This window comes from Streptomyces sp. NBC_00154, assembly GCF_026342835.1.
Taxonomy (GTDB): Bacteria; Actinomycetota; Actinomycetes; order Streptomycetales; family Streptomycetaceae; genus Streptomyces.
Window position 1 is genome coordinate 398,296 of record NZ_JAPEMI010000002.1, and the last position, 230,686, is coordinate 628,981.

180 protein-coding genes and 24 pseudogenes (1 of these 204 cut by a window edge) are annotated in these 230,686 nt (G+C 68.8%); 115 read left to right on the forward strand and 89 right to left on the reverse strand.

Annotated features, from left to right (window positions below; translation table 11 throughout):
* Positions 1-165 precede the first annotated feature (165 nt).
* The 4 genes from nthB (at position 166) to OHA03_RS38245 (ending at position 3,916) form a co-directional block, all read left to right on the forward strand.
* Positions 166-831, forward strand: a complete 666-nt coding sequence (gene nthB, locus OHA03_RS38230) for a nitrile hydratase subunit beta (RefSeq protein ID WP_267008604.1) — start codon at positions 166-168, stop codon at positions 829-831.
* Positions 828-1,424 carry a nitrile hydratase subunit alpha gene (nthA, locus tag OHA03_RS38235; protein ID WP_267008605.1) on the forward strand — a complete coding sequence of 199 codons (597 nt, stop codon included), beginning with the start codon at positions 828-830 and terminating at the stop codon, positions 1,422-1,424. Before nthB ends, nthA begins: the two co-directional genes overlap by 4 nt.
* Positions 1,421-1,765 (forward strand): nitrile hydratase accessory protein, encoded by a 345-nt coding sequence (locus OHA03_RS38240; protein ID WP_267008606.1) that lies wholly within the window; start codon positions 1,421-1,423, stop codon positions 1,763-1,765. The genes nthA and OHA03_RS38240 overlap by 4 nt, the downstream gene beginning before the upstream one ends.
* Before the next feature lie 501 nt (positions 1,766-2,266).
* Complete coding sequence (locus OHA03_RS38245; RefSeq protein ID WP_267008607.1) at positions 2,267-3,916, forward strand: thiamine pyrophosphate-binding protein; 1,650 nt, start codon at positions 2,267-2,269, stop codon at positions 3,914-3,916.
* Positions 3,917-4,043: 127 nt separating this feature from the next.
* On the opposite strand, the gene OHA03_RS38250 is transcribed toward OHA03_RS38245, so the two are convergent.
* The 5 genes from OHA03_RS38250 to OHA03_RS38270 all read right to left on the reverse strand — a co-directional run bounded on the left by OHA03_RS38250 (position 4,044) and on the right by OHA03_RS38270 (position 10,700).
* Positions 4,044-4,646: a hypothetical protein gene (locus OHA03_RS38250; protein WP_267008608.1), complete on the reverse strand. Its 603-nt coding sequence runs from the start codon at positions 4,644-4,646 to the stop codon at positions 4,044-4,046.
* Between the two features lie 503 nt (positions 4,647-5,149).
* Positions 5,150-5,830, reverse strand: a complete 681-nt coding sequence (locus OHA03_RS38255; RefSeq protein ID WP_267008609.1) for a hypothetical protein — start codon at positions 5,828-5,830, stop codon at positions 5,150-5,152.
* 16 nt (positions 5,831-5,846) lie between these two features.
* Positions 5,847-6,167: a hypothetical protein gene (locus OHA03_RS38260; RefSeq protein WP_267008610.1), complete on the reverse strand. Its 321-nt coding sequence runs from the start codon at positions 6,165-6,167 to the stop codon at positions 5,847-5,849.
* Between the two features lie 29 nt (positions 6,168-6,196).
* Entirely contained in the window at positions 6,197-8,392 is a 2,196-nt protein-coding gene (locus OHA03_RS38265; protein ID WP_267008611.1) for a glycoside hydrolase domain-containing protein, read from the reverse strand.
* Between the two features lie 1,055 nt (positions 8,393-9,447).
* Positions 9,448-10,700 (reverse strand): IS3 family transposase gene (locus OHA03_RS38270; RefSeq protein WP_267007271.1). Its coding sequence is split into 2 segments (ribosomal slippage): positions 9,448-10,418 and positions 10,418-10,700, totalling 1,254 coding nucleotides; the frame shifts between segments, so codons are not numbered across the junction.
* A 126-nt stretch (positions 10,701-10,826) separates the two neighbouring features.
* Here OHA03_RS38270 and OHA03_RS38275 point away from each other — a divergent pair.
* Entirely contained in the window at positions 10,827-11,270 is a 444-nt protein-coding gene (locus tag OHA03_RS38275; protein ID WP_267008612.1) for a hypothetical protein, read from the forward strand.
* Between the two features lie 422 nt (positions 11,271-11,692).
* On the opposite strand, the gene OHA03_RS38280 is transcribed toward OHA03_RS38275, so the two are convergent.
* The gene (locus OHA03_RS38280) at positions 11,693-12,475 is read right to left on the reverse strand and encodes a uracil-DNA glycosylase (RefSeq protein WP_267008613.1); all 783 of its coding nucleotides are present in this window, start codon (positions 12,473-12,475) and stop codon (positions 11,693-11,695) included.
* A 158-nt stretch (positions 12,476-12,633) separates the two neighbouring features.
* On the opposite strand from OHA03_RS38280, the pseudogene OHA03_RS38285 reads away from it, so the two are divergent.
* Both OHA03_RS38285 and OHA03_RS38290 read left to right on the forward strand, forming a co-directional pair.
* Positions 12,634-12,981, forward strand: a pseudogene (locus tag OHA03_RS38285) (DUF488 domain-containing protein); the annotation flags it as partial.
* 436 nt (positions 12,982-13,417) lie between these two features.
* Complete coding sequence (locus OHA03_RS38290) at positions 13,418-13,834, forward strand: STAS domain-containing protein (protein WP_267008614.1); 417 nt, start codon at positions 13,418-13,420, stop codon at positions 13,832-13,834.
* Between the two features lie 72 nt (positions 13,835-13,906).
* On the opposite strand, the gene OHA03_RS38295 is transcribed toward OHA03_RS38290, so the two are convergent.
* Positions 13,907-15,262: a PP2C family protein-serine/threonine phosphatase gene (locus OHA03_RS38295; RefSeq protein ID WP_267008615.1), complete on the reverse strand. Its 1,356-nt coding sequence runs from the start codon at positions 15,260-15,262 to the stop codon at positions 13,907-13,909.
* A 372-nt stretch (positions 15,263-15,634) separates the two neighbouring features.
* Positions 15,635-15,985: a helix-turn-helix domain-containing protein gene (locus OHA03_RS38300; protein ID WP_267008616.1), complete on the reverse strand. Its 351-nt coding sequence runs from the start codon at positions 15,983-15,985 to the stop codon at positions 15,635-15,637.
* A gap of 64 nt (positions 15,986-16,049) precedes the next feature.
* Between OHA03_RS38300 and OHA03_RS38305 the strand changes: the two genes are divergently transcribed.
* The 4 genes and pseudogenes from OHA03_RS38305 to OHA03_RS38320 form a co-directional block, all read left to right on the forward strand.
* On the forward strand, positions 16,050-16,949 hold the full coding sequence (locus tag OHA03_RS38305) for an LLM class flavin-dependent oxidoreductase (RefSeq protein WP_267008617.1): 900 nt from the start codon (positions 16,050-16,052) through the stop codon (positions 16,947-16,949).
* Positions 16,946-18,256 carry an FAD-binding oxidoreductase gene (locus OHA03_RS38310; protein ID WP_267008618.1) on the forward strand — a complete coding sequence of 437 codons (1,311 nt, stop codon included), beginning with the start codon at positions 16,946-16,948 and terminating at the stop codon, positions 18,254-18,256. The genes OHA03_RS38305 and OHA03_RS38310 overlap by 4 nt, the downstream gene beginning before the upstream one ends.
* 92 nt (positions 18,257-18,348) lie before the next feature.
* A pseudogene (locus OHA03_RS38315) lies at positions 18,349-18,533 on the forward strand (NAD(P)H-dependent oxidoreductase); the annotation flags it as partial.
* Between the two features lie 140 nt (positions 18,534-18,673).
* Positions 18,674-18,872: pseudogene (locus OHA03_RS38320) on the forward strand (IS5/IS1182 family transposase); the annotation flags it as partial.
* A 71-nt stretch (positions 18,873-18,943) separates the two neighbouring features.
* On the opposite strand, the gene OHA03_RS38325 reads toward OHA03_RS38320, so the two are convergent.
* From OHA03_RS38325 to OHA03_RS38335, 3 genes are all read right to left on the reverse strand, one after another.
* Positions 18,944-19,972 carry a zinc-dependent alcohol dehydrogenase family protein gene (locus OHA03_RS38325; RefSeq protein ID WP_267008619.1) on the reverse strand — a complete coding sequence of 343 codons (1,029 nt, stop codon included), beginning with the start codon at positions 19,970-19,972 and terminating at the stop codon, positions 18,944-18,946.
* Positions 19,973-20,063: 91 nt separating this feature from the next.
* A complete protein-coding gene (locus OHA03_RS38330) occupies positions 20,064-20,651 on the reverse strand; it encodes a TetR/AcrR family transcriptional regulator (RefSeq protein ID WP_267008620.1) in 588 nt (195 codons plus the stop codon).
* Positions 20,652-21,063: 412 nt separating this feature from the next.
* Complete coding sequence (locus OHA03_RS38335; protein WP_267008621.1) at positions 21,064-21,645, reverse strand: TetR/AcrR family transcriptional regulator; 582 nt, start codon at positions 21,643-21,645, stop codon at positions 21,064-21,066.
* 241 nt (positions 21,646-21,886) lie between these two features.
* Here OHA03_RS38335 and OHA03_RS38340 point away from each other — a divergent pair, with 241 nt between their 5' ends.
* The 4 genes from OHA03_RS38340 to OHA03_RS38355 all read left to right on the forward strand — a co-directional run bounded on the left by OHA03_RS38340 (position 21,887) and on the right by OHA03_RS38355 (position 24,932).
* A complete protein-coding gene (locus tag OHA03_RS38340) occupies positions 21,887-22,498 on the forward strand; it encodes a nuclear transport factor 2 family protein (RefSeq protein ID WP_267008622.1) in 612 nt (203 codons plus the stop codon).
* Positions 22,499-22,557: 59 nt separating this feature from the next.
* Complete coding sequence (locus OHA03_RS38345) at positions 22,558-23,658, forward strand: Gfo/Idh/MocA family protein (protein WP_267008623.1); 1,101 nt, start codon at positions 22,558-22,560, stop codon at positions 23,656-23,658.
* A 98-nt stretch (positions 23,659-23,756) separates the two neighbouring features.
* Positions 23,757-24,716 carry an NADP-dependent oxidoreductase gene (locus OHA03_RS38350; protein WP_267008624.1) on the forward strand — a complete coding sequence of 320 codons (960 nt, stop codon included), beginning with the start codon at positions 23,757-23,759 and terminating at the stop codon, positions 24,714-24,716.
* A 51-nt stretch (positions 24,717-24,767) separates the two neighbouring features.
* Positions 24,768-24,932: a hypothetical protein gene (locus OHA03_RS38355; RefSeq protein ID WP_267008625.1), complete on the forward strand. Its 165-nt coding sequence runs from the start codon at positions 24,768-24,770 to the stop codon at positions 24,930-24,932.
* A 333-nt stretch (positions 24,933-25,265) separates the two neighbouring features.
* Here OHA03_RS38355 and OHA03_RS38360 read toward each other — a convergent pair whose 3' ends face one another.
* Entirely contained in the window at positions 25,266-26,270 is a 1,005-nt protein-coding gene (locus OHA03_RS38360; protein WP_267008626.1) for a LuxR family transcriptional regulator, read from the reverse strand.
* A gap of 576 nt (positions 26,271-26,846) precedes the next feature.
* On the opposite strand from OHA03_RS38360, the gene OHA03_RS38365 reads away from it, so the two are divergent.
* Positions 26,847-30,605 (forward strand): S8 family serine peptidase, encoded by a 3,759-nt coding sequence (locus OHA03_RS38365; protein ID WP_267008627.1) that lies wholly within the window; start codon positions 26,847-26,849, stop codon positions 30,603-30,605.
* Positions 30,606-31,011: 406 nt separating this feature from the next.
* On the opposite strand, the pseudogene OHA03_RS38370 reads toward OHA03_RS38365, so the two are convergent.
* The 3 genes and pseudogenes from OHA03_RS38370 to kdpB (OHA03_RS38380) form a co-directional block, all read right to left on the reverse strand.
* A pseudogene (locus tag OHA03_RS38370) lies at positions 31,012-31,194 on the reverse strand (IS630 family transposase); the annotation flags it as partial.
* A 382-nt stretch (positions 31,195-31,576) separates the two neighbouring features.
* Complete coding sequence (locus OHA03_RS38375) at positions 31,577-32,386, reverse strand: SDR family NAD(P)-dependent oxidoreductase (RefSeq protein WP_267008628.1); 810 nt, start codon at positions 32,384-32,386, stop codon at positions 31,577-31,579.
* A 319-nt stretch (positions 32,387-32,705) separates the two neighbouring features.
* On the reverse strand, positions 32,706-34,856 hold the full coding sequence (gene kdpB, locus OHA03_RS38380) for a potassium-transporting ATPase subunit KdpB (RefSeq protein WP_267008629.1): 2,151 nt from the start codon (positions 34,854-34,856) through the stop codon (positions 32,706-32,708).
* A 339-nt stretch (positions 34,857-35,195) separates the two neighbouring features.
* Between kdpB (OHA03_RS38380) and OHA03_RS38385 the strand changes: the two genes are divergently transcribed.
* The 8 genes from OHA03_RS38385 to OHA03_RS38420 all read left to right on the forward strand — a co-directional run bounded on the left by OHA03_RS38385 (position 35,196) and on the right by OHA03_RS38420 (position 46,802).
* Complete coding sequence (locus OHA03_RS38385; RefSeq protein ID WP_267005943.1) at positions 35,196-36,470, forward strand: ISL3 family transposase; 1,275 nt, start codon at positions 35,196-35,198, stop codon at positions 36,468-36,470.
* A gap of 196 nt (positions 36,471-36,666) precedes the next feature.
* Positions 36,667-38,223 (forward strand): hypothetical protein, encoded by a 1,557-nt coding sequence (locus OHA03_RS38390; RefSeq protein ID WP_267008630.1) that lies wholly within the window; start codon positions 36,667-36,669, stop codon positions 38,221-38,223.
* A gap of 576 nt (positions 38,224-38,799) precedes the next feature.
* On the forward strand, positions 38,800-38,889 hold the full coding sequence (gene kdpF, locus OHA03_RS38395; protein ID WP_037701211.1) for a K(+)-transporting ATPase subunit F: 90 nt from the start codon (positions 38,800-38,802) through the stop codon (positions 38,887-38,889).
* 7 nt (positions 38,890-38,896) lie between these two features.
* On the forward strand, positions 38,897-40,561 hold the full coding sequence (gene kdpA, locus OHA03_RS38400) for a potassium-transporting ATPase subunit KdpA (protein WP_267008631.1): 1,665 nt from the start codon (positions 38,897-38,899) through the stop codon (positions 40,559-40,561).
* Positions 40,558-42,702 (forward strand): potassium-transporting ATPase subunit KdpB, encoded by a 2,145-nt coding sequence (kdpB, locus tag OHA03_RS38405; RefSeq protein WP_267008632.1) that lies wholly within the window; start codon positions 40,558-40,560, stop codon positions 42,700-42,702. Before kdpA (OHA03_RS38400) ends, kdpB (OHA03_RS38405) begins: the two co-directional genes overlap by 4 nt.
* Before the next feature lie 5 nt (positions 42,703-42,707).
* On the forward strand, positions 42,708-43,382 hold the full coding sequence (locus tag OHA03_RS38410) for a potassium-transporting ATPase subunit C (RefSeq protein ID WP_267008633.1): 675 nt from the start codon (positions 42,708-42,710) through the stop codon (positions 43,380-43,382).
* 115 nt (positions 43,383-43,497) lie between these two features.
* Positions 43,498-44,181: a response regulator gene (locus OHA03_RS38415; RefSeq protein ID WP_267008634.1), complete on the forward strand. Its 684-nt coding sequence runs from the start codon at positions 43,498-43,500 to the stop codon at positions 44,179-44,181.
* Positions 44,182-44,255: 74 nt separating this feature from the next.
* On the forward strand, positions 44,256-46,802 hold the full coding sequence (locus tag OHA03_RS38420) for a sensor histidine kinase KdpD (protein ID WP_267008635.1): 2,547 nt from the start codon (positions 44,256-44,258) through the stop codon (positions 46,800-46,802).
* A 158-nt stretch (positions 46,803-46,960) separates the two neighbouring features.
* Here OHA03_RS38420 and OHA03_RS38425 read toward each other — a convergent pair whose 3' ends face one another.
* The 4 genes from OHA03_RS38425 to OHA03_RS38440 form a co-directional block, all read right to left on the reverse strand.
* Complete coding sequence (locus tag OHA03_RS38425) at positions 46,961-47,305, reverse strand: hypothetical protein (protein ID WP_267008636.1); 345 nt, start codon at positions 47,303-47,305, stop codon at positions 46,961-46,963.
* Between the two features lie 76 nt (positions 47,306-47,381).
* Positions 47,382-47,879, reverse strand: coding sequence for a GbsR/MarR family transcriptional regulator (locus OHA03_RS38430; RefSeq protein WP_267008637.1), 498 nt, complete (start codon positions 47,877-47,879; stop codon positions 47,382-47,384).
* Positions 47,880-48,033: 154 nt separating this feature from the next.
* Complete coding sequence (locus tag OHA03_RS38435) at positions 48,034-49,983, reverse strand: amino acid transporter (protein WP_267008638.1); 1,950 nt, start codon at positions 49,981-49,983, stop codon at positions 48,034-48,036.
* Positions 49,984-50,386: 403 nt separating this feature from the next.
* Positions 50,387-51,961, reverse strand: a complete 1,575-nt coding sequence (locus OHA03_RS38440) for a Na+/H+ antiporter (protein ID WP_267008639.1) — start codon at positions 51,959-51,961, stop codon at positions 50,387-50,389.
* Positions 51,962-52,219: 258 nt separating this feature from the next.
* On the opposite strand from OHA03_RS38440, the gene OHA03_RS38445 reads away from it, so the two are divergent.
* Both OHA03_RS38445 and OHA03_RS38450 read left to right on the forward strand, forming a co-directional pair.
* Positions 52,220-54,769 carry an ATP-binding protein gene (locus OHA03_RS38445; protein WP_267009617.1) on the forward strand — a complete coding sequence of 850 codons (2,550 nt, stop codon included), beginning with the start codon at positions 52,220-52,222 and terminating at the stop codon, positions 54,767-54,769.
* Positions 54,770-54,969: 200 nt separating this feature from the next.
* Positions 54,970-56,847 carry an NAD-binding protein gene (locus OHA03_RS38450; protein ID WP_267008640.1) on the forward strand — a complete coding sequence of 626 codons (1,878 nt, stop codon included), beginning with the start codon at positions 54,970-54,972 and terminating at the stop codon, positions 56,845-56,847.
* Between the two features lie 84 nt (positions 56,848-56,931).
* On the opposite strand, the gene OHA03_RS38455 is transcribed toward OHA03_RS38450, so the two are convergent.
* On the reverse strand, positions 56,932-57,489 hold the full coding sequence (locus tag OHA03_RS38455; RefSeq protein ID WP_267008641.1) for a hypothetical protein: 558 nt from the start codon (positions 57,487-57,489) through the stop codon (positions 56,932-56,934).
* 118 nt (positions 57,490-57,607) lie between these two features.
* Here OHA03_RS38455 and OHA03_RS38460 point away from each other — a divergent pair.
* Positions 57,608-57,727: pseudogene (locus tag OHA03_RS38460) on the forward strand (pyridine nucleotide-disulfide oxidoreductase); the annotation flags it as partial.
* A gap of 22 nt (positions 57,728-57,749) precedes the next feature.
* On the forward strand, positions 57,750-58,070 hold the full coding sequence (locus OHA03_RS38465; protein ID WP_267008642.1) for a hypothetical protein: 321 nt from the start codon (positions 57,750-57,752) through the stop codon (positions 58,068-58,070).
* Between the two features lie 52 nt (positions 58,071-58,122).
* Here the strand turns inward: OHA03_RS38465 and OHA03_RS38470 are convergent.
* Positions 58,123-58,566 (reverse strand): annotated as a pseudogene (locus OHA03_RS38470) (cation transporter); the annotation flags it as partial.
* Between OHA03_RS38470 and OHA03_RS38475 the strand changes: the two are divergent.
* Together OHA03_RS38475 and OHA03_RS38480 are read left to right on the forward strand one after the other, a co-directional pair.
* A pseudogene (locus OHA03_RS38475) lies at positions 58,567-59,517 on the forward strand (flavoprotein); the annotation flags it as partial.
* A 733-nt stretch (positions 59,518-60,250) separates the two neighbouring features.
* On the forward strand, positions 60,251-60,658 hold the full coding sequence (locus OHA03_RS38480; protein ID WP_267008643.1) for a hypothetical protein: 408 nt from the start codon (positions 60,251-60,253) through the stop codon (positions 60,656-60,658).
* 31 nt (positions 60,659-60,689) lie between these two features.
* Here OHA03_RS38480 and kdpA (OHA03_RS38485) read toward each other — a convergent pair whose 3' ends face one another.
* The 6 genes and pseudogenes from kdpA (OHA03_RS38485) to OHA03_RS38510 all read right to left on the reverse strand — a co-directional run bounded on the left by kdpA (OHA03_RS38485) (position 60,690) and on the right by OHA03_RS38510 (position 66,243).
* Positions 60,690-62,339 (reverse strand): potassium-transporting ATPase subunit KdpA, encoded by a 1,650-nt coding sequence (gene kdpA, locus OHA03_RS38485; RefSeq protein WP_267008644.1) that lies wholly within the window; start codon positions 62,337-62,339, stop codon positions 60,690-60,692.
* A gap of 2 nt (positions 62,340-62,341) precedes the next feature.
* A complete protein-coding gene (locus OHA03_RS38490; RefSeq protein WP_267008645.1) occupies positions 62,342-63,202 on the reverse strand; it encodes a potassium-transporting ATPase subunit C in 861 nt (286 codons plus the stop codon).
* A 2-nt stretch (positions 63,203-63,204) separates the two neighbouring features.
* Positions 63,205-65,292, reverse strand: coding sequence for a potassium-transporting ATPase subunit KdpB (gene kdpB, locus OHA03_RS38495; protein ID WP_267009618.1), 2,088 nt, complete (start codon positions 65,290-65,292; stop codon positions 63,205-63,207).
* An 86-nt stretch (positions 65,293-65,378) separates the two neighbouring features.
* Complete coding sequence (gene kdpF, locus OHA03_RS38500) at positions 65,379-65,468, reverse strand: K(+)-transporting ATPase subunit F (RefSeq protein WP_267008646.1); 90 nt, start codon at positions 65,466-65,468, stop codon at positions 65,379-65,381.
* Positions 65,469-65,599: 131 nt separating this feature from the next.
* A pseudogene (locus OHA03_RS38505) lies at positions 65,600-65,884 on the reverse strand (diaminopimelate decarboxylase); the annotation flags it as partial.
* On the reverse strand, positions 65,791-66,243 hold the full coding sequence (locus tag OHA03_RS38510) for an SAV_915 family protein (RefSeq protein WP_267008647.1): 453 nt from the start codon (positions 66,241-66,243) through the stop codon (positions 65,791-65,793). The pseudogene OHA03_RS38505 and the gene OHA03_RS38510, both read right to left, overlap by 94 nt.
* Positions 66,244-66,801: 558 nt before the next feature.
* On the opposite strand from OHA03_RS38510, the gene OHA03_RS38515 reads away from it, so the two are divergent.
* The 7 genes from OHA03_RS38515 to OHA03_RS38545 all read left to right on the forward strand — a co-directional run bounded on the left by OHA03_RS38515 (position 66,802) and on the right by OHA03_RS38545 (position 76,355).
* On the forward strand, positions 66,802-69,318 hold the full coding sequence (locus OHA03_RS38515; RefSeq protein ID WP_267008648.1) for a DUF4118 domain-containing protein: 2,517 nt from the start codon (positions 66,802-66,804) through the stop codon (positions 69,316-69,318).
* Positions 69,319-69,567: 249 nt separating this feature from the next.
* Complete coding sequence (gene kdpF, locus OHA03_RS38520) at positions 69,568-69,657, forward strand: K(+)-transporting ATPase subunit F (RefSeq protein WP_107055367.1); 90 nt, start codon at positions 69,568-69,570, stop codon at positions 69,655-69,657.
* Positions 69,658-69,668: 11 nt separating this feature from the next.
* Positions 69,669-71,333 (forward strand): potassium-transporting ATPase subunit KdpA, encoded by a 1,665-nt coding sequence (gene kdpA / locus OHA03_RS38525; RefSeq protein ID WP_267008649.1) that lies wholly within the window; start codon positions 69,669-69,671, stop codon positions 71,331-71,333.
* Positions 71,333-73,462: a potassium-transporting ATPase subunit KdpB gene (kdpB, locus tag OHA03_RS38530; RefSeq protein ID WP_267008650.1), complete on the forward strand. Its 2,130-nt coding sequence runs from the start codon at positions 71,333-71,335 to the stop codon at positions 73,460-73,462. Before kdpA (OHA03_RS38525) ends, kdpB (OHA03_RS38530) begins: the two co-directional genes overlap by 1 nt.
* Before the next feature lie 35 nt (positions 73,463-73,497).
* Positions 73,498-74,127, forward strand: coding sequence for a potassium-transporting ATPase subunit KdpC (gene kdpC, locus OHA03_RS38535; protein ID WP_267008651.1), 630 nt, complete (start codon positions 73,498-73,500; stop codon positions 74,125-74,127).
* 24 nt (positions 74,128-74,151) lie between these two features.
* On the forward strand, positions 74,152-74,619 hold the full coding sequence (locus tag OHA03_RS38540) for a DUF3592 domain-containing protein (protein WP_267008652.1): 468 nt from the start codon (positions 74,152-74,154) through the stop codon (positions 74,617-74,619).
* 290 nt (positions 74,620-74,909) lie between these two features.
* A complete protein-coding gene (locus tag OHA03_RS38545; RefSeq protein ID WP_267008653.1) occupies positions 74,910-76,355 on the forward strand; it encodes a glyceraldehyde-3-phosphate dehydrogenase in 1,446 nt (481 codons plus the stop codon).
* Between the two features lie 456 nt (positions 76,356-76,811).
* Here the strand turns inward: OHA03_RS38545 and OHA03_RS38550 are convergent, their stop codons facing one another.
* Positions 76,812-77,639, reverse strand: coding sequence for an alpha/beta fold hydrolase (locus OHA03_RS38550; RefSeq protein ID WP_267008654.1), 828 nt, complete (start codon positions 77,637-77,639; stop codon positions 76,812-76,814).
* Positions 77,640-77,716: 77 nt separating this feature from the next.
* Here OHA03_RS38550 and OHA03_RS38555 point away from each other — a divergent pair, with 77 nt between their 5' ends.
* Together OHA03_RS38555 and OHA03_RS38560 are read left to right on the forward strand one after the other, a co-directional pair.
* Positions 77,717-78,322: a sigma-70 family RNA polymerase sigma factor gene (locus OHA03_RS38555; protein WP_267008655.1), complete on the forward strand. Its 606-nt coding sequence runs from the start codon at positions 77,717-77,719 to the stop codon at positions 78,320-78,322.
* An 83-nt stretch (positions 78,323-78,405) separates the two neighbouring features.
* Positions 78,406-78,906, forward strand: a complete 501-nt coding sequence (locus tag OHA03_RS38560) for a DinB family protein (RefSeq protein WP_267008656.1) — start codon at positions 78,406-78,408, stop codon at positions 78,904-78,906.
* A 279-nt stretch (positions 78,907-79,185) separates the two neighbouring features.
* On the opposite strand, the gene OHA03_RS38565 is transcribed toward OHA03_RS38560, so the two are convergent.
* On the reverse strand, positions 79,186-80,400 hold the full coding sequence (locus OHA03_RS38565; protein ID WP_267003324.1) for an IS110 family transposase: 1,215 nt from the start codon (positions 80,398-80,400) through the stop codon (positions 79,186-79,188).
* Between the two features lie 318 nt (positions 80,401-80,718).
* Here OHA03_RS38565 and OHA03_RS38570 point away from each other — a divergent pair, with 318 nt between their 5' ends.
* Positions 80,719-81,753, forward strand: coding sequence for an IS110 family transposase (locus OHA03_RS38570; protein ID WP_267003322.1), 1,035 nt, complete (start codon positions 80,719-80,721; stop codon positions 81,751-81,753).
* A gap of 257 nt (positions 81,754-82,010) precedes the next feature.
* Positions 82,011-84,126, forward strand: a pseudogene (locus OHA03_RS38575) (LamG-like jellyroll fold domain-containing protein).
* 58 nt (positions 84,127-84,184) lie between these two features.
* On the opposite strand, the pseudogene OHA03_RS38580 reads toward OHA03_RS38575, so the two are convergent.
* Positions 84,185-84,395, reverse strand: a pseudogene (locus OHA03_RS38580) (hypothetical protein); the annotation flags it as partial.
* 38 nt (positions 84,396-84,433) lie between these two features.
* On the opposite strand from OHA03_RS38580, the gene OHA03_RS38585 reads away from it, so the two are divergent.
* The gene (locus OHA03_RS38585; protein WP_267008657.1) at positions 84,434-85,540 is read left to right on the forward strand and encodes a M20 family metallopeptidase; all 1,107 of its coding nucleotides are present in this window, start codon (positions 84,434-84,436) and stop codon (positions 85,538-85,540) included.
* Here the strand turns inward: OHA03_RS38585 and OHA03_RS38590 are convergent.
* On the reverse strand, positions 85,527-86,558 hold the full coding sequence (locus tag OHA03_RS38590) for a zinc-dependent alcohol dehydrogenase family protein (protein WP_267008658.1): 1,032 nt from the start codon (positions 86,556-86,558) through the stop codon (positions 85,527-85,529). The genes OHA03_RS38585 and OHA03_RS38590 overlap by 14 nt on opposite strands.
* A 1,292-nt stretch (positions 86,559-87,850) precedes the next feature.
* On the opposite strand from OHA03_RS38590, the gene OHA03_RS38595 reads away from it, so the two are divergent.
* Positions 87,851-88,516, forward strand: coding sequence for an SMI1/KNR4 family protein (locus tag OHA03_RS38595; protein WP_267008659.1), 666 nt, complete (start codon positions 87,851-87,853; stop codon positions 88,514-88,516).
* 83 nt (positions 88,517-88,599) lie between these two features.
* On the opposite strand, the gene OHA03_RS38600 is transcribed toward OHA03_RS38595, so the two are convergent.
* Positions 88,600-88,926: a hypothetical protein gene (locus tag OHA03_RS38600; RefSeq protein ID WP_267008660.1), complete on the reverse strand. Its 327-nt coding sequence runs from the start codon at positions 88,924-88,926 to the stop codon at positions 88,600-88,602.
* Between the two features lie 96 nt (positions 88,927-89,022).
* Between OHA03_RS38600 and OHA03_RS38605 the strand changes: the two genes are divergently transcribed.
* Positions 89,023-90,275, forward strand: a protein-coding gene (locus OHA03_RS38605; RefSeq protein ID WP_267007271.1) for an IS3 family transposase whose coding sequence is annotated in 2 segments (ribosomal slippage) — positions 89,023-89,305 and positions 89,305-90,275 — 1,254 coding nt in all. Because the reading frame shifts where the segments join, the coding sequence is not laid out codon by codon here.
* A gap of 5 nt (positions 90,276-90,280) precedes the next feature.
* On the opposite strand, the gene OHA03_RS38610 is transcribed toward OHA03_RS38605, so the two are convergent.
* On the reverse strand, positions 90,281-93,523 hold the full coding sequence (locus OHA03_RS38610; RefSeq protein WP_323181403.1) for a DNRLRE domain-containing protein: 3,243 nt from the start codon (positions 93,521-93,523) through the stop codon (positions 90,281-90,283).
* 1,214 nt (positions 93,524-94,737) lie between these two features.
* On the opposite strand from OHA03_RS38610, the gene OHA03_RS38615 reads away from it, so the two are divergent.
* The 3 genes from OHA03_RS38615 (at position 94,738) to OHA03_RS48115 (ending at position 96,156) form a co-directional block, all read left to right on the forward strand.
* Positions 94,738-95,187: a hypothetical protein gene (locus OHA03_RS38615; RefSeq protein WP_267008662.1), complete on the forward strand. Its 450-nt coding sequence runs from the start codon at positions 94,738-94,740 to the stop codon at positions 95,185-95,187.
* 73 nt (positions 95,188-95,260) lie between these two features.
* Complete coding sequence (locus OHA03_RS48110; RefSeq protein ID WP_354006169.1) at positions 95,261-95,563, forward strand: transposase; 303 nt, start codon at positions 95,261-95,263, stop codon at positions 95,561-95,563.
* Positions 95,560-96,156 carry an IS5 family transposase gene (locus OHA03_RS48115; protein ID WP_354006170.1) on the forward strand — a complete coding sequence of 199 codons (597 nt, stop codon included), beginning with the start codon at positions 95,560-95,562 and terminating at the stop codon, positions 96,154-96,156. The genes OHA03_RS48110 and OHA03_RS48115 overlap by 4 nt, the downstream gene beginning before the upstream one ends.
* Here OHA03_RS48115 and OHA03_RS38625 read toward each other — a convergent pair.
* Positions 96,074-96,415 (reverse strand): hypothetical protein, encoded by a 342-nt coding sequence (locus OHA03_RS38625; RefSeq protein ID WP_267008663.1) that lies wholly within the window; start codon positions 96,413-96,415, stop codon positions 96,074-96,076. The two genes, OHA03_RS48115 and OHA03_RS38625, sit on opposite strands and share 83 nt — an antisense overlap.
* A 764-nt stretch (positions 96,416-97,179) precedes the next feature.
* Here OHA03_RS38625 and OHA03_RS48120 point away from each other — a divergent pair.
* Positions 97,180-97,407 (forward strand): annotated as a pseudogene (locus tag OHA03_RS48120) (transposase); the annotation flags it as partial.
* 16 nt (positions 97,408-97,423) lie between these two features.
* Positions 97,424-97,570: pseudogene (locus OHA03_RS38630) on the forward strand (RNA-guided endonuclease TnpB family protein); the annotation flags it as partial.
* Positions 97,571-97,604: 34 nt separating this feature from the next.
* Here the strand turns inward: OHA03_RS38630 and OHA03_RS38635 are convergent.
* Complete coding sequence (locus tag OHA03_RS38635) at positions 97,605-98,597, reverse strand: nitroreductase (RefSeq protein ID WP_267008664.1); 993 nt, start codon at positions 98,595-98,597, stop codon at positions 97,605-97,607.
* A gap of 397 nt (positions 98,598-98,994) precedes the next feature.
* Here OHA03_RS38635 and OHA03_RS38640 point away from each other — a divergent pair, with 397 nt between their 5' ends.
* Both OHA03_RS38640 and OHA03_RS38645 read left to right on the forward strand, forming a co-directional pair.
* On the forward strand, positions 98,995-99,756 hold the full coding sequence (locus tag OHA03_RS38640; RefSeq protein WP_267009619.1) for an HAD family phosphatase: 762 nt from the start codon (positions 98,995-98,997) through the stop codon (positions 99,754-99,756).
* Entirely contained in the window at positions 99,756-102,221 is a 2,466-nt protein-coding gene (locus OHA03_RS38645; RefSeq protein WP_267008665.1) for a glycoside hydrolase family 65 protein, read from the forward strand. The genes OHA03_RS38640 and OHA03_RS38645 overlap by 1 nt, the downstream gene beginning before the upstream one ends.
* A gap of 73 nt (positions 102,222-102,294) precedes the next feature.
* Here the strand turns inward: OHA03_RS38645 and OHA03_RS38650 are convergent, their stop codons facing one another.
* The 3 genes from OHA03_RS38650 to OHA03_RS38660 form a co-directional block, all read right to left on the reverse strand.
* On the reverse strand, positions 102,295-103,719 hold the full coding sequence (locus OHA03_RS38650) for a cell wall metabolism sensor histidine kinase WalK (protein WP_267008666.1): 1,425 nt from the start codon (positions 103,717-103,719) through the stop codon (positions 102,295-102,297).
* Positions 103,716-104,450 carry a response regulator transcription factor gene (locus OHA03_RS38655; RefSeq protein WP_323181361.1) on the reverse strand — a complete coding sequence of 245 codons (735 nt, stop codon included), beginning with the start codon at positions 104,448-104,450 and terminating at the stop codon, positions 103,716-103,718. The genes OHA03_RS38650 and OHA03_RS38655 overlap by 4 nt, the downstream gene beginning before the upstream one ends.
* A gap of 122 nt (positions 104,451-104,572) precedes the next feature.
* Positions 104,573-105,655, reverse strand: a complete 1,083-nt coding sequence (locus tag OHA03_RS38660) for an aldo/keto reductase (protein ID WP_267008667.1) — start codon at positions 105,653-105,655, stop codon at positions 104,573-104,575.
* Between the two features lie 176 nt (positions 105,656-105,831).
* On the opposite strand from OHA03_RS38660, the gene OHA03_RS38665 reads away from it, so the two are divergent.
* Positions 105,832-106,824, forward strand: coding sequence for an AraC family transcriptional regulator (locus tag OHA03_RS38665; RefSeq protein ID WP_323181362.1), 993 nt, complete (start codon positions 105,832-105,834; stop codon positions 106,822-106,824).
* A gap of 357 nt (positions 106,825-107,181) precedes the next feature.
* Here the strand turns inward: OHA03_RS38665 and OHA03_RS38670 are convergent, their stop codons facing one another.
* The gene (locus tag OHA03_RS38670) at positions 107,182-107,358 is read right to left on the reverse strand and encodes a hypothetical protein (protein WP_267008668.1); all 177 of its coding nucleotides are present in this window, start codon (positions 107,356-107,358) and stop codon (positions 107,182-107,184) included.
* Positions 107,359-107,610: 252 nt separating this feature from the next.
* Here OHA03_RS38670 and OHA03_RS38675 point away from each other — a divergent pair, with 252 nt between their 5' ends.
* Positions 107,611-108,108 carry a CGNR zinc finger domain-containing protein gene (locus OHA03_RS38675; RefSeq protein ID WP_323181363.1) on the forward strand — a complete coding sequence of 166 codons (498 nt, stop codon included), beginning with the start codon at positions 107,611-107,613 and terminating at the stop codon, positions 108,106-108,108.
* A 107-nt stretch (positions 108,109-108,215) separates the two neighbouring features.
* On the opposite strand, the gene OHA03_RS38680 is transcribed toward OHA03_RS38675, so the two are convergent.
* The 5 genes from OHA03_RS38680 to OHA03_RS38700 form a co-directional block, all read right to left on the reverse strand.
* Positions 108,216-109,250: an alpha/beta fold hydrolase gene (locus OHA03_RS38680; RefSeq protein ID WP_267008670.1), complete on the reverse strand. Its 1,035-nt coding sequence runs from the start codon at positions 109,248-109,250 to the stop codon at positions 108,216-108,218.
* A 228-nt stretch (positions 109,251-109,478) separates the two neighbouring features.
* Entirely contained in the window at positions 109,479-110,084 is a 606-nt protein-coding gene (locus OHA03_RS38685; protein ID WP_267008671.1) for a GPP34 family phosphoprotein, read from the reverse strand.
* Between the two features lie 359 nt (positions 110,085-110,443).
* On the reverse strand, positions 110,444-111,202 hold the full coding sequence (locus OHA03_RS38690) for a polysaccharide deacetylase family protein (RefSeq protein WP_267008672.1): 759 nt from the start codon (positions 111,200-111,202) through the stop codon (positions 110,444-110,446).
* A gap of 38 nt (positions 111,203-111,240) precedes the next feature.
* Positions 111,241-112,107 (reverse strand): DMT family transporter, encoded by an 867-nt coding sequence (locus tag OHA03_RS38695; protein WP_267008673.1) that lies wholly within the window; start codon positions 112,105-112,107, stop codon positions 111,241-111,243.
* Positions 112,108-112,149: 42 nt separating this feature from the next.
* On the reverse strand, positions 112,150-112,983 hold the full coding sequence (locus OHA03_RS38700) for an SDR family oxidoreductase (RefSeq protein WP_267008674.1): 834 nt from the start codon (positions 112,981-112,983) through the stop codon (positions 112,150-112,152).
* A 197-nt stretch (positions 112,984-113,180) separates the two neighbouring features.
* Between OHA03_RS38700 and OHA03_RS38705 the strand changes: the two genes are divergently transcribed.
* A complete protein-coding gene (locus tag OHA03_RS38705) occupies positions 113,181-114,293 on the forward strand; it encodes a galactosyldiacylglycerol synthase (protein ID WP_267008675.1) in 1,113 nt (370 codons plus the stop codon).
* 175 nt (positions 114,294-114,468) lie between these two features.
* On the opposite strand, the pseudogene OHA03_RS38710 reads toward OHA03_RS38705, so the two are convergent.
* The 3 genes and pseudogenes from OHA03_RS38710 to OHA03_RS38720 form a co-directional block, all read right to left on the reverse strand.
* Positions 114,469-114,819 (reverse strand): annotated as a pseudogene (locus tag OHA03_RS38710) (zinc ribbon domain-containing protein); the annotation flags it as partial.
* A gap of 196 nt (positions 114,820-115,015) precedes the next feature.
* Complete coding sequence (locus OHA03_RS38715; protein ID WP_267008676.1) at positions 115,016-115,621, reverse strand: hypothetical protein; 606 nt, start codon at positions 115,619-115,621, stop codon at positions 115,016-115,018.
* A gap of 152 nt (positions 115,622-115,773) precedes the next feature.
* Entirely contained in the window at positions 115,774-116,163 is a 390-nt protein-coding gene (locus tag OHA03_RS38720; protein WP_267008677.1) for a VOC family protein, read from the reverse strand.
* A gap of 156 nt (positions 116,164-116,319) precedes the next feature.
* Here OHA03_RS38720 and OHA03_RS38725 point away from each other — a divergent pair, with 156 nt between their 5' ends.
* The 3 genes from OHA03_RS38725 to OHA03_RS38735 all read left to right on the forward strand — a co-directional run bounded on the left by OHA03_RS38725 (position 116,320) and on the right by OHA03_RS38735 (position 119,381).
* Positions 116,320-117,354: an Lrp/AsnC family transcriptional regulator gene (locus tag OHA03_RS38725; RefSeq protein ID WP_267008678.1), complete on the forward strand. Its 1,035-nt coding sequence runs from the start codon at positions 116,320-116,322 to the stop codon at positions 117,352-117,354.
* Positions 117,355-117,479: 125 nt separating this feature from the next.
* Positions 117,480-118,241: a MerR family transcriptional regulator gene (locus OHA03_RS38730; protein WP_267008679.1), complete on the forward strand. Its 762-nt coding sequence runs from the start codon at positions 117,480-117,482 to the stop codon at positions 118,239-118,241.
* Between the two features lie 312 nt (positions 118,242-118,553).
* Complete coding sequence (locus OHA03_RS38735; protein ID WP_267008680.1) at positions 118,554-119,381, forward strand: peptidoglycan recognition protein; 828 nt, start codon at positions 118,554-118,556, stop codon at positions 119,379-119,381.
* A 56-nt stretch (positions 119,382-119,437) separates the two neighbouring features.
* Here OHA03_RS38735 and OHA03_RS38740 read toward each other — a convergent pair whose 3' ends face one another.
* Both OHA03_RS38740 and OHA03_RS38745 read right to left on the reverse strand, forming a co-directional pair.
* Complete coding sequence (locus OHA03_RS38740) at positions 119,438-120,409, reverse strand: M56 family metallopeptidase (RefSeq protein ID WP_267008681.1); 972 nt, start codon at positions 120,407-120,409, stop codon at positions 119,438-119,440.
* 16 nt (positions 120,410-120,425) lie between these two features.
* Entirely contained in the window at positions 120,426-120,827 is a 402-nt protein-coding gene (locus OHA03_RS38745; RefSeq protein WP_267008682.1) for a BlaI/MecI/CopY family transcriptional regulator, read from the reverse strand.
* A gap of 304 nt (positions 120,828-121,131) precedes the next feature.
* On the opposite strand from OHA03_RS38745, the gene OHA03_RS38750 reads away from it, so the two are divergent.
* Positions 121,132-121,968 (forward strand): undecaprenyl-diphosphate phosphatase, encoded by an 837-nt coding sequence (locus OHA03_RS38750; protein ID WP_267008683.1) that lies wholly within the window; start codon positions 121,132-121,134, stop codon positions 121,966-121,968.
* Between the two features lie 113 nt (positions 121,969-122,081).
* On the opposite strand, the gene OHA03_RS38755 is transcribed toward OHA03_RS38750, so the two are convergent.
* Positions 122,082-123,458: a nucleobase:cation symporter-2 family protein gene (locus OHA03_RS38755; protein ID WP_267008684.1), complete on the reverse strand. Its 1,377-nt coding sequence runs from the start codon at positions 123,456-123,458 to the stop codon at positions 122,082-122,084.
* A 360-nt stretch (positions 123,459-123,818) separates the two neighbouring features.
* On the opposite strand from OHA03_RS38755, the gene OHA03_RS38760 reads away from it, so the two are divergent.
* Entirely contained in the window at positions 123,819-125,048 is a 1,230-nt protein-coding gene (locus tag OHA03_RS38760) for an aromatic acid exporter family protein (RefSeq protein ID WP_267008685.1), read from the forward strand.
* 129 nt (positions 125,049-125,177) lie between these two features.
* Positions 125,178-125,537 carry a UBP-type zinc finger domain-containing protein gene (locus OHA03_RS38765; protein WP_267008686.1) on the forward strand — a complete coding sequence of 120 codons (360 nt, stop codon included), beginning with the start codon at positions 125,178-125,180 and terminating at the stop codon, positions 125,535-125,537.
* Positions 125,538-125,578: 41 nt separating this feature from the next.
* On the opposite strand, the gene OHA03_RS38770 is transcribed toward OHA03_RS38765, so the two are convergent.
* Entirely contained in the window at positions 125,579-126,541 is a 963-nt protein-coding gene (locus tag OHA03_RS38770; protein WP_267008687.1) for a DUF5996 family protein, read from the reverse strand.
* Between the two features lie 254 nt (positions 126,542-126,795).
* Between OHA03_RS38770 and OHA03_RS38775 the strand changes: the two genes are divergently transcribed.
* Positions 126,796-127,242, forward strand: a complete 447-nt coding sequence (locus tag OHA03_RS38775) for a nitroreductase family deazaflavin-dependent oxidoreductase (protein ID WP_267008688.1) — start codon at positions 126,796-126,798, stop codon at positions 127,240-127,242.
* A 180-nt stretch (positions 127,243-127,422) separates the two neighbouring features.
* Positions 127,423-128,430 carry a PHP domain-containing protein gene (locus tag OHA03_RS38780; protein WP_267009622.1) on the forward strand — a complete coding sequence of 336 codons (1,008 nt, stop codon included), beginning with the start codon at positions 127,423-127,425 and terminating at the stop codon, positions 128,428-128,430.
* 140 nt (positions 128,431-128,570) lie between these two features.
* Here OHA03_RS38780 and OHA03_RS38785 read toward each other — a convergent pair whose 3' ends face one another.
* Complete coding sequence (locus OHA03_RS38785) at positions 128,571-129,311, reverse strand: bifunctional 2-polyprenyl-6-hydroxyphenol methylase/3-demethylubiquinol 3-O-methyltransferase UbiG (RefSeq protein WP_267008689.1); 741 nt, start codon at positions 129,309-129,311, stop codon at positions 128,571-128,573.
* A 190-nt stretch (positions 129,312-129,501) separates the two neighbouring features.
* On the opposite strand from OHA03_RS38785, the pseudogene OHA03_RS38790 reads away from it, so the two are divergent.
* The 4 genes and pseudogenes from OHA03_RS38790 to OHA03_RS38805 all read left to right on the forward strand — a co-directional run.
* Positions 129,502-129,727: pseudogene (locus OHA03_RS38790) on the forward strand (VOC family protein); the annotation flags it as partial.
* Between the two features lie 207 nt (positions 129,728-129,934).
* On the forward strand, positions 129,935-131,824 hold the full coding sequence (gene nhaA, locus OHA03_RS38795; RefSeq protein WP_267008690.1) for a Na+/H+ antiporter NhaA: 1,890 nt from the start codon (positions 129,935-129,937) through the stop codon (positions 131,822-131,824).
* A gap of 207 nt (positions 131,825-132,031) precedes the next feature.
* Positions 132,032-133,090, forward strand: a complete 1,059-nt coding sequence (locus OHA03_RS38800; protein WP_267008691.1) for an NAD(+)/NADH kinase — start codon at positions 132,032-132,034, stop codon at positions 133,088-133,090.
* Positions 133,091-133,252: 162 nt separating this feature from the next.
* A complete protein-coding gene (locus tag OHA03_RS38805) occupies positions 133,253-135,088 on the forward strand; it encodes a glycoside hydrolase family 15 protein (RefSeq protein ID WP_267009623.1) in 1,836 nt (611 codons plus the stop codon).
* Between the two features lie 31 nt (positions 135,089-135,119).
* Here OHA03_RS38805 and OHA03_RS38810 read toward each other — a convergent pair whose 3' ends face one another.
* Both OHA03_RS38810 and OHA03_RS38815 read right to left on the reverse strand, forming a co-directional pair.
* On the reverse strand, positions 135,120-137,996 hold the full coding sequence (locus OHA03_RS38810) for a SpoIIE family protein phosphatase (protein ID WP_267008692.1): 2,877 nt from the start codon (positions 137,994-137,996) through the stop codon (positions 135,120-135,122).
* Positions 137,997-138,200: 204 nt separating this feature from the next.
* A complete protein-coding gene (locus OHA03_RS38815; RefSeq protein WP_267009698.1) occupies positions 138,201-138,428 on the reverse strand; it encodes a hypothetical protein in 228 nt (75 codons plus the stop codon).
* Positions 138,429-138,534: 106 nt separating this feature from the next.
* Between OHA03_RS38815 and OHA03_RS38820 the strand changes: the two genes are divergently transcribed.
* Positions 138,535-139,344, forward strand: a complete 810-nt coding sequence (locus tag OHA03_RS38820) for a hypothetical protein (RefSeq protein WP_267008693.1) — start codon at positions 138,535-138,537, stop codon at positions 139,342-139,344.
* Here the strand turns inward: OHA03_RS38820 and OHA03_RS38825 are convergent.
* On the reverse strand, positions 139,325-140,695 hold the full coding sequence (locus OHA03_RS38825) for a HAMP domain-containing sensor histidine kinase (protein ID WP_267008694.1): 1,371 nt from the start codon (positions 140,693-140,695) through the stop codon (positions 139,325-139,327). The genes OHA03_RS38820 and OHA03_RS38825 overlap by 20 nt on opposite strands.
* Positions 140,692-141,354 (reverse strand): response regulator transcription factor, encoded by a 663-nt coding sequence (locus OHA03_RS38830; protein ID WP_267009624.1) that lies wholly within the window; start codon positions 141,352-141,354, stop codon positions 140,692-140,694. The genes OHA03_RS38825 and OHA03_RS38830 overlap by 4 nt, the downstream gene beginning before the upstream one ends.
* A gap of 232 nt (positions 141,355-141,586) precedes the next feature.
* Here OHA03_RS38830 and OHA03_RS38835 point away from each other — a divergent pair, with 232 nt between their 5' ends.
* The 3 genes from OHA03_RS38835 (at position 141,587) to OHA03_RS38845 (ending at position 146,499) form a co-directional block, all read left to right on the forward strand.
* On the forward strand, positions 141,587-142,828 hold the full coding sequence (locus OHA03_RS38835) for a PP2C family protein-serine/threonine phosphatase (protein ID WP_267008695.1): 1,242 nt from the start codon (positions 141,587-141,589) through the stop codon (positions 142,826-142,828).
* 307 nt (positions 142,829-143,135) lie between these two features.
* Positions 143,136-144,965 (forward strand): glycoside hydrolase family 15 protein, encoded by a 1,830-nt coding sequence (locus tag OHA03_RS38840; protein ID WP_267009625.1) that lies wholly within the window; start codon positions 143,136-143,138, stop codon positions 144,963-144,965.
* A 427-nt stretch (positions 144,966-145,392) separates the two neighbouring features.
* Entirely contained in the window at positions 145,393-146,499 is a 1,107-nt protein-coding gene (locus tag OHA03_RS38845) for an AI-2E family transporter (protein WP_267008696.1), read from the forward strand.
* 69 nt (positions 146,500-146,568) lie between these two features.
* On the opposite strand, the gene OHA03_RS38850 is transcribed toward OHA03_RS38845, so the two are convergent.
* Both OHA03_RS38850 and OHA03_RS38855 read right to left on the reverse strand, forming a co-directional pair.
* On the reverse strand, positions 146,569-147,297 hold the full coding sequence (locus OHA03_RS38850) for a two-component system response regulator (RefSeq protein ID WP_267008697.1): 729 nt from the start codon (positions 147,295-147,297) through the stop codon (positions 146,569-146,571).
* Positions 147,294-151,571 (reverse strand): HAMP domain-containing protein, encoded by a 4,278-nt coding sequence (locus OHA03_RS38855; protein WP_267008698.1) that lies wholly within the window; start codon positions 151,569-151,571, stop codon positions 147,294-147,296. Before OHA03_RS38855 ends, OHA03_RS38850 begins: the two co-directional genes overlap by 4 nt.
* A 129-nt stretch (positions 151,572-151,700) precedes the next feature.
* On the opposite strand from OHA03_RS38855, the gene OHA03_RS38860 reads away from it, so the two are divergent.
* On the forward strand, positions 151,701-153,587 hold the full coding sequence (locus OHA03_RS38860; protein ID WP_267008699.1) for a SpoIIE family protein phosphatase: 1,887 nt from the start codon (positions 151,701-151,703) through the stop codon (positions 153,585-153,587).
* A 235-nt stretch (positions 153,588-153,822) separates the two neighbouring features.
* Here OHA03_RS38860 and OHA03_RS38865 read toward each other — a convergent pair whose 3' ends face one another.
* Together OHA03_RS38865 and OHA03_RS38870 are read right to left on the reverse strand one after the other, a co-directional pair.
* The gene (locus OHA03_RS38865) at positions 153,823-154,869 is read right to left on the reverse strand and encodes an amidohydrolase family protein (protein WP_267008700.1); all 1,047 of its coding nucleotides are present in this window, start codon (positions 154,867-154,869) and stop codon (positions 153,823-153,825) included.
* 209 nt (positions 154,870-155,078) lie between these two features.
* Positions 155,079-156,017: a GlxA family transcriptional regulator gene (locus OHA03_RS38870; RefSeq protein ID WP_267008701.1), complete on the reverse strand. Its 939-nt coding sequence runs from the start codon at positions 156,015-156,017 to the stop codon at positions 155,079-155,081.
* A 205-nt stretch (positions 156,018-156,222) separates the two neighbouring features.
* Here OHA03_RS38870 and OHA03_RS38875 point away from each other — a divergent pair, with 205 nt between their 5' ends.
* The 4 genes from OHA03_RS38875 to OHA03_RS38890 are packed head-to-tail and all read left to right on the forward strand — an operon-like array spanning position 156,223 to position 158,046.
* Complete coding sequence (locus OHA03_RS38875; protein WP_267008702.1) at positions 156,223-156,912, forward strand: DJ-1/PfpI family protein; 690 nt, start codon at positions 156,223-156,225, stop codon at positions 156,910-156,912.
* 56 nt (positions 156,913-156,968) lie between these two features.
* Entirely contained in the window at positions 156,969-157,289 is a 321-nt protein-coding gene (locus OHA03_RS38880) for a hypothetical protein (protein ID WP_267008703.1), read from the forward strand.
* 2 nt (positions 157,290-157,291) lie between these two features.
* Entirely contained in the window at positions 157,292-157,759 is a 468-nt protein-coding gene (locus OHA03_RS38885) for a DUF2269 family protein (protein WP_267008704.1), read from the forward strand.
* Positions 157,756-158,046, forward strand: coding sequence for a DUF3817 domain-containing protein (locus tag OHA03_RS38890; protein ID WP_267008705.1), 291 nt, complete (start codon positions 157,756-157,758; stop codon positions 158,044-158,046). The genes OHA03_RS38885 and OHA03_RS38890 overlap by 4 nt, the downstream gene beginning before the upstream one ends.
* Positions 158,047-158,091: 45 nt before the next feature.
* Here the strand turns inward: OHA03_RS38890 and OHA03_RS38895 are convergent, their stop codons facing one another.
* Both OHA03_RS38895 and OHA03_RS38900 read right to left on the reverse strand, forming a co-directional pair.
* On the reverse strand, positions 158,092-158,364 hold the full coding sequence (locus tag OHA03_RS38895; RefSeq protein ID WP_267008706.1) for a DUF6225 family protein: 273 nt from the start codon (positions 158,362-158,364) through the stop codon (positions 158,092-158,094).
* Positions 158,365-158,546: 182 nt separating this feature from the next.
* Entirely contained in the window at positions 158,547-161,204 is a 2,658-nt protein-coding gene (locus OHA03_RS38900; protein WP_267008707.1) for an amino acid permease, read from the reverse strand.
* A 667-nt stretch (positions 161,205-161,871) separates the two neighbouring features.
* On the opposite strand from OHA03_RS38900, the gene OHA03_RS38905 reads away from it, so the two are divergent.
* The gene (locus OHA03_RS38905) at positions 161,872-162,489 is read left to right on the forward strand and encodes an FxLYD domain-containing protein (RefSeq protein WP_267008708.1); all 618 of its coding nucleotides are present in this window, start codon (positions 161,872-161,874) and stop codon (positions 162,487-162,489) included.
* Positions 162,490-162,592: 103 nt separating this feature from the next.
* Here the strand turns inward: OHA03_RS38905 and OHA03_RS38910 are convergent, their stop codons facing one another.
* The 5 genes and pseudogenes from OHA03_RS38910 to OHA03_RS38930 all read right to left on the reverse strand — a co-directional run bounded on the left by OHA03_RS38910 (position 162,593) and on the right by OHA03_RS38930 (position 169,588).
* Positions 162,593-163,402, reverse strand: coding sequence for an inositol monophosphatase family protein (locus tag OHA03_RS38910; protein WP_267008709.1), 810 nt, complete (start codon positions 163,400-163,402; stop codon positions 162,593-162,595).
* A 162-nt stretch (positions 163,403-163,564) separates the two neighbouring features.
* Complete coding sequence (locus OHA03_RS38915; protein WP_267008710.1) at positions 163,565-167,398, reverse strand: S8 family serine peptidase; 3,834 nt, start codon at positions 167,396-167,398, stop codon at positions 163,565-163,567.
* A 185-nt stretch (positions 167,399-167,583) separates the two neighbouring features.
* Positions 167,584-167,727: pseudogene (locus tag OHA03_RS38920) on the reverse strand (IS701 family transposase); the annotation flags it as partial.
* Positions 167,728-167,925: 198 nt separating this feature from the next.
* On the reverse strand, positions 167,926-168,657 hold the full coding sequence (locus tag OHA03_RS38925) for a flavodoxin family protein (protein ID WP_267008711.1): 732 nt from the start codon (positions 168,655-168,657) through the stop codon (positions 167,926-167,928).
* 475 nt (positions 168,658-169,132) lie between these two features.
* Positions 169,133-169,588: an SRPBCC family protein gene (locus OHA03_RS38930; protein ID WP_267008712.1), complete on the reverse strand. Its 456-nt coding sequence runs from the start codon at positions 169,586-169,588 to the stop codon at positions 169,133-169,135.
* Positions 169,589-169,930: 342 nt separating this feature from the next.
* Here OHA03_RS38930 and OHA03_RS38935 point away from each other — a divergent pair, with 342 nt between their 5' ends.
* Genes OHA03_RS38935 through OHA03_RS38945 form a run of 3 tightly spaced genes read left to right on the forward strand, consistent with a single transcriptional unit; the run spans position 169,931 to position 172,232 of the window.
* Positions 169,931-170,608: an ABC transporter permease gene (locus tag OHA03_RS38935; protein WP_267008713.1), complete on the forward strand. Its 678-nt coding sequence runs from the start codon at positions 169,931-169,933 to the stop codon at positions 170,606-170,608.
* Positions 170,605-171,282, forward strand: coding sequence for an ABC transporter permease (locus tag OHA03_RS38940; protein WP_267008714.1), 678 nt, complete (start codon positions 170,605-170,607; stop codon positions 171,280-171,282). The genes OHA03_RS38935 and OHA03_RS38940 overlap by 4 nt, the downstream gene beginning before the upstream one ends.
* Positions 171,279-172,232, forward strand: coding sequence for an ABC transporter substrate-binding protein (locus OHA03_RS38945; RefSeq protein WP_267008715.1), 954 nt, complete (start codon positions 171,279-171,281; stop codon positions 172,230-172,232). The genes OHA03_RS38940 and OHA03_RS38945 overlap by 4 nt, the downstream gene beginning before the upstream one ends.
* A 33-nt stretch (positions 172,233-172,265) precedes the next feature.
* On the opposite strand, the pseudogene OHA03_RS38950 reads toward OHA03_RS38945, so the two are convergent.
* A pseudogene (locus OHA03_RS38950) lies at positions 172,266-172,490 on the reverse strand (gfo/Idh/MocA family oxidoreductase); the annotation flags it as partial.
* Between the two features lie 137 nt (positions 172,491-172,627).
* On the opposite strand from OHA03_RS38950, the gene OHA03_RS38955 reads away from it, so the two are divergent.
* The 3 genes and pseudogenes from OHA03_RS38955 to OHA03_RS38965 all read left to right on the forward strand — a co-directional run bounded on the left by OHA03_RS38955 (position 172,628) and on the right by OHA03_RS38965 (position 176,135).
* The gene (locus tag OHA03_RS38955; protein WP_267008716.1) at positions 172,628-173,401 is read left to right on the forward strand and encodes a DUF6193 family natural product biosynthesis protein; all 774 of its coding nucleotides are present in this window, start codon (positions 172,628-172,630) and stop codon (positions 173,399-173,401) included.
* 294 nt (positions 173,402-173,695) lie between these two features.
* Positions 173,696-174,699: pseudogene (locus OHA03_RS38960) on the forward strand (IS5 family transposase).
* Between the two features lie 197 nt (positions 174,700-174,896).
* Positions 174,897-176,135 carry an IS4 family transposase gene (locus OHA03_RS38965; protein ID WP_267008717.1) on the forward strand — a complete coding sequence of 413 codons (1,239 nt, stop codon included), beginning with the start codon at positions 174,897-174,899 and terminating at the stop codon, positions 176,133-176,135.
* Between the two features lie 1,266 nt (positions 176,136-177,401).
* Here OHA03_RS38965 and OHA03_RS38970 read toward each other — a convergent pair.
* The 3 genes from OHA03_RS38970 to OHA03_RS38980 all read right to left on the reverse strand — a co-directional run bounded on the left by OHA03_RS38970 (position 177,402) and on the right by OHA03_RS38980 (position 182,144).
* The gene (locus OHA03_RS38970; RefSeq protein WP_323181364.1) at positions 177,402-178,934 is read right to left on the reverse strand and encodes a SpoIIE family protein phosphatase; all 1,533 of its coding nucleotides are present in this window, start codon (positions 178,932-178,934) and stop codon (positions 177,402-177,404) included.
* A 211-nt stretch (positions 178,935-179,145) separates the two neighbouring features.
* Positions 179,146-180,048, reverse strand: a complete 903-nt coding sequence (locus OHA03_RS38975) for an NmrA family NAD(P)-binding protein (protein WP_267008718.1) — start codon at positions 180,046-180,048, stop codon at positions 179,146-179,148.
* 518 nt (positions 180,049-180,566) lie between these two features.
* The gene (locus tag OHA03_RS38980; protein ID WP_267009627.1) at positions 180,567-182,144 is read right to left on the reverse strand and encodes an MFS transporter; all 1,578 of its coding nucleotides are present in this window, start codon (positions 182,142-182,144) and stop codon (positions 180,567-180,569) included.
* 237 nt (positions 182,145-182,381) lie between these two features.
* On the opposite strand from OHA03_RS38980, the gene OHA03_RS38985 reads away from it, so the two are divergent.
* The gene (locus OHA03_RS38985) at positions 182,382-182,966 is read left to right on the forward strand and encodes a TetR family transcriptional regulator (RefSeq protein ID WP_267008719.1); all 585 of its coding nucleotides are present in this window, start codon (positions 182,382-182,384) and stop codon (positions 182,964-182,966) included.
* Positions 182,967-183,411: 445 nt separating this feature from the next.
* Here the strand turns inward: OHA03_RS38985 and OHA03_RS38990 are convergent.
* Both OHA03_RS38990 and OHA03_RS38995 read right to left on the reverse strand, forming a co-directional pair.
* Positions 183,412-183,964, reverse strand: a pseudogene (locus tag OHA03_RS38990) (alpha/beta fold hydrolase); the annotation flags it as partial.
* An 87-nt stretch (positions 183,965-184,051) separates the two neighbouring features.
* On the reverse strand, positions 184,052-185,215 hold the full coding sequence (locus tag OHA03_RS38995; RefSeq protein WP_267008720.1) for a betaine/proline/choline family ABC transporter ATP-binding protein: 1,164 nt from the start codon (positions 185,213-185,215) through the stop codon (positions 184,052-184,054).
* Between the two features lie 106 nt (positions 185,216-185,321).
* Here OHA03_RS38995 and OHA03_RS39000 point away from each other — a divergent pair, with 106 nt between their 5' ends.
* Positions 185,322-186,617: an alpha/beta fold hydrolase gene (locus OHA03_RS39000; protein ID WP_267008721.1), complete on the forward strand. Its 1,296-nt coding sequence runs from the start codon at positions 185,322-185,324 to the stop codon at positions 186,615-186,617.
* Between the two features lie 76 nt (positions 186,618-186,693).
* Here the strand turns inward: OHA03_RS39000 and OHA03_RS39005 are convergent, their stop codons facing one another.
* The gene (locus tag OHA03_RS39005; protein WP_267008722.1) at positions 186,694-187,266 is read right to left on the reverse strand and encodes a rhodanese-like domain-containing protein; all 573 of its coding nucleotides are present in this window, start codon (positions 187,264-187,266) and stop codon (positions 186,694-186,696) included.
* A 77-nt stretch (positions 187,267-187,343) separates the two neighbouring features.
* Between OHA03_RS39005 and OHA03_RS39010 the strand changes: the two genes are divergently transcribed.
* Positions 187,344-187,622 (forward strand): metal-sensitive transcriptional regulator, encoded by a 279-nt coding sequence (locus OHA03_RS39010; protein ID WP_030976068.1) that lies wholly within the window; start codon positions 187,344-187,346, stop codon positions 187,620-187,622.
* A gap of 38 nt (positions 187,623-187,660) precedes the next feature.
* Here OHA03_RS39010 and OHA03_RS39015 read toward each other — a convergent pair whose 3' ends face one another.
* The 3 genes from OHA03_RS39015 to OHA03_RS39025 are packed head-to-tail and all read right to left on the reverse strand — an operon-like array spanning position 187,661 to position 190,265.
* Positions 187,661-188,443, reverse strand: a complete 783-nt coding sequence (locus OHA03_RS39015; RefSeq protein ID WP_267008723.1) for a sulfite exporter TauE/SafE family protein — start codon at positions 188,441-188,443, stop codon at positions 187,661-187,663.
* On the reverse strand, positions 188,440-188,799 hold the full coding sequence (locus OHA03_RS39020) for a rhodanese-like domain-containing protein (protein ID WP_267009628.1): 360 nt from the start codon (positions 188,797-188,799) through the stop codon (positions 188,440-188,442). Before OHA03_RS39020 ends, OHA03_RS39015 begins: the two co-directional genes overlap by 4 nt.
* A gap of 53 nt (positions 188,800-188,852) precedes the next feature.
* Positions 188,853-190,265, reverse strand: a complete 1,413-nt coding sequence (locus OHA03_RS39025) for a rhodanese-like domain-containing protein (protein ID WP_267008724.1) — start codon at positions 190,263-190,265, stop codon at positions 188,853-188,855.
* A gap of 506 nt (positions 190,266-190,771) precedes the next feature.
* Here OHA03_RS39025 and OHA03_RS39030 point away from each other — a divergent pair.
* The 8 genes and pseudogenes from OHA03_RS39030 to OHA03_RS39065 all read left to right on the forward strand — a co-directional run bounded on the left by OHA03_RS39030 (position 190,772) and on the right by OHA03_RS39065 (position 200,198).
* Positions 190,772-191,596, forward strand: a complete 825-nt coding sequence (locus OHA03_RS39030) for an LLM class F420-dependent oxidoreductase (protein WP_267008725.1) — start codon at positions 190,772-190,774, stop codon at positions 191,594-191,596.
* Positions 191,597-191,688: 92 nt separating this feature from the next.
* Entirely contained in the window at positions 191,689-192,117 is a 429-nt protein-coding gene (locus tag OHA03_RS39035; RefSeq protein ID WP_267008726.1) for a TIGR03668 family PPOX class F420-dependent oxidoreductase, read from the forward strand.
* A 403-nt stretch (positions 192,118-192,520) separates the two neighbouring features.
* Entirely contained in the window at positions 192,521-195,196 is a 2,676-nt protein-coding gene (locus tag OHA03_RS39040) for a beta-N-acetylglucosaminidase domain-containing protein (protein WP_267008727.1), read from the forward strand.
* 215 nt (positions 195,197-195,411) lie between these two features.
* Positions 195,412-196,360, forward strand: a pseudogene (locus OHA03_RS39045) (NADPH:quinone oxidoreductase family protein).
* On the forward strand, positions 196,357-197,550 hold the full coding sequence (locus OHA03_RS39050) for an acyl-CoA dehydrogenase family protein (RefSeq protein ID WP_267008728.1): 1,194 nt from the start codon (positions 196,357-196,359) through the stop codon (positions 197,548-197,550). The pseudogene OHA03_RS39045 and the gene OHA03_RS39050 overlap by 4 nt, the downstream one beginning before the upstream one ends.
* Positions 197,547-198,674 (forward strand): acyl-CoA dehydrogenase family protein, encoded by a 1,128-nt coding sequence (locus tag OHA03_RS39055; protein ID WP_267008729.1) that lies wholly within the window; start codon positions 197,547-197,549, stop codon positions 198,672-198,674. Before OHA03_RS39050 ends, OHA03_RS39055 begins: the two co-directional genes overlap by 4 nt.
* A 301-nt stretch (positions 198,675-198,975) precedes the next feature.
* Entirely contained in the window at positions 198,976-199,869 is an 894-nt protein-coding gene (locus OHA03_RS39060; RefSeq protein WP_267008730.1) for a phosphatidylinositol-specific phospholipase C/glycerophosphodiester phosphodiesterase family protein, read from the forward strand.
* Positions 199,870-200,003: 134 nt separating this feature from the next.
* Positions 200,004-200,198 carry a hypothetical protein gene (locus OHA03_RS39065; RefSeq protein WP_267008731.1) on the forward strand — a complete coding sequence of 65 codons (195 nt, stop codon included), beginning with the start codon at positions 200,004-200,006 and terminating at the stop codon, positions 200,196-200,198.
* A gap of 330 nt (positions 200,199-200,528) precedes the next feature.
* Here OHA03_RS39065 and OHA03_RS39070 read toward each other — a convergent pair whose 3' ends face one another.
* A complete protein-coding gene (locus OHA03_RS39070) occupies positions 200,529-200,891 on the reverse strand; it encodes a DUF779 domain-containing protein (protein ID WP_267008732.1) in 363 nt (120 codons plus the stop codon).
* A 272-nt stretch (positions 200,892-201,163) separates the two neighbouring features.
* Here OHA03_RS39070 and OHA03_RS39075 point away from each other — a divergent pair, with 272 nt between their 5' ends.
* From OHA03_RS39075 to OHA03_RS39100, 6 genes and pseudogenes are all read left to right on the forward strand, one after another.
* Positions 201,164-202,180, forward strand: a complete 1,017-nt coding sequence (locus tag OHA03_RS39075; protein ID WP_267008733.1) for a LacI family DNA-binding transcriptional regulator — start codon at positions 201,164-201,166, stop codon at positions 202,178-202,180.
* Entirely contained in the window at positions 202,177-203,721 is a 1,545-nt protein-coding gene (locus OHA03_RS39080; RefSeq protein WP_267008734.1) for a sugar ABC transporter ATP-binding protein, read from the forward strand. The genes OHA03_RS39075 and OHA03_RS39080 overlap by 4 nt, the downstream gene beginning before the upstream one ends.
* Positions 203,711-205,663, forward strand: coding sequence for a substrate-binding domain-containing protein (locus OHA03_RS39085; protein WP_267008735.1), 1,953 nt, complete (start codon positions 203,711-203,713; stop codon positions 205,661-205,663). Before OHA03_RS39080 ends, OHA03_RS39085 begins: the two co-directional genes overlap by 11 nt.
* Positions 205,664-205,702: 39 nt before the next feature.
* Positions 205,703-206,608, forward strand: coding sequence for a ribokinase (locus OHA03_RS39090; RefSeq protein ID WP_267008736.1), 906 nt, complete (start codon positions 205,703-205,705; stop codon positions 206,606-206,608).
* Positions 206,605-206,994, forward strand: coding sequence for a D-ribose pyranase (rbsD, locus tag OHA03_RS39095; protein WP_267008737.1), 390 nt, complete (start codon positions 206,605-206,607; stop codon positions 206,992-206,994). The genes OHA03_RS39090 and rbsD overlap by 4 nt, the downstream gene beginning before the upstream one ends.
* A gap of 145 nt (positions 206,995-207,139) precedes the next feature.
* A pseudogene (locus OHA03_RS39100) lies at positions 207,140-207,286 on the forward strand (phosphoglycerate dehydrogenase); the annotation flags it as partial.
* A 205-nt stretch (positions 207,287-207,491) separates the two neighbouring features.
* On the opposite strand, the gene OHA03_RS39105 reads toward OHA03_RS39100, so the two are convergent.
* The 5 genes and pseudogenes from OHA03_RS39105 to OHA03_RS39125 form a co-directional block, all read right to left on the reverse strand.
* Positions 207,492-207,893 carry a hypothetical protein gene (locus OHA03_RS39105; RefSeq protein ID WP_267008738.1) on the reverse strand — a complete coding sequence of 134 codons (402 nt, stop codon included), beginning with the start codon at positions 207,891-207,893 and terminating at the stop codon, positions 207,492-207,494.
* Between the two features lie 58 nt (positions 207,894-207,951).
* Positions 207,952-208,804: pseudogene (locus tag OHA03_RS39110) on the reverse strand (IS5 family transposase).
* Positions 208,805-208,901: 97 nt separating this feature from the next.
* Positions 208,902-209,153, reverse strand: a complete 252-nt coding sequence (locus OHA03_RS39115; protein WP_267008739.1) for an Ada metal-binding domain-containing protein — start codon at positions 209,151-209,153, stop codon at positions 208,902-208,904.
* Positions 209,143-209,871: a 2OG-Fe(II) oxygenase gene (locus tag OHA03_RS39120; RefSeq protein WP_267008740.1), complete on the reverse strand. Its 729-nt coding sequence runs from the start codon at positions 209,869-209,871 to the stop codon at positions 209,143-209,145. The genes OHA03_RS39115 and OHA03_RS39120 overlap by 11 nt, the downstream gene beginning before the upstream one ends.
* Positions 209,872-209,930: 59 nt before the next feature.
* Positions 209,931-210,443, reverse strand: coding sequence for a methylated-DNA--[protein]-cysteine S-methyltransferase (locus tag OHA03_RS39125; RefSeq protein ID WP_267008741.1), 513 nt, complete (start codon positions 210,441-210,443; stop codon positions 209,931-209,933).
* A gap of 212 nt (positions 210,444-210,655) precedes the next feature.
* Between OHA03_RS39125 and OHA03_RS39130 the strand changes: the two genes are divergently transcribed.
* Positions 210,656-211,240, forward strand: coding sequence for a helix-turn-helix domain-containing protein (locus OHA03_RS39130; protein ID WP_267008742.1), 585 nt, complete (start codon positions 210,656-210,658; stop codon positions 211,238-211,240).
* Between the two features lie 90 nt (positions 211,241-211,330).
* Here OHA03_RS39130 and OHA03_RS39135 read toward each other — a convergent pair whose 3' ends face one another.
* The 3 genes from OHA03_RS39135 to OHA03_RS39145 all read right to left on the reverse strand — a co-directional run bounded on the left by OHA03_RS39135 (position 211,331) and on the right by OHA03_RS39145 (position 214,293).
* Positions 211,331-212,422: an NAD(P)/FAD-dependent oxidoreductase gene (locus OHA03_RS39135; RefSeq protein WP_267008743.1), complete on the reverse strand. Its 1,092-nt coding sequence runs from the start codon at positions 212,420-212,422 to the stop codon at positions 211,331-211,333.
* A 470-nt stretch (positions 212,423-212,892) separates the two neighbouring features.
* Positions 212,893-213,669, reverse strand: a complete 777-nt coding sequence (locus tag OHA03_RS39140) for a hypothetical protein (RefSeq protein ID WP_267008744.1) — start codon at positions 213,667-213,669, stop codon at positions 212,893-212,895.
* A gap of 243 nt (positions 213,670-213,912) precedes the next feature.
* The gene (locus OHA03_RS39145) at positions 213,913-214,293 is read right to left on the reverse strand and encodes a hypothetical protein (RefSeq protein ID WP_267008745.1); all 381 of its coding nucleotides are present in this window, start codon (positions 214,291-214,293) and stop codon (positions 213,913-213,915) included.
* A gap of 221 nt (positions 214,294-214,514) precedes the next feature.
* On the opposite strand from OHA03_RS39145, the pseudogene OHA03_RS39150 reads away from it, so the two are divergent.
* Positions 214,515-214,922 (forward strand): annotated as a pseudogene (locus tag OHA03_RS39150) (transposase); the annotation flags it as partial.
* Positions 214,923-214,943: 21 nt separating this feature from the next.
* Here OHA03_RS39150 and OHA03_RS39155 read toward each other — a convergent pair.
* The gene (locus OHA03_RS39155; RefSeq protein ID WP_267009629.1) at positions 214,944-216,173 is read right to left on the reverse strand and encodes an IS110 family transposase; all 1,230 of its coding nucleotides are present in this window, start codon (positions 216,171-216,173) and stop codon (positions 214,944-214,946) included.
* 488 nt (positions 216,174-216,661) lie between these two features.
* Here OHA03_RS39155 and OHA03_RS39160 point away from each other — a divergent pair.
* The 9 genes and pseudogenes from OHA03_RS39160 to OHA03_RS39200 form a co-directional block, all read left to right on the forward strand.
* A pseudogene (locus OHA03_RS39160) lies at positions 216,662-217,066 on the forward strand (transposase); the annotation flags it as partial.
* Positions 217,067-217,121: 55 nt separating this feature from the next.
* Positions 217,122-219,233: an ISAzo13 family transposase gene (locus OHA03_RS39165; RefSeq protein ID WP_267007819.1), complete on the forward strand. Its 2,112-nt coding sequence runs from the start codon at positions 217,122-217,124 to the stop codon at positions 219,231-219,233.
* 13 nt (positions 219,234-219,246) lie between these two features.
* Positions 219,247-219,605: pseudogene (locus OHA03_RS39170) on the forward strand (transposase); the annotation flags it as partial.
* 76 nt (positions 219,606-219,681) lie between these two features.
* Positions 219,682-219,945, forward strand: a complete 264-nt coding sequence (locus OHA03_RS39175; protein WP_267008746.1) for a hypothetical protein — start codon at positions 219,682-219,684, stop codon at positions 219,943-219,945.
* 277 nt (positions 219,946-220,222) lie between these two features.
* Entirely contained in the window at positions 220,223-220,828 is a 606-nt protein-coding gene (locus OHA03_RS39180) for a hypothetical protein (protein ID WP_267008747.1), read from the forward strand.
* A gap of 366 nt (positions 220,829-221,194) precedes the next feature.
* Positions 221,195-221,668 carry a hypothetical protein gene (locus tag OHA03_RS39185; protein WP_267008748.1) on the forward strand — a complete coding sequence of 158 codons (474 nt, stop codon included), beginning with the start codon at positions 221,195-221,197 and terminating at the stop codon, positions 221,666-221,668.
* Positions 221,669-221,751: 83 nt separating this feature from the next.
* On the forward strand, positions 221,752-222,678 hold the full coding sequence (locus tag OHA03_RS39190) for a hypothetical protein (protein WP_267008749.1): 927 nt from the start codon (positions 221,752-221,754) through the stop codon (positions 222,676-222,678).
* On the forward strand, positions 222,675-223,742 hold the full coding sequence (locus OHA03_RS39195) for a tyrosine-type recombinase/integrase (protein ID WP_267008750.1): 1,068 nt from the start codon (positions 222,675-222,677) through the stop codon (positions 223,740-223,742). The genes OHA03_RS39190 and OHA03_RS39195 overlap by 4 nt, the downstream gene beginning before the upstream one ends.
* Positions 223,739-224,353 carry a site-specific integrase gene (locus tag OHA03_RS39200; RefSeq protein ID WP_267008751.1) on the forward strand — a complete coding sequence of 205 codons (615 nt, stop codon included), beginning with the start codon at positions 223,739-223,741 and terminating at the stop codon, positions 224,351-224,353. The genes OHA03_RS39195 and OHA03_RS39200 overlap by 4 nt, the downstream gene beginning before the upstream one ends.
* 400 nt (positions 224,354-224,753) lie before the next feature.
* Here OHA03_RS39200 and ispF read toward each other — a convergent pair whose 3' ends face one another.
* A complete protein-coding gene (gene ispF, locus OHA03_RS39205; RefSeq protein WP_267008752.1) occupies positions 224,754-225,284 on the reverse strand; it encodes a 2-C-methyl-D-erythritol 2,4-cyclodiphosphate synthase in 531 nt (176 codons plus the stop codon).
* A gap of 174 nt (positions 225,285-225,458) precedes the next feature.
* Here ispF and OHA03_RS39210 point away from each other — a divergent pair, with 174 nt between their 5' ends.
* The 4 genes from OHA03_RS39210 to OHA03_RS39225 all read left to right on the forward strand — a co-directional run bounded on the left by OHA03_RS39210 (position 225,459) and on the right by OHA03_RS39225 (position 229,014).
* Entirely contained in the window at positions 225,459-225,956 is a 498-nt protein-coding gene (locus OHA03_RS39210; protein ID WP_267008753.1) for a hypothetical protein, read from the forward strand.
* 303 nt (positions 225,957-226,259) lie between these two features.
* On the forward strand, positions 226,260-226,508 hold the full coding sequence (locus tag OHA03_RS39215; RefSeq protein ID WP_267008754.1) for a hypothetical protein: 249 nt from the start codon (positions 226,260-226,262) through the stop codon (positions 226,506-226,508).
* Between the two features lie 306 nt (positions 226,509-226,814).
* Positions 226,815-228,206, forward strand: coding sequence for an IS1380 family transposase (locus tag OHA03_RS39220; RefSeq protein WP_267008755.1), 1,392 nt, complete (start codon positions 226,815-226,817; stop codon positions 228,204-228,206).
* 217 nt (positions 228,207-228,423) lie between these two features.
* Positions 228,424-229,014, forward strand: coding sequence for a hypothetical protein (locus tag OHA03_RS39225; protein WP_267008756.1), 591 nt, complete (start codon positions 228,424-228,426; stop codon positions 229,012-229,014).
* Positions 229,015-229,149: 135 nt separating this feature from the next.
* Here the strand turns inward: OHA03_RS39225 and OHA03_RS39230 are convergent, their stop codons facing one another.
* Positions 229,150-229,380, reverse strand: a complete 231-nt coding sequence (locus tag OHA03_RS39230; RefSeq protein ID WP_267008757.1) for a hypothetical protein — start codon at positions 229,378-229,380, stop codon at positions 229,150-229,152.
* A gap of 49 nt (positions 229,381-229,429) precedes the next feature.
* Between OHA03_RS39230 and OHA03_RS39235 the strand changes: the two genes are divergently transcribed.
* Positions 229,430-230,686: the 5' portion of a methyltransferase gene (locus OHA03_RS39235; RefSeq protein WP_267008758.1), read on the forward strand. The gene runs 240 nt beyond the window's last position; only the first 1,257 of its 1,497 coding nucleotides appear in the window; it begins with the start codon at positions 229,430-229,432; its stop codon lies off the right edge, out of view.

Consider the following 230,686-nt stretch of genomic DNA (forward strand, 5'->3'; position numbering starts at 1 on the left):
TCGCCCGACCGAGTCGGACCGGCAGAGGCGCCACGCCATGAGGGCCGGGCCGACGGGCGAGTTCCGACGGCTGCACGGCGAACCGCCAGTCCGCGTGATGACCTGAATAACCGCTGATCGTGCCGAGGGTGTCCCTGCCGCCGCAGATCTACGAGAGGTGGTGCCATGGACGGGATCGCCGATATGGGGGGAACCGAGGGCTGGGGTCCCACTCATCCGCCGCGCGCCGAAGAGCCGGTCTTCCCGGAACCCTGGCAGGGCCGAGCGCTTGCGTTGACGGTGCTCTCGATCCAGCTGGCGGGCCTGAACGTGGACGCGTTCCGGCATGCGATGGAGCGCTTGGACCGAACTGCCTACCTGGCCGACGGCTACTTCGGCCGCTGGCTCAACACCGCCGAACTCATGCTCACCGAGAGCGCCGTCCTGGCGCCGAGCGCGATCCATGCGCGCGCCCGCAACCTGCGCGGCGAACAGGTCGAGGAACCGCCGATCCCCGAACCCGCCAAGCCCGGCTACGCGCCGACCGCCGAGGGCTCGCTGCGCACCGTGGACGTGGCGCCGGCGTTCGCAGTGGGCGAGAGGGTGTGTGCCAAGAACATGTCGCCGACCGGACACACCAGGCTGCCGGGCTATGTGCGCGGACACGCCGGAGTCGTGGCGCTCATCCAGCCGGCTTCTGTCCTGCCCGATACGAACGCGCACTTCCAGGGCGAGAACCCGCAGTACGTGTACTCGGTGCGATTCGACTCGCGCGAGCTGTGGGGTACCGACGCCGAACCGTTCGCACTCACCATCGAGATGTTCGAGAGCTATCTGGAGAAGACCGCATGACCACCGGCGAATCCGCTGAACGCATTCCCGCACCACTGCGTACCGAGGCTCTCGAGCAGCTGCTGACCGAGCGGGGCCTGGTCGACCCGAACACGCTGGACGCGATCATCACCAACTATGAGACCAACGTGGGCCCCCTCAACGGAGCCAAAGTGGTTGCCAAGGCATGGACCGACCCCGAGTATCGGCGGTGGCTGCTCGACGACGGCACCGCCGCCATCAAAGAGTTGGGTTTCATCGGGGTGCAGACGGAGCACGTCGTTGTCGTCGAGAACTCCGCGACCAGTCACAACGTGGTGGTCTGCACGCTGTGCTCGTGCTACCCGTGGCAGCTGCTCGGCCTGCCGCCGAGCTGGTACAAGGACCCGGCGTACCGTGCGCGGGTGGTCAAGGAGCCGCGCAAAGTGCTTTCCGAGATGGGGCTCGAACTCGCCGACGACGTGCAGATCACCGTGCACGACTCCAGCAGCGAGGTGCGCTGGCTGGTACTGCCCGAGCGGCCGGCCGGCACCGAGGGCCTGTCCGAGGAACAGCTCGTGCCGCTGATCACCCGTGAGGCGATGGTCGGCGTCGCCAGGATCGAGGCGCCGTGACCGCCCCGCTGGACATCGAGGGACCGGCTGCGCCACCGCGCGCCAACGGCGAGCTGGTGTTCGCCGAGCCGTGGGAGAGCCGTGCCTTCGGCATGGCCGTCACCCTGTATGAGGCAGGCGTGTTCACCTGGCCACAGTTCCAGGCGGCGCTGATCGCCCGGATCGCGCGCTGGGAAGCGGCACCGACCGAGGATGCGCACTGGAACTACTACCAGCACTGGCTGGGCGCACTGGAAGACGTGCTCGCCGGGGGCGGCGCCGTGGCGGCCGACGAGGTGACCACCCGCGCCCGGACACTGGCCCAGCGCCCCACCGGCTACGACCACGACCACCAGCACTGACTCGCAACCACCATGAGGCGGCCCGTGGCTGGTCGCCGGCACCCACCACACCGGCCGCCTCATCAAGGCGCCCCGGCTCTCGAACCTGCTGCGGGTGCCGACCCCGGCCGAACGCGGACCGGGCCGGCGGTGGTGGCCCGGCATCCAGCGCCCGGCGCCGATCGACCCCGACTTCCCAAGCGCGGGCATCAGCCCCGGGTGGGCCCCCAGTTCGAGGTCCGGCGCGACGAAATCCCGCACCAGGAGAAGTCGTGTGCCACGAGAGGCCGTCATCCACCGGAGTTACGCCGAATCGGTACCCGCGTCGGGATCGCAGCCCTCATCACGTCCTGTCGTCGAGATCCAGGACGTGAGGGTGCATTACGCTCTGGCTCTCCTGCGATGGCCGGGGAACCCATTCGGCCGCACCGTGAAGCGCCTGCGGAGGACGGCAACGCCGTATTCCGCCGAAAGCGTCGGCGCCTGTTGGTTCAAGACCAGCGAACCCGAAGGGAAACTCCGATGAAGGCATTCCAAGCCGTCGCGGACGCGATCGCCGCCGAAGGGCTCGACCACTTGTTCGCCGTAATGGGGGACGCGAACCAGGACCTGATCGTGGACATGGGCGAACGGCACGGTGCGACATTCATCCACGCCCACCATGAATCCAGCGCTGTCGGTATGGCCGACGGCTACGCCCGGTTCAGCGGCAAGCCCGGCCTTGCGTCGGTAACCCAAGGCCCGGGCTACACCAATGCCACGACCTCACTGGTGGCCGCACGGCTCCACCGCACACCCCTGATGCTGATCGCCGGACACGCCTCCCTCCGTGACCCGTACAACCCGCAGGGAATGGTGGACCAGCAGGCACTCGCCAGACTCACCACCGAGGCCACCGTCCGACTGGAATCGGTGCACAACGTGGACTACTGCCTCGGGGAGGCATTCCGTCAGATCAAGGTGCGGAAAGGGCCCTTCATTCTGAATCTTCCCCAAGACATCCAGCAGACGGAGATTCCTGATCCCGGCTGGGTCTACCGGCCGATGTACGCGCCCAACACCCTCCAGCCGCCGCGTACACATGATGTCCAGGAAGCGGTCAAGCTGCTCGCGTCAGCCCGGCGCCCGACGATTCTCTGCGGACTCGGGGCGAAGAACTCCGGAGCGGAGTCCGAGGTGCGCAGACTGGCCGAGCGTCTTGGCGCACCGGTCGGAGTATCCATTCTCGCCGCCGGATTCTGCGCGGATTATCCGCTGTATCTGGGAGTCAGCGGCGGGCTGGGTTCCCATCTGACGGTGGAAACACTCGCCGAGAGTGATGTGATGGTGGTCGTCGGCGCCAGCCTGAACGAATGGACAACCGACTTCGGCAGAATCCTGGCGAACGGGAAGAAGATCATCCAGATCGACGACCGACCGGACGCTTTCGGCTGGTTCGCCCGTGTGGCCGTCGGTATGACGGCCGACGCCGGAACAGCCGTGGCGGCCCTGGCGGACCGGCTCGCCGAGACGGTGGACGCACGCCGGCCCGACCCCGGGCTCGTACAGAAGCTCCAGGACGGCCGGAAGCCGATGACCGTTCAGTACAGCGACGGAGACGCGACGGATCCGCGCAGGGCGGTACGGCACCTCGAGGACGCACTGCCGAAGGACGACCGCATCCTGGTGCTCGACGGCGGTCACGCGGCCATGGTCTGCGTGAAGATCCTCACCGTGCCGCGCGCGGAAAACTGGGCGGTCGGCTGGGACTTCGGCGCCATCGGCCAGGGCTTGGCCCTCGCGATCGGAGCCTGCTTCGCACGCCCGGGACAGCGCGTCACGCACACGACCGGGGACGCCTCGTTCATGATGAACGTCGCCGATTTCCATACGGCGGTCCGCCACAGACTGCCGCTCACGGTGATTGTCTTCAACGACAACGCGGTGGGCCAGGAGAAGCACGATCTGGTCCACAAGAAGCTGAATGCGTCCTACGCCGACATGCCGGAGCCGGACTTCGCGAAACTGGCGGCAAGCTTCGGTGCCAAGGGCTTCACCGTACGCAAGCCCGACGACCTCGGCGAGATCGACAGAGCACTGGCCGTCGAGAACGGCCCGGTCCTGGTCGACGTACGGATCAACGGCGAGGTGGAACTGGCGGCAAGCTGGGAGATCGCCAAGCACCTCAGCTGAGGGCCGTCCGGTCGACACCATGATGCAAGCGCCATGGTGAAGCCGGACAGTGGTGAACCGGGGAGCCGTGTGCGCCCCATCCTGTCCGCGACGTGTGAACGGAGCCTGGGCCGGCCGTTCGGCTGCGTCATGCGAGGTAGGCCGATATTGCCAGCGTCTCCGAGAGGAGTCGCCACAGTGCCCAGGCACCCACACGACTCGCCACATTGCACAGTGTCTTCTCGGTGCAGGCGGTCGGTTTCCTCTGCCAGGCACTCACGATCAGGTAGTGGAAGCCGAGGCTGCGGGTGAAGGTGAAGCGGATGTGCAGACCATCACCCAGAGCGTGGCCGGGCAGGGTCGCGATCTGAAGGTAGTTGTACTCGATGGCTTCCACCCGGACCGGGTTTCCGCCCAGCAGGTCGCACTCGTCCTTCGGATGGATCCGGGTGGGACATGCGCCGCGTACCGAGAACAGCCAGAAGTTTCCGGTGAGCTGCTTGCGCACATCGTTAGGGCTGGTGAAGGGGTGGATCCCGAGGGAGTAGATGTACCGGTACAGCCAGTTCGAGTCGTGGCACGAAGCAGGATCCGCGTTGCACGCCTCGGACGTGTGCATGGGACCGCCCGAGCTCGCGTCAGTCCGCTGGACAGGGGGAGCGGCCGGGCGTGCCCCGGCGTGCGCAGCCGACGGCAGCGTGGTGAGCATCAGCGCCGTACCGAGCAGGGCGACCAAGGCGGCACGACCCACTGTGCGAGTGAATGCCCGCACGGCGCGGGAGGAGAGCCTGTCGACTCGACCCGCCCGTGGGGGGAACGGGGCGGGCGTGTGGTGCTGACTGCGACCCGGCCTCCGCCAGTGGGACGGCACAGGCATCAGAAGGGACGCAGCGCGATCGGGACGAGGCTCACGCGGTTGACGGGCGCGTGAGTCTGGTCATTACCTCTGGCGCCGTTGTAACCGTTCACGACGAGAGCAGACATCAGCACCTCCCATGGCGCACTACGAGCCAAATGGACGGTATGCCCTCGTGGGGGGTTCGGCATCTCAGCGCCCGGGCGACCTCAATTTCTCGCGGCCATCCGTCGGCTGTCCGGCGCCGCCTTCTGCGGCGAGGCTCGTTCGGCCGCAGGGGTGAGGCCTCGCGGAGTAGGCCGTCATCCGAAAGCTGACTCAGCACCCGCCCGGCTCCCCCTCCCGATGCGCTCCGGGCCATGGGGAGGAGGAGACCCGTCCTTCTGCGGGGCGCCAGGTCAGTCCGAGCGCTGCGTGCGGGCCAGGCGATCCGCGCGGCTCCGCCGGGACGGGGACAGAACGTTCACTTCCGCGCCGGCGCCTTCACCGGGCGTCGCATCCCAGCCACGGAGCTTGTCAGCGACCTTCCGCACCCGCTCTTCGTTCGGGCCTGCGTCGATGTAGAACAGCGATTCGTTCACTGTGCTGTCGTCGCCGCCCCAGCGCACGACACCCTCGCAGTCGGCGAGGATGTCGCGGAGCACCAGTTCCTGCAAGGGGAAGAGTCCGCCCTTCGCGCCGGCGCCCGGTCTGATCTGCACCGCGGTGCCGGAGGCGAGGTTCGATTCCGGTAGATCCTTGTGGAGCTTGCCGATGGCCCGCCAGCCGGCCAGATCGACCCGCTGGATCTGCTCGACTTCGTAGTGGAAGCGGCGGATCACGTGGACGAGAATCAGCTCCACGTCGCCGATCCGGACGTCGACCTTGAGCCCCGTACCTGCCACGGGGCGTGTCCACACGGTCGAGACGTGGTTCGCTTCCTTCTCGAGGGTCCACCCGTTCGCAGACGTCGGGAGCTTCTGCGAACTGCCCTTCGGTGCAGCCGATGCTGTGCCCGGAACGACGGAGCTCATGGCAGCCACGGCACCGATCACCGCGGCGCTCTTCACGACGGTCCGCCTCGTTATTTCGTTCTGCACGTCTTCAATTCCTCTCTCAGAGAACGATCATGAGCGTGATCGACGGCACAAGAGTCATCAGGGCACTGATCGGCCAGTACAGGCGGGGGTCCAGGGCTGTCCTGTGTCGCAGAGGGCGGTTGGCCAGCCACCAGAGCAGAGCGAACAGTGCCACTACCGGTCCGCCGACCAGCAGCCATGGCAGCATGCCGTCGTTCTCCGTCGGTTCTCGCTGTGTCCAACCGACGGCCGCGAGCGGCCAGTTCACCGCGAAATACGACAGCAGCCACACCGGAACGACGCCGGGAATTCCCAGTAGCAGGTTCACGCCCACGGCTGTCAGCAACCACTTCCGCATGCGCACAGTATTTATGCTCGTGATCAGGGTCACTTGTTGCGCGACAGCTGGTTGTAGTTCTCCAGCACGTTGTACAGGCCGATCAGCTCGCGGCCGTACTGCTGGGCGTCGTCACCGGTCCCGTTGTACCGGGCCAGCAGGGCCTGTGTGTCGGCCAGGCTGCTGGTCAGGCTCGGCCTGGCGATCCCGAGCTGGTACGAGTTGTAGAGCGTCAGATAGGCGACCGACCGGATGTTGTAGGTCGGGTCCTGGAGGTCGTCCCACACCGCCCGCACATCGGAGTCGGTCAGCGGAGTTCCGTTGATGATGCCCTGCTGCATGCAGTAGTTGCGGGCATCGATGGTCACCCACGCGAAGATCTGCCCCCAGCCGGTGCTGGAGTCGTCCTTAAGGCCGTGCTCGACGGCCTCGTCGGCGACGAAGTCCAAGGGATTCAGCTTGCGCAGCTCCCACAGTACCGGCGCCTGAATCAGGGCCTTACGGAGCTTGAGCTGCCGCGCCAGCGAAGTGAACAGCCAGTCCGCGCTCAGCACGAGTTCGAACGCCTTGGTGGTGGAGATGCCGCCCAGCGTCGCCCAGTCACTGTCGGTCCAGCCGTCACCACCGGTCTCCGGAACCCCGATCGACGTCAGATAGTTCTGGACGTCCGTCAGCATCATGTCCTGGTAGGTGGCCTTGTCCAGGTCGACGTCCAGGCCATCGGTGTAGGAGCCGGCATCGAAGTCGCCCTGGCCGGTGTCACGGCCCGAGGCGATGTTGTTGTCGATCTCGATCGCGCCGGAACCCGAGCCGACGGTGACTGTGGCGATCTGGTCGAATGCCCAGTTCGTCGGCATCGGATAGCCGAGGTTCCCCGAGAACCCACTGGACATGTCCGACACGAAACTCGCCGCCGCGTATCCTGCTTCCGCGACGCGCTGGCACACGTTGCGCGGTCCGTAGACGCCCACGCCGTAGCTGGAGTTCTCCCCGATCGTGCGCATGACTCCGCGGAAGTGCGGAACAACGTAGTCCGTGACCTCACCGTCCATCGCGTCGTAGTCGACCGCGAAGTAGATGATCGTGCCGGCCTTGAAGCCGTGGTACTGAGCCCATTCGATCGCCTTGAACGCGTCGTTGGTGCCCTGGTTGTAACTGAAGTAGTCCGCCGACCGGCTCCACGTCTGAAAGATCGGGAAGCAGCGCAGCCCGTACTCCTTGATCGTGGCGAGCTCGCCGGGCTGGATCTGCTTCTCTGGCAGGCTCGTGCTGGACGGGTTGAAGAGATACCGGCCGATGTACTTGTAGCCGGCGTCCTTCAGGGCCTGCGCACGCGGCGGCGTGACCATGGTGACGCCGTCGCACGCCGTGCCCTTGCGGGACTGGTCGCCGTAGGAGACGAGCAGCGAGGCCCAGGTCTGGAAGTCGCCGAGGCCGGTGACCGGGAGCTTGATGAACGACTGGAAGCTCTCCACGCCGGACTTCACCTCGGCGGTGAAGTCCCCGAAGGGAACACCCCGCTTGTTGAGGATCATTGCAGCGGTGAACAACTGCGCCCACGTGCCGGTGGTGCCGACCGAAACCGTGTGGGACTTCAGGCCGGACTGCGTGCCAGGTCCGAACACGCCGTTCGCTGTGCCGTCGGCCATGCCCAGCTCGTACTGGATGGCAAACAGCATCGACTTGGCGACATCGCGGGAGTGGTGGCCGTCGCAGGGGATGACGTAGAAGTCCTTGCGGAGGATGTACCGTCCGTTCAGCCACTGCTGAATGGAGCGGATGGCGTCGGCACCGTTGTTGACGGTGACGTAGGCGTCCATGTTGAACAGGCCCTTGACGACCTTCGGCCACAGGGAACTGCCCGGATACGTGACGCCGAGGCCCATGTTCTGGTTCAGCTTCTCGACGGCGGCCCGGACCCGGGAGTTGTATGTGCCGTCGATCTCGCCGCCGTCGTAACCCTTGCAGTACAGCGCGGACTGAATGATGCGGCAGAAATTCGCCGAGGGGATGGTTGTTTCATCCAACTTGCCGTACTTCGCCCCGATCGTCGACAGCGTGGTCGGGCCGAAGGAGTCAGACAGGGCAGTGATGCCCATTTCGTACTGGAGCGCCCGGGTCAGGGCGTACATCGTGGGCCAGCCGGTGACACCGTTCTCGTCCAGCTTGGATATGCCGAGCGTCGCGCCGTTGTTGTAAGTGGTGTTCACAAATCTTTGGGCGAGACGAACCATCTCGTCGGCCATGAGCTGTCTCCTGACATCTGGATGCGTATGACAAGGGCGATAGGGCGAGCGGGCTCAGCGGCTGTCCCGTATCGGGTGGATGCGCTCGGGCGACACTCCCACCGGCGCGATCGTCGCTTTCGCGGATGAAGAGCGCGCAGGACGTGCGGTAGCCGTGCTCCTGCGAGTTGACCGGGGACAGGCTGAGCCCTGTGGAGACTTGAACGGACGGTGCGTGGGTGGAACGCTCCAGCTCCATCAAGGCCCGTGCGCCTCCGCAGCGTTCTGATCTTCGTCCTCTGTTGATCAAACCTTAGTCCGCTCCTCCTGCTTCGAGTTGATGGTTTCTGGCCACCTTCTGCGCCCTCGCCCTGCGTCTGCCGAGCGAGGAAGCCAGGTCGGCAAGGTGGCTGCAACCAGGGCGAATGCAGGCGAGTGGGCCTGGGAGCCTGTACCTGTGGTCAGGTGGCTCGGCAGCGCGGTCCGGCTGTCTCGACCACACTTGTTGGGACGGCGGTGGTTGAACCAGTCGACGCACGGCGATGGTCAGTTCGACCTCGGGCAGCACTCCTCCAGTACCGCTGAGGCCTGATCAGCTCGGTCCTGCAGAGGCCGATCGTCGACTCCGGCGGAACGTGGTCGTAGCGGCGGATGCAACCGGTCGTCGCAACACCTGAATGGCGAGGCGTCGAGTGCCGCACCGGCATGATCGGGAAGGGGGCATCGCCACGAGGCGGGACTGCAACGGCGGGGGCGGTTCCGGGGTGGGCGGGAGCATGAACCGGTTGCTCAGGGCGTGTCCGTGTTCGGCCGGTGCTGCCTGGTGACGGCGCTCCTGGCGCGAAGCGGTGATCTGGCCACGCTTACTTGACGAAGGCGGTCAGGGCGGCGTCAAAGCTGCCGCGTGCCGCGTCAGTGGTGCATCAATGCACCTGCCGGGGTCCGTGGACCTACTTAGCGTGGGTTGTATGGGACGACATATCGATCGACCTGCACCAGGACGCGACGCCGACCGCGCCGAGCCCCCAGGAACGGCCGCGTCCGATGACTGAACCGCCCCGGGTTCGGTAGAGAGCTCAGATAGCGGTTGTGACCTGGGGTTTCGTGGTCGCGAGGTAGTAGTTGTTCTCGTACTCGACGGGCGGGACGTGGCCTATTTCACCGTGGAGGCGCCGGTGGCAGTACCAGTCGACCCATTCGGCGGTGGCCAGCTCGACCTGGGAGAGCGTCTTCCAGGGCCGTTGCGGCTTGATCAACTCGGTTTTGTAGAGACCGATGGTCGATTCCATCAGGGCGTTGTCCAGTGCGTCCCCGACGGAACCGATGCTCGCCGCGAGACCGGCGGCATCCAGGTGCTCGGCGAGACGGAAACTCGTGTATTGCGACCCGGCATCGGAGTGATGGATCAACTCGCCGTGCGTATACGGGTGTTGGTCGCGGTCGCGTTGCCACAGTGCCATCTCCAGCGCGTCCAGGACGAGCTGGGTCTCCTTCGATGTGGAGGCGGACCAGCCCACGATGCGACGTGAAAAGGTATCCACGACGAAGGCGACGTAGACGACGCCCGCCCAGGTCGCCACGTGGGTGAAGTCCGCGACCCAGGTGCGGTTGGGCGCCTCGGCGACGAAGTCGCGCTCGACGCGGTCCGGTGCCCGCTCGGCCTTCTCGTCCGGGATCGTGGTGATGACCCTCTTGCCGCGCACCGCGCCGGCGATGTTCAGCTCGCGCATCAGCCGCTCGACCGCGCAGCGGGCCACCGGGATGTCCTGGCGGTTCAGCTCGCGCCAGATCTTCCTCGCCCCGTAGACGCGGTAGTTGGACGCGTAGATCTCCTTGATCTTCTCTTTCAGCCCGGCGTCGCGCACGGTCCTCGCGGACGGCTCGGCCAGCCGCTTGTGGTGGGCGTAGTAGGTGGAAGGGGCGATCTTGCAATCGTGCTCGGTGAGCACGCGGCAGATCGGCTCGACACCGCCGAAGCGGGCCCGGTGCTCGTCGATGAACGCTACGAGCGTGTGTGTGGCCGGTCGAGCTCGGCCGCGAAGAAACTTGCCGCGGCTTTCAAGATGTCGTTCGCGCGGCGGAGTTCGGCGTTCTCCTTCTTCAGGGCCTTCATCGCCGCGGACTCCTCCGACGTCGTGCCGGGCCGCCGACCGGAGTCGATCTCGTCCTGCTTGACCCAGTTCCGCAGGGTCTCGGCCGAGCCGATGCCGAGTTTCTGGGCGACCGTCTTCAGCGCGGCCGACTCGTTCGGGTAATCACCGCGGACCTCGGCGACCATGCGGACCGCTCGTTTGCGCAGCTCAAGGGGATAGGAGGAGGGGCGTGCCATGACTCAATCCTTACATGGAATCGAGTCTCTATTCGAACCGGGGCGGTTCATGACGGCTGGACCGCTGGGCTACGGGCCGCCTGCGGCTGCTCCGCGTTGCTTCTGGGACTGTTGCTACTGATCGACATGGGCTCCGGTCGGCTCACCGGGTTGCGCGCCCTCCTGTGGGTTGCGCTCGCTGTCCTGCTGTTCGTGGTGCTGGTGCCGCCGCGGGTGACCGCCGGCGAGGGCTGGCTGGCTTCACGTGGTCTGCTGCGCAGGCGCCAGGTGAGGACGGACTGCCTGGTGGGGGTGCGCTGGTCCGACGGGGTCTCGCTGCGACTGGTACTGCGCGACCTGGACGGCGCACGTGTCGAAGTGGACCCGCGGGTGCTCATCGCCAATCCCCGGTTGTGGCATCTGCTGAACGCGGGCGCCCGCTCATCTCTGGGGCGAGGAACGCTGCTGTGCGGGGCGACCGCGCTCCGCCAGTTGTCCGAACGGATCGACCGGGAGCCGGCGCCTTCGCGTTCGACCCGGGCGGGTATACGTCGCCGACCCGAAGGCGTAGGTCCAGGCCGGAGACCTTGAAGACTGAGCGCGCGGTCTCGCCGTCGATCAGGGGCGGCAGCCGGCGTCGTGACGGCCCCCGTCAAGAATGCGTGAAGACCTCGCCGCCAGGCGCCAAGAACGCGCCAGCGACGGCCGCCGCCGAAAAGAGGAGGGCACATCCTGAGCGGACCTGGAACAAAGGAGCCCACACGCATGTCCCCCTGACCGCCGAAACCAGCGTCGCGCGAGCGACCAGCGCAGAGGAACCGTTGCTTTGATCATCGAGCGATCTCAGCAATCCCGGCGTTTCTGCCGTGATGGCCGCTCTCGTCCTGGGGATCGACGCCTCGGCGGACACGGACACGCAGGCGATCAACGCGTCCATGCCCTCGCCACCGTTCACGGTCAGCGGCTCGCGGCCTTTGACACACGCGTGACCGGCCCCCGGGGGAGAGTGAGGGTCACCCAGGAGGCCGACGGACCGCCACGTCGGCGATGTCGGCGCCGCGGTGCAGTACGTCGCGGAGCATGGCGGGGGTCAGTGTGCGGGTGGACACGTTGCGCTGGCTCGGGTGGTAGCCGCCGAGCAAATGCAGCACTCGTTCACTTCGGGCGTCGGTGAGCTGCGCGTGTGCGCCGTGCCCGAAAGGTGGGCGCGGGCGGGGCACCTGCCAGCCGGTGGTGGGGAGTACCGGGAGCAGCGCCTGCCAGGCGAAGCCGCCGAGCACCACGATCGCGCGCAGGGTCGGGCGCAGGAGTTCCAGCTCCCGGGCGAGCCATGGCCGGCAGGTGTCGCGCTCCGTAGTGGTGGGGCGGTTGCCGGGCGGTGCGCAATGCACCGGCATGGTGATCCGTACGCCGTAGAGTTTCATCCCGTCGCCGCGGTGCGTGGCCACTGGCTGGGAGGCCAGGCCGAGGTCGTAGAGGGCGGCGTAGAGCACGTCGCCGGACGGGTCACCGGTGAAGATGCGTCCGGTGCGATTGCCGCCGTGCGCGGCCGGGGCCAGTCCGATGATCGCCAGCGGGGCGTCTGTCGGGCCGAAGCCGGGGACGGGTCTGGCCCAGTACTCCCAGTCCCGGAAGGCCTTGCGCTTGACGCGTGCGGCCTCCTCCCGCCAGGCCACCAGCCGTGGGCAGGCCCCGCAGGTGGCCACGGACTCGTCCAGTTCGCGCACGGTACCCAGTCGGGGGGCCATCACCGAGGGGAAGTCGTGGGCCTGCGGTGTCGTACGGCTGCCGGGCATGCTCGGCCTCCTCTTCTGTCACCCGTCTGCTCCGGGCGAGCCCCGCCGAAGGCGGTCACCGATAAAATGAGCGAGTCGGAAAGCCCCCCGAGCGGGCGTATCACGGCCGCCCACCATCTCCCAGGCCGGCCCGACCGATCGATCTGGAAGGTGCCGTCATGGCTGAACAGATCACCTACCACAGAGTCTACGAGGAGACCTCGCCCAAGGTCGGCAAGCGGATCCTTGTCGACCGCGTCTGGCCACGAGGCATGCGCAAGCAGGACGCACATCTGGACGAGTGGCTGCGCGATGTGGCCCCGTCGAGCGAACTGCGCCGCTGGTACGGGCACGAGCCCAGCCGCTTCGCCGAGTTTCGCCGCCGCTACCTGTCCGAACTGAAGGATGCCGGACACCGGCAGGCCGCTGAGCATCTGTTCGACCTCGCCGCACACGACAAGCTCACGCTCCTGACCGCAACCAAGGACGTGGACCACAGCCAGGCTGCTGTACTCGCTGAATGGCTTGCCAAGAAAGCCGTGACGAAATCGCAAGTGGCCCCCAGGGCGACCGAGCCGTCGTCGGGCCGCGGACAGGGCGCACCGTCGTCGACGCCGACTTCCCCATGACACCCCGGCGACTGATGGCCGAGGCGGTTGCCGGGAGCTTGAGCCGCGTCATGGCGGGGCACGGTCAGGCTCTTTTGTGGGCCGGTCGTCGGGATCACGATGCCTGGGCTGTGAGCGACCGTGCCGCAATCCCCGACCTTGCCGACAGGGAGGGCGTGCTGTGCCCACCGAGTGTCCAACCCGCCGTGAGACGGGCCTGGGTTGTTGCCGACAGCCTGGTTGCGTCACGCGGCTGGCAGGCCGACCGAACCTTTGCCACTTGAGTCGCTGACCAGGCTTTGAGTTGATGGCCGTGCGAGTGTGCGGCCGTCCGAAGACGTGAAGAGGGATGGCAATGCGAACCAACATCATCCGGGACGAGCGCATGACCGTGAGCTACGACGTGGTGAACGGCTGGACCGTCGTTGAGGTCGACGGTGAGGTGGACCTCCACACCTCTCCGATGATCCGGGAAGCAGTGATCAAGCTTCTCGGTGAGGGGCACCGTCACTTCGTTCTGGACCTGTGCTTCGTGCCCTTCATGGACTCGCTGGGACTGGGCATGGTCGTGGCGATCACGAAACGCATCCGTGAACACGGTGGCTCACTGCGTATCACGTGCAGCCCTGGCCGGATAGTGAGGGTTTTCGAGATCAGCGGCCTGTATGCGACTTACCAGATCTACCACTCACCGGAGGAGGCAACGCAACGTGCTCCATCGCCCGATGGCCTGGCGGACTGGCCACATCCTCCGACTGAGAAAGGGTCTTGAGAGCTCGCGCAGATAGGCGGCGTGGGGGCTCCCTCGCCGCCTACCTGCGCGAACTCCAAGTCGACGTCATTGTCATGTGTCTCCCGCCGCCGATGACAGCGAGTCGGGTATGCGCAGGGCGAGCAACGCAACATCGTCGTCGAATGCTTGGTCGTGCCCTGCGACGAGGTCGGCGCACAGCTGGGGCAGGGGTGCCGTGGCCAGGCGGGCGGCGTGGGCGGCCAGGGCGGTCAGGCCCGTGTCGATGTCCTGGTTGCGGCGCTCCACCAGCCCGTCGGTGAACAACAGCAAGGTGCTGCCGGGCGGGAGCGGGTGCTCGTGGGTGAACCGGGGGATGGAGGGATCGATGCCCACCGGAATGCCGTGCTGGGTGGGAGCGAGGTAGCCGGTGTCACCGTCCGCGCCGATCAGCAGGGGCGGGAGGTGTCCGGCGTTGCTCCAGCGGAAGGTGTACCCGTCACGGCCCTCGTCGATGCGACCGCAGACCAGCGTGGCCGTGGGGGGATCATCGAACATGGTCAGGGCGTGGTCGAGTCTCGAAACGATCAGGCCGGGCGGCCCGCCGTGGTCGTAGGCGAGGGCGCGCAGCATGTTGCGGATCTGGCCCATCAGGGGGGCGGCTTCGACGTCGTGGCCGGTGACATCTCCGATCACGACGCACGTGGCGCCATCCGGCAAGAGCAGGGCGTCGTACCAGTCCCCGCCGAGCCGGGGGAGCTCGGAGGCCGGCTGGTAGGCGCCTTCGACGGCGAGGGGGCTCAGGTCGGGCAGGGTGGGCAGCAGGCGGCGCTGGAAGTTTTCGGCGGTGCGTCGGAGGCGCTCGTACAGGCGGGCGTTTTCGATGCTGACGCTCGCGGCACTGGCCAGCGCGGTCAGCAGGGCCTGGTCTTCCTCGCTGAACGGTGTGCCGTCGTGTTTGTCCGCGAGGTAGAGGGTGCCGTAGAGGGTGTCGCGGACAGTCAGCGGGACACCCAGGAGTGTTGTCATCACCGGGTGGTCGGGTGGGAAGCCGGCCGAGCGGGGGTCGACGGCGATCTCGTCGACCCGCAAGGGCTCGCATTCGGCGATCAGGCCGCGCAGCAGACCGTGCCCCTGAGGGAGACCGGAGGCGGCCCTGAGCTTCTCGTCGTCCACCCCGACGGTGATCAGGTCGACGATGTCTCCGCTGTCCCCGAGCACCCCCAGCGCGCCGTAACGGGCGGCGATGAGATCGGCGGCGGCTTCCACGATGTGCTGGAGTACGGTACGGGGGTCCATGTCGGCGCTGATGGCCACCACCGCGTCCAGCAGGCGCTGATCCACGGTCAACTGCCATACCTGGGTGTTCAGTTCCTCGAAGGACTGCTTGTCAGGCAGTCGGCCGCTCTTCTCCAATGCGGCGGTGACGTGCCCGGCTGCCTCTTCCGGCGGCTCTGGATCAATCGACATGGGGCACCTCCCGGCGGGTCGGGAGCCGATACGGCTGTGGCCGCCTTCCCTGCATGGCCACCGTACTGCGAGCCCCAGACAGGTGCGCGCCGCGCTACGAGGATCTCGCCTCCCACCGCCGGGCTGCCGTTGTCCCGGATCGGATCACGGGACCACGATGACAGGGAAGTGGGCAGGCCCGGGCCATTCGTGCGGGCACCGAGCCGATCAGGCGTTGCAAGCGGTGCTCTGGGTGCCGAGCACCAGCGCGTCGGCTTGACGCTCGTCGGCCAGGCGGGCCCCCTCCCGCATCGAAGTCAATAGCCGCGCTCGCCGAGGACCTGGGCGCCTCAGAGCCGACTGAGTGAGTGCGCGCGCCTCCGTAGCCGGAGGCTACGTCGACGACGGAACCCGCCCCGAGCCCCTGGGCCCTGAGCGGTGCATGCTCCACTGCGCGAGCGGCAGCAGGGCGTCCACCAGTGCCTGGCCGTCCGGGGACAGCTGATAGCGGACTTGTACGGGCGTAGTGGGGATGACGGTGCGCTCGATGAGGCCCGCGGCCCCGAGTTCCTTCAGGCGCTGGGAGAGCAGCCGGTCGGAGATGCCGTCGATCATCGCCCGGTACTCACCGAAGCGCCGGGCTCCACGGTCGGCGGCCTGCAGTACCGAACCCGTCCAGCGGCGTCCGATCAGTTCGAGGGTGCCCTCGAAGCTCGGGCAGGTGTCGTCATGAATGGAGTTCACTTACAAAAGATTAGTACCTTACCCGCTGTTTTGCCGGTGGGGTGGTCCGGCGGACCGTAGACGCATGACCGACTACGGACGTCCACTCTCCTTCGGAGTGAGCCTCGATCCCTCCGCCGGGGCCTGGGCGCAGACCCGGCGCCTCGCGCGGACGGCGGAGGACTCGGGCCTGGACTACCTCGCCGTCCAGGACCACCCCTACCAGCCCGGCCACCTCGACGCCTGGACCCTGATCACGCATCTGTCCGCGGCCACCGACCGCATCACCTTCCTCACCGACGTGGTCGACCTGCAGTTGCGACCGCCGGTGATGCTCGCCAAGGCCGCCGCGTCGCTGAGCGTGCTCACCGACGGACGGATCCAGCTCGGTGTCGGCGGGGGCGGCATCCCCGATGCCATCGCCTCGATGGGCGGACCGGCGCGACACGGACAGGACATGGTGGCATTCGCCGAGGAGTCCCTGGGGCTCCTGCGCGCGGCCCTGTCCGGGGGCGTCGTACGACTGCACAGCCAGTACCACGCCGTCGGCGGATACCGCGCCGGACCGGTGTCCCCGAAGCCCGTCGAGCTCTGGCTCGGAGCCCAGAAGCCGCGGATGCTCGCCGTCGCCGGCCGGTTGGCCGATGGCTGGATCTCTCCGCTGAACACCTACGTCCCACCGCAGGACGTGCCCTCGCGTCAGCGGATCATCGACGAGGCGGTCGCCGACGCAGGCCGCGACCCGAGGACGCTCCGGCGCGTCTACAACGTGATCGGCGTGATCGGCGACCACGGGGACGGACCGGGGCTCGTCGGCGATGTGCGGCGGTGGGCAGACACACTCGCCGAGTGGGCCGTGGAACTCGGCTTCGACACCTTCGTCTTCTGGCCCGCCACTGACCCCGAGCAACAGCTCGCGCTCTTCGCCGCCGAGGTCGTGCCCGCGGTGCGCGAGCGCGTCGGCGCCCTCCGGAGCGGGCGATGAACGGCACCCTCTCCACCGTGCCGGCCGAGCTCGCCGGCAAGCTGGTCATGCCCGACGACCGCCGCTACCGGCTGCTCCGCTCCACCTACACCACCGTGGGCCACCCAGCCGCCGTCGTCCTACCCGAGTCCGCGGGCGATGTCGCGGCGGCGCTGCGGCTCGCGAGGGAGACGGGGCTTGGGGTGGCCGTCCGTAGCGGCGGGCACGGCCTGTCCGGCAGCGGTACCAATAACGGCGGGCTCGTCATCGACCTGAGCGCGCTGCACCGGGTCGACGTCCTCGACCGCGGTTCCCGTCTGGTCCGTGTCGAGGCGGGCGCCCGCTGGGCCCAGGTCGCCCAGGCGCTCGCCCCGCACAGGCTCGCCATCAGTTCGGGCGACCACGGCAACGTCGGGGTCGGAGGCATCGCCACCGGGGGCGGCGTCGGATGGCTCGTACGGCAGTACGGGCTCACCGTCGACCACATCCGCGCCGTCGAGGTCGTCCTGCCCGACGGATCGGCCGTGCGCGCCGATGCCGATGCCGAGCCTGACCTGCTGTGGGTGATGCGCGGGGCCGGCGCGGGTGCCGGGATCGCGGTGGCCTTCGAGATCGAGGCCATGGCGCTCCGTGACGTCGGTTACGCGCAGCTGGTCGCGGCGGTGGACCCGGCCGCGGAGACGCTGCGGCGCTGGGAGGCCGTCATGGCGCGAGCGCCGCGCGAGTTGTCGACGGCGGTGATGCTGTCCTCGCAGGGCGCCGCCACCGCCGCGTTCATCACCGCTGTCGTGGCCTCCGACAGCCCGTCAGTCATCCGCGACGCCATCGAACCGCTGCTCGGGATCGGTGACGTAATGGCCCAGCAGGCCCATGTCGTCTCCTACACAGAGCTGGTCCCACCGCTCCACCTGCACACCAACACCGGGCAGATGCCCTCCAGCACGACCAACGGACTGCTCACCGACATGACCCCGGATGCCGCTCGCGCCCTGGTCGCGGCGTCGGCCGCCCCCGACCCGGTCCTGGTCCAGCTGCGTTCGCTCGGCGGCGCGGCCCACGACCCCGCCCCCTCTGCCATGGCCTTCACACACCGCCATCAGAACACCCTCGTCATCGCCTCGGCGTTCCCGCCGGACGACCGCGCCACGCTGGCTGCCGCCTGGGCGCCCCTCGCCCCACACACCGACGGCGCCTACGTGAACTTCGAGAGCAATCCCGACAAGACGACGTTCATACGCGCCTACCCCGGACCGACCGGCACCCGCGTCACCGACCTGTGGAAGCGCTACGACCCCGACGGAGTCCTGCGCTCCCGGCCGCCGGCCTGACCGCCGGCCCCATCGACCGCACCGGCCACGAGCCCCACGGCACCCGCCGCAGGCTCCCGCCCAGTCATGTCACCCCCTACTGGAGATAATCCATGGCCACGTTGCTGCACATCGACTCCTCCGTGTCCCGGGCGGAGCCTCCGCCTCCCGCGCCGTCACGGGGACCTTCCGCAAGACCTGGGAAGAGCAGCACCCGGAGAGCACGGTGATCTACCGCGATCTCTCCGTCGCCCCCGTCCCGCACATCGCCGCCGCCGCACACACCGCGGGCTTCGCCACCTCCCGCGACCGCGCCCTGCAGGACGCGGCCACCAAGGCCAAGGCCCTCGCCGAACGCCTCGCCGCGTAAACACGAGAGCGCCGTGTGCGTCCCTGCTGCTAGGACATCGCACGGCGTCCTCGATTCGCCCAACAGCGTCCACGGGAGTGAAGGTCGTCTTCGACGCCGGCACCCGGCTCAACTCGGGCGGCGGCAGGCAACCACAACGACTGCAAAGTGGGAGCGGGCCGGCACCGAGCACGCCGTCGGCCGGGCCACGGTCATCGCGGACGGCGGCTGCCGGAGCACCGGTCTGGTCATCCCGCACCGTCGCGAGCGGGCCAGGCCGAACTCCCGGCCAGTTGGGGCTGTTGGCGCAGGCACGCGGGGCGTCCGATCGGCGTCCACATGTCCGGTCGCCGCCTGAACTAGGAACGGTCCTCCGCGACGTCGACGATGATCTTGCCCGCGGCGGATCCGCTCTCCACCGCCTTGTGGGCCTCGGCGGCCGTATGGAGGGTGAAATGCCGGGGATCGACCATGGGCATGAGCGCCCCGGCGTCAACAAGGGCGGCCGCCTCCCGCAGAATCTCCCCGTGGTGCTCCCGGCCCCGTCCGGTCAGCATCGGCAGCAGCGTGAAGACGCCCGAGTATGTGGCCCCGCGGAACGACAGGGGGGCAATGCTGTGGGTGCCCCAACCCAGGGCGCTGACCACATGCCCGGTGTAGGTGCGCACAGCGGTGAAGGAGGCGTCGAGCGTTTCGCCGCCGACGGTGTCGAAGATGATGTCGAAGCCCTCACCGCCGGTGTGCCGGGCGACGTAGTCCTCGACCGGGGTGGTGGTGTAGTCGATCGGCGTCGCTCCAAGGCGGGCGATGGTCTCCAGGCTGCGGGCCGATCCGGTTGCGAAGACCTCGGCTCCCCGCGCCCGGGCGACCTGAATGGCCACATGCCCGATGCCGCCCGCTCCGCCGTGGACGAGGACTCGCTGACCGGTTCTCACCCGCGCCCGGTCCACCAGACCCTCCCAGGCCGTGATGACGGTCAGTGGGAGTGCCGCCGCCTCCCGCGGGCTCAAGGAAACGGGCTTGTGCGCAAGCAGTTGGGCGTCGACGGCCGCGTACTCGGCCAGCGAGCCCTGCAGGTCGCCGACGCCGCCGGTGAGCCCGTACACCTCGTCGCCCGGGGCGAAGCCGGTGACCTCGGGACCGACGGCCTCGACCACGCCGGCCAGGTCCACTCCAAGGATGGCGGGCAGCCGGCTGCGAGCGTGGGCCGCCTTACCGGCCCGGATCTTCGTGTCCAGCGGATTCACGCCGCTGGCCGCTACTCGCACCAGCACCTGGCCCGGCCCGGCAGCAGGAGTCGCGAGTTCGCTCAGGGTCAGCGGGCCGCCGAACTGCTCCAGCACAACCGCGAGCATGGATGCGGCCTCCGCAGGGCGGGACGTGGTCATGGTATTCCTTTCGAACAGACAGGTCTGTTTTATTTGGATCCGAAAATCCCCTCATGCGCCCCCGAGAGAGGGCGCATGAGGGCCTGGAGGGTTAGATGGCAGGTGGCGGGCAGGAGCGCCCGACCGCGAACCGTGCCGCCTCCTTGGCGGCGGCAGGCATGGCCGGGTCCTGCTCGAGCTTGCCCGCCGCCAGCGCACCGTCGACCAGCAGGGTGAGCTGCAGGGCCAGCTGGTCGGGGTCGTCAGCTCCGGCCGCCTCGGCCAGGTCGCGCACCCATGCCCGCACCGCTCGCTTGTGTTCGACGGTCACGGTGTGCGGGAGGCTCCCCGGCTCACTCTCGGCGGCGGCATTGATGAACGGGCAGCCGTGAAATCCGTGCCGTTCATAGGAGGCGGTGACCGCGTCGAACAGACCCACCAGCTGATCGCGGGGACTGTCACCGGCCGCCAGCGCGGCGGCCCGCAGCTTGCCGCGCCAGGAGTCGTCGGTCCGCCGCAGATAGGCGGCGGCCAGTTCGTCCTTGGACGGGAAGTGCACATACAGGGTGGACTTGGCGACGCCCGAATCGGCGATGATGCGGTCGACGCCCACGCCCCGCAGCCCATGAGCAGAGAACAGCTCTTCCGCCGTCGTAAGGATGCGCTCGCGCGCCGGGAGGCGCTTGGCCGTGGCAGGCATGGCAGTTCTCGACCCTCTCCGGACCCCTGGATTCGTCACCTGAAGACTAACAGACAGGTCTGTCCGATCAAACGGTGGGACGGCGTGCCTGGCCGGCGGTCGAGGACCTATCTCGCAGATACCGTCGGAGTGATGAGGCGGATCGCGCGGGCGCGGCCGTTCTTCAGGATGGAACGGTTCGGTGGACACGCCGACCCTGGAGGCCAGCCCCGCGAGGGGTGCGCTCGCTGAGCATGCGGTCGAGAGGGATCTTGATCGCTTGGCTGCCGTTGGCGTCGGGCGTCATCACACCGTCCCTTTCGGATCCTCCCTCTGCGACCAAGCGGCCGAGTAGCGGCCACCAGCCTGCGACCCGTAGGTGCTTCGCTGAAGACGCCCTGGCGCGATGTGCCGTGGATCAAGCGGCGCCCGTTCAGCCAAGGGTGCCCAGGGCCACTTCGACGGCCCCCATCAGCGAGGACCGGTCCGGATCGATGGCACCCATCACCTTCAGCCCCTGCATGGTCACCAGGAGGAATCGAGCCAGGTCGCGGGAGTCGCGGGTGGCAGGCAGCTCCCCACTCGCCTGCGCTTCCGCGATGACCTCGCAGAGCGCGTCCTCCAGCGAGGCGGTCGTCGAGCGCACGTGCGCGGCGGCCTTGGGGTCGTGTGCGATGCGCTCCGTCGTGGCGCCCACTATCAGGCAGGCCTGCCGGCTGCCGTCGCGCACGATCGCGTCCACTGTCCCGACCAGGACCTCGCGCAGCAGCTCGCGAGCCGGTGCCCCACCGCGCAGGAGCTCGACCAGAGGTAGCGCATACCGTTCGCGGTACCTGTCCATGGCCGCCAGGTACAGCCCCTCCTTGCTGCCGAACGCGGCATACAGCGATCCGCGACCCAAGCCGGTGGCGCTCACCAGGTCCTGAACCGACGTTCCCTCGTAGCCCTTGCGGCGGAAGGCGTTCATCGCCGCCTCCACCGCCGCCTCCGTGTCGAATTCCCTGATGCGTGCCATGAGCCGAAGCCTATCAGGAACGTGCGGTACAAATTTTTCTTCCATATGCGCCATGCGAACAGAAGTTTTTTTTGACTCATCGTTCCACATAGGGTTCACTGAAGGACGGCGCCCGATCGCCCTCCCGGCAGCGGTGCTCCTTGGATCAGCGTCCGGCGCTCGCAACGCAGCCCTGGAACTCAAGGGCCGGACAAGACCTGCCGCGCCCGCCCACGAGGCGCGGAGCCGAAAGGAAGACACCATGGACGAACAGGAATCCCGTAAGCCCTCCGCGTGGCGCTCCCGCGTGGCCGCCGCGGCCGCGGCGGCCACGCTGCTGGTCGGCGGCGGCGCAGGAGCGGCGGCCTGGGCCTCCCAGCCCGCGTCCGGCGAGCACGACCCGGCGCACGCCCGTACCGCGTCGAACGCGGCCAATGTGCAGCGGCTGATCGACATCGAGGACATCCAGCAGCTGAAGGCGCGTTACTTCCGGTCCATCGACAGCAAGCAGTGGTCGAAGCTGGCCACGCTCTTCACCGCCCACCCCGCGATCGACGTCGGCGCCAAGTACAGCAGCGGCAAGGAGCTCGCCGAGAAGACGGCTGCGCTGCTCGGCGACGCCCCCAGCGCCCACCAGGGCTTCCTCCCGGAGATTCAGGTGCACGGCAACCGCGCCTCGGCAATCTGGGCGATGGAGGACTACGTGAGCTTCCCGGCCGACTCCAGCTACAAGAGCGGCTTCCACGGCTACGGCGAGTACCACGACACGTACAAGCGGATCAACGGTCACTGGTACATCGACAGCACCGTGCTGTCCCGGTTCCGGGTGGACACCGTCCCCAACTGGACGCCGTCCTCCGCGCCGAAGAAGTAACAACAAGACAGACACACACCCATGAGCCCGTCAGGGCCCCAAATCGCAGGAGTGACAACATGAGCACCATAGGTGTCGGCATCATCGGCGGCAGCCAGGGAGGCTGGGCCTCCATCAGCCACATCCCCGCCCTGAAGGCACTGCCGGACTTCGAACTGCGCGCCGTCAGCACCTCGCGCCAGGAATCCGCGAACGCTGCCGGGAAGGAGTTCGGGGTCGAGGCCGCCTTCGACAACCACGCGGACCTCCTCGCCCATCCCGGGGTCGACGTCGTCGTGGTCGCGGTAAAGGTCCCCCACCACCGGGAGCTCATCTCGGCGGCGATCGACGCCGGCAAGACCGTCTACGCCGAATGGCCGCTCGCCCTGAACCTCGCCGAGGCCACGGAGCTGACCCGGCGCGCCGAGGCTGCGGGTGTTCGCACCGCCATCGGCCTGCAGGGCCGCTACCACCCCGAACTCCGCTTCGCACGCCGCCTGGTCGAGGACGGCCGGATCGGCCGAGTCCTGGGCACCAGCATGGTGGCCTCCGGCATGGTCTGGGGCGGGGAGACCACCCGGGCTCATGCGTACTGGTACGACCGGACACAGGGCGCCACTCCGCTGACCGGCGCCGCCCTCCACGCCATCGACGCGCTCAACGTCACGCTCGGCCAGTTCGGCCACCTGTCGGCCGACCTCGTCCTTGGCCGCACGCAGGTCACCGTGACCGACGCCGGCAACACCGTCGTCCCGGTGACCGCCCCGGACCAGATCTCCCTCATCGGCACCCTCGACAGCGGCGCCGCGGCGTCCGTCTTCTACCGCGGCGGCACCTCCCGCGGCGACAACTTCCGCTGGGAGATCAACGGCACCGACGGGGACCTGGTCCTGACCGCACCGTGGGGCAACCTCCAGGTCACCGACCTCACGCTCCAGGCCGGCTTCGGCACGGACACGACCGTCTCCCCCCTCGAGGTGCCCGCCGCGTACTCCGCCGACATCCCCGCAGGCCTCACCGGCCCGGCCAGGAACGTCGCCGCGCTCTACGCACACCTGGGACGGGACTTGCGCGAAGGGACCCGCACGGTCCCCGACTTCGCCTACGCCCACACGCGCCACCAGCTCCTGGACGCCATCGACCGCTCATCCGTCGAAGGCGCCGCGCAGACCCTGGCCTGACGGGCCAGATCCTGGCCCGACGCCGGTGAGAGCAGCTGTGCACCGGGGCGCCCCCATGCCCCGAATCCGTAACGAACGGTCAAAAATTGCGAGGGATCATGAAGACAGTAGGCGTAACCCGATTCGGGGGGCCGGAAGCCCTGCGGGTCTTCGAGGTGCCCGAGCCCCATGCCGGTCCCGGTCAGGTGCGCGTCCGGGTGCACGCCGCATCGGTGAACCCCGGCGACAGGTATCTGCGCAACGGTTCACTCGGCCTCATCTCCCCTGCACCCCCGTACGTCCCGGGCATGGAAGCCGCCGGAGTGTTGGATGAGATCGGGGCGGGCGCGGTCACCGATCTGCGCATCGGGGACCGGGTGATGGCGATGACCATGCCGACCGAGCCCGGCGGCGGCGCCTATGCGCAGTACCTGACCCTGCCCGCGCAACGGGTGACCCGCGCACCCGAGGGAACCAGCCATGCCGAGGCGGCCACGCTACCCATGAACGGACTGACCGCCCGGCGGGCCCTTGACCTGCTCGGCCTGTCCGCCGGGCAGAGCGTCGCGGTCACCGGTGGTGCGGGAGTGGTCGGCGGACTCGTGATCCAGATGGCCAGGGCCGAGGGGCTCACAGTGGTGGCGGACGCGTCGCCGGCGGACGAGGAGCTCGTGCGTTCGCTGGGGGCCGACCTCGTGGTACTGCGTGGACCCGGCGTGGCCCGGCGCATTCTCGACGCCGTGCCGGAGGGCGTGGACGGACTGGTGGACGCGGCCGTCATCGGCTCCTCGGCGGTGGCCGGGGCCGTCCGCGACGGTGGCGCCATCGTCACGTTCCTCGGCGAGGGCCCCCGCGCTCTTCGCCCCGCGGATCTGCGACGCCGATCCCTGCGCACCTACACGGTGTTCGTTCCGGACTACCTCGACGACCGCGCCCGGCTGGACCGCCTGCGCTCTCAGGCCGAAGCAGGCGAACTCACCTTGCGCATCGCCCGCGTCCTGCCGGCCGAACAGGCCGCCGAAGCTCACCGTCTCCTCGAGGCCGGCGGTGTCCGCGGCCGACTCGTCCTGGAGTTCTGACCCTCCCAGCACCAGCACCACATCAACCAACTGCTGAGGACCTCTTCCTTCATGTCTGCGACATCCGCACATCCGCATCCGCGCCGCTGGGCCGCACTGCTGTTCATATCCATCGCGCAGTTGATGGTGTTCCTGGACAGCGCGGTCATGAACATCGCGCTCGCTGGTGAGCATCGGACATCCTCTCCAGCAGCATTGCGTGAGTTTGTGGCCTGAAGGCCCACTCTGGCGGGCTGGTCAGGAAGTATGACGCCGTCGACGCCTTCTCGTGCGGCCAGTACCAGCCGAAGCCCGCACCGGCGGGTCGTCTCAGTAGGACTGAAACCAGCAGCGGTTGGCGCGGTCGTTGTTCAGCATGACTTGGCGGGCATGCGGCGCAGTGTCCGTCCTGCTCGCTGTACGGGCGTTGCCACACATACCCGCGGGGCACTTGGCCGCCCCGAAGGGCCCGCCCGACGCTCGATGCGAACGGATGGTCCGGCGCGATCCGGGCCGAGGGAGTCGTCGGCTCGTGGGGAAATCCGAATGATCCGAACGGGGTCGGGATGCTCAAACCCAGTTGCGTCGAGCTGCTGCGACACCAGCTCCGAACCGGTTGGTGGTCCCCAGTTCCGCGTAAAGGTCTTGGATCCGCCGCCGCAGCGTCCGTGTCGAAACCCCGAACTGGCGGGCAATGGCGTCGTCCTTGACCCCAGCAGCAAAGAGCGCAAGCAGGTTCCGTTCTTCGTCAGTGGGCTTCCGGGTCTGGTCGCCTCGGGCGGACGGCCCTGGCGACGGCAACGACTCGGAGTCGGGGCCCCCACACAGTGAGGGCGCAGTGGTCCAGTAATGCTCGAAGAGTTCGGTCAATGCTTTCAGCAACGGGGGAGCTTCGGTGTAGAGACACTCGTTGCTGTCGGCTGACAAGCTCAGCGAGACCATCGCGGCCGACCGGTCCGCCATCGCCAATTTGATAGGCAGCGCCGGCACGACCCTGGCTTCTTCCCCACGCGACACGAGGCTGCCCAGCGCCTGCCAGCCGCCTTCAGCATCGAAACTGGCAGCCGCGTAGACGACACGCACCCGCACCCCGCGCCGGACCGCCGCCTCGTCGAGTGGTCCATTCGGAGCCAGCAGGAACGGAGGGCGGTCCATGGCGCAGATCTCGGATCGGGCAGCCTGCTTCAAGCGGTAGTAGCAGTCGCCGACCGCCTCCGGACCGCTGATGGTTCTGGTGGCGGGTTCGGCCGTACTGGACCGTCTGGCGTTGTCAAAGATCGCACCCAACGGCCCCGCAGCGTCCCGCACTGCAGCCAGCTGACGCTCGCGTGACTCCACCAGTGTCCGCAGCGCGTGACGGGGATCCACCGTGAGGAACGCACCCGAGGATCTACGGCTGACCAACCCGGAGTGGTGCAGACCTTCGAGCAACGCCAACGCGTGCTCGAAGCTCACTCCGAATGCCGCCACTATCTCGTCGACAGTCCCGCCGCCACGCACCAGAAGATGGCGATAGACAGCCTCCGCCTCTGTATCGAGTCCAACCAACTCCAAGGGTGCGTCGTTTTCCATCATTGCTCTCCACCTCTGGCCTTTGCCCGTGTGACACCGATCAGGAAAATACAAGCCGTGGTGGCGGCCAGAGGAACGGGCCCCGGTCGTCGGTTGCCTCCAGTTGGGGCCCCTCGATCTGCTGCCGTCGAGCCGCCGCAAAGAACGACATCATCGATCGATTCGACGCATCACTCCGGCTGCCGGGAAGAAGCCCAGGGCCAGGACGCCGGGCCGCGGGCGTGCGGGCTGAACATCCGGAGCATCATTCCTGCTCGCAGCGTCCAGCCGTGCAGTCGACGAAGACAGGACGGCTGGTGTGACGATTCGTCAAAGGGTCAAGGGAACCGCATGTTGAGGCATACCCGGCCGCACTGCGCAGGACAGCGGCAGCCGGCTTGCATGGTTGGGCTTCCTTGGGAATCCGACAACTCCTCGCGCCGTGCAGCATGTCCCGCTTGGAGATCATTGCGCGGACTTGCGCCATGTCCACTTGGTGACGTGGCACAGAAGTGCCAAAGCGCTGACTTTACAGTGATGCGAACGGATGGCTGACTGCCAAGGACCGCTGCCCATCTAGTTCATGAGGTTCTCTTGCGTATGTCTCCGTCCCGCAGACGCGGGTTGACAGCCGCCGTCGCCGCCCTGATGGTGCTGACGGCCACCGGTCCTGCCGCGTCGGCCGACGCCGCTGCGACGCCTCCATCCCCCACCGCAACCGCCGCTGCCGGTCCCGCGATTGTGCGTACCGTCACGCTGATCACCGGGGACAAGGTCACGGTGACCGCGAACGGCGGCAGGCACTCGGTCACGTCGGTAACCGATCCGCAGGGCAGGACCGGTGGCGCTCACGTCATGTCGGTCGGTGACGATATCTACGTGTATCCCGACGTGGCGTTGCCCTTCATCGCGTCCGGGGCACTGGACGAGCACCTGTTCAACGTGACCGAGCTGCTCGCGGACGGCTACGACGACGCGCGCAGCGACCATCTGCCGCTGATCGTCACGTACACCGACGCGGCGGCCCGCTCCCGGGCCCTGAAGACCCCGGAGGGCGCCAGCAGGACCCTGACCCTGAGCAGCATCCAGGGTGCGGCAATATCCGCGAAGCACACACGGGCGGCGGACTTCTGGTCCTCCCTCACCGGTGCCGGCAGGGCGTTTACAGGGGCGCGCTCGGCCGGGTCGGCGCCGGCGGCGCTGGCGGGCGGGGTCGCGAAGGTGTGGCTGGACGGGAAGGTCAAGGCCACGCTGTCCGACACCACCGCGCAGATCGGGGCTCCCGAAGTCTGGGCGGGCGGGGACACCGGGCAGAGTGTGGACGTCGCGGTGCTGGACACCGGGATCGACGCCGCGCACCCGGACTTCGCCGGCCGCATCGTGGCCACGGAGAGTTTCGTGCCGGGGCAGGACGTCACCGACCGGCAGGGCCACGGGACCCATGTCGCCTCGACTGTCGCCGGTACCGGGGCGGCGTCCGGCGGCAAGGAGAAGGGCGTCGCTCCGGGCGCCGGGCTGCACATCGGCAAGGTGCTGGACAACGACGGCAGTGGTCAGGACTCCTGGATACTGGCGGGCATGGAGTGGGCCGCCCGGGACCAGCACGCCAAGGTCGTCAGTATGAGCCTGGGAGGCGGTCCCACTGACGGCACCGACCCGCTCAGCCAGGCGGTGAACCGGCTCAGCGAGGAGACCGGAACGCTGTTCGTCATCGCGGCGGGCAACTCCGGTCCGGAGGCGTACAGCGTGAGCGCCCCGGGAGCGGCGGACGCCGCGCTGACGGTCGGCGCGGTGAACGGCCCGGGGAAGGGCGTGGACCAGCTGGCGAGCTTCTCCAGCCGTGGCCCCCGCGTGGGCGACAACGCCATCAAGCCCGATCTGACCGCCCCGGGTGTGAACGTGCTGGCGGCCCGCTCGCAGTACGCGGCGGAGGGTGAGGGCGCCTATCAGACGATGAGCGGTACGTCGATGGCGACACCGCACGTCGCGGGCGCGGCGGCTCTGCTGGCCGCCAAGCACCCGGACTGGACGGGGCAGCAGCTCAAGGACGCCCTGGTCAGCACCACCGCGAGCACCCAGCGGTTCAGCCCCTTCGAGGCCGGCAGCGGTCGGCTCGACATCGCCGCCGCCGTGAAGGCCACGCTGTTCGCCTCCGGGTCCGCGTTCGCCCAGGCCCACTACCCGTACACGCCCAGCCAGACCGTCCGCAAGGACGTCACCTACACGAACACCGGGTCCGAGCCGGTCACCGTGGACCTGTCCCTGAGCCAGGACCAGCTGCCCGAAGGTGTGTTCACCCTCACCGACTCGCGGCTGACCGTGCCCGCGCGCGGCACCGCCACCGTCGGCGTGATCACCCACCTCGACGCGGCGGAGGACAATGCCGCCTACTCCAGTCGGCTCACTGCCACCCGCGCCGACGGCACGGTCCTCACCCGCACGCCGGTCGGCGTGAACAAGGAGGGGCGACGGGTCACGCTGTCCGTCACGGCGAAGGACCGCCACGGGGACGCCCTGCCCGGCACACTCGTCCTGAAGGACGTCGAGCGCAACACCGCGCCCAAGATGTACGAGGTCGACGCCTCGGGCCGCATGAGCCTGCGCCTGCCCCCGAGCACCTACTCGGCGTGGATGAACACCGCCGTGCCCGGGATCGACGGCACGCACACGCTGGGCTTCGCCATGTTCTCCGCGCCGCAGATCGACCTCGACGCCGACCGCACCGTCCGCTTCGACGCCGCGAACCTGCGCAAGGCGGCCGCCTACACCCCGCAGCCGACCGCCAACCAGTTCATGCGGGTGGACCAGTACCGCACCAACGGCGACCTGTTCCCGTTCATGGACAGCTACATGCCCGAGTCCTGGTTGTACGACAGCCTCTGGGTGACCCCGACGCCGAAGGTGACGAAGGGGTCGTATACCTTCGCGACCCGCTGGCGGCAGGTCCAGCCGGCGCTGACGTTCTCCTCCGGTTCGCAGACCTACGCCGGCGTCGTCATCCAGAGCCTGTCCCCTGCGCTGCCCGAGGGCACGGGCAGCTACCGGGCTGTGTGGGCCGGCAACGGATCGGCTGCGGACTTCCGCAAGCTGAAGGCGCGCGGCCAAGTGGCGGTCGTCCGCCGCAGCGACACCGTGCCCGCCCCCGACCAGGCCGCAGCCGCGGCGAAGGCCGGTGCCAGGCAGCTGCTGATCCTGAACGACGGCTACGGAAAGTATGACCCCTGGGCGGATCTGCCCGACGCCGCTCCGCTGCCAGTGGCCTCGCTCGGTACCGACGACAGCGCACGGCTGCTCAGCCGGATCCGCAAGCCCGGCACGGCGACGCTGAAGGTGGTCTCTCACCCGCATCCGCGCTACCTGTACGACCTGGTCCGCCACCACGACGGAGCGATCCCGCACGACCCGTCCTACCGGCCCGGCCCCGGCGAACTGGCCCGGATCGAAGAGGAGTTCCGCGACACCAAGCAGGGCGAGGCCCGCGAGTACCGCGATGACGTGTCGGCCATCTTCAACGGCCCCATGCTCAGTGACTCCACGCCGGTCGCGACCCAGGGCACGCTGACGTCGTGGGTCACGGCGGGCACCGGCGTCCGCTGGGTCTCCGGCGCGGGCATGAGCGACCTCGGCCAAAGAGGCCTGGCGCGTTCGTACAAGCCGCGCAGCACCACCGGCGAGAGCTGGTTCTCACCCATCCAGCGCCCGCGACTGCTCAACGACGGCATCAGCTGGCGGGCCCCCTTCCGGACCGGCGACGTCATCAGCACTTCCGCCGTACCGGCCTGGGGAGACGCCGGCGGCCATGCCGGCGTCGTCTGGGCTGATAGCGACACCTCGAAGATCTCGCTGTACCAGGGCGACCAACTGCTCGGCGAGGACGTCAACGAGCGGATCGTCACCGTCGAGGGCATGTCACCGGACGCGCTGCCCTACCGAATGGTGGTGGAGGGCAAGCGGAACCTGCCGGACCGGCCGTACTCGATCCGTACCCGCACCGAGTGGGGGTTCACCTCCAGCACCACGGACTACACGGTTCTCACGCCTCTGCCGCTGGTGCAGCTCGACTACGCGGTGGCCACGAACCTGGCCGGCAAGGCGCACCGGCGGACCGGGCTGACAGTCAGCCCATCGCACCTGAAGGGAGCGGCGGGCACGGGCGAGATCCGCACGGTGACGCTGGAAGTGTCGTACGACGACGGTGCCACGTGGCACCGGACGACGCTGCGGCAGTCGGGCGGCGACTGGAAGACGCAGCTCGACGCGCCGTCCCGGGCCCGCTTCGCGAGCCTGCGCACGACGGCGCGGGACACGAAGGGGAACAGTGTGATCCAGACCGTGATCCGCGCCTTCGGCCTGAAGTAGCGACGGCGGGCGGCTGACCAAAAGGCCCCTGTCCGCGGTGGAGACCGCGGACAGGGGCCGCACGAGGGACCCCCTCGCCGACACCCACACACACCTCAAGGCCGACCACCCCGACCTTGCAGCCCGCATCGATACCATCACCCACAACGCCGACCGACTCCGCCGAGCCGGCAGCGACGACCGTAGAACCACCTGAGCACCTCTCCGGCGGTCTTCTGAAGCGGCAACACGAGACGGGGGTACCCCGGGCTGGGCGGGCGACGGGCCATCGCGGGCTTGGCAGTGACAAGTGCCCGTGAGGTGTGCCCGGGCGGCGTCGAGGTGGCCACGGGTCTGGTTCCAGCTGGCTTGAAGAGCCTCACGATCAACGTTCATGGCGCCACTGTTGCCGTTGCCGTCAGCAGGGTCACGCGTCTTTCATCGGACGTCCGCCCCAGCGGATGCGGGCGCGTTCGCGTCGTTGGGCGGCCAGCACGTTGGGATGCCGGGCGTTGGCGCTGCGCCAGCGCGGGTAGGAGTGCAGGGCCCGAGTTTGTGCGGTGTGGTTGGGGTGGTTGGAGTTGGCGATGGTGAACTGCCTCAGTGGTCCGATGATCGACATGGGCGCCGGTCGGCTCACCGGGTTGCGCGCCCTCCTGTGGGTTGCGCTCGCTGTCCTGCTGTTCGTGGTGCTGGTGCCGCCGCGGGTGACCGCCGGCGAGGGCTGGCTGGCTTCACGCGGTCTGCCGCGCAGGCGCCGGGGGCGGCCGGGCCGCCCCAACTGCTGTGGATCCAGGCTGCGTCGGCGTCCAGTGAGGCGAGCGCAGGAGGGTCCTCCGGTGCCCCGAGTTCGAGGTGGGGGCGGCGTGCCCTGTTGGCAGGCCGCCCGCAGTCGGGTTCAGCTGTGGCCGGCCTTCCGGCCGTGGTTCGCCTGCCTCTTGCGGCGGGCCCCTTTCTTACGTGCGCGCTTCGAATGAATGTCCGTGGTCCCTTCAGGTGAGTTGGCCGACGAGGACGTCGGCGAGTTTGTTGAGGCGCTGGACCGTGCGGCCTTCGGTGGCGGCGGGAGCGGGCTCGACGCGCTGGTCGCAGTCGTAGTACGCGCCGTTGACGATTTCCGTGGCCGGATCGCAGAGGCGTACGACATGGGCGGCGCCGTCGGACGCGGTGGCTCCGTGGCGGGCGTAGAGCGGGAGCAGGGCGGTGTCGCAGATGCCGGGGTGGATAGAGACGGCAGTGACGCGCGGGTCCGCAGCGAAGACGGTGAGCGCCAGTTGGGACTGGGCGTAGGCCGCGAGGCGAGAGTAGCGGCGAGCGCGGTTGGGATCGCTCCACTGGATGGAGCCGGTGCGGTGCAGGGAGGAGGAGACGTTGACGACGCGGCCGCCTGGCTCGCTGGTGAGCGCCTCGTCCAGCAGGTTGGTGAGCAGGTAGTGCGCCAGGAAGTTGACCTGGAACGCGATTTCGTTGCCGTCCACGGTGACGGTGTGTCGCTCGGGGGCGGCGATGGCCGCGTTGTTGACGAGGACGTCCAGGTGCGGGTGCTCGACGACGACTCGGTGGGCAAGCCGTTCGACCTCTTCGAGGCGGGAGAAGTCCGCGCCGAAGGGGCACAGTTGCTCGGCGGGTACTCCGGCCGCGGAGGTGAGCTTGTCGGTCGCTGCCTGCGCTTCTTCGGCTGTGCGGCCGTGTACGAGGACGGTGGCGCCGCGCTCGGCGAGCAGCCGTGCCGTCTCGTAGCCGATGCCGGAGGTGGCCCCGGTGACGAGGACGGTGCGGGAGGAAAGATTAGAGTCGGACATGGTCCATCCATGGATCTGGGCACGCTTCGCCGCCCGCCGCGCTTGCGGAGGGGCCGGGCGTGTACGGATACGACGAAGGGGCACCGGACTAGGTCACGGCGCCCCCGGGTTACGGACTACGCGTCAGGTGCTCCCCTACGCCCCAAAGGCGTAGGGGAGGGAAACCGGCGTGTCCGGACAGCGGGGCACACGACGAGGCGACGCCTGATGAGGCGGCCGGTCGAGAAGGAGCCACTCGCTGTTCACGCTCACCATCCAAACGGCTCGCGGATAACGGCTCAAGACTTCCCGGCAGTTCCTGACACCCCTCTGATGCGGGTCAGCCGAGCCCGGGGATCGTGGAGATCAGCAGGTCGATCAGCTTGATGCCGATGAACGGGAGCACCAGCCCGCCCAGGCCGTACACCGCGAGGTTGCGGCGCAGGAGGTCGTGCGCCGACGCCGGGGTGTAGCGCACGCCGCGCAGGGCGAGCGGGATCAGCGCCACGATGATCAGAGCGTTGAAGATGATCGCCGAGGTGATCGCGGAGGTAGGACTGTGCAGGCCCATGAGGTTGAGGGCTTCCAGCCCGGGATAGGCGCCGGTGAACATGGCCGGGATGATCGCGAAGTACTTGGCGACATCGTTGGTGATCGAGAACGTCGTCAACGCGCCCCGTGTTATGAGGAGTTGCTTGCCGATCTGGACGATCTCGATGAGCTTGGTCGGGTTGGAGTCCAGGTCGACCATGTTCCCGGCCTCCTTGGCGGCCGACGTACCGGTGTTCATCGCTACGCCGACGTCCGCCTGAGCCAGCGCGGGCGCATCGTTGGTACCGTCGCCGGTCATCGCGACGAGCTTGCCGCCCTCCTGCTCGCGCTTGATCAGGGCGAGTTTGTCCTCGGGCGTGGCATCGGCGAGGAAATCGTCGACGCCGGCCTCATGGGCGATCGCCTTGGCGGTCAGAGGATTGTCGCCGGTGATCATCACCGTGCGGATACCCATGCGGCGCAGCTCCGCGAAGCGTTCCCGGATGCCGTCCTTGACGACATCCTTGAGGTGGATGATGCCGAGCACTCGCGGTCCGTCCCAGTCGTGGACGGCGACCAGCAACGGCGTGGCACCGCTCGAGGCGATCGAGTCGGACCATAGGACCGCCTGGGACGGAACGGTCCCACCGCGGATTTCCACCCAGTTCATCACCTGCGCCGCGGCGCCCTTGCGGATGTGACAGGTGGCCCCGTTGTCCCAGTGCATATCGATGCCACTCATCCGGGTCTGGGCGCTGAACTCCACGAACTGTGCGTGGGCGAGCTCCCCTTCGGCCGGGGCCCGCAATCCGTACCGCTGCTTCGCCAGGACGACGACGGACCGGCCCTCCGGCGTCTCGTCGGAGAGGGAGGAGAGCTGGGCCGCGTCCGCGAGCATCAGTTCATCGACACCGGGCAGCGGGACGAAGCCGGTTGCCTCGCGGTTGCCGAGGGTGATGGTGCCGGTCTTGTCGAGGAGCAGGGTGTTGACGTCGCCGGCCGCTTCGACCGCTCTGCCGGACATCGCCAGGACGTTGCGTTGCACCAGGCGGTCCATGCCGGCGATGCCGATGGCGGAGAGCAGCGCACCGATCGTCGTGGGGATGAGCGTCACTAGCAGCGCGACCAGCACGGTCGTGGACTGTGCGGCGTGCGCGAAGGCGGCCATCGGTTGGAGCGTGACGACGACCAGGACGAAGACGATGGTCAGCGCGGCGAGCAGGATGTTGAGCGCGATCTCGTTGGGGGTCTTCTGCCTGCGTGCGCCCTCGACCAAGGCGATCATCCGGTCCATGAAGGAGTGTCCGGGACGGGAGGTGACGCGTACGACGAGCCGGTCGGAGAGCACCGTCGTACCGCCTGTGACGCCGGAGCGGTCGCCGCCCGACTCGCGTATGACGGGGGCGGATTCACCGGTGACGGCGGACTCGTCGACCGCCGCGATGCCATCGACCACATCGCCGTCGGCGGGGATCAGCTCGCCCGCCTCGACGAGGACGAAGTCGAAGAGCCGGAGGTCGGTGGCGGCGACGGCCTCGGTCTCGGCACGGGCCAGGTCCGTCCCGTACCTCCAGTGGCGCAGCCGCAGGGCGACGGTGTCCATGCGCGCCCTGCGCAGCGACTCGGCCTGCGCCTTGCCGCGGCCCTCCGCGACCGCCTCCGCGAGGTTCGCGAAGATCACCGTCAGCCACAGCCAGATGCTGATCACCCAGGTGAAGACGGACGGATGGATGAGCGCGGAGAGCGTGGTGAGCACCGATCCGGCGGCGACGACGAACAGCACGGGGTTCTTCACCAGAGCCCGAGGGTGCAACTTGCGCAGTGCTTCGGGGAAGGACTTCACCAGCTGTACGGGATCGAAGAACCCGCCCTGCTGGGAGCGCCGCCGATGCGGCCGGTCCGGAGGGCTCCCGCCGGGCGTATGTGCTGTCGGAGCCTGCTGGGGGGCGGCGGGGAGCATCACAGAGGACCTTCTGATGGAGTCTGCAGGGAGTGGCAGGCGCATGGGCCTGGTCGACGCCAGGGGGCGCCCGGGCGTCGACCAGGCGAACTGCGGACGCGGCGCGGGGAAGCCGCATACTCGTCGCCGAGTGCGTGTCATGCCACTGACGTCCGCTATCTCGAGCGGCAGTAAGGGAATCTAGTCGCCGGCACCCTCCTTATTCGCACTCTGCCGGGGGTATTTACGGCTCTCCTGTCGCTTCCGTGGGTCGCTGACCAGGGCTGATACGCAGAACACGCCGTAGCCCGGCTACGTTTCGACTTGCGACAGTACGAAACGGAAGAACCTGGATACGGCGTGCGATCTGCAAGCATATGGACTCGGCTGCTCGGAGTCGAACACACGGTGGTCGCGTCGGTCGAGGCCGAGGAGGGCAACGGCGCGGAGGCGGGCCCCTGGGATGTGGTGATCGTGGCCCATGCCCGCCCGGCGAAGAGGCGGCGGCAGCGGTGCGGGGTCTGCGGTCGCCGGTGCGCCCGGTTCGACAACGGCGAGGGCCGCCGGCGCTGGCGTGCCCTGGACCTGGGGGTGGTCCGGGCGTTCATCGAGGCCGACGCGCCGCGGGTGTCCTGTCCCGAGCACGGTGTGGTCGTCGCCCACGTGCCCTGGGCCCGCCACGGTGCCGGGCACACCCTGGCCTTCGACGACACGGTGGCCTGGCTGGCCACGCACTGCTCGAAGACCACGGTGGTCCAACTGCTGAGGATCGGCTGGCGCACGGTCGGCGGCATCTGCGCCCGCGTGTGGTCGGACGTCGAACAGCGCGTGGACCTGCTCGCGGGCCTTACCCGGATCGGCATCGACGAGATCTCCTACAAGCGGCACCACAAGTACCTGACCGTGGTGGTCGACCACGACAGCGGCCGGCTCGTGTGGGCGGCGGCCGGCCGGGACAAGGAGACACTGCGGTCCTTCTTCGACCTGCTCGGACCTGAACGCTCCGCGAAGATCACCCACGTGTCCGCGGATGCCGCCGACTGGATCGCGAAGGTAGTCGCCGAGCGCTGCCCGCAGGCGGTGCGGGTGATGGACCCGTTCCACGTCGTGCAGTGGGCCACCGACGCCCTGGACACCGTGCGCCGCGAGGTCTGGAACGCCGAGCGCGGCGGCAAGGGCCGCGCCACCCCGGGCTCGAAGTCACTGAAGAAGGCCCGCTGGGCCCTGTGGAAACGCCCTGAGGACCTCACCGAACACCAGCGCGCGCAACTGGAGTTCATCGCGAAAGCCCACCCCGTCCTGCACCGCGCATACCTGCTCAAGGAGGGCCTTCGCCTGGCGTTGAAATCCGGCCCCGACACCCCCGAGGCCCTCCTCGACTGGGTGTCTTGGGCCCGCCGCTCCCGACTGGAGCCCTTCGTCAAGCTGCAACGGGCCATCGTCAAGCACTGGGACGCCATCACGGCGGCAGCCGAGCACTCCATGAGCAACGGGATCGTGGAGAGCATGAACACCAAGATCCGCCTGATCACCCGCATGGCCTTCGGCTTCAAGGACCCCGCAGCGCTCATCGCACTGACCATGCTCAGCCTCGGCGGCCACCGACCCCACCTACCAGGGCGTCAAGCTGCATGAACCTACCCACGGAAGCGACAGGAGAGCCGTATTTACGGCCTTCTGACAGCCGCCGGCATCTGGCGTCAAGCCCGTGTCAAGAAGCACTGACAGAGCGTCAGGACACAGTCAAGGGAGGTCGATTCGCGTCCGTGCCGGGTCGAGACTCATCGGCACGGGGGCGGACGACCGCCCGTGGTGTGAGCTTGGAGGGCGCGTGACCATCACCGCCGGTGCCGCGCTCAGTCCGGAGGCGGAGGCCCGGGCTGAAGCCGGAACATGCCATGCGACGGCCGTACCACCAGCGGGGCGTCCCGGCTCGCAGGCACGAGGGGGGCAGCGTCCGGGCCGCCCACGCAGCGATGCCCTGAAGGGGCGGCTGCGGCGGCACTGGGCGACACTTCCGGCCAGGCTGCGTCTCATCCGCGCCGCGATCCTGCTGCTCACTGCTGCCCTGGCGCTGCTTCTGCTTCTGGCAGGGCTGGCCGTCTCCGCGACCTGGGACACCGTGACAGGACGCGACGCTCCCCGCACCACCAGCGCCGCCGGTCTCGATCTGGCCCTGAACGACATGGACGCGCAGGCTGCCAACATCTTGCTGTCCAGCGGTGATGCGGGTGCGGACCGGATGGATGTCCCGTACGGCAAGGCCGTCGGCTTCTATGGCGCCGCACGCCGTACCGTCAGCCGCGAACTGCGCACGCTCGCCGTCGCCGCAGAGGGCGACGCGCGGGCCGAGCACACCGTCGAGGCGCTGACCGAGAACTTCGCCCGCTATCAGGAGCTGATCGGCCGCGCCCTGGAGAACGACGGCCGCAAGGGCGGCAAGGCGGCGGCGGTGGACGACTACCGCTCGGCCACCGCTCTGCTGTCCGCCGAAATCCGGCCCGAGTCACAGGCTTTGATCGCCGCCAACGACGACGCGTACGAAGCCGAGTACGACGCCGCACGCTCCCGCCTCAGCGCCGAACTGATCACCGCCGTCGTGCTCGGCCTGCTGCTTCTCGCCCTTCTCGTGGTGCTGCAGTGGTATCTCGCGCGGGGCTTCCACCGCATCCTCAATCCGGGGCTGGTGGCTGCCACGCTCTGCGCCTGCATCGCTCTCGCTGTCGCCGGTCAGGCAATCGCTGCTTCCTCCGAGCATCTGCGCGGCGCCCGGCGCGACGCGTTCGACTCCGTCGTCGCGCTGTCCCGGGCCCGCGCTGTCGCCTACGACGCGAACGCCGACGAAAGCCGCTACCTCCTGGTCAAGCAGGAGCGGACCGGCTATGAGCAGGCCTTCCTCGACAACTCGCAGCAACTGTACGGAATCGAGGGCGCGAGCATCGACACCTACGACGCGGGCCTGGAGGCCACTTGGTCCGCCTACCGCACCGACCCCACCGACCTGCGCTTCACGGGTGAATTTCGGCGCGAACTCGACAACATCACCTTCCCTCGCGAGCGCGCCGCAGCGGAGCGGACCGTCGAGACGTACGCCGTCTACCAGCGCGACGACCGCATCGTCCGCCGTCTGGTCGCCGAGGGCAAGGAGCGGGAGGCCGTCGCGTTCTGCATCAGCTGGGACAAGAACAAGTCCAACGCCCACTTCGGCGCCTGGATGGACGCCCTCGACGAGGTCACCGAGATCAACCGGACCCACTTCGCCACGTCCGTGCGCGAGGGTCGAGGCGCGGTCTCAGGGCTGCTTTCGGCGGCCGGCGGCGCCCTGATGGCGGCCGCAGCGCTGACCGTGCTGAGTCTGCGCCCACGCCTGGCCGAGTTCCGCGCCTGAGCACCTGCGAGCCTCCGCGTCCGAGGCCCTGTGTCCCGACCATGGCAGAGAGTCGTCAAGGTTCGCACCTCGTTGCTCACGCGCGGCGGCTCGAAGTGATCAGGAAGACCGACGCGGTCATCTCGCCAGTGGGCGCCTCACGCCTCGACAGCCCGGGATTCGACTCGGCACCCGCCCCACGGGCGGGTCCTGAAGCCGGGCGACCGGCCGGTCCTGGCGACCAGGCGCCGGGGGCTGAACATCCTCGTGGCAGGAGCGCAGCCGCATCGGGCGGATCGGCCCGAGCGATGACCGGAAAGCGACGGGCCGGTGGACCGCAGACCGCCGTCCGAAGTACTCAGGACCTGCATATTCCGGGTCTGGGGACGGTTGCGTAAGAGGCCCGTCAAGAGAGCACCCACGGTCGTAAGGGCCCCGTCAACGGAGCGCGTGGCCGCTCGCAGAGGGGGTTTCCTCTACAGGTCCGTTCAATCCGAATCTCTTTCAGGAGTTCACGGTGGCCGACATGGCCTTCGTCGTCACCACGATCGCGGTCTTCGCGCTGGTGGCTCTTGTTGCCAAGGGGGTGGCGAAGCTGTGACTGCCGAGAACATCGTCGGTCTGATCGTGGCCGTCGCCCTGCTGGGCTATCTCGTCCTCGCCCTTCTGTACCCGGAGAGGTTCTGAGCCCGATATGAGCCCCGTCCTCGCTGGTGTGCTCCAGCTGCTCGCGCTCGTGGTGGCGCTGGGTCTGGCGTACCGCCCCCTCGGCGACTACATGGCCGCCGTCTACTCCTCGAAGAAGCACCTGCGCGTCGAGAAATGGATCTACAAGTCCATCGGCGCCAATCCCGATACGGAGATGCGCTGGCCCGCCTACCTCCGCGGGGTCCTGGCGTTCTCCGCGGTGAGCGTTCTCTTCCTCTATCTGCTGCAGCGGTTCCAGGGCAGTCTGCCCGGCTCGCTCGGCTTCTCCTCGATCGATCCGGACCAGGCGTTCAACACGGCTGCCTCGTTCGTGTCGAACACCAACTGGCAGTCGTACTACGGCGAGCAGGCCATGGGCCATGTCGTGCAGACCGGCGGCCTCGCGGTGCAGAACTTCGTCTCGGCCGCTGTGGGTATCGCGGTCGCGGTGGCGCTGGTGAGGGGTTTCGCCCGCTCGCGCACCGGTGAGCTCGGCAACTTCTGGTCCGACCTGGTGCGCGGCACCATACGGATCCTGCTGCCGCTCTCCGTGGTCGGGGCGATTGCCCTGGTGGCGTGCGGTGCGATCCAGAACTTCGCCGGTATCCACGGGGTTGGCCAGTTCATGGGCGGGTCGCAGCAGTGGAACGGTGGTGCGGTCGCTTCGCAGGAGGCGATCAAGGAGCTGGGTACGAACGGCGGTGGTTACTTCAACGCCAACTCGGCCCACCCCTTCGAGAACCCCAACGGGCTCTCCAACCTTCTTGAGATCTTCCTGCTCCTGGTCATTCCGTTCGCGCTGACCCGCACCTTCGGCCGGATGGTGGGCTCCCTCAAGCAGGGGTACGCGATCCTCGCGACGATGGGCGTGATCTGGCTCGGTTTCGTTGCGTTGATGATGTGGACGGAGTTCGCCCACCACGGTCCGGCGTTCGACATCGCGGGCGGGGCGATGGAGGGCAAGGAGACCCGCTTCGGGGTCGGTGGCTCGTCGATCTTCGCGGTGTCCACCACGCTGACTTCGACGGGTGCGGTGAACTCGTTCCACTCCTCGTTCACCGGTTTCGGCGGCGGTATCACGATGCTGGGTATGCAGCTCGGTGAGATCGCCCCCGGTGGTACCGGTTCCGGCCTCTACGGCATGCTGATCATGGCGATCATCGCGGTGTTCATCGCGGGTCTGATGGTCGGTCGTACCCCCGAGTACCTCGGCAAGAAGATCGGCACCCGTGAGATCAAGCTTGCGGCCTGCTACATCCTGATCACCCCGGCGCTGGTGCTCATCTTCACCGCCGCGTCGATGGCCCTGCCCACCCCGGTCAACTCGATGACCAACTCCGGTGCGCACGGCTTCTCCGAGATCCTCTACGCGTTCACCTCGGGTGCCAACAACAACGGTTCGGCCTTCGCGGGTCTGAACGCGGACACGCAGTGGTTCAACACCACGATCGGGCTCGCGATGCTGCTGGGCCGGTTCCTGCCGATGGTGTTCGTCCTGGCGCTGGCCGGCTCGCTCGCCGAGCAGAAGCCCGTCCCGGCGACCGTGGGCACGCTCGGCACGCACAAGCCGCTCTTCACCGGGCTGCTGGTCGGCACGATCCTGATCGTCACCGGTCTGACCTTCTTCCCGGCGCTGGCACTGGGACCGCTGGCCGAGGGGCTGGCGTCATGACCACGAATCTGAAGCAAGAGGACTCGATGTCCACTGTCACCAACGACCGGGCACCGCACCAGTACGCGCCTACCGGTCACCGGCCCGAAGGACGCGTCGGTGCCGGGCTGTTCGACCCCAAGCAGCTGCTCAAGTCCTTCCCCGACGCGGTACGCAAGCTCGACCCCCGGGTGATGGTCAAGTCACCGGTGATGTTCGTGGTCCTGGCCGGTTCGGTGCTCACCACCGTCCTGGCCGCCCTGGACCCGACCGACTGGTTCGGCTGGGCGATCGCCGTGTGGCTCTGGCTCACCACGATCTTCGCCAACCTGGCGGAGGCGGTCGCCGAGGGCCGCGGCAAGGCCCAGGCCGACACGCTGCGCAAGGCAAAGACCGACACCGTCGCCCGCCGCCTGTCCAAGGACGGCAGGGCTGAGGAACAGGTGCCGGGCACCGATCTGCGCATCGGCGACCTGGTGGTCTGCGAGGCCGGTGACATCGTCCCCGGTGACGGTGACGTCGTCGAGGGTGTCGCCAGCGTCGACGAGTCCGCCATCACGGGGGAGTCGGCGCCGGTGATCCGCGAGTCGGGCGGCGACCGCAGCGCGGTCACCGGTGGTACGAAGGTGCTCTCCGACCGCATCGTCATCAAGATCACCACCAAGCCCGGCGAGACGTTCATCGACCGGATGATCGCCCTGGTCGAGGGCGCTGCTCGGCAGAAGACCCCCAACGAGATCGCGCTGAACATCCTGCTCGCGTCCCTCACCATCGTCTTCCTGCTCGCGGTCGTCACCCTGCAGCCGTTCGCGATCTACGCGGGACAGCGGCAGTCGATGATCGTCCTGACCGCGCTGCTGGTCTGCCTGATCCCGACCACGATCGGCGCGCTGCTCTCCGCGATCGGCATCGCGGGCATGGACCGCCTCGTGCAGCGCAATGTGCTCGCCATGTCGGGACGCGCCGTCGAGGCCGCCGGTGACGTCTCCACGCTGCTGCTCGACAAGACCGGCACCATCACGCTCGGCAACCGCCAGGCCGCCGAGTTCGTACCCGTCAAGGGCACGACGGAGGCCGAACTGGCCGACGCCGCCCAGCTCTCCTCGCTCGCCGACGAGACGCCCGAAGGCCGCTCCGTCGTCGTCCTGGCGAAGGAGAAGTACGGACTGCGAGAGCGCCACCAGGGCGAGCTGGAGCATGCGGAGTGGGTGTCCTTCACCGCCCAGACCCGCATGAGCGGGGTGGACCTCTCCGAGAAGGGCGAGACCCGCAAGGTCCGTAAAGGCGCCACCGGTTCGGTGCTCGCCTGGGTCACGGAGCGCGGCGGGCAGGTTGCCGTCGATGCCGACCGGACGGCCAACAAGATCTCCGAAGCCGGCGGTACGCCGCTGCTGGTCGCGGTCGAGGACGACAAGGGCGCTCGCGTGCTGGGGGTCATCCATCTCAAGGACGTCGTCAAGGAAGGGATGCGGGAGCGGTTCGACGAGCTGCGCCGGATGGGCATCCGTACGGTGATGATCACCGGAGACAACCCGCTGACCGCGAAGGCCATCGCCGAGGAGGCGGGGGTCGACGACTTCCTCGCCGAGGCCACGCCCGAGGACAAGATGGCCCTCATCAAGCGTGAGCAGGCGGGCGGCAAGCTCGTCGCGATGACCGGTGACGGTACGAACGACGCTCCGGCGCTCGCCCAGGCCGATGTCGGCGTGGCCATGAACACCGGCACCTCGGCCGCCAAGGAGGCCGGGAACATGGTGGACCTGGACTCCAACCCGACCAAGCTCATCGAGATCGTCGAGATCGGCAAGCAGTTGCTGATCACCCGCGGTGCGTTGACCACCTTCTCGATCGCCAACGACGTCGCGAAGTACTTCGCGATCATCCCGGCGATGTTCGCGGTGGTCTACCCGGGCCTGGACAAGCTGAACATCATGCAGCTGTCCTCGCCGCAGTCCGCGATCCTCTCCGCAGTCGTCTTCAACGCGCTGATCATCATCGCGCTGGTGCCGCTCGCCCTGAAGGGCGTGCGCTACCGGCCGACCAGCGCCGACAAGATGCTCCGCCGCAACCTCGGGATCTACGGACTCGGCGGCCTGGTCGCCCCGTTCATCGGCATCAAGATCATCGACCTGATCCTCTCCCTCATCCCCGGAATCGGCTGATCGCCATGAACAGTTCCGTCAACAGCACCGCACGGTTGGTCGGGGCGGCGCTCCGCGCCCTACTCGTCCTGACCGTGGTGACAGGCGTCCTCTATCCGCTCGCTGTCACCGGGGTGGGCCAGGCCCTGTTCAACGACAAGGCCAACGGTTCCGAGATCACGTCGGGCGGCAAGGTCGTCGGCTCCGAACTCATCGGCCAGACGTACAACCTGCCGAAGAAAGACCCGAACGACGCGGAGGAGGCGGCCCGTCCCGACCTGAAGTGGTTCCAGCCGCGTCCCTCCAACGGGCTGGGCAGCAACAGCGTCAACATGCAGTACAAGCTGATCCTGTCCGGCGCGACCAACCGGTCCGGCGACAACAAGGACCTGATCGACTGGGTCACCGCCGCCAAGGGCGCCGTCGTCAAGGACAACTCCGTGCCCGGCCACCCGGTCAGCCCCTCGGCCGTGCCGGCCGACGCCGTCACCTCCTCCGGCTCCGGTCTCGACCCGCACATTTCCCCGGAGTACGCCGAGCTCCAGGTTCACCGTGTCGCAGAGGAGAACAACCTCGACGTCAAGCAGGTCGAGAAGCTCGTCGCGGACAACACCGACGGCCGCACCCTCGGCTTCGTGGGCGAGCCCCGGGTGAACGTGCTCAAGCTCAACATCGCACTCAAGGAACTCACCGAGAAGTGATCGTCTTACGCCGGTGGGCGGGAGCCCGGCGCCCGAGGAGTACCCCCGGGCCGTCGGCTCCCTCCCCAGTCCATGACGCGACGCTCCTCGTGCACAGCAGAAAGGCGGCACAGCTATGACTCGGGTGCTGGTGGTGGAGGACGAACTACAGCTCGTACGGGCTCTCGAGATCAATCTCAAGGCACGCAAGTACGAGGTGGACGCCGCCTCCGACGGAGGGACGGCCCTTCGGCTGGCCGCCGCGCGCCCCCCGGACGTCGTACTGCTGGATCTAGGCCTGCCCGACATGGACGGTATCGACGTGATCAAGGGACTTCGCGGCTGGAGCCGGGCGCCGATCCTCGTGGTCTCCGCCCGACGGACCTCCGACGAGAAGGTCGTAGCGCTCGACGCGGGCGCCGACGACTACATCACCAAGCCCTTCAGCATGGACGAACTGCTGGCCCGGCTTCGGGCCGCATCCCGTCGAGCTGCGGGTGCGCCTGCCACCGATGATTCGGTGATCGTCGCGACCGAGGCATTCACCGTCGACCTGCTGACGAAGACGGTCAAGCGGGAGGGGCGCGACGTCCGCCTCACCCCGACCGAATGGCATCTGCTGGAAGTGCTGATCCACCATCGCGGGCGACTCGTCGGCCAGAAGCAACTGCTGCAGGAAGTCTGGGGCCCCACCTACGGCACGCAGGCCAACTATCTCCGTGTCTATATGGCCCAGCTGCGTCGCAAACTCGAGGCAGACCCTTCGCATCCCCGGCATCTCATCACTGCCCCAGGTATGGGCTACCGCTTCGAGATGTGAGGCGCTCCGCGGTCCGGCCGACTGCGGCGGACGCGGACCTGCAAACAAGCCCCTCAACTGCAAAGATCGGAACCATGGGACGCGGCAAGCTCCGGATCTACCTCGGCGCGGCACCTGGTGTCGGCAAGACATACGCGATGCTCTCCGAGGCGCACCGCCGGATCGAACGTGGCACGGACTGTGTGGTTGCGTTCGTGGAACACCACAACCGGACCCGCACCGAAGTAATGCTGCACGGTCTCGACCAGATTCAGCGCCGCGAGATCGAGTACCGCGACACCGTCTTCACCGAAATGGACGTCGATGCGGTGCTGGAGCGCCGCCCGGCTGTCGCCCTCGTCGACGAGCTCGCCCACACCAATGTGCCAGGTTCCCGCAACGCCAAGCGCTGGCAGGATGTCGAAGAACTGCTCCAGGCGGGCATCGACGTGGTCTCCACGGTCAACATCCAGCACCTGGAGTCGCTCGGTGACGTCGTCGAGTCGATCACGGGAATACGGCAGCGGGAGACCGTCCCCGACGAGGTGGTCCGCCGCGCCGACCAGATCGAGCTGGTCGACATGTCACCCCAGGCGCTGCGCCGCCGGATGGCCCACGGCAACGTCTACAAGCCGGACAAGGTCGACGCCGCTCTCTCCAATTACTTCCGGCCCGGCAATCTCACCGCGCTGCGAGAGTTGGCGCTGCTGTGGACGGCGGACCGGGTCGACGAATACCTGCAGGAGTACCGCACCGAACACCGGGTCTCCAAGATCTGGGGCTCCCGCGAACGCATCGTGGTCGGTCTCACCGGCGGCCCCGAGGGCCGTACACTCATCCGCCGCGCCGCCCGGCTCGCCGAGAAGGGCGCCGGCGGTGAGGTGCTCGCGGTCTACATCGCCCGCAGCGACGGCCTGAGCGCCGCCTCGCCCAAGGAGCTCGCGGCCCAGCGGACCCTGGTCGAGGACCTCGGCGGCACGTTCCACCACGTCATAGGCGATAACGTCCCGTCCGCCCTGCTCGACTTCGCGCGTGGTGTGAACGCAACTCAGATCGTGCTCGGCGTCAGCCGCCGCAGGACGTGGCAGTACGCCTTCGGCCCCGGCGTCAGCGCCACCGTCGCCCGTGAGTCGGGACCCGACCTCGACGTCCACATCGTCACCCATGGAGAAGCAGCCAAGGGCAGGGGCCTGCCCGTGGCCCGTGGCGCGCGCCTGGGCCGAGCCCGGATCATCTGGGGCTGGCTCGTCGGTGTCGCAGGCCCGGTCCTGCTCACTCTCCTGCTCAACGGCGTCGCACCCGAGGTCGGCCTCGCCAACGACATGCTGTTGTTCCTGACGCTGACGGTGACTGCGGCGCTGATCGGCGGGCTCCTCCCGGCACTGGGCTCGGTCGCCATCGGCTCATTGCTGCTCAACTACTACTTCACCCCGCCGCTGCACGAGTTCACCATCGCGGACCCCAAGAACATCGTGGCTATCGTGATCTTCGTCGGCGTGGCCGTCTCGGTCGCCTCTGTCGTGGACCTGGCCGCCCGACGCACCCATCAGGCCGCCCGGCTGCGCGCCGAGTCCGAGATCCTCTCCTTCCTTGCAGGCAACGTGCTGCGTGGCGAGACGAGTCTGGAATCGCTCCTGGAGCAGGTGCGCGAGATCTTCAACATGGAGTCCGTGGCGCTGCTGGAACGCGAAAGCGACGTCGATCCTTGGACCTGCACCGGCCGCGCAGGGACGGCCCGTCCACTCGCACGCCCCGAGGACGCGGACGTGGACATGCCGGTCGGCGACCACATGGCACTGGCCCTCTCCGGCCGTGTCCTGCCCGCAGAGGACCGCCGGGTGCTGGCCGCCTTCGCCGCCCAGGCCGCCGTGGTACTCGACCGCCAGCGCCTGGTCGGGGAGGCGGAGCACGCACGTGAGCTGGCCGAGGGCAACCGCATCCGCACTGCCCTGCTCGCCGCCGTCAGTCATGACCTGCGTACGCCGCTGGCCGGCATCAAGGCCGCTGTCTCCTCCCTCAGGTCCGACGACGTGGAGTGGTCCGAGGCGGACCACGCCGAGCTCCTCGAAGGCATCGAGGCGGGCGCGGACCGGCTCGACCACCTTGTCGGCAACCTCCTCGACATGTCCCGCCTCCAGACCGGAACCGTCACCCCGCTCATCCGGGAGATCTATGTCGACGAGGTCGTCCCGATGGCGCTCGGCGGCGTACCGGAGGACAGCGTCGTTCTCGACATCCCTGAAGATCTTCCGATGGTTGCGGTCGACCCGGGCCTGCTGGAGCGCACCGTCGCCAACATCGTCGAGAACGCGGTCAAGTACGCCCCCGAAGGTGGGCCCGTGGTGGTTTCGGCCAGCGCGATCGCCGACCGTGTGGAAGTCCGGGTGACGGACCGCGGTCCAGGTGTCCCGGACGAGGCGAAGGGCCGGATCTTCGCTCCGTTCCAGCGCTACGGAGATGCCCCGAGCGGCGCCGGGGTCGGTCTCGGTCTCGCGGTCGCCCGCGGGTTCGCAGAGGCGATCGGCGGCAGGCTGACCGCCGAGGACACCCCCGGCGGCGGCATGACCATGGTCCTGACGCTCCCCGCCGCGGTCGGCCATCCCTCGGCCTACCCGGACCTCCCGGCTGCAGTCACATCCTGAAGGGGGAGCCGCGGGACGCCGTTCATGGTGCCGGCCGCGCCCCTGGAGGCCGAGCGGCCTGCTGCTCTGCTCGATCGGCGACTCCGTCGGCGGCAGAGCGCGAGCCGCCGAGCAAGCCTCGGCCATCAGCTGACCGTCTGAGGCTCGACAACAGGCAGTTACTCGGCGGTGAGTTCCATGAGCTGCTCGGCGGCGGTGGTGTTGCCCTTGTCGGCGAGGCGTCGCAGTTCGCCCATGTCGTCGAGCTCGGTGGCGAGTTCGATCAACTGATCGGTCGCGGTGGCGTTGCCGCCGTCGGAAAGACGCCGAAGCTCATCCATGTTGCCGTGCTCGGCGGCGAGTTCGATCAATTGGTCGGCGGCGGTGGTGTTGCCCTTGTCGGCGAGGCGTCGCAGTTCGCCCATGTCGTCAAGTTCGGTGGCCAGTTCGATCAGCTCGTCGACCGCAGTCTCGTCACCGTTCTCGGCCCGTTCCCGCAGGACGGACAGGTCGGAGTCAGTCATGTTTGGCAACCTTCCAATGGTCTTGGCCCGGGTCTGCCACCCGGGGCCTGGCGTGTCCCCTCCGGGCGTCTTTCTGCTATCCGCCCGGCGTGGGCAGCTTTCCCGATGCTCGAAGCTCATCGCGATGTGTATGCCACTCATCCAGCAGCGTGGGCAGTCGCTCGCCGAGGAACTCGGCCAGCGCGACCATTTCCTCGAGTGGAGCACGACGCTCCGGTGGAGCATCGGCGAGCAGCGCCAACCCCTCCCGGAACAGCGCCGCATGCTCCTCATGGATGGCGGAATCGAAGTTCTGCGGCTGCTGGCTCACCGGATTCAGACTCACCCGGTCCACCCGCTCGCCGGTGATGCGTGTTCGCCGCGCCATTCGATAGTTCTCGAGCAGTTTGACCGCACCAGTGATGGCGCTGCGGCTCGCCAACAACGCGTCGCTCAACTCATCGATCGTCTGCTGCGGCGGATCGCAGACGAACAGATACCCCAGCAGACGTCCAGCCATCGGCGGGAAGCCGTACTGGCGTGCATAAAAGCGGCCGACGTGGTCGGCGAAGATCAACTGCGAGTCCTGCGGCACACCGTCAAAGATAGCAGTTCAAACTGAGATAACAGAAATGTGTGTCATCTCAGACGCCGCCTCACCGTCATCGCGACAGGCGTCCTCGCCGCCGCCCTCCGGTCGCCCGACCTCCGAAGGCCCGGTCGACTCTGCCGTTCAGTGCTCGCCCGGCTCAGCCGACGTGGACTCGAGGGCGGCGGGCCCGGTCGGGTTCGGCCTCGCGGAGGACCTCACGGGTGACGGGGGCGACCTCGCCCTGACCGAAGAGGAAGAAACGGAGGAAGTTGGCGAAGGGGTTGCCCTCGGTCCACTCGAAGTAGATGTGCGGGGTGCAGCCGGTGGTGTCGCGGACGTGCAGGAGCAGGGCGGCGAGGGCGTTGGGGATGGAGGAGCTCTCCAGGGTCAGGACACGGTAGCGGCCGTGCAGGACTTCGCCACGTACGTTCAGGCCCGCCTCGAACTCCGAGGGGTCGAGGACGGTGACCTCGACGAAGACGAAGTCCTCTGGGGTCGGGACGTCGTTGTCGTGACGGATCTGCCCGATCTTGTCGCGGTACTCGGCCTTGTCCCGGTTGTCGGGCTCATTGGCGATGAACCGGATTCTGCGGCTGGCGACGTCGCGCACGAAACGTTCCGCCATGTCGTCCATGGTCACGCTGGTGACACGCAGCTCGAAGGCGCGGGCGAGTCGTGAAAGCAGTGAGACGAGGATGATCCCGGCGATGAAGCAGGCACCGATCTTCACGCCGTCGGGGCGCTCGATGACGTTCACGACGGTGGTGTAGAGGAAGATCACCGAGATGACGGCGAAGGCGATGGTCCAGTTGCGCTGGCCGGCCTTGCGCGCGGCGATGGTGACGGCGATGGCGGCGGAGCTGATCAGCACGAGGACGCCGGTGGCGTAGGCGCCGCCCTGGGCGTCGACGTCGGCGTCGAAGATCCATGTGACCAGGAATGCCACCAGGGTGAAGACGATCACCATCGGGCGCACGGCGCGCGCCCAGTGCGGGGCCATGCCGTACCGGGGCAGGTAGCGGGGCATCAGGTTGAGCAGCCCGGCCATGGCGGAGGCGCCGGCGAACCACAGGATGGCGATGGTGGAGACGTCGTAGACCGTGCCGAAGATGTTTCCGAGGTACTCGTGCGCCAGGTACGCGAGTGCGCGGCCGTTGGCCTGGCCGCCCGACTCGAACTCCTTCTCCGGGATGAGCACGGTGGTGATGAAGCTGGTGGCGATCAGGAACACGCTCATGATCACCGCGGCGGTGGTCAGGAGCTTCTTCGTGCCCCGGATACGCCCGGTGGGCTTCTCCTCGGTGTCGTCGGGGTCGCCTTCGACGTGCGGCATGACCGCGACGCCGGTCTCGAAGCCGGACAGGCCAAGGGCCAGCTTCGGGAAGACCAGCAGCGCGACGCCGACCATGGCGATGACGTTGCCGTGCTCGGTGGTGAGGGCGCTGGTCCAGTCGGTGACCACGTGCGCGGCGGTGGCGACGTGCCACAGGCCCACCACCACGACGACGACGTTCAGGCTCAGGTAGATCCCGACCAGCACGACGGCGACGCCGATGGCCTCCAGGAAGCCCTTGAGGAACACTGCCCCGAGCAGCGCGACCAGCAGCAGCGTGATCAGCATCTGCTTGTCGTGCAGCACATCGGTCAGGTGCGGGTTCTCCACCAGGTGGGTGGAGGCATCCGCCGCCGACAACGTGATGGTGATCAGGAAGTCGGTGGCGGCGAAGCCGAGCAGCGTCAGGACGAACAGCTTGCCCTTCCAGAACGACAGCAGCCGTTCCAGCATCGCGATCGATCCCTCGCCGCGCGGGCTCTCCTCGGCCACCCGCCGGTAGACCGGCAGCGCGCCCGCCAGAGTGACGATCACGAGCACGACGGTGGCCACCGGGGACAGGAGCCCGGCCGCAAGGGCGGCGATGCCCGGCTGATAACCCAGCGTGGAGAAGTAGTCGACGCCGGTCAGGCACATCACCCGCCACCATCGCTGCCCCTTGTGTGCGGGCTCCGGCTCGGCATGCGGTCCCTGCTGGTGCCTGGCCATGTCGGACAGGCCCTCCAGCATCCACGCCCGCAATCGACTCGTACGGGCGTGTTCGGTGGTGGCCATCTGCGTACTCTCCTGACGTGCTGCGCGGCGTGCGGATCCGGCCATCACGCGGACGGCTGCGCCAGCGTATGCAAACAGTGATCCACAGGCCCAGCGGGGGCGCACGCTGAGAGGAACGCCCCTGTCCGTCCCGGCTACTCACTGTCGCCGACGACGGCGGCAGGACGATATCAGGAGCGAATACTCAATGACATGTCGTACGACGTCTCGCGGTCGCCCTGCACGAAGGTGACACGGACGAGGGGATCGCGGGCTTCCGACCGGAGAGCACTGGCCGCTCGCTGGGCACGTCGGGCAAAGAGTTCCGCGGGGGCCCCAGCGCCGCTGACAACCCGCTGAACAAGCTGCGCAACTTACCGGCGTCCCTGGGCTGCGGCGTCTGAGGTCATCGCGTCAGGAGTTTTTAGGCGTCCGCGAGGCGCGCCTCCTCCAGGTCCAGTGAGCGTTGCAGCCGGCGGCGGGTCGTGTCGCCTATGCGGTGCTCGTCGTACAGGCGCTGGAGCTCGGCCGCCTCCACGGTGATCAGGTCGCGGCGCAGCTGGCGGTAGGTGAGGTCGGCGGATTCTGTCGGGGTCCCGTCGCCGTTGTCCTGCGCGAGCCGGTCGCGGGCGTGGTCGAGTCGAGCCGTCAGGCCGCGGCGGAGGCGGTCGAGGACGACATCCGGGACGGCTTCGAGGTCCGAGATCTCCTCCAGGCGGCTCAGCCCCGCGGTCGCCAGGCTGCAGCGGGCCTCGGCCTCCTCCCGTTCCGTGTGGTCGGGTTCCAGTGCGATGCCGGAGCGGCGGACGACCGAGGCGAGGGAGAAGCCCTGGACGACGAGGGTGGCGACCACGACCGAAGTGGTGAGGACGAGTACGAGGGGGCGTTCCGAGAGCGTGGCCCCCGCCTGTGTGGTCACCGGGATGGACAGGGCGGCGGCCAGCGGTACGACACCCCGGGTGCCGGCCCAGGTCAGCACCACAGGCACTCGCCAGTTCATGCGCTGGATGCCGCCCTTGCGCTGCACCACCGCCGACAGGGGTGCCAGCCACAGCATGCGCATGGCGATCAACGTGGCGGCAACGGAGAGCGCGTACAGCGGCCACGCCCGGTCACCGTCGGAGAGGGCGCGTACTTGGGCCGGCAAGGCCAGGCCGATGAGGCTGAAGACGACGCTCTCCAGCAGAAAGATCACGGTGCCGTAGACGGCGTGCAGCTGGAGCCGAATGCGGGCGTTGGTGAGCCGGTCGCCCCGGCCGCCCAGGACGACACCGGCCACCACCACGGAGGTGACACCCGACGCGTGTGCCGCCTCAGCCAGAACGTAGGCCGCGTACGGGGTGACGAGGGAAATCACCGTCTCCAGCACCGGGTCCTCCGTACGCCTGCGGATCAGGGCCACCACGCCCGCAACGGCCGCGCCGATGACCATGCCGCCGCCTGCCAGTAGCGCGAACTCCTGTGCCGCCGCGCCCCAGCCGACCGCCGCCGATGCCACGGCGACGCTCACCGCGACCCGGAACAGGACCAGCGATGTCGCATCGTTGAACAGGCTCTCGGCCTGGACCAGTACCTGCACCTTGGGCGGCAGCGCCAGTCGCCTGCCGAGCGCGGTGACCGCCACCGGGTCCGTACTGGCCAGCACCGCGCCCAGCACCAACGCCATCTGCCACGACAGCGGCGTGACGAGGGAAGCCACCGCGCCGACCGCTGCCGCCGAGGCCAGCACCAGGCCGATCGACAGCACCCCGACCGGCTTCCACACCGCGCGCAGTTCGCGCCAGGACAGCTCCTCGGCGCTCGCGTACAGCAGTGGCGGCAGCACGACGAGCCCGATGATCTCGGGGCTGATCTGGATGTCGGGAGTGCCCGGGAGCAGGGCGACGGCGAGGCCGGCGACCACAAGGAGGGAAGGAGCGGGGATCCGCCAACGGCGCGCGAAGGTAGCCACCACGGTGGCGAGTACCACGAGAGCCAGGACCGTCCCTACGCTGCGCATGCCGTTCCCTTGGTCGTGAAAAGGAGACCTTGTGGCTCCCTGCCGACCAGACTTCCCGGCGCACCACCTTCACCCTATCGGTCCAGGGCTCGTCAAAGTGGTGTCAACGTCCACGTGGCCGGCGCCAAGGTTGCGTCAAGGGGCCCGCCGAGCGACTCGCACAAGCGCTTCGGTAGGAGGGAAGGAACCCTTCCCTCCGGGGAGTTGATCGCCAGTGAGCGGAGCACGTCGGCTGCGATGAGTGACGTACGGGCCAACATGAGTGGCGCATGGACCGGCGGGAGTGAAGAACGGACCGGCGGCGGTGGTGTACGTCCCGGACGCCTGAAGGTCTACCTCGGGGCCGCCCCGGGGGTGGGTAAGACCTACCGCATGCTCGACGAGGCGCGACGCAGGGCGGCGCGCGGCGCCGATGTCGTCGTGGGATTCGTCGAGTGCCATGGGCGTCCCAGCACGGAGGCGATGCTCGACGGGCTGGAAGTCGTCGATCGAGCCTCCTGCTCCTACCACGGCGGCGAGTTCACGGAGATGGACCTCGCCGCAGTCCTCGCGCGCCGCCCGCAGGTCGCGATCGTCGACGAGTTCGCCCACAGCAACGTCCCTGGCGGCGGCCGCAACCCCAAGCGCTGGCAGGACGTCGAGGAGCTGCTCGCGGCAGGGATCGATGTCATCAGCGCGCTCAACATCCAGCATCTCGAATCCCTCAACGACGTCGTTGAGAAGATCACCAGGGTGCCGCAGCACGAGACGGTGCCCGATGAGGTCGTCCGCCGAGCCCATCAGATCGAGTTGGTGGACATGCCGCCCGAAGGGTTGCGCCGCCGGATGGCGCACGGCAACATCTATGCGCCCGCGAAGGTCGACGCGGCGCTCGCCAACTACTTCCGACCCGGCAATCTGACTGCGCTGCGTCAGCTTGCCCTGCTGTGGGTGGCCGACCGAGTCGACGAGTCGCTCCAGTCGTACCGCTCCGAGCACGGCATCGGTGGGGTTTGGGAGATCCGGGAGCGGGTCGTGGTCGCGCTCACCGGCGGCCCCGAGGGCGACACCCTCATCCGGCGGGCTGCCCGCATCGCCGACCGGTCGGCCGGCGGTGACCTGCTCGCTGTCCACGTCACGCGCAGCGACGGGCTCGCCGCGGGCACCTCGCACGCTTCCCTGGTCCGGCAGCGGCGGCTGATCGAGGACCTCGGTGGCAGCTACCACTCCGTGGTCGGCGATGACGTCGCCACCGCCCTGGTGGAGTTCGCGCGTGCCGAGAACGCCACCCAGCTCGTGCTCGGCACCAGCCGCCGGGGCCGCCTCGAACGCTTCGTCACCGGACGCGGCACCGGCGAGACGGTTGTCGAACTCTCCGGTGACATCGACATCCACACGGTCACGCACGAACGCGCAGGGCGCGGCACGCTGCTGCCCTCGCGCAGACGTACTCTGTCGACCGCACGCCGGATCGCGGGCCCGGTCGCCGGCCTGCTGCTGCCGGTGGCGCTCACCTTCCTGTTGGATCTGGGCGCAGCCCGGGACAGACTCAACCTCACCAGCGAGGCACTGCTCTTCCTGCTCGCTGTGGTGGGGGTGGCCTGCATAGGTGGGGTCGCGTCGGCGGTGATCGCGTCGGTGACGGCGTCCCTGCTGCTCAACTACTGGTTCATCCCGCCCATCGGGCAATTCACGTTGAACGATCCGAATGCCTTGCTGGCCCTGGCGGCCTTCGCGGTGGTGGCCGCCATAGTGGCTGCTGTCGTCGACCGTTCCCTGCGTCTGTCGCGGCGCTCGGCGCGGGCCACCGCCGAGGCGGAAACCATGTCGTCCCTCGCGGGCACCATCGTGCGCGGTGGCGCGACGATCCCGGCGCTGGTGGAACGCACCCGCGAGACTTTCGGCATGGACTCGGCGGAGCTGGTGGACGAGCCGCCCGGAGGGGACGACGTGACGGCTGTACCCGCGGGACCCGGCGCCTTCCTGGTGCTGCGCGGCCGCCCCCTCCCGTCCTCCGAACGGCGCGTCCTGGCCGCCTTCGCGGCGCACGTGGGCGCCGCCGTCGAACGGGCCCGGCTCGCCGAGGCCGCCGCCGAGGTCGAACCGGTCAAGGCCGCCGACCGGATGCGTACGGCGCTGCTGCGGGCGGTCGGCCACGACCTGCGCACCCCGCTCGCCGCCGGCTGGGCAGCCGTCTCCTCGCTGCGCAGCCGTGACGTGGAGTTCTCCGACGAGGACCGGGGCGAGCTCCTCGCCACTGCCGACGAGTCGATGGCCAAGCTGAACCGACTGGTGGAGAACCTGCTCGACCTCAGCCGACTGCAGGCAGGGGCGCTGACCCTGAACCTGCGCGCCACCACGTTCGAAGAGTTCCTGCCGGCGGCGCTGGCAGATACTCCTGAGGTCGAGGTGGGGGACCTGGAGGAGGTCCCGGCCGTGCTGGCCGACCCGCCCTTGCTGGAGCGGGTGGTCGCCAACCTCGCGGGTAACGCCGCCCGCCACAGTCCGGCCGGGCACAAGGTGCTGCTGACCGCCAGCACCCACGCAGGCCGCGTCGAACTGCGCGTCGTCGACCGCGGACCCGGCCTCCCGCCCACCGACCGCGACCGCCTCTTCGAACCCTTCCAGCGCCTCGGCGACACCGACAACACCAACGGACTCGGCCTGGGCCTGGCCCTCTCCCGGGGACTGACCGAGGCGATGGACGGCACCCTGACCCCTGAGGACACTCCCGGCGGGGGCCTGACCATGGTGCTGTCCCTGCCCTTCGCCGAGCGGGCGGAGCACCGCAGTGGTACGCAGAGCGTAGGAGGGCGGCGGGCCCCGTGAAGGACGGCTGACACCTGGTACGGCATGGGCGGCCGGCCCGCGGTACGCCAGACACACCCCACACCGCTGATGGACGCATACGGAATGTTGACGCCGAGCCCCTCGCTCACCCGGAACCGGACAGGTCCGCCCTGTCGTTCTTGACTGATGTGACGTCAACTCTCCATCTCCAAAGGGAACTTGGCCCCCGCTCTCAGCACATGGTGATCTGCGGCGACGACGGGCTCGCGCGCCGGCTCGCCGTCGAACTGGACGCCGTGTGCGGCGAGGCCGTTACCGTCGTACTGCCGTCACGAAGGGACGAGCACGGCGCCGAGATCGCCGCGATGCACCGCGACCCGCGCTCGCCCATCGAGCTGCTGGTAGCGACGCACTTGGACGAACAGACCCTGAGGGCCGCAGGCGTACAGCGTGCTGCGGCCCTCGCACTGACCTACGCCGACGACCAGGTCAACATGACCGCGGCGCTGCTGGCCCGAGGCCTCAACCCGTCCATACGCCTGGTCATCCGCATGTTCAACCGCGAGCGCGGACGCCATCTGGAACGCCTCCTGGACCGGGCAGCCGCTGAGGCCAGGGCCGGAAACGACGACGATCCCCGGCCGGACATGTCGACCACGGTGCTGTCCGACGCCGACACCGCCGTGCCAGAGCTGGTGGCCGCCGCCGCGGTCGGTTACGGCCACACCCTGCAGGTCGAGGGCAAGGTATTCCGCGGCGTCGTACGAGCCGCGGGCACGCCGCCTCGGTCGACCGATCTGGCCACACTCGCCGTGCTCTCCGGCGCGCACCAGGACGACCCGGCGAGCGACGACAGCCCCGAAACACCGGGCGAGGAAGGCACCCAGCTGCTGCCGGACACCCACACCGCCTACCACCGGCAGTTCACACACGGTCGGCTGATGCTCGAAGAGGTAACCCATCACCACGCGCCCGAGCCGGCCGCCCGGGAGCGGCGTGGCCGCGTCGGCGGCTGGCTGAGGGCGCGGCTCGCGCATCTGCCGTGGAGGGTCTTCCTCTCCCGCGAGGTCATCGCCGTCTTCGGCGCGCTGGCCGCGATCGTCGTCGCGCTCGCGGTCGCCACGGCGTTGTTCGCGCACGAGCACCCTTGGTGGAAGAACGTCTACCTGCCCTTGCTGGACATCTTCACCATGGGCGACCCGGCCACCGACGAGGCAGCGGCCCGCCGGGTGCTGCAACTGATCGCGGGCTTCGTCGGACTCGCCGTGCTCCCGCTCGTCGTGGCCGCGACCATAAACGCCACCGAGGCGTTCCGCACCGCCACCGTCGGACTTCCGCCCGCCGACGACCTCAACGACCACATTGTCGTGGTCGGTCTCGGAAAGATCGGCACCCGTGTACTCGCTCAGCTGCGCACCACAGACCACAAGGTCGTGGCTGTCGAACGGGACCCGCACGCGCGCGGCGTCGCCCTCGCCCGCGAACTCGACGTACCGCTGGTGCTGGAGGACGCCGGAGCGCCAGGTGTCCTCGACCGGGCGCGCATCCGGCACAGCAAGTCGCTGCTGGTCCTCACCCGCGATGACAGCGAGAACCTCGACATCGTGATGGCCGCACGCGAGACCACCCCGAGTGTGCGGGTGGTGATGCGGCTGTACGACGACGACTTCGCGGCCACCGTCCAGCGCACCCTGCGCGCTTCCTACCCTCAGGCCCCCACCCGCAGCCGCAGTGTCTCGGCGCTCGCCGCACCGTCCTTCGCCGCCGCGATGATGGGCCGTCATGTGCTGGGGGTGATGCCGGTCGAGCGCGGCTCGCTGCTGTTCACCGTGGTGGACGTGGCCGGGCATCCCGAGCTCGAAGGACGCTCGATCCACGAGGCGTTCCGGGAGCACGAGTGGCGGGTCCTGGCCGTCGGCTCGGCCGTGGCCCACCCCACGCCGTCCTCGACGGATACCCTCGCCGGCATCCGGTTCCGCCGACCCGGCTTCGACTGGCGCCCGTCGCACGGGCGGGTTCTGCGTGCGGGCGACCGCGTCGTGCTGGCCACGACGCGGCGTGGCCTGGACATCCTCATGACTGGGGTGCAGCCGCATCCGGCGGACAGGCGAGGATGAGGTGTGCCGCTTTTCGCCGGCATCGGTGTTGCGGCCACCCGGCCAGTCTGCAGTGCGGGACTTCGTGCGACGGGTGCGGCGGGCTCAGTCCAGGTCGGACACTTTGAACACGTTCAAGGCCGTCTCGCGGTCGATCCGCTTCGAGATCTGGCGCAGCGCGGTTGCCCCGCAGGTCAGGGAACCGCAGGCGTCGGACTTCTGGGCGTCCTCGTCGAGGCGATGCCACAGATCGGGGTTGTTCACGAGGACCTCGGGGTTGATCTCGACGCGTCCGCCGAAAGCGTCCCGCAGGCGGAGCCGTTGGGAGACGCCGTCCAGGCAGCGCACCGACACCAACACGTCGGTGCGTACCCGCTGTTCCCGCAGGAGACCCCGGGAAGCCATCCAGCCCTCGCCCGCGGTGACCCGGGCGGGGTACAGGACCACGAACAGCAGGACGGCGAGCCCCGCCCACAGTGTGCCCCGCACGATCGTGAGGCTGTCGGCCCCCCAGTCGACCAGCAGCAGAAGGCCGAGGAGCACGGCCGAGCAACGGATCGAGCTGCGGAGATCCCCTGCCCAGCGGCGGTCGTACGTCACTTCCGCGGGGGGCTCCTCGTGACTGTGGACCGCGTTGTGTCGCGCGGCGTTGCGGCGTCCCATAACGCCGACGGTAGAGCCCCTGGGGAGCCAGAACCCCGTACCTTGACGTGACCCTGATGGACCTCCTGCTCCTCTTTGACGCCCCGGTCGTGGCGGGCAACGCGACGCCGCCGGTGTCGAGCCACGGCTGTACGTGCTCGGCTACGGCGACTGGACGGGGCCGGCCTCTGCCACCCTCATCGGGGTGGGGTGCCCGGCCCGCGATGCCGTCTGGCAGATCACCGAGCTGCCGGCCTGAGTGTCTGCGGCATGCTGGAGGCATGCGGATCGAGGTCGTAGTCGTGAAGGAATGCCCGAACGAACAGCTGGCTGTCGGCCGGTTGTGGCGGGCTTTGGAGGCGGCCGGGCTGCACGAGGTCGATGTCGTCACGCGGGTGGTCACCGATCAGGCTGAGGCCGAACGCATCGGTTTCACCGGCTCCCCGACCGTCCTCATCGACGGAGAAGACCCGTTCGCAGAAGCCGGACGGACGCAGGGGATGGCCTGCCGTCTCTACCGCACGCCCGAGGGCTTGGACGGCGCCCCCAGCGTCGGCCAGCTGCACCAGGCGCTCGCGACCGCCTTCCACCACGAATCCTGATCTGGGCTCACCCGGGCCACTGCGGGACGCAATCGCTGTAGGACGTGCCCGATCATTTGCAGCAGTCGCACCCGGGACGGCAGCCGCACGCGTCGGCTCCGGTCGCTGGTATCGGCGCAGTTGCGGCCGGTGTCGCGCAACAGCCCTTGCCCTGCCAGGCGTCGCGGCCTTCCTTGACCGCGATGGCGGCGATGACGAGGGCGGCGATGGGGTCGGCCCAGGGCCAGCCGAGGGTGGTGTTGAGGACCAGGCTGACCAGGAGAACGGCGGAGAGGTAGGTGCACAGCAGGGTCTGCTTGGAGTCGGCGACCGCACTGGCGGAGCCGAGTTCGCGGCCGGCCTTGCGCTGGGCGGCGGAGAGGAACGGCATCACAGCCGGGGACAGCACGGCGATGACGATGCCGGGGATGGAACGTTCAGCCTCCCCGGTGCCGGTCAGCGCCCGGACCGCGTCGACGCTGACGTACGCGGCGAGCGCGAAGAAGGAGATGGCAATGTCGACGCCTCCGGCACTTGGACCACCCCGAGCCCGGCCGGCGCCAGCGGCCTTCGCGCCCTCGGCGAGAAGACGGCGGCCGACCGCATCGCCTACCGTGTACCGGACTTGAAGGACCCGGCCGTCCGCGCCCGCTACGCCGGCAGGCGCACCGCCGTCATCGGCTCCGGCGCCTTCGCGTTCACCGCCCCGGCCACTCTCGCCGACGTCGCGAAGGACGAGCCCGGCACGCACGTGGTGTGGATCCTGCGCCGCGGCATCAGCGGCTCCACCTTCGGCGGTGGCACCGCCGACCAGCTCCCTGCCCGCGGCGCTCTCGGCCTGGCCGCGAAGGCCGCCGTCGACAACGGCCACGCCGACGCGGTCACCGGCTTCCGCACCGAAGCCATCGAGCGTGACGGTGACGGCCGCCTGGTCCTGGTCGGCGAGGACGGACGGCGGCTGGACCCGGTGGACGAGGTGATCGTGCTGACCGGGTTCCGCCCCGACCTGTCCTTCCTCTCCGAGATCCGCCTCGGCCTCGACGAGCGCCTCCAGGCACCCACTGAGCTGGCCCCGCTGATCGACCCCAACCAGCACTCCTGCGGCACCGTCTACCCCCACGGCCACCGCGAACTGTCCCACCCCGAACCCGGCATCTACCTGGTCGGCACGAAGTCCTACGGCCGCGCCCCGACCTTCCCCGCCATGACCGGCTACGAGCAGGTCCGCTCCGTCACCGCCGCCATCGCCGGGGACACCGAAACTGCCGACCGCGTCGAACTCACCCTCCCCGAGAGCGGAGTCTGCGGCGGCGCCGGACTCTTCGACGACCCGGCAGCCGGCCAGGCCGACGGCACGGACTGCTGCGCCGCTCCGGCAGTCGCTCTCGTACAGATCGGCGCCGGCACCTCTTTGCCGATTGCAGCCACTGCCGACGAATCGTCGTCCGGCGGCTGCTGCGGAGCCTGAACCCCGGCGCCCCGGCCAACGGCCGGGGCAAACGGCGGCAGTGGGCTCGTGATTATCGAGCTCCACGGCTGACACTGTCCGGGCGCCTGCCCGGACAGTGTCCAAAGCAGGTCAGGCGGGTTGTCCGTGGCCACTGCTCGTGGGTGTCCGGCGGTTGTCCGCTGGTGTCCGCCGCTTGTCGGACACGTCCGGACACGGGTGCGCTGCTCCAGACTCCCGGTTGTTGTTGGTTCTGGGCCGCAGCGGCAGTGCAGCCGGCCCTTACGTCATCGGCGCGGCCGCCGTCGAGGTGTCGTGTGAGGACGTTCGGCCGTGTATCTCGGCTGGTCCCGGCGTGGCCTGTGACCCTGCGACCGGCTTCATCTCCACGCACCTGTCGACCGACGCGGGCAATAACCTCGTCGTCGGGGGCGATGACGGGTTGTTCGTTCCTGCGGCTGCGGGCGGGGCCTTCACCACCGGCTGCGGTCTGGGCGGCGACGGCCCGGCCGGTGCCCCGCCGGCCGTGGTAACGGGAACATGGCCCTACGCGTGCAGTGCTGGCCATGCTGGTCGGGTACCGGCGGATGGAGGAGCGGTACACCACCGACCACGGTCAGGTCCCGGACGTCCTCGACGTCCAGGGCTGCGTGCTCGCCCTGGCCCGGCCGCGCATTCGGCACGGGGATTCCCCGAAAAGCGGTACTACACGGCGGTCGGCAGGGAACTGGGGCTGGGTGAAGTCCCGCCGCCCGTGCGCGTTACCGACTCCCTCGTCATCGTGCCGGTCGGCGAGGTCAGCAAACTCACCCAGCACGCTCTGACGGCCGCCTGTGCCCTCGGCCACGAGGTCGTCGCGGTCGCCGTGCACGGTGATCCCGCCAAGGCTCGTGCGTTGGAGGAGAGTTGGGATCGCTGGGATCCCGGTGTACGTCTGGATGTCATCGACAGCCCGCATCGCTCACTGGTGCAGCCCATCGTCGACTACGTCCGGCGGGCGGCGGAGGGAGGGCGACAGATCGCCGTCCTCATCCCCGAGGTGGAGCCCCTCCACCGCCGCTACCAGATCCTGCAGAATCAGCGCGGCCTGCTGCTGGCGGCCGCGCTGAGGGCCCGCACCGACGTCGTCGTGTGTGTCGTGCCGTACCGGCTGACTCTGTGAGGGATCGCAGGATCAGCCGGTACTCGGGCCGCTACAGCAGTCCGTCGGCGATGGTGCCGAGGGACAGCGCCGGAAGGAAGTTGAGCAGCGCCAGGATGACGGCCGCCGCAGTGGCAAGGACTACGAAGTTGACGCCCTGCGCGCGCAGCGTGCCGACTGTGACGACGCCCGGTTGCTGCTTGGCGAGGCGTCCGGCCAGGGCCAGGACGCAGGCCATCGGGAGGTAGCGGCCCGCCAGCATCGCGAACACCATCAGCAGGTTGTGGAAGTCGGTTGCGCCGTTGAAGCCCGCCATCGCGCTGCCGTTGCTGTTGGTGTTGCTGGTGTAGGCGTAGATGAGCTCGGTCAGGCCGTGCGCTCCCGGGTTGCCCATCGAGGTCCGGCCGTCGCCGAAGGCGAGCGCGACACCCGTGCAGGCGAGGATGACCGTGGGCGGGATCAGCGCGTACACGACCACCCACCGCATCTCCCCGAAACCGATCTGTTTGCGCAGGTATTCGGGCGTGCGGCCGACCATCAGGCCGCCGATGAAGACGGCCACCAGGACCACCATGATCAGACCGTAGAGCCCGCTGCCGGTGCCGCCAGGCGCGATCTCGCCGAGCATCATCGCGGACAGCAGCACCCCGCCGCCGAGGCTGGAGAAGCTGTCGTACGAGGAGTTGGCCGCGCCGTCGGCCGAGCCCGTGGCCCCCACGCCGAACAGTGTCGAACCGGGGATGCCGAAGCGGGTCTCGGTGCCTTCGTACTGTCCGGTGACCGCTTGGGTGACCGTGCCGGTGTGAGCGCTCTGCGCGAGCGTGCCCGCGGCGAGGAGCAGGCCGAAGAGGATGCCGACGACGGTGAGCAGGGTCCAGCTCTGCTTCAGGCTGCCGATCATCCGGCCGAACATGCGGATGCAGGCCGTCGGGATGAGCAGCATCAGCACGATCTCGAAGGCGTTGGTCCAGGCGCTCGGGTTCTCGAAGGGGTGGGCGCTGTTGGCGTTGAAGACACCGCCGCCGTCGCCGGTGAACAGCTTGATCGGTTCCCAGGAGCCGACAGGCCCCTCGAGGATCGTCTGCTTGCCACCCGCGACCGTGGTGACGGTGTGTCCGGCGCCGAGGCTCTGGACGACACCGCCGGCCATCAGGATCAGGCCGCCGACGATCGCGATCGGCACCAGGACGCGGAAGATCGTGCGCAGCAGGTCGACCCAGAAGTTGCCGAGGTCGTCCGTGGACCGCCGGATCAGGCCCCGGACCAGGGCGAGGGCCACACAGATGCCGACCGCCGCCGACGCGAACGCCTGGACACCCAGGCCCGCCATGACGGCGAAATGCCCGGTGGTCGACTCGCCCGCGTAGTTCTGCCAGCTGGTGTTCGTCGTGAAGGACACGGCGGTGTGCAGCGCGAGCCGCCACGGCATGCCCTCGTGCCCCGTCGACCAAGGAAGCTTTCCCTGAAGGGTGAACAAGGCGAAGAGCGCCGCGATGCTCATGACGGAGAAGGCGACCAGGGCGGTGAGGTAGTGCCGCCAGGTCTGCTCCTTGTCCGGGTCGATTCCGCAGACGCGGTAGAGGGTTCTCTCTCCCCGCCAGTGCTTCCCGCCGTCGAGGACGCGGGCCATGTAGTCGCCGAGCGGGACGTGCAGCCCCACGACCACGGCGAGGACGAGCGATGCCTGGATCCAGGCCGCCATGATCAGGCTCCCTGCTTCGGATACGTACGGTCGAGGGCGATGTTGAGCTCGACGACATTGACGCCGCGCTCGCCGAGCACGCCGAGCGCGCGGCCGGTGGTGTATTTCTCGATCAGCTTGCGTACGCCGGCCACGCTCGCTCCGCGCTCACGAGCGATCCGCGGGGCTTGGAGCTTCGCGTACGCCGGGCTGATGTGCGGGTCGAGGCCGCTGCCGCTCGCGGTGACCGCGTCGGCGGGGACGACAGGGTCCGACGGGGCGTTGCCGCGCACGGGGACGACCACTGCGTGGCTGTAGTCCGCGCCGGGCGTCGCGCATGTGACGCGAACTCCCTTGTAGGAGGTGAGGAACGGCTTCGCCGGGCAGGCCTGGTTGAGGCTGACGGCCTGGGTGGCACGTCCGCTCGTACCGCCGTCGTAGAAGACGCCGAGGACCGCACCCACGCCGTCGTCCGTGCAGTACGGGCGCGAGCCGTCGACGCCTTCGAGGTCGCCGACCGCCTTGCTGCGTCCGCACACCAGAGTGAGCAGGCTCGGCTTGTCCTTGGTGTCGACGACGGACTCGGGGCCCTGGTTGCCGGCGCCGGACGCCGTGGCGTCGTATCCCGTACCGGCGTTGGAGGGCCGGGACTGGAGGTACTTCTTGATGGGGTTGCCCTTGGCGTCGGTGAAGGTCTGGCCGATCAGCGAGGATCCGGCCGGTCTGCCGTTGGCGCCGGTCACCTCCGACGTGCCGCCGAGGCCCGGGACCTGCGCTGCCGCCACCATGGCCAGCGGATAGGCCAGGCCGGTCAGGAGAGTCAGCACGAGGACCACCCGCAACGCTGCGATGTGCTGGGCGAGCCAGTGTGGGATGCGTGTCATGGTCAGATCCCCGGGATGAACTGGACGAGGGCGAAGTCGATGAACTTGATGGCCAGGAACGGGGCGATCACGCCGCCGAGTCCGTAGATCCACAGGTTGCGGGTGAGCAGGGTTGAGGCGGAGGAAGGCCGGTAGCGCACGCCGCGCAGGGCGAGCGGGATCAGCGCCACGATGACCACCGCGTTGAAGATGACCGCAGAGAGGATCGCGGACAGCGGCGAGTGCAGGTCCATGATGTTGAGCCGGTCGAGCCCCGGGTACACCGCCGCAAACATCGCGGGCAGGATCGCGAAGTACTTGGCGATGTCGTTGGCGATCGAAAAGGTCGTCAACGCGCCCCGGGTGATGAGGAGTTGTTTGCCGATCTCGACGATCTCGATGATCTTCGTGGGGTCGGAGTCGAGGTCGACCATGTTGCCGGCCTCCTTGGCGGCCGACGTACCGGTGTTCATCGCCACGCCGACGTCCGCCTGCGCGAGTGCCGGGGCGTCATTCGTACCGTCGCCCGTCATGGCGATGAGATGGCCGCCGGCCTGTTCGCGCTTGATCAGCTCCAGCTTGTCCTCGGGGGTCGCCTCGGCCAGGAAGTCGTCGACACCCGCCTCCTCGGCGATCGCCCGGGCTGTCACGGGGTTGTCTCCGGTGATCATCACCGTACGGATGCCCATGCGGCGCAGCTCGTCGAAGCGTTCGCGCAGGCCCGGTTTGACGACGTCCTTGAGGTGGACGACGCCGAGTACCTCGGCCGTGCCGTCACTCCTCGACTCCGCTACGGCCAGCGGCGTACCACCGGACGCGGAGACATGATCCACGGCAGCGTCCAGCGCGGTAGGTACCTTGCCGCCCTGCTCGCGCACCCATGCCGCGACCGACGCCGCGGCGCCCTTGCGCAGCCGCTGACCGCTGGGGAGGTCGACCCCGGACATGCGGGTGGCGGCGGTGAACGGCACCCACTCGGCGCCGTTCGCGAAACGGGTTTCCTCGACGACCGAGGGGTGCTCGGTGTGGGCGTACTCGACGATCGACCGGCCCTCGGGCGTCTCGTCGGCCAGGCTGGAAAGGAGCGAGGCCTTCGCCAGCCGCTCCATGGAGACTGTCCCGACCGGCAGGAACGCGCTCGCCCGCCGGTTGCCGAAGGTGATCGTGCCGGTCTTGTCGAGCAGCAGGGTGTTGACGTCGCCTGCGGCCTCAACTGCCCGTCCGGACATGGCCAGTACGTTTCTCTGCACCAGCCGGTCCATGCCCGCGATGCCGATCGCCGAGAGCAGTGCACCGATGGTCGTCGGAATCAGACAGACCAGGAGCGAGACGAGCACGATGGCGGTGACGCCCTCCGTGGTCAGCGCCGCGGTGTCGTGCGCGGCGGCCATCGCGTCCTTGGAGAAGATCGCCATCGGCTGCAGGGTCACGACCGCGACCAAGAAGACGAAGGTCAGCATGACGAGCAGCAGGTTGAGCGCCAGCTCGTTGGGGGTCTTCTGCCGGTTGGCGCCCTCGACCAGGGCGATCATCCGGTCCAAGAAGCTCTCTCCGGGCTCTTGGGTGATCCGTACGACCAAGTGGTCGGAGAGCACCCGGGTGCCTCCGGTGACGGCGCTGCGATCGCCTCCGGACTCGCGGATGACCGGCGCGGATTCACCGGTTATGGCGGACTCGTCGACGCTGGCGGCGCCCTTGATGACGTCGCCGTCACCGGGAATCAGATCTCCGGCCGGTACGGACACGATGTCGCCGCGCCTGAGCTCGGAGGCGGCGACGGCCTCTTCGAGGTAGGAGTCCTCCGCCGCCCCGGGCTCCCAGCCCGCGAGCCGCCATGCGGTGGTCTGCTGCCGGGTCTTGCGCAGAGCGTCGGCCTGCGCCTTGCCACGGCTCTCGGCCACGGCCTCGGCGAGGTTGGCGAAGACCACCGTCAGCCACAGCCAGCCGGTGATCAGCCAGCCGAAGAGATTGGGGTGGACGACCGCTATGCCGGTGGTGAGCGCGGCACCGACCTCGGTGACGAACATGACCGGATTGCGGAACAGGGTCACCGGATTCAGCTTGCGGAGCGCCTGGGGGAGCGCGAGCCACAGCTGCTTGGGATCGAGCATTCCGGCACCGACCCGGCGTGGCCGTTCTTCGTGCGGAGGTGGCACGTCGTGGACGGGGGCGGGTTCGACCGTTGCGGGGGCGGACATCAGAACTTCTCCGGCTGGATCAGGGCAAGGATCAGATAGGCGAGCAGTGCGACGGCCACGACCAGGCCGACGGCGTTTTCGACGGTCATCGAGACCTCGTCCTCACACATTGGGGTATGCGAATAGGGCGTACTTGGTGATCTTTCGGGCCGTTCGTGGCATGCGTTGAGCGGCGTCCACCGAGAGGGTGTTTCGGTGGACGCCGGGATTGGGGTCGGTGCTACAGGCCGATGTCCCTGCGGCTCATGTCGTCCAGTGATTCGCGGCGTACGAGTACGCGTGCGGTGCCGTCGGACACCGCGATGACGGGCGGTCGGCCGATCATGTTGTAACCGGAGGCCATGGAGAGGTGATAGGCCCCGGCCGCCGGAACGGCGAGGAGGTCGCCGGGGCGTATGTCGCCCGGGAGTGCTACGTCGTCGGCGAGGACGTCGCCGGCTTCGCAGTGCCGGCCCACGACGGTGACGAGGCGGGGCGGCGCCGACGAGGGGCGGCCGATGAGGCGGCACCGACGTGCTGGGCATGCCAGCGGCTCCAGGAGTTCTCGCGCTCACGGACCTTGGTCGCGGTGCGGTGGGCCGCGGGGGCGGAGAACTGCGGGTCGACGGTGAGGGCGGTGACGCCCAGGGGGGCTGCGAGAGCGCGCAGCGCGGGTTCGGAGAGCCTGATGCAGGCCTGGTCCGTGCCGAGAGTGGCGGTGAGCTTCGCCGCCGAGGTGAATCCGACGGCCGTGCGGCCGCCCAGGGGGGTGCGGAAGAATCGGGTCGTACAACCAGAGGGCCCCGACCGGACAGGGACGTAGAGGAGTCCGGCCGGGAACCGTTCAGAAGGCTCGGGGTCCTCGGGAAACTCGAGTGGAGACATGGTGCTGCTCCTCGCAGAAGGCGACTGGCGGCGCCCGGTCGGTCCGGCCGGGCGCTCCACCGAAGCTATGCCCGCCCACCGGGGATGGGCCGCCACGCTGACGGATGCTTGACGCCGAGCCCCCACCCCGTAACGCGACGCTGACGGGCGCGGTGATCCTGGTCAGCCTGCCCGGCAGGGCCTTCGGGCAGAACTCACAGGGACGGCTTCCACGGCCGGCGTCCGATGTCGGCGACAAAGCCGCCGGCCGCCCTTGCGCAACAGGCTCTCAACACGCCTGCGGGGCAGTACAACTACGTCGCAGCCTGCCTGCAGCCCGTGGGTGCCACGGAGGATCAGCCGCGCGCGGTGCCACATGTCCTGGTGCACCGCACCGCAGGGTGGATCCGCTGTGTGCCGCGGAAGGCCAATGGGTGACCCGCGTCCGCCGAGGACGCGATACACCCAAGGGTGTACTTGAGGGTTACCGATCGGTGTCGTCGAGTGGAGCGGCCCGGAGGGGAGCACCATGGAAGGGCGCGAGGACGACATGGGGGGCGACCTGGCAGGAGTCCGCCGGTGGCACGTGGACGGTTGCGGATCTATCTCGGGGCCGCCCCTGGGGTCGGGAAGACGTACGCCATGCTCGCCGAGGGGCAGCGGCTGCGCTCACGGGGCGCGGATGCAGTCGTCGGCTTCGTCGAGCCCCATGGGCGTCGGCCGACCGCGGCCATGGCCGAGGGGCTGGAGACGATCCCCCGGCGTACGCTGAGCCACCGCGGTGCGCTCTTCACAGAGATGGATCTCGACGCAGTGCTGGCCCGCCGTCCCCAGGTCGCGCTGGTCGACGAACTGGCCCACTCCAACGTTCCGGGGACGCGCAATGCCAAGCGGTGGCAGGACGTGGAGGAACTCCTGGCCGCCGGCATGGATGTCGTCACCACGCTCAACGTCCAGCACCTGGAATCCCTCAACGACGTGGTACGGCAGATCACGGGGGTCAGCCAGCGAGAGACCCTGCCCGACGAGGTGGCCCGCCGGGCCGACCAGATCGAACTCGTCGATCTGCCACCGGAGGTGCTCCGCCGCCGCATGGTCCACGGCGACATCTATCCGCCGGACCGCATTGAGTCCGCCCTCACTCACTACTTCCGGGTCGGTAACCTCACCGCATTGCGCGAAATCGCCCTGCTGTGGCTCGCCGACCGGGTGGAAGAGGGGCTGCAGCGCTACCGGGCGGAACACGGCATCGTCGCTCCCTGGGAAACCCGGGAACGCATCCTGGTGTCCCTGAGCGGCGGGCCTGAGGGCGAGACTCTCATCCGCCGTGCCGCGAGGATCAGCGCTCGTACCCCCGGCACCGAGTTGCTGGCCCTCCACGTGGTGCCGGAGGACGGCCTCCCCGCCATCGACCCGGCGGTACTGGATGCCCAGCGCACCCTTCTGGAGTCGCTGGGCGGCAGCTACCACCAGGCCACTGGCGAGGACGTTGTCGATGCCTTGCTCCAGTTCGCCGAGACGGAGAACGTCACCCAGATCGTGCTGGGCGCGAGCCGGCGCGGCCGTCTCGCCGCCCTTCTGAGAGCAGGTGTGGGAAAGCGGACGATCAAGGGATCTGGCCCCATTGACGTGCACATCGTCACCCACGAGGAGGCAGCGGGGTCTGCTGTGCTGAGGCTTCCGCATCCGAGCCGTGGCACGGGCCCAAGACGGTACTGGGCTGCCCTGGTCGGCGCGGTGGTGCTGCTGCCCGTACTGACGATCCTGCTGACCGCGCTGCGTGGCAACCTCGGCCTCTCCAGCGACCTGTTGCTCTACCTGCTCGCCGTCGTCGTGGTCGCCCTGGTCGGCGGGCTCTACCCTGCGCTGTTCGCCGCTGTGGCTGCGGCACTGCTTGCTGACTACTACTTCGCCGCACCGGTGCACTCGCTGGTCATGGAGCGCCCCGACGAGATCACCGCGCTCGTGGTCTTCATCGCCGCGGCCGCTCTCGTCGGCAGGGCAGCGGGAGCGGCTGCGCAGCGTACGCACCAGGCCGTACGCGCGACATCAGAGGCGAGGGCGTTGAGCCGCCTGGCCGCCGCTGTGATGCGTGGCCAGGATCTGACGGCACTGGTGGAGCAGATCCGGGAGAACTTCGGACTGAGTGCGATCAGCCTGCTCGAAAGGGATCCGGAAGCATCTCCCGTGCCCCGCTGGTACGTGGTCGCCAGTTCCGGGGAGCGGCCGCCGGAAAGGCCCTACGAGGCGGATGTGGAAAGCCCGGTCGACGACAATCTCACGCTGGCCGTTCGCGGCTCAGGACTGAGTGCGGAGGACCAACGCGTTCTCGCTGCATGCGCGGCCGAACTGGGGCTGGCCCATGCCCGAGGGCGGATCGCCGGCTCCGGCGGCGCGGACACCTTCGCCGATGCCGAGCGAACCCGGGCGTCCCTGCTTCTCGCGGCAGGCCGCGATCTGCGTGCTCCGCTGCACACCGCTGAAGAAGCGCTCGTGCGCTTGCAGCGTCGAGGTGCCGGTTTGCCTGGCTCGGAAGAGGCGCAGTTGTTGGGAGCCGCCCGCACGGCGGTGCACCGCGCGGCACAGTTGGTCACCGATCTCGACGATGTGAGCCGTCTGCACGCCGGGGCACTCGATCTCTACCTGCGCCCGGTCGACCTCAACGAGGTGCTTGGCGCTGCCTTGGACGACCTCGGGCCCGGCGGCCACTCGATCGTTCTGCACCTGCCGGAACAGCTGCCCGACGTGATCGCCGACGCCGCACTCCTCACTCGGGCCCTGACCGCCCTGGGGGCCGACGCATTGCGTCACAGCCCGCCGGACAGGCCCCCCGTCTTCACCGCCGAGGTCCGGGCCGGCCACCTGAGGATTCGGGTGGAGGACGGCATGCCCGACCGGGGCCCCGAACTGAGCACTGCGGCCTCCCGGGTTCCGGGTACCCGGGCCGACAGCCTGGCTCTGCGGCTTTCGCGCGACTTGGCCGAGGCGATGGACGGGACCCTGGAGACGACCACTGAGGGGCCCGCTTTCTCGGTGATGCTCTCTCTTCCGAGTTCTGCGCCTGGCGCCAGCGCGACATCCGGCCGCGCCGAGTGAATCCCGGCACTTCACCGTCATCCCATCGGCCCACAGAGCGTCAGGGCATTCTCGAGGTCGACTGATATAGCGTCAGAAAAGAATCAACCTCGCATTCCGCATCAAACCCATATTCCAACCGGGAGGCTGAACAGGCCTGCCCCTGATGACTCTTCGGGGTTCCTCGCGTATGTCGGACGTCGCGTACATCGGCCTCACGATCGTGGTGTTTGCCCTCGTCGGCCTGGCTGCCAAGGGGGTCGGACGCCTGTGAGCGTGGAGAACATCGTCGGCCTGATCGTTGCCGCGTGCCTCGTGGTCTACCTGGTCGTCTGCCTGATCTTCCCTGAGAAGTTCTAGGAGACAGCCCGATGAATGACACCCTCGCGGGATGGCTCCAGGTACTCGCCCTGGTGATCGCGCTATGCCTCTCGTTCCGCCCGCTGGGCGGCTACATCGCCCGCGTCCTGACCACTGATCATCATTGGGCGGCTGAACGCCTGATCTACCGGGCAGGCGGTGTGAACGGCGACGCCGATCAGAAGTGGTCGGTATACCTGCGCAGCATCCTTGCCTTCTCCGCAGTGTCGGTACTGTTCCTGTACGCGTTTCTGCGCCTGCAGAACCATCTCCTGCTGTCTCTGGGAATGAAGCCGGTCACCACGGACCAGTCGTTCAACACCGCGGCATCCTTCGTCACCAATACCAACTGGCAGTCGTATTCCGGCGAGTCGACGATGGGCCATCTGGTCCAGATGGCGGGCCTCGCGGTTCAGAACTTCGTCTCCGCGGCCGTGGGTATCGCCGTCGTCGCGGCGCTGATCCGGGGCTTCAGCAGGAAGGCGACCGATCACGTCGGGAATTTCTGGGTGGACCTGACACGAATCGTGCTGCGCGTTCTGCTGCCCCTTGCGTTCGTCTTTGCGATCGTTCTGGTGGCCGCCGGTGCCGTCCAGAATTTCCATGGACTCCACGACATCACCACCATCGCGGGCGGGCACCAGAGCATGACCGGGGGCCCCGTCGCCTCCCAGGAGTCCATCAAGGAACTGGGCACCAACGGCGGTGGTTTCTACAACGCGAACTCCGCGCACCCCTTCGAGAACCCCAACGCCTTCACCAACCTGATCGAGATCTACCTCATGCTGGTCATCGCGTTCTCACTCCCGCGGACCTTCGGGACGATGATCGGTGACAACCGCCAGGGCTACGCGATCGTCGCCGTGATGGCATTGATCTGGGGCGCATCGGTCGCCATCGTGACCGCCAACGAGCTGCACAGCGTGAGCAGCGCGGCCGGTCATGCGGCCGGCGGAATGATGGAGGGCAAGGAGACGCGGTTCGGGATCTGGGCCTCGGCTCTGTTCGCGGTGTCGACCACCCTGACGTCGTGCGGAGCGGTCAACTCCTTCCATGACTCGTACACGCCGGGCGGCGGCGGAATGACGATCTTCAACATGATGCTGGGGGAGATCGCGCCCGGCGGCGCCGGCTCCGGGCTCTACGGGATCCTGATCCTGGCGATCGTCGCGGTATTCGTAGCCGGACTGATGGTCGGCCGTACGCCCGAGTACCTGGGCAAGAAGCTTCGGGGCCAGGAGATGAAGTTCGCCTCGCTCTACATCCTGACCACGCCCGCGCTCGCGCTGATCGGTGCGGGGCTGGCGATGGCGTTCCCGGGGGAGAGGGCGGCCATGCTCAATTCCGGGCCGCACGGCTTCTCCGAGGTCCTGTACGCCTTCGCGTCGGCTGCGAACAACAACGGCTCGGCGTTCGCGGGGCTGAGCGTCAATACCGTCTGGTACAACACCGCTCTTGGTGTGGTCATGCTCGTCGGCCGGTTCCTGCCGATGGTGTTCGTCCTGGCACTTGCCGGCTCGCTTGCCGGGCAGCAGCCTGTTCCGGTCACCGCGGGCACCCTGCCCACTCACCGGCCGCAGTTCGTCGGGCTGTTGACCGGAGTGATCCTCATCGTTGTCGGTCTGACGTACTTCCCGGCGCTCGCGCTCGGGCCCCTCGCGGAGGGTCTGCACTGATGTCCACGACCGCCACACCCGCTCCCACCCCGCCGAGCGCCGGGCGTCAGCAGCACCGGGTCTCGGGCGGACTGCTCGATCCCAGGCAGCTTCTGACGTCCTTCCCCGACGCCCTGCACAAGCTGGATCCGCGCTCGATGGTCCACAACCCCGTCATGTTCGTGGTGGAGGTCGGGGCGCTGCTGACCACGCTGTCGGCCATCAGGACGCCCAGTGTCTTCGCCTGGGTGATCACGGCGTGGCTCTGGCTGACGTCGGTCTTCGCCAATCTCGCCGAAGCCGTGGCCGAGGGACGCGGCAAGGCCCAGGCGGAGTCTCTGCGACGCGCCAGGACGACGACGATGGCCCGCCGTCTCACCGGCTGGCGGCCGGGCACGACCGACGCCGCAGAGGAGGAGGTTCCGGGTGTCGATCTGCGACTGAGCGATCACGTCGTCGTCGAGGCCGGGCAGATCATCCCCGGTGACGGCGATGTAGTCGAGGGCATCGCGAGCGTCGACGAATCGGCCATCACGGGGGAGTCGGCGCCGGTGATCCGGGAGTCGGGCGGCGACCGGTCGGCGGTCACGGGGGGCACCAAGGTGCTCTCGGACCGGATCGTCGTGAGGATCACCTCGAAGCCGGGGGAGACCTTCATCGACCGGATGATCGCACTCGTGGAGGGGGCCGCGCGGCAGAAGACGCCGAACGAGATCGCGCTCAACATCCTGCTGGCCTCCCTCACGATCGTCTTCCTGATCGCGGTGGCGACCCTGCAGCCGTTCGCCATCTTCGCAGGGGCCGAGCAGACCATCGTCATCCTTGTCGCCCTCGTGGTGGCCTTGATCCCTACGACGATCGGCGCGCTGCTGTCGGCGATCGGCATCGCGGGCATGGACCGGCTCGTGCAGCGCAACGTGCTGGCGATGTCCGGGCGTGCGGTGGAGGCCGCGGGTGACGTCAACACGCTCCTGCTCGACAAGACCGGCACCATCACCCTCGGCAACCGCCAGGCCGCCGAATTCCTGCCGGTGGACGGGGTGAGCGTCGAGGAACTCGCGGACGCCTCCCAGCTGTCGTCGATCGCCGACGAGACGCCCGAGGGCCGTTCGATCGTCGTCCTCGCCAAGCAGGAGTACGCGCTACGTGGCCGTAGCGAGGGAGAGCTGGCCCAGGCACGGTTCGTACCCTTCACCGCCCAGAGCCGGATGAGCGGTGTCGACCTCAACGATCCTCAGGAGAGCCGGTTCTTGCGCAAGGGAGCGGCGACGGCAGTGATGCGCTGGGTCCGTGAGAACGGCGGCCACCCCACGGCGGAGGTCGGCGGCATCGTCGACGGAATCTCTGCGAGCGGAGGCACCCCCCTGGTCGTCGGCGAGGTGATCCGGCGTGGCGATGCGCCCGGTGCACGGGTTCTCGGCGTCATCCACCTCAAGGACGTCGTCAAGGAAGGGATGCGCGAACGCTTCGACGAACTGCGCCGCATGGGCATCAAGACCGTCATGATCACCGGAGACAACCCGCTGACCGCGAAGGCCATCGCCGAGGAGGCGGGGGTGGACGACTTCCTCGCCGAGGCCACGCCCGAGGACAAGATGGCACTGATCCGGCGTGAGCAGGCGGGCGGCAAGCTGGTCGCCATGACGGGCGACGGTACGAACGACGCGCCCGCGCTGGCTCAGGCGGACGTCGGCGTGGCGATGAACACGGGTACCTCGGCCGCCAAGGAGGCCGGGAACATGGTGGACCTGGACTCCAACCCGACCAAGCTCATCGAGATCGTCGAGATCGGCAAGCAATTGCTGATGACTCGCGGTGCGCTGACCACCTTCTCGATCGCCAACGACGTCGCGAAGTACTTCGCGATCATCCCGGCGATGTTCGCGGTGGTCTACCCGGGCCTCGACAAGCTGAACATCATGCGCCTGCACAGCCCGACCTCGGCGATCACCTCCGCGATCGTCTTCAACGCGCTGATCATCATCGCACTGATCCCGCTCGCGCTGCGTGGCGTGCGCTACCGGCCGTCCTCCGCCGCGAAGCTGCTGAGCCGCAACATCTGGATGTACGGGCTCGGCGGACTGGTACTGCCCTTCGTGGGCATCAAGCTGCTCGACCTCTTCATCCAGTTCATCCCCGGCCTGCGCTGACTGACGGCCCGACGAGAGAAGAAGGCGATCCCACGGTGCGCACCAACCTTCCGCGCGTACTCCAGCGTCATCTGACCGCCTTGCGGATGCTGCTGGCGTTCACCGTGATCACCGGCATCGGCTATCCGCTGCTCGTCACCGGCATCGCCCAGGCCGGTCTCTCCCACCAGGCCAACGGCTCCATGCTGACGACGAACGGTACGCCGGTGGCGTCGAGCCTGATCGGCCAGAACTTCGCCCTGCCGAAGAAGAATCCCAACGACGCGAAGGAGCAGCTGCGCCCCGACCCCAAGTGGTTCCAGCCCCGGCCGTCCGCGGGCGGCTACGACCCCATGAACTCCGGCGCCTCCAACCTGGGCCCGAACAGCACCGACCTGATCAAGACCGTCAGGATCCGCCGCGCCGCCGTCGCCGCTTTCGACGGGGTCCCGCCCGAATCCGTCCCCGCAGACGCCGTCACCGCCAGCGGCTCCGGGCTCGACCCGGCGATCTCCCCGGCCTACGCCTACGAACAGGTCGATCGCGTCGCGAAGGCCCGCCACCTCGCCCCCGCCAAGGTCAAGGCGCTGGTTGCCCACCACGTCCAGGGACGTGTTCTCGGTTTTCTGGGTCAGAAGCGCGTCAACGTCATCGAACTCAACCACGCCCTGGCCGGCCTGATGTGACCAAAATGTGACGGTGCCTGTGCGATGGCGGCCGAGGCGAGGACATACATCGGAGTGGGGCGTGACATGGACGTGGGTGCCGTGGCCGTACTGGCAGGGATCGCCGCGTTCGGCGGCATGTTCGCCATCCTTGTGGGCGCCTATGGGTTGCGCCAGGCACGGCGACTGAGCGAAACGGGCGTGCGTGTCCAGGCGCTCGTCAAGCGACACCCGGGAGAGGCCCGTAAGGAGTCGGCCCCGCTGCGCCCGCTGCTCCAGTTCGTGACGGAGGACGACAGAGTGATGGAAGTCGTCTGTCCCGTTCCCTCCACCCGGCGACGGCCGTTCAGTGACGGCGACAACGTACATGTCTCCTACGATCCGGCCGACCCGAGAAACGTCGTGGTCCACGGGCGAGAACGGTTGGGCCCTGACCGCGCATTCATCGCCGGGGGCGCCCTCGTCGTGCTGCTCTCGGTGACTCTGCTCGCTGTCGTGATCGCGGGTCGGTGACAGATCCGGAGCGCTTCTCGTCGTGCTCTTTCCGGGCGGCGTCCAAGCAGGGGTCCGCCGAGCCGGTCGATGCGGGTTACGTCGGCGTCGAGGCCGGCGAGGATCACACAAGGGAGGGCGAACTTCTACAAATCCGCGCGAAAAGAACATTCCGCCCCGAGAGGTGACTCATTCCGTGTCCTGGTGGGGCATGGGGTCCGATCGCTGGGTGCGCTCAGGTGGCACCGTTTGAATGATCAAAGTAGCGGGGGGTTAGCATATGAGCACCGCCTAGCTCGAAAGATAAACCTGTGACTGTCAATGAGGACTCGTTCACCAGCTGGAAGAACCGCGAGAGGATCGCGGAGTCGATGATCCCGATCATCGGGAAGCTGCACCGGGAGCGGGACGTCACGATCCTGCTTCACAGCCGCTCCTTGGTGAACAAGTCAGTGGTCAGCATCCTCAAGACCCACCGATTCGCCCGGCAGATCGCCGGTGAGGAACTCTCGGTCACCGAGACGCTGCCGTTCCTGCAGGCTCTCGCCACGCTCGATCTCGGCCCTTCCCAGATCGACATCGGCATGCTCGCCGCAACGTACAAGACCGACGACCGTGGTCTCTCGGTGGAAGAGTTCACCGCCGGGGCCGTCGCCGGCGCCACGGGTGCCAACAAGATGGAGCGCAGCGAGCCGCGCGATGTCGTCCTCTACGGCTTCGGCCGCATCGGCCGCCTCGTCGCCCGCCTGCTCATCGAGAAGGCCGGCTCCGGCAACGGCCTGCGACTGCGCGCCATCGTCGTCCGTCAGGGCGGCGACCAGGACATCGTCAAGCGCGCCTCCCTGCTGCGCCGCGACTCCATCCACGGCCAGTTCCAGGGCACGATCACCGTCGACGAGGCGAACAGCACGATCATCGCCAACGGCAACGAGGTCAAGGTGATCTACGCCAACGACCCGTCGGAGGTCGATTACACGGCGTATGGCATCAAGGACGCCATCCTCATCGACAACACCGGCAAGTGGCGCGACCGTGAGGGCCTGTCGAAGCACCTGCGCCCCGGCATCGACAAGGTCGTCCTGACCGCTCCGGGCAAGGGTGACGTCCCCAACATCGTGCACGGCGTCAACCACGACATGATCAAGCCGGACGAGCAGATCCTGTCCTGCGCGTCCTGCACCACCAACGCGATCGTCCCGCCTCTGAAGGCGATGGCGGACGAGTACGGCGTCCTGCGCGGCCACGTGGAGACCGTCCACTCGTTCACCAACGACCAGAACCTGCTGGACAACTACCACAGCGCCGACCGCCGCGGGCGCTCGGCGCCGCTCAACATGGTCATCACCGAGACCGGTGCCGCCTCCGCCGTCGCCAAGGCGCTGCCCGACCTCAAGGCGCCGATCACCGGCAGCTCGATCCGGGTCCCGGTGCCGGACGTCTCGATCGCGATCCTCAGCCTGCGGCTCGGCCGCGAGACCACCCGTGAGGAGGTCCTCGACTACCTCCGCAACGTCTCGCTGACCTCGCCGCTCAAGCGCCAGATCGACTTCACCACCGCCCCCGACGCGGTCTCGAGCGACTTCATCGGCTCGCGCCACGCCTCGATCGTCGACGCCGGCGCCACCAAGGTCGACGGTGACAACGCGATCCTCTACCTGTGGTACGACAACGAGTTCGGCTACTCCTGCCAGGTCATCCGCGTCGTCCAGCACGTCTCCGGGGTGGAGTACCCGACCTACCCGGTCCCGGCGGTCTGACCTCGGCGGACTGTCCGATCCGGCGTCCCGGCAGGTTGGGCGGCGGTAGGGCGGCAACCGATCCCGATGGGCATCCGGGTGCTTTCCCACCGCCGCCCGAGCTGGTGTCGGCCTCGCACCGGCCAGGGAGCTCGCCGACGCGGCGGCCGGCCGGCCGCCGCGTCGGCGAGCCCCGCCCTCGACGTTCAGCTCCTGCGGAACACGCGCTGCCCGGACGCCGCCGTAGCCCAACTTGGCGCCGAGGGCCACGACATCAAGGACGATGACGTGGCCCGCCCCTCCTCGCTGGAGAACCAGCACATCGACTTCCGGCCGCTACGACTCCAAGTGCCGCTCCAGCGGGCCAGGCCAGGTCCTGCGCCCAGGACGACACCCGGACGCCGCCGAAGACGTAGTTGACGAGGAGGGAGGGCTTGGGCCTGGGGCATTTCGGTCTCCAGGGGCGTGAGCAGGTCCTCACGCCAGGAATGTCGCAGTGGTCGCCACGAACCGGTCGGCGTCGTCGAGCCAGGGATAGTGGCCCGCCCCTGGCTGCACCACGAGTGTGGCGTCAGGGAACAGCCCCGCGAACTCGGCCGCCAACTGAGGTGGGCTGTTCAAGTCGCACTCTCCGGCGAGCAGCAGGACGGGGGCCTCGCAGCCGGCGAGCGCGGCTCGAGTGGTCTCCGGGCTGAAGGCACCTTCGGCCGCGAAGAGAGCGACAGCTTCCTGGTTGCTCGGCCGGCCGGCTGCATGGTGCTTCTGTGCCACGGCGTCCCAGCGGCCGTAGAAGAAGGGGGCGATGGCCTCCGAGTCGCTGCCCGTGCCCGTGGTGATCGCCTCCAAGGCGGCGAACGCCGCCGGGAACCACGGCTCGTTTCTACGAAGTTGCGCGAGCTCGCGTCGCGTCTCCCCGGTGATCGCTATACCGACGGCTCTCGTGCTGGGGCCGATCAAGGCCAGCTTGCTGACGTTCTTCGGGTACCGAGCCGCGTATTGCGTCGCAATATTCGTGCCGGCGGAGTGGCCGAGCAGGTCCATCCGGGGAATCCCGAGGTGTTCGCGCAGCGCCTCGACGTCGTCGACCAGGCGATCGCAGCGGTAGGAAGAGGTGTCTTCGGGAATCGCGGACCGGCCGGTGCCGCGCAGGTGCAGGACGATCAGCCGGCGTTGCGTGGACAGGCCGCCGAGGTCGCCGAGGTAGCGGGAGTCCGTGGGACCTCCCGGGAGACAGACGAGCGGGTCGCCATCTCCGATCATGCGGTAGGCGAGCCGGGTTCCGTCAGGTGCGGAGAAGGTAGGCATGTCAGGAACCCTGCCAGTCATAACCAGGTTATACAACCCGGTTATGACTGTGGAGCGCTCGGGTATATAAACGAGCTATGGCAGGCGAAGAGGACACGCATCAGCACCCCGAGACGCTGACCGAGGAGCAGGCCGAGCGGATGCTCGCCGGTATGAACGAGGTCATCCGTGCGGGGGAGGAGATGCGGAAACTACGCACTGAAATGATCAAGTTGTTCGCCGGCTTCGGCTGGACCCAGGACAGAATTGCCCAGCTCACCGACATGAGTCAGCCCGCCGTGTCCAAGCAGGTGACGAAGTACAGGACGGGCGACCCACTGCCCCCGACGAACCTCTCCCTCGACCAGCACGACGAGCCCTGGCTCGAAGGGCGCCTGTGGGGCCTCGCCGAGGAAATCTCCGAGACCTTCTACGACACCGCCCGCTGTACGCGCTACGTCAACGCCATCGCCCGGGGAAAGAAGCGCTTCACGCCCCAGAACGTCGACGAGCTGCGGCGCCTCGTCGAAGAGGACCTGATGCTGCATCAGGCGGAGATGCCCGGCAGCTACCGGGACACCTACGACCAGATCAGCCGTGGTCTCGACGTCCCATCGAGGGCCACCACCACCACTACTTCGGCCTCTGTGCGTCGCGCCCTCGCACACCAGATCCAGCGCGACCGTCTCAGGGGCGACGCCTGATTCCCGCGGATCGATGGCCGGCCACCGCTCAACGGCCGGTATTCCGATGGATCGCCGAGGTGACACGTTGTTACAGTCCGCGAATGACTCGACGTGTTCCCGCCGCAGGTGGCGAAAAGGAAAGTTTGCGCATCAGTCTCGACCGGCACCGCGATGTCGTGCTCTGGAAACTCCAGGGTCTCGACGAGGAGCAGGTGCGACGGCAGATGACGCCGTCCGGGACTTCTCTGCTGGGGCTCGTGAAACACTTGGCAGCCACTGAGTACGGCTGGTTCAGCGAGACCTTCGGACGCGAGACGGAACCGCTCCCGTTCGACGACGACGACCCGGAGGCCGATCTGCGCCCGACGTCCTCGGAGACGACCGCGGACATCGTGGCGTTCTACGGCCGCGCCCGTGCCGCGTCCGACAAAGTGATCGACGAGCTGGAGATCGACAGCGTAGGCACCGCGTGGCACGGCGAATCCGTTTCTCTGCGCTGGACGCTGATCCATATGATCGAGGAAACCGCGCGCCACGTCGGGCACATGGACATCGTGCGCGAACTCGTGGACGGGCGAACCGGCGACCACCCGCAGGACTGAGACCGCATCGTCCCCTCCTGGCCGCGCGACGTGGCATCCGGCATGTGATCCCGGAGAAGTCGGACTCCAAGTCCGCCCGCCTGCGGTGTGGTTCGGCCCAGTCCAGTTGGGGCTCGGGCACACCGACAGAGCGGGCGTATTCCGCCACTTCGACGTAGGTTGGCGCATTCCCGCGCAGACAGCCGCACCGGTCGACTCATCGTTCTACCGGAGCTGCTACCTGCCACCAGTGCCTGAGTGAAAGGAAAACCTCTCCGGCATTGATGCTCCTATCGTCGGTCAAGCGGCATCGAGCCAGCTGCGGTAGGCGTCGGCGAAGGTGTCGTCGCGGCGGAGTCCTCGTTCGATGTTGGAGATGACGGCGGGCCAGACTCCGAAGTGGTTCGCTGCGGCGGTGAGCGTGATGTTCTTGGCCTGGCGGGTGGGCCTGAGGTCCGCGATCTCGGGAACCTCGACTGCGGTGGTCAAGAGGCGGAAGATCTCCCGGGCGATGGCGCGTTTGAGCAGCCGGATGATCTCCTTTTTCGTCCGGCCGGCCTTGGTTTGACGCTCCACGTAGTCACGGGTGCGCTGGTCACGGCGCATGCGGACGAGCGCGATGCGGTAAAGGGCCCCGTTCGCCGCGCGGTCACCGCCGCGCGAGAGCCGGTGACGGTTGGTCTTGCCACTGGAGGCCGGAACCGGGGCGACACCGCACAGGGCGGCGAAGGATGCTTCGGTGCGTAGGCGGGCGGGGTTGTCGCCAGCGGTGATCAGCAGTTGCGTAGCGGTGTCGGGTCCGACGCCGTAGGCGGCGCGCAGGCCGGGGTTGAGCTGCGTGACCAGGGCGTCCAACTCCGCTGTCAGAGCGGCGTGTTCAGCGGTCAGGTTCTGGACGCGTCGCGCGAGCGTGCGCAGGGCGGTCAGGATCGGGACATGGACAGGGGCGTTGCCGACCCGGAGCCGGACCAGGGCGTCGATGCGCTTGTCGCCCCGCAGCACTTCGTACTTCGTGCGGATGCTGTCGGGCGCGGTGATCAGAATGTGTCCGATCTGGTTCAGCGCCGCTGTACGGGCCTTGACGGCGGATCGTGCCACGTTGTGCAGAGCCCGGATCCCGGCGACGGCATCGCCTTTGGGGGCGCTGGTGGCCCGGCCGGACACGACCGCACGAGCTGCGGCATAGGCGTCGATCGGATCGGACTTGCCGATCCTGCGGCGCTCGGCCTTGTCCGGCCGGTTGACCTCGACCACGGTCAGACCGGCCTTGCGGGCCGCGCGCGTGAACCCCGACCCGTAGGAGGACGTGCCCTCCACGCCGACGGCGGCGACGGTGCCGTGAGCAGCCAGGAAGGCCAGAGCAGCCGTGTATCCGGCGGCCGTTGTGGGGAACTCGGCATCGGCGACCTGCCCACCGCGGTCGGTCACCACGGCAACGTGGACAGTGTCGGCATGAGAGTCCACGCCGCCGATCACCACGTGTTCGACGGCTGCTGCAGTGTCCGTTTCTGTCATGCTGGAAATGCCTTCCTGACCGGAGGTGGCTCCAGCCGGGTGGGGCAGACAGGACAGTGATGGGGCCTCTGGCCAGGCTCCTGACTTGTTCAATCGAGTCCAGACGCTCGGTCTGCAGCCGTAGCGTCCAGGGTGTCGGTCGGCACGGGCCCGCAGTGCTCCTTGCCGCCCTCGGGCTGGCTCACTGATAGCGTGCCGCCGCTGACCGGCACCCGCGCGGTGTGGCTCGACAGAGGCATGAAGGTGACGCAGTGACTTCAAGTCAGGGTGCCCGCCGCACTCCCGTCCCTATCTCATCGAGTGCGAGGCCAGCATCCTGTGATTCTGATCGGTGTCGATCCCCACAAGTCGTCCCACACCGCTGTTGCCGTCGACGCTGCGGGCCACCAAGTGGCCCAGCGCCGTTTCGTCGTCAACGCTGGGACTTTTCGTCAGTTGATGCGCTGGTGCGAGCAGTGGCCTGAGCGCCGGTTTGCCGTCGAAGGTGCCGGCGGACTGGGGCGTTCGCTTGCCCAGCAGCTGGCTGCCGCGGGCGAGAACGTGGTCGACGTGCCCTCCACGTTGTCGGCTCGGGCTCGGCTCCTGGCCACTGGTGGCGACCGCAAGACCGACGCCGCGGACGCCCTTCATGTCGCTCAGGTCGCCTTGTTCAGGGCAGACTTGCGGCCAGTGGCACAGGAAGACCAGACCACTATCCTGCGGCTGCTGACCGAGCGGCGCGACGACCTGGTGCACGAACGCACCCGGGTCCTCAACCGGCTGCACGCTGTCCTGCGAGATCTGGTGCCCGGCGGTGCACCCACCGGGTTGTCTGCCGACAAAGCCGCCACCGTGATGAAGGGCATCCGGCCGATTACAGCCACCGACTCCTGCCGTCGGGACATAGCCCGTGATCTGCTGGCCGATCTTCGACGCCTGGACCGGCAGGTCAAGGACAACGAGGCTGAGATGCGTGAGGCTGTCGCCGCGACTCACACCACGCTGACCACCCTGCCGGGCCTGGGCACCGTGCTGGCCGCCAAGGTGATCGGCCATGTCGGAGACGCCACACGATTCCCCACCGAGCACCACTTCGCCAGCTACACCGGCAGCGCGCCCCTGGACGCCTCCAGCGGCAACAACGTCCGCCACCGGCTCAACACCGGCGGCAACCGCGCGCTGAACTCGGTGCTGCACACCATCGCCATCTGCCAGATCCGCGACGGCGGACGCGGGCAGGCCTACTACCTGCGCAAAATCACGGAAGGAAAGACGCCCGCAGAGGCTCGCAGAGCCCTCAAACGACGCCTGTCCAACGTGGTCTACCGGATCATGAAACGCGACCAACGGAACCACCTCGCTCAAGCCGCTTGACACACAGAGGCGCTATGAGGTCATGTTCCACCCGGCCGGGGCCTCGGGAACGGGCCCCGGCAGCCGGACAGACCAAGGCGAAGACAGCCCAGCAGGACGTCAGTCAGTGATCGAGCCACGACCACCGGGAACCCGAATACCACTATCACTGTCAGTGATCTCTGTTAGCTTCATGCGGCTCGTGTGATCCACGAGCTCAAGCGCTCACAGGGGAGGGACACTTGACCAGGTTCGGAAGGACGGGCAGACGCAGACGGATGGTGGTGGGGGGCTGCGCGGCGGTGCTGCTGGCCACGGCTGTCGGTCCGGCGTATGCGGCGGACAACCTGCCGCCGAAGCAGCCGCTGGTACAGGACCTCCAGTCGCAGGGCAAGGCCTGCGCGACCGGCGACGACACGCCATACGTCCAGAAGTCGCCCAGGCTCAGTGCCATGCTGTACGACCCCGAGGAGGACAACCAGCCCTCCGAATTCAGCCCGGTCAAGGGTGAGTTCGAAGCCTGGTGGACCGACGCAGCAGGAGTGGAGCAGCGCCGTACCTACACCACCAACACCTTGCCGTCGGGGTCGCGCCACTACTGGACGATGCCGGACGACATCCCGGCGAAGACGGTCGTCTCCTGGCACGTCCGCGGCAACGATGGCGAGGCTACCTCCGCATGGAGCGATGAGGGCGACGGCTCCGTCTGCTCGTTCGTGTACGACGATGTGAACCCTGAGAAGGCTGTGATCAGCTCCCCCGAATACCCCAATCCCGAGGACGTGTTCTGGGTGGACGGGGTGGGCGTCTACGGCCACTTCACCATGGACTCGCCCTCCGACGATGTGGTGTCGTACACGTACTACTTCCTGGACGGCCCTCATGGGACCGTCTCCGCCGAGCGGCCGGGCGCAGCTGTGACCATTCCGTACCTGCCGCTCACTTCAGGGCCCAAGTCGCTGACGGTCTACGCGATCGACCGGTCGGGCCGAAGCAGTGGGGAGGCGCGGTACGACTTCAACGTGAAGTCAGGGCGTGCCCCTGTCGCCCGCTGGAAGCTGGACGACCCGGCAGGTTCCCGCTCGGCCTCTGCCGAGACGGGCACCGCCGCCCGTGCCGGCACCGGCGCGACCTTCGGCGGCCCGGTGCCCGCGGGCATCGGAACCACCGCCACAGTCAGCCTCGACGGCAGCGGCCACGGCTTCCTCACCACGGACGCCCCGGCCACCGACATCCGCAAGACCTTCGCTGTCAGCGCCTGGGTGCGGCCCGCCGAAACCGGCCGGAACATGACCGTCGCCAGCCAGGACGCGGACGGGAAGCCCGGCTTCAGCCTTGGGCTGCGCAGCCAGGACCTCGGCCCTGTCTGGTCGTTCGCGATCGCGGACGCGCGGGTGTCCGGTGGCGTGCCCGAGACCGGCGAGTGGGCCCATCTGCTCGGGCTGTACGACGCGGAGACAGGTCGCGCGCAGCTGTACGTCAACGGCCATGAGGTCGGCACCGCGGCAGAGGCGACTCCCGCCGAGACGGCCGGAGCGTTCCAGATCGGACGCGCCCGTGGGGCTACCGGCTACCGTGACCGGTGGCACGGTGACATCGGTGACGTACAGGTCCACGACCGGGTCGTGGTACCGGGCGAGGTGGCCGAACTGGCGCTGCGCAAACCGAAGCTGCTCGGCCACTGGTCGGTGGAGAACGCGGTGGACGGCGCGAGCCCCGAGCAGTCGGACGGCGCGCCGCTGTGGCTCGGTACGGGAGCTTCGATCTACCGAAGGCTCCGACAATTCCTGCATCCCGGAACTCGACCCGGACTGCCCCTTCGTGCCGCTGCCACTCGTTGGCGACGGGCATCTGCGCTTGGACGGCAAGACCGGGTACGCCGCTGCCGACGAGCCCGTCGTGGACACGGGGGACAGCTTCACCCTCGGCGTCGTCGTACGCCTCGCGGACTCCGAGCCGGCCCACCCGATGACTGTGCTCTCGCAGGCCGGCGAGCACACCGATGCGTTCAAGGTGCGCTACGAGCCGTCCACGTACACCTGGCAACTGGTGATGTCGGAGAGGGACGAGGTCGGAGCCCCCGAGAAGGTGGTGTCCCAGATCGCGGGCGCGGACGGCGGCGAGGGCCAGGGCCATCGTCTCGCCGTGGTTTACGACGACGGGACCGACACGATCAAGCTCTACCTTGACGGCTACACCAACGCCGAGGCGACGGCGAGCCTCCCTGTCGGCTGGCACAGCACCGGTGCCCTCCAGATCGGCCGGGCCAAAGCCGGTGACGGCTGGGGCGAGTACCTCCACGGCGATGTGGACGAGGTGCAGGCCTACTCCGGTGTGCTGCGGGACATGGACGTGCTCGGCCTGGGCTGGGGTACGGACCCCTGCGTGTGCTGATCCGTCCGTGCTGAGTCCAGAGGTCTGACCTCCCGACGGCCTGCCGGAACCGAGGTTCCTACGGGCCGTCGGGCTCCGACCAACAGCTGGTCATCACAACCAGAAGCTGACGAAGCACTACTGGTCGGCGGACGATGGTGATCGCGTCGGCGAGCGCGATGAACGCCTCGATGACACCGGCCCCAGCCCTCGGTGCAGATGGCGCATTTCTTGAAGCAACGGCTGTGCCAGGAGTTGGTGCGCTCGGCAACCCGGCGGGCGCAGGCTCGACTCCATTCCGTTGCGGCGTGCCAAGTACCCTTGCGACGTGACGATGCACAAGACCGTCGATGTGACTGTTGACGCGATGATCGAGGACCTCAGGACACTCGTCGAAATCGAGTCTCCCTCGCGCGATCTCGACGCCTTGGTGGCATCGGCCAAAGCCGTCGCCGCTGTCATCGAGAGCCGCCTCGGTGGGCAGGCCGTCCTCGTTGAGAGCGAAGCCGGGCCGCACCTCCACTGGTCAGCCGGTGACGATCCCAAAGTGCTGATCCTCGGTCACCATGACACGGTGTTTCCGCTCGGCACCCTTGAACGCCGGCCGTTCGTGATCGAGGACGGGCACGCAACCGGCCCCGGGGTCTTCGACATGCTCGGCGGTCTGGTCCAGGCCGTTCATGGCCTGGCGACCCTCGATGACCTGTCAGGCGTCGAGATCCTGGTGACCGCCGACGAGGAGGTCGGCTCCCGCTCCTCTCGGGCTCTCATCGAAGAACGAGCCCTTGCCTGCGGCGCTGTACTCGTGCTCGAGGGGGCTGCTGACGGTGGAGCCCTGAAGACCGGCCGTAAAGGCTGTGGCACGTTCCAAGTCTCCATCGCGGGCCGGGCGTCGCATGCAGGCCTTGAGCCCGCAGCCGGGGTCAACGCCCTGATCGAGGCGGCGCATCAGGTGCTGGACATCGCAGCGCTCGGTCGACCCGATGTCGGCACGACTGTCACCCCGACCGTCGCGTCCGCAGGAACCCTGGACAACGTCGTTCCCGCGGAGGCGACGGTCATCGTCGATGTCCGGGTCGAGTCGGCCGGCGAGAAGGACAGAATCGAGTCTGCGTTCGCGGCACTGGCTCCGCATCTCGATGAGGCGGAGATCGCGGTTCAGGGAGCGATCGGCCGACCTCCGATGCCCGAGTCGGCGTCGGCCGAGCTCTTTGCGGTGGCCAAGCAGTTGCTTCCTGACCTCGAAGGCAAAGCAGTCGGTGGCGGAAGCGACGGCAACTTCACAGCCGCACTGGGGGTGCCGACTCTCGACGGCCTCGGAGCAGTCGGGGGTGGTGCCCACGCCGACCACGAGTACCTGGTGATCGAAGCAATGACCGAGCGGGCGAACCTTGTTGCTGGACTGGTGAACGCGATTCGCGTCAGCCGGAGGTGAGCACTGCGGCGCCGTTCACCCGGTCCGCGGCCAGGTCGGTCAGTGCTTGATCAGCCCGGTTCAGGGGATACCGGCTCACGGTGACCTGGATGCCGATGCGCTCGGCGAGCTCAAGGAACTCGCGGCCGTCCTGGCGGGTGTTGGAGGTGACGCTGCGCAGATTCCGTTCCTGGAAGAGATGTCGCTGGTAGTTGAGCACGGGAATGTCGGAGAGATGGATTCCGGCGATCGCGAGGGTGCCCGACCGGTCCAGCGCCTCCAGAGCCACCGGGACCAGGTCACCCACCGGAGCGAACAGGATCGCCGAGTCCAGCGGCTCGGGTGGACTGTCGTAGGCACCGCCGCCCGATGAGGCGCCCAGGGACATGGCGAGTTCACGCGCCTGCGCGGAACGCGTCATCACATGCACGGTTGCGCCCTCGGCCAGAGCGACCTGGGCAGCCAGATGGGCCGACGCGCCGAAACCGTAGATTCCCAGTCGGCCGCCCGTCGGCAACGCACTCCGTCGCAACGACCGGTAGCCGATGATTCCGGCGCACAGGAGAGGAGCGAGCAAGGCCGCGTCCTGTGCCTCGGGGAGGCGATAGGCGAATGCCTCGGGGACGAGGACCAGGTCGGCGAATCCGCCGTCCTTGTCCCACCCCGTGTACGTGGACGCGGGGCAGAGATTCTCCCGTCCCGCGCTGCAGTAACGGCAGGACCCGCAGGTACCGCGCAACCAGGCGCCGCCGGCCCGGTCACCCACGCGGAACGTGCTGACCGCGTCGCCGACGGATGCCACACGGCCGACGATCTCGTGGCCGGGAATGGTCGACGGACGGTGGGGGGTGAGATCACCCTCGGCGAGATGCAGGTCCGTGCGGCAGACACCGCACGCTTCCACCTCCAGCAGCAGTTCATCCGGGCCGGGCGCGGCCACTGGGCGATGTGCCGGTACCAGGGGACCGGTACGCATGGGCCCAGGTGTCCCGACGGCCCAGCCGCTGAGCATCTGTGTGGCGTGGTCGGATCGCCCCATGCTCCCAGCCTGCGGCTGCTGGGCGGGTCCGGCAAACCGGCCGTCGTCGGGCTTGAGCAACGCAGCTGCCCGTGCGCCGCAGGCGTGGACGGATCGGAGTGCAGCCTGCGGGCACTGGTCCGGTCAGCGGCGAGAGCCGCGTGGATGCGACCGCCGCCCTGAGCACGGACTGGAACAGGCGACGCTGGAGGTAGTGCTGGAACGCCTGCGCTCCTGGAGGCGGCCTTACGCCCCACGGCTCCGGACTGGCTGTGCGAGATCGAGGCCGTGCAGGTGCTGCGGAATGCCTGGGTCCAGCAGTACCACCGCGACGAGAAGGGGGTGCGCCGGCGGAAGGGAAAGGCCCTCCCGGCGGTTCATCACCGCTTGTGCTCGCCCTATGACACCGATGCCCAGGAGGAAGCCCACCGCCTTGCTCCACGCCGTCGAGCGGCGTGCCGAGGCCGACGACTGATCGGTCTCGTGGAGGTCGGTCGCGATGTCGAGAACGAGCTCAACGGGACGGCGTGACCGGGGACCACACGCCCACTTGGGGGGTGCGCTCGCCCCTTGAGGGGAATCGCTCGTGTCCATGCTCATCCCAGCGGAGTGGCGTCCCACGGTTGGGAGCGGATCCGTACGCCGCTGATACCCGGCACACCGAGACGGTGTCGCCGAAGCTGCCGGAACCGGTCGGCCGTCCCGGCCTGAGCCAGCAGCGGAGCGGCTGTCCTGCAGCAGGTTCGCGAGGAGGCCTGGTATCCAGTTCATTACGTTGGTGCACGTACGTGCTCCAGGTCCTGCGCTACCTTTCCTCAGAGGGACCGTACACACGGACGGCCCCACCCTGGGCGCCCTGCACAGTCACTTATGTGGCTCCCGCTACACAGGAAGGCGTGAGCGTGCATCACGAGGCGGGACAGGGGGCTTGCGAGTGAGTCGGGCCATGCAGGCGTTCGTCGCAGCGGGCCTGGTGATAGGCGTGGCCGGGTACACCGCGACGGAAGTCCTTAACGCCAACACGCGGCCCGTTCACGCACCGGAGCCGACGCCGTCCGATGAGCCGCGGGAGGTTCGTCCCACTCTGGCGTGCGACTGGACACCCACTGCTGCTCCCACCGACCCCGTGCCGCGCACGATCGTCGTGATTGCATGTGATCCGTCCCTGAACCAGAAGGGCGGATGAACTGCGATGCCCGGGGCCGGGGCGAGCAGCGGCCATACCTATCCTGTTCGCATCACAGCAGCGTGTGCGTCGGTGTATCTACGGTGTTCCAGGCTCGACACCACTTCCAGGGACAAGGACGGCACGGATGACCGAACATGCTCGGGTTCAGGCGGCATGGGAGCGTATAGAGGAGTGGCTGAGCAGGTACGCGCCGCTTTCTCACAGCTTGCTGCGGGAGCCGGCGACACCTGAGCAGATAGAGCAAACCGAACAGGTCATAGGCGTCGCCTTACCGCTGGCCATGAAGGCGCTCTACCTGATCCACGACGGGGTGCGCGGCGCGGACCTGGACGAGCTCGGCGAGCAGCCGTTCGCACCACGCGGCGAGGACGATCCGTGGCACCGGCAGGCTAACGCGGTGGACTTCATGCCGAACGGCCAGGCGTGGCTCCCCCTCGAGCACGTGATCACTGCTCACGGTGGGCCCCTGTCGGCCCTGTCAGGCTTGTCCGATCAGGAAACCCTGCCCTACGTGCCCGTCACCGCCAGCGCCAAATACACCATGATGGACGGCACATACCTCGACCCCACAACGGGATTGCTGGGCACATGGGCGGATGCGCAGGAGCCGATATCGCTGGCCGTCGGCCTGGCCGAATGGCTGGAAGACGGCGCCACCGCCCTGACCGAGGGGCGCCCCACCCGCATCCTGGGAATGCGCCCTTACATGACGCCGACCGGCGACGGGCTGACCTGGTTCGACCCCGACCCCACATACGAGCAGGACGGATGGCGGCCCGTCACGGCCTGAATGCCACCGCCGCATGCTGAGGGGCTGGCCCCCGAACCCCACGTGCGTTCACGGGCCAGCCCTTCGCGGAAGGAGTCAGGGCGCTACGGACGCTGTGCGCACGTGATCACGTCGGCTGTGGAATCGCAGTCCTGGAAACCGTCGATATCCACCCAGTACGTGTCCTTGTCCAGCATCCGGAACGTGGGTGCGAACGACGACCCGAACCGTGCCATCGACTGGGAGTTGACGTTCACCGACATCGACGATCGCCCACAGGTCTCGTCCCAGGTCGGCGCCGCATAACGCTCATCGTCGTACAGCCGGTAGGTGCCGTCCGCCAGCTGCTTCTCGTACGTTTGGACGCACTCCCGCCCCTGTAGGGCATCCGACACCGGCTTGGGATTCAGGCCACCCTCGCTTGTGGGCATGCCGGCCGACTCGTACGTCGCGTTGAACGAGTACTCGTCGCAGGAGTGAACCGCCCCGGTTCGAATAGAGACTCGATTCCATGTAAGGATTGAGTCATGGCACGCCCCTCCTCCTATCCCCTTGAGCTGCGCAAACGAGCGGTCCGCATGGTCGCCGAGGTCCGCGGTGATTACCCGAACGAGTCGGCCGCGCTGAAGACGGTCGCCCAGAAACTCGGCATCGGCTCGGCCGAGACCCTGCGGAACTGGGTCAAGCAGGACGAGATCGACTCCGGTCGGCGGCCCGGCACGACGTCGGAGGAGTCCGCGGCGATGAAGGCCCTGAAGAAGGAGAACGCCGAACTCCGCCGCGCGAACGACATCTTGAAAGCCGCGGCAAGTTTCTTCGCGGCCGAGCTCGACCGGCCACACACACGCTCGTAGCGTTCATCGACGAGCACCGGGCCCGCTTCGGCGGTGTCGAGCCGATCTGCCGCGTGCTCACCGAGCACGATTGCAAGATCGCCCCTTCCACCTACTACGCCCACCACAAGCGGCTGGCCGAGCCGTCCGCGAGGACCGTGCGCGACGCCGGGCTGAAAGAGAAGATCAAGGAGATCTACGCGTCCAACTACCGCGTCTACGGGGCGAGGAAGATCTGGCGCGAGCTGAACCGCCAGGACATCCCGGTGGCCCGCTGCGCGGTCGAGCGGCTGATGCGCGAGCTGAACATCGCCGGCGCGGTGCGCGGCAAGAGGGTCATCACCACGATCCCGGACGAGAAGGCCGAGCGGGCACCGGACCGCGTCGAGCGCGACTTCGTCGCCGAGGCGCCCAACCGCACCTGGGTCGCGGACTTCACCCACGTGGCGACCTGGGCGGGCGTCGTCTACGTCGCCTTCGTCGTGGATACCTTTTCACGTCGCATCGTGGGCTGGTCCGCCTCCACATCGAAGGAGACCCAGCTCGTCCTGGACGCGCTGGAGATGGCACTGTGGCAACGCGACCGCGACCAACACCCGTATACGCACGGCGAGTTGATCCATCACTCCGATGCCGGGTCGCAATACACGAGTTTCCGTCTCGCCGAGCACCTGGATGCCGCCGGTCTCGCGGCGAGCATCGGTTCCGTCGGGGACGCACTGGACAACGCCCTGATGGAATCGACCATCGGTCTCTACAAAACCGAGTTGATCAAGCCGCAACGGCCCTGGAAGACGCTCTCCCAGGTCGAGCTGGCCACCGCCGAATGGGTCGACTGGTACTGCCACCGGCGCCTCCACGGTGAAATAGGCCACGTCCCGCCCGTCGAGTACGAGAACAACTACTACCTCGCGACCACGAAACCCCAGGTCACAACCGCTATCTGAGCTCTCTACCGAACCCGGGGCGGTTCAGAGCGTGAGTCCTTGTTGGAACTGGACAGCTCTGGATGCAGGGCCGTGTCCTTGCGGTAGACCATCTTGTTTGCTGCCGCGCCGTAGCAGGTCCGGTACCGGTTCGCGGTTTCGCTGCGGCCGGTTCCGGTCGCTCCTGCCGCATTGCGGGACTTGCCCGGCAGGTAATGCAGCGGGGTGACCGGTGTCTGGCCGAAGAATTCCGGGGCTAGCCGGTTCTGGATCAGCCAGGCGTGGGCCGCGGCCGCCGGGAACTTCCTGGAGTTCATCGAGTAGCCGGGGCTGTATGAGGGGACGACGCAACCGCCGCTGCCGTACACCTTGTCGCAGCGGATGTCGAACGGACCGGAGGACGCCTTGTCCTGGGTGACGACCATGCCGGGAGTGTCAGTGGTGAAGGTAGCCCCCACCAGGAGGGTAAGCACCTTGGACAGGTCCTTGTCCTTCAAGCCGGCGGCGTTCGTGACGCTTCCGTCCCATGTGAAGTCGGCCGTGCCCTGGGCCATGTGCTGATCGGCACCGGAGGACCATGAGGGGGTCCGGCCGGTCTCCCAGTCGAATCCCATGCCACTGGTGCAACCACCGTTGGCGCAGCCGGTGATCACGTTGAACGCCATGGCCTTCGGGGAGGACGGCCACTGTTCCTGAACGGTGGGCATCAAGGGGTACATCTGGAGGAACGTTTTGATCGCGTTGGTCTTGGGATCCAGCTTGACCTGCCACATGACGTCCCAGGACTGCCGGTAGATGCCCTTGTCGCTGGTGCCTTCCAGGTTCCAGGTGAACAGCAGACAGGCCTCGGTGCGGCGGATGAACGACTTCTGATCGATCTTCGTGGAGTCGCACCATGACGGGTCCAAGATTGGACCGGTGTAGGCGCTGGCTGCGAAGGTCGACGCGTCTGTCTGATGCTGTTGCTTCTGGTACTGCTTGAGTGCCTTGGCAGCCTTTGGAGAGCGCTGCTTCTGGGGCGTCATGGTGATCGTGACATCCCCGGCCTTGGTGACCTTCTTCTTCGGGGAGAGCAGCGGGGGCGCGTCCACGGTGACGTTCCCCGAGCTGGTAATGGTGTTCCAGCCATTCCACCCGAACGCCGGATAGGGATTGTCCCAGTCGGCAGGGCCCACCGCTGCCGTGTCCGGCTTGTTCAGGGTCATGTCGACCTTGTGGCTCCGAGGCGCCGCAGTGGCTCCCGCGATGAAGCCGTACTCGGCGGTGGTGCCGACGTTGTCCGCGCGGTCGACGGCTTGAGTGTCCACGTGATGCGCACCGTCGGTCGTGGGCGTAGCGGTGAAGGAGCCGGAAGTGCCGGAAGTAGTCGAGGTCGTGTTGACCGTCGTCCACGTGCCACTGCCTGCTGCGCCCGCGTCGGGGTCGGGGTCCTCGCCGTCCACCCGGTACTGGAGCCGGTTGGCGTCATCAGCGGTAGTCGCCGTCCAGGTTCCCGCCTGGCCGGCCCCGCCGCCGTAGTCACCCTCGGGGTACTGGCTGGAGGCCACCGGGGATGGTTCACCAGGTGCGGTGGTGTCGACGACGAACTGGGTCCACGGTGACCAGGAAAGGTTGTAGTGGGTGCCGTCGTAGGCATTGGTACGGAACTTGTAGGTCTTGCCGTCCGTGAGTTGCCCTGCTGGCACCACGACGCTGACTGGCTTGCCCTGGTTGCCGTAGTCGGAGACGAGCAGGCCGTCTCCGAGCGGCGTGGTGATGGGAGTGTTGGTGGCGGCGTCGTAGACCTGGAATGTGCCGTTGACTGTGTCACCGTCGGGGTCCGTAAAGGTGTCCCGCAGGGTCGGCGTGGTGGTGTTCACCGCCCACACTCCGGCATAGGACTTGAACGGCGCCCCGGCCTGCCGGTCAGTGCCGTCCGAGGGCCGGTAGTTGTAGTTCACGGTCAGCTTCGGCTGGTTTGCGGTGGCGTTGCCGGAGTTGACGCGCTTCCAGGCGCGAGTGTCGTCGGTGGCCGCGCGCAGTCCCATGTAGCCGCGGGTGGCCTTGGCCGATGCCCACGTCTGGACGAGTGTGTCGACGTCGGCGTTGATCCACCCGTCGGGCTGGGTGCTTGTGCAGTCCGGGTTGCCTCGGGTCTGCGTCGAGGAGTGGTACTGCTGGTTCCACGTGGGCTGGCTCGCCCACCGTGAAGAGGTGGACGCCGCAGTGGTGTCCCAGACGGTCCACTCCTGCGCGACGCAGTCAGTGTTGCCCGAGTGGAAGTTCCACAGTGCCAGATTCGTGTCGGTGATCAACGCGTCCTGGATCGGCGTGGTGTTCCAGTGGATGAAGGACCGGGCCACACGGGTCGTGCCATCGGCGTTAGTAGTGCCCGGGTTGCCGAAGTCCAGCTCGGTGTCCGTCGACAAGTCCACGGTCTCACCGCGTTGCACGTAGGTGTCGAACGTGGAGGCCAGAGCCGAAGTCGAGGGGTCGACCGTGACCGGGTACTGCGTGGCGGGATCGGCGAGGAAGGCCGGGCTCGGCGTGACTACCAGATCGATGCGGCCTGTGCCCTTGTTCACGACCTTCATGTCGACGCGGGTCCGGCGGGTGTGCTCTCCGGATCGCTTGTCCACAGACGCGTCCCACATGACAGGGGCAGGCATCGTCGCCTGCCGCTGGCCGGTCCTGGCGTCGCTGAAGGTGACGGACCCGTCCTTGTTCGCCTTCGCCTTCAGGCCCTTGGCCTTGACCGGCAGCGTGTACGAGTACGGGTCGGCCGGCCGGTCGTGGATCTGAACAAACTGTTCGAAGCCGGTTCGCGTGGCTTCAACGATCACATCGGCGCCAGGAACTGCCTCGCGGTAGCGGGCGGTGTTGCCACGAAGCTCAGGCGCGGGCAGGCCGCCCTTCCACTGCAGCGTCATGGCCTGTTCCCCGCTGCCAAGGGTGACCAGATCCCGCGAGGCCGCTTTCCCAGCGGCGGACAGAGACTGCGAGGGGGTGCCGCTCTGGCCAGTCAGACGCAGGCCGTTGGGATGCTCCTTCGCCCTCACACTTCCGTCAGCGGCCATCGCTAAAGTGACGTCGACCTTGTGCCACTTGCCTCCGCGCCAGACCCGTTCAGGACCGGGAGTCATCTCGGTGGTAAGCGTTCCGTCAGGATTGGCGACGGTGACGGACGTGGCCGTCGTCTCGTCGTACGCGACCACCTTCCTGCCAGTCTTCTTCCCCTCCAGGATCGCCCACGCCTTGGAACCCTTGGTGTGCTGGGCAGCCCATTCCATGTCGGCCTTGAGAACCTCAGCCCTGGACGGCTGGGGAACCGCAACCGTTCGCTCGGCGGCGGGCGCCGCAGCGGCCTTCCCCGTTACAGCGATGCCGGCTTCGGCGACCAGCAGCAGCGCAGCAGCCACGGCAAGTCGGTTGAGACGTCTGCGTCTTGGTATCGATGGTTGTGTGGATGGATGCACGAGTGCTGTGTCCTTCCCCATGGGGCGACTCAAACTTCTGCGCGGAACCGCGCAAGCAGGACCATAGGCGGGAAGATCAACGTCACTGAAGATGAATTCAGGGCACGTGATCATGTCGAGAAAAGACCGCGCGGAAACTGCGGCCAGCAGCAGATCCTATGAGCGCAAACGTCAGATGGATCACAACGACAGCACGTCAGTAAAAGCCACGACGCTGGACATAAGCGAGTCGACCACCTCGACTTGCCGAGAAAATGGACGGGCCAGGACACTAAGAAGCAACAGCATCAAAATGACATCCTCACAGGCACCAAATAAGCGCGACCTGTCGGGAGAATAAGGGCAACAGGGACACAAGCATCCCCTGGTCATGTGGCTGATATACAGACCCAAGCGCATCGGTGGGCGTAGAACAGTCGCCAACTCCCAGGCATCCGACGTGACCTGCATCACTTATAGGTGCAGCCCTGTGACGATCTCGCATCACGATCCGCTGCATACATGGGAGGCCACGCAGCCAATCTGACAGGGGCGGAGACCAGGAGATATGCAGGCCAACGTGACCGTGAACGCCATGCTGCGCACACCTGTTGGCATATGGCGCGCCGGCAAAGCCACCTAAAAACTCGACACCGTGATCGCCGCTCGCAGTGCTGCCGAGAGCCTGGTCGGCTTGCGGCGCCAGTGGGTCAGATTTCAGATCTTCTGTCGCCCACCCGCCAAATAGCCGGCGATGACCCTATTCCGAATGGCAGGAACTCTTGCGGACGAGCAGTATTTGAACCCGCCCAAGGGATGGATATGGACGGTCAGGGCGATCCGTCAATCCCCTCTTTGAATTCGGCCAGAAGATGAGATAAGCGCTGACGGTCTGTCATTGCCGGCCTAAAGGGAGGAGAAGCCGACCCTGCGGGGAGGGGAGGCTCGGCAGGCATCCGAGCATGCTAGGCAGTGGGCTGCCGATCAAGGCTCGCTCATGAGCAGAAAAGGCAGTGGCTTCGGTGCTTACGCGTGGGGATGCTCGGGTCGTGAGCGACTTCAATGTGCTGCCGCCGCCCAGCCGTGAAGAAGTATCGGCTTGTTGGAAGTCGCTGATCTTTGGCGACCTGAGCCGTGAGGCTGCCCATGGCTGGGCGGCTACGTGGGTGGAAGGCCCCAGTGTTCCCGACTACCCGGATCCCCTGGTCCTGACAGCCCTGCAGTTCCTGCACGGTTTTGACCTGAGTGTCGACCCGCAGCACCCCGGACTCGTGAGACATGGACAGGGCATCGCCTGGTGTCGCTCGATCCAGGACATCAGCGATGAGTTCAGCCGATGGCAGGCGAACTGCGCCGTCTACGATTCCGACCCTCGTCTGGCGACAGTCCATGTTGAGGCGGGCGCGGTCCTTTATCGAGGCCGAGAGGGTCAGAAACCGCCGGGATGGCGGACCTGCATCGGCTGGATGATGCGCCGCATCACCGACGCTCCCGGGTAACTGATCGTTTCAGAATGGATTGAGCTGCGGGTCTTGTGCTCGACGATCTTGGTCGGCAAGATGTCCAGGGTGGGTGCTCATCTTGTTCCTGACGCCCTATGGGAGCGAGTGGCCCCGCTGCTGCCGCCTGCTCCCGAGCGGCGCCGTCGCCACCCCGGGCGGCTGCGCGTTCCCCGACCGAGTGGTATTCGCTGGTGTGATGTATGTGCTGCGGACCGGTGTCGCATGGCGTGATGTCCCTGCGGAGACGGTGGGCTGCTCCGGGGTGACGGCCTGGCGCCGGTTGCGGGACTGGACCCGAGGCTGGCGTGTGGCCGCGCCTGCACGAGGCCCTGCTGGCCGAGCTACGCTGTGCCGGCCTGATGGAGCTGGATGACTGCTCCGTGGACGGGTCGCACGTCCGGGCTCTCAAAGGGGGATCATGTCGGCCCCTCACCCGTCGACCGTGCTCGCCCCGGCTCGAAGCACCACCTGATCGTCGATCGTCACGGAACCCCGCTTGCCGGGACTCTCACCGGCGGCAACCGGCACGACGTCACCCAGCTCCTGCCGCTGCTGGACGCCATCCCCCTGATCCGGGGACTGCGCGGACGCCCCCGCAGCAAAGCCCGGCGCCTGTACGCCGACCGGGGCTACGACTTCGACAAGTACCGCCGTCTGCTGTGGAAGCGCGGCATCAAACCCGTGATCGCCCGGCGGGGCTTCGCACACGGTTCCGGACTGGGCAAGGTGCGCTGGGTCGTCGAGCGCGCCTTCGCCTGGTTGCACCAGTTCAAGCGGTTCCGCACCCGCTACGAACGACGCGCGGATCTCCACCAGGGCCTTCTCGAACTGGCCTGCAGCCTGATGTGCATCCGACGTCTATCCGGCAGCCCTGCGGGATCAACTAGGAGTCCGAGCGCAGCCCCAAGGTGCTGTGCTGAATCAGGCCAGCCGGGGCATCGGCAGAAGGCGACTTCCGACGCGTAAACTCCACCAGCTTCGAGCGGAGGTCAGGCGCTGGTTCACCGAGCACGATGGCGCTGATCACCAACTCAAGCATGACGCAGTCGTAGGCATCGTCCGTGCCTCCATAGCGCTCGGAATCACGTTCGACTACGGCACTAGCGATCCGCCATCCACCGCCACCAACCGGCGTGAAGGTCGCCGCGAAGACTCCGTTACCGGTCCAGCTTCGATGCAGGAAGACCACCTCGCCTTCCGTGAAGACGTCCCACTTCTCGTCCATGTCCCGCGACGCGTAGCCGCGCTGGCGACCGAGCTACGCGTTCGTCAGCAGGCATGGAGTGATCCTACGGACGAAGCCGAGCGTGACTGCATCCCCTCCCTCAGCGACCTCATTGTGAAACGACCTGTGAGCCAAAGGGGAGCCTAGGCAAGCCGCAGGTGGGACGCCTGAGCGGCGGCGAGCACGTCCCACACGCGGCTGGCACTTATCGATGGGGCCATCATGTCTCTCAGCTCCATCTCATGCCGATTGTGGTGAGCTCTTCGACCCGCTCGGGCGCGAGCCGGTCCTTACGTGCCTTCGAGTTGGCGATGAAGACTCCGAGGGCGTGGTCGGTGCCGTCGACGGTTTCGATGTGTGGTCGGGGGCGTTCAGGTGTCCTTCGCGTTGTGCGTACTGGCGGGCGGCGGTGAGGTTGGCGGCCCACATCTCGGCTCGGCTACGCCGTGGCGTAGCCGTTGTCCGGGCAGAAACCGGCACCGTTTCTTCGAGGGGCTCGAGTCCGAGCACCTCGGCGAGCAGCCACTATGGGCGTGTCACTGCGGTGTGGAACTGGCTGTCCGTGGCGCGTCGTGAGGGCAGGACGGGGCCGCGGCCGCAGCCGCGGTTTTATGTGACGCGGGAGATCCGAGAACTTCTCGCGCTGTGGGGTGGGAACGTGGCTGCCGGCCATAGGGAATTGGTCGCTGAAGCGGCCGCCGCTGGAGATGTGAGCGCCGTGCCTTCCCTGTCGAAGCCGCCCGCCGGGCCCAGACACCGACGAGTGGAAGGACCGCTACGCGACCAGAGCCGGCGTCGAAGGCACCATCTCCCAAGCCGTCCGCGTCACCGGGATCCGCCGCACCCGCCACCGCGACCTGCCAGCAACCGGCCTCGGCCACGTCTTCGCCACCACCGCGCTCAACATCATCCGCATCGATCGATGGCTGACCGGCACCCCACTCGGCGGCACCCGCACTTCCCACCTCGAATCCCTCATCCTCGCGGCCTGACAGCCCGAATCACGCCCCCGACTGCGGCTGGTCGGGCAACGCCGACCACAACGCAGCCCGGAACATGTTGCACCTGTACCGGATGGACCTCGCGCTCATCCCGGCTGCCGGGAGGGCAGTCGTCAGGCGCGCGAAGCGCGTCAAGCCCGCTGCCGCAAGGTAAGCAGGAATCTCCTGGCTCCAGCCGGGAGAGCACTTCAAGGTTCGATCGTCAGTACCTGTTCCCAGCGGCGGCGTGGTGTGCGGGGCCCCGCCGGGCCGTATCCCATGCGGATGATCATCTGCGCGTGTCCCGTGCCGAAGACGGGGTCGCGCAGGATCCACCGCAGGTCCGGCCATTCGAGGGGCTGCGTCGCGAATGAGGTGGATACGTCGTGGAGTGTGGCGGTGAGCAGGACACGTTCCAATGCCTGGCCGGCGCGCAACCAGTCCACGGGGCGGTCGCCCGCGGTGCTCAGAAGGGCCAGCTGCGGTTGGCTTTCGAACGGGACGCGCGCTCGGCCCGCCAGGACGGCGGTGCCCGCGAAGTCGCGAGTCGTTGCTCGTCCGGACGCGTCGCAGGGTCCGAAGGCGTAGTCCGGGACCCCGTCGACGGGAGCCTCTGTCTGTGTGTCCCGGGTCCAGTGGTGCTGCTCCGCTTCCCGCGCCGGGTCCCCTCGGTCGTATCCCTCGGCGTCCCGGATCAGCTCCAGCACGGTCTCCAGATGCGTCGGGGTCAGGAACGAGAAGTCCGCTCCTTCGGCGCGGGCCGCGTCGGCGAAGAGCAGGCGGATGTCCTCGGGTATCGCCCGGGCGTCGAATGGGTACCGGCTGGTGTGCCGGTCCCGGATGGCGCGGTGGAGCCCGACGAGCGCGGCATCCCGGGGTTTTTGAGGGGAGTCGCTCAGATGGTTGCTCGCCAGGAGTGCCTGGTCCGAAGGGACGGGCAGCAGTGTCGTCTCCATGGAGAGGCCCTGGTGGGCTGCGGAGACTCGCAGGTTCAGGAGGGCCGCGCCGCATCCCACGTGCAGTGCGCGGGTGGACGGGTCGGCCTCCGGCATGGCACGGTCGAAATCCGCCCGAAGGGCGAGAGTGCGGCTCGAACGCTTGTAGTCGAAGTGCCAGGGCTGGGCATTGTGCATCGACGGTGCTGCGGTGGCATCGGAGACGAGGTCGGCCAACGTCGTGTCGTCGAGCGTCTGCGCGAGCATCGGGGGCCTCCCGGAGAGCAGGTATCGGTTGACGCACCTTCAGGATGAAGTGGGCGTCCTCCCCGGGCGTATGGGCCGTTCGTCCCTGGGCCGGGCCGGACGGCCCCTGGGCGGGGCCGTTCCGGATGGGCCGGCAGGAGGGCCTTCGGACGTGGACGTGTTTCCCGCCGCAGGGTTGTGGCGCACGCGCCTGGGCACATACCCGTTGAGCGCCAGGAGGTGGTGGCAGTGAGCCGCATCAGAATCGTCCGCCGTCCACCGCCTGTCTCGGGGCCGCCGCCCCTCGACCTGCGAACCCCGTCCGGGCGGCCTCTGCCCTACTGAGAACCACGACGCGCCCGCGTCCTGGAACCGTGATGCCATGAATGAAGACCCTGACGAAGGGACCGCCCCATTCATGGCCGCCGTACCGTCTCCGGCACCGTGCCTGCGCTCTGTGCGGGCCGTGGTCTTCGACACCGACGGAGTGATCACCGACTCCGCCCGGAGTCATGCCGCGGCCTGGAAGAAGGCGTTTGACGCCTGTCTGTCGGAACGGGAGGGGCAGCGGCCCTTCGATCCGGTCGCCGACTATCTCCGCCACGTCGACGGCCGTTCACGGCGGGACGGTGCGGCGGCCTTCCTCGCGTCGAGAGGGCTGGACCTTCCCGAGGGCAGCCCGGACGACCCACCGGGCACCGCGACGGTATGGGCGGTCGCCGCACGCAAGGACGAGCTGTTCACGGAAACGCTGCGCACGCACCAGGTCGATGTCTGGCCCGGCACGGTTCGCCTCCTTCAGGCGCTGCGAAGCGAAGGGGTGCCCTGTGCCGCCGTGTCCGCTTCCCGACATGCGACGGAACTGCTGTCGCGGGCCGGACTCATCGGGCAGTTCGGGGCCGTGGTCGACGGGAATGAGGTACGGCGGCTGGGGCTCGCGGGAAAGCCGGATCCCGCGCTCTTCGTGGAAGCGGCGCGGCGCCTCCACGTCCCGGTTCCGGAATCCGCTGTGGTGGAGGACTCCCTGGCCGGTGTCGAGGCCGGCCGCCGCGGCGGATTCGGGCTTGTCGTCGGCGTGGACCGGACAGGCAGTGCCGGCGGCGCCGCGGACCTGCGACGCCGCGGCGCCGACATCGTGGTGTCCGATCCCGGTGAACTGCTGAGCGACGTGGACGACTGATGGCGGGGGCCTGGGAATGGTCGTACGAGGGGTACGAGCCGGAAGAGGAGCGGCTGCGCGAGGCGCTGTGCACACTCGGCAACGGATACTTCGCCACCCGTGGAGCCGCATCCGAGACATCCACCAACAGGTCTCACTACCCGGGCACCTACCTGGCGGGCTGCTACGACCGGCTGATCTCATCGGTCCAGGGCCGGACGGTGGAGAACGCCGACCTGGTCAACCTGCCGAACTGGCTGCCGCTGCGCTACCGCATCCGCCCCGTCGGCGCACACCCCGGACCGTGGCTCTCTCCGGACCACGGACACCTCAAGGAACACCGGCAGACTCTCGATCTGCGCCGCGGCACGCTGACCCGCCGGTCCGTCTACGAGGACGAGGCAGGCCGTCGCCTTGATGTCGAGCAGTGCCGTCTGGTGCATATGGGCACCCCGCATCTCGCTGCGCTGCACACGATTTTCACCGCGGATGGCTGGACGGGCTCGATCGAGGTGGAGGCGGCGATCGACGGCGACATCCGGAACACCGGTGTCTCGCGGTACCAGGATCTGTCCAACCGCCACCTGACCGGCTGGTCGACCGGAGCGGAACAGGACAATGTGGTGTGGCTGAGATGCCGCACCGTGGAGTCGGACATCGGCTTCGCGCTGGCCTCCCGCACTGTCGACACGTCCGGCGGTCCTGGGCGGCACACGGATGAGTCCGGTCGGCATTCCCGTCCCTGGCAGACTCCACGGCAGATTTTCCAGACACTGGTGCTTCCGCTGGATCCGGCACGCGACGCCGTCGTGGACAAGACGGTGGCGCTGTACACGTCGCGTGACCCGGCGATCGGCAGTCCCCTGCGGGCTGCTGTGGCCGCTGTCCGGACGGCCCCGGAGTTCGCGGAGCTGCTGGCCTCGCACCATCGGGCGTGGGCCGGCCTGTGGCGGCGGGCCCGGATCGACGTTCCGGGCGAGGCGGGCAGGATTCTGCGACTGCACCTCTTCCATGTGCTGCAGACGCTGTCTCCGCACACCGCCGAGCTCGACGTCGGTGTACCGGCGAGAGGACTGCACGGTGAGGCGTACCGGGGCCACGTCTTCTGGGACGAGCTGTTCGTACTGAGGTTCCTGAGTCTGCATTTCCCGGAGGTGTCCCGGGGACTTCTGGACTACCGCTACCGGAGGCTGCCCGAGGCCTGCCGCGCGGCACGACAGGCCGGGCGGGCCGGGGCCATGTTCCCTTGGCAGAGTGCCGACGACGGTCGGGAGGAGGCTCAGGAACTCCATCTCAACCCGCGTTCGGGGCGCTGGCTGCCCGATCGTTCACGACTGCAGCACCACGTGGGTTCGGCCGTTGCCTACAACGTGTGGCAGTACTGCCAGGCCACCGCGGACACCGAGTACCTGCATTCCAAGGGCGCGGAGATGCTGCTGCAGATCGCCCGGTTCTGGGCGGCCGGTGCCGAATGGGACGCGTCGCTGGCCCGGTACCGCATCCGCGGTGTGGTCGGCCCCGATGAGTACCACGACGCCTATCCCAGAGGCGGGAGTGCAGGCATCGACGACAACGCGTACACGAACGTGACGGCGGCCTGGGTGCTGGCACGGACCACGGAGCTGTACCGCGACCTGCCCGAGCCACGGCGCAGGACCCTGTTGGAGCGCTTGGGGCTCGACCCCGCGGAGCTGGAACGGTGGGAGGACATCTCCCGGCGGCTGTATGTGCCGTACCACCGTGGTGTCATCAGCCAGTTCGCCGGTTACGGAGAACTCGACGAACTCGACTGGGCCGCTTACCGGGAACGCTATGGCGACATCCGGCGGCTCGACCGCATTCTTGAGGCGGAGGGCGACACGGTCAACCGCTACCAGGCATCCAAGCAGGCCGATGTGCTGATGCTCGGCTACCTCTTCTCACCCGGAGAGCTCGGCGGCCTGTTCCAGCGCCTCGGGCATGTGCTGGACGACGAGACCTGGCGCGCCACCGTCGACTACTACCTCGCGCGCACCAGCCACGGTTCCACCCTCAGCTCTCTGGTTCACGCCTGGGTGCTGGCACGGGTGCACCGCGAGGAGGCGTGGACCTACTGCGAAGAGGCGCTGACCGGTGATGTGGTCGACATCCAGGGCGGCACCACCGCCGAAGGCATCCATCTGGGGGCGATGGCCGGGACCCTCGATTTTGTGCAGCGTGGGATGACCGGGCTGGAGACCCGGGACGACGCGCTGTGGCTCTCCCCGGCCCCGCTTCCCCAGCTTTCCAAATTCGGCGTACGCATCCGATTCCGCGGACACGGGGACGTGGACCTGGGTATACGAGCGCAGCGACTCCGGATCGCGGTACCGCACTCGCACCACCCGGCCGTGCGGCTGATCCTGGGCGGCCACACCCACTTGATCGCCCCCGGCACCGCGCGATGGCTCGATCTGCCGTCGGGTCGGCGGCCTGACCGCCGTCACAGGACGGGCCGTCAGGGCTGAGACCGCACCATCGGCGCCCCCTCGTGGCTTGGATGTGTCCAACCTCGGTGGACGGGACGAGCCCTCGCGGTGGTCAGCGGGGGAGAGACATCTCGAAAACCGTGCGACCGGGTTCGCTGCTGACCTGGATGCTGCCCGCGTGCGCGGTGACCACGGCATGGACGATCGCCAGGCCGAGGCCGGTGCTGCCGGTCGCGCGGGAGCGGCTGCGGTCTGCCCGGACGAAGCGGCCGAAGATCTCGGGCTGCAGACTTTCCGGGATGCCCGGACCGTCGTCGGTCACGGTCAGGCGGACCGCAGCGCTCTCGGACACGAGGCGGACGGTCACTTCCGTGCCGGCGGGGGTGTGGGTGCGCGCGTTGGTCAGGAGGTTGCCGATGGCCTGCTGGAGGCGGTGCGCGTCACCGGTGACGGTCACGGGTTCTTCAGGGAGATCGAGAATCCAGCGGTGCCCGGGGCCGGCTGCGCGGGCGTCGTCGGCCGCGTCCAGGACGAGCAGGGTGAGGTCGACCGGCTCGTGTTCGAGTGGGCGCCCTGCGTCCAGGCGGGCGAGCAGGAGCAGGTCGTCCACCAGGTCACCCATGCGGCCGGACTCCGACTGGATGCGTTCCAGAGCGCGCCGGACGTCGGCGGGGACGCGCCCTCGGTGGCGCAGGGCCAGTTCAGCGTGACCGCGGATGTTGGCAACGGGGGTGCGCAGTTCATGGCTGGCGTCGGCGGCGAAGTGCCGCAGGCGTTCCTCACTCGCCTGCCGCCGGGTGAGCGCGTCCCCGACATGTCCGAGCATCCGGTTCAGCGCGGTGCCGACCTGCCCCACTTCGGTACGAGGGTCGGTGACGGGCAGCGGATCGGGCATGGCAACCTCGCCGCTGGCCAGCGGGAGCCGGGCCACGCCGACCGCCTGCTTCGTGACCCGTTGCAGGGGGCGCAGGGAGATCCGTACCCAGAAGGCCCCGGCGACTGCGGTGGCGAGCAGGGCTGCGCCGAACACGACTCCCTCCACTCCTTCGAGCCGGTGCAGTGTCTCTTCCACGGGGTGCAGCGGCAGCCCGGTGATCAGGACGTCCTGGTCGTCGCCCGGGACGGCGGAAACCCGGAAGGACCCGAGCCCGGAGAGCCGTACGCTGCGGCCTTTGCCATCGGCGGGGACCTCCTGAAGCGTATGCCGGTCGCTGCGGGTCAGCGGCACCTGTCGGACGTTCTGCTCGTCGACCACGGCCGCCTGGGTCACCCGGCCGTTCAGCAGTCTTGCGCCTAAGGTCTGGTCCGCCTGGCCCCGTGAGTCGGGTCGGTTGTCGGTGTCGGGCGTTGCTTCGTGCTCCAGGCTGGCGGCGAACCTGCCCCCGGACGCCGTCAGTTGCTGGTCGAGGCGGCGTACGAGGAAACCTTCGAGGGCGAAGACGGTCGTGAGGCCGACGGCGAGACAGGCGGCGGCGAGCAGCAGGACGAGCCCGGCGGTGAGCTGTCCGCGCAGCGTGTGCGGCGGTGGCCGCCTCATGAGGGATCCGGTTTCAGGACGTACCCCACCCCGCGCACCGTGTGGATCATGGGTGCGCGGCCCGCGTCGATCTTTTTGCGGAGATAGCTGATGTACAGCTCGACGACATGGGCTCGGCCGCCGAAGTCGTAGGCCCAGACCCGGTCGAGGATCTGCTCCTTCGACAGCACCCGGCGTGGATTGCGCATCAGGAACCGCAGCAGCTCGAATTCGGTGCGGGAGAGCTCGACGACCGCGCTGCCGCGTCTGACCTCCCGGGCATCCTCGTCCATGGTGAGCTCGCCGACGACCAGCCGGTCCCGGCCCGGGGCACCTGTCATTCCTGCCCGGCGCAGCAGCCCGCGCAGCCGGGCGAGAACCTCCTCCAGGCTGAACGGCTTCGTCACGTAGTCGTCGCCGCCCGCCGTGATGCCGGCGATCCGGTCCTCGACCGCGTCCCGAGCGGTCAGGAAGAGCACACATATGTCGCGTGACTCACGGTGCAGTTCCCGCAACACGCGCAGCCCGTCCATATCGGGCAGCATCCAGTCCAGGACGACCGCGTCCGGCCGGAAGACACGTGCGGTCGCGAGCGCGGAGGAGCCGTCGGCGGCCGTACGGACGTTCCAGCCCTCGCTCGTCAGGGCTCCGGCCAGCACCTCGGTGAGATCCGGTTCGTCGTCCACCACCAGTGCCCGCACCGGAGTCCCGTCCGGCCGCAGCAGGGGCGGCTGTGTGTTCTGTGTGTTCATGACCCGTCCAGCATCTCCCGATGCCGCACGTCGAGGGGGAGCGGCTTCCTTTGAGTTCTCTCTGAATCTGTCGGCCGCGTCCGAGCCCGGACGTCCGCGTGGGCTGCTCTCCGCCGCCCTGGTCAGTAGCGGGCGCTGCTGGCCTGCAGTAGTGGGGACACCGTCGACGGACGCCCGTCCACGGTGGCTCCGCCGAACTGGATCAACGGCGCCAACGTCCTGTTGTTGTCGGCCGGGAAGTTCAGCGTGGGAGCGGAGACATCATCCAGCACACCGCGCTGAGCCTCGGTGAGGGTCATGTCCAGGGCCTGCAGGTTGGCCTCGAACTGGTCGAAGCGGCGTGCGCCGACCAGGGTGGAGGTGATCCCGGGACGGCCCTGCACCCAGGCCAGGGCCACTGCGGCGGGACTGGCGCCCACTTCGGCGGCGACGGCGTTGAGTGCGTCGATCACGACATAGTCGGCCTCGCTCGGGGCACCGACCAGCTGCGTGCGCGTGGTGTCGACCGGACCGGTGGTGGTGCTGGAGTACTTGCCAGCCAAGAACCCGCTCTTCAGCGGGCCCCATGGCATCACGCCCATGCCCAGGGCCTGAGCCATCGGGATCAATTCCCCCTCCGAGGTGCGTTCGAGCAGGGAGTACTCCAACTGCAGCGCGATGATCGGAGCCCACCCGCGGAAGCGTGCGACGGTGGCCGCCTCGGCAGCGGCCCACGCCGGCACGTCGGAGAATCCGACGTAGCGGACCTTCCCGTCGCTGATCAGGTCATCCAGGGCGCGGAGGGTCTCCTCGACCGGCGTGGACGGGTCGAAATTGTGCAGCCAGTAGATGTCGACGTAGTCGGTCCGCAGACGTCGCAGCGAGTTCTCCAGCTGTTGCACGATCGCCTTCCGGCCGGCTCCGCCGCCGTTGGGGTCGTTCTCGTACAGGTTGCCGAAGAACTTCGTGCCGATCACGACTCGATCACGCAGCGCGGACCGGTCGGCGAAGTAATCGCCGATGATCTTCTCGGAGTGGCCGTTGGTGTAGATGTTGGCGGTGTCGATCGAGTTGCCGCCCCGGTCCAGATAGGCAGCCAGGATGTTCGCGGACTCCTGTGGGCTGCTGCCCCACCCGTGATCCTCACCGAAGGTCATGGTGCCCAGCGTGAAGGGGCTGACACGCAGACCCGAGCGGCCGAGCGTGACGTAGGAATCGAGCGACATGGTGGAACTCCCTGGCCGAAAGATGTTCGGGGACGCCGTGGGGGCCATCCCGGTGCCCCTCCATTCGACCTCGCCGCCTGGCGATCTCCTAGACCGATGCGGGCGGATCGTTGCATAATCCGCTCAACCTTGCCCGGATTGTGTTGGCCCCGCGCCCCATTCCATGGTCCACTGGTGTGGTGCATCACCTGGACGAAATCCGTAACCGGATCGCGCGGCTTGCCGCAGGCAGCCCACGTCCGGTGTGGATCGAGGACATGACGGTGTTCTCGACCGAGCACGTGACCGAACCGCTGGGCACGGTCACCGAACCCGTGATCGCTCTGGTGGCCCAGGGAGCGAAGCGCTCAGTTCTCAATGACCGCGTCTTCGACTACCACTCGGGCCAGTATCTGGTCGCGACCGTCGACCTTCCTCTGACCTCGCGGATCACCGACGCCACGCCCGCCGAGCCGTTTCTCGGTTTCGGGCTTCCGTTGCAACCCGCGATCATCGCGCAGCTGCTGGTGGAAGCCGGCCCCACCGACGTCCGCCCTCATGACGGACCGGGCATCGCGACCAGCAACGCCGACGAGAAGCTGCTCGACGCTGTCGTCCGGCTGCTGCGCCTGCTGGACGAGCCACGTGACATCCCGGTACTGGCGCCCGGCATCCGACGGGAGATCCATTGGCGACTGCTGAACGGGCCCCAGGCGGCCCTGGTCAGACAGATCGGTCTGGCCGACAGTCGGATGACCCTCGTCGCCCGCGCGACCGAGTGGATCAAGACCCATTATGACCAGGTGATTCGCATCGACGACCTCGCTCGCGAAGTCGGTATGAGCGTCTCCTCGCTCAACCGGCACTTCCGTGCGGTGACTGCTATGAGTCCGCTGCAGTATCAAAAGCAGCTCCGACTCCAAAAGGCCCGGATCCAACTCATCGCAGCGTCGCACGACGTGGCCGCGGTCGGACACGCCGTCGGGTACGACAGCCCGTCGCAGTTCAGCCGCGAGTACCGGCGCATGTTCGGAGCCCCGCCGGGTCAGGACGCAGCACGCCTCCAAACCGCGGTGATCGTTCAGGAGCAGATGTTCGGTCACGCGGCCTCCCGCCGTCGGGCCGCGCCGGTCAGGGGCACGGACCAGCAGGGCCGGCAACACCGTCGGCTCCACGAAGACCCTGGCTGACGGCCAGGGCTGCGAAGGGGAAAGTGGATCGGACGCCCTGGCCGGCGCACCGGAGCAGCTCCCCTCGGGCGGGGTGCTACTGGCGTCCGGACCAGTCCGTCATTCCCCCGACTGCGGAGCTGAGGCTGCGGGCTCCTCGCCGCCGACCAGGTGGGTGGGGGTGTGGACCACGGGCCAGGCGCGCGGTTTCAGCTCTCCCGGGGCGGGGGTCGTATCAGAAGAGTTGGATGCAGCAGCCGAACGCAATGGTCACCACGCCCACGGCTACCGACACCCTCTTCAGCGCCATCGACATCTTCATGGGAATCCCTTGTGCTGAATGATCGGATGTTGAACGGTCGGAGCGCGTCTCGCACATCACAGGCACATGCGCACGAGCCACTCGTCGTAGTTGTACGCATCCCTCGCCGGATCCAGGACCGTGGCTGCGTGCCCTTCAGTCGTGTCCTCCAGGCGGATACGCTCCGGCAGCTTGCCGAACCGGGTGTGACGTGCCACTTCGGCGTCGCTCGGAACCTTCTCTGTTCGCGACATCGGTTGCCTCCTGCGGTTTGTTGTGCTGAAGCGTGGGTCGGTGTTGGTTGCCGGAGATGCGGCACCGGTGAGGGCAATGGCCCGTGTGATCACGTGCCGCACACTCACAGATGCATCACTCGTTAGAATGGTGACGATCGTTGCACGCAAGTTCGTCACCCGTCAAGGTGGTGACATGGAACGGAACGCGCCTTTCCCAGTGGCACCGCGGCGCTCGACTTTGTCGGAACACTGCGCGCGCGGCGCAACGCTGTGCCCAGGGACATGCTCGGATCGCCGGAGAGTCTCGACTCCTGGTTCCGCGAATCCGGAACCACTGACGGGGGTACGAACTGCAAGGCGTCGGACGTCGCGGAGGCGGTGGCTCTTCGAGAGGCGATCTATCTGCTCGTCACCGCCAGGTTGGCGAACGAGAGCTACGACGAGGGGGCGCTCTCGCTGGTGAACCGCGCAGCGAGCATGCCCTCTGCAATTCCGCAGCTCACTCCGGCGGGGCGTCGGATCGAAGCCACCCCGCAGCAGGCGCTCTCCTCCGTGGCCCGGGACGCCATCGACATCCTCGGTGGGGTGGACATGCCGCTCCTCAAGGAGTGCGCGAATCCCGAGTACACGCAGATCTACATCGACCGTTCACGGGGAGGGCGCCGAGAGTGGTGCGCCATGGATCCGTGCGGCAACAAGATCAAGGCGGCGGCCTACCGCGCCCGCAAGCGCGCGGGCAAGTCGCCATCAGCCGCCACGCGTCCGTGACAGGGGGCGGGTTGGCGATCTCGATCCCGCCCGTCGAGCCCCAGCTGGTGACCGACATCCACTGGGACATCCGCAGGACAGCCGTAGGCAGACAGTGGGTTGCCCGATCAGAAGCCGTCGACCTCGACGACGGCTTCGGCAAAGACTTCGGGGGCTTCCTGCGGCAGGTTGTGGCCGACGCCCTTCAGCGTTCGGTGAGCGTATGGGCCCGTGAAGCGGCCGCGATAACTGGCGCCGTCTCCGGGAGGAGTGAACGGATCCCGCTCACCGTCCAGAGTGATCGTCGGGAGTGCGATGACGGGGCTCTGGGCGAGTTGCTTTTCGAGATGATCGAATTGCGGGTCGCCCGCGGCCAGGCCAAGTCGCCAGCGGTAGTTGTGAATCACGATGGGGACCCAGTCCGGATTGTCGAAGGCCGCCGCAGTGCGATCGAACGTTGCGTCATCGAAATGCCACGTCGGGGAGACGTTCTTCCAGATGAGCTTCGCGAAAGCGTGCTTGTACTTCTCAAGGCCGAGCCTGCCCCTTTCCGTGGCGAAGTAGAACTGATACCACCACGTCCACTCGGCCTCCGGCGGCAGCGGCGCCTTGTTGCGCTCACGGTTGGTGATCAGATAGCCGGTCACCGATACCAGCGCCTTGCAACGTGCCGGCCAGAGTGCTGCGATGATGTCGGCAGTCCGCGCGCCCCAGTCGAAGCCGGCGAGGACCGCCTTCTCGATCTTCAGCGCATCCATCAGCGCGATGATGTCGAGAGCAACCACCGACTGCTGAGCATTCCGGAACGTCTTGCTCGAGAGGAAACGCGTCGTGCCATGACCGCGCAGATAAGGGACGATCACCCGGTAGCCTTTGGCGGCCAGCAGGGGTGTCACGTCGACATAGCTGTGAATGTCGTAGGGCCAGCCGTGCAGAAGGACGACCACGGGGCCGTCGGCGGGGCCGGCCTCGGCGTATCCGATGTTCAGGACCCCGGCATTCACTTGCTTCAGTGAGCCGAAAGACGTGTTTTCCGTCCGGCCCGTGTGGGACACCGCGCGATTTTCCCGGTCAGGTGCCGAGGCCGATGTCGCCGAGAGCGCCGGTAGCGAGGCTCCGGCAACCCCGACGGTGAGAATTCTGGAAAACGTCCGCCTGTCCATAGGGCTCACCCTTCTGTGAAATCTCTACACGCTCATGCATGCCGGGCGAGCGGCTACATCGGATGTGTCGGCGGGCGGATGAATCATTTTTGGTTCCCATGTGTGACGTCATGGGCCGGCGGCACCAAGTTGGCCATCCGGTTCCATTACCGCCTCATTTGGGGTTCATCGCCGGCGACTGAGGCTCCCGGCATCGCGGATACGGCTCACCGTCCGCCCGTGCCCTCGTCAGTCGCCTCGCCAGATGTTGTCGAAGGCCGCATCTTCGATGGCTCGCCGTTGCCGTACAGCTTCCAGTTCCATCACTGCGTCGTTGACGGCGGCGAGCACCGTCTCGACCGCGTCGTCGGCCACGCTCGGGGAGTCTTCAGCAGGCAATTCGCGGATTCCGACGGCGGCAGCGAGGACCGCGAGGACGGGCTCGCCCGATGTCCAGCGGTCCGCCGCGTGGCTGCGAGCGGGTGAGTCGACCAGTGTCGTCCGGGCGGTCCGGGCAGGACTCCAGCGGCCGCGTTGCCGGGTGACCTGTCCTTCCGCCTCCAGGGCGGCCAGATAGGCCGAGGACAGTCCGCGGCCTCGGCGCCACAGCCAGTCCTCGACCGACTCGTAGGGCATCTGCCGAACCAGCGACGACGCGGCGTCGTCCAACAGGCGATCAGCCAGTGTCCACACGGCGCTCGGCACGATGCGGTCGTCATCCAGTGTCAGGGCTTGGGCGTCGATGAGATCGATCACCTCGGCTCCCGCGAGCGCAAGCGACAGATCGCCCTGCTCCACGGGACGGCTGGGTGCCACGTCCAAGGCGACGATCAACAGATCTTGCGGTGTGGTCATGAAGGGCTCCACGTCAGAAGCATCGGTAGCGATACGTCGCTGAGCAGCCGGCCTGGCACCGGGCGCGAGGCCGAACGTGGCGGCGGGCCTTTGGTCCGGCCGGACACCGGGGACGGTGTCCGGGGTGGGAGCTTCTTGTACTTCGCCGACTGTAGCCCGGTCGCGCCGGGGGTGGTCGGTCGAAGCCGGGGCGGTTACTCCGGTGCGGGCTATCCGGGGAGCGTGCGCCGCACGAGGGCCATGCGGTACGGGGAGCCGATCCGCGGAACGGCACCGGCAACGCGGCGCGAGGATCACGAGGGCGGCCGGGATCAGGATCTGGATCGCATCCCGGACGTGCACCGGTGAGGCCGTCGCTCTCACCGGTGGCGCCGTGCCCGGCCAGGGTGTGTGCCGGTGTCGACGCGCCCGATGCCGTGCTCGGCGAGCGTGCCGACGGTCAGACCGAGTCGGCGGCACTCGGCGAGCAGGCCGGGCAGCGCACCCAGCGCGGCTCGCCAGGCGCCCGGCGCGCTCCACCCGTCCGCGTCGTGCAGCAGCACGGTGCCACCGCCGGTCAGGTCGGCGAGGACCGATGCCCGCACGGAGCGAGCATCGGCGTACGCCGTCCAGTCCCGGCCCCAGGCCGACCAGAGCACCGGTCGCAGCCCGGCGCGGCGGGCAGCGGCCAGGCGGCTGCCGGTGAGGATGCCGTAAGGCGGCCGGTACCACTGCGGAACGGTCCCGCAGATCTCCCGTACCGCGCCGACGGTGCGGGTCACCTCCCGTGCGTCGCGCAGCGGCGTGGGGAACCAGGGGCGCTCGTGCTGCCAGCCGTGCACCGCGACCTCGTGGCCACCCGCCACAAGCGCCCGGCCGAGGGCCGGATGGCGTTCCAGCGAGGTGCCGACGACGAAGAAGGTGGCCCGCACGCGGCACTCGTCCAGGACGCGCAAGAAGTGTGGGGTGCTGGCCGGGTCCGGCCCGTCGTCGAAGGTCAGCGCCACGTGGGCGGGATGGCCGCGGCCGTCCAGCGCCGGGCTGAGGATCCTCCGTACGGGCGGCAGCCAGGTGACGGCGGGTCCGATGTGCCACGCGGCAGCCACACCTGCGGCCACACCCACAGCGCCGGCTGCCATGCCGGCCGACACCGCCGTCCGCCCTGCGCCGGAGCGTCCTACCATCGCTGTTCGTCCTTTCCGGAGACCACTGGTGAACTGCTCAGATGCACGCTGGCGAGCACGATGAGCGCCAGGGCGGCAGCCTCCGGCAGCACCCGCCAGCCCAGGTCGATCTGCTCTTCGAACAGCGAGACGCCCAGAATGACGCTCAGCAACGAGTCGCCGAGCGTGAGCGCGGGCTGCGACGCCGCCAGCGAGCCGGCCCGCAACGTGGCCTGCAGCAGCAGGAAGGAGCTCAGGCCCACGGCCGCGGCCGTGTAGATCTGCCATGTCGCGAACAGCCCCTCGACTCCGCCGGACACCAGGCCGAGTGTGTCCTTGATCAGTGCCGCGGTGAAGGCGAAGCCGATGGCGGTCGCCGACCCCAGTACCGCCGCACGGGCGGAACCCCGCAGTCGCATTCCCACCACGATCAGCACGATCGACACGGTGGCGGCAGGCACGGCGCTGAACAGCCACCTCTTCGGCGGCACGGTCTCCAGGCCGCCAGTCGGACTGGCCAGCAGGAGGAAGACCGCCAGACCCAGCGCCATCCCGAGGAACGCCCCCCAGGTACGAACCCCGGGCGGCCGCCGGAAGACGACCGCAGCCAGCACCAGCGTGAACAGCAGCTCCGTCGTCATCACCGGCTGCACCACAGCCAGTGGCCCGGTCGCCAGGGCGAGGGCCTGTGCCAGCCCGGAGACGACCAGCAGCCCCGCACCCCAGCGCCAGGCCGGCCGGCGGATGAATCCCAGCTTCCCGAACAGATGGCTGCCCCGGAGGCCGGGCAGGTCGACCGCTGCGGCGCGGCGCTGCAGCACGGAGGCTCCCGCGTTCCCCAGCGCGGCGAGCAGCGCCAGTACGACGGAGAGGATGATCACGTGTCACCAACCCTGCGCGCGTATCCGTTGCCGCAGGCCCGCTCAGCCAAAGCGCGAGGCCAGCCTGCGGAAGAGCCGTGGGGCCACGCCCTGCACCCGGCCCGGCACGCCCAGCCAGCGCGGCACGGCGATCTCGTCCCGGCCACCGGCCAGCGCCTCCTCGACCGCTGCGGCAACCCGCCCGGCGGGTACCGGCCGTGGCCAGGACCGTGCGTACGGGGTGCCACGGCGGGTGAAGAACGGCGTGTCGACGGGACCGGGCAGCACCAGGCAGAGCTGGACACCGGTGCCCTGGAGCTCGTAGCGCAGGCTGTCCGCGAAAGCGATCAGGGAGCCCTTCGTCGCCGCGTACGCCGCCTCACCCCGCACGCCGAACCGGCCCGCGACAGAACCGATGAGCACCAGCCGGCCCGATCCGCGGGACACCATCTGCGGCAGCACCAGGCGAACGAGATGGAGAACGGCGCAGACGTTGACACTCACCAGACGGTCCACGGTGGCGGGCGGCATGTCGGTGTAGGAGCCCGCCCAGCCGAGCCCCGCCGCGGCGACGAGCGCGTCGACTCTGCCGCTGTGCGCCAACGCAGCCTCGGCCAGCCTGCGGCAGCCCTCCTCGGAGGCCAGGTCCATCGGCAGCGCGACACCGGAAGTACGCGCGGCGACACTGCCGAGCCGGCCTTCGTCCCGCCCGTTCAGCAGCAGATCCCACCGGCCGCCGACGGCGAGACGTGAGGCGACTTCGGCGCCGATACCGGAGGAGGCCCCGGTGATCAACACGACCGGCCGTGGGCCGCGGGCAGACGGACCGGCCGCAGCCGACAGCGCCACATCGGCCTCGACTGCTGGCATACCGCGGGGTAGGGGGCTCTTGCGCATGGGCCTTCCGTCCTCCGGGGCCGCCGACATCCTGGTGCTCTCGAGGCACCGCCTGTACCGACCCGCACTGAGTAATCCTTCGGTGCAACCGACGCACCGGCAAACGCGCTCGACCGGACTGGGCTAACGGCCTGCCCATCCGGGTCTGGCGCACCGGCCGCCATGCGCAGACGATCCATGCGGAGGAATATCCAAGAATGGGACGTCGGATTCTGATCGTCAGCGCGAGCATGGGCGCCGGACACGATGCCGTCGCCGCTGAACTGGCCGAGCGTCTGCGGTCCGGCGGCCACCTGACGGCATGCGTGGACCTCCTCGACTTGCTGCCCCCCGGCGCCGGGCGCGGGCTGCGCGCGGTCTACCGCACGACGCTGCGCCGCTGCCCATGGGCCTACGGAGCGGTCTATTCGGCATTCTTCCGCGACCGCGGAGACCCGGGCGACCGGAACAATTGGGCGCCGGGCACCGGGCCGCTGGCCGCAGTCCTGGAGCCACGCCTGCGCACCGTCGTGGAACGCTGGCGACCGGACGCGCTCGTCTCCACCTTCCACCAGGCCGCTCAGGTCACGGGACGGCTGCGCTCCCGGGGCGGTGTCTGCCCGCCCAGCACTGTCGTGCTCACCGATTTCGCCGTGCACCGACAGTGGCTGCACCCCGGCAACGACCTGCACCTGTGCCTGACCCGGGCCGCCGCGGCACGCGTCCGCGCCACGACCGGACGCCAGGCAGAGGTGTGCGGCCCGATCGTGCCCCCGGCCTTCGTTGCAGCCGGTCACGAGAACCCGGGCGGCCGGCCGTCGCGCTGGGCGCGGGAGTTCGCGCGGCGCGGCCCCGGCCGCCCACCCGTGCTGATCTCGGCCGGTGCCTGGGGCGTGGGGCACGGGCTGACCGACACGGCGCTGCTGCTCGCCGGCTCAGGCCACATTCCGGTGCTGCTGTGCGGCAGGGACGAACAGCTGCGGGACCGTGCCGCGATGCTCCCCGGCGTTCTGGCGCTGGGCTGGGTCGAGGACCTGCCTGACCTCATGGCGGCTTCGAGCGCCCTGGTGGACAACGCCGCGGGACAGACGGCCCAGCAGGCCCTCGCCGCCGGCGTCCCGGTCGTCGGGTACCGGCCGATCACCGGCCACGGCGCAGAGGGCGTCAGTGAGATGGCTGCCGCAGGTCTCACCGAGCATGCTGCCGACGAGGTCGCGCTGCTCCGCTCGCTGGACCGGCTGGTGCGACCCGGACCCGACCGGGACCGACGGGTCGCCGCCGGGCGAGCTGTCTTCACCGTGGACGCAGCCGGACTGGTCGCCTGCTCCTGACGACCACTGACTATCGGCTGCTGCTCGGGGTGCGGGAGGGCAGCACCCACCCGGGCAAGTGCACGGGCCGGCCCATCGGCACCTCGCGTGAGCAGCGGGGCGCTCGCCCGGCCGCGCACGGCGCCGTACATCAGTACTTGAAGTGCTCTCCCAGCTAAATCAGGGAGATTCCTACCTACCTCGCGGTGGCGGGTTTGACGCGCTTCGCGCGCCTGACGACTGCCCTCCCGGCAGCCGGGATGAGCGCGAGGCCCATCCGGTACAGGTGCAAGATGTTCCGGGCTGCGTTGTGGACGGCGTTGCCCGACCAGCCGCAGTCGGGGCTCTTGCACACGAACACGGCCTGGCTCTCGCGGTTGCCGGGCGTGGTGAAGCCGCACGCTGAGCAGCGTTGGGAGGTGCCGGGGGCGGGGACCTTGTGCAGGGTGCCGCCGTACCGGGCGGTCTTGTACGTCAGCATCGTGACCGTCCGGCCCCATGCCTCCCCGCTGATGGAGCGGTTCAGCCCAGACTTCTGGGCAACGTCTGTTTGAGGATGAAGCGTTCGCTCGTCGACGCCGGCTACACCACCGCTGCCCTGGTCCACCGCGTTCCCATGGTGGAGGCGAGTGATGGCGATGACAGGGTGACGTCCGTACGGGTGCCGGATCCCAACTCGGCTCCGACTCCGATGCCTCGCCATCGTCCTGACGCGTCATCCCTGCGGTCGCCGGTGTGCGCGATCAGATTGAGTCGCCCCGCGATCCGGTCGAGCTCTGCCGTCCACTCGCCGGCGTCGACCTTGCGACGCCTGTCGGTGAGAGCAAGGGCGGGGGAGTCATGTGAGCCCCTTCCGGCCCCTTCGCGGCCGGCACGGCAGTCGCCTTCCTGCTGTGCCACCGAAGAGGTGTGGCACGTAGCCGGTCGACCATGACCGTCCCCGTGGCCGAGAGGAAGATCAGCTGTGTGATGGTGCGCGGGATGAGCTGATCCCACCAGTCCGTCGCGGTGCCGGAGGCGTAGACGTTGGCGGGGAACAGTGCGAGCAACAGGAGGCCGAGTGCGCCGGCGGCCGGTCCGGAGGTCGGTGTCCACAGGAGCGCCAGGGCGCCGACGAGTTCGAAGAGGCCGGACACGGTGACCAGTACCTCAGGTGCCGGCAGGGCGGGCGGCACCATGGCTATGAGCTCGTCGCGCATCCCCACGAAGTGGGCCCCTCCGGTCAGCAGGAACATGGCCGCCAATCCGCCACGCAGGGCGGTGGGCAGCCGCCGGAGCGGCCGGCCTTTCGATACGCCGGTGATCAGGCCGACGCAGGTGACCCCGACGAGAACGATGAGTGGTTCCATGGGAACTTCCTTGTAGAAGCCAGGCGTAGAGGCCGGGTCGGGCAGAGGCAGATGTGCGGGACCACGCCGGTCAGCACACGACCGGACGTTCTCCGCGTGAGGTACGAACAGGCACGTGGACGCCGTGCGGCTTTGCCCCGTGCTGAAGGCAGTTACGCGGGCTTTCCCCTCGTCGCCGCTGCCGAGCTTCGGACGGCGACGTGGTCGATCTCCTGAATCTGGAGGACGACGCCGTCCGGGTCGGTGACGCGGATACTGCGACCGAAGTTCTCGTCGACGAGGTCGTAGTCGTATCCGGATCGAGCGAGTCGCTCCGCGATGTCTTCCAGCCGCTCGTCCGTGGCGAAGCCCAGTTCGGTGGTGCCGGGCGGGCGTCCCTGGGAGACAGTGGCGTCGTGGATCCCGACAGCGCCGGCGTCGGCAGCCAACTGTGCCCACACGTCCACGCTGACGTCGGGTTGGAAGATGAGGCCCAGACCGGCATAGAAGTGCCGGGAGGCTGCCACGTCGGCGACGTACCTGATGGGGAGTACGGTCAGCATGATGTTCTCATTCCTCCTCGTTCCGGGCGGGCGAGGGCGTGTACGGGTGGATCCGACGTCTCTGCCGGTTGCCGGAAGTGTCATCCCCGTCCGTCCACCCCGCGGTGTAAAGCCGACCGGGTTTGAGGGAATCGGGCATTTGGAGAGGCAAGGCTGATGGAATCCGTCACCCTCGACGAGCTGGACCGCCGGCTGATCCACGCCCTCCAACTCGATGGGCGCATGTCGTTCAGCCGCATCGCAGCGGTTATCGGCACCCCCGAACGCACTGTCGTCCGCCGCTACAACCGTCTGCGGTCGCGCTTCGTCCTGCGCGTCGTCGGGCTCGTCGACAGCCGCCGGATCGGGATGCTCGACTGGGTCGTCCGCGTCCACTGCGCACCCGAGACGGCGGACGCGCTTGCCGCCAACCTCGCTCAGCGCGGCGACACTTCATGGATCGCGCCGTTGGTGGGTGGAACGGAACTCACCTGCATGATCCGCACACCGCCACCGGGCGACGAGGGACAGCGCTCGTTCTTCGAGCAACTCGCCCGGACCCACGGGGTACGTGATGTGAAGGCGGCTTGCGTGCTGCGTCCGATCGCCGGCGTCGGTGGGTGGGCGGGGCGGATGGGTGCACTCAACGAGGCGGAGCAGGTTCGGCTTCGGGTACCGGCGCTACCCGAAGCGCCGGACGCGGCGTGCCTCGCCGTCACGTGGAATGACGCGGACACCCGTCTCGTGCGCGCCCTGTCGGAGGATGCACGTGCGGACCTGGGGCGACTGGCCGCTGCGACCGGGTGGTCGGAGTCCACCGTCCGGCGCCGCATCGGCCAACTGCGCGAGGCCGGGGTGCTTGCCTTCGAAGTAGAGGTGGACCCCGCGCTGTTCGGCTTCCGCGTCGAGTCGCTCATGTGGCTCGAAGTGGCACCGGCCGCGTTCGGGACCGTCACCGAAGCGCTGTCCCGGCACTCCTCGGTCGCGTTCGCCGCTCTCACCACCGGGCCGTCCGCGGTCTTCGCGATCGTGGAGTGCCGCAGCGCTGACGCGCTGTGCGAGTACCTGTCCACCGAGTTGGCCGATCTTCCCGGCATCACCCGTGTCGAGACCGCCGTCACCCAGCGCCGCACCAAGCGAGCCGGACCACTGCTGATGCCCGCCATGGGGGCACGGCCGGGCCCGGGGCCGAACGGACCCGTCGCGGAGTAGCCGGCTCCGGCCGGGTGGGACCGGGACACCGAAGCTGGACTTGAAGTTGCCGCTGCGGCAGCTTCTACCGTCTTTACCAGGGCCGGATCGGCCGGCCCGGTGAAGCATTCGTGAGGAGGGCGGCCATGGCCTGGCCGATTGCGGAGGTCGCCCGGATGTCGGGCGTGACGGCGCGGACGCTGCGGCACTACGACGAGATCGGTCTGCTGCCGCCGGCCCGGATCGGCGCCAACGGTCACCGCTACTACGAGGAGCGACAGCTGTTGCAGCTGCAACAGATCCTCGTACTGCGCACGCTGGGCCTGGGACTGCCCGAGATCGGCCGGATCCTGGCCGCGCAGGTCGATGAGCTCGAGGCCCTGCGCGGCCACCGGCGTCAGTTGCTCGCAGAGCGTGACCGGCTCGATGCCCTGGCCGGCACCGTCTCCCGCACGATCGCTGAACTGGAGCAGTCCAGGAAGGACGGCAGAACCATGACCAGCATCAACCGACCGGAGAACCTGTTCGAGGGTGTCCGGCCCGCCCAGTACGGAGAGGGCATGCGCGACTTCCCGGAACTGGCCGAGAAGGTCGAGCAGCGCACTGCGACGATGAGCCAGGACGAAATCGAGGCCGGGCACCGCCGACGCACGGCGCAGATGATCCGACTGGCCGAGCTGCAGGCCGCAGGTCTGCCCGCCGACGCCGACCCGGTGCAGGCCGAGGTCGACGCCCAGTACAGGGCGCTGGCCGAGCTCCGGGCAGCCTCCGCCGAGGAGTTCCGCGCGATGGGGCGCTCCTGCGTGGAGAACGACCAGCGGCGCGCGGCATACGAGGCGATCGCGCCCGGCCTGGCCGCGTATCAGCGGGACGCAATCGAGGCATACGCCACCACCCGGCTGAGCTGAGCCGGTACGTACCGGCCGCCGTCACGGGCACCCTCCTGCGACGGCGGCCCCCGCCGGGGAGGTCCGGCGCCCGTGCCCGGCCCCGGAACCTGCCGCACGGTTCAGCCACGGACTGCTGTCGGGCTCACACCGAGGTCGGCCACGTCGTACTCGCCTGCATGCAGTAGTCCGGCGCGCGCGGCGAGCCTCCTCCCGCAAGGCTAGCGGGCGTACGTGCTCCCGCCGCCTGCTCGGCGAAGAGGAAAGAAGGCCCCTGTGCGTATGTGGCGAATCGTGCTGCCCCTCACGGCTTCCATAGCGGCAGTTCCACTCGTGGCGGCGCCGGCCAGGGTGACGATGGCCGGGGCCGTCGGCGGGACGATGCAGGGTAGCCCGGCCTCGGTGCTGCCGGCCGGTACGGGGCCGGCGCCGACCGTCGATACCGCGCGGCCGGTCGCGCTGAAAGCGATGGCGGTGGCGTTCCCCCACGCAGCAATTCGCCCTGCCATCGTGTCGCGTGCGCGGTGGCGGGCCGACGAGACCAAGCGTGATCCCCGGGCCCACTACGCGAACGGGGTGACGGCGATCTTCATCCACCACACCGACACCCCCAACGACTACAACTGCGCGGACGTCCCGCTCACCCTGCGCAACCTGTACACGGGCCAGACCCGCGATCAGCAATGGGGAGACCTCGGCTACAACTTCCTCGTCGACCGATGCGGCAACATCTACGAAGGCCGCGCCGGCGGTGTCGACCGCCCCGTCGTCGGCTCCCACACCCAGGGGTTCAACCAGGGCACCGCGGGGATCGCGGCGATCGGCACCTTCGGACGAGGTACGAAGGTGCCGGCCCCCATGGAACATGCGATCGCAGTCCTCGCCGCCTGGAAACTCGGCCTGCGCGGTGTCGACCCCCGCAGCAAGGTGCGACTCACGTCCACCAATGACAAGAGCCGTTACCCCAAGGGAACTTCGGCCAGTTTTTATGCCATCTCCGCCCATCGCGACGGCTTTGCCACCGACTGCCCGGGGGATGCGCTGTTCGCCCGGCTCCCCGCGATCCGGGACCTTGCTGCCCGCCTCCAGGGCAGGGTTCTGCGCGAACCCGCTCGTGTCCAGCTTTCCCAGGCCTTGCCGAGCCTCGACGGCGGCCGCTGACCGCCCACCTGTATGCGGTGCGCCTCCAGGGCCCGCGGCCCACACCGGCCTGCCGGTCAGCCGCCTCTGGCCAGCTCCAGCACCTCGTGCAGATCCTGGGCGGCTTCGAACGTGCACAGGACGGCAGCCGTGAGGTAGGCGGCGGTGACCGCCGCTCGCCACTTCCCGCCCGTCGGTACGGGGGACAGGAGTGCAGCCACCCGCCGCGGCACAGGGCCCGCCTTGTCCAGCCCGGTTCGCTCCCCGTCCGTCCGGCGCTCCGCGCCACGGCGGCCGAGAAGTCCCAGGGCGGCGGCAGGCAGCCGTCGCAGACCGCCGGAGCGCTTTGTCGCCAGCGCCGCCTTTCCCACGGTGACCGCCACCCGCCGCCGGTCGCCGGTTGCGCTTGCCGCTGCCTCGTCCGCCCACCGCTCCACCGTGTAGGAGACCTGAGCCGCCAGGGGGCGCACCAACGGGTTCGCGGTTGCGGCCAGTTGGGCCGCTGCGGCGAACAGATAGTGGTGGGCGCGCAGATGGGCCCGCTCGTGCGCGAACAGGATTGCGCGCTCGGTTTCGTCGAGCGTGGCCAGCATGCCTGTCGAGACCACGATGCGGCCGGGCAGTCCGGGCATCGCGAACGCGTCGGCGGCCGACTCCTCCATCACCACGAGCGGATCCTGACCCGGGAAGCACGCGGACTCCAGAACAGCGGCACACACCGCCCGCACCCGGCGGACCAGGAAGCGGGAGGCGACCACGGTCACGGCGAGCAGCAGCACCGCTGCCGGCACGGCTACCGGCACCCACGCCGGATCGTCGCGTCCCAGCACTGCCGGTGACAGATCGGCGAGTCGGGCGATCCTCGGGATACGCACCAGACCGGCGAGGGCGAGGAGGCCGAGTACCGTCGTACTGCCCGCGGCCAACACCACGGACGCCGTCGTCAGCACCCAGGTGGCCAGTCGCGGTTCCAGCCGGTCGGCAAGCGGCCGGGCGGCGGGTCCCGCCAGCAGCGGGAAGAACAGCGGCAGGTAGATGGCGAGATGCATGGCAGCCTCCGTGGCCCTACCGGCCGGAGTCCAGGTCGCCGCCGAGCAGGCGGCGCAGAAGCGCCTCGTCGCCGCTCGACAGGTCGTCGACGAAGCGGGTGAGAACCGTCTCGCGATCCGGCACCTCCTCCATGGCCTGGCGCATCCGCCGGGCGGCGAACCCCGGTTCGTCGGTGGCGGGCGCGTAGGCGAAGGCCCGGCCTCGTGGGACCCGGGTGAGGACGTCCTTCTCGTACAGCCGGGTCAGGATGGTCACGACGGTGCTGTACGACAAGTCGTCGTCCATGACTTCACGTACGGCTCTCGGGGTGAGCGGCTCCGGCGCCGACCGGAGCACGGCGAGCACCTCGGCCTCACGCTTGCCATTGGCCAGGCGGCTGTCCGTCTCGTGTGTCCCGGCACGCTCGACCGCATCCACCGTTGGCTGCCTCCTTGCTCATCCTCTACAGTCACACCCGTCTTCTACGCGCGCGTAGAAGACAATGGCCTTCCCCGAGTGTGCCACGCATGCTCTTGGACCCGTGACGCCCGCCGCCATGACAGGAATCCGATGCCCCGTCACACGCCCGAGCCCAGGGCACTTCCCGGCCCGGGACCGGTGCACCCGCCGACCGGCTGCCGGCGGTTGCGCGGGCCGCGCTTCTCGGAGCTGCGGTCCTGAGGCGAGAGCGCCACCGCACCACCACCGTCATCCCATCGAATGCTTCGCAAGGACGGAACACTTGAGCGCCATCACCATCGGACAGGCCATCGTTCTCGGGATCGTGGAGGGGGTGACCGAGTTCCTGCCGATCTCCTCCACCGGGCACCTGAAGATCGCCGAGGGGCTGATGGACATCCCGGTGGACGACAAGGGCGTCGTTGCCTTCACCGCCGTCATCCAGGTGGGTGCGATTGCCGCCGTCCTCGTCTACTTCTTCAAGGACATCGTCCGATTCGTCACCGCGTGGGTACGGGGCCTGGCCCATCGCGACCAACGGGACAGCCACGACTACAAGTTCACCTGGTGGGTCATCTATGCCACGATCCCGATCGTGATCGTAGGACTCGCCGCGAAGCCGCTCATCGAAGGACCGCTCGCCTCGCTGTGGGTGGTGGCCGGATCGCTGATCGTCGGCAGCGGCGTGATGTGGGCGGCCGATCAGATGGGCCGGCACAGGCGCGGCGAGGAGGACACCACGCTCAAGGACGCGATGCTGGTCGGCTGCTCCCAGATCCTGGCGCTCCTCTTCCCCGGCTTCTCCCGCTCGGGCGCCACCATGTCCACCGGCCTCATCCTGGACCTCAACCGGGTCGCCGCGACCCGCCTTTCGTTCTTCCTCGGCATCCCGTCACTGACCGGCGCCGGGCTGTACGAGCTGAAGGACGCGGTCGGCGGCGGGGTGGGCGCGGTACCGCTCGCCGTGGGCACGGTGGTCTCCTTCGTCGTCGCGTACGCCTCGATCGCCTGGCTGCTGAAGTTCGTTGCCAAGCACTCGTTCAACGCGTTCGTGATCTATCGCATCATCGTGGGCGTGCTGCTCTTCGCCCTGCTGGGCGCGGGTCTTCTCAACGCCTGAGGGGCAGACCCCGCACGAGAGACGGCGAGGCCGATGGGCCTCGCCGTCTCGGCGTCGGTGGACCGTCGAGTCCCGTCACCCGGGGGGCGACGGGACTCGAGGCTCGGGGTTCGTCAGGTCGGGCCGGAAGTGGTCACCTCCGTGGCCGACGCCGGCTCGGCCGTCGCGGATTTGCCGCGGCCGGCTGTGTGGTTGAAGAGCAGGTTGAGGAGGAACGCGGCGAGGGTGGCGCTGGTGATGGCGCTGCCGCCGATGATCTGGACCCAGGTCGGGAAGGCGTGATAGATCGACGGCGCGACGACGGGGAGCATGCCGATCCCGATCGAGACAGCGACGATCAGCAGGTTGTTGGTGCCCTCGAACTCCACTTTGCGCAGGGTCTTGATGCCCACGGCGGTCACGGTGGCGAACATGACCAGACCGGCCGCACCGATCACCGGTTCGGGGAGCGAGGCGACGATCTCGCCGAGCTTGGGGACCAGGCCCAGCAGGACCAGGATGCCTCCGGCGACGGCGGCGACGTAGCGGCTGCGGACCTTGGTCATGCCGACCAGCCCGACGTTCTGGGCGAATACGGTGTCCAGGAAGCCGTTCATGATGCCGCCGAAGATGCCGGAGACGCCGTCAGCGGCAAGCCCCCGGGCCAAGTCTTGCTTGGAGAGCGGGCGGCCGGTCATCTCGCCGACAGCGAGCATGTCGGCGGTGGACTCGGTGAACGTCACCAGCATCACGACGCACATAGAGATGACGGCGGCGATCGGGAACTGCGGGGCACCGAAGTGGAACGGCGAGGAGACGCCCAGCCAGTCGGCCTGCCCGACCGAGGAGAAATCGGTCAGGCCCATCGGAACGGCGACCAGGGTGCCGCCGACCAGGCCCAGGAGCACGCCGATCTGTGCGACGAAGCCGCGGGTGAAGCGGCTGACGACGATGATGAGCAGGATGATGCCGCCGGCCAGCGCCAGGTGGCTGGGGGCGGCGTAATCCTTGGCTGTGGGGTCGAGACCGGCGATCAGGCCGGCGGCGACTCCGATGAGCGAGAGCCCGATGACGGTGATGACCGAACCACTGACCAGCGGCGGGAAGAACCGTACGGCGCGGGCGAAGGGCACGGCGACGATCAGGCCGAAGACGCCTGCCGCGATCATGGACCCGTACACGGCCTGAATGCCGTACTCGCCCGCGATGAGGATCATCGGGGTCACCGCCGTGAAGGTGGCTCCTGCGACGACCGGCAGCCGCACGCCGAGGAGTTTGCCGATACCGAGCGCCTGGATCAGCGTGATCAGACCGGCCACCAACAGGTCGGCGTTGATCAACAGCCCGATGGTGGACGTGTCCAGCTTGGCGGCGGAGCCGAAGACAAGGGGGACGGTGACGCAGCCTGTGTACATGACCAACACGTGCTGCAGACCGAGAATCCCGAGACGGCCGGGCGGTAGCACCTGATCGACGGGGTGGCGGGCGGGCGGGGACGGTGCCTGTGACACGGATGCCTCCGGAATGGGGCGGCGGACGGGCGGGTGTGCGTGAGCAGGGGTGGGTGGGCGTGAGCGCGGACGGACAGCCGTGTTCGAGCGTGGGGGAGCGGTGACTCGGCAGCGGGTCAACTTTCTGTTGAATGTGTTTCCCGTACATTGCCGCATTCCTAAGGTGCGGTTGCGGCTGCGCCCTGCCGCCCCGGGCCACCGGGCGGTTCCACTGCCGGTACTTCACGAGGCCGCGAGCCCCGGATCGGCCGACCGATCCGGGGTCTTCGGTCTCGGCTGCGCCGGCCGGTCCCGGCACATCGGCACCCGTCCGGTCGATTCGTGGGGCTGCAAGCGGTCGTGCAAGGGAAGGGGAGTGAAATGCCAGAACTCTCCGCACCTGTGGTCAAGCTCGTACGGCGAACCACCGAACCTGTCGCGGCGCAGACCCTGCGCTCGACGGCGGCGGCGGTCATCGCCTATGTCGTCGCGGTGTGGACCCTTCCTCAGCCCGCTCCGCTGACAGCTCCGCTCACCGCACTCCTTGTCGTTCAGGTCACCCTGTACGCGACACTCACCACGGGCATCCGGCGCGTCAACTCCGTCGTCGTCGGGGTGCTCATCGCCATCGGGTTCAGCGCCCTGGTAGGCCTGACCTGGTGGAGCCTGGGGCTGACGATCTTCAGTTCGCTGATCATCGGACGCATGGTGCGGGTCGATGAGTTCGTGCCCGAGGTGGCCATCAGCGCGATGCTCGTTCTCGGCGTGTCCCAGATCGCCTACACCGCGTGGGATCGCGTGCTCGAGACCCTGATCGGTGCGGGCGTCGGCCTGTTGTTCAACCTGCTGTTCGCACCGCCCGTATGGGTGCAGACCGCCGGGGCGTCCATCGACACACTGGCACGGGAGATGGGACGGATGTTCCGTGCCATGGGCGAGGAGATCGGCGGACACATCTCCGTTCCGCAGGCGGCGGCCAGACTGCACGACGCCCGCAGGCTGGACCACGACATCGTGGCCGTCGACGCCTCGCTGCGGCAGGCCGAGGAAAGCCTCATGCTCAACCCCCGGGTCCGCCAGGGACTCCTCTACCGGATCGTCCTGCGTACCGGACTCGACACGCTGGAGATCTGCGCAGTCGTGCTCCGCGTGCTGGCACGCACCCTGACGGACCTGGCCAAGGCCCGCACCGAGGAATCGCTGTTCCCCGAGGACGTGGCGCTGGCACTCCGAGAACTCTTCGCCCAGATGGCCGAGGCCATCGAAAGCTTCTCCACGCTGATCACCACCCCGGTGTCCGCCAACGCCGAGGAAGCCGAGTCACGGCTGGCCGCCGCACTGGCGTCCAGCCGCGCCACCCGCGACGTGGTGGCCGACCTCCTGCTGGAGGACGTCCAGGAACACCCCAGAGAGTGGCAACTCCACGGTGCCCTGCTCGCCGAGGTCGATCGCATTCTGGACGAGCTGGACATCGACAAGCGCGCAGAACGACTCGGTCACGAACTCGACCTCCACTCGTCTGAAATGCATGAACGACATCCCCGACTCGCCGCACTCCGGCGGCGGCTGGTCGGCAGCCGGGAGACACAGCCGTCGGCCCCGGTGAGGTGAGGGCCGACCGACACAGGCGCACCGCCCCACCCGGCCTTACGATGCAGAAGGGGAAGCGGAAGGCCTCAACGCGTCGAGCCACGACCCTTGAGGTCCGTGTGCTCACGCCTGATCACGGAGGCACGTCCCATGGCATCTGACCGGATTCCAGGTATCGATCTCACCGCGGCTCCCAGTGGCACAGGGTGTGCGGAGTGTCTGGCGGGTGACGGACCGGGGTGGTGGTTCCACCTGCGTCGCTGCGCCGCCTGTGGACACATCGGATGCTGCGATTCCTCACCGGGGCAGCACGGAACGAAGCATGCCCGCGACGCGGGACATCCGTTCCTGGCCAGCTTCGAGCCGGGGGAGAGTTGGATGTGGAACGTCGAGACCGAGGAGTACTACGACGGGCCGGAGCTGCTCCCGCCCACCTGTCACCCGCCGGCCCAGCCGACGCCGGGTCCGCAGGGCATGGTCCCGGTGGACTGGGAGCAGCAGTTGCACTGAGGTGGCTCGCATCCACTCCACGTGATCGTCACTCGTGATCTTCATTCACGAGCAGCGGGAGCTGTGGAGCGGAAGCGCATGAATGGGTCCGTCATCCCGCCGGGACACGCGAGCCGGTCGATGTCCCAGCCGGCGCGACCGGCACCCGCCCGGTAGGCGCTTTCGTAGAAGTCGAGCACGGACGCACGCGGATCGGGCCGGGTGCGCGCCGCATCGTACAGAAGCACGGCCAGATGGCTGTCACCGCGAGGGACCCATTGTGCAGCTTCGGGCCTGAGTGGCTCCTCGGCCAGCTGTGCCGGCTCGGGGGCGGTGTAGGAGTAGAAGGCGGGCTCGGCGAAGCTGTCGTCGCCGAACCAGAAGCCGAAGCTGACCACCTCCCGGGAGTATGCCTCCCGGGTCACGGGGTCGATCTGCGGAGGCTGGTCGATCTGACGCTCCGAGAAACGGGTGTGGGCGATGTCGAAGGTGTGCCAGAAATGGTGAACCGGACTGACCTTTCCCGAAAAGCGCGCCGCGAATTCCTCCAGCACCAGTGCCACCTGGCTGAGGACCTGCCAGTAGCGGGTGGCGTGTTCGGGGTCGTACGCGGCGTGCTCGGTGTCCTCGGCGAACGGCCGGTCGGCATCCGGCAGGTCGAACGGCCTCGGGGTGTCGATCTCCACCCGGACACCCAGTGCGTCCAGCGCGGCCATGACGCTCTTGTGGAAGGACGCCACGGACATGCCGGACAGCGGGAAGGAGACCGTCATGCCGTCCAGCCTCGCGACGATCAGCTGATGACCGACGAAGTCGAAGTCGATCGTGAAGATCGGATTGCCGTCGATCTGTCCCATCGGACGGGTGGTGATACCGCGTCCGGTGAGGTGATACGGAACGTTCCACCAGTGGTTGCGCCGGACGCTGGCGGCGAGACGGACCTTCCCGACGACTTGCGCGAAGCGGTGCAGCGTCTCCTTGGTGTCGCGCCACTCGGCAAGCGGGATGGGCGGGAACAACTCCATGGCCCTCACTCCTCTCGTGCTGCCGGGCGGTCCCGACGGAGAGCAGGACCATGCTGTCCATGATGACCACGCCCGGCGCGCACGGCACGTCGCGCGAACCCGCGGTCGGTGCTCGCGTCAAACCTGCGGACGGGAGGGCCTGTGACACGCGTACTCGCCCGGGTCCCGGGACGGCGCGATGATGAAAGAGTTCTCGGTGCAGCAGGACACATCGAAATCCGCGCTGCCCGAATGCCGACGATGGGACAGATGCCATGCCTCTCAAGGGTGAGTACGAGCCGAGCCCCGAGCAGTGGGTCCGCGATCAGGTCGCACTGTTCGAGAGTTCCGGAGGGAAGGAGGGGACCATGATGCGGGGCATGCCGGTCATCATCCTGACCACGCGCGGAGCCAAGAGCGGCAAGATCCGCAAGACACCGCTGATGCGGGTCGAGCACGACGGCGCGTACGCCGTGGTCGCCTCGCTGGGCGGAGCTCCCCGGCATCCGGTCTGGTACCGCAACATCGCCGCGGACCCCCGGGTGGAGCTGCAGGACGGCCCGGTCCGCCAGGACATGAACGCCCGTGAGGTCACCGGCGACGAGAAGCGCGTGTGGTGGGAGCGCGCGGTCGAGGCCTTCCCCGACTACGCCGACTACCAGAAGAAGACGGACCGACAGATTCCTGTCCTCGTCCTGGAACCGGCAGCCGAGAGCCACTGACGACGGCCCGGAGGAGGCGTCGGCCCGGTTGCCCGCAGCGTCTCCTCCGGCGCGCCGCTCGGCGTTGTACGGCAGCGGCTGAGCGGGGGCGTACGAGATGCCACCCGCCTCGTGGCTGTGGCAACGTGGGAAGAGCCCGGTGCGGAGCCCCGTCGTGTCGTGGCGGTACGGGAGGTGCCGATGGATCCCGTCGACGCCCTGCGCCGGATCGCCTTCCTGCTGGAACGCGACCGGGCAGCCACGTACCGCGTACAGGCGTTCCGTACCGCCGCCGGTGCGATCGGAGCGATGAAGGGCGACGAGATCGCGGAACGCGTGACGGCGGGGACGCTGGAGTCGGTCAGTGGCATCGGGCCGAAGACGGCGCAGGTCGTACGGGAAGCGCTGGCGGGGGAAGTCCCGGGCTACCTCCGGCGGCTGGAGGAAGAAACCGCCGCTCCGCTCACCGAAGGCGGCAGCACGCTGCGTGCCGTGTTGCGTGGCGACTGCCATCTGCATTCCGACTGGTCGGACGGTGGAAGCCCGATCGAGGAGATGGGCCGTACGGCCATGGAGCTGGGACACGAGTGGGCGGCCCTCACCGACCACTCCCCCCGGCTGACCGTGGCACACGGTCTGTCGCCGGAACGGCTCCGCCGCCAGTTGGCGGCCGTGGCCGAACTCAATGAGCGCTGGGCGCCGTTCCGGCTGCTCACCGGCATCGAGTGCGACATCCTCCCGGACGGCTCCCTCGACCAGGAGGAGCAACTGCTGGAAGAGCTCGACGTGGTGGTCGTGTCCGTGCACTCCAAACTGCGGATGGACGCGCGGCCCATGACCCGTCGGCTGGTCACCGCTGTCCGCCATCCGCAGGCGAATGTTCTGGGGCACTGCACGGGCCGTCTGATCACCGGCCGGGGGCGCCCGGAGTCACAGTTCGACGCGGACGAAGTGTTCGCCGCGTGTGCCGAGTCCGGCACCGCCCTGGAGATCAACAGCCGGCCCGAACGGCTCGATCCGCCCCGGCGTCTGCTGCGTCGCGCCGTCAATGCCGGAGTGCTGTTCGCCATTGACACCGACGCCCACGCGCCGGGTCAGCTCGACTGGCAGATCTTCGGCTGTGCCCGGGCCGAGGAGTGCGGTGTGCCGGCGGAACGGGTCATCACCTCATGGCCGGTGGACGAACTGCTGGCCTGGACAGGACGGTGAGCCCGGTCCCTCCGGGGCGACCTCGCCGTTCGGGTCCGGCGGGCGGGGCGCCGAGCGAGGTACTCGTCTGAGGTCCGGAGATTGCCGTCGGGGACGGTGGTGACGGCACGAGGGATTCCTCGCCGGCACCGCACTCGGCCTCAGACCTGGCTGCCCCTTGGGCGTCGTGCGAGGAAGACGAACTCCCGGCCCGGACGGTCGGGTGCGTCGCGGACGTCCTCCACCACGTAACCGTGCGAGAGCAGATCCGCTTCGACCTCATGCCGCTCACGGAAGCGCAATGTCGAATCCGAGGTCAGCACCTGCCCGTCAGCGGCGAACACATAGGTCCAGCGGAACGTCACCAGCTGCCCTGTCGCCTCGATCAACTGGACCCAGCTCTCGACCGCGCCCACGCCCGGGATCTCCGTCACGCTGTATGAGGTCTCAGGCTTCCACTCCTCCCAGGCGCGCCTGGCCGGATCCCGTGTCTCGAACACCAGATGTCCGCCGGGGCGCAGTGCGTCGTGGGCCCCGCGCAGGGTCTGCTGCCACGCCTCTGGATCGGTGACGGCCTGGGCAACGTTCGCCGTCATCGTGGCGAGGTCGACCCGCAGCGGCGGGAGGGCTGTCGCGTCACCGCAGATCCAGCGCACCCGCTCGCTGCCCGGCTTGCCCCGGGCCACATCGATGGACGCCCCGGCGGGATCGACACCGACGACCTCGATGCCGCGATCAGCCAGCAGGAGAGCCAACACACCTGTCCCACAGCCAATATCCAGCACTCGACGCGCCCCGAACTCCTCCGTCATCCGTACGTACGCATCGAGATCGCTGCGATCAGGGTCGAGCGGGTCGTAGATCTCGGCGAGCCGTGGATGCCTGAAGCACTCGTCAGCCATGCCGTCGAAGGTATGCGGAGCCAACTCCGAACGGCCACTCAGTTCTGTCGCCGGCCTGTGGCATTGAAGTGGCCATCGTCCAAAACCTGTCGCTCGTGCTCGATGTCGGTGAGGCCACCGTGGCACGCGTCGGTTGCCTCCACCCCTCCGGCCATCGCGCACGGCACAGTGGAGACATGAACGCGGACGTACCTTCACTCAGATGGCGTGGGTGGTGGACGACATCGAGACAGTCGTGCGGAGCTGAAACGGCGCGGCGTGGTGTTCGAAGGGTCGACGTACCCGGGTTTCGAACGCGGGACGGGATCGCCGAGATCGAAGGGAACCACCCCAGCAAGGGTGCACGGGGTGAACGCGGCGCCTGGTTCTGTGACAGCGAGGGGAACCTGCTGGGCATCGGTGAGCCGGTCGTCTGAGGAGAGCACCTGATCGACGCCCGGCGGTTACGCGCCGTCGTCGGCTCCGCTCCTGGGTTCTTGCGACAGCTCGATCGGGGGAATACCGCCGCATCCGAATGCGCGGCGAGCGTGCAGGACCGGTCGGCAGATGAAGCGGTCGAGTGCGGTGCGGCTCCTGGTGGGCCGTTGCACCCCGACGGGCTCCCGGCACGCGATGATGGCCCCGTGACATACGCCCCCTCCTCCCCGCCTCCCTTCCAGGAGCAGAGCACACGTGACCCGGGGACCCGGACACCGCTGCGCGCGTTCCTCGCGACCGAGTCCGGCAGCGCGGCGGTGCTGCTGGCCGCCACGGTGGCGGCGCTGGTGTGGGCGAACGTGGCTCCCGAGGGGTACGCATCCTTCTGGGAGACGCATCTGTCGGTGACCCTGGGATCGTCAGGGGTGTCGCTGGACCTGCGCGAGTGGGTGAACAGCGGCCTGATGACGTTCTTCTTCTTCGTCATCGGGCTGGAGGCGCGCCGGGAGTTCGACATGGGCGAGCTACGGGAGCGGCATAGGGTCATGCTGCCCCTGGCCGCAGGGCTCGCCGGAATGATCGTTCCCGTCGGCATCTACCTCGTGTTCAACGCGGGCGGTGCCTCGGCCCACGGATGGGGTGCGGCCATGTCCACGGACACCGCATTCGCCCTGGGCATGCTGGCGATCCTGGGACGACGGTTCCCCGTCGCGCTGCGCACGTTCATCCTCACGGTGACCGTGGTCGACGACCTGCTGGCCCTGGTGGTCATCGCCCTCGTCTACAGCGAGCGCATCACCGTGCCCGCCCTGCTCGCGGCCGTGGCTCTGTTCGGCGTGATCCTGCTGCTCAGGGCGGCGGGCGTGCGCCACGGATTGACGTACCTGCTGATGGGGGCCGCGACCTGGGTCGCCCTGCTCAAGTCCGGTGTCGATCCGGTGGTCGTGGGCCTGGCCATGGGGCTGCTGACGTATGCCTACCCGGCGGCGCGCAGCGATCTGGAACGCGCGAGCGATCTGTTCATCTCATTCCGGGAGCAGCCCACACCTGAGCTGGAGCGTTCGGCACGCCAGGGGCTGGCATCGGCGGTGTCGCTCAACGAGCGGCTGCAACAGATTTACCACCCGTGGACGAGTTATGTGATCGTGCCGCTCTTCGCCCTCGCCAATGCCGGCATCACCATCGACGCAGGACTGCTGTCGCGGGCGGCAACGTCCCCGGTCACTCTGGGCATCCTGTTCGGCTATCTGGTCGGCAAGCCGGTGGGTATCACCGCTGCGTCCTGGCTGCTTGCCCGGTTGAGCCGCAGTCGGCTGAGACCTCCGGTCGGTTGGGGCGCCCTGGCCGGGGGCGGCACGATCGCCGGGGTCGGATTCACCGTGGCCCTGCTGATCTCCACGCTCGCCTTCGAAGGAGACCGGCTCGAAGAGGCGAAGCTGGGCATCCTGGGCGCGGTGATCTGCTCCTTCCTCGCAACCTGCGCCGTGGCGACGGCGATCAGGCTCCTGTCGCCGCAGCGGCGGGCACGGGCACTCCTCGGCACAGCCGAGAGGGTGATCGATCTCGCGGTCCCGGTCGACCCCGCTCGTGACCACGTCCGGGGCCCGATGAACGCCCCGGTGACACTGGTCGAGTACGCCGATTTCGAATGCCCTTTCTGCGGCCAGGCCGAACCCGTGGTCCGCGACCTGCTCGCCGACTTCGGTGATCTGCGATACGTATGGCGGCATCTGCCGCTCACAGACGTCCATCCCAGCGCGCAACTCGCCGCCGAGGCGGCCGAGGCCGCGGCGGAGCAGGGAGCCTTCTGGCAGATGCACGACCGCCTCCTGGAGCACCAAGGCGCGCTCCGGGCGCCCGATCTGAAGCGCTACGCGGACGAACTGGGCCTGGACGCCGAGCGTTTCCGTCGCAGTCTGCGCACCCACGCGGGGGCCGGCCGGGTCGCCGAGGACAGGGAGTCGGCCGATCTGAGCGGGGTGTCAGGAACGCCCACCTTCTTCATCAACGGCCTGCAGCACCGCGGCGCCTACGACATCGACGCATTGTCCGCCGCAGTGCGGACAGCCCGTGCGCGCGCAGGACTGACGCGGTAGATCCGCCGGACGGCACCGGTGACAGCACGGCGTTCTGCAGCAGCCGGCCCGTTGAGGAAGACTTCACGGCTGTCGGCTCCGCGTTCCCGGCGGGTACGGAGGCGTTCGAAGCCCTGAAGCCGGGCGAAGATCCGCTCGAACACCCGTCTGCCGGGACGATCTGTTGCGATCTGCGCGGCGGGCCGGGGCGGTCTACGGTGAGAGGTGATGCCTCTTAATCGGCTGGGTCTGGTCGTCCACCAAGGCAGGCCCGCCGCCGTCGCGGCGGCGCGGACTGCCCGCCTGTGGTGTGCCGCTCGCGGCATCGCCTGCACCGACATCGACGTGTGGCGGGAGGGGGAACCGCGGCACGGAGGCCAGGAAGAGGCCGAGGCGGCGGGCCATCCTGGGTCGATCATCACGTTCGGTGGTGACGGTACGTTTCTGCGTGGCGCACGGATCGCTGCCAAGGACGGGGCGTCGGTACTGGGCGTGAACGTGGGCCGGGTCGGCTTCCTGACCGAGATCACCACCGACCAGGTGGAGGAGGCTCTGGACGTTCTCCACCGGGATCAGGCGGTGATCGAGGAGCGCATGGTGCTCACGCTGCGCGCGTCGCGCCCGCTTCAGACGCCCGTCGGCCTGGACACGGTGCTGTGCTACGGGCGCGGCCCCGCGCTGCCTGCGCCGACGCTGCGCCCCGCTGGGCCGCAGACGGTCGGCTGGGGTGTCGCCCTGGACGTCACCGCCGTGAACGACGTGGTCCTGGAAAAGCTCGCCCGGGACCGGCAGGCGAGCGTGGCCGTGTACCTGGCCGGGCAGCTGCTCGCCTCCTACTCGGCCGACGCGGTGATCATGGCAACCCCCACCGGCTCGACCGCCTACAACTTTGCCGCGGGAGGGCCGGTACTGGACCCTGCCGCCGACGCCATCGTTTTCACCCCGGTCGCTCCGCACATGGCCTTCGGCCGTACGGTGATAGCCGCCGCCGACGAGGCGGTCGCGGTACGTGTGCTGCCGCATTCCGGCCGGGTGGCCGTGAGCATCGACGGGCAGACGCGCGGAGTGCTGGACCCCGGGGACTGGGTCGCGGTCTACCGGGCACCGTACCGGCTGCGCCTGGCCCGTCTGGCACCGCTGGAGTTCTACCACCGGCTGCGCGAGCGCTTCCAGCTGGCCGACGCCCCGGCGGCCGCCATCGACCAGACCCCGCTTTTCCACCGGCCCGACAGCCCACCGCCCGACGATCTGGCCCACCTGCGCCTGCCCACGCCGCCTGTCGCATGAATGCACAGCCGGTGATCACCCGCCGTCGTGGTCACGGCACGGCACCTGGCGATGGTGCAGCTGAGGAGGCAGAGCCAAGTTCAACTGTGTGGCGATTTAGACTCTTATCAGGGTTATTTTCGGTTTCACGGCGGTGGCGCCGCGGTGGCAGGGAGGCCTGGCATGGTGTTCGAGAATGCCGGATACGGGCAGGGAGCGGGCTCCGGACGCTATCTGCCGATCGCTGAACACGGCCTGATTGGCGACCTTCGTACCGTCGCGCTCGTGGGCACCGACGGCACGATCGACTGGTACTGCTGCCCGCAGTTCGACGCGCCCAGCGTGTTCGGCTCCATCCTGGACGCGGACCGGGGCGGATCGTTCCAGCTGGCCGCCGATGTACCTGCGCGGACCCGGCAGTTCTATTTTCCCGACACCAATGTGCTGATCACGCGATTCTTCGCCGCGGACGGGGTGGGCGAGATCCAGGACTTCATGCCCATCGGTGACGAATCGGGCGAGGCTCACCGGCACCGGCTGATCAGACGCCTGCTGTGCGTCCGGGGCTCGCTTCCGTTCACCGCGCGGGTGGCTCCCCGCTTCGGTTACGGGACCGAGCCGCACACTGCGCGCCTGCAGGGCGACAGTGCGCACTTCGAGTCCGAGAACCTGTCCTTGGCTCTGACGGCCACCGTCCCGCTCGAATGCGACGGCACGGATGCCTGGTCGCACTTCAAGTTGCTGGAAGGTGAGTCCGCGGTCTTCGCCCTCGACCGGGTCGGGGCAGAGGTCGCTCCGCGAGGGTGTGCCAGGCGTGAGGCGGAGGACGAGTTCCAGGCCACGGTCCGCTACTGGCGGCGGTGGTTGAGCGCCTCCCGTTACCACGGACGGTGGCGGGAGATGGTGCACCGCTCCGCGCTGACGCTGAAGCTGCTCGTGTACGCGCCGACCGGCGCGATCGTGGCTGCGCCGACGACGAGCCTGCCCGAAGAGATCGGATGCGAGCGCAACTGGGACTACCGGTACACGTGGGTCAGGGACGCCGCCTTTTGCATCTACGCCATGCTCAGGCTGGGCTTCACATCGGAGGCCGAAGCGTTCATGGGCTTCCTGTCCTCCTGCATCATGTGCGAGGACGAAGCCACCGGGCCGCTGCAGATCATGTACGGCATCGACGGACGCCGCGAGCTGCCCGAGCGCGAACTGTCGCATTTCGAGGGGTACATGGGGTCGTCTCCGGTGCGGGTGGGAAATGGCGCTGCGACCCAGCTCCAGCTGGACATCTACGGAGCGCTCATCGACTCCATCTACCTGTACGACAAGTGGGGGCACCCCATCAGCAGCCACCGCTGGGACGAGGTCGGTGCCGTGGTGGACTGGGTCTGCGACCATTGGGACCAGCCGGACGAAGGCGTCTGGGAGACCCGCGGGGGACGACGGGACTTCCTGTACTCGCGTCTGATGTGCTGGGTGGCGATCGAGCGGGCCATGCGTATGGCGACCCGGCGTGGCCTGCCTGCCGACCTTGTCCGGTGGGGGCGGAGCCGTGACGCGATCTACCGGCAGATCATGAGCCGGGGCTGGTCGGCCGAGGTCGGCGCCTTCGTCCAACAACTGGACGGCGACGTCCTGGATGCCTCGGTGCTGATGATGCCCTTGGTCAAGTTCGTCTCACCTGTCGACCCGAAGTGGCTCGCGACGCTGGACGCTCTGGGTGCGAACCTGGTCACCGACTCGCTTGTCCACCGCTACGACGTGGGAGCCAGCCCGGACGGCCTCCTGGGCACGGAGGGCACTTTTTCGATCTGCTCGTTCTGGTACATCGAAGCCCTCACCCGAGCCGGCCGCCTGGAAGATGCCCGCCTGGCCTTCGAAAAAATGCTCACCTACTCCAACCATCTCGGCCTGTACGCAGAGGAGATCGGACCGACGGGAGAACAACTCGGCAACTTCCCGCAGGCCTTCACCCACCTTTCCCTCATCAGTGCTGCATTCAACCTCGACCGTGCGCTCGGCTGAACCCCGATCAGGCGTGCTCGGCGTCAGGCGGTCATTCGGGAGGCGTGGTGGCGTGCGTGCCGGCTTCCGGCAGGAGCGGAGCCGGGATGTCGGATCCGTGCATCGCCTGCGCGGTCCAGATGCACTTGCCGGCAGCGGTGTAGCGAGTGCCCCACCGCTGGGAGAGCGCGGCGACGAGCTGCAGTCCCCGGCCACCCTCGTCCGTCTCGGCCGCGTGGCGCACCCTGGGCATGGTGAGACTGCCGTCGGAGACCTCGCAGACCAGGTCGGCGTCGAGTAGCAGCCGCAGTCGCAGCGGTCCCCTCCCATGTCGTACGACGTTCCCGACCAGCTCGCTGACGAGCAGCTCCGTGGTCGTCGCCATGTCGTCCAGCCCCCACGTGGCCAGCTGCTCCCGGACGTGCCTGCGGGCCAGTCCCGCTGCCTGGGGCTCCTCCGGGAGTGGCCAGGAGGCCATCCGGTCGGAGCTGAGCGCGTGCACACGGGCGACCAGGAGGGCGGCGTCGTCGCTGGTGTGCTGTCCGGCGGGGAGCAGGCCGGCGATAAGGGTTTCGCAGAGCTGGTCCAGGTCTTCGCTCTCCTCGGTGCGCAGGAGCTGCGCCAGCTCGGTCATGCCCTGGTCGATCTCGCGCTCGGACGATTCGATGAGACCGTCGGTGTACAGCACGAGGAGGCTTCCCGGGGGCAGCGTCAGCTCCATCGTCTCGAACGGCGGCTCAGCCACCCCCAGAGGCGGATCCGGGACCGGATGCGGGAAGTGGACGGTGCCGTCGGGGTGGACCACCGCCGGTGGTGGGTGGCCGGCGCGGGTGATGGAGCACGTCCGGGTGGTGGAGTCGTACAGGGCGTACAGGCACGTGGCGTACGAGTCCTCCCCGAGGCCGCTGACGATGTCGTTGAGGTGGCTCATGATCTCGTCGGGAGGCAGTTCGAGGTCGGCCAGGGTGTGAACGGCCGTGCGCAGCCGTCCCATCATGGCGGCCTCGGAGAGGCCGTGGCCCATGACGTCGCCGATGACGAGCGCGACCCGTCCGGCGGAGAGCGGGATGACGTCGTACCAGTCGCCGCCGACGTCCATACCGTGTCCGGCGGGCAGGTAGCGGGCGGCGGTGGTGCACGACGGCAGGTCGGGCAGTGTCCGGGGGAGCAGCGCGCGCTGCAGCTCCCTGGACCGGGTGTGCTCGGCGTCGTAGAGCCGCGCGCGTTCCAGGGCGTGCGCGACCAGGGCGCTGATGGCGGTCAGCAGGGTGCGCTCTTCGTCGGCCAAGCGGCGCGGCTGGTCGAACACGATCACACAGACACCGAAGGTGTGCCCGGAGGCGGTCAGCGGCAGGAACGCCCAGGACTGCTTGCCGACGTCCCGCGGATGGTCGGCCATAGTGGGATAGCGCGCCGCGTACTCCTGGGCCGAGGAGAGGAACAGCGGCCGCTGGGTGGAGATCGCGTCCCAGACGGGGTCTTTCGCGATTCGCGAACGGCCGTCGACGCTTTCGAGGAATGCGCTGGGGTAGCCGACGGCTCCGACGTTGCGGACCCGGTTTCCCTCGACGGCCTGCACGAGCAGCCCGGTGGCGCGGAACGGCGGCAGCACCCGCTGGGCCACCGCGTCCACCACGTCCCGTGAGGTCGTCGCCGTGGCGAGTGCTGCGGTCAGCTCGGTGATCCGGGAGGCGCGCTCGGCGGAGGCCCTTTCGGCGGCGATCCGCTCGGCCTCGTGCCTGCGCATCTCGGTGACGTCGGTGAAGTACAGCGTGACCCCGTCGGGCACCGGGACGAGCCGCAGGTGGTAGCAGCGTCCTGTATCCGGAATCTGGATGTCGAAGCCTGCGGGCGTGGCCGTGGCGGCGGCCCGGCGGCACCGGGCCTCCATGTCGGCGACCTGCTGCACGGCGGGCAGTTCCCACAGCACGCGGCCGAACAGCTCCTCCTCGGAGGAGCCCAGCATGCTTTCCGCCTCCAGGTTGACGAAGGTGATCCGCCAGTCGTCGTCCGCCGACAGGAAGCCGTCGCTCATATGGCGCAAGGCGTGGCTGAGCGCGTCACGGGCGGACCGGGACTCGTTGCTGTCCCACGCCGTCCCGATCATCCGGTAGGGCTCGCCCGCGTCGTCGAGCACCACCCTTGCGCGCGCCTGGGTCCAGCCGTAACTGCCGTCGGGGCGTCGTACTCGGTATTCGGCCTGGAATACGCCGTGGTTGCGAATGGCCTTCTCGACGGCGGCGAGCGCCCACGGCACGTCGTCTGGGTGGACCACCTTCATCCAGCTCTCGACGTGGGGCGTGAAGTCGGCAGGCTCGGTGCCGTAGATGGCCATGGCCGCATCGTCCCAGGACAGTGCGCCGGTGCGGATGTTCCAGTCCCAGGTACCTACCTGGACGGCCTTGAGCGCCTGCCGCAGGAAGTTGCCGCTCGGCTCCTCCGGGGCAGGGCGAACGGGGGGCGGGGCCTGGATCATCCGCTCCTTCGCCCAGGAGGCCACCGCTGTGAGGAAATCCCAATGCTTCCTCGTGGGCTCTCCCGAGGCGCCTGTCACCACGGTGAGCGCGCCGACCGGGCGCTCCGCGCCGAACACCGGTACGGCCGCCAGGCCTGTACCGGGCCAGTCGGTGGCCGACGCGGGCGGGGCGGTGGCCCAGGGGTCGTGGAGCGCCCACACACCGATGCCCTGGCGCACGGCGCGGGCCGGGGCCGCGGTGTCCTCCTGGTCGATGATCTCCCACGGCCGGACGAGGGCCGGGGGCAGTCCAGCCACTGACACCAGACGCAGCGCCGACATGGGACCACGCAGGTGCACCGTCCCGCCCAGGCCGTCCAGCTCGGCGACGGCGTGCTGAAGCGCGAGCCGCAGCACCTCGCCCTCCGTGACGCCCTGTTCCACACTGTCAAGCAGGGCCAACCGAGCATTCATGGATCAACTGTATATTTCGGGCGCGAAGTCGGTACGAAATCGCGCTACGCAGCGGCTGCCCGCCGACCAGGTGATCGGTAACTCAAGGGACGTCCGTCACCGCGCCCGCGCCGTCGACCGCCACGCTCGTGGAGGTCGGACGCGTGGACCTGACGCCGCGGCCTTGTGGCTCCGACTCCGGTCGGAGCCGGAGCCACCTCCACTTCAGCTTTCGTCATCCTCCGCTCGGCGCTCGCCCTCGGCCTGGGAGGGCTGGGTGCGCGTCGTGGCGGGATGCCGTTCCTCGGCCGGATTCAAATCCTCTTCCAACCTCTCGCCCTCGGCCTGCGACGGAGTGGGGTACTCGTCGGTAGGGCGCATGGCTGCCTCCACAGTCGGAATGAATGCATACAAAATGAGCGTAACGCCACGAGCGATCGACTGCTGCTGCATGTATCGCTTGTGCGAAGAGGATCTCGGTGAGTCCGCGCATCATCTGCCGGCGGAGTGGAGAAGCAGTCAGGATGTGTTCAGGTTCGCCGTGCCAGCCTCACCGGTCATGACGAATGAAACAGCTGCGTATCCGGCACACGCCGGGGCGCGGCAGATGTTGAACAAGGTCCCCGAAGTCACGGTGTACTTCTGGGTGATCAAAGTGCTGTGCACGACGGTGGGCGAGACCGCGGCAGATCTCCTCAGCGAAAACCTCGGTCTGGGTCTGACGAACACCTCGCTGTTCATGGCCGTGCTGCTGATCGGAACGCTGTGGTTCCAGTTCCGGGCCAAGAAGTACGTGCCCGGGCTCTACTGGCTTGCCGTAGTGCTGATCAGCGTGGTCGGCACGCTCGTGAGCGACAACCTCACGGACAACTTCGGGGTGGCGCTGGAGACGACGACAGTCGTCTTCGCCGTATTGCTCGTCGCGGTGTTCGCCGCCTGGTACGGGAGCGAGCGGACGCTCTCCATCCACTCCATTCACACGGTCCGCCGCGAGGCGTTCTACTGGGCGGCGATCCTCTTCACGTTCGCTCTCGGCACCTCGGCGGGCGACCTCACGGCCGAGCGGATGGACCTGGGCTACTGGGTGTCCGCGGTGGTGTTCGCGGTGCTCATCGCCGCCGTGGCCGCAGCCCACTACGGGTTCGGCCTCGCCGCCGTTCCGGCGTTCTGGATCGCGTACATCCTCACCCGCCCACTGGGCGCCTCGCTCGGCGACTATCTCTCCCAGGCACGCGGTGACGGCGGCCTCGGCCTCGGTACGGTCGGCACCAGCGCGATCTTCCTCGTCCTGATCCTGGCCCTGGTCAGCTATCTGACGGTGACCCGGCGGGACGCGGCCGACACTTCTGTCAGCCTGCCGGAAGGCTGACCACGAACCGCGCGCCGGTGGCGGCCGGGTCCCACTCGATGTCGCCGCCGGACGCGCGGGCGAGCCGCCGGGCCAGCGCCAGACCGAGACCGGCCCCGTCATGACCGTCGTCCGGATCCGCCCGGCGGCCCGGCTCGAAGACGGCCGGGCCGGTCTCTGCGGGCACACCCGGGCCGTCGTCGCTCACGGCGAGCTCCACACCGGCCGGGGTCGGCGCGAACGTCAGGGTGACGCCCGTGGCGGCATAGCGGCGGGCGTTGTCGAGCAGCGGCGTGAGCATGCGTTCCACGAGCGCGGGGGAGACACCTGCGGTGACGCCTGCGCCGCCCCGTACGGACAGCGGCGGGGCGTCAGGGTGCTGACGCGCGTACTGCTCGGCCAGATGATCGGCCATTGCGGGCAGTCGGCAGCGACCGGGGGGCTGCCCGGTGCGGGCGCGGGCCTCGGAGAGCAGGGTGTCGCAGATGTGCCGCATCGTGCCGGCGGCGGCAGTGATCGCCTGGTGGGAGGCGTGCTGTCCGGCCGCGTCCCGTGGCCGGGCGGTGAGCCAGTCGGTCTCGGCGACGATGCGGGCCAGCGGGGTGCGCAGCTCGTGCGAGAGCTCGGCGGTCTGGAGTTGTTCGTGGCGCAGTACGGCGGCCAGCCGGTCCAGGAGTTCGTCGAGGTTGGTGGCGAGCGAGGCGAGCTCGTCCGGGCGGCGGCCGGTGCCGAAGCGTTCGGCGGCGCCGAGTTCGCTCCAGCGGGCCGCCCGGGTGCTCATCTCGGCGACCGGGCGCAGGGCCCGGCCGACGACGGTACGGGTGAGCAGGTACACCCCGACCAGGAGCAGCAGCCCGAGGACCGCCGAACCGGCGAGGGCGGCGCGGGCGGTGCTGCGGTACGGGTCGAGGGAGACGGCTACGACAACGGTGCCCGTCTGGCGGTTGCCGACGCGCACCGGCAGGGCGTAGAGCCGGGAGGCGTTCCTCCCGCCGGACTCCTGGTATGCGCTGCCCCGGCCGGTGAGCCGGTCGGCCTGCCGCTGGAGGGCGGGGGGCGCGCTCGGCCTTTCGATGGCCGTGCTTCCGCGGTAGATCCACGTGCCGACATCCAGGGCGCGGTCGTCTGGCGGTTCGTGGACGACGATCCCGCCGTCCGGACGTGCCTCGACGGTGGCGGCCACCGCCGCGGCTCGGGTCTGCAGCACGTCGGCGGCCTGGCTGCTCAGCCGTCCGGCGAGGACGATGTCGAACCCGATGGTGAGCGCGGCGACCCAGGCCGTGGCGGAGGCCAGGGCGAGCAGGGCGAGGCGGCCCCGCAGAGTGTGGGGCAGCGCGGTGCGGAGCCGTCCGATGGCGCGGAGCCGCCTCATATCAGGCGGTACCCGACGCCGCGCACCGTACTGATCGCCTGTGGGCTGTCCGCCTCGCGCAGCTTCCGGCGCAGCCGGGTCAGGTACTGGTCGAGCGTGTTGTCGCTGACCTGAGCCCCGTCCGGCCAGGCCGCGCGCAGGAGTTCCCGTCTGCGTACGGTGGTACCGGGCGCCGCCATCAGCGCGGCCAACAGGCGGAACTCGGTGGGGGTGAGTGCCACCGGCTTGCCGTGCACCTCCAGGAGGTGGCGTACGGGGTCGAGCCGGAGCTCTGCCAGCTCGACCACGGGGTCCGGCCCGGCGCGGCGCAGCGCCGCGCGGATCCGGGCGGCGAGTTCGGCAAGGTGGAAGGGTTTCGCGAGGTAGTCGTCGCCGCCCGCGGAGAAGCCCGAGAGCCGGTCGGTGAGCGTGTCGTGCGCGGTGAGGAAGACCACCGGGGCCTGCAGCCCCGTCGAACGCATGGCCTGGCACACGTCCCGGCCGTCCGAGTCGGGCAGTCCGATGTCGAGGACGACGGCATCCACCCGGTCGTCGAGGGCGCGCAGGGCGCCGGCCCCACTGGCGGCGGTCACGACGGCGAAGTTCTCCTCGCGCAGTCCGCGGGCGAGCACGTCGCGCAGCCCGTGGTCGTCCTCGACGACCAGGACGCGGCGTTGCACAAGGTCGGTCACGGCAGTCGAGTCCTTCTGTCGGGGCCCGCGGCCCGGCGGCATGACTTTCGTCTACAGAACTGTAGACGAACCTGTGGCCTGGCGCTCCGTGGCGGGGCGGCGGCGCAGATCGCGTTCCCGACACTCCTGTGGCGCAGCGAGGACGGGGGCGGGGGAGCGCAGGACCCATAGTTGAGACGACGTTCGGCCGTGGCGGCCACGAGACGGAACGGGAGAGCATGTGACCACACCACGGATCGACTACCAGGCGCTGTTCGCCGCCACACCCAGCCCCTACCTGGTGCTCGGTCCCGACCTGGTGATCATCGACGTCAACCGGGCGTATCTGACAGCGACCGGCCGCACCCGGGAGGATCTGGTCGGGCAGTACATCTTCGACGCCTTCCCCGACAACCCTGCAGATCCGGGCGCCGACGGGGTGCAGAACCTGGGCGCCTCCCTGCGCCGGGCCCTGCGCTCCAAGGAGCCGGACACGATGGCGGTGCAGAAGTACGACATCCCGGTTGCGGACAGGCCCGGCGTGTTCGAGGAGCGGTGGTGGTCCCCGATCAACACCCCCGTGCTCGGGCCGGACGGACAGGTGGCGTGGATCATCCATCGGGTGGAGGACGTGACCGCGTTCGTGCTGTCCCATCCCTCCCGCCCGCGAGGAGATGGGGCGCTCAGCAAATGGGAGGTGATGGAATCCGAACTGTACGCACGGGCGCGTGAGCTCCAGGGGCTGAACGAGGAACTGCGCCAAGCACACGCCCGTGAACGCCAGGTCGCCGTCACCTTGCAGGAGGCCATGCTCTACTCGCCCGACCTGGCCCGGCATCGGGATGTCGCGGTGCGTTACCTGCCCGCCGCCGGATCTCTGAACGTGTGCGGCGACTGGTACGACCTGGTCGACCTGCCCGACGACGGCTGCGCCGTAGCCGTCGGTGACGTTGTCGGCCACGGCCTGGAGGCCGCCGCCGTCATGGGAATGCTTCGCAGCGCGCTGTCCGCCGCCGTCCGAGCCCGCCAGGGACCCGCCAAGGCACTGGAGGTTCTGGGCCTGTACTCGCGCTCGGTCGAAGGTGCGCTGGCCACCACCGCGGTCCAAGTCGCCATCGCCCCGCGCAGCCACCGCATCACCTACAGCAGCGCCGGCCACCTCCCGCCGGTCCTGGTCCACCACGACGGCACCTTCGATCTGCTCGACCAGGCCACCGACCCGCCGCTGGGAGCCCGCCCCAAACACGTCCCCCGCCCCCAGGCAGAGCTGTCCTACACGCCCGGCGACACCCTCGTGCTCTACACCGACGGCCTCGTCGAACGCCGCGGCGAGGACATCGACGCCGGTCTGCACCGCCTCACCGACGCACTCGCCCGCTTCGCCCGCCTCAGCCCCCAACGCCTCGCCGACGCCGTGCTCGCCCGCCTCGGCGTCAGCGCTGGCGCCCGCGATGACATCGCCCTGGTCGTTCTCCGCCTGTAGTCCCCGGATCGGTTTTCACTGGAAAGCATCACTGCCGGAGCGGCTGGGTCGCGCTCCGACTCGCTCCCTGAGAGCGTGGGAGCACGATGCGACACGGTGCGGACGCGTTCACCGGCGGAGGACATTGCCGAGCGGACACTTGAGCCGACACCGGGACAGGACGACGACACCGCCATCGAGACACTCTGAGCGGACACGACGTTCCGAACCGCAGTCGAGACCACCGTGCGTCGGGAAAGTGGTGATCACCTTCTGGGTGTGCACATCGGATCGCCCGGTCATTTCGGCGCGGCGGAAGCGAGGCGGCATGCACGATCCCGATCCACCGTTCCGGCCGGTCCGCAGACGGGAGGGTCACCTGCCGCTGGAGGACCTCGGCCTCATCGGGGACGGCGCGACGGCCGCGCTGGTAGGCCTGGACGGCTCCATCTCGTGGATGTGCCTTCCCCGATTCGATGCCGAACCCCTGTTCTGCAGTTTGCTGGATCAAGCACGAGGCGGGCATTTCACCTTGGCACCGGAAGACCTGGTGGAGGCGCGACAGCGCTATGAACCCGATACCGGCGTACTGACAACCGAATTGCGCAGTCCCACCGGCTTGGTTCGCGTCACCGATGCGCTGGCCCTGCGCTCCGGCGCTGATCTCACCGATGACGCACCGGCCGATCGGGCCGAACTTGTGCGTTCGGCGGTGGTGCTGGCCGGCCACGTCCGCCTACGAGCGGACCTCGAGCCCCGCGGCGGTGGGCAGGCGCGGGCATTGTTCAGCGGACTGGAAGTGCGATCGTCCCGGCGACCGGACCTGCGACTCCACCTGCGGTCGAACCGTCCCCTGGGTGGCCTGCACACCACACATGACCTGCAGCAAGGTGATCGCCTGGATCTCGTGCTGTCCTGGGGCCGCTTCCATCGCCACCACCGGTTCGACACCGACGCGATGCTGCAGGGAACCGCTGACGCGTGGCGCCGCTGGATGAAGCAGATGGAGTACGGCGGTCCCGAGGAGTCCTTGGTCAGGCGCGCCGCGATCACGCTGAAAATGTGCGACGACTGGGCCAATGGCTCGCTGGTCGCGGCACCTACATCCTCCTTGCCTGCGCCGATCGGCGGGATCCGCAACTGGGACTACCGCTATGCCTGGATCCGCGATGCCGCCTTCGCCGTGTTCGCCCTGCGCCGCATCGGCTTCCGTGGCGAGGCCGACGCCTTCCTCGGCTGGGTTCTCGATGCCTTCGAGTACAGCCGACGGCCCCGGATCATGTACGGCCTCAACGGCAGTCCGGTGCCGGACGAGGTCGAGGACAGCGAACTGGAAGGCTATCGGTGCTCTGCCCCGGTGCGATGGGGCAACGGCGCGGCCGACCAGCGCCAGCACGACGTCTACGGCGAGATCCTTGACTGTGCCGACCAGTGGCTGCTTTCCGGCGGTGAGATCCAGCCCGCGCTGTGGACAAGCCTGGCCGAGCTGGCCGAAGCGGCGGGGCAGGCCTGGCGCCAGCCGGATCAGGGAATCTGGGAAGTGCGCAGCGAGGGCCGGGTGTTCACGTACTCGGCCGGGATGTGCCAGGTGGCCCTGGACCGGGCGGCGGCTATCGGCGAGCGGCTTCACCTGCCCGGGCGGATCGCCGAGTGGCGAGCCTCGGCCGACCAGCTGCGCCGGATCATCCTGGAGCGGTCCTGGGACGAGGACGCACAGACCCTGAGCACACACCTGGACGGCGGCGGCATCGTGGACGCGAGCCTGCTCGCCCTTCCGCTGCGCCAGGTTGTGTCGGCTGATCACCCGCGGATGGTGGCGACCACCAAGGCTGTCGCCGAGCGCCTGTCGGCCGGCAACGGGCTGCTCTATCGCTACCTGCACAAGGAGTCACCCGATGGTCTGGCCGGCGACGAGGGTGCCTTCGTGCTGTGCAGTTTCTGGCTGGTCGACAACCTGATCGGCCAGGGCCGGATCGAAGAGGCCGACGAACTGTATGCCTCGCTGTGTGCCCGGGCGAGCCCACTGGGACTGCTGTCGGAGCAGATCGACCCGTCCACAGGAGAGTTCATGGGCAACTTTCCTCAGGCATTCAGCCACATCGGGATCATCGCCAGTGGCGTCAACCTCGCCCGAGCGAAGGCAGGCGCTCAGGCCTGATCAACCGGCTCCCCGACTCATGCGCGAACAGGGTGACCATGACGGAGTGATGGACAAGGAAGTGCGCGGCGACCATCCGGCTACGGCCCGACGACGCGGCTGCCGGACCCGATGACGAGCTCCGTGACCTGGCGCGGGCCGCCTTGGACGACTGAGCTGCCGGCGCGACCGGTGACTGCGCCTGCTGGGTGACTTCGCGTGTATGCAGCCGCGGGAGCTGGGATGATGCGTCGGCGACTGGTACCAGCAAGGAATGCCCAGGCGATCGCATCTGCAGCCCGACAATCCGGACCCCGGCTTCCGGCCTGAGAGACGCAGGCACCGGACTCGTGCGGCGTCGCGCCAGGCGCTGCGTGGCGTCGACGGCCGTGCTTCCCGGGGCCCGGGCGCGCAGCATGGGCCGACCGACCCGACGCAGGAGTCGCGTGTGTCGCCTGCGCTGCGGACGGCCGCTGCCCACGCCTGGCGGATCCTCGTCGTGGGAGCTGTCGTCTACGCCGGTTTTTCGGCGCTGGGACGGTTCCACGAGGTCGCGGTAGCAGTCTTCCTCGGCCTGGTCGTCACCGCGGTGCTGCGCCCGCTGACGGACTTCCTGGCTCGTGCGGTGCCGCGGCCGCTCGCGGTGGCAGTGGCGCTCCTCGGCAGTTTCGTCCTGGTCCTGGGTGTGCTGTCCCTCGTCGGTGAGGCGGTCGCCGGAGAAACGGCCGGGCTGGAGCGGCAGTTCAGCGACGGCCTCGCCAGGATCGAGCGCTGGCTGGAGGAGCCACCGTTCCGTCTGAACCCCGGGGCACTGAAGGACTTGCAGGCCCGGATCGGGCAATATCTGTCCAGTCATCGGTCCACCGTGATCAGCTCGGCGCTCAGTGGCGTGGGTCGACTGGTGGAGGTGATGACCGTGTTCGTTCTCGCGCTGTTCTGCTCGGTCTTCTTCATCCACTCGGGCGACCGGCAATGGGACTGGCTGTGCGAGCAGCTCCCGGCGACGGCGCGGGAGCGGGTGGAGATCGCGGGCCGAGCGGCGTGGCGGACGTTCACGGGGTACACCCACGGCATCATCGTGGTGGCTGCCACCAACGCCGTACTCGTCGGACTCGCCCTGTTCGTACTGGGGGTGCCGTTGGCGCTTCCGCTGGCGCTGCTGGAGTTCTTCGCGGCCTTCGTACCCCTGATCGGCTCACCCATCGCCCTTGCAATTGCTGCCGTTGTGGCTCTGGCGTCGAAGGGCCCGATCGTAGCGGCCGCCGTCGTCGCGCTGATCGTCGTCATCGGCCAGATCGAGGGGCACCTCCTGCACCCGATCGTGATGAGCTGGGCCGTCCGCCTGCATCCAGTCGTGATCGCTCTCTCCGTGATCGCCGGCGCGATCGCGGCCGGGGTGCTGGGAGCGATCGTGACAGTGCCGCTCGTATCCGTCGTCTGGTCGGTCCATCAGGCTCTGCAGCCGGCGCGGAGATCCACACAGCTGAAGGCCACCCGCGCACGGTCGGCGACCGGCATCCGAAGGGGACGAGGGCCGGACCGTCCCGGCATGTAGCAGACCAGGGAGACGGCGGCCTCGGGACCGGTGGCGTGATCGGCGGATCGTGACGATCCGAGTGCGGTCCTACGTCTCACGTTTCGCCATCAGCCGTCCCACCGCCTGTTCCAGTTCGACGATGCGGTCGGCGAGGTCCGCCCCGCCCGGACCGTTGGCATCTCGTAGCAGGAGTTCCGCCTGGGCGAGCTGGCCGACGACCTCGGAGAGCCGGTCGGCGTCGTCCGGGTGTGCAGGGCGTTCCGCGGAGTCCGTAGTTTCCTTGCCGTCCGTACCGTACGACGGCTCGGTGGATACGCAAGTCGGGGGAGGGGTGGACGGCGTAACCGTTGGGCGGCCGCCGTCCGCCGTCAGGAGGCGCTTCAACTGTTCGGATTGGTCCACGAGTTGGCGGTTCTTACGGAACAGATCCAGGAAGACATTGACCTTGGTCCGCAGCAGCCAGGGGTCGAAGGGCTTGATCAGAAAATCGGCGGCGCCGACTGTGTAGCCGCGGTAGGCGTAGTTCGGATCGACTGCGGCTCCGGTCAGCAGGATGATCGGGACGTCCTTCGTCTGGTCGAGACCCTTGATGTTGGCGGCGGTCTCGAAGCCGTTCATGCCCGGCATCAGCACGTCGATGAGCACGACCGCGAACTGCTGGCGCAACATCGCCTTGAGGGCTTCCTCACCCGAGTGCGCGCGGACCACGTGGCCCAGTGAGCCGAGTACGGCTTCGAGGGCGACCAGGTTCTCCTCCATGTCGTCGACGATGAGGATGCTGGCGGTCTCCGATGCTGCTGGCTGTGTCGCCGTCATGATGGCCGTCCTGTTGCTCCGTCGTCATCGTCCCTGTTCCTGAGGGTGTCGCCGTCGTCGCGGTCCGTGGCGCGGACGTTGTCGGAGGGATCCGGCCGCGGCTCCGGCAGAGTGCACTGCGGGTCGAGGAGCCGGCAGATCACCGACAGCAGGCGGTCGACGTCCACCGGCTTGGGGACGTAGTCGTCCGCGCCGCTCTCGATGGCCTTCTCGCGGTCACCGGGCATGGCCTTCGCGGTGAGCGCGATGATCGGCAGGTCCGCGAAACGAGGTGTGCGACGGATCGCCGCAATCATCTCGTATCCATCCATTTCGGGCATCATGATGTCCATCAGCACCAGTGATACGTCAGGTGTCTGATCAAGGACCTCCAGGCCCTCGCGGCCGTTCTCCGCGTACTTGACACTGATGCCGACGCGCCCCAGCACATGCGTCAGTGCGAAGACGTTCCGGATGTCGTCGTCGACGATAAGGATGCGACGGTCGGTCAGCACCCCGGCGAGGCGGCCACTCAGCCAGTCCCTGAGTCGAGTCGTCTCCGGCCAGCTGACACCGTCGTCGCTGCCGTCGGGCCGGGGTCCGGTGCGGGGCACGGACTCCTGGGGCCTGAACACACTGACCTGCGACGCGGGTCCGGGCTCGGCCGCGGGTCGGCCGGTGAGTGCGGTGAGTTCCGCGATGGCTCGGGTGGTGCTGCTCACGGGGCGCGCTTCCACCGCGGGGAGGGCGCCGGAGGGCGGACCCGCGTAATGCACGGGGACGTAGAGGGTGAAGGCGGAGCCGACGCCCTGTTCGCTCTCGGCGATGATCCGGCCGCCGAGCAGGCCCGCCATGTCCCGGCTGATGGAGAGGCCGAGCCCGGTGCCACCGTATTTGCGGTTGGTGGTGCCGTCGGACTGCTGGAAGGCCTCGAAGATCTGGTCGAGCTTCTCCGGCGCGATACCGATTCCGGTGTCCTTGACGGTCAGAGCGATGACGGCGTCGGCGTTGCGCAGCGTCTCCTCCTCGAAGTCCGAGACCGTCGAGCGTTCGACGATCAGTTGCACTCCGCCGGACGAGGTGAACTTCATTGCGTTGGAGAGGAGGTTGCGGAGGATCTGCTGGAGCCGCTGCTCGTCCGAGAAGAGTTCGAGCGGTACGTTCTCGCCGACACTGATGTCGAACGACAGGCCGCGGTCCAGAGCGAGCGGCTGGAACGTCGCCCGTACGTAGTCGAGCAGTTTGATCAGCGGCAGCTTCTTGGGATGCACATCCATCCGGCCTGCTTCGATCTTCGACAGGTCGAGGATGTCGTTGATCAGTTGCAGCAGGTCGGAGCCCGCGCGGTGGATGGTGACGGCAAACTCCACCTCCTGCGGGGAGAGGTGGTCGTCGGGGTTGTCGGCGAGGAGCCGCGACAGCACGAGGAGCGAATTGAGCGGGGTGCGCAATTCGTGCGACATGTTCGCCAGGAATTCCGACTTGTACTGGGAGGACGTGGCCAGCAGCGCCGCCTTCTCCTCCAGCTCGGCGTTGGTGAGCTGCAACTCGTCGGAGCGCTTGCGCAGTTCGGCGGTGAGGCGCTGGGATTCCGAGAGGAGGGACTCGGTACGGGAGTTGGCGATGATGGTGTTGATGGAGACACCGATGGTGTTCACGAACTGGTCGACGAAGGCGAGGTGGACCTCGCTGAAGCTGCTGAACGAGGCCAGTTCGATGACTCCGAGCACCCGGTCCTCGAAGAGGATCGGCAGGATGACGACGCTGGCCGGGGGCGCGGCGCCGAGGCCCGAACTGATGGTGATGTATTCGGTGGGGACCGCCTCGATGAGAATTCGCCGTTTCTCCGTGGCGGCCTGGGTGATCAGACCCCAGCCAGGGGTGTCGAGGCTGAGCCGGGTACGCCGGCGGCGGCCTTCGGGCTGGCCGGTGCCGTAGCCGGCCAGGAGCTCGAGGTCCTCGCCGGGCTCCGCGCCCGCTTCTGCCAGGAAGAACGCTCCGTACTGGGCGTTCACCAGAGGGGTCAGCTCGCGCAGGATCAGGTCGGCGACCTCGACCAGGTCGCGGTGGCCCTGCATGAGTCCCGCGATACGGGTCAGGTTGGACTCCAGCCAGTCCTTGGCCCGGGTGGTCTCACGGAGATTCGCCACCATGAGGTTGATGTTGTTCTTCAGGGCGGCGACCTCGCCCTGGGCCTCCACCGAGATGGAGCCGGACATGTCGCCCTGCGTGACGGCGCTGGCGACCTCGGCGATCGCGCGCACCTGGGTGGTCAGGTTCAGTGCCAGCTCATTGACGCTGGTGGTCAGCCGCTTCCACGTGCCGAAGACACCCTCCACCCGGGCCTGGCCGCCCAGCTGCCCCTCGCTGCCCACCTCGCGGGCCACTCGTGTCACCTCGGAGGCGAACGAGGAGAGCGTGTCGACCATGGTGTTGATCGTGGACTTGAGTTCCAGGATCTCGCCGCGCGCGTCCACGTCGATCTTCTTCGACAGGTCGCCCTCCGCGACGGCGGTGGCGACCTGGGCGATGTTGCGGACCTGGGAGGTGAGGTTGTCGGCCATGAAGTTGACGTTGTCGGTGAGGTTCTTCCATACGCCCGAGACACCGTGGACCTGGGCCTGGCCGCCCAGTCGCCCGTCGGTGCCGACCTCGCGGGCCACCCTGGTCACCTCGTCGGCGAAAGCCCTCAGCTGCTGGACCATCGTGTTGACGGTGTCCTTCAGCTCCAGGATCTCGCCGCGCGCGTCGACATCGATCTTCTTCGACAGGTCACCGTTGGCGACGGCGGTGGTCACCTGGGCGATGTTGCGGACCTGGGAGGTGAGGTTGAGCGCCATGCGGTTGACGTTGTCGGTGAGGTCCTTCCAGACCCCGGAAGCGCCCCTGACCTGTGCCTGACCGCCGAGGTTGCCCTCGGTGCCGACCTCGCGGGCGACGCGTGTGACCTCGTCGGCGAAGGCGGAGAGCTGGTCGACCATGGTGTTGATCGTCGACTTGAGCTCCAGGATCTCTCCCTTGGCCTCCACGGTGATGGTCTTACCGAGGTCGCCCTCCGCGACGGCGGTGGCGACCTGGGCGATGTTGCGGACCTGGGAGGTGAGGTTGTCGGCCATGAAGTTGACGTTGTCGGTGAGGTCCTTCCAGACCCCGGACACGCCCCTGACGTGGGCGCGGCCGCCGAGCTGGCCCTCGGTGCCGACCTCGCGGGCGACGCGTGTGACCTCGTCGGCGAAGGCGGAGAGCTGGTCGACCATGGTGTTGATCGTCGACTTCAGCTGCAGGATCTCGCCCCGCGCGTCCACAGTGATCTTCTGACTGAGGTCGCCGTTGGCGACGGCGGTGGTCACCTGGGCGATGTTGCGGACCTGGGACGTCAGGTTCGACGCCATGAAGTTGACGTTGTCGGTGAGGTCCTTCCAGACCCCGGACACGCCCCTGACCTGGGCGCGACCGCCGAGCTGGCCCTCGGTGCCGACCTCGCGGGCGACGCGGGTGACCTCGTCGGCGAACGCCCGCAGCTGGTCGACCATGGTGTTGACCGTGAGCTTCAGCTCCAGCAGCTCGCCGGTGGCTTCGACCGTCACCTGCTGTGTCAGGTCGCCGCGTGCCACCGCCGTCGTCACGACCGCGATGTCCCGCACCTGCGCCGTCAGCCGGGACGCCATCGTATTGACAGCTTCGGTCACATGGAGCCAGTCGCCCGACAGTCCCTGTGCCTTCGCCCGGCCGCCGAGGCGCCCCTCGGTGCCGACCTCGCGGGCGACCCGGGTCACCTCACCGGTGAAGAGCGATAGCTGGTCCACCATGCGGTTCACGCCGATGCCCAGGCGCCGCAGGTCACCGCGGAGCTGGCGGCTTCCGTCGTGCAGATCGACGTGCTGGGTCAGATCGCCGTCCGCGACGGCGTCGAGCACCCGGGTGGCCTTCGCGACGGGTACCACCAGCGCTTCGAGCACCGTATTGGCGGCCTCGATGTTCGTCGTCCAGGTACCCGTGCCGGGACTCGCCGAAATCCGCTCGTCCAGCCGTCCCTGTCGGATGATCTCGTGGCGCACCCGCTGGAGCTCCGAGGCGAGATGTGCGTTCCGCGCGACGATCTGTTGGAACACCCCGGCCATTTCCGCCAGGACCCCGTCCGGCACGACGGCGCCCTGTTTCTCCGGGTCCTCCACCCGCGCTGTGAAATCACCGTCGCACAGGGCCTTCATCGCGCCGAGCAAAGGGCGCAGATCGCTCGTACGAACCCACTGCCCGTCTGGCTCCGTGACGGGTCGGGTCGGGTCCAGTGTCATGAAACACCCTCCGCCCAAGATCCATCGGTGCACACCAGAGGTTCACTGGTCACGCATGTCATAGTATAAAGCGCACGAAAATACTGCTTTCTGGGCGTATTTGATGCACACGGGGGAAGAGGGGTTCCGTTGTCCGTACACGCGACCGAATCCGTGTCCAGGAAGGGGCTGCCGGCGAACCAGCTGGCGGCCGCCCGGGCGCGCGAATTCGTGTATGCGGCGCTCGAGGGGTGGACAGCGCCCGCGAACGGGGACGGCGCGTCGGCCGCCGATGCGGCTCCCGGTGCGGCCGCGGCCCCTGCTCCGATGACGGTCCCCGAGGAGCTCGTCGACGACGCCGTCCTGCTCGTCAGCGAGCTGGTCACCAACGCCGTCATGTACGCCGGCACCGATATCGACGTGGTCTGCCGCCTGGAGCGGAACCCGGCCACCCGGTTGGGTGTCGTCGTGGAGGTCGCGGACCGCCACCCCTCCAGGGGGGTACGCGGCGGCGCGGACACCCGGCGTGACGAGCCCGGCTACGGCCTCCAGCTGGTGAGCGCGCTCTCGGAGTCCTGGGGCGTGACCTATCGGCGGGCGGAGAAGAGGGTCTGGTTCCGGCTGGAGGCCGCGGAGCGAGGGGCTGCTGCGACAGATTCGGCCGCCTCCGGTCCCGGTATCACCGATCCCGGTACCACCGGGCGCCACAGCGACGCACAGCTCCATGATGCAGGGCCATCAGTACATCCGGCGCATGCCCAGGGGTACGCCGCCGAGTGGAGCGATCGTGGCGGCCCGTCGTTCCTCGCCGAGACCAGCGAACTCCTGGCAGGCCAGCTCGACGAGGCCATGGTCACCGCGCTCGCGGCCCAGATGCTCGTACCCCGGCTCGCAGACTGGTGCGGCATCTGGCTGAGCATGCCGGGGAGAGGCCGACAGCTGTCCCGGGTCTGGCATGCCGACGAGCAGCGCATCACTCCGCTGCGCGAGGAACTGGAACGGATTCCGCCGCCGTCCGCGGTCCGCATCGGGGGTACGCCCTGGCCGTGGCCGGAGAGTGCCGGCGTCGCCCATGCGGGCGGGTCGGCGTTCGCCTTCCCGCTCATCGCCCGCGACACCGACCAGGGTGTACTGCTGCTCGGCCGGGCCGGGCAGCCGCAGATGACCGACACCGTGGTGCGGATGGTCCAGGACGTGGCCCGCAGGGTCGCGCAGGCCGTGTACACCGCTCGCCAGTACACCCGGCAGCGCAGGATCAGCGCCGCGCTCCAGCGCAGGCAGCTGCCGGCGACGCTGGCCAGGATCGTCGGCGTCGATACGGCGATCGTCTACGAGCCGCACGGCGAGGGGCAGACCGTCGGCGGCGACTTCTACGACATCTTCCCGAGGGGTGAGAACCACTGGTGCTTCCTGCTCGGGGACGTACAGGGAAAGGACCCGGAGGCGATGTCCGTCACCGGCCTGGCCCGCCACCTGGTGAGGCTGCTGGCGCGCGAGGGCCATGGCGTCGAGTCGGTGCTCGGTCGGCTGAACGCCGCCATGGCGGAAGAGAGCGCCGAGGCATTCGCGCTCGGCGCCGAGCAGACAGGTTCCCGCTTCCTGAGCCTGCTGTACGGGGAGCTGACGGTCGACCCGGGCGTGCCCGGAGCCCACTGCACGGTCGCCACTGCAGGCCATCCTCCGCCGCTGCATCTGCACGCCGACGGCAAGGTGGAACCGGCCTCCGTACCCCAGATGCTGCTCGGCATCGATGAGGGCGCCGAATTCCGGGCCGTCACCTTCGACCTCGCGCCCGGTGAGACGCTGTTGTGCGTGACCGACGGCGTCACCGAACGCCGCTGCGGAAACTGGCAGTTGGACGACAATGACGGTCTGGCCGATGTGCTCAGGCAAGGTATGGGACTGGGCGCGAAGGCACTTGCGGAGCATGTACGGCGGGCGGCGCACGACTTCGGGGCGGGGCCGGTCGAGGACGACCTCTCGGTACTGGTGCTGCAAGCAGTGGCGGGGGAAAAATCCTGTGCGAGGCAGACCTGAACGTCGCCGGGCAAGCCGAGGGGCTGCTCGCTCAGGCCCGATGGCCGTCGTCGAGAGCTTCGGACGCCGCGCGAAGTGACCCGTCGGCGGCGAGCAGTTCGCGCAACCCTTCCGGCCGGCCGGGCTGTCGCCGCCGATGCGACCGCGAGCCGCAGCCAGTCCCTGGCGATCCCGGCCTGCGAGAGCCGCTGGTCGGCGGTGCGGCGCTCTTTCGGGAGCGAGTTTGCGCCGAGTGTCAGGCGATGACACGGCCGCGCAGGATGATGCGACGGGGGTGGGGCAGCACTGAAGCGTTGAGGGTCGGGTCGGTGTCATAGGCGACGAGGTCAGCGGGGCCTCCGTCGACCAGTCCGGGCAGCCCGAGCCAGGAGCGGGCCGTCCACGATGCCGCGCCCAGAGCCGCGTCGGCCGACAGTCCGGCACGGGCCAGCCATTCGACCTCTGACGCGACCGTTCCGCACGGGAGGCTGTCGGTACCTGCAAGCACGGTGACGCCGGCTTCGTGCGCGGCCCTGATGTTGGGCATCATGCCTTCCCATCCGGCCAGCCACCAGTCCCGGCGGGCGCTGGGCTCTGCGGCGCGCCATCGATCGGCCCCGGCGCCGAAAACGCTGAGTGTCGGAACGAACGCGGTGCCTCGGGCGGCCATCAGATCGATCAGGCCGGGATCCAGGTGCATGCCGTGCTCCAGGCTGTCGACGCCGGCTTCAACGGCGTTGCGACTGCCGTCAGCGGTCTGGCAGTGGGCGGCCACCCGGCCGCCGATGGCGTGCACGGCCCGCACGACGGCGGCGAGGATCTCCTGGGGCAACGGCGGCTCGTCGTACTTCCAGTCGGCGATGACTTTGCACCATCCCGAGGACGACTTGGCTTCCTCGACAGCGGCATGAACCAGATCGGCCTCGCTCACGTCGCGCCCGACCCCGGGAAAGAATCGGCCGGGAGTGGCCAGCCAGCGTCCGGCCGAGTGGACACGCGGCAGGTCCGGATCCTCGTCCACCCAGCCCGGGATGGGCGCGGCAGACCCGGGTGTCCGGACCAGCAGAACGCCGGCGTCGCGGTGGTCGGACAGGTGCCGTCGGAGCACGTCGTCACTGAACGGGGCATCGAGGTCCTCGGTGCCCGGATGGGTGTGCACGTCGACCAGGCCGGGCAGCAGCCAACCCCCGTCGACGACGAGATCCGCGCCCGGGACCGGTTCGCTCCGCAAGCGGTCTCCATCGATCCAGAAGGACCGCTCCTCCCGCTCCGGCAACACGACGCCTCGCACCTGCAGCACCACTTGCAACCGCCTCCTCGAACCAACGCGCCCATGACTTGGTCGATTTCGCCGATCCTACGAGGCGTTCGAGTTACCTTCCCCTCGGGTTTCGTATCAGCTGAGCAATCACCTGTGGAATCGGGTCATGGCCCCGGCTCCTCGCAGAACTCATACAGAGTGAGCGTTCGTGCGAGGGCCGGTCCACTCGTTGGCAGACACATACAGGGGAGTCAGCTGAAGGAGCGCCGGTAGGTCTGGGGGCTGACTCCGGTGGTGCGCCGGAAGCGGTCGCGGAAGGCGGTGGGCGATCCGAAGCCGACCTGGGCACCGATGCGTTCGACGGAGTGCCGGGTGGTCTCCAGAAGGTGCTGGGCCTGGCGGATACGGGCGCGGTGGAGCCACTGGAGCGGGGTGACCCCGGTCTGTTCGCGGAAGCGCCGGATCAGTGTCCGGGTGCTGACTCCGGCCTGAGCCGCGATGTCGGCGAGGGTCAGATCGCGACTCAAGTTGTCCTGGAGCCAGGTGAGCAGGGGTTCGAGCGCGGAGCCGCGCGGGGTGGGTATGTGGTCGTGGACGATGAACTGCGCCTGACCACCCTCGCGTTCGAGAGGGACGACGGACAGGCGTGCGGCGTCGGCGGCGACGGCCGAGCCGTAGTCGCTGCGGATCATGTGCAGGCACAGGTCCAGGCCGGCGGCGGCTCCTGCCGAGGTGAGGATCTGCCCGTTGTCGACGTACAGGACATCCGGGTCGACCTCGATGTCAGGGTGGGCGGCGGCCAGGAGGCCGGCCGCGATCCAGTGGGTGGTGGCGCGCAGGCCGTCCAGCAGGCCGGTGGCGGCGAGGGGGAAGGCGCCCGAGCAGATGGAGGCGATACGGGTGCCGTCCTTGGCCGCGGCGCGCAGCGCGTCGAGGACAGCGGGGGTGAGCGGGGCGGCGGGGTCGGCGGTGCCGGGCACGATGATCGTGTCGGCGCTCTTGAGGCCGTCCAGCCCCCAGGGCGCGCGCAGACGGAAGGCGCCTGCGTCGATATCCGGCTGCTCAGCACACACGCGGACCTGGTAGCCGGGGCGCCCGTCCGGGAGGCGGGTGCGGGCGAAGACCTCGATCGGGGTGGACAGGTCGAAGGGGATCACTTGGTCCAAGGCGAGAACAGCGACGGTGTGCATGGCCAGAACATACCTGCCCACCCTGCCGCAGACTCGGCTTCAGGGAACCATGATCGGTCGTTTACCCAGCTCAAGGCCCGTGGTCCGGCCGATGGCAATATCCCGTTGAAACATGTCACTAACGCCACTGGGCGGTCGAATGAAACGTGTTTAGCGTCGAGGTCTACCCGGTGCAGACCGGTCCCTCGTACGTGAAGGAAGTTGCATGCATGCCCAGATCGTCCTGTTCGACGGCTTCGATCCGCTGGATGTCATCGCCCCCTACGAGGTGCTGTACGCCGGTGGAACCGCCTCCGGCGGGGCGGTGAGTGTGGAACTGGTGTCCGCGGAAGGACCCCGCGCGGTGGTCAGCGGAACCGGGAGGTTGGCGCTGCAGGCGACGGCCGCTCTCGACCCCGACCGTGCGGGCCTGGTCCTGGTTCCCGGAGCCTCGGGCCGTGTCGGGGAGCCCGGCGAAACACCTGACCGGGAGGCCGGGACGGGCGAACAGAAGCAGGACGAGCTCATCCCCGTACTGCTGGGCCGCACCTTGAACACCGAACTCCCGGCGCTGCTGAGAGCGGCTGTGCACAATCCGCAGGTGACGGTCGGCGCGGTGTGCGGCGGCTCGCTCGTGCTGGCCATGGCCGGCCTGCTCGAGGGCCGCCACGCCACCACCCACCACATGGGCCTGGACATGCTCGATGCCACCGGCGTCCACGCGGTGCACGCCCGTGTCGTCGACGACGGCGACCTGGTCACCGGCGCCGGCGTCACCTCCGGGCTGGACCTGGGCCTGTACCTGCTGGAGCGCGAAGTCGGCCCCCGGATCGCCCACGCCGTCGAGGAGTTGTTCGCCCACGAGCGTCGCGGCACCGTCTGGCGCGCCCAGGGCCCAGCTCCCACCGGCCTCTGACCATGCCCCTGCTCGGGCACCTGTTCACCGCACGCACCGTAAGGAAGTACAGCAGCATGTCTGTCGAAGGTACCTGGGACCTGTCCATCTCGACCCCCATCGGCACGATCAAGGCAGTGGTCGAACTCCGCCGACAGCACAGTGTCCTGACCGGGGTGGCCCACGGGGCGGGGGAGGAGGTCCCGCTTGCCGAAGTCGCCTTCGACGGCAACCGACTCACCTGGAGGCAGGCCGTCACCCAGCCTGTGCGCCTGAACCTGGCCTTTGCGGTGACGGTCGACGGCGACACCCTGATCGGCACCTCCAAGGCCGGACGCCTGCCCGCCTCCGAGGTCACCGGCCGGCGCCGGGCCACCCGGCCGACCACGGAACACTGACCATGACGAAACTCCTCCTCTCCCTGCACGTTCTGGCCACCGTCCTGGCCATCGGCCCGGTCACCGTCGCCGCGAGCATGTTTCCCAAAGCCCTACGCCACGCGTACAGCGACCCGGGCGACCGCGAGGCGGTCACGAACCTGCGGTTGCTGCACCGCATCTGCCGCGTCTACGCGGCCATCGGCATCGCCGTCCCGGTCTTCGGGTTCGCCACGGCCGGCAGCCTCGGCGTCCTCGGCAGCGGATGGCTGATCACATCGATCCTGCTGACCGCCGCGGCCGCGGCCACTCTGGCCCTGCTGATCCTGCCCGCCCAGGACCGCGCGCTCGCCGCCGCACAGACCCCGGGCTCCAGCCCCGGCCCCCGCTCGGCCGGCCGCCTCGCTATGCACACCGGCGTCTTCAACCTGCTGTGGGCCACCGTCACCGTCCTGATGATCATCCGCCCCGGCTCCACGACGGGAGCATGACCGTGAACCTCCGGCACCTGCGTATCGCGGCCCAGGGCGAACTCATCTCACTGATCATCCTGCTGACCAACCTCGCCACCGCCCACCTCAAACCCATTTCCTCCCTGATGGGCCCCACCCACGGCTGCGCCTACCTGTTCGTCGTGGTGGCCACCTGGCGCCTCAAGCAGGCCACACCCGTCACCAAGGCCACGGCCGTCATCCCTGGCATCGGCGGCCTGCTCGCACTGCGCCGGCTCCGCCCCGACATCGTCGACCAGCGAAGCGAGGACGCCATCCGGCCCTGAACCCCGCTCCACGGTGACGGACAGCCCGGCGGGAACGTGGCCGGTTCAGTCGAGACGGTCGTACCTGTCCGGTTCCCAGTCGGCGAACAGCGTCAGCGCATTCTCCGTCTCGGTGCGTTCCGGTGCGGTGGAAGTGGCCGGCCACCAGTTCTCCACCTGATGCGCGTCCACGAGGACGAAGCCGCGGTACCCGTCGAAGTCACCGGGGTCGCTTGCCACACCGATATGGATGGGCGCGTCATCGGGAAGATCCTTGAGTGCATCGCGCAGCTGGGCGGCGTTCCAGATCTGAGGGGCGTGCTCGAAGGTGTCGGTCATGCGCCCAGGTTGCCGCAACGGGGCGTCGTGCAGGCGGAGACACGGCTGCTTCCCGGGCCGAAGCGCTGATCCGGTGCAAGGGTGAGGCAAGGAGCAGAGCCCGTCGAATCGAGAGTCGAACGTACTGGTCATCTCTCCCCGGCGACAACGATCAGATCGGGCAGAGACCTCGGAAGACGAAGCTAGGAGGGCGTTTCACCTACGGAACGGGCCGTCGGCAGGGCCTGCTCCACCCAAATGGTCTTGCCGGTGGGCGTGTAGCGCGTGCCCCACTGCTGCGCCATCTGGGAGACGATGAACAGGCCGCGGCCGCTCTCGTCGTCAGCGGCGGCATGGCGCAGATGGGGTGAGGTGTGCCCGGTGTCGGCGACCTCGCAGATCAGGGTGTCGTCGCGGATGAGCCGGACGTGGATCGGACCCGCGGCGTAGCGGATGGCGTTGGTGACCAGCTCACTGACGATGAGTTCGGTGGAGAACGACAGCTCGTCCAGCCCCCACGCTCCGAGTTGCCCCGTGGTCACGGCGCGGGCTTTGCCGACCATCGCTGGCTCCGCGGTCAGCTCCCACGTAGCCACATGGTGTTCGTCGAGCATCCGTGTGCGTACGAGGAGCAGCACCGCGTCGTCGTTCGCCGGCCCTGGAACCAGGGTCGCGACTGCGCGGTCACAGAGTTCGTCCAAGGGACGCCGGGACTGGGCGAGGGCTTTGGCGAGCAGACCGAGTCCGACGTCGATGTCGTCGACGGCCGCCTGGACGAGGCCGTCGGTGAAGAGGGCGACGAGGCTGCCCTGCGGCAGCTGGAATCCCATGGTCTCGTAAGGCAGACCACCCAGTCCCAGCGGAGGGCCCGGCGGGAGTTCCGGGTAGGTCGCGACGCCGCTGTCTGGCAGGACGACCGCAGCCATCGATTCGCCCGCACGCGCCATGCTGCACTGTCCCGACACCGGGTCGTACACCGCGTACAGGCAGGTCACCCCCAGGGCGTCGTCCTTCCGGGGCCCCGCGCCGTCTGCACCATGAACGGCCGCCCGCTCCTTGGCGGTCTGCCCGACCACGTCGTCCAGGCGCGAGAGGAGCTCGTCCGGGTCGAGGTCCAGGCGGGCGAGGACGCGTACGCCGGTGCGCAGGCGCCCCATGGTGGCGGCGGCGAGCAGGCCGTGGCCGATCACCTCCCCGACGACCAGGCCGACACGCGTTCCCGACAGTGGGATGACGTCGAACCAGTCACCGCCCACCCCGGACCGGCTGTCGGAGGGCACATACCGGCTCGCCATCTCGACAGCGGTCGGCTGCGGCAGCCGGTGCGGAAGCAGGCTGCGTTGAAGCCTGAGGGCCGCGGCGTGCTCGCGCGTGACGACCAGCATCAGCACGACGCCGAGCAGCAGGGCTCCGAGGCCCACCACGGTTACCCCGCCCGTCTGTCCGATGAACGGCAGGTCGATGGAGGTTGCACCGAAGCTGGGGTCGGCGTAGACGTCGAAGGCGGCGTAACAGAAGAGAAAGAGCATCGTCAGCGCACCCAGGCCCGGCAGCAGGCCCTTGAAGAGGAAGTCCCTGGGGCTGCGGGTGAGCACCCTGCGGAAGTACCAGACACAGGCGAAGCCAGTGAGGCCGTAGTAGAACGCGATGGCGAGCCCGACCGACTCGATGGAGTCGGCCAGGACGTTGTCGCTGATCGCCGTCAGGAGGACGAGGAAGCCGACGGAGGCCAGGCCCAAGGAGACGGTTGACCAGGTCGGGGTGAGGAATCTGCGGTGCAGTCGGGCGAATCGGGAGGGGACGGCCTTGTGCGCGGCCATGGAGAAGACGGTCCGGGCCATCGGGAGGATGGTGGTCTGGGTGGAGGCCACCGCGGAGGTCAGCACCATGAGGATCAGCAGCTTGGAGAAGAAGGGTCCCGCCCCGTGGCTGCCGAAGACGGCGTTGCCCAGACCCGAGAGCACGTCGCCCGCGTTGTCCCTGTTGCCGAGCCCGATCCCGGCGGAGCCGACTCCGGCGAAGGCCTGCGCCGAGGTGGCGACCAGGGCGTAGATGACCAGCAGCAGTACAACGGAGATGAGCGCGGCGCGTCCGGGGATGCGCGTGCTGTCCGCGGTCTCCTCGTTGACCGTGACGGCGGTGTCCCAGCCCCAGTAGATGAAGACGGCGGCGAGGATCCCCGCGGTCAGCGCTTCGGCCGATGGCACGTGGAGGGGGTTGAACCAGGAGGCGGAGACGTGGATCGCCATCTCGGGGCTGCCGGTGTAGACCTTGACCAGGGCGGTGACGGCGAACAGCAACAGTACGGCCACCTCGATGCACAGGAGCCAGCGCTGGACGGCAGCCGAGATCTCGATGCCGATGTAACAGATCGCGGTCATGACGATGATCCAGACGACACCCGCGAGGGTGGTCCACACCCTGTTTTCCGTGAGGGAGTCGTAGCCCAGGAGCCGGAAGCTGTAGATGCCGGCGATCTCGGCGAGGTTCGCCATGACGATGATGTCGGCGACGATGATGCCCCAGCCGCCCATCCAGCCGGTGCGTGGGCCGAAGGCACGGGTCGCCCAGGTGAAGGTGGTCCCGCAGTCGGCGTTGCTCGCGTTGAGTTCCTTGTAGGCGTACGCGATCAGCAGCATTGGGACGAAGGCCAGCATCGTGACGATCGGCGCCTGCAGGCCGACCCCCGCCACGATGAGGCCCAGCGTGGCCGCGAGGCTGTACGCCGGGGCGGTGGACGCCAAGCCGATGGCAACGGAGGAGAACAGTCCCAGAGCACCGGATTTGAGCCCTTTCTTACCCGCGCCTGAGTCGAGTGCGAGCGGCGCCTCGGACGCGGCGGGGCTACGGGAGAGCTTCACACCGGATGCCAACCTCCTCATTTGCCTTCCGACCACCATTTTCGCCGCACGCGAGGAGGCCTGCCACGGGAAACCGGCTGGATGATCCACGCCGCTGAAAAACAGGAACAGTGGTACCGGACCGCCGAGCGTCCAGACCGACGGGGCCGGGGGAGTACGGGGGTGTCCGGCGCCGCAATGCGGTCCTCGATTCCATCCTGGACCTGCGCCTCACTCTCCTCGGGCAAGGCGATCTGCTCGTGTCGGTGGGGAGCTGTTCGCCCCGCCGGCCGCCGGCTGACTCCGTTGCCGCCGCCTCACCCCATCGAGCGGCCGGTTTCGCTGGGCCTGTGACGTCGCCAGACCGGCACCGGTCAGGGCGAGCCTGATCGCCCCGTCGAGCACCGCCCGGTCGGCTCCCGGGCTCTTGCCGTACGCGGTGAATTCGGGGGTGTGCTGCTTGGCGCCCTCTGTGTCGTAGCCGGCCGCATCGGCGTCCAGCCGATCTCGCCCTGGTAGCCGGTGCGAGGGGCGCCCGCGCGGGCCAGGCCCCTCCTTCACCCCCACGACCGCGTCCAAGGCACCGTCGAGCAGGCCTGTTACGAATCCGATACGAGCGGGCCAGAACATTCCGGACAGGCATAGCGTGAGTGGACTCAGGACCACGCACATCCCATGGGGGGATCACATGTCGTACGGCTACCCGCCTCAGCAGCCCGGCCCGCAGCCCGGCCAGCCGCCCCAGCAGCCGCCCCAGTGGGGGCAGCAGCCTCCGCCGCCGTATCAGCAGTGGCCCCAGCAGGGCGCGGGGTGGGGCGCGCCGCCGCCCAGGAAGTCGAATACCGGGCTGATCGTGACACTGTCGGTGCTCGGTGGGCTGGTGCTGCTCGGCGGCTGTGGTGCGCTGGTGGCAGTCACGGTGAGCCATGCACCGAAGCCGCGGACGCTGCCGACGCCCGAGGCGCCGCAGGACAAGGCACCTGGGAAGGACGCACCCTCCGAGGAGCCCGCCGTCGAGGAAGGGAGCCCCGAGGCGGATGTGAAGCTCACCAAGTGCGTGGTGGATTCGCTGACGACGTGGCCGGCCGCTGATGTGGAGATCGTGAACCACGGCGACTCGAAGGCGACCTACGTCGTCAACGTGGAGTTCGTGGACGGTTCCGGTACACGTCTCGGCGAGGGCTTGGCCGCAACCGACAGCCTGGCTGTGGGGCAGAAGGCCAAGGAGAAGGCGCAGGGCCTCGTGAAGGTGCCGGGCAAGGTCAGGTGCAAGGTGTCGAAGGTGACGCGTTACCCGACGAACTGACGGCATGACGATGCCCTGTCGCCCGTGGTGGTGGCGGGGCATTCGTGGGTTCGGTGGTGGCCTCTCCGGTTCTGCTGCAACTCCGGCCACACCTGTGACCAGGTCAGTTGCGGTTCCGGCTTCGGCTAAGGATCATCGACATCAGCAGCCCGTGGGTCTCGGCGTCGGCGGCCACGACGAGCCCGCGGCCCGCCTGCCCGATCGGGCCGCCGTCGATTCCGGTCACAACGCAGCCGGCGGCCCGGCACACAGCGATGCCCGCGGCGAAATGCACGCTCCCGGACAGGTCGCCGCCATCGGTGACATACGCGGCGCGCTTGCCGGCGGCGACCCAGGCCAACGCCAGCGTCGTGGACACCACCCGCGGCCGGAACCGCTCGACGAACCCGGGGTGGGCCAGCAAGTCCACGGCCCGGAACCCCGGCGCCCCCGGGAACGGCGGATCCAGGTTGACGTCCACCAGTTGGGTCGCGGGCGTGGGCGCCAGCTGCGCATCTGCCCCGTTCTGCCGCACCCGGGCGGTCTCGCCGTCGGTGAAGAAGACCTCGCCGCTGAACGGGTCGGCCACCGCCGCCGCCCCGTCGCGCAGCGCCACGTTGACGGCCACCAGCATGTTGCCGACGGCGTAGTTCAGCGTGCCGCACAAAGGATCCACCAACCACTGGCGCACCGCGTCGGCAACACCCTGCTGGCCGCCCTCCTCGCCGAGCACCGCATCATCCGGCCGGGCGGCACGGATGACATCGAGAATCGCCTTTTCGGCCTCCACATCGGCGGCGGTGGCGAAGTCCCCGGCGCCCTTGTCGATGCGGTTGAGCCGCCGGCCGTACATGGTGAGCACCACGTCCGCACCGGCACGTGCCGCAGCTGTCGCAACACCGGCATCGTCAAGGTCCGCATATGAGTTGATCACGTCGCGCAGAATATCGGCGCGAAGCCTGTCCCCGCCGGTCGGACCGGCATCGTCGCGAAGTGTGGCTGGGGCATGGACATGGCACGGCGGGTGCCAGGGCTCACACCCCCTGGCACCCGCCGCGATTCAGCCGAGTAGGTCCGCGCTACCGTTCCGGGCGCGTCATGCGGTGCCGCGCTGCAGGTACGCGTGGTCCACTGTCTGCCGGACGGTGTTGCCGGCCGCGTCCTTCGCGGTCACGCGCAGCGTCACGTACGCGTCGCCGCGCATCCGGGCCGGTCGCTCCACGACGGAGGTGAACCCGCTGCCCTTGCGGGCCGTGGTGGCAGTGGTCCAGGTCCGCCCGTCGTCGTAGGACGTCTCGACCTTCAGCGTCACGCCGCGCGGCGCCGCCATGCCGTCCTGCATCCGGACGTTCAGGCCGAGGGTGTGCCTGCGCTGCGAGTCCACCGCGTTCCGGGCATCGACCGGTACGGTGTAGTCGACCTGGAGCATCGGCAGCAGGGCCGTGTCGGCGGCGGTGTCGGAGCGGAACGTCCACGACGTTCGCGTGCCGGTGCCGAAGCGCCAGTCGTCCGAGGTACGGGCGGTCGTCAGGTCCATCCGGTATTCGGCGTTGCCCGCGGGCACCTCGAAGTTGCCCCACGCGCCCTGGTCGGACTCGGCGATCCGCTTCCCGTTCCGGTACAGCGCCGCCGTGGCCGTGTCGCTCACCGCGGCCGCCGTGACGCCGGTGCCGACGCCGCCACCGAAGGAGTCGGCCTCCGCGAACGACCAGTGGCCGGTGCCGGAGTCGTTGAACTCCGGCACGTACACCGACAGGGTGTCGCCGTTGCGCACCGACGGCAGGTGCCCACCACGCGGGATCGACGGGCGGACCACCGCTCCGTACCAACGCTCCGTGGCGTGCTGACCCGGCCGGTAGGTCCGCGGGTCGTCGTGCATGCCGGCCGCCAGCGGGAAGTCGGGGACGTCGATGACGTTGTGGTGTACGACGTGCTTCCACAGCGTGTCACCGCCGGTCACGTACTCGATGCGTTCCTGTCCCGCCGGAACGTAGCGCGTGTACTGGTTCCACGCGGTGTCCTGGTACGGCCGCCATCCGAAACGCTGCTCGCTCGCCCAGGACGAGGCACCGGTGCGGGTGTACGTGCTGCGGACCACCGCGCTCTCGCGCTCGGAGACGGTGTACACCAGCCGCTTGGGGACGGAGCCCTTGGCCACCTGCATCACGTCGTACAGGTACGGGCTGCGGACCGTGCCGGAGAACTCCACCGTCGTGGTCCGCTCGCCGGCGCGCTTGAGCACCGCGGTGCCTTCCGCCGTGCCGGCGCGCATGGTGGGCAGAGCCATCCGGTCACCGGTCGGGCTCCACCGAGTCCAGGGGTAGAAGCCGTCCTCCACGACCAGCATCAGTGCCTTGGCCCCGGCGTCCGCCGCGGCCTGCGCGAGCGCCCGGTCGTCGGAGAAGTCCCAGCGGACGACGGCCAGCTTGCCGCGTACGTTGGCGGCGCGAAGCTCGGCGCTCGTGCCCTTGCCGGCGTCCACGGCGGTAAGCCGTGCTCCCTTGTCGCTGAAGGCCGGGGAGGCGTTCACGTAATACGGGCTGAAGCTCAGCGAGGTACCGGAGACCTTCGCCCGCAGCTGCGGGGCCACCATCTGCCAGCGCGAGGAGAACTCGAAGTCTCCGTCGGTGACCTTGGCGGTGGGGCTGACGTAGATCCGCTTGGCGATGTCGAAGAACATCACGCCCTGGATCAGGCCGTTGCCGTCGATCTTCCGGTACGTCTGGTAGCTGAGCACACCGCGCTGCTCGGCGGGGCGGGGCGTGCGGATCTGCACCGGGGTGGTGTCGGCGGCGTTGAGCGTCACCGACATGTCCTTGGTGACCTTCACCTCCGGGTTGATCACCTCGCGCAGCTCCTGGCCGTCGGCCGCCCTGTCCAGCGTGCCGAAGCTGAGCTGGTAGGTGCCCTCCTCCACTTCGGCGACGGCCGGCTCCATGCTCGTGTAGTTCACGAAGCCGTCGGCGCCCCAGATCACCGGAGCGGCGCCCGGGATGACCTTGCCGTCGCGGTCACGGGCGACCACGGTGAGCTTGTGGACCGGGGCGTGCACGTTCAGGGCCACAGTGGTGTGGGTGAGCACGGTGCCGTCGGCCGATGTGGCGGTGACGTAGCCGTAGTACTTGCCGCGGACGGCGTTCGCCGCGTCGGTGCGCAGCGGTACTTCGGCCGTGGCACCGGGGGCCAGTCGCACGGTGTCGGAGCCGAGGGTGACCACGCCGCCGGCGAGGGCGCGCCCGGTGTTGGTGGCCAGGGTGGCGGCCAGGGAGAGCGTCACCGGCTTGTCGCCGGTGTTGGTGTAGCGGACGGTGGCTCCCTGCTGCTTCCCGCTGCCGCCGATGTGGAGCGGGGCGAGGGTGACGCTGCCGGTGGCCGTGACAGGGCCCATGGCCGTAGCCAGGTCGATGCGGCCGCCGCCCTGCTCGGTCACCTTGGTGCCGGGCACCGTGTGGGAGGTGCTGATGAGGGCGTCCTTGAGCTGCTGGGCGCCCCAGGCGGGGTGCTGCTGGGCCAGCAGCGCGGCGGCACCGGCGACATGCGGGGTCGCCATCGAAGTGCCCGACGCGGAGGTGTAGTTGGCATCGACCGGGTCGCCCATGGTGGTGCCGGACGCGCGGGCGGCGACGATGCCGACGCCGGGGGCGGTCACGTCGGGCTTGACCGCCGCGTCGCCCAGGCGCGGGCCGCGGCTGGAGAACGAGGCGAGGGAGTCGTCGCGGTCGACGGCTCCGACGGTCAGCGCGGCGTCGGCCGCCCCGGGCGACCCGACTGTCGACGGGCCCGGGCCGGCGTTGCCCGCCGCGACGACGAAGAGCGTGTCGGTGGACGCGGTCAGGGTGTTGACGGCCTGGCTCATCGGGTCGGTGCCGTCGGTTTCGGAATCGGAACCGAGGCTCATGTTGACGACCTTGGCGTGCTGGGAGGCAGCCCATTCCATGCCGTCGATGACGGACGACTCCGAGCCGTACCCGTCGTCGCCCAGTACCTTGCCGATCAGCAGGTCGGCGCGGGGCGCGACACCACGCCGGGTGCCCGAGGACGCGGCGCCCGTGCCGCCGACGGTCGCGGCGACGTGCGTGCCGTGGCCGAAGTGGTCGTCCGTGCTCGGGCTGCCGGAGAAGTCCTTCGCCTCCGCAACGCGGCCGGCCAGGTCGGGGTGGTTCGCGTCGACGCCGGTGTCCAGCACGGCCACCTTCACGCCCTGGCCCTCGTAGCCGGCCTTCCAGGCGGCGGGCGCGTTGATCTGCGCGGTACTGCGGTCCAGCACGGCCTTGACCCTGCCGTCCAGCGAGACCCGCGGAGCGACCGCGGCACGGGCGGCGTCCGACTTTCCGCCGGGGTTCAGCGTCTTCCAGAAGCGGCCGAGGTCGTCGTCGGCGACCCGCAGCGACCGCGCGTCGAGGCTCTCCAGCTTACGGGCGGGCGTTGCGGCCGCCTTGAACGCCACCAGCCGGTCAGCAGTGGCCGCGGCGGCCTTCGCCGCCTGCGAGCTGACCCTGGCCCCGACCCGTGACGGCTCCGAGGAGATGATCAGCGGAAGCGCGGAGGCGTGGGCCTCGTCGTAGCCGGCGGCGATCAGGGCCGTCACATCGAAGAGGCGGCGGTCCAGGGTGCCGGCGGACACCAACGACTCGGCGTCGAACGGGATCACGGTCAGTGCCTTGTCGTCCCCCTCCAGCGTCCGGAAGGGGATACCCTCGCGCCCGGGTCCGGGCTGAACCGACGCGGTGTGCCGTCCACCGGGCAACGACGTCACGGTCACCCGGTCGCCGGTCACCAGTCGCACGGTCGCGGAGCGAGCTCCAGGCTTGGCGGCGGGACGAGTGGCGGTCTCGGTGTCTGCCTTCCCCGTGGTGGCGGCGGCCGGCATCCCTCCGGCGACCACCATCAGTCCTGCCGATATCGCCCCCGTCAGGCGGATCCATTTCATCAGCGAAATACCTTTCGTACAGGTGGGGGTCACAACCTGTCCGAAAGAATCCACCGATGAAGCTGACGTGTCGCCGGCCTCGCGTGTCACAACTGCGACATGTCCCAACAGCGACAAGCGCGGCCTGCGCGGCTGTCCCCGCGTGAGAACCCGGGTTCGGGTCAATGGGGTTGCAGCGTTTCGCGCAGACGCTGCAGCTCGTCCGGCGTGCTGTCATCTACGAATTCCGCGAGCTGTCGGCCATTCTTCCGAACGACCGGCTCCAGCAGTCCGCGCACGTGGTCACGCATCCGCCGCCGCAGTTCGACCCGCGAGAATCTGCCATTCACCCGGAGGAAGAGAGGGGGCGAATTTCACCCGCTGACGGTCTTGAGGGTGCCGGTGTGCGGAGGGCGTTCTCGGTGTTGAGGGCGGGGTGGGCTGCCCCGGGCGAGGGCGGCACGGACTCTCACACTCGCGGCGTGAACCCTCTACGTCCACGTAGCAGGCCCCTCGGATCGCCCCAGTCGCCGTTCCGGCTCCCGGATTCAGCGGTGTTCGGGATTCTCGAAGTCGAAGCGGCAGCCGGCGTCCCACTCCGAGCGCTGGTTCCCGTGCGCCGGAATGCCACCCGCCTCCTTGAGCAGCCGCGCCAGGTGCAGCAGGTTCCACGTCATGAAAGTGGTGTTGCGGTTGGTGAAGTCGTTCTGCGGGCCGCCCGAGTCCTTGTCCAGGTACGACGGTCCCGGGCCTGCTTCTCCCACCCAGCCGGCATCGGCCTGCGGCGGCACCGTGTACCCCAGGTGCTGCAGGCTGTAGAGCACGTTCATCGCGCAGTGCTTCGCACCGTCCTCGTTACCCGTGATCAGACAGCCCCCGACTCGCCCGTAGTATGCGTACTGCCCCGCCTCGTTGAGGATCGACGAACACGCATACAACCGCTCGATCACGCGCTTCATCATCGACGAGTTGTCTCCCAGCCAGATCGGCCCGCACAACACCAGGATGTCGGCGGCCATCACTCTCTCGTACAGCTCGGGCCAGGCGTCGGTCTCCCAGCCGTGCTCTCTCATGTCCGGCCACACGCCGGTGGCGATGTCGTGGTCGATGGCCCGGACCACCTCGGTGGTGGCGCCGCGCCCCTCCATCACCGCGCGGCTCCGGTCGATCAGTCCCTCTGTGTTGCTGACTTCGGGGGAGCGCTTGAGCGTGCAGTTGATGTACATCGCGCGCAGACCGTCGAAGCGGTACGCGTCATCGGCAGGGCCGGGTGACACCATGCGGGACTCCTCTGTGCGTACGGGAGAACATGAGACGTGACCCGGTCTACCGTCACCGCGGGGCATCCCCGGCCATAGGCGCGCGGGTGCCCCCCATACGCAGCAGGTGCACGAGGAGTGGGCGCGGACAGGCATCGCGGTATGCGCGCGGTGAGTACGCGCCCACATGTGCCGCCATCCGCAGAGCGGTTGAGTCGTACACATGCCCAACGACGTATGCGGACCGATTCAACGCCGGTTCCGACACCGCGTGGACCGTCCTCATCTGCGGACTGCCGCTCGCGCCGGCGCTGACCTTGGTGAGCCGGCTCCTCCCGTGGAGACAGAGCCGGGCCGCCCGTCGTCCGGTCCTGGCCGTCCTCGCCCCGCCATGGTGATCTGCACTTGTGCGGTGTTCGTGAGGTTCGTCGACCGGCCCCGAGAGGCGATATGCCGCAGGAGGTGAACGAGCCCGACGGGACGGATCACCGCTTGCTCAGCGCGCGATCGCAGCCTCGGCCGCCGCCTTGATCCGCTGTCCGAACGCGGGGGCGTCCTTGCGCGCGGCACCGGCGGCGAAGCCCACCAGGAGCTTGCCGATGCCGTGGCCCTCCAGGACGTTGAAGATCCGTACCCTGGTCGTTCCGTCGGCTGTGGCGTCGAGGTCGTAGCCGCCCTCGGCGGCGGTGACCAGGTTCTTCGAGAGCTCCTCCCAGCGGATGCGGGTGGGCGTCACCAGCTCCTTGATCCGGAACTCCCGCCGGGTCTTCATGCCGGCGTCCTTGACCGTGCTCCGGAACACCGTTCCCACCGCCGTCGGCCCGGCCGGCGACTTCTCGATCCTCATCACCCGTGGACTGAACTCCGGGTCGTGCTCCCCATCGGCGAGATAAGCGAACACTTCGGCGATGGGCCGGTCGATCTCGACCGTAGCCTCGAACTGAGTGGCCATGACTTCTCCTCGTCACCCGGATCAGGTGCGCTCGGGCCGCGGGCGCGGCACGCGAACGCAGGGCCGCGAAGGCGCGGGACGGCGATCATAAGTCCGCCGGGGGCGGACGGCAGGCCGAACGACATGTGACGGCGCTGCCCGTCACCCTGGGCAGACGGTGGCGGCTCCGAAGGCGCCCGGGTGCGCCACTGCCCCGTCGGCCGTGGCGGCACCGGAGCAGCCCGCACGGCCGCTCGGTCCGATGGCATGCGATCGCCGCAGGGTCCGCTCCGGCCGGCCGCGCCGCCCCCGAACAGTCGATCAAGGCGCGCGGCTCCCACCTCGCCGCGCTCCAATGAACACGTGACTGCGCCACCCGACGACTGCCTCGCGCGCAACGACTGGCTCTGCGGGGCCTATCTGACGAGCCGTCGCGAGATCCTCCAGGACGCCGTCATCCAGCATCTCCAGCTGACAGCGGTCTCCGTGTTCGTCGGACTGCTCCTCGCCGTCCCGCTCGCTCTCGCCGCCCGGCGCCGGCGCTGGGCGGCCGGACCCGTGCTCGGCGTGACGACCATCCTCTACACCGTGCCGTCGCTCGCCATGTTCTCGCTGCTGCTGCCGGTCTACGGACTCTCCGCCTCGCTCGTCGTCGCGGGGCTCGTCCTCTACTCGCTCACCCTGCTCGTACGGAACATCCTCGCCGGACTGCGCGCGGTGCCCGAGGAGATCCGGCAGGCCGCCCGCGGCATGGGGTACGGGCCCATCCGTCTGCTCGTCGCCGTGGAGCTGCCACTCGCTCTCCCCGCCGCCATGGCCGGGCTGCGGATCGCCACCGTCTCCGCGGTCTCCCTGGTCACCGTCGGCGCGATCGTCGGCTACGGCGGGCTGGGCAATCTCATCTACTCCGGGATGAACACCTACTTCAAGGCCCAGGTGCTCACCGCATCCGTCCTCTGCGTCGTCATCGCGGTCTGCGCCGACCTGCTGCTGCTCGGCGTCCAGCGGTTGCTGACCCCGTGGACCCGGAGGCAGTCGTGAAGACCCTCTCCGACACCTTGTCCTGGCTCACCAGCTCCACCCACTGGTCCGGCGACAACGGCATCTGGCACCGCCTCGAACAGCATCTGTTCCTCACCGTCGTCTGTCTGCTGATCAGCTGTGTCATCGCACTGCCGGTGGCCCTGGTCCTCGGTCATCTGGGCAAGGGCGGCGCGCTCGCCGTCAACATCTCCAACGTCGGCCGGGCCGTCCCCACCTTCGCCGTCCTCGTTCTGCTGCTCCTCACCCCGATCGGCAGGTACGGCGAGGGGCCGACCGTCGTCGCCCTGGTGCTCTTCGCTGTCCCACCGCTGCTCACCAACGCGTACGTGGGGATGCGGGAGGTCGACCGTGATGTCGTACGGGCCGCCCGCGGCATGGGGATGACGGGCCGGCAGCTGCTGGTACGCGTCGAGGTGCCGCTCGCTACGCCGCTCATCCTGACCGGCGTACGGATCGCCGCCGTCCAGCTCGTCGCCACCGCCACCCTTGCCGCGCTGGCGGGTGGCGGGGGACTCGGCCGGATCATCACCGCGGGCTTCAACCTCGCCTCCACGCCGCAGGTGGTCGCAGGGGCGATCCTCGTCGCCGTCTTCGCTCTGATCGTCGAAGGGATCTTCGAGATCGGGCAGCGGTTCGCCCCCACCTGGGTGCGCGGCGAGGACACCGGATGAGGGCCTGCCGGACCGTACCCGTACTTCTGACGCTGCTGCTGACGGGGACCGCGTGCACCACCGGGCCCGCCCTGGAGAGCCAGGGAGACATCACCGCCCCGCCGGGCGACAGCAGACACCTCACCATCGGCTCCGCGGGTTTCACCGAGAGCGATCTGCTCGCTCAGATGTACGCGCTGCTGCTCGACCGGGCCGGCTACTCCACGAAGATCATCTCTGTCACCAACCGGGAGATCTACGAACCGGCGCTGGAGAGCGGCCAGATCGACGTCGTACCGGAGTACGCCGCCACCTTCGCCGACTGGCTGAACGCCAAGAAGAACGGCGCCGACGCCACCCCAGTCGGCTCGCCCGACCTCGACACCACCGTGAAGGCCCTGCGCGCCCTGGCCGCACCCCGCGGCCTCACCGTTCTCGCCCCAGGACGCGCCGTCGACCAGAACGCGTTCGCCGTCGCTGCCCCGTACGCGGCGAGGCACCGACTGAAGACGCTCAGCGACCTCGGCAGGTCCGGGCTGCCGGTGCGGCTGGCCGCGGGCGACGAATGCGTACAACGGCCGTACTGCGCACCCGGGCTGAAGAAGACGTACGGCATCGACATCACCGCCGTCGACCCCAAGGGTGTCGGCACCACCCAGGCCAAACAGGCGGTGCAGAGCGGTCGGGACCAGATGGTTCTGACCGCCACCACCGACGCCACCCTCGACAACTTCGGGCTCGTCCTGCTCGCCGACGACAAACACCTGCAGAACGCCGACTACCTCGTCCCCGTCGTCAACCGGTCGCGGGCCGGCAGCGCCGGGGTACGCAACGCACTGGACCGGCTCAACACTGTGCTGACCACCTCCGACCTGGCCCGCATGAACGAACACGTGGACAGCTGGCGACGGCTGCCCGAGGACGTCGCGCGGAACTACCTGGAGTCCAAGAAGCTCCTTGTAGGTGGCTGAAGCCTCAGGGGAGCGGTGGCGGGCCGCCGAATGTCATACCGCCGGCTCGGGCGCCCAGCCGGGGGCATTGCCGTGCAGGACGCTGTAGTACGGATCGCCCGGACCGATCTCACCGGCACGGACGGTGTGACCGGTGAAGGCGGCCTTGTACAGGGTGGCGACCAGTTCGAGGCTCGTCCGGCCGCCGGCGCCACTGCTGCGCGGCCGCTGCTCGGCGCGCAGATCGTCGAGCAGGTCACGCAGCTGCGCTTCGTGCGAACGCGAACACGATGGGCGGGCGCACACTGACCACGACCTCGTCGGGCGGGCGGACGATGCTGACATCTCGATCGAACGCTTGGCGAGGCCGCAGACGCCACTGGTGGCACCGCGCGCGACCCGCAACAATCACCGGCATGGACGCCCCTCACCCGGCAGGCCCCCCACCTGCTATCCAGCCCGATCCATTGCTCTATCCGGAAGTAGCCGCAGCCAACGGCAGCTGGGTGGCATCCCTTCGCCATGCCGCCGCCGACATGCATGTCGATCTCGGCACCGTCAGGGGCCCGGAGTCTGCGACAGACAGCTGGCGACTCATCGTCGCGAGCGTGCACGCGTCGCGCGGCTCCTTCGACGTGACACTCGGCCAACAGGAGCGAGCCTTTGGCATCCGGATGTGGTGGACCGGGGTCGGAGAAGCGGCCTGCGGCCGAACCACCGAGCTGCAGACCGTCGTCAACATCGCACACGCATGGCAGGTAGGAACCTCAGTCGCCGAACTGCGCACCAGGTGGCCGTTCCTCAAGATTGACGAGCTCACCTTGGCTCACGAGCGAGGTGAGGCTGTTGCCTTCAAATGGCAGCTCGTACGAAACGCTCCGGATCGGCTGATCGACCACGACATCGTCGAAGCGGCGTACGCGAACCCGCTACTGCGGAGCCTCTTTCCCTTGATCAGCCACGGGAGTCTGCAGTTCAGCCGCTGCACTCACACCCCATGGTCCTACGACGTCCCCAGCCTCCATCCTCAGCTGGGAGGAGGCTGGAGGGCGCTGCCCGCCCACAAAGGTCGAGACATTCCGGATTGCCACGCTCAAACCCCGGAGGAGGCCGTCGTGTTCGTAGTCGAGGGACTTCCCGACGGCTGCGGTCCGGCAGTGGAAGGCCCCGCGGGTCTGCTTCTCGAATAGAGAAACAGACCACTGTCCAGACCGAAGCTTCCTGCACGGGAATCCCCCTCACTCAACAGTCCGTACAGGCTGATCAGCGGCTTCCGTCGGTGCCCCGACACCTCAACCCACGTTACGCACAGAACTTATGGAAACGCGCTTAGATCCAGCCGACGAGTGAAGTCGGAAACGACAGGCAGAGCGTCCAGACGTTTCTCCACCACGGACGTCACCGCTACTAGGGTGCGTATCGAGTCGTGATCAATCTGCGGGATTCGCCCTCGCGGCGGCGCCTGGACCGGTAGATGTTCTTGCATGACGCGAGTGCAACTGGCGGACACGGATTGGGAGTTCATCGAGCCGTACCTGCCCATCGGCGAGTACGGCCCGTATCCCGAGCGGCTTCGGCAGCAGTTCGAGGGCGTGATCTGGCGGTTCAAGACGGGCGGGCAGTGGCGGGAGATGCCGAAGGAGTTCGGTGCCTGGTCGACCGTCCACAACCGCTTCCGGCAGTGGCGTGACGCGGGGGTCTTCGAGGCCCTGCTGGAGGGCCTGATCGCGGAAGCCGCGAAGCGGGGCGAGGTAGACCTGTCCCTGGTCAGCGTCGACTCCACCACCGCGCGGGCTCACCACGACGCTGCCGGGATGCATCTGGAACAGGACGTCGTCGCCGCGCTGGAGAAGGCCGCCGCCGAGGAGGAGAAGGCCAGATCAAAGGGGGCGGCCTCGAAGAACAAACCGGGCCGGACACAGAATCCGATCCCGAGCGGGAAGAGCGACGACGCATCCGGCGTCGCCGAAAACTCCGACTGAAGGCCGCCCTCCTCGGACGCTCCAGAGGTGGGCAGACCAGCAAGGTCCACCTTGCCGCCGACCGCAAGTGCCGCCCGCTGGCGTTCGTCCTGACCGCGGGACAGGCCGCCGACAGCCCGCAGTTCATCCCCGTGCTGGGGAAGATACGGGTCCGCGGGCCCGTCGGCCGCCCCCGCACCCGGCCGGACGCGGTCGCCGGGGACAAGGCCTACTCGTCCCGCGGTAACCGGGCCCACCTGCGGAAACGCCACATCAAGGCAGTCATCCCGGAGAAGAAGGACCAGGCCGCCAATCGGACGAAGAAGGGCAGCAGGGGCGGCCGGCCCGTCAGTCACGACGCGGACCTCTACAAAGAGCGGAACACCGTCGAACGCCTGATCAACAAGCTCAAGGCCTGGCGAGGCATCGCCACCCGCTACGACAAGACACCGGACAGCTACCTCGCCGGCCTCCACCTGCGCGCCTCGATGATCTGGATCAAAGACCTCACCCGGACCACCCATTGATCACGACTCGATACGCGCCCTAACGCTGACGCTGACACCGTGGCCGCGGGGACCGGGAAGCCTTCGACACACCCCACCCAACGCCACGCCCGGCCCGAGGACACCCCCGACCGGTCACACCATACGAATCAACCCCGCGAAGTCCGGGTCTAGATGCAATACCGGTGACTTTGCTGGTGCTGGCTCGTTGAGTTGGTGTGCCAAGACCCGGACAGTTGAAGGAAGTTCAGGGCGACCGGTTTTCGGATCGCATCGCCCTCGGAGTGCTCACGCGTGCGTTTCCGCCGGAGCTGGTGGATGAGGTGGTGGCGGAGTGCGGACGCACTGAGGAACGTCGACGCCTGCTTCCCGCGCGGGTGGTGATGTATTTCGTGCTGGCGATGTGCCTGTTCTCGGGGCAGGGATACGAGGAAGTCGGACGGCTTCTCACACAGGGCCTGGAACGGGAACGTCGCTGGTCGAAGACGTGGCGGGTGCCCACCAGCGGGGCGATCGGACGGGCTCGGCTCCGGCTGGGGGCACAACCGGTGAAGGCGTTGTTCGCCCGGGTCTGCCGGCCCGTGGCGGTCCCGGCGACGCCGGGAGCGTGGTTTCGGGGTCTGCGGTTGGTGTCGGTGGACGGGACGACCTTCGACCTTCCCGATACGGAGGCGAACGCCGCCTTCTTCGGGCGGCCGGGAACGGGGCGTGGGCAAGGCAGGAGCGCGTATCCGCAGGCCAGGGCCGCGGCCCTGGTCGAGTGCGGTACCCACGCCGTGTTCGCCGCCGACGTCGCGCCGCTGGCAGTGGACGAAACGGTCCTGGCCCGCCGCCTGTTCCCCTCGCTGACCAGGGGAATGCTGCTCCTGGCAGATCGGGGCTTCCTCGGCTTCGACCTGTGGCGGGCCGCCGCGGCGACCGGCTCGGACCTGCTGTGGCGAGTCAGGAGCAACGCGGTCCTGCCCGTGGTGACCGCGCTGCCCGATGGTTCGTACCTGTCGGAGATCGTTGCCGCCCGGGACAAGAACCGGCGGGCCGACCCGGCACCGGTCCGCGTCATCGAATACACCCTGGGCCCTCCCGGAGAGGGCACCGTCTACCGGCTGGTCACCACGCTCCTGGACCCGGCCGCCGCACCGGCCACGGAACTGGCCACCCTTTATGCCGAGCGCTGGGAGATCGAGACCACCCTCGATGAGATCAAGACCCACCTGGGCGGTCCCCGCTTCGTCCTGCGCTCCCAGCATCCGGACGGGGCCGAGCAGGAGATCTTCGCGTTCCTCCTCGTGCACCACGCCCTGCGCGACCTCATGCACCAGGCCGCCCAGCTGGAAAGAGAGGACCCGGACCGGATGTCCTTCATCCGCACCTTGCGCGTCGTCCGCCGGCAGACCACCAGCCAGGCGGGACTTTCCCCCCTCCCGGCTCACCCGGGCGCTGACGCAGACCCTGCATGAAATCACCGAACGTCTCCTGGAACCACGACGGTTACGGTCCAACCCGCGAGTCATCAAACGCAAAATGTCCAACTGGGCGCTCAAACACACCGAACACAACAATCCGCCTCGCCCGGACACCCCCGTCGTCGTCCTTGCCAAGCCCACCAAAACAGCCCCAACCCCACGGACGAAGTCCTAAAACACCGGTATTGCATCTAGGGCGTGGGTGGTGTCACCGACGCCAGGTAGGTCGCCATCTCGCTTCCGTTGTTGCTGTAGCGGTGAGGCCGTGTGGCGTCGAAGGTCAGCGCCTCGCGAGAGCAGCGTCGGCACGATCCTTGCATCGGCGCGGGAGCAGCCGATCGGGCTCGGCGGACGCTTCTCCGCCCACCTGCCGGTCAAACCTGTGCCTGTCGGGACCTCCGAGGCCTCGACTCGGCTGCCGAGCAATCCGCATCGGACGGATCGGATCCTCTGCGTTCGTGACCGGTATGCCACGGCCGTTGGACATCTCCAGCTGATCTCTGACGCCGCGTGCCGATCCACCAGGGATCACGGGACAACCCTTTGGCGCCGCGTCAGACGAGGACGCGGCCGAGGAAGTCGTGGATGTACTGGGTGATGGCCTGGAGATGGCTCTCCAGGGCGAAGTGCCCCCATGAACCAGGGTGAACGGGGCCGTGCAGAGTTGGAAAGCGTGCACCAACCAAGCCGATGATTGGCCGGGGCGCGAGGGCCAAACGGGGGGCCAACGGCAGCAGCCTTCCCCGTACTCCCGTGGACGATTACGTACAGAACCTTGCGCCTCATTGCAGGTCAAATGACAGACGCGCAAGGCCCACCGGGCCGTCGGCGGGTGCTCAACGGTGACCAACGCTGACAACCACCGACAGCTAAGTCGCAGGTCGCAGCGTGGATCGATATCACGGCCGCAGGTCAGATACCAACCCCTTCACTCCTTCGGCTCCTGATCACATGTCAGCACGAGTCGGCTCGACCGCGTGGGGCGCAGTTCCCCCAGGCGTCCCCCAAGGTGGCCACAGGGCGAGGAAAGCGTAGCTGGGGCGGTCGGCTCCGTCCGGGGCGTGTTCACGGATTCGCATAGCAGGGCACAGCAGGTGAGTTGGGGTGTAGCGCAACGACGAACTGGCCCCTCTCCGTTGTCGACATCATCAGCCGAACAGAGGCGGGCACGGTGTTGAGGGGCCAATGGCCAGCTCGGTCTGGGGTGGGCCGCTCGGCTGAGCGGAGGTAACATCCCGGCGCTGCTCGACGGAGATAGTGCTACGGCCGCTCAGGAGTAGCTTCGGTGTTGAGTGCTTGTTCGGCCCAGATGGTCTTGCCTTGGTTGGTGTAGCGCACACCCCAGCGCTGCGCGCAGTCGGCCACGAGGAACAAGCCGCGTCCTCCTTCGTCAGTGGCACTCGCTCGGCGGATGTGCGGAGAGGTGCTGCTGCCGTCGGACACCTCGCAGATCAGGATCCGGTCGTAGATCAGGCGCAGCCGCATCGGCTCACGGCCATAGCGGACGGCGTTGGTGACGAGTTCGCTTGCAATCAGCTCCGTGGTGAAGTCAAGGCTCCCGAGGTCCCACTGATCGAGCTGCTGTAGAACGAGGGAGCGAATGCCGGCGACGGCGGCTGGGTCCCGGGGCAGCTCCCAGCTAACCACTCGGTCGCTGCTGAGCGCGCGTGTCCGAACGGCCAGGAGCGCCAGATCGTCCTCGGCCGCCAGAAGAGGCCTCATGGTGTCGGCGGTGACCCGCCAGGCGTCCTTGATCGACGGGCCGCTTTGACGCATGGCTCTGCCGAGCAGCCCAGCTATGGCACCGTCCGTGTCGCAGGCCCGCACCAGACCGCCGGTGTAGAAGAGGAGGGTGCTGCCTTCGGCGAGCTCAAGGTCCAGCGACTCGAAGACGGGCTCGCCCATGCCCAGGGGCCTGTTGCTGGGGAGCTCGGGGACGTGGACAGATCCGTCCGGATCAGCGACCGCGGGCGGGGGGTGCCCGGCGCTCGCCATGACGCACCGGCGCGCGATGGGGTCATACACCGCGTATAGGTACGTCGTACCAACCAATCGTTCCACAAACGGCAGAGACCACTTGTTGCCCTGGCCTGCGGTAAAGCGCGACACGATGTCGTCCAGCCGAGCAAGTACTTCCTCAGGTGCGAGATCCAGCTCCGCCAGGGCGCGGACGGCGGCGCCGATCAGTCCAATGCACACGGTGGCCTGCATGCCGGAGGCTGGGACATCGGAGACCACAAGAGCGACACGCGCACTGGATAGCGGGATCACATCAGCCCAGGAGCCATTCACACCCGTGCCGCCACGCGCGGGTACGTACGAGCGAGTGATCCAAGCCGCGCTGTGGTCAGGTGCGTCAGCGGGTTCCATGCGGCTTCTCAGGGCACCCGCTGCGATGCGCTCGCGGCGGTGAAGCCAGTCTTGGTCCGCTGTCGGCAGCGAAACGGCAGTCACCAGGATCACCGTCCCCTCGCTGCCAGGTACGACCGATGTCACGGGATAGGCCGCGAGTGTGACGGGCACAGGATGACCCTGCCGATGCGTGAGGACGGCAGTAGGCCCGGGGGTACCGGCCCCAAAGGCTTGCGACAGCTGCTGGGGAGCGTCCCACGGGATTACTGGCCAAAGCTCAGCGACCGGCCGGCCTACGACCTCAGCCGTCTCGTAGCCCAACAGGCGCTCGGCCGTCGGACTCCACGCGGACACCACTCCTCGGGCGTCCACCACAAACGCAGCCAGACCGCCAGAGAAGTCCGAGGTGCGGACGGAGGATGCCCCATGCAGGGTGCCCATCTCACCGCCCTCGGTGTGCGAGAGAACGCGTACAGGATGACGATACGCCGTTGCCGGGTCCGACGCCTTTACACCAGCTTCGGCGCCTTTCCATCGGTTCTGTCCGGCGCCACTCAGACAGCGAATCCGAGCGGGGTCGGCGGAGTCCCAATGGGCGAGGCAAGTCAGCGTGCGCTACACATCGCGCTCTCCCCCAGCTATCGGACGCGGCTCAGCCCAGGTAGAAGTCCTTTCGGGCGGCCACGAACGCCTCGATCGACTGCGGGGGAATGCCTGTCACGCGCTCGACGCCGTCGGTCGTGCGGTCGTAACGGTTGTCCCGGTGCAGCTGGGCCATGGTGGCGACGTGCTGTTCAAGGTGCGGCGGCATCCCCAGCTTCGGGAGCTGGGCTTCCCACCTCTCCGGGGGCATGTCCACGTAGGTCACCGGTCGTCCCAGCGCCCGAGAGAATTCCGCGGCCAGCTCCGTCATGTCGACCGAGCGCGGTCCGGTCAGCTCGTAGACCTGCCCGATGTGCGAAGCCGGGTCGCGGAGCACGGTGGCGAGGACCCGGGCGACGTCGTCCACGGCGATCGGCGAGGTGCGTCCGGTGCCGAACGGCAGCGCGATCGTGCCGTTCTCCTGGATCGACCGCGCCGCCATCGTGGTGAACAGCGGAGTGTCGAGGAACGCCGTCGGCCGGATGTGCACCACGGGCAGGCCGGACCAGTTCAGTACGTGCTCCGCCAGCCAGTGCAGCCGCTGCTGGTGCGACTCCTCGGTGCTGGTGGCGGTCATCTGCGACACCGTCATCTGCGACAGGTCGACCAGGGCCTCCAGCTTCCCGTACTCCCTCGCAACGGAGGCCACCACGGTCGCCGCCAGCAGGTGGTCCGGCGACACGCGCATCGCGAAGTACATCCGCGTCACCCCCTGCAGCGCGGCCGCTACCGTCTCGGGCCGGGTCAGGTCGCCGATGACGACCTCCGCGCCGAGCGCCCGCAGCTCAGCTGCGCGCTCGTCCTCGCGACGGACCATGAAACGGACCGGTACATCCTGAGAACGCAATTGATCGAAGACCGTCCGGCCCACGCCGCCGGCACCGGGGATAAGAACAAGGTTGCTGGTAATCATCAGTCGATCTCCTTCGGAGTAATGGAATATCTGAGTTGAGGTGTGATCAGAGCGTCAGCGGAGCTGTCAGCAAGGCGTTGGGCCCGGCGATGTCACCGCTGATCCGGGTGGCGATTTCGCAGGGGTCGCCAGTGTTGTCGGCGGTTCTGCGAGTGCCGGGCGGAGGAGGTCAGCGGCACCGAAGTCAGCACAGGCCTCACCCGCGCGGGCGCACTCCTTCGAGCAGCGTGTCGACCATCCGCTCGGACAGCCCCCCGCCGGCGAGGAGCCCGGCCGCAGCATCGCGCGTGACAGCGTCGGCCCCACGATCAGATCGCTGAGCAGCTCCAGATCGACGTCGCCGCGGACTTCGAGGACCTGGGTCCGGCGGGCCAGGATGACGGTGTCGCGGTAGAGCTGCACCAGATCGGGCGCGTAGGGACTGCAGCACGACGTTGCGCAGCACGGCGGACTCCCGCTTGGCCAGCCCGCACCGCCGGACGGATTCGCGAGCTGGACCGAGGTCGTCACCGTCGGGCTCAGACGGTCTGGCGCTGGGACTTATCACCGCCGGCGGCCACGGCGGCGTCCTTGCCCGGCAGGAAGACCAGCACGACGACCGCGCCGACCAGGGCGACGGCCGCCGAACCTATTGCGGTGATGTGCATGGCATGGATGAAGGCGTCGTTCGCGGGCCGCACCAGCGCCCTGCCGGCCGGTCCCAGCTTCTTGGCGACGGCCAGGGTCGCCTGGACGGATTCACCTGCGGCGTGCCGGTCGGAGGCGGGCAGTACGCCCAGGTGGCCGTCGATGCCGTTGCGGTAGGTGGTGGACAGCAGCGACCCCAGCACGGCGACCCCCATGGCCCCGCCGACCTGCCGGAAGGTGTTGTTGACCGCGGATCCGGAGCCGGCCTTCTCCCGCGGCAGCGACGACATGATCATGACGGTGGCGGGAGGCATGACATGGGCCATCCCCGTGCCCATCAGGAAGAACAGCACCTCCAGCACCCAGATGGGGGTGTCCTGGCCGAGCAGCAGGAAGCCGGCGAAGGCCACGGCGGTCAGGACGAGGCCGGTGGCGCACACGGCTCGGGCACCGAAGCGGTTGACGACCAGCCGCGCTCGCGGGGCGAAGAACATCTGGGAGGCGGCCAGCGGCAACACGAGCAGACCGGACTGCAGGACGCTGTAGCCCCGAACGCTCTGGTTGTAGAAGACGCTGAAGAACGTGACGCCCATGAGGGCGAAGAAGACCAGGCCGATGGCGGCGACGGACGCGGAGAACCGTCGGTTGCGGAAGTAGGTGACGTCGAGGGCCGGATGGTCGCTGCGGGCCTCGTACACCACGAAGCCGGCGAGGACCGCCAGGCCGCCGAGGATCGTGGCCAAGGACTCGGGCCGGGTGAAGTCGCCCAGCTGGCCGCCCTTGATGATGCCGTAGACCAGCAGCGCCAGACCGACGATCGACAGCAGCACACCGAACGGGTCGAGCTTGCCGGGCCTGGGGTCCTTGGAGTTGGGGACGATCGCGACCATCGCGACCATCGCGGCGACCACGATCGGCACATTGACCAGGAAGACCGAGCCCCACCAGAAGTGCTCCAGCAGAACGCCGCCGGCGATCGGGCCGGCGGCGATGGCGAAACCCACCACACCGGTCCAAATGCCGATGGCCTTGGGCTGCTCCTCGCGCTCGAAGACGTTCATGATGATCGCGAGGGTGGCGGGCAGGATGAAGGCGCCGCCGAAGCCCATCACGGCGCGGAAGGTGATGAGCTGCCCGGAGGAGTCCGACAGTGCGGACAGCGCGGATCCCACGCCGAACACCAGCATGCCGAAGAGCAGCACCTTCTTGCGGCCGAGCCGGTCACCGAGCAGGCCCGCGGTGAAGAGCAGCCCGGCGAAGACCAGCGTGTAGGAGTTGACCGCCCACTCCAGCTGGCTCTGGGTGGAGCCGAGTCCGGTGGGAGCGGGCTGGGCGATGGTCTTCATCGCCACGTTGAGGATCGAGTTGTCCAGCATCACCACCAGGAGGCTGAACGCGAGCACGGTCAGGATCGCCCAGCGTCGGCGGTGGACCGCCTCGGAAACGCCTCGTCGCTGGGCAGGCGGCACGGGTGGTGTGGACGCCGCGGGCGTCGAGGACTCGGTGGGGGCAGGTGGCGATGCCACAGGGGTCTCCAGTGCTGTCGGTATTGCCGGGGGGAGGCCGTCGACCTCAGACGGTTGGAGGCAGCGCAAGGCCCTGCTTCACCTACCGGTGACCTCATCGGCATCAGATAGATGTCACTAGGCATCTAAATGGGGGCTACGATAGATGTCAAGCGACATCCATCTGAGGAGAGTGATTCCATGGGCCGCGTGTCCCAGGCACAAGCACAGGAGAACAGGCAGCGCGTCGTAGCCACCGCTTCCCGGATGTTCCGCGAGAAAGGCACCGCGGTCAGCGTCGCCGACCTGATGAAGGCCGCCGGGCTCACCCGTGGCGGGTTCCACAAGCAGTTCGTCTCGAAGGTGGACCTGATCGACGAGGCCATCGCCCACGCCTTCGACGAGCAGGCGGTGACGCTCGAGGAGCACGCCGGGGAGCACGAGGCCGCCCGCCGGACTCTGATCGAGGACTACCTCTCGGTCTGGCACCGCGATCACGCCGGGGACGGCTGCCCCGTCTCCGGATTCGCCGCCGACCTGGGGCGCGAGCCCGACCAGGCCGCCCGCGCCCGCCACGCCTACATCAAGGGGGTACGTAACCGCGCCGCTCGGCTGGCCACCGGCGCTGACGACGGCATGGCCCAACTCTGCACCATGGTCGGTGCCCTCGCCCTCGCCCGCGCTACCCGGGGCAACCCGATCTCCGAAGAACTGCTGCAGGCCGCGCGCACGGCTCTCACCGAGAGCGGCACCGGGCAGTCCGAACCACGTCAGCGCACGGAGTGACCGGGGGCGGCCGACCGGGCCCGCAGGTCGGGCTGGCACTCTCCGGCAGTTCCGCCCCCCTGACGAACGAGTTGGGGTGCCCTCTGGGGTCGGTGTGGGGCGTCACATCCAGCGACTGAGGAAGTGCCTGGTCCGCGGGCACGCTGGGCGCGGACTGTAAATCTGCCGACTTCGCCTTACCAGGTTCGAATCCTGGCGCCGCCACACGGGCCGTTTGTCGTGCGGTCCGGCGATCGGAGCGTGGCCTCACGCTGGGGCACCCCGTCTCGACCTGTGCGGACGGGCCGTGGACGGAATCCAGCCGCAACCGGAGGGCACAACGAGGGCACAACGGCTTCCGGTGGGCTCAACGACAACCAACGCCAGCAAACGCCATTTGGCCTGGTCAGCGAATTGGCTTGACAGTCTTCGCAGATGATGCCTGGAAGGGCGGCACCCCCGCACACAGTGGGACCTGGGAGTCGCGGAAGAATCCGTGGACCTGCGGGTAGAGATCCACGTTGGTGGGGTAGTTCGCGGAAGAGCTTGAGCTGGATCTCGTCGTTGCCGGGACGGTCCAGCAGTGCCTGATCGTGGACCCAGTTGTCGGGGCTGACCAGGCTTGGGTCGGCGACTCCGTTCACGTACTGCCAGCGGGTCACCTCGGGAGTGGGAGCGCCGCGTACGGGGGCTTCGGTGCCCGGTCCCGGAGCCTGGGCGTAGGCGAACACGCCGTCCCAGAAGGGCTCGACGAAACCTTCGGTGTAGGCGTTGCCGTTCTGGGTGATGATCGCGGTGATGCGGTCCGGAGCCGCGAGCGCGAGCCGCCAGCCGGTAGGGGCGCCGTAGTCCTGCACGTACATCGCGAACCGGTCGACACCCAGATGCTGCAGCAGGCCGGAGGTGACCTGGGTGAGGGCCTCGAACGTGCAGGGGAATTCCTGCAGGGAGGGCATTGCCGACTGGCCGGACCCGATGTGGTCGGGGGCGATGACGTGGTACCGCTCGGCGAGCGCCGGCCTGTGGGGCTGAGGCCGGTGGGCACGAGATCTGGGGCCGGCACGGGCGGGGGCGACTCCTCCTCGATGTCGAAGTGCCCGGCCCGCTTACGCGTCCGCCACCGAGTTGAACTGCACCTCGTCGCGCCCCACCCCCCGCGCGTCCGCGTCCACCGACCGGCGCAGCGCCTCATGCAGCTTCGCCGGAGTCAGTACGCCGAGGAAACGCGCACCGTCCAGCACCGCCACCCACCCGGCGTCCTGCTGGAGCATCTCGCCGAATGCCTGTTTCAGCGGGGCGCCGACCGGTACCCACGCGTCCATCCGGCGGGCCAGGTCCCCGACCGTGCCGTGTGCCCCGGCGGTCCGCAGCGCGTCCGCCGCCACCCAGCCGTGCAGTTCGCCCTCGCCGTTGAGTACGACCGCCCAGCGGGCGTCCACGTCGTTCAGCCGGGCCGCCGCCGTCCGGGCAGGTTCGTCGAGCCGCGCGACCGGCGGTTCCTCCAGGTCCTCCGGCTCGATCGTGGTGACCGACAGCCGCTTCAGTCCCCGGTCCGCGCCCACGAACCGGGCCACGTACGGAGTCGCCGGCGTGCCGAGCACGGCTGCGGGGCTGTCGAACTGCTCGATGCGCCCCTCCCCGTACACCGCGATCCGGTCGCCCATCCGGACCGCCTCCTCGATGTCATGGGTCACCATCAGGACCGTCTTCCTGACCGTCGCCTGCAGGCTCAGGAACTCGTTCTGCAGCCGCTCGCGCACCACGGGGTCGACCGCGCCGAACGGTTCGTCCATCAGCAGAACCGGCGGATCGGCGGCCAGCGCCCGCGCGACGCCCACCCGTTGGCGCTGGCCGCCGGAGAGCTGGGCGGGGTAGCGGGACCCGTACGTCTTCGGGTCCAGTCCCACCAGATCCAGCAGCTCGGCCGCCCGTTCCCGCGCCTTCGCCCGCTTCCAGCCGACCAGCGAGGGGACGGTCGCCGTGTTGTCGAGGATTGTCCGGTGCGGGAAGAGCCCGACCTGCTGGATGACATAGCCGATCCGGCGGCGCAGCTTCACCGGGTCGATCTGCGCGATGTCCTCGCCGTCGACCAGGATCCTGCCCGAGGTCGGCTCGATCAGCCGGTTCACCATCATCATCGTGGTCGTCTTGCCGCAGCCGGACGGTCCGACGAGCGTGACGAGCTCCCCTTCGCCCACCTCGAAGGACAGTCCGTCGACCGCGGTCGTGCCGTCCGGATAGACCTTGCTGACCTGCTCGAACCGGATCATGACTGCACGCTAGGAGCGCCCCGTGCACGGCGCACACGGGCCGGGACTGTCCGAGTCACGGCCGTGTGCTGAACTGTCTGTGAAACATCTGATCCAGGAGCATCTCTTGAGCAGTTACCGGCAGCCCGGCGTCGTTCTCACCGACCGTCATTTCACGGTTCCTCTCGATCACACCGATCCGGGCGGTGAGCAGATCGAGCTCTTCGGCCGGGAAGCCGTCGCCCGCGGCAAGGCCGACGAAGAGCTGCCGTGGCTGGTCTATCTGGAGGGCGGACCCGGCTTCGGGGCCCGCCGTTTCGTCGGTACGGAGGCCTGGCTGGGGCGGGCGGTGGAGGAGTTCCGCGTGCTGCTCCTCGACCAGCGCGGCACCGGCCTTTCCACCCCCGCCAACCGGCAGACGCTGCCGCTGCGCGGCGGCCCGCGCGAGCAGGCCGACTATCTCGCCCACTTCCGGTCCGACAACATCGTGCGCGACTGCGAGCTGATCCGGCCGCAGCTGACCGGCGGCGCCCCGTGGACCGTGCTCGGTCAGTCGTTCGGTGGCTTCTGCGCGGTCCGCTACCTGTCAGCCGCCCCCGAGGGGCTCAAGGCTGTCCTGATCACCGGCGGGCTGCCCTCGCTCGATGCCCACGCGGACGACGTGTACCGCGCCGCGTACCCACGGATCGAGCGCAAGGTCGCCGCCCACTACGCCCGCTACCCGCAGGACGTCGAGCGCGTCCGCGAGATCGCCGCGTACCTTGCGGAGCACCGCCCGGAGAGCGCCGGACACCGCCTCACGCCCGAGGGGTTCCAGTCCCTGGGCATCATGCTGGGCAGCGGCAACGGCAGCCATCAGCTGCACTACCTGCTGGAGAACGCCTTTGTCCGCACACCGCTGGGCATTGAACTCTCCGACACGTTCCAGGAAGCCATGCGCACCGCCAACTCGTTCGCGGGCCACCCCCTGTACGCCCTGATGCACGAGGCGATCTACGGCCAGGGCAAGCAGCCCACCGACTGGGCCGCCGAGCGGGTCCGCGCCGAATATCCGCAGTTCGACGTCGCCACCGCTCTGGCGGGCGACGGGCCGGTGCTCTTCACCGGCGAGACCATCCACCCCTGGCACTTCGAGGTCGACCCGGCGCTGCGCCCGCTGCGCGAGACCGCCGAACTGCTCGCCTCCCGTACCGACTGGCCCGAGCTGTACGACCCCGAGCGCCTCTCAGCCAATCAGGTGCCGGTCGCCGCGGCCGTCTACCACGACGACATGTACGTCGACACGGAGCACGCGCTGCGCACCGCCGCGTCGATCCGCGGACTGCGCACCTGGGTGACGAACGAGTTCGAGCACGACGGTCTGCGCGCCGGGGGACCACAGGTGCTGGACCGGCTGCTGGCCCTGGTCCGGGACGACGTCTGACCTGCCCGCTCACGGCAGGAGCCGGTCACGCGGGTGGCGCGACCGGCTCCTGCCGTACGGGCACTTCCGTACCGCTTCAGCTCTGCAGTGCGTCCAGCGTGGCGTCGAAGTCCGCCGCCGAGCGCGGCGCCCGGTTGTGCGGCAGCTTCGAGAGAACGGCGGCCATCCCGCAGGTGTTGGTCACCGCGGAGAAGACCAGACCGGAGCCGACGCCCGCCGACAGCCAGCGTGCGGCCGGGAAGCGCCGGCCCGCGAGCAGACCGGCCACCACGAGCGAACCGGCGGCGAACCGGACCTGACGCTCCATCGGCCAGGTGGCCCGGGCGCCGGCGGGGCGGTCCAGGCCGTGGCCCTCGCCCTCCCATGCCGACGTGCCGCCGGAGAGCGTGACGGCGTCGATGTCCGCCGCGGAGAGCACGTCGCAGGCCCGGGTGGAACGGACACCGGAGGCGCACACCATGAGCAGGGAGCCGCGGGCCGACGCCGCCTTCAGGGCGGGCAGCGCCTCGTCGAGACGGTCCAGCGGGATGTTCAGCGCGCCCGGCACGTGCCCGGAGGCGTACTCGCCCGGGGCGCGCACGTCGATGACGGTGAATTCGCCGATCCGCGCTGCGGCCTGGGTGGGGGAGAGGGAGGCGGGGCTGGTCACGAGGGATGCTTCCTTTCGTCGCCGGGGCGTACCCCGGACAGGCTAGAATACCCCTTGGGGTATTCGAAGGAGGATGTGTGGAACTTGACATGGCGGCCGACGAACTGAAATCGGTCCTCAATCGCCTTCGCCGCGCTCAGGGCCAGCTTGCCGCGATCATCAGGATGATCGAGGAAGGCCGGGACTGCGAGGACGTCATCACGCAAATGGCAGCCGTTTCGCGCGCGCTCGACCGGGCGGGTTTCGCGATCATCGCGACGGGGCTTCAGCACTGCATGGCCGACGACACCGCCGAACCGGCCGACCGGAACCAGATGCGCGCCCGGCTGGAGAAGCTGTTCCTCTCGCTCGCCTGAGCCCGGATCCCGATTTGCTGTCGACGGCGTGACGTGGCTCAGACCACGGTATCGACCAGCATGAAGAGCGCAACGGCGATCAGTGCTGCGCCGAAGATCCGCTGGAGTGCGGCAGTGGACACCTTTGCGGCGAGACGCTTGCCGTCCCAGGCCCCGAGGACCGCCGCCGCCGTGAACGGGGCGATCACCGCCCAGTCCAGCGAGGTGGGGGTGGTGAGCCGGGTGGCCAGTGCGGCCGTGGAGTTCACCGTGATGACGAGCAGGCTGGTACCGACCGCTGCCGTCATGGGAACGGCGAGGAGGGTGACCAGCGCGGGCACGGCGAGAAATCCGCCGCCGACCCCGAGGAACCCGGTCACGGAGCCGAGGCCGGCCCCGGCGCGCACGGCCCGCCCGGTGTCCGTACGGTCGGCGGGGTCCGGGGCGTACTCCTCGGCCGAAGTCGCCTCGCACCGCGCAGGCGCCCGCGGCCGGATCATCCGCACCGCGGCCACGACCGCGAGCACCGCGAACGCCGCCGTGAGCACCCCCGCCGGAATCCGGACCGACAGTGCCCCGGACACCGCTGCCGGCACGATCCCCGCCATCGCGAAGAGTCCGCCGGTTCGCCAGCGGACGTGACCGTCCCTGGCGTGCGCCACCAGCCCCGTCAGGGAGGTCACGATGACGATGAGCAGAGCGGCGGTGGTGGCCGCGGCCGGGGTGAAGCCGAGCAGATAGATCAGTGCGGGAACGGTGAGGACACTGCCGCCGCCACCCAGCCCGCCCAGTGCCAGACCGACCACCGCACCGGCGACCAGGGCCAGGATCAGGGTGGTCATGCGACGGTGCCCGCCGCTCCGTAAAGGTTCCGCACGGGCAGCCCCTCGGCCGCCCAGGCGGTCATGCCCCCGGTGACGTCGACGGCGTCGGTGCCGCGTCCGGCGAGGATGCGGGCGGCCTGCCGGGAACGGTGACCGGAACGGCAGATGACCACCACCGGGCGGCCCGAGGCCGAAGCGGGCAGAGTCTGCCCGGCGGCCAGCCGGGAGAGCGGCAGATGGACGGCGTCCGGAGCGCGTCCGGCGTTCCATTCGGAGGTTTCGCGTACGTCGAGCAGGACCGCCGCACCATCGGCGGTCCGCCGACGGGCCTCGGCCGGGGTGACGCGGCCCGGGCCGCGCCGGAAGAGGGACATCAGGGAAGGCATGGGGAGGTGCTCCAGGAGTGCAGGACGGGGAGGTCCGACGGTCAGGCAGCGGTCGGCGCGGTGCCGGTCGTCCGGTCGGGTGCGCCGGCTGCCGGAGTCGCGATCGTCAGACCGGCGGCCTCCGCAGCGGCGAACCCGTCGTCGACGGCCACGACCTCACGGTCGGCGGCGTCCAGCAGTGACGCCGCGATCGCCGCCCGCATCCCGCCCGCGCAGTGCACCCAGACCTTGCCGTCCGGTACGTCGTGCAGCCGCTTGGGCAGCTCGTGCACCGGGATGTGCACCGACCCGGCGATGGCTCCGGCCCGGCGTTCGGAGTCCCTGCGGACATCGAGAATCACCGGCTGCTCGCCACGCTCGCGTGCCGCGGCCAGGCCCGCGAAGTCCGACCTGCGGAACGAGCGCAGCTCGTCCGTGGTGCGGACCCAGGTCCGCGGGTCGCCGGTAGCAACGGCCACCGGGCGGCCCATGCCCACCCGGGCCAGCTCGCGCTGGGCGTGCGCGACGTCATCGGCGCTGTTCGCCAGCAGGGTGACCGGCCTGCCCCAGGGGATCAGCCACGCCAGATATGTGGCGAGCAGGCCCTCGCCCTCGAAGTTGAACGAACCGGCGACATGCCCCTCGGCGAACGCCACCCTGCTGCGCAGATCCACCACCCACTCACCCGCGGCCAGCCGCCGCGCGATCTGCTCGGCGTCGGCCCGGGCGGGTGGGGTCAGATCGACCGGATCGGGACCTGCGGCGTTGGCCGGGCCCATGTGCGCGTAGTAGGCAGGGACGTCGTCCAGCCCGGCGAGCAGCTCGGCGACGAATGTGTCCACATCCTTGACGAGCGCGTCGTTGCGGGCTCGTTCGGCACCGATCGTCGTGGTGTCCCCGTCGGCCTGCGCGGAGGAACAGAAGCTGCCGAAGCCGTGGGTCGGCAGCACGGGCACGGCGTCGTCGAGCTCATCGGCGAGGCGGTGCGCGGAGGCGTGCTGGGCGCGGGCCAGCACGGCGGTGAGCCGGGGCTCCACCAGGTCGGGCCGGCCCACGCTGCCGATCAGCAGCGAACCGCCGGTGAAGGCAGCCACCGCGCGGCCGTCCTCCTCCAGCACGTACGAAGTGTGGTGCGGGGTGTGCCCGGGAGTGGCCATCGCGCGCAGCGTCAGGCCCTCGTCGACCGGGGCGGTGTGCCCGTCGGCGACCGGCACCCGGTCGAACGAGACCGGCGCGGCGGCGGGCACCAGGTATGCGGCCCCGGTGACACGCGCCAGCTCCAGGCCGCCGGTCACGTAGTCGTTGTGCAGATGCGTCTCCACGACCAGGGCTATCCGCACGCCGCGTCGTGCCGCTGCGGCGATGACCCGGTCGATGTCGCGGGGCGGGTCCACCACCAGGGCGGAGTGCAGCCCGCCCGCCAGATAGCTGCGGTTGCCGAGGCCGGCGGTCTCCATGGTGTCGACGAAGAACACGGCGTGATTCCTTCCGTACGGGTTACCCCGGGGGGTATCTCTCATCCGAGATTAGCACTTATACCCCGGGGGGTATCTATGGCTTCGGTGTGACGTGCCGAACGACGGGCGGCCGTCGCGGACCCGGCGCCGCCGGGCGCGAGGTCGCCCACGAGCCACTCGCGGCGAGGCGGCTACCGGCGCGCCGGGCCGCGGGTCCGCGTACCGCTGCGCGGGCGTGCTCCGCGGTCGTGGGGCACTTCGCGTCGCGGGCCGGGGGCATTCCGTGCAGTCACTGCCGACGCCTCGCGCGTGCGCGTTCGAGCTCTGCGAGCGCAGCGAACCCGCGAGGCGCTCGTGTGGTCGCGGACCAGCGAACCCGCGAGGCGTTCGTGTGGTCGCGGACCGGCAACGCTGCTCCGCGATGGTTCTCCCGGGTGGTCATGGAAGCGGGAACGCCTGGGGCGGGTAGTCAACAGATCTGTGCCACCCGTCCCTTCCCGTACTCAATCCTTGACGGAGCCAGCGTGAAATTCGGGGTATCGACCTTCATCACCGACCAGGGCATCGGCCCGACCTCGCTCGGGACCGCGCTCGAAGAACGCTCTTTCGACTCGTTGTTCATCGCAGAGCACAGCCACATCCCGGCCGACCGTCAGACGCCCTACCCGGGCGGTGGTGAACTGCCGGAGATGTACTACCGCACGCTGGACCCATTCGTGGCCCTGACCGCGATCGGCGTGGTGACCGAGCGGCTGCTGCTGGGCACCGGCATCGCGCTCATCCCGCAGCGGGACCCGATCATCACGGCGAAGGAAGTCGCTTCGCTCGATCTGATCTCCGGCGGCCGGGCGATCTTCGGTATCGGTGTCGGCTGGAACCGTGAGGAGATGCGGAACCACGGCACGGATCCCTCGACCCGTGGCCGGCTGACCGACGAGCGGCTGCGTGCCATGCGGGAGCTGTGGACCTCGGAGAGAGCCGAATTCCATGGCGAGTTCGTGAACTTCGATCCGGTCTTCGCATGGCCCAAACCCGTACAGAGCCCCCATCCGCCGATCTACGTCGGCGGCGGCGAGGGTGCTTTCCCGCGGGTGGCGCAGCTCGGAGACGCGTGGTTGGCCAACAGTGCGTCACCGCAGGAGCTCGGTCCACGGATCGAGCGGCTGCGCGCACTTGCCGAACGAGAGGTGCCGGTGACGGTGTACGCGGCTCCCGACGACCCCGGTCAGATCGAGGGCTACATCGGTCTGGGCGTCGAACGGCTGCTGCTCTATCTGCCGACGATGCCCGAACGGGAGACGCTGGAATACCTCGACCGGCTGGCCGAAGTGGCTGCCGGGTACCGCTGAGACACCGGAGACGACTGTGCCTCCGGATGTGGGGCCGATCCCGAAGTCCCCGACCGTCCGCAGTGACTGCCGCAACTGTCGTAAGGGGTGCGATGCCCGCTCTGACGAGTGCTGAGGCCCGGGAGAGGTTCGCCGCGGCCCGCATCGCCCACCTCGCGACGACCGACGCGGCTTCCCGCCCGCACCTGGTGCCGGTGGTGTTCGCCCTGGACGGCGACACGGTGATGCTGGCCGTGGACCACAAACCGAAGCGGACCGTGCGGCTGAAACGCCTGGCCAACATCGCCGCCAACCCGTCGGTCTGCCTGCTCACCGACCACTACGAGGAGGACTGGGACCGACTGTGGTGGGTGCGGGCCGATGGCGAGGCGCGAGTGCTCCCGTCTCCGGACGGCTTCCCCGAGGCCGCCCGCTGCGTCGGCCTGCTCACGGCGAAATACCAGCAGTACGCCGACCGTCCCCCCGACGGGCCGGTGGTCGAAGTCTCGGTCCTGCGGTGGAGCGGCTGGCGCGCCTCGTGAGTCGGCCACGCACGTGGTCCGCCGCCCGTCAGGCGTTCGCCGACAACTCCTCTGCGGGAGACCGGAACTTGTCACCCCGTTGCTGATCAGCATGTCCGGGAGGCCCCGTACCGCCGCTGCCGCGTCGAACACCTCCGTGATCTGCTCCGGCTCCCGGATGTCGCCGACCGGGGCCGTCACTGTGCCCGCCGCGAGTGTCGCCGGCTCCTCCCGCGCCTTCGGCGGTTGCTCGGGCCCGCGGTTCGCGACCCGCCTCGGCGTATCGGTAGCCCTTTGGCGAAGACAAAACACCAGGTCCAGGCGTTGATGTTGTCCAGACCATTGACATGTCGGCGCCACGATGTTGAATTCGGTCACGTTGTGTTGCGCGACTCTGGTGACTTGAGTGACCCATGGAGGACATGTGACGCCTCGCCCACCCCGTCTCACCGCGCTCGGCGCGGTCGCGAGTCTGCTCGTCGGTGGCCTGCTGACCGCCGCGCCGGCCGCCCAGGCCGCCGACAGCGGCCGGACGGACGCCCTGAGGAATGCCGCGACCGGCCGACGCACTCCGGCCATCACCCCGACCCCGCAATCGGTCAAGACCCGGTCCGACCGGATCACGATCAGCCCCACCGTCACCCTCGTGACGGGCGACACCTCCGACGAACCCTCCGTGAAGGTGGTCGAAGCCGCACTGCGCCGCGCCGGCGCGCAGCGGATCGTACGGAGCGACAGCCCCGGTAGAAGCGGACTGACCGTCCACATCGGTGTCTCCGCCACCCTCGCGGACCAGCACATCGAAGGCCCCGACGCGCTGCCCGCCGAGGGATACGTCCTCGGTATCGGCGCCGACCGCATCGTCCTCGCGGGCAAGGACACCACCGGCACGTACTACGCCGCCCAGACCCTCCGTCAGATCCTGCCGCGGCAGAACCACCCCGGCGCCAAGGTCGACGGGCTTGCCGTACGCGACTGGCCGGGCACCGCGCTGCGCGGCGTCATCGAGGGCTTCTACGGCACCCCTTGGTCCCATGCGGCCCGCCTCCACCAGCTCGACTACTACGGCGAGCACAAGATGAACATCTATGTGTACTCGCCGAAGGACGACGCGTATCTCCGCGCGAAGTGGCGCGACCAGTACCCCGCCGATCAGCTGGCGCAGATCAAGGAACTCGCCGACCGGGCCGTGCAGCGGCACGTCGAGTTCACCTATGCCCTCTCGCCCGGACTTTCCGTCTGTTACAGCTCCGACGCCGACGCCAAGGCGCTCGTCGACAAGTTCCAGACGATCTGGGACATCGGTGTACGCACCTTTGCCGTCCCGCTCGACGACATCAGCTACACCGACTGGAACTGCGCGGCGGACAAGGAGAAGTGGGGCACCGGCGGCGGTGCGGCAGGTGCCGCGCAGGCGTACCTCCTGAACAAGGTGAACAAGGAGTTCATCGCCACGCATCCGGGCGCCCAGCCGCTCCAGATGGTGCCCACCGAGTACTACAACGTCTCGGCCTCGGCCTACAAGAAGGCGCTTGCCGAGCAGCTCGACCCCGATGTCCTCGTCGAGTGGACGGGTGTCGGCGTCATCGCGCCGACGATGACCGTCGCCCAGGCCAAGGCCGCCCGCACGGTCTTCAACCACCCGATCCTGACCTGGGACAACTACCCGGTCAACGACTACGTCACCGACCGGCTGCTGCTCGGCCCGTTCAACGGCCGTGAGAAGGGGCTGCCGGGGGAGCTGGCCGGGATCACCGCCAACCCGATGATCCAGCCGTACGCCTCGAAGCTCTCGCTCTACACGGTCGCGGACTACTCCTGGAACGACGCCGCGTACGACGAGCGGGCCTCGTGGCTGCAGGGGCTCAAGGAGTATGCGGGCGACGACGCCCGCACCGAGAAGGCGCTGCGGGCCTTCGCCGACATCAATTACAGCTCTGCCCTGAACAAGCAGGAAGCACCCGACCTGACAGCCGAGTTCGACCGCTACTGGCAGTCCGGCGACGCGGCCCGGCTCACCTCCGTGCTCCGTGACCTGGGCAACGCACCGGACCGCCTGCGCAGCAGCCTCCGGGACCGCGGGTTCATCGACGACTCCGGCCCCTGGCTGGATGCCACCGAGGCCTGGGCGACCGCGACGCGCACGGCTCTGCGCATGGTCGAGGCGGCCCGCGCCGGAAAGGGCACGCAGGCCTGGGAGCTCCGCCAGCAGCTGCCCGCACTCGTCGCCGAGGCGAAGTCCTTCACCTACACGGGACTTGACGGCCGCAAGGTGCCGGTCATCGTCGGCAGCGGTGTGCTGGACGGTTTCATCGACAAGGCGAATGCCGAGCACGACCGGATCATCGGTGTGAGCGGCAGGCCCACGGCATCGACGAGCCTCGGTACCTATCAGACCAACGCCGTTGCCCGGATGCTCGACGGCGACGACTCGACGTACTTCTGGAGCGACGCAGCCCCCGCGGCCGGTGATCAGGTGACCGTCGACCTGGGCCGGGCGCGGGAGATCGGCGACATCACCCTCGCCATGGCGAAGCCCGGCAGCACCGGCGACTACCTCCACGACGGCGTGCTGGAGTACTCCGTCGACGGGCAGAGCTGGCAGCAGCTCACCACGTTCTCCGGAGAGCCGGACGTCACTGCGACCGTCCCCGCCGGTACGAAGGCCCGCTATGTGCGGGCGCGGGCGACCGCGGGTCAGACGAACTGGCTTGTCGTGCGTGAGTTCTCCATCGAGCTGAAGGACGGTGCGGTGGCCGGCGGACCGCCCGCCGCCACCGGATCCACCCTCCGCTCGGCGGCCGACGGCGACCCGGGCACCGTCTACCGGGCGGCGCGCGCGCCCGAGGCCGGTGAGGCGCTGGAGCTGGGGCTCGGCTCCGCACGCTCCGTCGGGTCCGTGACCGTCCTGCAGCCGGCCGGGTCGGACGCCCTCGCCGACATCCAGCTGCGGGGCGCCGACGGAACCTGGCACACCGTCGGTGAGCTCGACGGCCCGTACGCCAGGGTGAATACGACCGGTCGCACAGCTGATGCGGTACGTCTCGCCTGGCGCGCCGGGTCGGCGGCGCCGCAGATCGCCGAGCTGGTGGTCGGCTGAACCGGTAAGGGCCGTCGGAGCGGCCCTCGACACCGGCCGGCTCTGCTCCGACCGGCCGCGCGCCCGGCATCCCCGGACCTCCCGGGGCGTGCCGGGCGCGCAGTCATGTCCCGGCCCGGCCGAATCGGTCCGGGCAGGCTGTTCCCAGTGTGGCAAGCGACCGCTTAGTATGCGCCGGAGCAGTGGTAATGCCGACAGTGTTGTGGAGGCCCCTCATGCAGGCATGGCGAGTGCACCGGAACGGCGAGCCGAGCGAGGTGATGCGGCTCGAGGAGACGGACCGGCCCACGCCCGGCGACGGGCAGGTGCTCCTCAAGGTGCTCGCGGCGAACATCAACTTCCCGGACGCGCTGCTCTGCCGCGGCCAGTACCAGGTGCGGCCGCCCCTGCCGTTCACCCCGGGAGTCGAGATCTGCGGCGAGACGCCGGACGGGCGCCGGGTCCTCGCCACCCCCGCCCTGCCGAACGGCGGCTTCGCCGAGTACGTCGTCGCGGACGAGGCGGCTCTGCTGCCGGCCCCGGAGGCCCTGGACGACGCCGAAGCGGCCGCTCTGCACATCGGCTACCAGACGGGCTGGTTCGGACTGCACCGCAGGGCGCACCTCCAGGCGGGCGAGACCCTCCTCGTACACGCCGCGGCGGGCGGTGTCGGCAGCGCGGCCGTCCAGCTCGGCAAGGCCGCCGGGGCCAAGGTCATCGGTGTCGTCGGAGGCCCCGAGAAGGCCAAGATCGCCCATGAGCTCGGCTGCGACCTGGTCATCGACCGCCGCACCGAGGACATTGTCGCGGCGGTCAAGGAAGCCACCGGCGGCCGCGGCGCCGATGTCGTGTACGACCCGGTCGGCGGCGACGCGTACGCCAAGTCCGTGAAGTGCATCGCCTTCGAGGGCCGGGTGATCGTCGTCGGCTTCGCGAGCGGCGTCATCCCCACCCCCGCGCTCAACCACGCTCGTCGGGCTCCACTGGGGTCTGTACAACACCAAGGACCCGGCCGCGGTCCGCGCCTGCCACCAGGAGCTCACCGCGCTCGCGGCGCGCGGCGTCATCAAGCCGCTGATCAGCGAGCGTGTCGCGATGGGCGGGGCGGCAGATGCCGTCCAGCGTGTCGCCGACGGCACGAGCACCGGCCGTATCGTTGTCCTTCCGGCAGGAGCCGCCCGATGACGACGATCGACGCGGCCGAACTCCGCCGCCGCACCCGGGAGCTGCTCGCCGCACACCCCCCGGCCACCACCGGGCGCACGGACTTCCTGAGGGCCCGCTTCGACGCCGGCCTCGCCTGGGTGCACTATCCGGCCGGGCTCGGCGGACTCGACGCACCGCGCTCCCTGCAGCCGGTCGTCGACGCCGAACTCGCCGCAGCGGGCGCCCCCGACAACGACCCGCGCCGCATCGGCATCGGCCTCGGCATGGCCGCCCCCACGATCCTCGGCTTCGGCACCGACGAGCAGAAGCAGCGCTTCCTGCGCCCCCTGTGGGTCGGCGAGGAGGTGTGGTGCCAGCTCTTCAGCGAGCCGGGCGCCGGATCCGACCTGGCCGCACTGGGCACCCGCGCCGTGCGCGAAGAGGCCGACGGGGACTGGATCGTCGACGGTCAGAAGGTCTGGACGTCCAGCGCCCATGTGGCCCGCTGGGCCATCCTCATCGCCCGCACCGACCCGGACCTGCCCAAGCACCGCGGCATCAGCTACTTCATCTGCGACATGACCGACCCGGGTGTCGAGGTACGGCCTCTGCGTCAGATCACCGGCGAGGCCGAGTTCAACGAGGTCTTCCTCACCGGCGTACGCATCCCCGACAGCCGACGGCTCGGCCCGGTCGGCGCCGGCTGGAAGGTCGCCCAGACCACCCTGATGAACGAGCGCGTCTCGATCGGCGGATCCCGGATCCCGCGCGAGGGCGGCATGATCGGCCCGGTTGCCAGGACCTGGCGCGAACGTCCCGAACTGCGCACCCACGATCTCCACCAGCGGCTGCTCACCCTCTGGGTCGAGGCCGAGGTCGCCAGGCTGGCCGGCGAACGGCTGCGCCAGCAGCTCGTCGCCGGGCGGCCGGGCCCCGAAGGCTCCGGCATGAAACTCGCCTTCGCCCGCCTCAACCAGGAGATCAGCGGACTGGAGGTGGAACTCCTCGGCGAAGAGGGGCTGTTGTACAGCGACTGGACGATGCGCCGGCCGGACCTGGTCGACTTCACCGGACGCGATGCGGGCTACCGCTATCTGCGGTCCAAGGGCAACTCGATCGAGGGCGGCACGAGCGAGGTTCTGCTGAACATCGTCGCCGAACGCGTCCTCGGGCTGCCCGCCGAGCCGCGCAACGACAAGGACGTCGCCTGGAAGGACCTGTCCCGATGACAGCACAGACCGAAGAGACCGTGGCGCCCGATCTGCTGTACTCGGAGGCCGAGGACGACCTGCGGTCCGCCGTACGGTCGTTGCTCGCCGACCGGTCCGACGCGCCGACGGTGATTGCCCGCATCGAGTCCGACACGCCGTACGACCCGCAGCTGTGGAAGGCTCTCGGCGCCGACATCGGCGCCGCCGGGCTGCTCGTGCCGGAGAAGCTCGGCGGCCAGGGCGCGAGTCATCGCGAGGCTGCGGTGGTCCTGGAGGAACTGGGCCGCAGTGTGGCGCCCGCCCCCTATCTGACCAGCGCGGTCGTCGCGACCGAGACGCTCCTCGCCCTGGGGAGCGAGGACGGGCCGGTCGCCGAACTGCTCGGCGAGCTGGCCGCAGGACGCAAGGTCGCGGTCCTCGCCGTGCCGTTCCCCACGGCCCCGGAGAGCAGCTCGGCGGCCGAGGCCGTGACCGGCACCCTGGACGGCACCGTCACCGCGGTCGCCGACGCGGCCGCAGCCGATGTACTGCTCGTGCCGACCACCGACGGCCTGTACGCGGTCGAGGCGGATGCGCCCGGCGTCACCGTCGAGCCGCTCGTCCCGCTCGACCAGACCCGCCCGCTCGCCACCGTCACCCTCACCGCCGCCACCGGAACCCTCCTCGCCGACGCGGAAGCGGCACGCCCCGCCGTACGCCGCGGGCTGCTCGCCGGTGCCGGACTGCTCGCCTCCGAGCAGCTGGGCCTCGCCGAGTGGTGCCTGACCGAGACGGTCAGGTACACCCGCGAACGGCATCAGTTCAACCGGCCCATCGGCTCGTTCCAGGCGCTCAAGCACCGGATGGCGCAGCTCTGGCTGGAGGTCGTCTCGGCCCGCGCCGCCGCGCGAAACGCCGCGGACGCCCTCGCGTCCGGCAGCCCCGACACGCCGCTCGCGGTGGCCGTGGCACAGGCGTACTGCTCCAAGGTCGCGGTCCACGCCGCGGAGGAGTGCATCCAGCTGCACGGCGGCATCGGCATGACGTGGGAGCACCCGGCGCACCTGTATCTGAAGCGGGCCAAGGCCGACGCGATCGCGTACGGCACGGCCGGAAGCCACCGCGAGGCGATCGCCGAACTGATGGAACTGCCCGCGACGTAACGGAACTGCGCCCACGGCGCCGGGATGTGGGGCGGGGACACGTTGTCACGTATCTCCGCCCCCTTCGTCGTTCCGGGCGGGGCGGACCGGGCGGTGCAGGGCATGAGTCCGACTGGACCAGACCATGCGGACCGGCCACACCCCACTCCGCCCCCACTCCCGTCCGCCCGGGGGAACGGCAGTCGACGGACGGTCGACGACCGCGTCAACTCTTGGCAGGTACCTGCCCAAAAGTGCCGCCCCGGACCCATACTCGGTCGCGTCCGCCCGTCCGGTCCGCACCTCGTTCCCGGGAGAATCCATGGCGTTCCCGACCCGCCGTCGCGTCGTCACCACCGCGCTTGCCACCCTGGCCGCAGGCGCAGCTGTCCCCCTTCAGCCGGCCGCGGCCGCCACGCCCGTCGCTGCGCGGCACCGCCCGCCACTACGCCCGCTGCGACAGGCCCACGCGCACAACGACTACCTCCATACGCACCCACTCCACGACGCCCTCTCCCACGGGTTCACCAGCGTCGAGGCGGACATCTTCCTCGTGGACGGGGAGTTGCTCGTCGCACACGAAGCCACCGACCTCGACCCCACCCGCACCCTCGCGTCGCTCTACCTCAACCCATTGCTGGCCAGGGTCAGGGCCAACCACGGCACGGTGTACGCCGGCTACCGCGAACCCGTGCAGCTGCTCATCGACATCAAGACGGACGGCGCCGCCGCCTACCTGGAGCTCGACCGGCAACTGCGGCGGTACCGCCGGATGCTGACCTCGTACCACGACGGCCGGGTACACGCTGGCGCAGTCACCCCCGTCATCTCCGGCGACCGGGCCGCTCGCGTCCCCATGGAGGCGCAGCGCACGCGCCTCGCCTTCTACGACGGCAGGCTCGACGACCTCGGCACCGCGGCGACGGCCTCATTCATTCCGCTCATCAGCAGCAACTGGACCGAGAGCTTCGGCTGGCTGGGCACGGGCCCGTTCCCCGCCGCCGAACGGGACAGGCTCCGCTCCCTCGTCGGCGCCGCCCACCGCGGTGGGCAGCGTGTCCGCTTCTGGGCGACGCCCGACGTTGCGGGACCCGAGCGTGACGCCGTCTGGACCGAAGTGCTGGCAGCAGGGGTCGATCATCTCAACACGGATGACCTGGCCGGGCTCGAGCGCTTCCTCCGTGCGAAGAACAGCGTTACCCGGAGCGGTGTCTGACGGACCGTACGGCCTGCGGCGGTGACAGTCAGTCAACACCCGGATGGCGGACACGCCAGTCCGCCGGATGGCCCCTTCGTTACGCCACACTGGCGGCCGAATGCCGCATTCCGGCGCGGCGGAGGAGGTTGGCCATGGCCATTTCGGTCTCACTGGTGCTGTTACTGCTGGTCCTTGCGGTGATCTTCCTCCGCAACGGCGGACTGAAGCTCTCGCATGCGATCGTCTGCGCGCTGCTCGGGTTCTTCCTGGCCGGGACGAGCATGGCGCCGAGCATTCAGGAGGGACTGACGGCCACGGCCGACGTCGTCAGCAGCCTCGCGCCCTGATCGGACTCGTTGTGCCGCCGTGAAGTGGTCATGAAACACATGGCACTTCCGTGGACACCTCATGGTGGTTGCTCCGGCGCCTGGCGGCGGTGCGACCCCGTACGCAACCCGACCTCGTCGGCGACGGCGGCACCTGACACCTCGCCGCGGTCGACTTCCGCACCGGCGAACGCCGCCGACGCAGGCTGACGGGCACGGGTCCCTCGTACAAGAACGACTGGGCGCCGATCGCCATCGGTCCCGATGGCGCGGCCTGGGTCGGCGTGTTTCGACGGCGTCGTGGCGGTGCGCGACACCCGGTGACGTGCAGGGGGGCGCGGTCTGCGCGGATCAGGTGCCGACGAGGCGCGACCGGATCAGGAACCGGACCCCCTCCGGTGCCTCCAGCGAGAACCCGCTGCCGCGCCCCGCCACCACGTCGACGATCAGCCGGGTGTGCGCCCATACCTCGTGCTGGCTCTTCGACATCCAGAAGGGGACGCGCTCCGCGACCCCGTCGACGGTGAGCGAGGCAAGCAGCACGTCGGAGTTGCCGGTACGGAACTCGCCGTCCTGGTAGCACATCGGCGCACTGCCGTCGCAGCAGCCGCCGGACTGGTGGAACATCAGCGGCCCGTGGGCCTCGCGCAGCCGCCGCACCAGATCGGCGGCTGCGGGGGTGAGCTCCACGAGCGGTGCGTCCGAGGGGATCACGTGTCGGCCTTTCGCTGTCCGATACCGAGCGATGGCTCCAGGTAACCCCGTACGACGTTGCGTGGAGGTTGCACGGGAACCGCGAGCCCTGCGGGTCGCGCTCATATGAGCATCGCTTCATTACGGTTGCGTCTCGCTGTGGCGGGAGGGTCTTGCTTCTAGGGCATGTAATCGTTTCCAATCGTTCGTGTAATCGTTTCCACGAGCGTCGGTGCCGACCGCGCCGCCCTCCGGATCCGATGCTCACGGAAACCACAGGAGGTGGTCCGGCAGTGGCGAGCATCAAAGATGTCGCAGCCGAGGCGGGCGTGTCCGTCGCCACGGTGTCGCGCGTCCTCAACAGTCATCCGTCCGTCAGCCCCGACGCGAGGGCCCGCGTCCTCGCTGCTGTCGACGCGCTCGGCTACCGGCCCAACGCCGTCGCCCGGTCGCTGCGCACCGACCAGACGCGCACCCTCGGGCTGATCATCAGCGACGTACTCAACCCGTACTTCACCGCGCTGGCCCGCTCGGTCGAGGAAGCGGCGCGCGCCCTCGGGTACAGCGTCATCATCGGAAACGCCGACGAGCGGCCCGAGCTGCAGGACCACCACGTCCGTACGCTGCTCGACCGCCGGATCGACGGGCTCCTCGTCTCGCCCACCGACGGCGGTTCCCCGCAGATACTCGACGCCGCGCGCGGCGGCACCCCCATGGTCTTCGTGGACCGCTGGATCCCCGGGGTGGACGTGCCGGTGGTGCGCGCCGACGGTTGTCCCGCGGTGCGGGACCTCGTCGCCCATCTGCACCGCCTCGGCCACCGCCGGCTGGCGATCATCGCCGGCCCGGCTGCCACCACCACCGGCAGCGAGCGCGTGGAGGCCTTCCGCGACGCCTTGGGTGAGCACGGGCTTCCGCTGCCCGATGCCTACATCGGTCAGGGCGACTTCCAGGCGGACAGCGGACGCCGCGCCACCGAGCGGTTCCTGGCCCTGCCCGAGCCGCCCGACGCGGTCTTCGCCGCCGACAACCTGATGGCTCTCGGCGCACTGGACGCGATCCGTGCGCGCGGGCTGCGGGTTCCGCAGGACATCGCGCTCGCCGCGTTCGACGACATCCCGTGGTTCGTCCACACCGATCCGCCGATCACGGCGATCGCCCAGCCGACCGGAGACCTCGGCCGAGCCGCCGTACGGGCGCTGGTCGACGTCATCGAGGGCCGGCCCCCGCAGTCCGTCACCCTTTCCGCCCATCTCGTCGTACGCAGGTCGTGCGGCGAGCCCGCTTCGAACCGGAGGAGCAACCTGTGAGCAGCCAGGACGAGTTGCTGCGCATCGAGGGAATACGAAAGACCTTCCCCGGCGTGGTCGCGCTCGACTCCGTCGATTTCGACCTGCGCCGCGGCGAGGTGCATGTCCTGCTCGGTGAGAACGGCGCAGGCAAGAGCACGCTGATCAAGATGCTTTCCGGGGCCTACCGCCCGGACAGCGGACGGATCCTGGTCGACGGGAACGAGGTACGTGTCCACGGCGCCCAGGACGCCGAACGGCTCGGGATCGCCACCATCTACCAGGAATTCAACCTGGTGCCCGAGCTGACCGTCGCCGAGAACATCTTCCTCGGCCGCCAGCCGCGGCGCTTCGGCATGATCGACCGCAAGAAGATGGAGGCGGACGCCGAGGAACTCCTGCGCCGGGTCGGTGTGCGCGTCTCACCGAAGGCCAAGGTGCGCGAACTGGGCATCGCCCGGCTCCAGATGGTGGAGATCGCCAAGGCGCTCAGCCTGGACGCCCGTGTCCTGATCATGGACGAGCCCACCGCCGTGCTGACCAGCGAAGAGGTGGACAAGCTCTTCCGGATCGTCCGGCAGCTGCGCGCGGACGGCGTGGGGATCGTCTTCATCACCCACCACCTGGAGGAGATCGCGGCGCTCGGCGACCGGGTCACCGTTCTGCGTGACGGCCGCAGCATCGACCAGGTGCCCGCCTCGACCCCCGAGAACGAGCTCGTGCGGCTGATGGTCGGGCGCAGCATCGAGCAGCAGTACCCGCGCGAACGCCCGGAGACGGGCGAAGCGTTGCTCTCCGTGCGCGGGCTGACCCGCGGCGGCGTCTTCCACGACATCAGCTTCGATGTGCACGCCGGAGAGGTCGTCGGACTCGCCGGACTTGTCGGCGCCGGCCGCACCGAGGTCGTCCGCGCCGTCTTCGGCGCCGACCCCTACGACGCAGGGAGCGTCGAGGTGCGCGGCGAGCGGCTGGGCAAGGGCGACGTGAACGCAGCCATGGGCGCCGGGATCGGGCTCGTGCCGGAGGACCGCAAGGGGCAGGGCCTCGTGCTCGACGCCTCGGTGCAGGAGAACCTCGGCCTGGTCACGCTGCGTTCGGCCAGCCGCGGCGGTCTCGTGGACCTCAAGGGGCAGCGCACCGCCGCCGCCCGGATCTCCAAGGAGCTCGGCGTACGGATGGCGGGCCTCGGCCAGCACGTCCGCACTCTCTCCGGCGGCAACCAGCAGAAGGTCGTCATCGGGAAGTGGCTGCTCGCCGACACCAGGGTGCTGATCCTCGACGAGCCGACCCGAGGCATCGACGTCGGCGCGAAGGTCGAGATCTATCAGCTCATCAACCAACTGACGGCCTCAGGCCATGCGGTCCTGATGATCTCCAGCGACCTACCCGAAGTCCTCGGTATGAGCGACCGGGTGCTCGTCATGGCCCAGGGCCGGATCGCCGGCGAACTGCCCGCGCACGAAGCGACCCAGGACGCGGTGATGGCGCTCGCCGTGAGCGCCCCGTCCGTAACAACCACCCCAGATGTGAACGATGAAGTGGAGGGCTCCCGTGGCCACTGACACGCTCAAGAGCAATACGGGCGCAAGTGGCGCCTCGGCGCTCCGCCGCATCCTGCTCGACAACGGCGCACTGAGCGCCCTGGTGGTCCTGGTAGTGGCGATGTCGCTGCTCTCCGGCGACTTCCTCACCACTCAGAACCTGCTGAACGTGGGTGTGCAGGCGTCGGTGACGGCGATTCTCGCGTTCGGCGTGACCTTCGTCATCGTCTCGGCAGGTATCGACCTGTCCGTCGGCTCGGTGGCGGCGCTCTCGGCGACCGTACTCGCCTGGATGGCGACGTCGGAGGGCGTCCCCGTGTGGATCGCGGTGCTCCTCGCCGTGGCCACGGGCATCGCCTGCGGTCTCGTCAACGGCGTCCTCGTCTCGTACGGGAAACTCCCGTCGTTCATCGCCACGCTGGCGATGCTCTCGATCGGCCGCGGCCTGTCCCTCGTCATCTCGCAGGGCAGCCCGATCCCCTTCCCCGACTCCGTCTCGGTGCTCGGCGACACGCTCGGGGGGTGGCTGCCCGTCCCCGTCCTCGTGATGGTCGCGATGGGGCTGGTGACGGCGGTCATCCTCGGGCGCACGTACATCGGCCGTTCGATGTACGCCATCGGCGGCAACGAGGAAGCGGCCCGGCTCTCGGGCCTGCGCGTCAAGCGGCAGAAGCTCGTCATCTACGCCCTGTCCGGACTCTTCGCCGCTGTCGCGGGCATCGTCCTCGCCTCCCGCCTGGTCTCCGCGCAGCCGCAGGCCGCGCAGGGTTACGAGCTGGACGCGATCGCCGCGGTCGTCATCGGCGGTGCCAGCCTCGCGGGCGGCGTCGGCAAGGCTTCCGGAACCCTGATCGGCGCCCTGATACTCGCCGTGCTCCGCAACGGCCTCAACCTGCTGTCCGTCTCGGCCTTCTGGCAGCAGGTCGTCATCGGTGTCGTGATCGCGCTCGCGGTCCTGCTGGACACGGTGCGCCGGCGGGCCGGCGGTGGGTCCACGTCGTCGGCGTCCTCGTCCGGTGCTTCCGGGCCCCGGGGCAAGGGAGCCGCGAAAATCGCGATCGCCGCGGTGTGCGTGGCGGCCGTCGTCGCCGCCGTGTCCTTCTTCAACTCCGGCAACTCCGGTACGACCACCAAGGTCGGCATGTCGCTCTCCACGCTCAACAACCCCTTCTTCGTCCAGATGAAGGCGGGCGCGCAGGCCGAAGCGAAGGACGCGGGAGTCGACCTCACTGTGACGGATGCGCAGAACGACGCGTCGCAGCAGGCCAACCAGCTGCAGAACTTCACCGGCGCAGGTATGCAGTCGATCATCGTCAATCCGGTGGACTCGGACGCGGTGGGACCCGCGGTGCGGGCCGCCAACAAGGCCGACATCCCGGTGGTCGCCGCCGACCGCGGCGTCAACAAGGCGGACACGGCGACGCTCGTCGCCTCCGACAACGTCGCGGGCGGCAGGCTCGCCGCGAAGGCGCTGGCCGACAAGCTCGGCGGCGAGGGCGACATCGTCGTCCTCCAGGGCACCGCGGGCACCTCCGCCAGCCGCGAGCGCGGCAAGGGATTCACCGAGGGTCTGAAGGCCTACCCGGGGATCAAGGTCGTCGCCTCCCAGCCCGCGGACTTCGACCGCACGAAGGGCCTGGACGTCATGACCAACCTGCTGCAGTCCCACCCGCGCATCACCGGCGTCTTCGCCGAGAACGACGAGATGGCGCTCGGCGCGGTCAAGGCGCTCGGCAGCAAGGCCGGCAAGTCCGTCGACGTCGTCGGGTTCGACGGCACCCCCGACGGTCTGAAGGCGGTCGCCGCGGGCACCCTGTACGCCTCGGTCGCCCAGCAGCCGAAGGAACTCGGGAAGATCGCCGTGCAGAACGCGGTCGAGGCCGCGCGCGGCAAGCAGGTCGACAGCACGGTCAAGGTGCCGGTGAAGGTCGTGACGGAGAAGAACGTCGCCGACTTCTCCTGACCAGCCCCACCCCCGTACCTCAGTGAAAGGAGGACAGCGATGCGCGACTACGACCTGCTGGTCGTGGGGTCGGCCAACGCCGACCTGGTGATCGGCGTCGAGCGTCGACCCGCGCCGGGCGAGACCGTGCTCGGTTCCGACCTTGCCGTCCACCCCGGCGGCAAGGGAGCCAACCAGGCCGTCGCCGCCGCCCGCCTCGGCGCCAGGACCGCGCTGCTCGCCAGAGTCGGCGACGACGCCCATGGGCGGCTGCTGCTGGAATCACAGCGCGCGGCCGGTGTCGATACCGGTGGCGTCCAGGTCGGCGGTGCGCCCACCGGCGTCGCGCTGATCACGGTGGACCCGTCGGGTGACAACAGCATCGTGGTCTCGCCCGGGGCCAACGCCCGGCTGACCCCCGGCGACATCCGGGCCGCCGACGGCCTGCTCGCCGGCGCCCGGGTCGTCTCGGCGCAGCTCGAGATCCCCCTGGAGACCGTGGCCGAGGTGGCACGCACCCGGCCCGCCGGTTCCCGGTTCGTACTGAATCCGTCGCCGCCCGCGCCGCTGCCCGCGGACGTACTCGCCGCCTGCGATCCGCTGGTCGTCAACGAGCACGAAGCCCGGTTCACGCTCGGCGACGCCGCGGGGCCGGGCCCCGAGGACTGGGCGCGGGAGCTTCTCGCGCTCGGCCCGCGATCGGTGGTGGTCACGCTGGGTGCGCAGGGCGCGCTGGTCGCCGACGGCCGTACGGGCACCGTGGTGCGGGTCCCGAGCCCCCGGGTCGACGCCGTGGACACCACCGGCGCCGGTGACGCCTTCACCGCCGCCCTGGCCTGGCGGCTCAGCCTGGGCGAGGACCTCGCGACGGCTGCCGCCTTCGCCGTGCGGGTGGGCGCCGTCGCCGTCACCAGGGAAGGCGCGCAGGCGTCCTTCCCGACCGCCGAGGAGGTCTCCGCGCTGTGAAGAAGGCAGGAATCCTCAACCGTCATCTGGCCGGGGCACTGGCCGAACTGGGCCATGGCGACAGGGTCCTCGTCTGCGACGCGGGCATGCCCGTCCCGGCCGGTCCGCGCGTCGTCGACCTGGCCTTCCGCGCCGGGATCCCTTCCTTCGCGGACGTGCTCGAAGGGCTGCTGGACGAGCTGGTGATCGAGGGCGCCACGGCCGCACGCGAGGTGCGGGAGGCGAATCCTGCGGCCGCCCGGCTGCTGGCAGGGTGCCTCCCGGATCTGGAGCTGGTCGCACACGACGAGCTCAAGGTGCTGTCGGCAGGGGCGCGGCTGGTGGTACGTACCGGAGAGGCGCGGCCCTACGCGAACGTGCTGCTGCGCTGCGGCGTCTTCTTCTGATACGCGTGCGTACGAGTGAGGCCCGGCACGCGGTGCCGGGCCTCACTGCGTGTCCTGGCGGTCCGACAGCTCAGCGCACCCGCGCCGCCTGTGCTGCCGACACCGAGGCCCAGGGTACGGGCCACCCCGAACCGCCCCCGTGGAACTGCGGCTGCTCCGGGCTCCCCGGGTGGTGCTCTCATCCCATGTGGCCGGGGTGATCGGGGAGACCCTGATCCGGATCGCCCTGGCGGCCGTCCAGAGTGTCGTCGACCCCCTCGACGGCAGACCCCTTCGCGACGATGTCTCCTGACTCGGCGCGGCGACCAGCCCCGACGTGCCACCCCGGCCGGGCGGCGGTAAGGCCGGCCGCCGCTGGCCCCACTGAGGTCACCCAGCCGTGGCGGACGTTCCACGTGCCGCCGTCGGCGCTCGCGCCGCGCAGGCCGTACAGGACGTTTTCTCCGGCGAGCGCGAGCAGGCGGGCATCCTGGAGTGAGGCGAAGGCCACCGTACGGTCAGGGGCCCAGTCGGTGCTCCGGCGCAGGCGACGGGCCAGTCGGGCGAAGCCGAGGGGTGGCTGCGACGACCCAGGCGTCAGGTGTCTCACTGGTCAGCCTCGTCGCGGGGCGTAGCCAGGAGGCCGCCGACTCGGGCCAGTCGACCATGGCCAGGACCGTTCCGCCGCCGGCCCGCCAGGCGGTGCTGAAGGTTTCGGCCGCTGCCCGGGACGCGTCGTCGCGGCTGTGGCCGACGGACACGGTCTCGATGCGGGACCCGGGGTACTTCAGCAGCCCCATGAGTGCGGCGAGTTCGGCCTCGGTGTGCGGGGACGGTAGTGGCGGGTCGCTGTGTTCGGCGAGATCCGAGGCGGGGATCAGAGGTGAGCGGTCCTGCCTCCGGTCCTCGATGGTGTCCATGGCTGAGGCGCTCTGCCGGTTCTGTTTCCAGCGGGTGTAAGACCCACCGGCAAATGGATCACTTGAGGCGTCGGGTGGTGGGGCGGCCGTCCCAGCGGTAGCGGCTCGTCGAGCGTCGAATGAGCATGCGGAGCGTGACGAGGGCGGCGGCGAGGTAGAGGTAGAAGTCCACGACATCGCCGCTCCTCTCGGTGCAGCGCCGCAGCTTGCCGTAGTCGTTCATCCACGAGTGCGTGCGCTCCACCACCCAGCGCTTGCCGGCCTGGATCGGGGCGGGCACGCCCTTGCGGGCGATCTCGGTCGAGAATCCCAACTCGCCGATCAACACACGTGACTTGGTGCTGTCGTACCCGCGGTCGAGGTTAACGTTGACGGCCTCCGGCATCGCACCGGCTTGCTCTTTGGCCGCTGCCAGGGGTGGGGCCGAGCAGCGGCGAGTCGTGCCGGTTCGCCCCGGCGGACACGATCCCGAGTGGAACCCCGCACGCGTCGGAGGCGACCGAGCGCTTCAGTCCCTGCTTGCCCCGGTCGACGGGCGAGCGCCCCGCTTTCTCTCCGCCGCACGGCGCCTTGGTGATGCAGCCGTCGACCGAGATTTCATCGAGGTCGAGGCCGATCATGCGGTCGTACGCCTCCAGGGCGATCCGGTGCAGCGCTTGCGAGATCCCCATCTGAGCCCACAGCTTGACGCGGCGTCGGATCGTGCGGTCGGAGCATCCGGGCGAGGAGATGCGCTCGTATCCGGAGCCGTGGATCAGCGCTTGGACGACGTGGTCGAAGACGACGCGGTCCGGTATACGCCGTCGATGGCAGCCGAGCGGATGGTCGGGGACAAACTCGGCCCGATCGGGCAGCAGGGCCCTGAACTGGTCCCAGGCGGGTTCAAGCAGGCATGATGGCAGCGCGGGCACAGTCGTCCTTCGCGGTCACAGAGCGTAGAGAACTCCATGATCACGCGGGCCTGTGCCCGTTCTGCTGCCACCCCTCATCGCAACCGTGCTCCGCCACCTACTGCCGGTCGGTGTAAGTCGCGGGCAGGCACACCGCGCAAGGCCGGTATCCGGCCGTGATCGCGGTGGTCTCGTCCGGGAAGAAGACCCGGTGCGCGACATAGTGGCCACGGGTGAGGGCCCGCAGGGCGGAGGGGCAGTCGAGCCGGCCGTACAGACGTCCGCGCCGGTGTTCTCCGAGCGTGCCAGGAGTGGTACTCCGGTACGGCAGTCCGTCCGCGCCGAGCAGGGTGTGCGCTTCAGGCGGCATCGTGGAAGACCAGGCCCAGCGCATGGCGGCGGCCGGAGCGGACGGTGCTGACCCCGTGCCGCATCGCGCCGGCGGACCAGCCGCGTCTGGTGGCCACCGGGCGGTCGCGCGTGGTGAAGATCAGTCCGTGGCCCTGATCGAGGACGTTCGTGGTGCCGCGCGACTGGGCGCGCGGACGCTGCTCGACGAGCAGGAACTCCCCGCCGGTGTAGTCGGTGCCGTACGCGTCGAGACCGATCACGACCTGGAGAGGGAAAAGCATGTCGCCGAACACGTCGCGGTGCAGGGCGTTCCAGTCGCCCTCCTCGTAGCGCAGCAGGATCTGGGCCGAGCGGTCCTGTCCCGCTTCGTGACACACGGCCACCCATTCCTCCAGGGTGTCGGGCCAGGGAGCGGGGCGGCCGAGCCGGGCGGCCCAGTCGCGGGCGATGGTCAGCAGATGCGGGTAGAGCGCGGCGCGCAGTTCGGCGACCGGCCGGGGCAGGTCATGGGTGAAATAGCGGTACTGGCCGGAACCGAAACGGTGGCGTGCCATGTCGACCGTCGTCCGGAACAGGTTATCCTGGTCGTAGAGTTCACTGATCTCGGCGCACTGGGCGAGGGTGAGGAGGCGTGGCGTGAGCGCGCATCCGTAGGCGTCCAGTTCCTCGGCGAGGTGCGCCCAGTCGGCCGTGTCCACTTGTCCGCGGGTGCCGGCGATGTCGGTCTCGGTGTTCATCGGTCTGCTCCGGTAGGGGGGTGGGCCGCGGGGCCGCCGTCGGCGGTGGCCGCCCGTCGTCAGATGAGCGTCGGCTGCAGGGCGCCCTCGTGCGTGAGGAGCTGCACCTTCCGCTCCACACCGCCGGCGTAACCCCGCATCGAGCCGTCGGCGCCGATCACGCGGTGGCAGGGGCGCACCAGCAACAGGGGGTTGGCGCCGACCGCCCCGCCCACGGCCTGCACCCGCTCACGCGGAAGGCCGAGCTGTTCGGTCAGCCGGCCGTAGGTGGTGGTGGCGCCATACGGGATGGCATCCAGGGCGCCCCACACCTGCTGCTGGAAGTGGGTCCCCGTGGGCGTGAACTCCAGGCGGAACACGGTCAGTTCACCTGCGAAGTACGCCCGGATCTGTCGTACTGCCTCGGCAAAGGCGGCTTCGTCGTGCCGCCGGTCCTCGCGGACGACGGGAGTTTTCTTCATGCCCTGCACGGACAGTGAGGTGATCGCCGTGCCACCCGGTGCGGTGCCGGACTCCTCGCCCACCAGCAGCAGTTGGCCGAGCGGGCTGTCGATCATCGTGTGGACCCTCATGGCCGCGGTCCCCTTCGTCTGGATGTCTCCGTTCTGCTCTCACAGCCTGAGGTTTTCGGGCGCGGAAAGCTGGCGGTATTCGGACGCCGCGCTGGGAGCTGTCGTGGGCCGGACTGCACGGCGTCGACGAGGCCCGTCACGACGGCCCGACGTCGCTGTGCGATGCCACGCCTAGCTCGTCCACTTGCAATTGTTCATGCTGTTTCAGCAAGATGATGGATGTGGACGAGCTGAGTACCGTACTGGCCGCTGTCGGGCCGCGACTGCGCGCACTGCGCAGGCAACACGGCATCACCCTGGCCGACCTGGCGGAGACGACCGGCATCTCGGAGAGCACGCTCTCGCGACTGGAGAGCGGCGGACGGCGACCGACCCTGGAACTGCTGCTGCCACTGGCCCACGCCTACGGAGTGCCGCTCGACGAACTGGTCGGCGCACCGCGGACCGGGGACCCGCGCGTGCACCTTCGTCCGGTACGCCGATCCGGGATGACATTCGTGCCGCTGAGCCGCCGGGCCGGTGGAATGCAGGCGCACAAACTGGTGATCCCGCCCACCCGACAGGACACCGAACCCGACCTGAAAATCCACGAGGGGCACGAGTGGGTCTACGTCCTGAGCGGCCGGCTGAGGCTGCTCCTCGGAGACCAGGACCTGATTCTCAAACCCGGTGAGGTCGCGGAGTTCGACACCCACCTACCGCACTGGCTGGGATCTGCCGACTCCGATGCGGTCGAACTGCTCGTCCTCTTCGGCCCGCAGGGTGAACGTGCCCACTTGCGCGCCCGCGCGACCTGACCGCATGAGGTAGTCCGCGCCCGCTCACGAGGCGGGAGGTTGTTCGCGGCCGGCGGCAGGAAGCGCACGCCGCCGGCCGGCGCAGGGGAGTCACCGACCGGTGGGGTGACCCGGGTGGAGCAGCATGTCGAGTCCATGGCGGCGATTCCCCAGGGTGCGCTCGCAGCCGGCTGCCTCAGCATCCGGGCTGAAGGCGTCGACGAATCGCCTCTCCTTCCGGCGCGCCACCGCGGCATCGGTGTCGGCGGCCACGAGATCGGCGTTGATCGCCGCTGCGGCCTGTACCCCGGAGGCCGCGGCGGCGGGGACTCCGCCCAACAGCTCGGTGACGTTTCCGGCGACCCACACCCCGGCGACACCGGTGAACCCGCCCGCGTCCGATTCCACGTAACTCCCCACTCCCATAGGGTGCTCCACCGCAGTCAGGCCGAGGCCCGCGAGCACCTCGCCACGGGCGTCGAACCGGGGCGCCACCACCAGAGCCCGCACGGGTACCCGCAGACCGGAGGAGAGCCGTACAGCCGACAGGCGGTCGTCGCTCACTTCGAGAGCGGCGACCTTTCCGTCGACCACGCTGATTCCCCGAGCGGCCAACTGCTCCCACTGCTCCTCGCCCGGGTCGTCCGCGGTGTGCAGGAAGAGAGTCACGTCCGGCGACAACTGGCGGAACAGCAGCGCCTGATGCACTGCGGCAGGCCCGTCGGCCAGCACTCCGATCGGCGCGTCGCGCACCTCCCACCCATGGCAGTACGGGCAGTGCAGCACGTCACGACCCCATCGCTCCCGCAGGCCGGAGACATCGGGGAGTTCGTCCACCAGCCCGGTGGTCACCAGCAGCCGCCGTGCACCGTAGCTCCGGCCCCCGGCGGTGTCCACGACGAACCGTTCGCCCTCACGGCGGACGGCCACCACCCTGTCCGACACGACCCGCCCGCCGTAACCGACGACCTCCTCCTGGCCGACCCGCAGCAGCTCGCGCGGCGCGATTCCGTCGCGCGACAACAGTCCATGGATCCCGGATGCGGGCGCGTTGCGCGGCTCCCCGGAGTCGACCACCAGCACCGACCGCCGGGAACGGGCCAACGTGAGAGCACCGGACAGCCCGGCGACCCCACCTCCGACGACCACGACATCTACAACAGCATCTGCCTCAGTGAGGCTGTTCTTCTCCGTCTCATCCATACGGACACCCTGCGAGCCCCCCGAGCGTGAGTGCAAGATTTCTTGCTGTTATGGCAAGTCTGCTGACAGCCGAGCGACGGCGCATCGGGTTCAAGGAGATCCGAACCGTGCACGTGGTACGGCAGCGGCGCGCGAGGCCGCCAGGTCCGGCGGCGCGTCGGGCACGCGGGAGGCGAAGCGCCGCATCCGCACCACGACCCTGCTGCGCGACGGGCGTGAGCCGACCGGGTTCGCCGACGTGCTCCAGGGCCTGATGGTCGACGGAGCCTGGGACCTCCCGGCCGGCGGCGGAAGCGTCCTGGACCAGCGGCCCGGCATGCCCCCGCTCAGCGTGCAGATCACCGGACAACCTAAATGAGACGCCGTCAGCGCAGGTCGATCACTCCGACTGGGCAAGATCACGATTGTTCGGTGGGGGTTCCCCTGACGTACGCCGACGGACGATCCCGCAGGCGAGTGCCCAGCAGGTGTCATGACCCAGGCAGGTTGATGAAGTACCCGTTGGGGGAGTCCCCGCGCATGGAGCGCGCCAGCTCGGAGACGTGCCTTGCCTGGGCGGCAGAGAGGCGCCGCGCCTCCCACAGCAGAACTGCGGCGTCCACCGCCTCCGGGGCCGGAGGCGGTGGCACCTCACGCAGGTAGACGCCCGTCAGCGCGGCCAGTTCTCCGGCGTTGATCCCCAGCAGGGCTGCGAAGTCTGTCACCGAGCGGGGCGTCAACTCCTTGCCGCCGGAGCCGATCACACCGTAAGTGGACGCCGACAGGTAGGTGGGCGATACCACCGCCAGGAGCTTCCCCATGCCCGTCCAGCCCAGATTGCGGTACTGGAGCATGCGGATGACCCAACCGCCAGGATCAGCAAGGGGTGCGAGCCGCTTCGTGGCGAAGACGGAAGGTCGCTCCTCCTGCGGCAGTGAGCGGATGAGCTGCAGGAGTTCACGACGTTCCGCAACAGGGAGGTGCAGCGCATCCATCACGATGTACGGTGCCCACCGCTCGGCCGCGGCGTCCAACGGCGCCATGTCGTCAGGGACGGCCAGCCCCGCGAGAATGAACAGATCGACGGCGTGGAAACCCACGGCAGGGGCTATCCGTTGGAGCAGATCCTCGCGGGGGGCTTCCCTCGCAAGCACCGCTCGGACTTCGTTTGCCGTCAACCCGGCGCGATCGGCCAGCGCCTGGGCACTCAACTTTCTGTGGTCGAGCAACCACGCCAGCATCACGCCGAAACCGAGATGCTCCGTCATGCCCGCAGCCTAGTGAGTAGCGCAGGCGCAGCGTCGCTTTCGCCTGGATCGGCCGACCCAGGCAGTCGCTTGTTCGCATGGGCGTCAGGGGCGCGCAGTGGCCAGAGCGATCATGCGGTACATGGCGGCTGTAGGAATCGCAGGGTTCTGGGAAGCGTCTTCGGCGCGGTGTTCATCGAGGAGCAAGGGGATCAGGACTTCCGGCGGCAGGGCTGGGTTTCGCCGGGCTGAGCTGCTGACGGCTCAGTCGGCATCGCCGGCCAGCCTGACTGCGGATTCGGGCGACAGTCGCGGGTCGGCGGCGGCGCGTCGCACCTGGGCGTCGGGATCGCGGCTGAACCGTTCGACGAGGGCGGCATCCGACGCGTGATCGTCGAGCGCCAGCAGACGGATACGGGGTTCCGGGTCCTGGGCGAAGCGGAGCAGGTCGTGCCGGGGGAAGTTGGGGTGGTTTCGGGGGCGTCCCGGGAACGAGAAGCTGCCGTGCCACCAGCTCCACACGTCCAGCAGTACGTCCGCTGGGGCATCGTCGCAGGACTCGGTGAGGAAGAGCCGCACAATACGGTCCTCATCGTGGGCGAGGAGGTCCACCACGTCCGACGGAAGGTGCCGGGCGCGGGCCACGCTGCGGCAACCAGAACCTCCGCTGATGCGCCCCGGTTGGCGCTCAAACCACGTAACCACGCGGTAGCTATGCGCTCGCAGGGGGTTGCGTCCAGGAAGTGGTGTACGGGTTTCCACCCAAATCGTGGGTTTGATCCCGTAGTTGGGTGAGAAGCCTGAACGTAAGACGGCCACCGGCTGATCCTTCGAGAACGACGAAGCTCTTGAAGGAGAACAGCACGATGACCGCACCGGACAGTCTGCCGTTTGCCGGCCTGTTGGAGGAGAACCTCGCCTCGGCGAGTCCCGATCTGCTGCGGCAGATGGTGAAGACCTTCGCCGACGCCATGATGTCCGCCGACGTCGACGCCGCTTGCGGCGCGTCCTACGGCATGCCGAGTGAGGAACGCGTCAACTCCCGCAACGGTTACCGGCACCGCCAGTGGGACACCCGGGCCGGCAGCATCGACCTGGCCATCCCCAAGATCCGCTCCGGTTCCTACTTCCCCGACTGGCTGCTCGAGCGCCGCCGCCGCTCCGAACAAGCCCTGATCTCCGTGGTCGCCACCTGCTACCTGCTGGGCGTCAGTACCCGCCGAGTCGAGAAACTCGCCGCCACCCTCGGCGTCACCCAACTGTCCAAGTCCCAGACACCTCAGGGCCCTAACTCGTCAAGCAGCAGCGGCGATTGGGGTGGGGTAGGCGGTCTGCTCGTCGAACAGTTCGCCTGACTGGAGACAGTGGTAGAGCTGCCCGAGCATGCGGTTGAAGAGGTTGCGCTGTGCGGATGCGTGCCAGTCGCCGGCTTCGCGGCGTCGGCGGTAGTGGGCGTCGGCCCCGGCGGAGGCGCGTAGTGCGGAGAATGCCCAGAGGTACCCGGCGTGGTTGAGGCGGTCGTTCTTGACCCAGCGGCGGGTGATGCTGGACTTCTTGCCGGAGGCCCGAGTGACCGGCGAGGAGCCGGCGTATGCCTTCAGTCCGCGGGCGTCAGCGAACCGAGTGTGGTCATCCCCGATCTCGGCGAGCACCCGGGCGCCAAGCTGGACGCCAAGACCCGGGAAGCTCAGGATCACGTCAGCGTCCGGGTGCTGGGGGAAAGACTCCTCCACCGCCTTCGCGAGGTCGTCGGCGGCGATGCAGCTGGCCTCCAGCTGGATGAGGAGAGCGAGCATCTGCTTGCCGAGCGCTTCCTCGACCAGCAGCGGCTGGTGAGCGTAGTCGGCGCGGAAGAACTCGCGGATCCGCTCAGCCTCGGCGTCGATGCCGCGCTTGCGGCCGGCCCGCTTGAGCGACGCGCTGATCTGCGTGCGGGTCAGCTGTGCGGCGCGGGTGGGCGTCGGGGCGGTCTTGAGGAGTTCGCGGGCTTCGGGGCGGCAGAGGCCGTTGGTCCAGGTGGCGAAGGTGTCCAGGGCTGCTGGGTAGTACTCGCGGAGTAGGGAGCGGAGCTGGTTGGAAATCTGCTGCCGGTTCCAAAGAGCATCCTGTTGGGCGCGGGCCAGGACGGCGATGACGCGGCCGAGGTCGCTGTCAGCGGGCAGGGGCCGGTGGGCGTGCATGTCGGTGCGCAGGATGTTCGCCAGGACCAGGGCGTCGCCGGGGTCGGACTTCTTGCGCGAGACGGACGTCCGGTCGCGGTAGCGTGCGGCGGCCATCGGGTTGATCGCGTAGACCCTGCGCTTGCCGGTCCGCAGCACGGCCACGAGCAGGCCGCGGGAGGTCTCGATGGCGACCGGGATCGGGGTCTCCTCGGTGTCGCCATACTCGGCGAGCAGGTCCAGCAGGATGGTGTAGCCAGCGGCGTCATCGGTGATGTGCCGCTTGGCCAGTAACTCGCCGCTGTCGTTGACCAGGGCGACGTCGTGCGTGCGTTCCGCCCAGTCGATTCCGCAGTAGATCAAGATCTTCCTCCCCAAGTGTGCGGGTGTCTGCGCTGGTCACGAGCGCATGCGGAACCACGCGGCGACCTAATCCCAGGACTCGGCCGCATGGGCTGGTCCTCCACCTCAGTAGCCGTTCGTGGCACCAGCTCACTCCACGGGCCTCGGTCTATGCGGGAGCTCAGAGGGCTCGGGCGTATCAAGAGGTCACCATGGCGCGGGCTCGCACCACGAACACCAACGAGTGATCAAGCAGTGAGTGTTGACGCTCGACGGTGGCGGGCGTCGCTCGCTCTGGGACGAGGCGTCTAGGCCCGGTCAGTGAAAGGCATCCGCCCGGCACCGACGGGCGCCAACACACCCTTGCTGAGTAGTGACGGTCACGGAAGGCATCCGTCCGGTGCCCATGCGTCCGCCACCGCTACAAGCACCAGGACTGCGCACCCGGTCTACGTTGAGGCGTCGATTGTCGGCTGCCCCGAGATGTCACGATCCGGCACTCGAACACCCCAAGACCCATCTGCTCCCTCGGGATGCCACTAACAAGGGATTAGGTCAGCGAGATGGCCAAGGTCCTCGACGCCCGGGTCGCCGAGTTCCGCAACCGGCCGTTGGACGCCGGCCCCTACACCTTCGTATGGGTCGACGCCCTGACCCAGAAAGTCCGCGAGGGAGGCCGCGTCGTCAACGTCCACTGCCTGGTCGCCGTCGGCGTCAACAACGAGGGCAAACGCGAGGTCCTCGGCATCGACGTCGCCTCCAGCGAGGACGGCGCCGGCTGGCTGGCGTTCCTGCGCTCCCTGACCACCGGCGGCCTGAGCGGCGCCGAGCTGGTCGTCTCCGACGCCCACGTCGGCCTGGTGGGCGCGATCGGAGCCGCCCTGCCCGGCGCCGCCTGGCAGCGCTGCCGCACTCACTGGAGCCGTAAAGAATCAAGGTGTTGCTTCGCACTCGTTGACTCGTTGGCCTGGTATGGCGATCGCGCAGGAGATCCTTTCCCAACTCGGCTGCCGGTTTTCGGTGTTGCTGCCTCATCTGAACGAGCGGCAGCGGCGCTTGGCTGTCGCGACCGAGGCGAGATTGCTTGGCCACGGCGGCGTGCGAGCCGCCGCGAGGATCGCCGGGATGAGCGAGACCACGGTGCGCCGCGGGGTCGAAGAGCTGGAGGTGGGCGAGGCACCGCTCGCCGATGGGCGTGTCCGGGCGCCGGGTGGGGGCCGCCGTGTGGTCGAAGCAACCAACCCTGCGGTGCTGGATGCTCTGTTGGCCCTGGTCGAGCCGGACGAGCGCGGGGATCCGATGTCACCGCTGCGCTGGACGACCAAGTCGTTGCGTCGCTTGGCGGACCAGTTGACACGGCAGGGGCATCCGGTCTCCGCGCCGACGGTGGGGCGGCTACTGAAGGCAGCCGGGTTCAGTCTGCAGGCAAATGCCAAGACCCTCGAAGGGGCCCAACATCCCGACCGTGATGCCCAGTTCCGATACATCAACGAGCAGGTCAAGGACCACCAAGCGGCTGGCGAGCCGGTGGTCAGCGTGGACACCAAGAAGCGTGAGCACCTGGGACGACTGCCCATGGCCGGGCGGGAGTGGCGCCCCAAGGGTGATCCGGTCGAGGTCGAGGACCACCACTTCTTCTTCACCGGCCCCGACGTCGAGCAGGCGATCCCGTACGGGATCTACGACCTGGCCCGAGACACCGGATGGGTCAACGTCGGCGTCGACCACGACACTTCCGTCTTCGCGGTGGAGTCGATCCGCCGCTGGTGGAAGGCACGCGGGAGTCTTGACTACCCGGCCGCATCACGGCTGCTGATCACCGCCGACGCGGGCGGATCCAACGGCTACCGCTACCGCGTGTGGAAGAGCGAACTCGCCTCCCTGGCCGCCGAGACCGGCCTGACGATCACTGTCTGTCACTTTCCTCCGGCTACGAGCAAGTGGAACAAGATTGAACACCGGCTGTTCTCGCACATCACGCTCAACTGGAGGGGCAGGCCGCTGACCAGCCATGACGTGGTCGTGGAGACCATCGCCTCCACCCGCACCAGGACAGGCCTGCGCGTCGAGGCCACCCTCGACACCGGGGACTATCCCACCGGAGTGGCGATCAGCAAGGAACGGTTTGACGCGCTGCCGCTGGAACGGCATGCCGTGCACGGAAGCTGGAACTACACGCTCCACCCCGACGACACCGCTCCGTCTGTCAGTGAGAGCATCACCGGCGAGCAGAGCGACGGACCCGCTCACCGCCGTCAGGAGATGTTGCGCAGACTCAACGACGGGCGGCTAACCGGCATGAGCAGCGACGAACTCGCCAGGCTGTGCTCGGTGCTGGCTCCGCTGCAGGCCGCCGGGGCCCAGCAACGCCACTGCGAGCAGCGCGGCGGCCGGGCCCGTCGGGCCACCGGCAAGCTCCGCGGCAGCAAGCCACTGTTCGACGACCCGGCCCGCGTCCTGCTCACGCTCCTGTACCAGCGGCAGGTGTGCTCGATGAACGTGCTCGGAGACCTGTTGGAGGTCACCGGCGCGTGCATCGGCGACCTGGTGAAGGACACCCGCAGGGTCCTGGAGGACCACGGGCACGCTCCCGGAACGGCGCCGGTCCGCTTCAAGGCCGCCCGCGACCTGCAAGATTTCCTGGACCACGACGTCCGCCCCGCCCGCACCGCGATCATTGAACGACTTTCCGCTCCGGCCCTGACCGGGATGAGTTGTGGGGAACTGCACGACCTCACCCGGCGGCTTGCGAGCCGGCAGGCGGCCCGGGCCGAGCGGATCTCGCACCAGCGACGCGGCGGCGAACGCCAGGCCGGTGCCCGAGGCGGCGTGTTTCCCCAGCGGATCGGCAACAGCGAGCGTGTCTTGCTGACCGTCCTCTACCTGCGAAAGCTGTGCACGATGGAGGTGATCACCGACGCGCTCGGTGACGTATGCCGATCCACGGTCGGCAACGTGATCCGAGAGACACGACCCCTGCTGGAAGAGGAGGGATACGTGCCGCCACCCACTCCTGTCCGCTACCGCACCGCCGCCGAACTCCTCGCCGCCGCAGGACCGGAGCAGGACACGCCGACACCTTGATTCTTTACGGCTCCACTACGCCCGCAACCTGCTCTCGCAGGTCCCCAAATCCGCCCAACCATGGGTGGCGACGCTGCTGCGGACCGTCTTCGAACAGCCCGACGCAGCCGCCGTCCGCAAGCAGATGGCTGCCGCGATCGCCGGCCTGGACGAGAAGTACCCCAAGGCCGCCGAGCATCTCGAAACCGCCTCCGCGAAGACCTCCTGGCCTTCGCCGCTTTCCCCCGCGACGTGTGGAAACAGATCTGGTCCAACAACCCGCAGGAGCGCTTGAACAAGGAGATCAGGCGCCGGACCGACGTCGTCGGGATCTTCCCCGACCGAGGCGCCATCATCCGCCTGATCGGCGCCGTTCTGGCCGAGCAGAGCGACAGACGATGCCTGGCGGCGCTTCCTGCCCGGGTACACCCCGCCGTCCGTCCCGGAGATCTGCGCCGCTCTGGAACCGGTGGAGACGCACGAGGCTGCCTCGTTCCTTGCCCAGGTCGCGGCCGTCGACCTCGTCTGGCCGAGTCACCGGCACCTGCCCGCCGAGGCCGCCGAGCGCATGGCAAAGCGGGTGGTGGCCCTACTGGGACCGGAGGCCAGCTGGTGGACTAACCACGATGCCGAATGCGGCGCCGTGCACGGGCTCACCCCGCTCTTCGACAGCCTGCTCGCGGGGATGCAGGGCGAGCACTTCGCGCTGGCCCTGCAAATCGCTGACGACTGAGCGTCGTAGTCGGCCAGACGGGCCAACTGCCTACTTGCCCGGTGTTAGCGCTGAAGTCGGCCGCAGTGTCGCGGATGCAACACGTACCGTGATGGCTTCGGCTCGCGAACGGGTGTGGTTGACGGTGCCGACCGCCTTCACGCGAAAATGCAGCAGGGCCTGGTCTATCTCTGAAGGCCAATGGGCCGACGGTGGCCCGGTGTCCCGCCCTCCCGATCGGGGTAGCCGTGCGGGCAGCCGACGCCCGCCGATGCCCTACCGGAAAAGGAGCACGCCCATGCGCCTCTACGCCCAGACCCCGGCACGTCGGAGCCGCCAGGTCCTCGCAGACCTGATCGCGGCGGCCCTGATCTACGCCGCGGTGAAGCTGGCCTTGGCCGTGCACGACGCGATCGGGCGACTGGCCGATCCGGGCCGCAAGGCGGAAAGCGCCGGCAACAGCCTCTCCGACGGACTCGTCGACGCGGGCGACGCCGCCTCGAAGGTGCCGTTCGTCGGAGGCCAGTTGAAGAAGCCGCTCAGGTCCGCCGCCGAGGCCGGCACCGGGCTGGCCGACGCAGGTCGTTCGCTCCAGGACACGGTGGGCCACGTGGCGACGCTGACCACGGTCGCCCTGATCGTCATCCCGGTGGTGTTCGTGCTGCTGCTGTGGCTGCCCCCGCGCCTGCGCTGGATCCGCCGCAGCGCCGTCACCCGGCGCCTCGCCGCCGATGCGGGCGGCGCCGACATCCTCGCGCTGCGCGTCCTCACCGGCTCGCAGCGCGAACTCGCAGCGCTGCCCACGCCACCCGGCGGCCTCGCAGAGGCTTGGCGGCGCGGCGACAAACAGGTCATCGCCGACCTGGCGGCGATCGGCCTGCGGCAAGCGGGTCTACGCGCCTGACGGGTGAGCAGCGGGCGGGACCCGGGCCAAGCCGTCCCCCTTCGAGGGCAAGCTCGCCCGTGGGCAACGGTGACGTTCCCTACGGTGACGGATTGGGCGCTGCATCTAGCCGGACGGGGCAACTACAACGCTCGGTCACAGGTCAGTCGCAGTCGTCTATTCGCCAGGTCCGGATTGGCCAAATACACCCCGACGGAGTTGCCAACGATGAATCGACGCGAGGGCTTGCCCACGACGTCTCAGGCTTGCCCACCGCGCGCCCCTGAGGCTTGCCCAACTCGCTGACCTGGAACAACGTCCGATGGGTACATGTACCGGTATGGGACGCATCCACTGGCCTGACGTGGTCGACCGCGCCCGGACATCGTGACCGGCTACGGCGAGATGGGCTGCACGCTGCGCCAGGTCCACTACCGGCTCGTCGCCGAAGGCCTCATTCCCAACACCCCGCCCACCTGCCGGCGTCCGTCCTCCCGGCTGGCCCAGGCTCGCCGCGACGGCCACTTCCCCGACCTGATCGACACCCTGCGCGAAGTCCGCGTGCCCCCAGCCTGGGCCGACGCCCGCGACTTCCTCGCTGACATCCCCGACTGGTTCGCCCTGGACCGCACCGCCGGCCAGAAGGCGGCGCTGTACGTCGCGGCCGAGAAGGACACCCTGCGCCGCATGTTCACCGACTGGCTCGCGGACCTCGGCATCCCGGTCCTGGTCGTACGCGGATTCAGCTCCCAGACCTACGTCGATATCGTCCGGGCGCGCACTGCCCGCGACCCGCGCCCCGCGGTCCTGCTCTACATCGTTCTCCCGGGCTTCCGAGACTGTGGCATGACGCTGCACTAGCTGCATGACCTGGGGTTTTCTCTAACATCTCTGGGGCTGTCGTGATCGTTGCGACACGTTGCACATGAGATCGGAGTAGACCCTTGAGGGCCTTTCTTGTTCAACTTCCATCCGGCGTCCGCTACTGGACCGTGATGGACGAGGACCTGGCCGTCGTACCGGAGGCGGACGCGTTCTTGCGGCACGTCCGGTTCGGCAAGGACCAGGCGGAGCTGACGACCCGTACGTACGCCGGGCACATCGCGCTGTACCTGCGCTGGTGCATACGGACGGGCCGTGACTGGCGGGTGGCGGCCGCGGAGTTGGGGATGTTCATCGTCTGGCTGAAGTTCGGCTCGAAGCAGGTCACGGGTATCGACCGCCCTTCGGGCAGCGGGCTTGTGTACCCGGGGCCGGGGGCGGAGGCCGTACGTGAGCCGGCCCGGATCCAGAACATCCTCACGGGAGTGCGGCAGTTCCTGCTGCACGGCATCACCGCGAAGACGGTGCCCTCGCACGTGATGGCCCAGATGTACGAGGTGGCGGAGAACTGGGATCTGCCGGAGCAGGCCCGGGGAGAGGATGTGACCGGCTACCGGATGCGGCCCCGGTACCGGGTTCAGGTTCCGCGCAAGAAGGGTGAGCGGGCCAGCGACCGCGAGATCGTGGAGCTGTTCCTGGCCTGCCGTAACGCCCGGGACCAGTTCATCGTGCTGCTGCTGGGCAGAGCCGGCCTGCGCCCGGGAGGCGCCGCCGGACTGCGGCGCGAGGACATGCACTTCATGCCGGACTCATCGGCGCTCGGCTGCCCCAAGAAGGGCTCTCACCTGCACACGCTGCGGCGGGACAACGTCAACGGGGCCTGGGCGAAGCGACAGCTGACGGCGGCGCCGGGACGGTGGAAGCCCGTCGACCACCTTGGTGCTCGCCTACGATCAGTACGTCCTGGAGCGGATGGCGCTGCCGCACGGGCCGGGCAGCGACTTCGTGCTGGTGAACCTGTTCACCGAGCCGCTCGGTGCGACCGATGACTGCGGACAGCATCACCGAGCTGTTCGGGCGGCTGTCCGCGCGCGCCGGGTTGAGCAGGAATGTCACGCCGCGGATGCTGCGGCGCGCGGCGGGCAGCAATCTTGCGGACGCCGGTGGTGGCCAGGACGAGATCGCCGCGATGCTGGACCACGCGCGGCTGTCCAGCGCGGAGCCGTATCTGACGGCGGCGCCGGACCGGCTGCGGAACGCGGTGGACGCGGTGCCCTCGCCGCGCGAGCTCGCCCCGGGGTCGGATGCCTCCGACGCCGAGCTGGCTGCATTCCTCTGGTCACTGATCGACTCCGGATTCTTGGACGGTGCGGGCTGGAACGCCGAGCGCCGTGTCCTGGACCCGCCGATCGGCCACCCCACTCTGGGCAGGCGACGGTGCCCGGTGGCGGGGTGTATCTCTCCGGTGAAGGGACTCAAGCTTTGTAGTACCTGCGCCACCCGGCTCCGAAAATCCTTGCTGTCCTATGAGGAGTTCGTCCAGATCCCGCGCACGGCACCGTACCTGCACCTGCCAGTGGGCGACTGCCGCGTTGGCGGCTGTGAGCGGCCGTGGACCGACTCGGGTGGGCGCCCCGTGTGCCGGACGCACTGGTGGCAGCTACAGAAGTACGGCGGCTCCTTGGAGGAGTTCCTCGCCGACCCGGCCGCCAAGGGCCTGCCCAGCCTGGGGGACTGTGCCGCACTTGCCTGCAACCGTCGGGCAGTCAGCGCGGGTGACACCCGGCTGTGCCATCCCCACGAAAAGCGCCTGTGGGCCCTGCGCGAGGAACCCGACTTCGACGAGGAGGCGTGGTTGCGGACCGCGCCTTCAACCGGCTTCGCCGCCAAGGTCAGCTTCAGGGGCCTGCCCGAACTCGTCGTAGCCCAGCTGCTGTTCGGACTTCAGCATCGCTGCCACCGGGGTGCCTGCACCGAGATCGGAAACTTCCGTGCCCTTATAGACCGGACCATTCGCCCCTCGGGTGCCCAGCGCCTGGAGGACGTCCCTGACCCGGCCGCGAACAGTGACGCCCTCAACTCTGCGCCAACCTGGACGGCTTCGAGGCGATGACCTGCTACGAGATGCGGCCGAGCATCGAGCTGCTGATGGACACAGGCCGCCGACCTGAAGAGATCTGCCGCCTGGAGCTGAACTGCCTCACCCGCGACAGCCAGGACAAACCGGTGCTGCTCTACAACAACTGGAAGGAGCAGAGAATCGGGCGCCAACTGCCCATCCACGAGCCGACCGCGGAGCTGATCATCGCGCAGCAGAAACGCGTACGCGAACGCTTCCCCAACCAGCCCCCGTCGAAGCTGGTCCTGCTGCCCTCGCAGAACCTGAACCTTCGCGGGGACCGTTCCATCGACTCCAACCACCTCAGCGGCACGCACCGTGAATGGGCCGAGAGACTTCCCGATTTCGTCCTCGACGACGGCACCGTCTTCGACAAGGAAAAGATCTTCCCCTATACCTACCGGCACTCCTTCGCCCAGCGGCACGCGGACGCCGGCGTCCCCATCGACGTCCTGGCCGAGCTCATGGACCACGACAACTACCAGACCACCAGAACGTACTACCGCAACCCTCGGGAATTGCATCTGATGAGCGAGAAGCCGCAGGTCGCGAGGTCAGGACAGGGCCTGACGAGGACTCCATCCTCCTGCAACTTGAGGGCCTGAGCTGGGGGTTTGGTGATCAGATCCCATCTGATGCAGGATTTGCCCTCTGAAGGGGAGGGTGGAAGTGGGTCTACAGCGACGCTCTGATCTGGCTGGGGCGGCTCATCTGGAGCTGGTTTCCGGGGTGGTCCAGCTGCGTCCGCAGGACACGATGGTCGAGGCCCGTCGCCCTGGCTCTTCCCCGGCGGCCAGCCCGGACGGCCGATAAGCACCACGCAGCTGACCCAGCGGCTGAACCAGCTCGGGATCCGGCCCAACCAGGCCCGCAGCACCGCGCTCTTCCAGCTCGCCACTGAGATCCCCGCCGGGATCCTCGCCCGCACCCTGGGCATCCACACCGACGTCGCCGTCGCCTGGCAGCGTCTGTCCGCCGGCGACTGGGCCAACTACGCCGCCGAGATCAGTCGACGATGACGCTCGGCACCGCGACGATCAGTGCGTTGGCGATGGCTGCCAGGCCGTCGCCGCGACCGATCCAGCCCAGCCCCTCGGGAGTGGCGGCGCCGAGGAACACCGGGGCGCCGAGCGCGGCCGTGAGGACCTTCTGGGCTTCCGCTCGGCGAGGGCCCAGTTTGGGGCGCTCGCCGATCAGCTGGACCGACACATTGCCGATCTCGAACCCGGCGTCCCTGACCAGTCGGGCAGTCTCGGCCAGCAATACGGTCGGAGCGGCACCCTCCCACTCTGGGGTGGATGTGTCGAAGTGGGCGCCCAAGTCGCCGAGGTCCGCCGCTGTCAGCAGCGCGTTGCACGCGGCATGAACGACGGCGTCCCCATCCGGTTCCCCGGCCAGACCCACCGGTTCGTCCGGCCAGTCCAACCCCGCAAGGCGCAACGGCCGTCCCGCCGCGAACGGATGGATGTCCACCCCGGTCCCGATCCGAGGCAGCTGGAAGCGGGCAAGCGGTGCATCACCATACGGCGTCGTCATCGGAACGAGGATCTCCCTGGGAAGCAGCGAGCGGCAGGACGCCGACACTACCGAATGGGGCACTGGCTGCTGTCCCCATCGTCCGAAGGCAAGGCATTCGGACAGTTCCAATACCCGACGTCACCATTAGTCAAGGAAGTACGTCTGCGCGAGGCGGTCGAGCGCGTCACCCAGATGCAGTTTGACCGCCATGGCACCCGCATCTGGGGCGCGGTCACCACCGTGCTCGATGCCGAACGCACACGCCGGGCCATCGGCGCGGTCGTCGTCCCCTTCGGCACCTGCTCCGAGCCCTCCAACGTCGCCGCCAGCGGCGGAGCCTGTCCACTCCGCTTCCGCTGCGGGGGCTGCGACCAATTCTTCACCGACGTCTCCTACCTCCCCGCCCTCCGCACCTACCTCGACGACCTGCTCCTACAGCGGGAGAAGCTGAGATCGATGGCCGAGGCCGACGACTGGGCCATCGCCGAGGCCTCCCCGTCCGACGCGGAGATCACTCGCATCCGCCGTCTGATCCAGCGGGTCACCGAGGATGTCGAGACGCTCACCGAGGCCGAACGCGCCGAAGCCCAGCGGGCCGCCCAGGTCGTCCGCCAGATGCGGCAGAACTTCCTCGGCATGCCCCGCATCCGTCAGCCCCTGCCCGATCTCCGAGTGGAGCGACCCGCATGACCGCACCTGCCCCCACCGTCCAGGCGATGATCGAGGGTCGCCGGGCCGACACCGGACGGCGCCGTCAGCGCGTGCTCGCCGCCTTGACCGACGCCGCGAAGAACGGCTCCGAGGTCAGCGTCACGGCCATCGCCCGCCGCGCCGGCGTCGACCGCACCTTCCTCTACCGCCACCGCGACCTGCTCGGCCAGGTACACGCCCAGGCCGCCGAGCCGGCCGCCCTCCCCGGCGGCCGCGGCCCAGCCGCCAGCCGGGCCGCCCTCCAGGCCGACCTGGCCGGGGCTGATGCCCGCACTGCCCGCTTTGCCACCCAGGTCAGACGCCGAAGCACGGCTCAGCGAGGCTCTGGGAGACCAGGTCTGGCGCGAGTCCGGCGTCGGTGGCCCCGAGGACACCGAACAGCTCAAGGCGCGGATCACCACCCTCGAACAGCAGGTCGTCGACCTGGAACTCAAGCTCCAGGATCGCAACGACGACCTCGCCGCCGCCCGCGGCGCCAACCGCGAGCTCATGGCCCAGCTCAACCGCGACCCGACACGCCGAGCGGAGTGAAAGCGCAGGTCACGCCCCCACATCGGGCCTCTTGAAGCAAAAGGACGCCTTGGCGCACTCTGGAAGGGAGCAAGGAGGTCCTGGGCATGCCCGACAAGCGTCCTCGGGGACCGCAGCCGAACCGGCGGCCCCAACGCGAGACGCAGCGAGTGCTCGCCGCCGTCGACGCTGTCCTGGACCTTAGCCTTGATCCACCGATCTGATGGCTGTGGATGACTCTTCGGGAAACAAGGAAGTGCCTTGTGACCTGCGATGATGGGAGTTCTTGAGGCTTCCAGCACGCACGATCGGCAAGGCACTTCCGAGATGCAAGTTTCCCATACTCCAGCGGCGGTCTCCGCTGCGTTCGATGACCCGAATCTGGTCGCGCTTGCCGGGCTGGTTCCGGTGATGCGGCTGGCCGAACGGTGTGGGCTGTCGGGCCTGGTGACGCAGAAGGTGGAGCTGAGCGGGACGACGAACGGCGCGGGTGCGTCGGCGGGCGCCAAGGTCAGCAGCATCGTGGCCGGCATGGCGGCGGGCGCGGACAGCATCGACGACCTCCACGTGCTGCGGCACGGCGCGATGCCCGCCCTGTTCCGAGGGGTTCGTGCGCCGTCCACGCTGGGCACGTTCCTTCGCGCGTTCACCCACGGTCACGCACTCCAACTCCACGCTGTCCACCGCAGGTTCCTCGGTCAACTGGCCGCGCACACCCCGCTGCTTCCCGGCGCCGATCAGATGGTGTTCATTGATGTCGACTCCACCCACAAGCGGGTCTACGGCCGGGCCAAGCAGGGCGCCGAGTACGGCCGGTTCAAGGGCATCCGCACCCTGCACCCCCTGCTTGCCACGATCTGCACCCCCACCTCCCGGCCGGTGATCGCAACAGTACGGATGCGCCGCGGCAAGGCAGCCGATTCCCGTGGGGCCCCGAAATTCGTCAGTGAGGCGCTGGCCACCGCCGTCGAGGCGGGCTGCACCGGCACCCGGATCCTGCGAGCGGACTCGCAGTTCTACAACGCCGGGGTGATCGCCACCTGCCGCCGGGCCGGAGCCCACTTCTCGATCACCTGCGGGATGAACCCCTCCATCAAACGGGCCATCCACACCCTCCCCGACCAGGCCTGGCAGCAGATCACGTACCCGACCGCGGTGCCCGATCCCGCAACCGGTGAACTCATCTCGGACGCCGAAGTCGCCGAGATCCCCGCCTACACCGCGTTCGCCAGCCGCACAAAAGCAGAGCGGGTCACCGCGCGGCTGATCGTGCGCCGGGTCCGCGACCTGGCCAAACCCGCCGTTGTGGGTGAGCAGGGCGAGTTGTTTCCCGTCTGGCGCTACCACCCGTTCTTCACCGACCAGCCCGCACAGACCCTCCAGGCCGAACGCGAACACCGTCACCACGCGGTCATCGAGCAGGTCATCGCCGACAGCAAAGCCTCTGCCCTGGCCCACCTGCCCTCCGCACACTTCCACGCCAACGCCGCATGGCTCACCCTGTGGGCGATGACCTACAACCTGCTGCGGGCCACCGGCGCACAGGCCTCCGCCTTCCACGCCAGGGCCACCACCGCCACGATCCGCACCCACCTGGTCCACGTTCCGGCCCGGATCGCCCGCTCCGGCCGCCGCATCACCCTGCACCTACCGCACAACTGGCCCTGGCAGCACGCCTGGACACACCTGTTCTCCACCGCCCACGGACCGGCCGGCTGATACGAACAGCCCCTGCCCGCCCCGCCCGCAAGGGCCCGACCGGAACCGAACCGTGGAAATGCTGGGCAGACCAGCGGACACAAGCTGCCCTCACCCGGCCACCCGACCCGAAGCCGATCAAAAGACCACTCTCAAACCACCTCGGTGGATCAAGGCTTAGGCCGATTACCTGCCTGTCACCCTCTGACAGATCTTCTACGTCCTGCACGGTGAAGGTGTGCTCGCCAAGACGCTGAGGGACTACAAGCGGCTGGGCGAGTACGTCGGCATGGCGCGCCGCTCCGGCCGGATCCCGTGGTCGGCTATCCGGGACGACAAGCAGGTCGCTGCCGAGGCTCCGCCGTCCTTCACCGGGACCGAGCACTTTTGGCGGACCGTGGACGCGATCGCCCGCGACTACCGGGTCGACCGCCAACACGGTCAGCTCGTCTGGCTGGAGCTGTGGTCGGAGACCGAAGGAATGGTCTCTCAACTCGCCCGAGTGGAAGAGGAGTTCGGCATCTCCTGCTACTCCGGAGGAGGCTTCGGCGGCCTCGCCGGAAAGCACGATGCCGCCGAGCGGGTCATCGCAGACGGCAAGAGAACCGGCGTTCTTCACATAGGCGACTACGACGCAAGTGGTGAATGGATCCTCACCGCGCTCGCCGAGGACGTCACCGCGTTCGCCGCGGCGGCCGCCGCCGAAGTCGAGTTCGTACGCGTCGCGGTCACCCCCGAGCAGGTCGAGACCTCCTGTCGACCGCCCCGCCGAGCGTCACCGACCGCCGCGCGTTCTGCGGCTCCACCACCACCCAGGCCGAGGCGCTGACCCCCAACGTCCTGGCCGCGATCGTGCGCGAGGCGATCGAGGCCCGCCGTGACATGGACATTCTCCGGCAGGCGATCGAACGGGAGCCAGCAGAACGGCAGGCCATCATCGACCGTCTGAACGGCCCGAGATGACTCAGCTTCCGTGCACCACCCGGTGGTGGATGAACGCGTCCTGGAGCGGGAAGCCGCAGAGCGGGACCAACTGCTCCGAGAGTTGGGCCGCCCGCAGGGGCCGACACGTCAACAACGACGACTCACGAGCCCCGGCCTGTCGGTAGTGGAGTCGGCAGGGAGTCGCCCGGTTGACCTCGATCGAGCGAGAGGCGACGATGAGCGGCGCCGCCGACCGGTCCATCCGGGCCACCGGTCACGAATGCTGCGCGACAGCGCACGAGTTGAGGTGAAACGGAACCGTGACGCTCGACAGTTTCAGCGACCGCCACCATGGCCGAGCCGTCTTCGCAACGATGACCCCCGATGACCGGGCGGCGATCGGCGCCGTGCGCGACGACCTCCGTGCCGCGGGCTATGACGAGGCCGGGGTCCGGGCGGTGCTGGGGATGCCGGTGCTCGACCTCCAACCCGCGGCCTTCCACCACCTCGACAGGCATGTCCTCGGGGTGGACCCGCTCGCGGCCGCGGTCAGGCTCTTCCTGCTCGACAGGGCCGTGGACGAGCGGGCCGTCAGGACACTCCTGAGCGAACCCTCCCTGGACGTGCTGCTCTTGCTGGGAGTGCTGGGTGAGACCGACGGCCGCTTCCGCTCTCAGGTCCACATCACATGCGCGCACGACCTCCTCCTTGCGACCGACACGGGCCGCTACTCCGACTGGTGGGCCGGCGCCGACGATCTCGGTGACCGTGTCATGTACATCGGTTACGACAGTGCCGGGCTGGCCAACGTCGCGCCTCGGAGCAGGGCAGGGCGGACGCTGGACCTCTGCTCGGGGAGCGGCATTCAGTCACTGGTCGCGAGCCGTTACAGCGACGAGGTCGTGGGCGTTGACATCAACCCCCGGGCGATCCGCTTCGCCCGGTTCAACGCCGCCCTCAACGGCATTGAGAACACGACCTTCGTCCTCGGGGACCTGCTCGAACCCGTCTCGGACCGTGAGTTCGACCGCATCGTCGCCAACCCCCCGTTCGTTCCGGAGGTTCCCGAGGGCGCTCACCTGCTCTACCGGGACGGTGGACCGGACGGGGAACGGCTGCTCGCGCAGATCGTGTCCGGGGCCGGCCAGATCCTGGCACCCGGCGGGCTGATGTCGATCACGACCGACCTGTTCAACCTCGAAGACCTGCCCCGAAGGATCGGGGAGTGGCTCGGCGCCAAGGACGGTTTCGACGTCCTGGTCCTCGTCGAGCGTCAGTTCCCGGTCTGGGCCTACGCGGACACCCATGCGTCACACGCCTTGACGGCCAGGGAGCGGACGGAGTACGCCGTGCGCATGGTGGACGCCCTGGGTGACGTCGGGATCAGCACTGTCCACACGGGGTACATCGTCGTGCGCAGGCAGCCCGGCGGCGGTCCGCGCCAGGGAACCGTCCAGACCGTCAGCCTCGCCAGCCCCGTGACGCGGCCGGCGGGCGCCCACGTAGCGGACCACTTCCGGTTCCTCGACCGTGACCTGGACGGACATACCGATGGCGTCCTGCGGCCGAATCCCGCC

Coding starts and splice junctions, on each gene's coding strand:
- OHA03_RS38730 (WP_267008679.1), top strand. CDS start 117,480: ATGGCCTGGCCGATTGCGGAGGTCGCCCGGATGTCGGGCGTGACGGCG.
- OHA03_RS38625 (WP_267008663.1), bottom strand. CDS start 96,415: ATGGACGAGAAGTGGGACGTCTTCACGGAAGGCGAGGTGGTCTTCCTG.
- OHA03_RS38705 (WP_267008675.1), top strand. CDS start 113,181: ATGGGACGTCGGATTCTGATCGTCAGCGCGAGCATGGGCGCCGGACAC.
- OHA03_RS38345 (WP_267008623.1), top strand. CDS start 22,558: ATGAGCACCATAGGTGTCGGCATCATCGGCGGCAGCCAGGGAGGCTGG.
- OHA03_RS38600 (WP_267008660.1), bottom strand. CDS start 88,926: ATGCCCACAAGCGAGGGTGGCCTGAATCCCAAGCCGGTGTCGGATGCC.
- OHA03_RS38880 (WP_267008703.1), top strand. CDS start 156,969: ATGTCTGTCGAAGGTACCTGGGACCTGTCCATCTCGACCCCCATCGGC.
- OHA03_RS39050 (WP_267008728.1), top strand. CDS start 196,357: ATGACGACGATCGACGCGGCCGAACTCCGCCGCCGCACCCGGGAGCTG.
- OHA03_RS39220 (WP_267008755.1), top strand. CDS start 226,815: ATGCAAGTTTCCCATACTCCAGCGGCGGTCTCCGCTGCGTTCGATGAC.
- OHA03_RS38700 (WP_267008674.1), bottom strand. CDS start 112,983: ATGCGCAAGAGCCCCCTACCCCGCGGTATGCCAGCAGTCGAGGCCGAT.
- OHA03_RS38815 (WP_267009698.1), bottom strand. CDS start 138,428: ATGCAGCAGCAGTCGATCGCTCGTGGCGTTACGCTCATTTTGTATGCA.
- OHA03_RS38725 (WP_267008678.1), top strand. CDS start 116,320: ATGGAATCCGTCACCCTCGACGAGCTGGACCGCCGGCTGATCCACGCC.
- OHA03_RS38875 (WP_267008702.1), top strand. CDS start 156,223: ATGCATGCCCAGATCGTCCTGTTCGACGGCTTCGATCCGCTGGATGTC.
- OHA03_RS38290 (WP_267008614.1), top strand. CDS start 13,418: ATGCGAACCAACATCATCCGGGACGAGCGCATGACCGTGAGCTACGAC.
- OHA03_RS39165 (WP_267007819.1), top strand. CDS start 217,122: ATGGCGATCGCGCAGGAGATCCTTTCCCAACTCGGCTGCCGGTTTTCG.
- OHA03_RS39020 (WP_267009628.1), bottom strand. CDS start 188,799: ATGTCCCTCTTCCGGCGCGGCCCGGGCCGCGTCACCCCGGCCGAGGCC.
- OHA03_RS38595 (WP_267008659.1), top strand. CDS start 87,851: ATGACCGAACATGCTCGGGTTCAGGCGGCATGGGAGCGTATAGAGGAG.
- OHA03_RS39090 (WP_267008736.1), top strand. CDS start 205,703: ATGCGCGACTACGACCTGCTGGTCGTGGGGTCGGCCAACGCCGACCTG.
- OHA03_RS38325 (WP_267008619.1), bottom strand. CDS start 19,972: ATGACCACGTCCCGCCCTGCGGAGGCCGCATCCATGCTCGCGGTTGTG.
- kdpF (WP_267008646.1), bottom strand. CDS start 65,468: ATGACCGTCGAAAACGCCGTCGGCCTGGTCGTGGCCGTCGCACTGCTC.
- OHA03_RS38635 (WP_267008664.1), bottom strand. CDS start 98,597: ATGCTCGCGCAGACGCTCGACGACACGACGTTGGCCGACCTCGTCTCC.
- OHA03_RS38465 (WP_267008642.1), top strand. CDS start 57,750: ATGCGGATCGAGGTCGTAGTCGTGAAGGAATGCCCGAACGAACAGCTG.
- OHA03_RS38805 (WP_267009623.1), top strand. CDS start 133,253: ATGGTGTTCGAGAATGCCGGATACGGGCAGGGAGCGGGCTCCGGACGC.
- OHA03_RS38945 (WP_267008715.1), top strand. CDS start 171,279: ATGAGGGCCTGCCGGACCGTACCCGTACTTCTGACGCTGCTGCTGACG.
- OHA03_RS38455 (WP_267008641.1), bottom strand. CDS start 57,489: ATGGGACGCCGCAACGCCGCGCGACACAACGCGGTCCACAGTCACGAG.
- OHA03_RS38415 (WP_267008634.1), top strand. CDS start 43,498: ATGACTCGGGTGCTGGTGGTGGAGGACGAACTACAGCTCGTACGGGCT.
- OHA03_RS38975 (WP_267008718.1), bottom strand. CDS start 180,048: ATGATTACCAGCAACCTTGTTCTTATCCCCGGTGCCGGCGGCGTGGGC.
- OHA03_RS38690 (WP_267008672.1), bottom strand. CDS start 111,202: ATGGCAGCCGGCGCTGTGGGTGTGGCCGCAGGTGTGGCTGCCGCGTGG.
- OHA03_RS38780 (WP_267009622.1), top strand. CDS start 127,423: ATGGATCCCGTCGACGCCCTGCGCCGGATCGCCTTCCTGCTGGAACGC.
- kdpA (WP_267008644.1), bottom strand. CDS start 62,339: ATGGCGGCCTGGATCCAGGCATCGCTCGTCCTCGCCGTGGTCGTGGGG.
- OHA03_RS38435 (WP_267008638.1), bottom strand. CDS start 49,983: ATGGCCACCACCGAACACGCCCGTACGAGTCGATTGCGGGCGTGGATG.
- kdpA (WP_267008649.1), top strand. CDS start 69,669: ATGAATGACACCCTCGCGGGATGGCTCCAGGTACTCGCCCTGGTGATC.
- OHA03_RS38425 (WP_267008636.1), bottom strand. CDS start 47,305: ATGACTGACTCCGACCTGTCCGTCCTGCGGGAACGGGCCGAGAACGGT.
- OHA03_RS38360 (WP_267008626.1), bottom strand. CDS start 26,270: ATGATGGAAAACGACGCACCCTTGGAGTTGGTTGGACTCGATACAGAG.
- OHA03_RS38905 (WP_267008708.1), top strand. CDS start 161,872: ATGTCGTACGGCTACCCGCCTCAGCAGCCCGGCCCGCAGCCCGGCCAG.
- OHA03_RS38800 (WP_267008691.1), top strand. CDS start 132,032: ATGCCTCTTAATCGGCTGGGTCTGGTCGTCCACCAAGGCAGGCCCGCC.
- OHA03_RS38260 (WP_267008610.1), bottom strand. CDS start 6,167: ATGCGGAAGTGGTTGCTGACAGCCGTGGGCGTGAACCTGCTACTGGGA.
- OHA03_RS38350 (WP_267008624.1), top strand. CDS start 23,757: ATGAAGACAGTAGGCGTAACCCGATTCGGGGGGCCGGAAGCCCTGCGG.
- OHA03_RS38870 (WP_267008701.1), bottom strand. CDS start 156,017: ATGCACACCGTCGCTGTTCTCGCCTTGGACCAAGTGATCCCCTTCGAC.
- OHA03_RS38440 (WP_267008639.1), bottom strand. CDS start 51,961: ATGCGCAGCGTAGGGACGGTCCTGGCTCTCGTGGTACTCGCCACCGTG.
- OHA03_RS38565 (WP_267003324.1), bottom strand. CDS start 80,400: ATGACAGAAACGGACACTGCAGCAGCCGTCGAACACGTGGTGATCGGC.
- nthA (WP_267008605.1), top strand. CDS start 828: ATGACCACCGGCGAATCCGCTGAACGCATTCCCGCACCACTGCGTACC.
- kdpB (WP_267008629.1), bottom strand. CDS start 34,856: ATGCTCCCCGCCGCCCCCCAGCAGGCTCCGACAGCACATACGCCCGGC.
- OHA03_RS39200 (WP_267008751.1), top strand. CDS start 223,739: ATGACCTGCTACGAGATGCGGCCGAGCATCGAGCTGCTGATGGACACA.
- OHA03_RS38445 (WP_267009617.1), top strand. CDS start 52,220: ATGAGTGGCGCATGGACCGGCGGGAGTGAAGAACGGACCGGCGGCGGT.
- OHA03_RS39115 (WP_267008739.1), bottom strand. CDS start 209,153: ATGCCGCCTGAAGCGCACACCCTGCTCGGCGCGGACGGACTGCCGTAC.
- OHA03_RS38850 (WP_267008697.1), bottom strand. CDS start 147,297: ATGACGGCGACACAGCCAGCAGCATCGGAGACCGCCAGCATCCTCATC.
- OHA03_RS38365 (WP_267008627.1), top strand. CDS start 26,847: ATGTCTCCGTCCCGCAGACGCGGGTTGACAGCCGCCGTCGCCGCCCTG.
- OHA03_RS39180 (WP_267008747.1), top strand. CDS start 220,223: ATGCGCCTCTACGCCCAGACCCCGGCACGTCGGAGCCGCCAGGTCCTC.
- OHA03_RS38660 (WP_267008667.1), bottom strand. CDS start 105,655: ATGTCGCTCGATTCCTACGTCACGCTCGGCCGCTCGGGTCTGCGTGTC.
- OHA03_RS38955 (WP_267008716.1), top strand. CDS start 172,628: ATGGACGCCCCTCACCCGGCAGGCCCCCCACCTGCTATCCAGCCCGAT.
- OHA03_RS38650 (WP_267008666.1), bottom strand. CDS start 103,719: ATGAGGCGGCCACCGCCGCACACGCTGCGCGGACAGCTCACCGCCGGG.
- OHA03_RS38825 (WP_267008694.1), bottom strand. CDS start 140,695: ATGAGGCGGCTCCGCGCCATCGGACGGCTCCGCACCGCGCTGCCCCAC.
- OHA03_RS39105 (WP_267008738.1), bottom strand. CDS start 207,893: ATGGACACCATCGAGGACCGGAGGCAGGACCGCTCACCTCTGATCCCC.
- OHA03_RS38895 (WP_267008706.1), bottom strand. CDS start 158,364: ATGACCGACACCTTCGAGCACGCCCCTCAGATCTGGAACGCCGCCCAG.
- OHA03_RS38645 (WP_267008665.1), top strand. CDS start 99,756: ATGGCGGGGGCCTGGGAATGGTCGTACGAGGGGTACGAGCCGGAAGAG.
- OHA03_RS38610 (WP_323181403.1), bottom strand. CDS start 93,523: ATGGAATGGGCTGCCCAGCACACCAAGGGTTCCAAGGCGTGGGCGATC.
- OHA03_RS38450 (WP_267008640.1), top strand. CDS start 54,970: ATGGTGATCTGCGGCGACGACGGGCTCGCGCGCCGGCTCGCCGTCGAA.
- OHA03_RS38740 (WP_267008681.1), bottom strand. CDS start 120,409: ATGCATCTCGCCATCTACCTGCCGCTGTTCTTCCCGCTGCTGGCGGGA.
- OHA03_RS38970 (WP_323181364.1), bottom strand. CDS start 178,934: ATGGGCACCCTGCATGGGGCATCCTCCGTCCGCACCTCGGACTTCTCT.
- OHA03_RS38720 (WP_267008677.1), bottom strand. CDS start 116,163: ATGCTGACCGTACTCCCCATCAGGTACGTCGCCGACGTGGCAGCCTCC.
- OHA03_RS38540 (WP_267008652.1), top strand. CDS start 74,152: ATGGCGGCCGAGGCGAGGACATACATCGGAGTGGGGCGTGACATGGAC.
- OHA03_RS39195 (WP_267008750.1), top strand. CDS start 222,675: ATGACTGCGGACAGCATCACCGAGCTGTTCGGGCGGCTGTCCGCGCGC.
- OHA03_RS38995 (WP_267008720.1), bottom strand. CDS start 185,215: ATGATCCGGTTCGAGCAGGTCAGCAAGGTCTATCCGGACGGCACGACC.
- OHA03_RS38785 (WP_267008689.1), bottom strand. CDS start 129,311: ATGGCTGACGAGTGCTTCAGGCATCCACGGCTCGCCGAGATCTACGAC.
- OHA03_RS38335 (WP_267008621.1), bottom strand. CDS start 21,645: ATGGCACGCATCAGGGAATTCGACACGGAGGCGGCGGTGGAGGCGGCG.
- OHA03_RS38490 (WP_267008645.1), bottom strand. CDS start 63,202: ATGACACGCATCCCACACTGGCTCGCCCAGCACATCGCAGCGTTGCGG.
- OHA03_RS38885 (WP_267008704.1), top strand. CDS start 157,292: ATGACGAAACTCCTCCTCTCCCTGCACGTTCTGGCCACCGTCCTGGCC.
- OHA03_RS38310 (WP_267008618.1), top strand. CDS start 16,946: ATGAACGGCACCCTCTCCACCGTGCCGGCCGAGCTCGCCGGCAAGCTG.
- kdpB (WP_267008650.1), top strand. CDS start 71,333: ATGTCCACGACCGCCACACCCGCTCCCACCCCGCCGAGCGCCGGGCGT.
- kdpB (WP_267008632.1), top strand. CDS start 40,558: ATGACCACGAATCTGAAGCAAGAGGACTCGATGTCCACTGTCACCAAC.
- OHA03_RS38280 (WP_267008613.1), bottom strand. CDS start 12,475: ATGCCCGGCAGCCGTACGACACCGCAGGCCCACGACTTCCCCTCGGTG.
- OHA03_RS38330 (WP_267008620.1), bottom strand. CDS start 20,651: ATGCCTGCCACGGCCAAGCGCCTCCCGGCGCGCGAGCGCATCCTTACG.
- OHA03_RS38305 (WP_267008617.1), top strand. CDS start 16,050: ATGACCGACTACGGACGTCCACTCTCCTTCGGAGTGAGCCTCGATCCC.
- OHA03_RS39055 (WP_267008729.1), top strand. CDS start 197,547: ATGACAGCACAGACCGAAGAGACCGTGGCGCCCGATCTGCTGTACTCG.
- OHA03_RS38550 (WP_267008654.1), bottom strand. CDS start 77,639: ATGCCTACCTTCTCCGCACCTGACGGAACCCGGCTCGCCTACCGCATG.
- OHA03_RS38655 (WP_323181361.1), bottom strand. CDS start 104,450: ATGAACACACAGAACACACAGCCGCCCCTGCTGCGGCCGGACGGGACT.
- OHA03_RS48115 (WP_354006170.1), top strand. CDS start 95,560: ATGACTGCTCCGTGGACGGGTCGCACGTCCGGGCTCTCAAAGGGGGAT.
- OHA03_RS38760 (WP_267008685.1), top strand. CDS start 123,819: ATGCCAGAACTCTCCGCACCTGTGGTCAAGCTCGTACGGCGAACCACC.
- OHA03_RS38820 (WP_267008693.1), top strand. CDS start 138,535: ATGACGAATGAAACAGCTGCGTATCCGGCACACGCCGGGGCGCGGCAG.
- OHA03_RS38770 (WP_267008687.1), bottom strand. CDS start 126,541: ATGGAGTTGTTCCCGCCCATCCCGCTTGCCGAGTGGCGCGACACCAAG.
- OHA03_RS38680 (WP_267008670.1), bottom strand. CDS start 109,250: ATGGACAGGCGGACGTTTTCCAGAATTCTCACCGTCGGGGTTGCCGGA.
- OHA03_RS38685 (WP_267008671.1), bottom strand. CDS start 110,084: ATGACCACACCGCAAGATCTGTTGATCGTCGCCTTGGACGTGGCACCC.
- OHA03_RS39065 (WP_267008731.1), top strand. CDS start 200,004: ATGGCCATTTCGGTCTCACTGGTGCTGTTACTGCTGGTCCTTGCGGTG.
- OHA03_RS39035 (WP_267008726.1), top strand. CDS start 191,689: ATGCCCGCTCTGACGAGTGCTGAGGCCCGGGAGAGGTTCGCCGCGGCC.
- OHA03_RS38275 (WP_267008612.1), top strand. CDS start 10,827: ATGGGCTCCGGTCGGCTCACCGGGTTGCGCGCCCTCCTGTGGGTTGCG.
- OHA03_RS38930 (WP_267008712.1), bottom strand. CDS start 169,588: ATGGCCACTCAGTTCGAGGCTACGGTCGAGATCGACCGGCCCATCGCC.
- OHA03_RS39015 (WP_267008723.1), bottom strand. CDS start 188,443: ATGACCACCCTGATCCTGGCCCTGGTCGCCGGTGCGGTGGTCGGTCTG.
- OHA03_RS38340 (WP_267008622.1), top strand. CDS start 21,887: ATGGACGAACAGGAATCCCGTAAGCCCTCCGCGTGGCGCTCCCGCGTG.
- OHA03_RS38775 (WP_267008688.1), top strand. CDS start 126,796: ATGCCTCTCAAGGGTGAGTACGAGCCGAGCCCCGAGCAGTGGGTCCGC.
- OHA03_RS39210 (WP_267008753.1), top strand. CDS start 225,459: ATGCAGTTTGACCGCCATGGCACCCGCATCTGGGGCGCGGTCACCACC.
- OHA03_RS39125 (WP_267008741.1), bottom strand. CDS start 210,443: ATGAGGGTCCACACGATGATCGACAGCCCGCTCGGCCAACTGCTGCTG.
- OHA03_RS38925 (WP_267008711.1), bottom strand. CDS start 168,657: ATGGTGTCACCCGGCCCTGCCGATGACGCGTACCGCTTCGACGGTCTG.
- OHA03_RS38590 (WP_267008658.1), bottom strand. CDS start 86,558: ATGGGGCGATCCGACCACGCCACACAGATGCTCAGCGGCTGGGCCGTC.
- OHA03_RS38840 (WP_267009625.1), top strand. CDS start 143,136: ATGCACGATCCCGATCCACCGTTCCGGCCGGTCCGCAGACGGGAGGGT.
- OHA03_RS38985 (WP_267008719.1), top strand. CDS start 182,382: ATGGGCCGCGTGTCCCAGGCACAAGCACAGGAGAACAGGCAGCGCGTC.
- OHA03_RS38265 (WP_267008611.1), bottom strand. CDS start 8,392: ATGGCCGACGAGATGGTTCGTCTCGCCCAAAGATTTGTGAACACCACT.
- OHA03_RS38555 (WP_267008655.1), top strand. CDS start 77,717: ATGGCAGGCGAAGAGGACACGCATCAGCACCCCGAGACGCTGACCGAG.
- OHA03_RS38890 (WP_267008705.1), top strand. CDS start 157,756: ATGACCGTGAACCTCCGGCACCTGCGTATCGCGGCCCAGGGCGAACTC.
- kdpA (WP_267008631.1), top strand. CDS start 38,897: ATGAGCCCCGTCCTCGCTGGTGTGCTCCAGCTGCTCGCGCTCGTGGTG.
- nthB (WP_267008604.1), top strand. CDS start 166: ATGGACGGGATCGCCGATATGGGGGGAACCGAGGGCTGGGGTCCCACT.
- OHA03_RS38355 (WP_267008625.1), top strand. CDS start 24,768: ATGTCTGCGACATCCGCACATCCGCATCCGCGCCGCTGGGCCGCACTG.
- kdpB (WP_267009618.1), bottom strand. CDS start 65,292: ATGCTCGATCCCAAGCAGCTGTGGCTCGCGCTCCCCCAGGCGCTCCGC.
- OHA03_RS38855 (WP_267008698.1), bottom strand. CDS start 151,571: ATGACACTGGACCCGACCCGACCCGTCACGGAGCCAGACGGGCAGTGG.
- OHA03_RS38245 (WP_267008607.1), top strand. CDS start 2,267: ATGAAGGCATTCCAAGCCGTCGCGGACGCGATCGCCGCCGAAGGGCTC.
- OHA03_RS38560 (WP_267008656.1), top strand. CDS start 78,406: ATGACTCGACGTGTTCCCGCCGCAGGTGGCGAAAAGGAAAGTTTGCGC.
- OHA03_RS38915 (WP_267008710.1), bottom strand. CDS start 167,398: ATGAAATGGATCCGCCTGACGGGGGCGATATCGGCAGGACTGATGGTG.
- ispF (WP_267008752.1), bottom strand. CDS start 225,284: ATGACGACGCCGTATGGTGATGCACCGCTTGCCCGCTTCCAGCTGCCT.
- OHA03_RS38295 (WP_267008615.1), bottom strand. CDS start 15,262: ATGTCGATTGATCCAGAGCCGCCGGAAGAGGCAGCCGGGCACGTCACC.
- OHA03_RS39140 (WP_267008744.1), bottom strand. CDS start 213,669: ATGACGGAGCATCTCGGTTTCGGCGTGATGCTGGCGTGGTTGCTCGAC.
- OHA03_RS38670 (WP_267008668.1), bottom strand. CDS start 107,358: ATGTCGCGAACAGAGAAGGTTCCGAGCGACGCCGAAGTGGCACGTCAC.
- OHA03_RS39120 (WP_267008740.1), bottom strand. CDS start 209,871: ATGAACACCGAGACCGACATCGCCGGCACCCGCGGACAAGTGGACACG.
- OHA03_RS38765 (WP_267008686.1), top strand. CDS start 125,178: ATGGCATCTGACCGGATTCCAGGTATCGATCTCACCGCGGCTCCCAGT.
- OHA03_RS38420 (WP_267008635.1), top strand. CDS start 44,256: ATGGGACGCGGCAAGCTCCGGATCTACCTCGGCGCGGCACCTGGTGTC.
- OHA03_RS39135 (WP_267008743.1), bottom strand. CDS start 212,422: ATGGATGAGACGGAGAAGAACAGCCTCACTGAGGCAGATGCTGTTGTA.
- OHA03_RS38410 (WP_267008633.1), top strand. CDS start 42,708: ATGAACAGTTCCGTCAACAGCACCGCACGGTTGGTCGGGGCGGCGCTC.
- OHA03_RS38375 (WP_267008628.1), bottom strand. CDS start 32,386: ATGTCCGACTCTAATCTTTCCTCCCGCACCGTCCTCGTCACCGGGGCC.
- OHA03_RS38810 (WP_267008692.1), bottom strand. CDS start 137,996: ATGAATGCTCGGTTGGCCCTGCTTGACAGTGTGGAACAGGGCGTCACG.
- OHA03_RS39060 (WP_267008730.1), top strand. CDS start 198,976: ATGGCGTTCCCGACCCGCCGTCGCGTCGTCACCACCGCGCTTGCCACC.
- OHA03_RS39130 (WP_267008742.1), top strand. CDS start 210,656: ATGATGGATGTGGACGAGCTGAGTACCGTACTGGCCGCTGTCGGGCCG.
- OHA03_RS38640 (WP_267009619.1), top strand. CDS start 98,995: ATGGCCGCCGTACCGTCTCCGGCACCGTGCCTGCGCTCTGTGCGGGCC.
- OHA03_RS38715 (WP_267008676.1), bottom strand. CDS start 115,621: ATGGAACCACTCATCGTTCTCGTCGGGGTCACCTGCGTCGGCCTGATC.
- OHA03_RS38510 (WP_267008647.1), bottom strand. CDS start 66,243: ATGTCTCCACTCGAGTTTCCCGAGGACCCCGAGCCTTCTGAACGGTTC.